Origin of the sequence: Ensifer sp. BR816 (assembly GCF_000378985.1) — a bacterium.
Taxonomy (GTDB): domain Bacteria; phylum Pseudomonadota; class Alphaproteobacteria; order Rhizobiales; family Rhizobiaceae; genus Sinorhizobium.
This window is the reverse complement of the sequence record NZ_KB905370.1, coordinates 1,845,830-2,071,481: the sequence shown is the minus strand read 5'-3', so window position 1 is coordinate 2,071,481 and position 225,652 is coordinate 1,845,830. Positions and strand designations below refer to the sequence as shown.

The window sequence follows — 225,652 nt, the reverse complement described above, 5'->3', positions numbered from 1 at the left end:
TGCCGACAACATCCACATCACCTCCGGCTGCAACCAGGCCTTCATCTGCGCCGCCATGGTGGTTGCCCGCGCGGGCGACACGGTGATGATGACCAACCCCTACTATTTCAACCAGGAAACGACGCTGGCGATGCTCGGCATCAATGTCGAGCTTGCGCCTCTGGACGCCGGCGCCGGCTTCCTGCCCGAGGTCGAAACGATCGCCGCCGCACTTCGTCCGGGCGTTCGCGCCCTTGCGCTCGTCTCGCCGAACAATCCGACCGGCGCCGTCTATCCGGTGGACCTGCTGCAACGCATCTATGAGGTCTGCCGCGCCAACGGGACTTGGCTCATCCTCGATGAGACCTATCGCGACTTCCTGCCCGATGCCGCGGCCGCGCCGCACCGCCTGCTTCAGACCAAGGACTGGCAGGACGGTTTCATCGGCCTCTACAGCTTCTCCAAGTCCTTCTGCATCCCCGGCCATCGCCTCGGCGCCATTATCGCGGGGCCGGCGGTCGTCGAGCAGGTCACCAAGATCATGGACAATCTGCAGATCTGCGCGCCGCGCTCGGCCCAGGCAGCTGTCGCGAAAGCCATACCCGCACTCGCCGACTGGCGGCTCGCCAATCGCTCCGAGATCACCGCCCGCGCTGACGCGCTGAAGGACGTGATGAGCCGCCTGCCGCAATGGAAGCTTCAGGCCGTCGGCGCCTATTTCGCCTATGTCCGCCATCCCTTCCGCGACATCGACTCGCAATTCGTCGCCGAGAAGCTGGCAAAGCTTGCCGGCATCGTCTGCCTGCCGGGCGATTATTTCGGCGAGGGCCAGGAGAGCTATCTGCGCTTTGCCTTCGCCAATGCCGATGTGCCTACGATCCTGAAGCTGGAAGAGCGGCTGGCAGGGTTCGAACTGCCGGGCATTTGATCTAACCGCGGCGGGCGATGAGGATGCCGATGAGCACGATCGCGCCGCCGGTGGCCTGCATGATACCGACGGGCTCGCTGAGCAGGACCCAGGCGAGCACGGCAGCCACGACCGGCTGCACGAGCAACGTCAGCGAGGAAAACGCCGCTGGCAGATAGGCGAGCGCATAGGTGATCGCCACCTGTCCGCCGGCGTGACTGACGAAGGCAAGGCCGAAAAGGATCGCCCAGCCGAAGCCCGTTGGCGGCAGCAGCGAGGGCTCGGTAAGCACTGCCATCGGCAGCGTGCAGACGGCGGCCGAGGCGGTGCTCCAGATCATGATGCGATTGGTGCCGAAGCGGCTGCGCAATTGCCCGATGGCGAGGATATAGCCGGCATAAAACATCGCGGCGACGATCGCGATGCCGTCACCGAGGAGGTCGCCGCCGCCAAGCGCACCCGGGCCGCCTTTCAGCACGACGACGCCGGCAACGGCCGTGACGAGGCCGGCCATGAAAATGCGGCTCACAGGCGAGCGGAACAAGGCCCAACTGGCAAGCGTCACGAAAACCGGGGCGAGATTGGCAAGCAGCGTCGCGTTGGCCACGGAGGTCAGGGTGAGCGAGAGGTGCCATGCTCCGAGGTCGACGGCGAGGAAGACGCCCGGCAGGACGAGCAGCGCATAGTCGGACAAGCGCTCCGGGCGCCGGTCGGCGGATGCATCCCTGCCAAGCCCCGACCAGGCAAGGAGCGGAATAAGCGCCAGCGCCACACGCCAGAAGGCCGTTGCCATCGGCCCCACTTCCGAGAGCCTGACGAAGATCGGCGATCCGGCAATGGCGACACCACCGACGAGCAGCGCAGCCATGGCGAGCGATTGTTGCGGGGAGGCGGAAGTGACGGCTTGACTCACGGTAATGTCCGGATGCTGGGAGGAAGCGCCCAAAGGCGCCCCCGCCAGCTATCAGAACTGCCTGGCGAGCAACAGCCCCGAAAATTCGCCCGGAGAGGCAATTGTCGGCAGCCGTTGCAACGTACTACGCCGCGTCCGGCAGATGCACCGTCTTCACCTCGAGAAAATCCTCGAGGCCAAAGGTGCCGCCCTCACGGCCGTTGCCAGACTGCTTGTAGCCGCCGAAGGGGCTGCCGTAGCGGTGCGGCCCGCCATTGATATGCACCATGCCGGCGCGCAATCGCGCCGCGACCCGCTCGGCGCGCTGCCGATCGCCCGTCTGAACATAAGCCGCGAGACCATAGTTCGTGTCGTTGGCAAGCGCGATCGCTTCCTCCTCCGTGTCGAAGGGAATGATCGCCAGCACCGGCCCGAACACCTCCTCGCGTGCGATCCGCATCGAGTTATCGACGTCCGCGAAGATCGTCGGCTTGACGAAATATCCGGTCTCGAAGCCCTCCGGCTTGCCGGGGCCGCCGACGAGGAGCCGCGCCCCTTCGCCGACGCCCACCTCGATCAGCGCCTGGACCCGCTCGTACTGGATATGGCTGACCAACGGGCCGATATGCGAACCTTCGCTGGTCGGATCGCCGACCGCCGCCTCCCGACCCACGCGCCGCGCGATCGCCACCACATCGTCATAGACGCTGCGCTCCACCAGCATGCGGGTCGGCGCATCGCAGGATTGGCCGGAATTGTTGAAGCAATCGAGGATGCTGCCGGTCACCCTCTCCTCGAGATCAGCGTCGGCAAAGACGATGTTCGGCGACTTGCCGCCAAGTTCCAGCGTGACGCGCTTGACCGTGTCGGCGGCGTCCTTGCTGACGGCGATGCCGGCCCGCGTCGAGCCGGTGAACGACATCATGTCGATGTCCTGATGCTTCGAGAGCGCAGCGCCGGCATGAAGGCCGTCGCCATTGACGAGGTTGAAGACGCCCGGCGGGAAGCCTGCCTCCTCGATCATCTCCGCATAGAGCATGGCGTTGAGCGGCGTGAACTCGCTCGGCTTCAACACGCAGGTGCAGCCGGTCGCCAGCGCCGGAACCACCTTGAGGGCGATCTGGTTGACGGGCCAGTTCCACGGCGTGATCAAGCCGCACACGCCGATCGGCTCGCGCATCAGCGTGTCGCCGTTCGGAAGCTTTTCGCGCAGCTTCAGTCGCTTCAGCGCATCGATATAGCCCTGCAGGTGGCCGACGCCGACATCGGCCTGTTGTTCGCGGCTCATGGTCTTCGGCGCGCCGAGCTCGGCGGTGATCGTATCGGCCATTTCGTCGTATCGGCGCTTGTAGATCGCGAGCAACTTTTCCAGGAGCGCCAGTCGCTCCTCGACGCTCGTCCGGCTATAGCTCTGGAACGCCTTTTTGGCGGCAGCGACGGCTCGGTCTATGTCGACCGCCGTACCAAGCGAAATCACCGCGATCGGTTTCTCGGTTGCCGGATTGAGCACGTAAAGTTCGTTCTGTGCAGCGGGTTCGACCCACTCGCCGTTGATGTAGAATTTGCGTTTGTCGAGCATGGGCTCTCTCCTCCCGTCGGTGTCTTCGACTTGAGCGGAGGCTACGACGCCGGAGACACTGCCTGCAAGGGGAACGATTTTACGCTCGCGGGCCCTCAAGCTGAAAGCAAGATATCGTTTCGAAGTCGGGCGTAGCGTGCAGCCCTTGGGAGCCGACCGACCCCTCAGATGGCGCCGATCACCAGCGCCGAGATGAAGCTGAAGGCCGCCACGATGGCGATCGAATGGGGAAGGAGGTTGACTGGGCGACGCCGGGTCGGCTGCGCGGGATAGATCGCGTATCGGGATTGGGTCATCGCCTTTGTCGCGTTCATTTTTCTCTCCGCTGTTGGCGTTGGCCTATACCTATGTTCTCCTATATTCTCGATTGAGTTTATAGATATTATTTTCCCCAGAACCTGCGGGAGATGAAAAACCGTTTCCGCCGAGGTCAGTGGCTGTTGTTGCGCTCGCGCTCCTGCAGTGGCGTGACCAAGTCTCGCTGAACCACGGGTTCAGCAGCGAAACGTCGGCCGAACGGTGCGAGCGGCTGAGCCCGCTATCGGGCTCCACCGACGTCCAGACGGTGAAGTGCGTCAGCTGATGCTTGCCGAAGGTCTGGATCAGCGGAATGTCTGCCGCATCCCGGCCCCGCGCGACAGGAATGCGGCCGGCACGCCGCCCATTGTTCTTGGCGTCGAACGTGTACCACCGGTCGCCGAGGAACACCTCGAACCAGGCGTTGAAATCCATCGGCGCCGGGCTGTCCGGTGCGCCGATGTCGGCCATGTAGCCGTGAACGTAGCGGGCCGGCATGTTCATGCAGCGGCAGAGAGCGACGGCGAGGTGGGCATAGTCGCGGCTGACCCCCAGCCGGTCCTCGTGCGCTTCGAGCGCCGTGCGCATCGCCTGCGCATAGCCGTAGCTGAAGATCAGCCGGTCATGCACATAGTCTGAGATGGCCTGCACCCGTTGCCAGCCTGCCGGAATGCTGCCGAAGAGCCGCCAGGCGAGCGCGCTCAGCCGATCGGTCTCGCAATAGCGGCTGGCGCAAAGATAGGGCAGCAGAGAGGGAGGCAGCTTTTCGACCGGCACCGCATCCGCCAGAGGATCCGACGCGTCGAGCCGCCCGTCGTCGCTGATCACCGCGTCGTAGCCGAGCCGGGTTTCACCCCGGGAGAGAACCATGCGCAGGCAGATATTGTGATGCGGGTCAATGATTTCCTCCATCGGGATGAGCGGCGAAGCGACCGGCCCACGCTCCGTGACGACTGCACTGCGCCGTTCCTTCGCGACGGACAGAAACGTCATCATCGGCGTGGGTTGCGGGCAATCGATGCCAATCTCGTAACCGAAGCGGATGAACATATTCGACCTCCCCACTGCGATTTGCCGACACTTGCTCCCGCAGGCTGAAACGCCGGCGACAGCCCGGGATTGCAACCCGTTCGAAGCTCAATCCCTGAAGTTCCTTTGATTTCCGCGCCAAGCCGGCGGGCCACCCCGCCCGCGCGCCGGAATACTAGCGCATCGCCGCATTGAGCGGTATCGATTTCGAGGCGAAGCCAGCACCCGCCGGCAGCCGCAAGGCTACCAGCCGACGGCGTCCTTGAAGGAATACCACCAGGAGCCGATCGTCGAATATTGCGCGCGGAACATTCGCCCACCGGGAAAGGGATACCAGGGCAGCTTCTCGAACATGTCGAAGCGCGACTGATCGCCGTCGATCGCCTCGGCGAGCGTCCGGCCGAAAAGATGCGAGCCTGTCACCCCATGACCGCTATAGCCATGGGCGAAATAGGTGTTGGCCCCAATGCGGCCCATCTGCGGCACACGCGTGAAGGACAACGCGAAATTGCCGCTCCAGGCATAGTCGATCTTCACGCCCTTCAAACGCGGGAAGACCTTTTCGAGATTGGGCCGGAGCTTCGCTACCACGTCGGCCGGATCGGTTCCGCCATAGACGGTGCCGCCGCCGAAGATCATCCGCTTGTCGGCCGACAGCCGGAAATAGTCGAGGATATAGCGCACGTCCTCGACGCACATGTCGCTCGGGATCAGCGATTGCGCGAGTTCCTCGCCGAGTGGCGCCGTGGTGATCATCTGCGTCGAGACGGGCATGACGCGCGAGACGAGCTCGGGCACCGCATCGCCGAGATAGGCATTGCCGCAGAGCACGACGATGCGCGCTGAAACTTCGCCCTCCTTGGTATGGACGGTCGGCCGCCCCGCCTTGTGATCGACACGGGTCACCGGCGACATCTCGTAGATGATGCCGCCGAGGCTCTCGAAGGCGCGCGCCTCGCCGAGCACCAGATTGAGCGGATGCATATGGCCGCCGCTGATATCAAGCATGCCGCCGCAATAGGCCTCGGAATCGACGAGCTTGCGCAAATTCTCCCGGTCGAGCAGCAAGTGGTCGTCCATGCCGTATTTGCGCCAGAGCGCCTGCTTGGCCTCGAGTTCCTTCATATGCGCGCCGGTATAGGCGGCATAGATGTTGCCTGACTTCAGGTCGCAGTCGATTCGATACCGGCTGACGAGTCGCCGGATGATCCGCCCGCCTTCCTGGACGAGGCCGCCGATAAAGCGCGCCGCGTCCTCTCCGAAGCGATGCTGGATCGCCGAGAGACTGGCGTTGAGACCATTGACGACCTGGCCACCGTTCCGTCCGGAGGCGCCCCACCCCACCTGCGCGCCCTCGACCACCGTGACCTTGTAGCCCTTTTCGGCAAGATGAATCGCCGTCGCGAGCCCCGTGTATCCGGCGCCGACGACGCAGATGTCGGTTTCGACGCGCCCCTTCAGCCTGGTCGGCGTGCGGATGATGTTGCGGGAGGCGGCATAGTAGCTCGCCGGATAGCCGCCGTCGCCGGCATAGGACTTCGTGACGCTCACCCCGTGGATTCCCGTCTGACGTAGGTCTTTGTCGGCACGAGGCATATCGCAAATCTTGCCCCTTGACCATGCGGCGCGACGGCTGTCATATTGCTCAGATGTCAGACCAATTCTGAGGCGGCGAATGCCCGAGCCCGGGAAAGCGATGCTTCTGCCCCTGCCCCCGGTGGACCGGGTGCAGCAGGTGATTTCCGCCCTCGCCGACTACATTCAGCGATCGGGCCTGGAGCCCGGTGACCGGCTGCCGGCGGAGCGCGAATTGATGGCGGCACTCGCCGTCGGCCGATCCACGGTGCGCGAGGTCATCAGTCATTTCCAGGCGCTCGGCGTCGTCGAAGCGCGCAAGGGCAGCGGCACCTATCTGCTGCGCGCCATCTCCGGCGCGACGATCCACATGCCGCTGACGCTCGACACCCGCCATCTTCGCGACGCCCTCCTGCAGACGCTCGAAGTTCGCCGCGGCATCGAAGTCGAAGCCGGCATGGTCGCCGCCCGCCGCCGCACCGACGCCGACCTCATCAACATCGAAACGAAGCTCGACGCGATGGAGCGTGTGCATCTATCCAAGGGCACCTCCGGGCCGGAGGATCTCGCCTTTCACCTGGCGATCTACGACGCGACCCACAATCCCCTCTTTCGACAGCTGCTCGAGCAGATGCGCGAGGCCTTCGAGCGCTTCTGGGAAAAGCCCTTCGACCGGCCGGATTTCGCCCGGCGGTCCTTTCCCTTTCACCGAACCCTCTTCGACGCGATCGCCTCGCAGGATCCGCACGCCGCCCGAGAAGAGACACTAAAAATCCTCGCGATCGTCGAGGAAGACATCAAGGAAATGTCCAAATGAATGACGGCCTCGATCCGTTCGACAGAGCCTCGCTGATCGCCGCCCATGACGAGGGCCACGCCTTCGACGCCGTCGTTCCGCCGATCGTCCAGACCTCGCTCTTCACCTTCAAGGACTATGACGAAATGATCGCCTCCTACCGGGGCGAGCGCGTCCGGCCGATCTACACCCGCGGTCTCAACCCCACCGTCAGGCTGTTCGAGGAGATGCTGGCGCAGCTCGAGGGTGCCGAGGATGCGATCGGCTTTGCCAGCGGCATGTCCGCGATCTCCTCCACGGTTCTGTCCTTCGTCGAGCCGGGTGACCGCATCGTCGCGGTGAAGCACCTCTATCCGGATGCCTTCCGGCTGTTCGGCACGCATCTGAAGCGCATGCGCATCGAGGTCACCTATGTCGACGGGCGCGACGAGGAGGCGGTTGCGCAAGCGCTGCCCGGCGCCAAGCTCTTCTACATGGAGAGCCCGACAAGCTGGGTGATGGACACCCATGACGTGGCCGCTCTGGCCGCACTTGCCAAGTCGCAAGGGATCGTCACCGTCATCGACAACAGCTGGGCGAGCCCGGTGTTCCAGCAGCCGATTTCGCTCGGCGTCGATCTCGTCATCCACTCGGCCTCGAAATATCTCGGCGGCCACAGCGACGTCGTCGCCGGTGTCGTCGCCGGCTCCAGGGACCTGGTCGGCCGCATCCGCTCCGAAGCCTATCCCTATCTCGGCGGCAAGCTCTCGCCCTTCGATGCCTGGCTGCTGATCCGCGGACTTCGCACCCTGCCGATCCGGATGAAGGCGCATGAGCGGTCGGCGCTTGCGATTGCTCGGCGCCTGCTGGAGCATCCGCTGGTCGAAACGGTCTGCCATCCTGGCCTCGGCAATCACCTGCCGCCGGGCCTCTCCGGCACGTCCGGCCTCTTCTCCTTCATCTTTCGCGACGGCGTCGACGTGCGCCGCTTTGCCGATCACCTGCAATTCTTCAAGCTCGGCGTATCCTGGGGCGGCCACGAAAGCCTCATCGTCCCGGGCGAAGTCGTCCTGGCGCAGAAAGCGCAACCCAATTCCGCGGCCGCCTTCGACATTTCTCCGCGGTCGGTACGGCTCCATGTCGGCCTGGAGGGAACGGAGGCCCTCTGGAGCGACCTCGAAGCGGCGATCGACGCCGCTTCCTCAGGCTGACAAGGGCGGGATGGGGGAAGCGATTTTTCCGTCCGCGTCCCGCCTTCGAAAAGTTGATCAACCATCAAGAACAAAGGGAACAAAGATGAGGAAACTGATCACAGCCACCCTGCTCGCCACGCTGATGGCCGGCAGCGCACTTGCCGATACCAAGCTGAAGCTCGTCGAGGTCATCACCAGCCCCGAGCGCACCGAAACGCTGAAATCGATCGTCGCCAAATTCGAGGCGGCGAATCCCGGCACCACTGTCGAAATCATCTCGCTGCCCTGGGGCGAAGCCTTCCAGAAATTCGCCACGATGGTCTCGGCCGGCGAAATCCCCGACGTGATGGAAATGCCGGACACCTGGCTGTCGCTTTACGCCAATAACGGCATGCTCGAGAGCCTTGAGCCCTACCTTGCGAAGTGGGAGCACACGCCGGGGCTGACCGAACGCGCCCTGGAACTCGGCCGCGACGTCAACGACACCGCTTACATGCTGCCTTACGGCTTCTACCTTCGAGCGATGTTCTACAACAAGAAACTGCTCTCGGAGGCCGGTGTCGCCGAACCGCCGAAGACGATGGACGATTTCGTCAAGGCGTCGGAAGCGGTCTCGAAGCTGCCCGGCAAGTCCGGCTACTGCCTGCGCGGCGGTCCGGGCGGCCTCAATGGCTGGGTGATGTTCGGCGCCACCATGGCCGGCGACAACACTTTCTTCAAGGAGGACGGCACCTCGACGATGAACAGCGAGGGTTGGGTGAAGGGCCTGACCTGGGTGATCGACCTCTACAAGAAGGGTCTCGCGCCGAAGGACAGCGTCAACTGGGGCTTCAACGAGATCGTTGCCGGCTTCTACAGCGGCACCTGCGCCTTCCTCGACCAGGATCCGGATGCGCTGATTGCCATTGCGCAGCGGATGAAGCCGGACGACTTCGGCGTCACCACCATGCCGAAGGGCCCAAGCGGCAAGGCGTTCACCACGATCGGCTTTGCCGGCTGGTCGATGCTGTCGGCCAGCCAGAACAAGGATCTCTCCTGGAAGCTGATCGAAACGCTCGAAGGGCCGGAAGGCAACATCGAGTGGAACAAGCGCACCGGTGCGCTGCCGGTCCACAAGTCGGCAGAAAAAGACCCCTTCTATGCGAGTCCGCAATTCAAGGGCTGGTTCGATGAGCTTGCCGACAAGGACGTCGTGTTGACGGTCATGCCGACCTACTTGGAGGAATTCGCCTTCTTCAAGGATTCGCTCGCCATCAAGACCACCCAGGAAGCACTCCTCGGCGACATAACGCCGGAAGAGCTCGCCAATCAGTGGGCTGAATACCTGACCAAGGCACAGCAAAAATACCTGGCGAACAAGAAGTGATCCGACATGAAGGGCGGCAGGTCGCCTGCCGCCCTTTATCAACGTGAGACTGAACCGCCCCGCCGGGCGGCAGGAGGACCTCCGATCGATGGATTATGCCGCAAGCCAGCACGGCCTGTCCGCAAGCCGCCGGCCGCTGATGAAGCGCATCGCGGACGCCTCGGCGCCCTATCTCTACAGCGCGCCGGCGCTGATCCTGATCGTCACGGTGATGCTGGTGCCGCTGGTGCTCGGCGTTTCCTATGCGTTCCGCGACGTGCAGCTCCTCAATCCGTTCTCCGGCGCCTTCATCGGGCTCGATCATTTCCGGGCGCTGGCGCAAGACCAGGCGTTCTTCCGCTCGCTGCGCAACACGCTCTGGTGGACCGGTGCATCCGTTCTTCTTCAGTTTGCCTTCGGCCTGATCCTGGCGCTACTGCTCGACAAACCGTTTCGCGGCCGCGCCATCGCCCAGGCGCTCGTTTTCCTGCCCTGGGCGGTGCCGAGCTTCCTTGCCGGCCTCAATTGGGCCTGGCTCTTCAACCCGGTCGTCGGGCCGCTGCCGCACTGGCTCTACGCGCTCGGGATCATGAGCCAGCCGGCGAACATCTTGTCGGATCCGCAGCTTGCGATGTGGGGGCCGATCGTCGCCAATATCTGGTGGGGCATTCCCTTCTTCGCGATTACGCTGCTGGCCGCGCTACAGGCGATCCCGCGCGACCTCTACGAGGCGGCGAGCATAGACGGCGCCGGCGCCTTCCAGCGCTTCCTGTCGATCACGCTACCTTTCCTCGCGCCGACGATCGCGATCACCATCCTGTTGCGCACCGTCTGGATCTCGAACTTCGCCGATCTCATCATCGTCATGACAAATGGCGGGCCGGCCGACCGAACCCAGATCGTTGCCAGCTACATCTTCACCCAGGCCTTCAAGCGGCTCGATTTCGGCTATGCCTCGGCAATCGCGCTGGTGCTCCTGGCGCTGCTGCTCGCCTATTCGCTGCTGATCGTCATCCTGCGGCAATGGCTCCTGAGCAAGGATTGAACCGATGCGCGCCAAGTCAGCCCTCCTCACCGTCGCGCACCGCCTGGCAATCCTAGCCTATATCGCCTTCGCGCTCTTTCCGCTCTTCTGGCTGCTCAAGGTCGCCGTCACGCCCAACGACCTGCTCTATTCCGAAGGCATCCGCCTCTGGCCGTCGCGCGCCAGCCTCGAGCACTTCGACTTCGTGCTCAGGCACAGCGCCTTCCCGGTCTTCTTCCGCAATAGCCTGATCGTCTCCGGCTCGACGGCGATCGTCGTGACGATCCTTGCCTCGCTTTCCGGCTATGCACTGTCGCGCTTCCGTTTCCGCGGCAAATACTGGCTGGTGACGCTGATGCTCCTGACGCAGATGTTCCCGCTGGTCATGCTCGTGGCGCCGATCTTCAAGATTCTCTCGCCGCTCGGGCTGACCAACAGCCTGACCGGCCTTGTCATCGTCTACACCGCCTTCAACGTCCCCTTCGCCACCTTCCTGATGCAGTCCTTCTTCGACGGCATTCCGAAGGATCTGGAAGAGGCGGCGATGATCGACGGCGCCACGCAGTTCGTCGCCTTCCGGCAGATCATCCTGCCGCTGACCCTGCCCGGCATTGCCGCCACGCTCGGCTTTGTCTTCACCGCCGCCTGGAGCGAGCTGCTCTTTTCGCTGATGCTGATCTCCGGCAATGAACAGGCGACGTTCCCGGTCGGGCTCCTGTCCTTCGTCTCGAAATTCTCGGTCGATTTCGGTCAGATGATGGCCGCCGGCGTCTTGGCGCTGATCCCGGCCTGCCTCTTCTTCCTGCTCATTCAACGCTATCTCGTCCAGGGCCTCACGGCCGGCGCGGTCAAAGGCTAGGGATTGCTCATGGCTTCCATCGATATCGCCAATATCCAGAAATCCTACGGCATCCACCCGGTCCTGCACGACGTCGACCTGAAGATCCGCGACGGCGAATTCGTCGTGCTCGTCGGCCCGTCCGGCTGCGGCAAGTCGACCCTCCTCAGGATGATCGCCGGGCTCGAAAGCGTCACCGCCGGCGAGATCCGCATTGCCGGCAAGCGGGTCAACGAACTCGCGCCGAAGGACCGCGACATCGCCATGGTGTTCCAGTCCTACGCGCTCTATCCGCACATGTCGGTGGCGAAGAACATGAGCTACAGCCTGAGGCTCCGCAAGACGCCGAAGGAGACGATCGCAACCGTCGTCGCTGGCGCCGCCGCCAAGCTCGGCCTCGATCCCTTGCTGGAACGGCGGCCGAGGGCGCTTTCGGGCGGCCAGCGCCAGCGCGTCGCCATGGGCCGCGCCATTGTGCGGCAGCCGAAGGCCTTCCTCTTCGACGAGCCGCTGTCGAACCTCGATGCCCGCCTGCGCGAGCAGATGCGTGCTGAGATCAAGAAGCTGCACAAGGATCTTGGCGCCACCTCCATCTACGTAACGCACGACCAGATCGAGGCGATGACGCTGGCCGATCGGATCGTCGCGATGAATGCCGGCGTCGTCCAGCAGGTCGGAAGCCCCCTCGACCTTTACGATCGTCCCGCCAATCTCTTCGTTGCCGGCTTCATCGGATCGCCCGGTATGAACTTTTTCGAGGGCACGTATCACGCCGGCGACAGGCCGCTGTTCGAGATTGCGGACGACATTGGGATTCCGCTCGACGCATCTCCCCCGCTTGCGAACAATGCCAGGGCGACGCTCGGCATTCGTCCGGAGCACATCGTGCTCGCCGGCCATGGGCCGGAGACGCTGCTCGCCACCGTCGATCTCGTCGAGCCGACCGGCTTCGGCATCATCCTGCATCTGTCGCTCGGTCGCGCCGGCTTCAAGGCCTTCACCAATGACCGCTCGTTCCTGACGGCCTCCGGCACGATCCCCGTTCACTTCCCGGCGCACAGCCTGCACTTCTTCGATAGCGAGGGGAACCGCGTCTGACGGGTTGCTATCCCGAAGGAGCAATTGACTTCTCCCTCGTGAGGACTAGCTTCTTTTCTGTCGCAAGTATCAACCGCTCCGGCGCGCATTCCTAGAGAGCAAGCACCGCCAAAGCCAGAATTGACGATACTCTTCTTTGCCCGCGCCGGGCGAAATTGGGGAAGTATCATGCGAGTTGCAGTTGTTGCCCTGTCTTTTTCGGCGCTCTTTCTCTGTCCGGCCGCCAGCCAGGCCCAGGAGGGCGATGCCGAGGCCGGAGCCACCGTCTTCAAGAAATGCGCCACCTGCCATGTCATCGACAAGGACCAGAACAAGGTCGGCCCGTCGCTGATGGGCGTGCTCGGGCGAACCGCCGGGACCCACGCGGATTTCAAGTATTCGAAGGCCATGATCGAGGCAGGCAAGGAAGGGCTCGTCTGGGACGAGGCGGCATTGCATGAATATCTCCGCGATCCCAAGGCCAAGATCAAGGGCACAAAAATGGTCTTCCCGGGCCTCAAGAAGGACGAGGAGATCGTCAACGTGATCGCCTATCTCAAGCAACACCCCAAATAGGAGCAAACCGCGGGAAGGCAGAATTCTCCGCCTTACCGATGATTTGCCAGTATTATCCGTTCGTGCAATAATTGTGATTGGAACGCTCCGGATTGTGTATTCGTCTCACGGCCAATCACGGCGGGGAGGGACAGGAAATGGCGGTGGTAGTGATTCTGGTTCTGTTGGCCGCCGGATCAGTGTTGTTCCATTTGTTGAGCCCTTGGTGGTGGACCCCGATCGCCTCCAACTGGAATTACATAGACAATACCATCGTCATAACCTTCTGGATCACCGGCATCGCCTTTACCGCCGTGGTCCTGTTCATGGCCTATTGCGTTCTGCGCTTCCGATACCGGCCCGGCAGGACCGCCGCCTATGAGCCCGAGAACAAGAAGCTTGAAGGCTGGCTTGCGACGAGCACGACGCTCGGCGTCGCCGCGATGCTGGCGCCCGGCCTGTTCGTCTGGAACCAGTACATTACCGTCCCGCAGGATGCTTCGGAAGTGGAGGTGATCGGAGCGCAATGGCTCTGGAGCTTCCGGCTTCCCGGCGCGGACGGGCGGCTCGGCACCAGCGAAACACGCGACATCACCCCCGAAAATACGCTCGGCCTCAACCGCAATGACGCCGCCAGCCTCGACGATCTCATCATCGAGGGCGGCGAGCTTCACCTTCCTATCGGCAAGCCGGTCAAGATGCTCCTGCGGTCGGTCGACGTCCTGCACGACTTCTACGTGCCGGAATTCCGCGCCAAGATGGACATGGTGCCGGGCATGGTGACCTATTTCTGGCTCACCCCGACGCGCACCGGCACCTTCGAAATTCTCTGCGCCGAGCTCTGCGGCGTCGGCCATCCGCAGATGCGCGGCACCGTCGTGGTCGACACCGAGGAAGACTATCAGGCCTGGCTCGCCGAGCAGCAAAGTTTTTCGCAACTATCCGCATCATCCGAAACTAGCCCGGCGGCAACGGTTGCCGCCGCAGCGGCGCAGTAGGAGGCGCCGTGGAGTAGCAACCTGGGGAGGATTATGATGGTCGACGTCCGGTCCGGTATTGGCGAGGCGCTTCCGCCTCCCGAAGTCGAGGATGTGGAGCTCTATCATCCGCATAGCTGGTGGACGCGCTACGTCTTCAGCCAGGATGCGAAGATCATCGCCATTCAATATGCGACGACGGCGATCGCCATCGGGATGGTGGCGCTGGTGCTGTCCTGGCTGATGCGCCTGCAGCTCGGCTTTCCCGGCACATTCGACTTTATCGATGCCGATGCCTATTACCAGTTCATCACCATGCACGGCATGATTATGGTGATCTACCTGCTCACGGCGCTCTTCCTCGGCGGCTTCGGAAATTATCTCATTCCGCTGATGGTCGGCGCCCGCGACATGGTGTTCCCCTACGCCAACATGCTGAGCTATTGGATCTATCTGCTCGCCGTGCTGGTGCTCGTCGCGAGTTTCTTCGCACCCGGCGGACCGACCGGGGCCGGCTGGACGCTCTATCCGCCGCAGGCGGTCCTTTCCGGAACGCCGGGCGGCAAGGATTGGGGCATCATCCTGATGCTCTCGTCGCTGATCATCTTCATCATTGGCTTTACCATGGGCGGCCTCAACTATGTCGTCACCGTGCTACAGGGCCGCGCGCGCGGGATGACGCTGATGCGCCTGCCGCTGACCGTGTGGGGCATCTTCACTGCAACGGTGATGGCGCTGCTCGCCTTCCCCGCCCTCTTCGTCGCCTGCGTCATGATGCTCTTCGATCGGCTGCTCGGCACCAGCTTCTTCATGCCGGCGATCGTCGAAATGGGCGAACAGCTGCAGCATGGCGGCGGCAGTCCGATCCTATTCCAGCATCTCTTCTGGTTCTTCGGCCACCCGGAGGTCTATATCGTCGCGCTCCCCGCCTTCGGCATCGTTTCCGATCTGATCAGCACCCATGCGCGCAAGAACATCTTCGGCTACCGGATGATGGTCTGGGCGATCGTCATCATCGGCGGCCTCTCCTTCATCGTCTGGGCCCACCACATGTATGTGAGCGGGATGAACCCCTATTTCGGCTTCTTCTTCGCCACCACGACGCTGATCATCGCCGTGCCGACGGCGATCAAGGTCTACAATTGGGTGCTGACCCTCTGGCGCGGCAACATCCACCTCACCCTGCCGATGCTCTTCGCACTCGGCTTCATCGTCACCTTCGTCAATGGCGGGCTGACGGGGCTTTTCCTCGGCAATGTCGTCGTCGACGTGCCGCTCTCCGATACCATGTTCGTCGTCGCGCATTTCCACATGGTCATGGGCGTGGCGCCGATCATGGTCATCTTCGGCGCGATCTACCACTGGTACCCGAAGATCACCGGGCGCATGCTCAACGAAGCCCTTGGGCAGATCCATTTCTGGGTCACCTTCATAGGCGCCTATCTGATCTTCTTCCCGATGCACTATGTCGGCCTCGTCGGCGTGCCGCGGCGCTACTACGAGCTCGGCGAGATGGCATTCGTGCAGGAGTCCGTCCACACGCTCAACGCCTTCATCAGCGTCATGGCGCTGATCGTCGGCGCTGCGCAGATCGTCTTCCTCTTCAATCTCGTCTGGAGCCTGCGCCGCGGCCGCGAAGCCGGCGGCAATCCCTGGCGCGCGACGACGCTCGAATGGCAGACGCCCGAAACGCCGCCGCCGCACGGCAACTGGGGCAAGGACCTGCCGGTCGTCTATCGCTGGGCTTACGATTACAGCGTCCCGGGAGCGCCGGAGGATTTCATCCCGCAGAACCAGCCGACACCGAGCCGCGTCGGCCATGAGGCAGTCTCATGAGCGTGGCTGTAATTTTCCTCACGCTGGTTGCCGCCGTCATCGTCTGGTGGCTTGCCCGGCAGCGGCTCGCTTCGCGCCCCTGGCTCGAAGTCGGCCACGTCTACGACCGCCGGAGTGGCACACCGCCGCCGGCGGCAAAGATCGGGCTCGGCGTTTTCCTCGGCGTCGTCGGCGCGCTCTTCTCGCTCGCGATCAGCGCCTATTTCATGCGCATGGCCTCGTCCGACTGGGGCACGTTGCCCTTGCCCGGTCTGCTCTGGGTCAATACCGGCATTCTCGCGGTCGGCAGCATCGCGCTGCACCGGGCAAAGATGGAGGCGGAGCGGCGCAACGAAGAAGCGACCAGAACCGCCTTGCTTGCAGCGCTGGCCGCCGGCCTTGCCTTCCTCGTCGGGCAACTTTTCGCCTGGCGCGAACTGACGGCTGCCGGCTATTTCCTGGCCGGAAATCCCGCCAACAGCTTCTTCTACCTGCTGACCGGCATGCACGGCCTGCACATCGTCGGCGGACTTGTCGCGCTCGGCCGGCTCACCGTCCGCGCCTGGAGCATGCCCCTGGACCGCCGAGTGCGCCTGTCGGTCGAACTCTGCGCCACCTACTGGCATTTCATGCTGTTCGTCTGGCTGGTTCTCTTCGCCCTTTTTTCCGGCTGGGCCAGCGACGTCGTCGATTTCTGCCGCCAACTGCTGACATAGGAACCGCTGACAATGTCTGCCCCGATCAAGACCCCCGCAGCAGAAACGCTTTCCCGCCCGGCCGGTTTGGCCGGGCTGGCATCGGACTGGGCCTCGGACCAGCGCACGTTCAAGAACGTCTCCTGGGGAAAGGCCATGATGTGGATCTTCCTCCTCAGCGACACCTTCGTCTTCGGCTGCTTCCTGCTCGCCTACATGGCGGCGCGCATGTCGACCACCGTTCCCTGGCCGAACCCGAGCGAGGTCTTTGCCCTCGAGATCGCCGGCACGCATATGCCCTTGATCCTGATCGCCATCATGACCTTCGTCCTCATTTCCTCGAGCGGCACCATGGCGATGGCCGTCAACTGCGGCTATCGCCGCGACCGGAGGAAGACTGCGATACTTATGCTGGTGACCGCCCTCTTCGGCGCCACCTTCGTCGGCATGCAGGCCTTCGAGTGGTCGAAGCTGATCGCCGAGGGTGTGCGGCCGTGGGGGAATCCATGGGGAGCGGCGCAATTCGGCTCCTCCTTCTTCATGATCACCGGCTTTCACGGCACCCATGTCACCATCGGCGTGATTTTCCTGCTGATCGTCGCGCGCAAGGTCTGGCGCGGTGATTTCGACACGGAGCGGCGCGGCTTCTTCACCAGCCGCAAGGGCCACTACGAGATCGTCGAGATCACCGGCCTCTATTGGCACTTCGTCGACCTGGTCTGGGTTTTCATCTTCGCGTTCTTCTATCTCTGGTGAGGAGGGCACCATGGCGCATGCAGAAGCTCAAGCCGCGCAACATGCGGCGCACACGGAACAGCAACAGCACCCGATCAAGCTCTACCTCCTGGTCTGGGGCCTGCTCTTCGTGCTCAGCGCCTTTTCCTACCTGGTCGATTATTTCGGTCTGCAGGGATATCTTCGCTGGTCGCTGATCCTGATCTTCATGATGCTCAAGGCCGGGCTCATCGTCGCGGTGTTCATGCACATGGCCTGGGAACGCCTGGCGCTGACCTATGCGATCCTGCTGCCGCCGCTGCTGGTCCTCGTTTTCGTGGCGCTGATGGTATCGGAGTCGAACTACGTTCTTTTCACGCGCGTCACTTTCTTCGGCGCGGCACCATGAGGGCTAGGCATGAGCCTGCCGCACGCGATTGAGAAAACGAAAATCCATGCGTTTTCTGCCCGCTGCGAACGGGTTTGGATGCATAATGCAGGTCAAATCACTGATTCTTACGTGCGTGATCCAAAATTCATCGCCACGAACTAGCAGTTTCCACTGAAGTCCCTTGCGCATTAAATCGGCAAAAACTATTTAGTTAGTAAGAAATAATAGATTTTCGTTCCCTGCGCGTCGCCATCGGGCGCGTGCGCGATCGACACCATCCGAGTCCCACGATGCTTACGAAAAAAGGCAAGTACGGATTGAAGGCGCTTGTTGATCTGGCACGCCTTGGTCCGGGAGAAACCGCGTTCGTGACAGAGATTGCGACGCGCAACAACATCCCGAAAAAGTTCCTCGACACCATTCTCCTGGAACTGCGCAACACCGGCATCCTGCGCTCGAAGAAGGGCCCCAATGGCGGCTATTCGCTGTCGAAGCCAGCCTCGGAGATCATGATCGGCCAAGTCATCCGCGCGCTGGACGGACCGCTTGCGCCCATCCGCTGTGCGAGCCGGACGGCCTTCGAGGCCTGCGACGACTGTAGCGATCCCGTCGGCTGTCAGGTCCGCCTGTCGATGACCGAGGTTCGCGACGCGATCGCGACCATCCTCGACAACATGACCCTGGCGCAGTTCGTGTCCAAGGAACGGACGACCCCCGTCGAGGAAGCGCTCATCGCCGGCGAATAGGCTATCCTCAGCCTGTAAACAGCGTGCGTCCCAATTCCGCGAGCAGGTGCCCGGTGCCACGCGTGCCGTCGATCGGAAAGGCGATCTCGATGGTGGTGGCAAGTTTCCCCACTTCTACGACGCCGGCCGGCGTGGCGTTCACTTGAGCGAGGTCGAGGGCGGTCGAAGCCCGATCGATCAGCGCCGCCAGCGTCTCGATCTCGACCAGGAACCGCCCGATCCGCTCGTCCCAGGGCCGGTCGCCCGAAGGACGGCCGTCACGCCACAGGGCCAGATTGCCGGCCAGTTGCCGGCGCTTTTCGCCGAGGACGGTCGCGGCCTGCAGGATCGTTCCGAGCGATCGGGAAAGAAGCAGCGCATCGCCGTTGGGCTGAAGCACGGCGCCGGCCGGCACATGCGCCTCGTCGAGGCGGTAGAGTGTCGGCTCGCCGGGCCGCACGATCTCGGCCTGGGTGCTGCCCCGCTGCGCGAGCAACAGGCTCGGCGCCCCGGCCTCGTTCAGCGCCAGCACGGCGAACCAATCCGGCTCGCCGAGACTGGCTGCCTCGAGCTCACCACTCAATTTGAACCCGATACCGTCCGGAATGTAGTGCAGCGTTGCGGCCCGACCTACAGGGCCTGCTGCCGACAGCCGCTCACCCGCGGCGACGCGCACATAGATACTGCGCCGCTGCTCTTCGCTGCCGGCATTGCGGACCAATTCGAGGATACGGAAATGCTCGGCGAGCGCAGCGGCAGCGGCCGGCTGGACTTCGGCGATCCGTGACACGGCCTGTGCTATCAGTCCGTTCGACACGTCGGCGCCGTCGAAATCGGAGGGGATGGAAACGGCCAGCAGGCCGGACCGCACCAGTGCGTCTGAGAGAACAATTCCGGGAGCATCGGCGCCGAGTACGACGACGTCGCCAGCCGCCGTCAAGACCTCCTCGTCGGAGGCTATTCGAAGCGGCGCCGGTCGCAGACGCTCATGCAGGTGTGTAATGGATCCCATCGCTCATGCATCCTTGCTGATGCTGGCCCGCCAGGCCAACGCTGCGATTGTGTGGGCGGCTTTCGGACGCCTCGCAGGCCAACTGAACCGATCGGATGAGCTCAGGGGCCGCGCATAATCTCGCCAGCCCGCTCTAGAGAACCGGAAACAATCCCCAGAACAGCGCCTGCTGGCGTGCCTGTTCCTCGTCGCTCCGGTCGACAGTGCCGGTCGTCATCTCATCGGTTGCTTTCTGGGATGTGCTCTCGGAGCGGATACCCCGTTGCCGGAGTTGCTCGCGCCAAGGGGCGAACAGATCGAAGGAAAAGTTCACGATACCGAGCGGCATTCGGCATTCCTCCTATTGGACCCTTCATGAGCCAGCGCGCAGTGTCGCCGCATTCTGCTCATTCGTCAATAATTTCGATATAAACTGTGCAGTATGTCGGATCCGACGGCTCCGCCAAAGCCGGCAGACCGGTGCCGATGAGTCTCTAGTCGGAAAGCGCAAAGTACCGGCCCCCACGATAGATCAGGGATCCGCCCCCGCCGATGCGAATGCCGACCACCCGACCAAGCACGATGGCGTGGCTGTGCCGTTCGATGGCCTCCTCGACCTCGCAGTCGATGGCCGCCACCGCATCCTCAAGTACGGGCGCTCCGCTGATAAGGCGGGTCCATTCGGCGCCAGTGTAGCGATTGGGGCCCTTGAGCCCGCCGCGACCGGCAAATTGGTCGGCGATCATTTCGTGGTGTTCACCGACGACGTTGACGCAGAAATGACCGAACCGTTCGACGACCGGCCAGGTCGAGGACGTACGATTGAGGGACACAAGCATGCGCGGCGGTTCGACGGAAAGGGCCGTGGCCGATGTGACCGTGGCTCCGGTCCGCGCCTCGCCCTCTCCCGCCGTTATGATGCTGACGCCGCCGCCCAAGGCGCGCAGCGCCTGCTTCAAACTGTCGGCATCGGCCGGGCGGTTCGCGGAATGATCGGTAATCCCCTCGACATCGAAGGCCCGCACGGAAGGCTGAACGGACATCCCATTACTCCTCTTTCCAGCAGATCCAGTGTCTCGCGATTGGTAGCAGCGGCGTCACGCCTCCCATAGACATCGAATTTCTTTCTCTATATAGTTTATAGAAAATATGACTAGACGGATAGCCCAAAGGACACTTCGAAGCCGCCGCTCGAACCGAAGGGAGATCGCAATGCTGAGAATAACGCTGCCATTGCAGAAAAACGCCGCGCCGGTACCGGCAATCGGTCGAGTGGCCATCATCGGCGGAGGCTTTACCGGCGCCACCCTCGCCCGCCTGCTCGCTTTGCATGAGCAATACTGGCCTCACGAAATCGTCGTCTTCGAACCGCGCGCCCATCTCGGCGGCGGTCTGGCCTACGATACCGATGATCCGTCCCTTCGCCTCAATGTCGCGGCCCACCGGATGCGCGCCGTGCCGGGAGATCCGCAAGCCTTTGTCCGCTGGCTGTCCGACTCGGGCCGCCTCGAGCGCGACCCCGATGCCGTCGCGAACGGTGCGGTCTATGCGCGCAGAGGCGATTTCGCGGATTTCATGAGAGGGCAGATCCAGCCCTTTCTCGACAGCGGAATCGTCAAGCATCTGCGCCAGCGCGTCGAGCGCATTCACCGTCGGCGCGGCCGCTGGCAGATCGAGGGAGACGGCGGCGCCATGCTGCAGGCAGATGTCCTCGTCGTTGCAACCGGCCATCCGCCGCCGACGCCGCCGAGCGCGCTTGCCTCGCGCCTCGTCGGCGACCCTCGCTTCGTAGCGAACCCGTCGCGGCCTGGTGCTCTGCGGGATATACGCCAGAACGACAACGTCTTCATCGTTGGTGCCGGCCTGACGGCGCTCGACGCCGTGGCAATGTTGCGCAATGGCGGCCATTGCGGGCAGGTCACCCTCCTGTCGCGGACGGGACATCTACCGCAGCCGCAGGCCGCCGGCGATTTCGCGCCGCATGGTGACTTCCTGATCGGCGTGCCGGACACCGCCCTTTCCGTGCTGAAGCGCGTGCGCTTCGCACTTGAAGAGGTGACGGAAAACGGCCTGCCCTGGCAGAGCGTCTTTGAAGCCTTGCGCCACCAGGGTCAGGCCATCTGGCGGGGATTGCCACTCCTCGAACAGCAGCGCGTCCTCCGTCATCTTCGCCGGCGCTTCGAAGTGCACCGTTTTCGCATGCCGCCGCAGATCGCCGAACTCGTCGGCCGCGAAAAAGCGACGGGCGGCCTGCGGGCCTGTGCGGGGCGCATCGTTGCGGTCCAGCCCCGCCGCGAAGAAATCGTCATCGACATTGCGGCGAGACCGCACGGGACGATGGAGCGGCACGGCGCTCAATGGGTTCTCGTGGCAACCGGGCCGGACCACGGGAACGCAACCGGCAGCCAGACCTGTCTTTCCGAATTGCAACGCCTCGGCCTCCTTAGCAAGGACCCGTGCGGACTCGGCATTGCGTGCGACGCCGAAAGCCGGGCCCTGGCGCGGGACGGCTACCCGATGGAGGACCTTTTCATCGCCGGACCGCTGGCGCGCGGGACCTTCGGCGAACTATCCGGCGTGCCGGAGATCGCCGCCCAGGCAGAAAAGATCGCCCAGCAGATCCTGGAGATGAGCTTCGCAACGACGAGAACGATCACGATTCGGTCGATGTAACCAAACCTGGCAGACGCGTTTCAACGGTCGCCGAGGATCGCATCGAGCAGTTGGCGCTCAAAGACCGCGAGAGCCGGATCGCCGTGGTGACGCGGATGCCCGGTCGGAATGTCGAGATCGAGTGCTACCCTGCCGCCGTCAAGCACGATGACGCGGTCGGCCAGATGCACGGCCTCGCTGACGTCGTGGGTCACCAGGATCGCCGTAAACCCGAGTTCCCGCCAGACGCGGCTGACGAGCTGCTGCATCGTGATGCGCGTCAACGCGTCGAGCGCCCCAAGCGGTTCGTCGAAGACCAAGAGGCCGGGTCGGCTGACGAGCGCGCGAGCGAGCGCCACCCGCTGTCGCTGGCCGCCCGACAGGCGCGCCGGCCATTGGTCCGCCTTGTCGGACAATTGTACGTCTTCGAGCGCCTTCAGCGCCTTTGCCCGCGAAAGGCTTTCCTCGACGCCCGGGCCGAGGCCGACCGCCACGTTGTCGACCACCCTCGCCCACGGCAGCAGCCGCGGCTCCTGAAAGACGATGCGCGCATTGGCCTCTACAGAATCGCCGGATCGGTCGGCGAAACGGAGCGAACCGGATGCCGGGCTGTCCAGGCCAACGAGCAGGCGCAGCAGCGTACTCTTGCCGCAACCGCTCTTTCCGACGATCGCCAGGAACTGACCTGCCGGAACGTCCAGGTCGATGCCGCGAAGGACGCGGTTCTGACCGAAGGACTGCTCGATCCGCCGCAGCTGGATCGAGACCGTTTCGGTTGGTGCGACGGAGACCTTCTGCTGATGTTCTCCGCGCGGCTCGACAGTGTCGAAAGGCGAGGCAGCGGTTCGGCTGACATGACGGCTCATAGCAGTCTCCTACTTCTGATAGACCGGGTTCCACGACAGTGCATTGCGCTCCAACGTCCTCGCGATCACGTCGGCGAGCTTGCCGAGCGCCGCATAGATGAGCAGGGACAGGACGACCACGTCCGTCATCATGAACTCCCGCGCCTGGTTCGCCATGTGGCCGATGCCCGAAGATGCGGCGATCGACTCCGAGACGATGAGCGTCAGCCACATGATGCCGAGCGCATAACGCAGTCCGACGAATATCGAAGGCAGGGCGCCGGGCAGGATGACTTTCCTGAACAGCGTCCAGCCGCTCATTCCGTAGATCCGGCCCATCTCGATCAGCTCGCGATCGACGTTCCTGACCCCGTGAAAGGTGTTGAGATAGATCGGAAAAAGCACGCCCAAAGACGTGAGGAACAGCTTCGATTCCTCACCGATCCCGAACCAGAGGATCACCAGCGGGATCATGGCCAGATGCGGAATGGTCCTGAGCATCTGCAGTGACGTGTCCGTCAGTTGCTCGGAAAGCTTGGAGACGCCGTTCGCAATGCCGAGCAGCAGGCCGATCGTTCCGCCGACGACAAGTCCGGCGAGGGCGCGCGCCCCCGAAACTGCCACGTTGTGAAGCAGTGCGCCGGAGAGCAATTGGTCGACGAAGGCGGCTGCCACATCCGTCGGCGCCGGCATGATCCGCGTGGAAATCCAGCCGAGCGACGAGAATGCCTGCCACACCAGAACCAGGAGGATCGGCACGGCATAGGGCAAGAGCCCCTCTATGCGGATCGGCCGCGCCGATAGGCCTGGCAAGACCCAGCTCCGTCTTTGCCGCGGGCGATCGCTTGCAACGTCATATGCGGTCATATTCTTCTCCTTCTCGATTGGCGAGCACGGGTTTCGCAGTCGGGATCAGGAGCCCGCGACGACCCGCAGATTGCCGCCATGGCCGCCACCAGCGAAAAGCGGCTGCTCTCCGAAGGACGAGCGGATCTGGTTGCGCGGACCAGCAAGGCCGATTTCCGGGAAGAGCAGTTCGGAAACCCGATAGGCCTCCTCGATATGCGGATAGCCGGAGGCGATCACCGTATCGATGCCGAGATTCTGGTACTCCCGGAGACGGGCGGCCACCGTCTTCGGCGAGCCGACAAGTGCCGTCCCGGCGCCCGAGCGAACGAGGCCGATGCCGGCCCAAAGGTTGGGCGACACCTCGAGCCTGTCGCGCCGGCCTCCATGCAGCGCCCGCATGCGGGCCTGGCCGACGGAATCGGAATTCCTGGCAAATCCTTCCTGGGCAGCGGCGATCGTCTCGTCCGAGAGCTTGGAGATCAGCCGGTCGGCGGCAGCCCAGGCCTCCTCGTCGGTCTCGCGCACGATGAAGTGCAGGCGAATGCCGAAGGTCACCTCCCGCCCCTTGGCGGCAGCGGCCTTGCGGACCGCGGCGATCTTTTCGGCGACCTGGGCCGGCGTCTCTCCCCAGGTCAGATATTTGTCGACCACGCCCGTCGAAAATTCGATCGCGGCATCCGATGATCCGCCGAAATAGAGCGGCGGACGCGGCTGCTGCACCGGCGGGAAGCCGAGCTCTGCGTCGTGCGCTTTTATGTACTTGCCGTCGAGATGCGCCTTGCCCGTCTCGAGGAGCCGGTTGAAGACCTGGAAGAACTCCTCGGCATGTGCATAGCGTTCGTCGTGGGGCAGGAAGACGCCGTCGCCAGCAAGCTCCTTGGCGCTTCCGCCCGCAACGATATTGAGGAGCAGCCGCCCCCTCGATACACGATCGAGCGTTGCGGCGAGCCGGGCGTAATAGGCGGGCGAAGCGATGCCGGGGCGAATGGCCACGAGAAACTTCAGATTCTCCGTGGAGGCTGCGAGGTGCGCTGCAAGGACGAAAGATTCCTCGCAGGCGAGACCGGTCGGGATGAGCACGCCGGTATAGCCCAGCCGATCCGCCGCCGTGGCGATCTCGCGGAAATAGCCGATATCCGCGGGGCGGCTCAGATCATCGGAGCCGAGATAGGCGCCATCGCCGGAGGTCGGGATGAACCAGAGGAAATCGAGCGGCTTTTCTGTCCTTGTCATGGTCTGTTCCTTTCAGGTGCGGCGTTTCAGCTTGCCTTCGGTCGCCAGGCGACGTCGGCGATCGTCAGCGTCTTCGGCAGGATGCCGAGACCATGGAACTCGTCCGCCAGCGCCTGCTGGTAGCTCAGCGCGTCGTCCGACAGGGTCGCCACCTGGCTCAGGTCGGCCCCCTTGCGCGTGAGGATCGTTCGGGTCACCTCGGTTGGAATGCCGGTGATCTCCGCGAGCGCCGGAACGGTCTCATCGAGATTGGCCTGCGCCCAGGCTCCGACCTTGGCCAGTTCATCAATCACCTCGGCGATGACCTCCGGCTCGGAGGCGGTGAAATCGCCATTGCCGAAGAAGAAGCTCCAGCTGTCGACGATGCCTTCCGCCGTGGTCAGGACCCGTGTCCGCGGATCCGCCTCGGCAACGGCAAAATAGGGGTCCCATATCGCCCAGGCGTCGATACCTCCGGTCTTGAAGGCGGCCGCCGCATCTGGCGGGGCGAGATCGGCCGCTTCGATGTCGTCGGTCGTCAGGCCGACTTTGCGCAGCGCCTTGACTGTGAAATTATGGGCGCTGGAACCGCGCTTGAAAGCGATCTTCTTCCCCTTCAGCTCCTCGAGCGCAGTGATCGGCGAATCCTTCGGCACGAGGATGGCGGAGCCCGATGGCGTGCCCTTGTAGCTCCCGACGTAAAGAAGATTGGCCCCGGCAGCCTGGGCGAAAAGCGGCGGAACGTCGCCGGTCGGACCGAAGTCCAGCGAGCCGGCGCCGAGTGCCTCTAGGAGCGGCGGACCCGAAGTGAACTCGGCCCAGCTCACCGTCAGGCCGCGTTCAGCCAACCGCTTCTCGAGCGCGCCGGTCCGCTTCGCCAAGGCGAGCACGCCGTTCTTCTGCCAGCCGATTCGAAATTCCTTTGCCGCCCTTGCCGACCGGATGCTCGGCGCGCTCAAGGCCGCGGCGGTTGCGCCGATGAACGCGAGGGTCTGTCTGCGAGTTATCATTTTTCACCTCTGTCTTGTCGCTGAAGAACAATGCAGCTCGAGAAAATGATAAGATAGTCTATAAATTTACTAAGGAAACTTTTTCCAAAGAGTCCCTTGCTGGCGGAGTTTATCGTTACTCGCGGACGCGAGATGCGAATGGATTGCTGCAACCCCAGAAAGCGAACGGGCAGATGCGGCTCGTCACCCCACTAGCCACCGGTGCCGCCATCCGCTACGGCATGGCTGTGGTCGTGCAGCACGATGATTATGTCGTAGACAGGCTCAACTCGCATCGCTGCAAAATCTAATATCCGGCTTCCATACCAACTAGGGTCGCAAGCAATGGCAGAGTTTCCGCAAAGGGCGAAGGTCGTAATCATCGGTCTGGGTGGCATCGTTGGCGCGTCGATCGCCCATCACCTGATCGAGCGTGGATGGGACGACATCGTCGGCATCGACAAGTCGGGAGTCCCGACCGACATCGGCTCGACGGCGCATGCCTCGGACTTCTGCTACACGACGAGCCACGACTATCTTTCGGTCTGGACGACACAGTATTCGATCGACTTCTTCGAGAAGATGGGCCACTACGCCCGCATCGGCGGCCTGGAAGTCGCGCGCACCGGCGACGACACCTGGATGGAGGAGATCAAGCGCAAGCTTTCCTCCGCCAAGGCCTTCGGCACCCGCGCGCACTATGTCTCGCCGGCCGAAATCAAGCAGATGTTCCCGCTGATCGAGGAAGATCAGGTCATGGGCGGCATGTTCGATCCGGATGCCGGCCTCGTCATCCCGCGCTCGCAGACCGTTGCCGGCAAGCTGATCGACGCGGCGGAAAAATCCGGCAAGCTGCAGGTCTTCGGCAACACGCCGGCAACCTCGCTCCTCGTCGAGAATGGGCGCATCAAGGGCGTCGTCACGCATCGCGGCACGATCATGGCCGACCATGTCATCGTCTGCGCCGGCATCTGGGGCCGCCTGATCGCCGAAATGGTCGGCGAAGACCTGCCGGTCATGCCGGTCGACCATCCGCTGACCTTCTTCGGCCCGTATAACGAATTCGAAGGCACCGGCAAGGAAATCGGCTTCCCGCTGCTGCGCGACCAGGGCAACTCCGCCTATATGCGCGACACCGGCGACCCGAAGACCACCGAAGGCGGCCAGATCGAGTGGGGTTACTACGAGGCCGCCAGTCCGCGCCTCTGCCATCCGCGCGACATTCTCGAAAAGCACGAGGCACGCCTGTCGCCCTCGCAGCGCGACCTCGAGATGGAGCAGATCATCGAACCGCTCGAGCGTGCCATGGAACTGACGCCGATCCTCGGCGAGCTTGGCTATAACGAGGGCCACTCCTTCAACGGCCTGCTGCAGGTATCGGCAGCAGGCGGCCCCTCCTGCGGCGAGAGCCAGAAGGTGCGCGGCCTCTGGTACTGCGTCGCCATCTGGGTGAAGGACGGCCCGGGCTACGGCAAGCTGATCGCCGACTGGATGACGGACGGGCGCACCGAGATCGACCATGCCTCGATCGACTATGCCCGCTTCTACCCGCACCAGCTCGCGGAGAAGTTTATCGAGAACCGCTGCTTCGAGGCGGCGCAGAAGATCTACTTCCCGGCCGTGCATACGCGCGAGCCCTATGCGAGCAGCCGCAACGTCAAGCGCTCGCCCTTCTACGAGCGCGAGAAGGAACTCGGCGGTTACTTCATGGAACTCGGCGGCTGGGAGCGCGCGCACGGCTATGCCGCCAACGAGCACCTCCTGGAAAAATACGGCGACCGCGTTCCGGTGCGCGAGAACGAGTGGGACAGCCGCCATTTCTGGCGCGTTTCCAACGCTGAGCATCTGGCGATGAGCGAGGATTGCGGCATCGTCAACCTCTCACACTTCCACATGGTCGACATCGAAGGTCCGGACCACGTCGAGCTTCTCGAATGGCTCTGCGCCGCCAAGATCGGCGGAGAGGGCAATATCGGCAAGGGTATCTACACCCACTTCCTCGATGACGAGGGCATGGTCAGGGCCGACTTCACCGTCTTCCGCATGGCCGACCGCTGCCGTCTCGTGAACGGCGCCGATGCCGGCCCGCGCGACTTCCACTACATGCGCCGTGTTGCCGAAGACCGTGGCCTCGACGTCACCATCACGGACGTTTCGGAGAAGTTCATCACCATCGGCATCTGGGGCCCCAATGCCCGCGAAACGCTGAAGAAGGTGGTTGCCGATCCGGCCGGCCTCGAGCTTGAGAACTTCCCCTTCGCCGCGATCAAGCAGATCGAGATCGCCGGCAAGTCGGTCTCCGCCTTCCGCATCTCCTATGTCGGCGAGCAGGGCTGGGAACTGCACATGAAGTACGAGGACGGCCTGGCCATCTGGGATGCGCTGCGCGCCACGGGCGTCATGGCCTTCGGCGTCGAGACCTATGCGAACTCGCGCCGCATGGAAAAGAGCCTGCGCCTGCAGAACGCGGACCTTCTCACCCAGTACAACCTGATCGAGGCCGATCTTGCCCGTCCGAAGGTCAAGGACGTGGACTTCCGCGGCAAGGCGAAGCATCTCGAGTACAAGGCGCGCGACCACCAGCCCGCCATGCTCTGCACGCTCGTCATGACCGAGAACACCGACAGGAACGGCGTGCAGCGCTATCCGGTCGGCAACCTGCCGGTCATGGACCCGGCGACCGGCGAGGTACTGGTCGACGAACTCGGCCGCCGCTCCTACACCACCTCCATCGCCTACGGCCCGACGATCGGCAAAAACATCGCCCTCGCCTATCTGCCCTGGTCCCATTGCCAGGTCGGCCGCAAGCTGCAAGTCGAGTATTTCGCCGAGACCTATCCGGTAGAAGTTGCAGGCGTCGGCTACAAGCCCCTCTACGACCCGGAAAACCTCAAGCCGCGCAGCTAACGGGGCTGAAAGAGCGCCTTTCAAGGACGCCAGGCGAGCCTGCTCCACAGAGCAGGCTCGCCTTTTGTGCAGGGACGCCGCGTGGACAGACCTATCGACAACCCCGGTCGCCGCGGTCACTTCTCGTTCGCGACTGAGTTTCTTGCCGCTTCAGCTTCCCCTAGCGCCGTCGCGCGTTCCTCGCAGCAGACCTCCACGGTCTTGTCGCCGAGCTTGACCTTGATGCTCTGTTGATCGAGTTCGCAGTCGCAGGCGGCACAGGTTCTCTGGTTCATGGTGTCCGCCTCCTCTTCCGTCGTTTCGACGTCTGCAAGAAGACCACGTCCGCCGCCCGCCGGCTGTCAGATTGTTTAGTGATTTAACGCAGTCGAAGGCTGCGCTGGAATTCGGCCGGCGTCCGGCCGTATGCCTGCCTGAAGGCGGAACTGAAATGGCTGTGGCTGGAAAAGCCGAGCTCGAGGCCGAGCGCGGTCAGGTCGTGATGCGATCCGAGCAGGTCGAGCGCCCGTGCCAGCCGCAGACGCAATTGATAGCGGTAAAGCGGCATCGCTTCGAGCTGTTGGAAAAGCTGGGTCAGATAGACAGGCGAGACACCCACCTCCTTCGCGACCTCGCTGAGTGTCCAGCGGCGAGCAAGATCGCTCGAAAGCACCAGCTTCGCGCGGTCGACCAGCTTCTGGCCACCATAAGTGCCGGCCGCCCCATGTGACGTCCGTTCGCCAAGGGAGTGCCTGATGAGCGTGAGGTCAGGGTTTCCGCTTCCAGCGTCTCAGCGACACCACGAGCCAGGCTGTGACGCAACAGCGCCACCAGCGCCTGGGCGCGCGCGTCGATGCGCCGTCGCTGGCGCCTGAAGGAGACATCTCCGCCGGAGCGCAACTCTTCCTTCGGCGCGAGCTCGGCGAGGACCTCTTCGCTGGCCTTCACGTCGAGACAGGCGTCACCGCCGGCGACCGGATGGCTGACGCGATAGTCTTCGCCTCGGTTGAAGAATATCAGCTGATTGGATTCGGCCACCGCATCCGTCCCGCCGACATGCCGCATGAAGACGCCGCGGTACGGGTAAACCAGGCTCGTCGAATGCGCGCATTCCTCGGCACCTCTGCCCCGGCATGACCCATCGCAGACCACGTCTCGAAGCGTGACGGTCGACGTCGCAAGAATGGTCTGGCACGACAACTGGGACATTGCGATCCTACACATCTCGTAGAAATCGTTGTATGCCGCACTGCGCGACAGGCCAATATCCTTCAACTGATGGTCAGAGAGCTGGAGCAGGTCCAGGCGACCGCGCCGCGTATCCATCCATCGGGCGAGCCGCGCCAGCAGCCGAAATGGCAGGCTCCGTCCTTCGAGCGCGGCAAAGGCGGAAACGCTCGGCTGCGGCGGAACGAGTCGCGCCAAGACGTAGTGTTGCGTCCCATAGGTCAAGGTCCTATCCGACATCGAATGATCTCCCCTCATCGTGTTCATGAGAGGAAACTGACGCATGGCGGCAGCCGGCGCTGTCAGATTGTTTAGGGATTGCGATGGCGCGGCCGCGTGCCCCCGGCCCGGACCGGAATTCCGACGAGATCATTATAAATCCGGCGAAAAGGACGCCGCCAAGCAGGGCGTACCGGTTCCGCCCGAACTCCGGTGACGCGGCCGGCGCGCAATAACCGTCGCCAAACAACGTCCATTGCCTTACCTTCGAGCACGTGGGACGGTGACTGCTTGCGAGGCACAGCCATCGGGGTTGGCGCCACCTTGCTCGGCCTCCGTCACCAGATAGCGGATCGCCTCGATGATATCGCGCTGGGTGCTTCTGGCTGCTTCCTATGTTCTCGGCGCCGGCACCGCCGAGGGGCAAGACCCTGCAGCCGTGGACCTCCAACTTGTCCTGGCCGTCGACGTCTCCTATTCGGTAGGGCTGGACGAACTGCGGCTTCAAAGGACGGGCTACGTCGAGGCGTTTCGCCGGCCCGAGATCATCAGGGCAGTCAAGACCGGGCCGATCGGCAGAATTGCCGTGACCTATGTCGAATGGGGCGGCAAGGCCATTCAGGTGCTGCCCTGGACGCTGATCGAGGACGCCCAAGGTGCGGCACAATTTGCCGAAACATTGGGCCGTCAGCCGATCAGGCGGATCTCGTTCACTTCGATCTCGAACGTGCTTGCCTTCGCGCGAAGGCTTATTCACATGAGCCCCTATCGGGCAAGGCGACGCGTGATCGACATATCGGGAGACGGACCCAACAATGCCGGGGTGCCAGCGCCGGTTGCCCGAAACAGCACCGTCGCCCAAGGGATCGTCATTGACGGGCTCGCAATCATGTTGAAAGGCACGCCGGATTCAGCGTCGATCCCCGATCTCGATGCCTATTACAGGGAATGCGTTATCGGCGGAGAAGGGGCGTTCGTCATGAAAGTGACGGAGGCCAGCCAGTTCTCCGCTGCCATTCTCGCCAAGCTCACCGCCGAGATCTCCGGATTGAAAGTCAGCGGAATTTGGCAGCGCTGGCCGGAACTAAGACGTGCCGACTACGCTCAATCCTACAATTGCTTTGTTGGCGAGGAGCTTCAGGAGCGCTCCATCGGCAGGTGAGGTCTAGCGGAGGCCACGCACGCCTCGGGCAACATGCATCAGAATGTCGGGGGCGTGCAGGCGCTTATGACCTCGCATGGGACGGGCCCCACGCATCGGAACCGGTGAGGACGCCGGCTCTCGAAATAGTAGGCGTCGCCGGGCCCGAGTATCCGCCGGTCATTGTCGACGGTCACTTCCAGGCGCCCCGAGAGCACGATGCCGCCCTCTTCGCCCTCATGCACAAGCGGGATCTTGCCCGTGTCCGCGCCCGGCTGGTAGCATTCCTTTATGATCTGCAGGCTGCGGCCGAAGAGGTTTTCGCCCACCTGGCGGTAGGAAATCGCCCCTTTGCCGATCTCAACGAGTTCCTCTGCCGCATAGAAGGCCTTGCGCGGCGTTTCCGGCTCGAACGCAAAAAACTCGGCAAGCCCGATCGGTATGCCGTCGAGGATGCGCTTCAGCGCTCCGACCGATGGATTGGAGGCGTTGGACTCGATTAGCGAGATTGTCGAGTTGGTCACCCCTGCCCGTCGCGCCAGCTCGCGTTGGGAGAGATTGTGCGCGATCCGTATGTGGCGGAGCCGGTTGCCAATATCGACAGACATCTTGCACCTTGTGTTTCGGATGTTCGAAATATGGAAATTACCGTCACTCGTCTCTCATATTTTCAATGACTTAAAAATACCAAGAAAAGGACTTGTTCGACGATAGGAAATCACTGATTCCATGGCAACCCTGAAGGAGGACGCCATGGACAATCGCAGCAAGACCAACACCCCTGTTCTCGACAATTTCTGGATGCCCTTTACCGCCAACCGGCAGTTCAAGGCGGCGCCGCGTCTGCTGGCGAGCGCCGAGGGCATGTATTACACGGACGTCGACGGCAATAGGGTGCTTGACGGCACGGCCGGCCTCTGGTGCGTCAATGCCGGCCACGGGCGCAAGCGGATCGCCGAAGCGGTCGAGCGGCAGCTTCGGACCATGGACTTCGCGCCGACCTTCCAGATGGGCCATCCGATCGCCTTCGATTTTGCCGCAAAGCTTGCCGCAATCGCGCCCGGCGGCGCGGCCGCGAAACTCGACCGTGTCTTCTTCACCGGTTCGGGCTCCGAATCCGTCGATACGGCTTTGAAGATCGCCATCGCCTATCAGCGCGCCATCGGTCAGGGAACCCGCACCCGCGTCATCGGCCGCGAGAAGGGCTATCACGGCGTCGGCTTCGGCGGCATTTCCGTCGGCGGCCTCGTCAATAACCGCCGCGTCTTTCCGCAGATTCCGGCCGACCACATGCGCCACACGCTCGACATCGAGCGCAATGCCTTCTCGAAGGGCCTGCCGGCGCACGGCGTCGAACTCGCTGAGGATCTCGAGCGCCTGGTCGCGCTGCACGGTGCCGAGACGATAGCCGCCGTCATCGTCGAGCCCATGTCCGGGTCGGCAGGCGTGATCCTGCCGCCGAAGGGCTATCTCGAGCGCCTCCGCGCGATTGCCGACAAATATGGCATCCTGCTGATCTTCGACGAGGTCATCACCGGTTTCGGCCGCCTCGGCACGCCGTTTGCCACCGACTATTTCGGCGTCGTGCCCGACCTCGTGACGACCGCCAAAGGCCTGACGAATGGCGCAATTCCGATGGGTGCGGTGTTTGCCAGCCGCAAGGTTTACGACGGCCTGATGACCGGCGCCGACAACCAGATCGAACTCTTCCATGGCTATACCTATTCAGGCCATCCGGTCGCCAGCGCCGCCGGCATCGCGACGCTGGAAATCTACGAGGAAGAAGGATTGCTGACGCGGGCCGCGGAACTCGCCGATCATTGGCAGGAGGCACTGCATTCGCTGAAGGGCCTGCCGCACGTCGTCGACATTCGCAATCTCGGCCTCGTCGGGGCCATCGAACTCGCCTCGCGTGACGGCGCCCCCGGCACACGCGCCTATGATGTTTTCGTGGATTGCTTCCGCAAGGGCCTGCTGATCCGCGTCACGGGCGACATCATCGCCCTGTCGCCGCCGCTGATCATCGAGAAGGACGAGATCGGCAAGATCGTTTCGATCCTCGGTGAGGCCCTGAAACGAGCCGCTTGACCACTATGGCAGCCGGCTCGGATATGGACCGGGTCGGCTGACCCCTACTGCGAAGCACGCGGCATTCGCCCGACTTATGTGAAACGGTCGGCGTTCGACGGGCCAGACCAACCGCCGCGCAACGTGCCGCTCCATGCGGCCGAATTCATCCGGCAGGACGTCGCGGCCTGAGCGCCGGACACATGCCGTTACAAAAGCTCCGTCCGGCAGACACATCCTCAATACACGCACCCGCTCAAATGGCGACACCGACCTCGAGGACGAGGTCTCGACCGCCAACTGCGTGAAAGGATGAACACTATGAAAACGTCTCGGATCATGACGGCTGCGCTGCTGATCGCTGGAACCGGATTGGCGCTGCATTCGGCCAGCGCACAACAACCGTCAATTCAGCGCACTGATCTCCTGCAGCATGATCTTGGCGCGCCCGGCCGCGAGGCCGTCCAGGTGCGCGTTGATTTCGAACCCGGCGCAGTCTCCATCAAGCACTCTCATCCGGGCGACGAGGTGGCCTATGTCCTCGAAGGCTCGCTGGAATATCAGCTTGCCGGTCGAGCGCCGGTCACGCTTCATGCCGGCGAGACCTTGTTCATCCCGGCCGGCGTGGCGCATGTGGCAAAAAATGTCGGCAGCGGCAAAGCATCGGAGCTTGCGACATACATCGTCGAGAAAGGCACCCCGCTTGTCGTTCCGGTCAAGTGAGCGCTCGACATCGATCCCGGAACCACAAAGAAGGACGTGCGAAGATGACCGCACAGCAACCGACCGACACTTCCGCACTCTCCCGCCGTGCTCTGCTTCTGAACGGAGCCGCGGTCGCGGCCCTTGCGTTGCTTCGCCCGTCGACGGCGGATGCCGCGGTGCCTTTGGAGGCCGGTGACATTCGCCCCTTCCGTGTGGATGTCCCGACCGCAGAGCTCGTCGAACTCCGGCGGCGCCTTGCCGGGACACGCTGGCCCGAGCCAGAAACGGTCGATGACCGCTCCCAGGGCGTGCCGCTTGCGAAGCTTCAGGCGCTCGTACGTTACTGGGAAACGGACTACGACTGGCGCAAGGCAGAGGCGAAGCTCAATGCCCTGCCGCAATTCCTGACGAATATCGACGGCCTGGACATTCATTTCATCCACGTTCGTTCGCGCCATCCGAACGCATTGCCGCTCATCATGACCCATGGCTGGCCCGGTTCGGTCTTCGAACTGCTCCACGTCATTGGCCCGCTGACCGATCCCACGGCGCACGGAGGGAAAGCGCAGGACGCCTTTCATCTCGTGCTGCCGTCCATTCCCGGTTTCGGCTTTTCGGAAAAGCCGAAAGGCACCGGCTGGAATCCCGAGCGGATCGGCCGTGCCTGGGACGTTCTGATGAAGCGGCTTGGATATGCGAACTACGTGTCTCAAGGCGGCGACTGGGGTGCCATCATTTCCGATGCGATGGGCCGCCAGGCCCCTCCGGGCCTGCTCGGCATCCACGTGAACAGGATTGAGCGCGCGACCACCATTCCGCCGGAGCTTGCCAGGGCGTTGAGAAGCGGGGATCCCGCGCCGGCGAATTTGACCGCCGAGGAACGGGTCGTGTTCGACCAGGCCCGAGAGTTTCTTAAGACGGGTTTCGGATACGCCGCGATCATGGGGACGCGTCCGCAGACCCTCGGCTATGGCCTCGCCGACTCGCCAGTTGGCCTGGCGGCGTGGTTCTATGACAAGCTTGCCGACTGGGTGTTCACCCGCGGCGAACCGGAGCGCGCGTTGAACCGCGACGAGATTCTCAACAACATCACGCTTTATTGGCTGACGAACAGCGGGACCGCGAGCGGCCGAATTTACTGGGAGAACAATGCCGGCAATGCCAAGCGGACCGCTATCTCGATCCCCGCGGCAGTGACGATTTTCCCGGGCGAGGTTTACAGGCCGCCGAGGAGCTGGGCGGAGCGGACCTACCGCAACCTGATTTACTACAACCGCGTGGACAAGGGCGGACACTTCGCCGCCTGGGAAGAGCCGCAGCTGTTCAGCGCCGAGCTGCGCGCCGCTTTCCGGCCATTGCGCCGATTCTAGCTTCGCTTCGTCGCTGCATGCGCCGGTGAATACTGCTACCACGGCGTTCTCATTTTGATAGTAAATGGCAGTTGAACGGTGGAGTCGCGCAGATGGAGCACATCGATCACATCCTGATCGTCGACGACGATCGGGAAATCCGGGAGCTGGTGTCGGCTTACCTGAAGAAGAACGGTCTGCGCGTTACCACCGTCGCCGATGGGCGCCAGATGCGCATATTCCTCGATGCCAATACCGTCGATCTGATCATTCTCGACCTCATGATGCCGGGCGACGACGGCCTTGTCCTGAGCCGCGAGTTGCGCGTCGGCAAGCACAAGGCGACACCGATTGTCATGCTGACCGCCCGTTCCGACGAAATGGATCGGATCATCGGGCTGGAAATGGGCGCGGACGACTATCTCGCCAAGCCGTTCTCGGCCCGCGAGTTGCTCGCCCGCATCAAGGCGGTCCTGCGGCGGGCGCGCATGCTGCCTCCGAACTTGCAGGTCTCCGAGGCCGGTCAAGTGTTGCGTTTCGGTCAATGGAGGCTCGACACGACGGCAAGGCACCTCATCGATGTCGACGGCACGGCGATCGCGCTCAGCGGCGCTGAATACCGTCTGTTGCGCGTCTTCGTCGATCACCCGCAGCGTGTCCTCAACCGCGATCAGCTTCTCAATCTCACACAGGGACGCGAGGCCGAACTCTTCGACCGTTCGATCGATCTCCTGGTCAGCCGGGTTCGCCAGCGCCTCGGCGACGACGCCCGCGAACCGACCTACATCAAGACCGTCCGCAGCGAAGGTTATGTCTTTTCGATGCCAGTCGAAATCGTGGAGCCACGCTGATGGCGAGGCCTGCGGTCCTCGAGGGAATTCGTCTATGGCCGCGCACACTCCGAACGCGGCTATTCGTTATTCTTCTTGCCGGCCTGGCGATCGCCCATGCCATGTCGTTTGCGGTGCTGTTTTCCGAACGCTACATCGCCGCCCGGTCGGTGATGTTCAATACGCTCGAAACCGACGTCGCGACCTCGATCGCCATCCTCGACCGGCTGCCGGCGGCGGAACGCGCCGCCTGGCTGGAGAAGCTTGAGCGCGGATCCTACAGCTTCGTTCTGGGGCAGGGTATTCCCGGCAATCCGGCGCTTGAAGCCGACGACGCCGAGATCGCCTCCAGGATCCAGGCCGCGATAGGCGCGAAATACCCAATCGAGGTTGAATCTCTCCCCGGTGGAATCCGCCGCCTTCAGGCACATCTTCGCTTAAGCGATGGCGAGCCGCTGACGATCGACGTCACGCCAAGGGGCGTCATGCCGGTGGCTGACTGGCTGCCTTACGTGCTCCTTGCGCAGCTCTCGCTCCTCGTGCTGTGCAGCTTTGCTGCGGTGCGTCTCGCAGTCCGTCCCCTCGCCAATCTGGCGAAAGCCGCCGATGCGCTTGACCCGAACAGCAACACGCCGCGGCTCAGCGAGACTGGGCCAAGAGAAGTTGCGCATGCGGCAACGGCTTTCAATGCGATGCGAGACCGCATCGCGCAGTATCTGGAGGAACGCGTGCAGATCCTGGCCGCGATCTCGCATGATCTGCAAACGCCGATCACGCGAATGAAGCTTCGCGCCGAAATGGCCGAAGACTCCATCGACCGGGACAAGCTCATTCAGGACCTCGGCGAAGTCGAGCGTCTCGTCAAGGAAGGAGTCGCCTATGCGCGCAGCGCCCATGGCAAGGACGAAAAGGCCTCGCGCATCGATCTCACCTCGTTCATCGAGAGCCTGGCCTATGACTATCAGGATACCGGCAAGGCAGTCACGGTCGGCGAACTGAGCGACGGTGCAATCGTGACCCGACCGCACGCCTTGAGACGGATCCTCACCAACCTGATCGACAATGCGCTCAAATTTGGCGGCAGCGCCGAAATCGAGGTTCAGCGCTCCGCCGACGGCACCGTGTCCATACGAGTGCTCGATCGCGGTCCCGGCATTCCGGAAAGCCAGCTGAAAGCGGTCCTGCAGCCGTTTTTCCGCCTGGAGCAATCGCGCAACCGCGATACCGGCGGAACCGGGCTCGGTCTTGCCATTGCCCACCAGCTCGCATCGGTCATCGGCGCCTCGCTGACCTTGCGCAACCGCGACGGCGGTGGCCTGGCAGCCGAAATTACCCTCGGAACGGCGTGAGGGCGGCCGAAGCCGCCCCATATAGGCTCTCTCCAAACGGCAACCGCTTAGTATCGCAGCGGTTCGCCGGATTGTTCCCGGATCATGTACTCGGCGTACCAGATAGGCCAGTCCTCGTCCCGGTGGCCGAGCTGCTTCTCGTATTGGCCGTGAGCGGCTTCCGCGCGCCGGAACGCGCTCGCCAGATCGGCGGCCGACGTAAATGTCGTGGCGCCCGCATCGACGCGCCCGGGGAACCGCGTCGTGACCTCCTGCAGCAGCCAGCTATTGCCATCCGGATCGGTGAACGTGGCGTAGGAGAAGTAGCTGCGCCGCTCCGGATCTGGGCCATTGACCGGCTGCTGCCCTGGGCCGGCCCGGTGGAAGATTTCGCTCACTTCTACGCCGCGACCGATAAGGTCGGCGCGCGCGGCGGCTATGTCGGACACGACGAGATAGAGCCCGGTTGCCGAGCCCGGTGCGGTCGAGGTGATGCCCTTGCCGAAGTGGATGGAGGACGGCGAGCCCGGGGGCGTGAACTGGATGCCCCGAAACGTATCGCCAACGACGAAGTCGGCGTCGAGACGCCAGCCCAGATCGCTGTAGAAGCGCTTGGCACGATCGACGTCGGAAACGGGGATGACGACGACCTCGAGCTTAAAGTCGACGCTCGAGGCCCTCTCGATGCTGGTTGCAGTTGTCACGGTGTTTTTCCTTTCGACAGAGTTGACGACGCGGAGGCCGGATTTCCGCTCCGACTGTCGAGGCACACATGGCGCTCCGCACATGTATGGGATGTTTCGCGACGGGGTGAAAATGTAATCCAGTTTCTCACAACACCGACGCAGACACATTGTGATACGAAGGCACTGTCGCGGCCGAAAAGCGCGATCAAGGGCTATCCGACCGACGAGCAAGATCGTCAGCTCCGCCAAGGCAGAGGTGCCCTTGCATCGTATTCCGGGCGGATTGCGGGTCGCTCCGCGGCCTGCGGGGAGCGGTGGGTGACGGCTGTCATCGGGCACCGCCCGCAGCCGCCACGCGTGATCAGCGAAAGCGATCAGAAACGATCGACATCGACTACGGCCTGGGCAAAGGCCTGCGGCGCCTCCTGCGGCAGGTTGTGACCGATGCCGCCCGTGATCAACCGATGCTCATACCTGCCCGAGAATTTCCTGGCATAGGCCGAGGGCTCGGGATGCGGGGCACCATTGGCATCGCCCTCCAGCGTGATCGTCGGTACGCCGATCACCGGGAATTCGGCGAGCCGCTCCTCCAGATCGTCGTACTTCCGCTCACCGTCGGCCAAACTGATCCGCCAGCGGTAGTTGTGGATCGTGATGTCGACATGATCCGGGTTCTCGAAGGCGGCCGCGCTTCGGTTGAACGTGGCGTCGTCGAACTCCCATTTCGGCGATGCCAGCTGCCAGATGAGCTTCGCGAATTCATTTCGATTTCGCTCGTAGCCGGCACGCCCGCGTTCCGTGGCGAAGTAGAACTGGTACCACCAGGCAAACTCCGCGCCGGGCGGCAGCGGCATCTTGTTGGCTTCACGGCTGCCGATCAGGTAGCCGCTCACCGAAACCATGGCCTTGCACCGCTCCGGCCAGAGAGCGGCGATGATGTTGGCAGTTCGCGCGCCCCAATCGCAGCCCGCGATGATGGCATTCTCGATCCCGAGGGCATCCATCAGCGCGATGACATCGGCGGCGATCGCCGACTGCTGGCCGTTGCGCGGGATATCGGCGGAGAGAAAGCGCGTCGTGCCATAGCCGCGCAGATAGGGAACGATCACCCGATAGCCGGCTGCCACTAACAGCGGCGTCACATCGACATAGGTGTGGATATCATAGGGCCAGCCGTGCAGGAGGATGACCACGGGCGCATCGCTCGCGCCGGCCTCGGCATAGCCGACGTTCAGGACGCCGGCGTCCATCTGTTTGATCGACGCGAAGGATGTATTCGTCCCCGGTGTGACGGCGGGAACTTGCGATACTGCGCGGTCATCCGACTGCGCCCCGGCGACGCCCATCATGCCGAGTTGAGCGGCGGCGACGGTCAGCGCCGCCACACCCATGAAACCGCGCCGCGCTTGATTGATTTCCTCTGTCATCGGTTGCTCCGGATTGTGTGAACCCGCGCAGGGAAATGCGACGCTCATGTATCGCCACTGTGAAGGCGCCGGACGGGAAATGCATGCCCGTGTAGAAATAGCGGCATGGAGATACAGTGCGTTACAATCCGCTGCGCCGGAATATGGCCGCAGCAGCTGCCTCACGCTGCAGACGCGCCCTCACGCGCATTCCGCCGGATCGTCTGGGGCGGCTGGCCAAGTGTGCGAAGAAAGGCTCGGCGCATGCGATCGCGATCGGCAAAGCCGGTTTCCTCGGCGATCACGTCCATGGAATGGCGCCCCTGCTCCATCATCAGCCGGGCCGCCTCCACACGGAGGCTCTCCACGGCCTTGGCGGGTGATTGTCCCGTCTCGGTCCGAAACGCCCGGCTGAACTGGCGCGCGCTCAACCCCGCCGCATCCGCGAGCTCTTCCACCGAAAGGACGCCGCGGAGGTTCGCCTTTGCGTAGTCGATCGATCGCTGGATCCGGTCGGACTTCGGATCGAGTTCGAGCAATGCCGAGAATTGCGACTGGCCGCCGGCGCGGCGGTGATAGACGACGAGCTTGCGGGCGACTGCACGGGCGACTTCCTGGCCGTGGTCCTTTTCGATCATCGCGAGCGCAAGATCGATGCTTGCCGTCATCCCGGCAGATGTCCAGACGCTGCCGTCGACGATGAAGATGCGATCCTCCTCGACCTTCACGGCCGGGAACCGCTCCTGGAGCTGTCGTGCGAAGGCCCAATGGGTGGTGGCCCGGCGTCCGTCCAGCACGCCGGCTTCCGCAAGCACGAATGCGCCGGTACATGGCGCCGCCACCCGTCGCGCGGTTTCGAGCGACCGTCTCGCGAATTCAATCAGTCCCGGCGTCATCGGCTCGATCGTCGAGCTGGCGCCGAACATGACCGTGTCGTAGGGGGTGCCATCGAAGGCCTTCGTGAGGACGCCGAAGCCGGCGGACGACTTGACCGCGCCGCCCTTCTCGGAAAGCAGCTCTATCTCGTAGGCCGTTTCTCCCAGTGCGACATTCGCCATCTCGAAGGCCGTCACCGCCGCGAAGCCCATGAGCTGGAATCTTGGAAAGACGACAAAGCCGATCCGATGCATGGCGCGACTCCCTGGGTGGAATTGCTGGATATACGCTCTTTGCGTCATGATATCGACCGCTCCACTGTGCGTGATCCCCGAGGGTTCTTGGCCGGACGGCGCAATGGCGGCGAACGGCCTATCGCAAACACAGCAACGGTTCCGAGCGTCAACATGATGACGACGGCAAGAAAGCCGTCACCGAATGCGAGCGCCCATGCCTGAGCTCCGAGGCCGTAAATCCGATCTGCGTCGAAGGCGTGGTAAAGCGACGCGCTCTCGGCGAGGCCGTCGGAATGGAACCTCTGACGCTGCGTAACGAAATTCGAGACGACGCCGACGCCGAACGTCGTGCCAACCAGGTTGCTTATGTTGAAAGCGAGCGATGCCGTCGGGAGGTCCGCGAGCTTCAAGCTCCCGGTGCCGACGACCATGGCCGGGGCCAGGAGCAGGAGCTGGCCCGCCGAATAAATGGCGAGCGCCTGACGGAACTGCTCGCCGGCGGCAAGCGCCGTCCCATTGACCATGAGCACTGCACCAAAGGCCAGGAGAGCTACGCCAAGTCCCATGACCACACGCAGATCGCATAGGTGCACGAACCACCAGACCAGCGGGAGAGCGAGCACATGCGCCGCCGCCGCCCACAGCATGAGTTCGGAGATTTCGACCGGGCTATGTCCCTGCACGATCGCAAGGAACTGCGGGACCAGATACAAGCTCACCACGAGGCCCGCACGCAACAGGAAATTGAGCCCGATCGGGATCCCGAACGTCCGAGTGACCAGCAGCCGCGGTGCTATGAGCGGCAGCGAGGAGAAACGGACCGCGAATACGAATCCGATCCAGGCGACAACGGACACGAGCGTGCCCCAGACGATGATTTCGCTTTCGAACCAGAACCGGCGCGTTCCCTGATTGAAGACCAGAACCAGGCTCGCCAGGGCAAGCGACAACAGCGTAATCGCCACCCAATCGGTCTTGAGCGCCGGCCAGCTGGGCGCTTTGTGCGGAACCCACAGGCGGGCAGCAAGAGCGAACAGCGCGCCGATGGCTGCCTGTATCAGGAAAAGAGCTCTCCACCCGAAACTGTCCTCGACAAAACCGGAAATGACCGGCCCAGCCGTTCCGGGAAGGAGGAGCGCGAATGCCAGGATGATGATGACATAGGGCAAACGCGGCCCACCGGCGACCATGAAGGTCGCGACGAACGCCGCAGGTCCGAACCCACCCGCCGCGAAGCCTTGCACCGAACGGAACGCAATCATCGCGCTGAGGTCCGTGGTCGTGGCACAGCAGAACGCGGCAGCGGCGAACAGGACCGAACTCGCGACCAGATAGCGCCCGATGCTCAACGTGCCAATCAGGATGCCAGAGGTAACCAAGCCAGCGCAGCTGGCCATCGTATAGGCGGTGAGTATCCAGGACCCCTCGTCCGCGGTGGAGGAAAGACCGGCCTGGATGTCGGCGATGTTGGTCGTTGCGAACTGGGCCGACAGGTTCACGAGGAATGATCCCGCCAACCCCGTGGCCAGGAACAATAGATTTCGTAGCGCCAGGGTTGGCGTGCTCATCTCAGTTCTCCTTGGTGAGGCGTCACCACCTTGTCGTCGCGTTTCGGGAGGATGCCTCGACGGCCGCGATCAACCGACCGCGGCCCGATAGCGAGCGGCGGGGACGCTGCGGGAAAGGTTCGGCATGAGCCTCTGGCGCGCCGCTTCGTAGGCCTCCCAATCGGCGGCGTCCGGAAGCGACGGAATGGTGACGCGCTCGCCGAGATCGAGGCCGGCAAGCGCGGCGTCCACCATGTCCTCGGCGGGCATCACGATCTCGCTCGGCACATGCTCGAGAGGAGAGCCGGCGATGCCCCAGAAATCGGTGGCGGTCGCGCCCGGAAGCACGGCTTGAACTCGGATATTCTTGTCGGCAAGCTCCTTCTGCAGCGACAAGGTGAAGGCGAGCACGAAGGCCTTGCTGCCGCCGTAGACGCCGTTCAGCAACTCTGGCGCGACGCCGACGATCGACGCGATGTTGATGATCGCACCCGCTCCGCGGGCAACGAAACCGGGGACCGATGCATAGGTAAGCCGCGTCAGCGCGTTGACGTTCAGCGTGATCATCTCGTCCACCTTGTCGGCATCAGAGGCTAGCAGTGGCGCCGTGGCACCGACGCCGGCGTTATTGACCAGCAGGGTTATGCTGGCGTCGGTCTGAAGTATCTTCTCGACGCGGCCGAGATCGGCCTTGTTGCCAAGGTCCGCCGCGACCACCTCGACGGCACGGCCGGTATCGTCGCCAAGACGCCTTGCGAGTTCATCGAGGCGGCGTTGATTACGGGCGACGAGGATCAGATCGTATCCCCTGCGCGCCAGGCGATCGGCATAGATCGCCCCAATGCCGGAGGAAGCGCCGGTAATCAGCGCGGTACCTTTCGAGTGCTGGGTCATGACGGGCTCCATTCCGTTGGATGTGGAGCCCTGATATTAGGTCGAGACGGCCATGTCTCAAATGTCATATATCCAGCATTTTAGGACATGAACTTGTGTGGCGCGAGTCTTGTCAATTGAACGGGCCGTTCAGCCCGCGCTTCGGGATCGCCTGCACCGAACCCCAGTCGGACGAAGCCATTCGCCCGCCGAAGAGCGCGGCGGTTGCGGACGGCTTTCGCGGATCGGTGTCCCAGGCACAGGGCGCGGCCGCGAGCGCGAAGATGGCGATGCCCATCACAAGAATGCGCATTCGAACTCCTATTTGTTTTTGAGCCAGGATGCTCATCCGAACGTGAAGACGAAGGCTTCGACGCCCGGATCTAGGAAGCGGATCTCGAACGTCCGCTCACGGACCTCGCCCGACTGCCTTACGAGCTGATAGAGACGCGTCTCGGTTACCGCCCCCTGCCCGGCGGAGTCGATGTCCGAACCGTGATCCGGACCCGGTGCGACGCCATCGACCTTCACCTGAAAGCGCACCTTCTTGCCGTCTTCCCCGGGTCCGAGGACAAGGTGCAGGTCGCGCGCACTAAACCTGTAGGTGATCGCTCCGCCGGAGCGGTTGAGTGTCGCTTGCTCTGCCCGGACGGTCCAGTTTCCGGCGAGCCCCCACTGGTTGAGGCGCGGTTTGCCGACCGTATAGTCGCGCGGCTCATCGGCTGCGACGCCTTCGGGCGAGACGAAATTCCCGGCACGCATGTAGCCGACATAGTCCTCGCCGGACTGGAGGTTGGCGATATCGGGGGCGGCTGCCGCACCCGTGGCGTCCGGCCTGACAAGACCGCCATCGGCAGCGCGGCCGCCTGCCGCCTCCGCCAGCAGCTTCTGGATGACGCGCTCCGACTGCTCATAGTCGCCTTCGCCGAAGTGATGGTGCCTGATCCGACCCTCGGCATCGATGAAATAGTGCGCCGGCCAGTAACTGTTCCCGAAGGCGCGCCAGATCGCAAAATCGTTGTCGATCGCAACGGGGTAGCCGATCCGAAAATCCCGGACCGCGCGTTTGACGTTGTCGATCCGCTTCTCGAAGGCGAATTCGGGCGCATGCACGCCGATCACGACCAGTCCTCGATCCCGGTACTTTTCCGCCCAGGCGCGAACATAGGGTATCGTCCGGATGCAGTTGATGCAGGAGTATGTCCAGAAATCGACGAGGACGACCTTGCCGCGCAGCTGCTCCGCGGTCAGCGGCTCGGAATTGAGCCACTCAACGGCCCCGTCGAGCGAGGGGAAGGTACCTTCGACCGGCAGGCCGCTTCGATAGGTGCGCCGGGCATCATCCGCTGCCTGCGCCACGCGGTTGCTCGCCGTCTTGTCCGCTGCTTCCACTGCGTCGCCATGCAGGCGATCCAGCAATGCCTGCTCGAGGCCGGTGGTCCGCGCATAGGAAAGCCGCGCCAGCAGCCCGGTATCGAGGCCGAGGGCGATCGCTATGACGCCGGCGAGCACCGCAACGCCGGCGCCCTGTCGAAGGCGATCGCCGACACCGAGCGACCGTTTCATCGCCGCGAATACCCTTCCGCCGGCAAGAACGGCCATCGCCAGAGAGGTGGCGGCACCGGCGGCGTAGGCGGTCAGTAGCAGCGTCGTCTGCACGTTCGCCCCATGGAGCGCGGCGCCGGTCAGCACCAGCCCGAGGATCGGCCCCGCACACGGCGCCCACAGAAGCCCGGTTGCAACGCCGAGAAGGAAGGATGCCCCCACATTCCCCTTTTGCCCGGCCGCCCTTCGTGAAAGCCGGTCGCCGAGCGCAACTGCCGGGCGGGTCAGCACGGCGGCGATGCGCGGCGAAAGCAGCGTCGCGCCGAAGGCGGCGAGCAGTGCAATTGCCGCGTAACGGCCGATCGCATTCGCCTCCACCGCCCAGTTTCCGCCAACCGCGGCAAGCGTTGCGACACCCGCGAAAGTCACGACCTTGCCGAGGAGCATCGGGAGGGCGCTCCTCGAAAATGGCTGACCAGCTCTAGAGAACACGAAGGGCAAGACTGGAAGGATACAGGGGCTGATGATGGTCAGCACCCCTGCGAGATAGGAAATCGTGAAGAGAATCATGGTCGTCCCTCTGCAGTGGACCAACGCATTCCTGCGACGGTCGCTTGACTTTCACTGCAAGGGGATCAGCACGAAGTATCCCGCTTGTGTCCTACCTCACTGGAATCTGTATCAAAGTCCAGGAGGCCCTGGGCCTCCCGATGGTGTCGTAGAACGGATCCCTCGATCCGGCGCCGCTGCAGAGAATTACCCCAGAAGCTTGAGCAGTTCTCTCGCAGCCGAAGTCGACGAGGACGGGTTCTGGCCCGTGACCAGCCGGCCGTCCACGACCGTGAAATCGGCCCAATCCGCGGCCTTTTCGTACTGCCCGCCGAGACGCTTCAACGCGTCCTCGACGAGGAATGGCACGATATCGGTCAGTTGAACGGCCTCCTCCTCCGAATTGGCAAAGCCGGTGACGCGCTTTCCCTTGACGATGGGCTGCCCCTGATAAGTAACCTCTTTAAGAACAGCCGGGCCATGGCAGACAGCGGCGACCGGCTTGCCGTCGTTGTAGAAGCCTTCGATGAGGGCGATCGAGTTCCTGTCGTTGGCGAGATCCCACAGCGGGCCGTGGCCGCCGGGATAAAAGATTGCGTCGAAGTCGTCGGCTTTGACGTCGGCAAGCTTCGAGGTGTTGGCCAGTGCCCTCTGCGCTGCAGGGTCATTCTTGTAGCGCTCCATCGCTTCGGTCTGGTTGCCCGGCTCGTCGCTCTTCGGATCGATCGGCGGCTGGCCGCCCTTGGGCGACGCGAGCGTGACCTCTGCCCCGGCATCCTTGAATTCGTAAAAGGGTGCCGCGAACTCCTCAAGCCAGAAACCGGTGGGCTTGCCCGTATTGCCGAGTTGATCATGCGACGTCAGAACCATCAGGATTTTCATGGTCATTCTCCTTCGTTGAGGCGTATCCAAACGCAGGATCGCCGGGACGCATAGAGGGGCTTTGCTCACCTGATGTAGGGCGGACGGAGACCCGGTCCCGCTTCGGCGCCCTGGACGCAGCCTATTCTCCGTCAGTGATCCCTTTATTGGCCGAGGCTCTCGCCGGATCCCCAGCCAATGCAACTCCGCTGCCATATTTGCCTGATGCCGTTTTCGGGTGAATACTTGCCCAGTGGCAGTCACCATCCCGAAAGGCGGCAGAATAAAATGGATCGCATCGATGCAATGAAAGTGTTCGTCACCGCGATCGACGAGGGCAGCCTCGCGGGAGCGGCCCGCCGCCTGAAGCGATCGCCAACGGCGGTCAGCCGGGCGCTTGGCTTCCTGGAAGCGCATGTCGGCGTCGAGCTCTTGCACCGGACGACCCGCACGCTCAGGCTGAGCGAAGCCGGCCAACGCTACGCGGCCGCCTGCCGACGGGTGCTGACCGATCTCGAAGAAGCCGACATGCTGGCAGGAGGGGAGCGCTCCGCCCCGCGCGGCATATTGACGATTTCCGCGCCACCTATACTCGGGGAGGAGATCCTTCGCCCCATTCTGGACGATTTCCTCGATCTCCACCCGGCCGTTTCGGCTCGCCTTCTCCTCTTCGATCGGTTCGTCAACCTGATCGATGAAGGCGTCGACATTGCCCTGCGGATCGGCCAGCTGGCGGATTCGTCCCTCATCTCCACCCGGCTCGGCGGCGATGTCCGGCGCGTCGTTGTCGCCTCGCCCCGCTATCTCGCCGGTCATCCGCGCATTGATGAACCGGCCGATCTGGCGAAACACCAGGTCGTGGCCTTCACCAATTTCGGCCTGGAGTCATGGAGCTTCGCGCCGGCGAAGGGCTCGTCCGTCCCCCGCATCGTCCAGTTTTCACCGAGATGCATCGTCAACAGCGTGCGCGCTGCCGCCGCTTCGGCCGCTGCCGGGCGTGGTGTGACCAGGCTCTATACCTACCACGTCTCCGAATATGTGAGAGACGGAAGCCTAAGGATCGTGCTGGCCGATGCCGAGCCCCCGCCCCTGCCGGCGCATCTCATCGCACCACAGGGTCGCATGTCGGTTCCCAAGGTCCGCGCCTTTGTCGACTTCGCCGCACCGCGTCTGCGCTCTGAATTCGCTCGCCTGGCAGGAGAGGCAGGCGGGCTCAATTGATTATGCCGAAATCCGGCCGAGTGTATCCCACGCGCTGACAATTCTCCCGAATACTGCATTAGTCTAATTTTTGATTGCACCAACGACAGCATCCCCTGACCGGCTGGACGTCGTCCCGCCGATAGCGAAGCCTTGCGTGGAAGGAAAAGCAATGGACAAGCAATTCTTTATCGGCGTTTTTGCCGCACTCTTCGCGGCCTTTGCCTTTTCGCTCAATTTCATCGTGCCCTTCATCATCGGTGACTACTCCACCTTTGATTTTGCCCTTATCCGCCACGTCGTTTCGGCGCTGGTCGGCCTTTGCATCCTGTTTTCGGTAAAAGGTGTGATGCAACATCTGACGCTCCGAAACTGGCTTTCGACGACCTGGCTCGCCTTCATCGGCTATGTCGGCTACTTCCTGACGGTGACGGGAGCCGCGATCTTTGCCGGCCCGGTCATCGCACCCGCCTTTCTCGGCCTGGTCCCGATCGTTCTGGCAATCGTCGGCAACCAGCGGCAGGGATCGTTGCCATGGCGATTTCTGATGGTACCGCTCATGCTGGTGCTGGTCGGCCTCGTTCTCGTCAACGGCTCGGCATTCACAGCGGAGGGGTTGAAGTCCGTCCGTTCGCTCTGGATCGGCATTCCGCTGGCACTCGCAGCCGTGGCGTTGTGGGTCTGGTTCGCCATTACCAACGAGGGTGCAATCGCCGCCCGACCCGAAATGCCCTCCGCTGTGTGGTCGGCGCTGACCCTGGTCGGCGGGGGCGTGTTGATGCTGGCCTTCTACCCTATCGGTGCGGCAATGAACCTCTTCCAGCTTCCGAAGCTCGGTTTCGGGTGGAACGCCGCCGGTTCGCTCTATCTTTGGGGAACATCCCTGGCGCTGCTGGCCACGGTGGGCGGCGTGTGGGCGTGGAATGTCGCCTCCCGAAGCCTGCCCGTCGCACTGACCGCACAACTGATCGTCGCGGAAACCGCCTTCGGCGTCGTTGGCGGGCTTCTCGTTCATGGTCGTTGGCCGACCGCGATGGAAGTGGCCGGGATCGCTATCCTGATCGCCGGGGTCGTCCTGTCGATCCGTGCTTTCCATCAAGAGCAGGTTCGATCGGCCCTGTCGAACGAATCCTGCGGTTCACAGCTGGCCACAGCATCCTGATTTCGAATCCGCTTACGCCGCGCTCGGGGACCTATTGCGACGCCCGAGCGCGGCGGCCACGCCTCGGTGTGCGTGCGGCCAGCCATTCCGTAACGCGGCCGGCATGGTCCTTGGGCGCCTTCGTCGCCGCGCGTTTCGCGATGCTCGCCAGCGTGTGAGCCGCCAGCACCTCTCTGGTCCTCTTCTCAGCCTCGAGCATGACCGCATGGATCGAGCAGACCCCGTCCACCGCCCAACCGGGCGTGCGGTCGTCGAAAAGCGCGCATTGACCGCGGATCTCCTTGCATTCGAACAGGGCCTTCCGCCCATCGACAGCTTCGACGACGTCGAGCGCAGTAATGTCTGACGCGGCCCGTGCCAGCGCGAAGCCGCCGCCAATGCCCTCGCGCGCGACGACGATACCCGCCTTCTGAAGCTTGGTGAAAAGCTTCGCGACGAATTCCGCAGGGATCTTCTGTAATTCGGCAAGATCTCGCGCACTTGCCGGTTGCCCCAGTTCCTGCGCGTCGACGAGGAAAAGCAGGCAGTGAAGAGCGTATTCGACGCCCGCACTCACATGGGCCATGACACCCTTCGCTAACACCGATTGTTTTGGTCGCAGATATCATGGAACCCCTGTTTCTGCAATCCTCCTCCCGTCTCCCGCCCGTTGACAATGCGTCCCCCAAATGCGGCCGCATTTATCGTTGCTCATTTACTCCGATCAAGTTAGTCGTAGTTATGCGACGCCGATGATCGTCGCAAAACCGTCTCCCTTCGGAGACGACGAGCTGAAACGCCAAAAGGAGAAATGCCGTCATGAATGCACGATCCATTATCGGCGCAGCCTGCGCCGCCTTCGCAATCGCCACCGCAATGCCTGCCGCAGCGCATGATCTTGGCGAAACCGTTACGCCGCACTTCGAGAAGGCGATACCGAACATTTCGGGCAAGACGCTGAGCGCCCTGGTTGTCGACTATGAGCCGGGCGGTGCCTCGCTCCCGCACGACCACGCAAAGTCGGCCTTCATCTTCGCCTACGTCCTCTCCGGAGAAATCGAGTCGAAGGTGAACGACGGTCCGACGCAGACCTTCCGCGCCGGCGAGAGCTGGTACGAACCGCCGGGGTCCGCCCATCTCGTTAGCCGCAATGCGAGCAAGACCAAGCCCGCAAAGCTGCTTGCGGTCATCGTTGCCGATAGTAACGAAAAAGAACTGACCACACCCATCGAATAAAAGCGGCGTTCGAAAACCGGAACACCCTAAGGACAAAACAGATGAGCAAACGTCTCGACTACAATCAGATCGCTCCGGCCGGTGTCAAAACCCTTGGCGGAGTCTACGGCTACATCACGCAGAGCAGTCTCCCTGCGGTGCTGATCGATCTGGTCTATCTTCGTATTTCGCAGATCAACAACTGCGCCTATTGCCTCGACATGCATACCCGCGACCTCATCAAGAAAGGGCAGAAAATCGAGAAGATCGCGCTGGTGCAGGCATGGGCGGAAGCCGGCAATCTCTTCGACGAGCGTGAGCGCGCCGCCCTTGCGTGGGCCGAGACGGTGACGCGCGTCGCCGAGACCGCCGTGCCCGACCAGGCTTACGAGGCCGCCCGTGCGGTTTTCGACGAGCGGGAACTCGTCGACCTGACGATCGCGATCGGCCTGATGAACGCCTACAACCGCATGGCGATCAGTTTCCGCAATACGCCACAGGCGGCGGTCTAACAGTAGGACCGGCGTCGCGTCGAAGCGCTAATCATGGAGTTGGCTAATGAGAATATTGATTGCAGGTGCCACGGGAGCCGTCGGCTTGCCGCTCGTGCGGGCACTCTCGACCCTTGGCCATCAGGTGACCGGCATGACGCGCCCCGGTCCGGGATCGGATCGGCTGCGCGAACTGGGGGCGGAGGCGTCTTTCGCCGATGCCTTCGACCCGGCGGCAGTTCACCGCGCGATCGAAGCGGCATCGCCGGACGTGGTGATCGACCAGCTTACCTGGCTTCCGGCGGATCCCGCCGACATCATCAAGGCCATGCCCGACGATACCCGCCTTCACCGCGAGGGAGGCGCCAATCTGCTCGCCGCTGCAGAGAAGCTCGGCGTCCGCCGCTACATCATGCAGTCTCGCGGCTTCTACCTGGAGGCTCCGGCAGGGCGGCTCGCCGACGAGACCGCAAGGCTCCGCTACGACGCGCCCGGCGAGATCGGCGAGAGCACGCGTACCATCGGCGCCTATGAGGACCGGGTGCTCGCCTCGCCGTCGCTCGACGGCGTCGTGCTGCGCTACGGCTTCTTCTACGGTCCCGGCACCTGGTACCGGCCGGACGGAGCCATTGCGGATCAGGCGCGCAAGGGCCAGTCGGCGATCATTGGCGGAGGCAATGCCGTCTGGTCGTTCGTTCACATCGATGACGCGATCGCCGCGACAGTCGCCGCGCTCACGGCAGAGCCTGGTGCCTACAATATCGTCGACGACGATCCCCTGCCCGTCGCCGAATGGCTGCCGGCCTTTGCCCGGTGGGTCGATGCGCCGGAGCCTCGTCGCGTGAGCGTCGAAGACGCGCTGAAATCGTCTGGCGAGGAAGCTGTCTACTACCACACCCGCCTGACCGGAGCCGCCAACAGCCGGGCTAAGGCTGGCCTTGGCTTCTCGCCACGACCGCTTCTGTGGAAGGACGCATAGAAATCCTCATGGCGACTCGCCATATTGAGGCAACAAATGAACGGAGATAGGGCAATGACCTATGCAAAGACCGACGATGCGGTCAGGAAGCTTACGCCCGAGCAGTATCGGGTAACCCAGCAGAACGGCACTGAACGCGCCTTCACGGGCGAGTATCATGACAATAAACGGCCCGGAATCTATGTCGACATCGTCTCCGGCGAACCGCTGTTCGCCTCGTCCGACAAGTTCGATTCCGGCTGCGGCTGGCCGAGCTTCACCAAGCCGATCGTGTCTGCCAATGTCAAGGAACTGCGGGATGACTCCTATGGTATGATCCGCACCGAGGTGCGCTCGAACCATGGCGACAGCCACCTCGGCCACGTGTTTCCCGACGGCCCTCAAGACCGGGGTGGCTTGCGTTACTGCATCAATTCCGCCTCCCTGCGCTTCATTCCGCGCGAAGATATGGAGACCGAGGGCTACGGCGCGTTCATCAACCAGGTAGAGGATATCTGAATGACCGAGAGAGCTGTTTTGGCCGGTGGCTGCTTCTGGGGGATGCAGGATCTGATCCGCAAGCTCCCCGGCGTCATCGAGACCCGCGTGGGCTATACCGGCGGCGATGTGCCGAACGCGACCTACCGCAATCATGGCACCCATGCCGAGGGCATCGAGATCATCTTCGATCCCGCAACGATCAGTTACAGGCGGATTCTGGAATTCTTCTTCCAGATCCATAATCCCACAACGAAAAACCGACAGGGTAACGACGTCGGCAGTTCCTACCGTTCGGCGATCTATTACGTCGACGATGAGCAGAAGCGGATCGCCGAGGATACCATCGCGGACCTCGACGCTTCCGGCCTGTGGCCAGGCAAGGCCGTGACCGAGGTCGAGCCGGTGGGAGACTTCTGGCAGGCGGAACCGGAGCACCAGGATTACCTGGAGCGCTACCCCAACGGCTACACCTGCCACTTCCCGCGCCCCAACTGGGTGCTGCCACGGCGATCGGCGGCCGAATAGCAGGCCGGCCAAAGGATACCGGGTTCAGGACTCATCAAAGTCGGTTCGCCAGCTTCCGTTCTTCACGTGTTAAACTAGCCGGCCAATTTGATGCCGCCGTCCCGGCGGGGGCGGCGATGCCGGATGTGGGAGGTGCCATGTTGAGGGGCACGTGCTTGTGCGGCAGTGTCTGCCTTGAGGTCACAGGTCCAGTTGAACATCAGCCCGAAGCTCGCCATTGCAGGATGTGTCGGAAACAGTCCGGCCACGGCCTCGCTGCAGTGAATGTTCGGCGCGATGCGCTCTCGGTCGGCGGCGAGCAACACGTCCGTTGGTACCGATCGTCCGACAAGGTCGAGCGTGGGTTCTGTTCCAAGTGCGGTTCGACGTTATTCTGGAAGCCGACGATCGAAGGCTATCAGTTCACCGCTGTCGCGATGGGTCTATTCGATGGTCCGACCGGACTGCATCTCTCCAAACACACATTTGTCGGGGAAAAGGGCGACTACTACGAGATTGCAGACGGTCTGCCGCAGAGCGACAGCTACTGACGTTCCGCCTTTCCCGGTGCGTTTGGCCGAATGCAGGACGAGGCTGACGTTCGGCCAACCCCTGGTTCGATCCGCTGCGGCCGCCAGCACGCATAAAAGTCCGGATGGGCTGAAGCTGCCGTAAGGTTCCGTCTGATCAATGCGTCCTGCCTGTCGGTCGCCCTTGCAGATATAGAACAACCTTGCCTTAGAGCGAAGGAGCGTCACCATGGCTTTCAACACGCAACGGCTCCAATTCACCGGCCATTCCGGCGCGACGCTCGCCGCCCGCCTCGACCTGCCCAACGGGCCACTGCGCGCCTATGCGCTGTTTGCCCATTGCTTCACCTGTTCAAAGGACCTGGCGGCGGCGCGCCGCGTTGCGGCGGAGCTTGCGCGCGAAGGCATCGCTGTCCTGCGCTTCGATTTCACGGGGCTGGGTTCGAGCGAAGGCGAATTCGCCTCGACGAATTTCTCCTCCAATGTTGCCGACCTTCTTTCGGCCGCCGACTATCTCCGACAGCATTACCAGGCGCCGTCATTGCTGATCGGCCACTCGCTCGGCGGCGCAGCGGTCCTGACCGTCGCCGGCAGCATTCCCGAAGTGCGCGCCATCGCCACTGTCGGTGCGCCGGCCGATGTCGGCCACGTGTTGAAGAACTTCGGAACGAGCCTCGAAGAGATCGAGAGAAGCGGTGCGGCGGAAGTCGACCTCGCCGGGCGCAAGTTCCTTATTCGAAAGCAATTTGTCGAGGATGCGCGCAAGCAGCACATCAAGGACGCTGTGGCGGCATTGAAAAAGCCGCTCCTCATCCTTCACGCGCCGCTGGACCAGACGGTCGGAATCGAGAACGCCACCGAAATCTTCCAAGCCGCCAAGCATCCCAAGAGCTTCGTTTCGCTGGACAAGGCCGACCACCTGCTCACCGACCCTGAGGACGCGGCCTTCGCCGGCCGGATCATTTCGGGATGGCTGACGCGCTATCTCGCCGCCGACACGCCACAAGGCATGGGACCGATCGAACATGTCCGCGTGACGGAGACGGGCGAAGGCAAGTTTCAGAACGCGGTTCAAGCTGGCGGCCATCGGCTTTTCGCCGACGAACCGGAAAACGCGGGCGGGCTCGACTCCGGGCCATCGCCCTATGATTTCCTGTCGATCGCACTTGGCGCCTGCACGTCGATGACCCTGCGTCTCTATGCCGATCACAAGAAGCTCGACCTCGGGCGCATCGGTGTCGACGTCTCGCACGCCAAAATCCATGCGAAGGACTGCGAGGAATGCACCGAATTGGAACGCGGCAATGGCGGCAGGATCGACCGTTTCGAGCGCGTCATCTCCGTCGACGGCGAGATCTCCGAGGAGCTTCGCGACAAGATTGCCGAGATTGCCGGCAAATGCCCGGTCCATCGCACGCTCGAAGCCGTGGCGAAGGTAAGAACCGTCGTTAGATCGGAACGCCAAGCGACGGAGAGTTAGCTTCGAAGCACAGAGCGGGAACTGCTGGCCGGCGAGCGTCGTTCGAGCAATTCCCTCACTTCAAGCTTCTGGACCCATCTCATATCGCCGCTGGTTCTCCAGCAGCACTTCGTCGAGGCTGCGGCCGGGCGCAAAGCCTGCGAGCCCCGCCGGCACCTCAACATCCGGCAATAGCCGCGGACAGGTCTCGAACTGGCCGATCACGGTGCAGACCGGGATGACACCGGCCCAGATCGGCAGCGCATAATCGTCCTCATCGTCTCCGACGCCTGCCGCACGCATCTTTGCGGAGGCTTCCTCGATCTCCATGCCGACCACCATGGTCGCCTTGATTTCCTGCCGCTCGATCGGGCGAAGCAGGCTCGTGCGTCCCGGATAGAAGCGCTCGATCAGCGCATCGAGCGCATGCTCCTTTTCCGCCTGGTCATCGATGATCCGTGCCATGCCGAAGCACATCGCCGAGCGGTAGTTCACCGAATGATGGAAGCCGGAGCGGGCAAGCACAAGACCATCGAGATGGCTGACCGTAAGGCACGCGCGCGCACCGGCCTTGAGTTGACGCAGCATGCGGCTTGCCGACGAACCATGCCAGTAGAGCCGGTCGCCGTCGCGCCAATGGATCGTCGGCGTGCAGTAAGGCTCGCCGTCCATCGAATAAGCAACATGGCAGAGCATCGCCGCATCGAGCACAGCATGGACCGTCTCGCGGTCATAGCGTCCGCGCTCGTGCAGCCGACGCACCCTGTTGCGTTCGGATATGGAATAGGAGCCTGAATTGGCCTCGATTTCGTTGGAATGAAGAATCGTATCGTCGGACATTGGATGCCGCACCTTGTTTTCATGAGCCTGTTGGTTCATCAATGCACCCCTCAATTGGTCCAGAAAAGATCCAATCAAATGCAAAAAAGTAAGACCAATTTTCCGGATTTGTCGGCACTCATTCCTGTGATGCCGGAGCCTGGCAAGCGATCGCGCGCGCTCTACACCGCCATTCGCCGGCTGATCGAGACGGGGCAGTTGCCGGCCGGCGCCAAGCTTCCGACGACGCGCGATCTGGCGCGCCGTCTCGGCCTTTCGCGCGGTGCGGCCGTGGATGCCTATGAGGTTTTGATTGCAGAGGGATTTGCGGAGGCGCGCGTTGGAGCCGGCACATTTGTGGCGGCCGAGGTGCCTCAACTGAAGGCGGACGTGCCGGAAATCGTCGACGACGGGGCGGATTATTCCGGCCCGCCGCACCCTTGCACGCTCGGTATCGCTATTGCCGATGAGCGCACCCGGCGGGTATTTCGCCAGCTTCTGCATCGCCGCCTGGAGCGGCCCCAGCCGAATTTCTATAGTTACGGCGATCCGCGCGGCGAGCACGAACTGCGGCAGGCGATCGCCGACTATGCACGGGTAGCGCGCGGCGTGCGCTGTCATCCGGGACAGGTGGTCGTAACCTCGGGCATCCGTCATGGATTGGACCTCGTGATGCGAGCCGCCCTGCACCCGGGCGACGCGGTCTGGGTAGAAGATCCCTGCTATCTCTCGGCCCAGGCGACCATTACGGGCGTGGGCCTTCGAACCGTCCCGGTGCCGGTTGATAGGGAGGGCATCGACGTTGCCGCCGGCGAAGTCATCGGTGGAAAAGCGAAGGCGGTCTACTGCACGCCATCGCACCAGTTTCCGCTCGGCGTAACGCTCACCATGCGCCGCCGGCTTGCCTTGATCGACTGGGCGAAGCGCAACGATGCGTGGATATTCGAAGACGATTATGACAGCGAGTTCCGCTTTTCCGGTCCCCCGCTCGCCTCGATCCAGGGCATGGATGATGCCGGCCGGGTCATCTATCTCGGCAGCTTTTCAAAAGTTCTCTTCCCCGGTCTTCGCATCGGCTATGCAATCCTGCCGGAACCGCTGGTCGAGCCCGTGTTGGCGCAGCGCCAGCAGATGGATCGGCAGCCGCCGAGCCTGCCGCAGGGCGCGATCGCCGATCTCTTGAACGAAGGCCATTTCGCCGCCCATCTGCGGCGGGTACGCAAGCGGGCGGAAGCCTGCCGGGATGCATTGGTCGACGGGCTCGGTGCGGGCGGCAACAGCTTTTCCGTGGCCGCGCCGGAACAGGGTCTGCACCTCATCGTCAGCCTTGCCGACGAGTTCGATGACGAGAAGCTGGTGACCGCAGCCGCAGAGGCGGGAATCGGCGCGTTGCCGCTTTCGACCCACTATCTCGCCGCGCCGATCCGCAAGGGCCTGGTCCTCGGCTATTCCGGCTTCGAGCCCGAGGACTTGCGGCGGGCAGGCAAGAAGCTTGCAGGCATAGTGCATGATCTGTCGCCGGCAACTGCGGACGGTCCATGAGGTCGGAGTGACGCGACTGCCGAATTGACGATTCGATCGGCACGTTCGCCGCGGCCGCCAGCCAGGGGCTGGCGAGCGCCGATTATTCGGCGCCTGCCATCCATTCGCGGAATGCCAGGTTCGCCTTCGCCCCGATGGCCGTGAACGGCTGAGGTGGCAGGGCTTTGGGCAAGTCGAAACGTTGATAGATGTGAGTCAGTTCGGAACTGCGCCCCAGCATCAACTCCGCGGCGGCAATGCCGGAAGCCGTTGCCTTCGAAGCGCCGACGCCGTTGCATCCACAGGCGGCGAATACACCAGCTTCGATCTCGCCGAATGCCGGGACTGCGTTCCAGGTCACGGCCATCGCGCCGGCCCAACGATACTCCATCCGGATGTCGCCGAGGATCGGGAAACGGGCCTGGAACTTGCGGTCGTGCTGGGCGCCTGCCCGTTTGAGCGATCCCTCACCGACCACCTGGCCGGAGTGGTAGCTGTAGCGTGAGCGAATGAGTATACGGTCGCCACGTTGCCCTGGAATGCGGCGAACCGACGTGCCCATCGGAAGAGCCGGCGTCGCGGCCCATTTTCTTTCGCCGGGCAGGCGGCTCGGATCGAACGCCTGTGTCATCGACGCATAGGTGAATATGTGCAGGAGGCGGCCTTCGAAGAAGCCGAAGCTCTCCGCGTGCCCGTTGTTGGCCAGGATGATCTTGTCGCAGGTGATCGATCCTTGAGGGGTCTTTACCAGCCATCCCTGTCCCGTGCTCTCAAACGACGTCGCCGGCGTTCTCTCGTACAGGGTGATGGGCCGACGGAGGGAGTCGGCGACACCTCGTATGTAGGCGGCAGGCTGGACGATGACGGTGCCCGGGGTAAACAGAGCGGACGTATAGGACTGAGTACCCGTCACTTCCGAAATCTCGCCTGCGTCGAGCAGGCGGTGCTTTTCGCCCAGCTTGGCAAGCTGCCCCGCATAGGCGACCAAGTGCCGGTCACCCTCATCGGTGATGGCGACGCTATACCGGCCACACGGATCGAAGATTTCGCGGCTCCACCCTTCCTCCGCAGCAATGGCGCTCGCCAGCGCGATCGCCCTGCGGCCGATGAAAATGGCCTCCTTGCTCTTGCTCATGGAGTCGCCGCCATAGTCGTCGGCGGAGACTTCATGCGGCAGGTCGATGATGAAGCCGGAGTTCCGCCCGGCAGCGCCTTCGCCGACGGCGCCGGCTTCGAGAACCGCGACGCTGACGTTGGGATCGATTTCAGAAATTCGTCGTGCTGCTGACAGCCCGGCAAAGCCCGCACCGATCACGACGACGTCGGCGGTGACGGACCCCTCGAGCCTCGGCTTTTCGATGCGAGGCGGAAGCATTGCAACCCACGCCGAAACGCCCGTGTGCTTCGGAAGTTTCGATGCGACGAACGCCCTTTTCGAGTTCGCGCTCACCGGCTTCACGATTCCCGCGCGGCAAGATCACCGAGAGCGGCCCGAAGAACCTCGATCCGGTCGCCGGACAGGCTTCTCAGCGGCCGACGGGGACTGCCCGCGCCATAGCCGGTCAGTTCAGCGGCCGCGTAGACCGATTGAACATAATCCCCTTCCCAGAGCAGCGACATGACAGGCTCGAGCGCCGACCAGATTTCGCGCGCTTCGTCCCATTTCCGGTCCGCCGCCGCCGCCACGAGGGCAAGGCAGGTTCGCGGGGCAAAATTCGCGCCGCCCCAGATGAGGCCGCTGCAGCCGGCGTAGAGCGCATAGGGCACGAGCTGGTCGGCACCGTTCATCACCGGCAGCCCCGTGCGGATGAGCGACGCCTGCTTTCCGAGATCGCCGCTGCTGTCCTTGATGGCGCAGAAATTCGGGATGGCGCAAAGCTCTTTCAGCAGCGACGGAGTGACCGCGACGCCGACCGCCTGCGGCACGTTGTAGCCGATGACCGGCAGTCCCGCCTGCGCGACTTCGGTGTAAAAATCGATGATGCCCTGATCGTCCGTCGGGCCCTCGAAGAACGGCGGCAGGACCATGACCCCATCGGCGCCGCAATCAGCGGCGTGCCGGGTGCGCTCGACGACGTCGTCCGAGAGGAGAGCAGACGTCTGCGCGATGACTTTCGCGCGCCCGTTGATGATCTTCGCACCGCGCTCAACGAGTGCCTTCGATTCTTCCTTGGAAAGGTAGACATGCATGCCAGTGCCGGAGCTCAGGACGAAGCCAGGAACGCCGAGCGCCAAGTAGCGCTCTATGTTGGCCTCCAGCCGATCAAAATCAATGCGCCCTTGCGCGTCGAAAGGCGTGGTGATTGCGAGATTCAGTCCGGGAAAAGGGAAATTCGGCATCTTCAGTTCCGCAGCTTTGGCGCCGAAAGATCCGGCGGCGGTTGACACGCGTTGAAGACCGCCCCGAAGGCGGTCAGATATGAAATGGCATGTCCAGCCCTTCCGGGGTCGCGTACATTGCCATGTTGCGGCGCGACAGTTCGATGTGGGCGAGCGTAATGTCGCCCGCTTCGGCCGCATCCCGTCGCCCAAGTGCGTCAATGATCGCGTCGTGCTGGTTCGCGGCTGTTTCCAGGTCGTCCTGCATCTGCTTGTTGTTGGGATGCTGGTAGAAGATCTTGCCGATGCGGGCGTGATCTATGAGGCAACGTCTCAGGCTTGGCAGCAGGTAGGCGTTGTGCGCCATCTCCCCAATCTGCTGATGGAACTGGTCGTTGAAGAATACGCGCCCTTCGACATCGAGGTCTTCGATCGCAGCGCGGAACCGCTTCTGCGTCCTCTTCAGGCCCTCGAGTTCTCCGGGCGTCCCGTTTTCCGCGGCGAGCTTTGCGGCCGCGACGTAAACCATCGGCGCGAACAGAAAATAGGCACGCAGCGACTGATAGCTCAACGCGGCGACGCGCGCGGGCCGATTCGGCTCGAGTTCTATGTAACCCTCCCCGGCCATCTGCCGCATCAATTCACGAACCGGCGGTCGGGACAGACCGAATTCTTCGCTCAGCGCGACCTCGTCGAGTACGGATCCCGGCGCGACCTGCATGGTGAGAATGCGCCTGCGAAGCGCGTTTCCAAGCGTCGCCTTTCTGTCCGGGCCGGCTGCGGCTGGATCGGCACCATTGTCTGGCTTGTTGCTCATTTCTTTCGCCATACTACAATATGTAGACATTACGTAGGCTCTCTGTCAATCCATTATTCTTATGATAGACATGTACGGCCGCAATTGGACGGAGGGTGCCAATCGCCTTGAGGAAACCGCATTTTCTGACCTCAATTGAAGGCAAGCGACTGCAAGGGGCGCCCTTGCCTCACGCTGCTCGACCCTCCAGAATGTCGGGGGACGCTGCACGAGACATGAGAAGATGAAAATGATCGGAGCAAGTCATGTGTCGAAACATAAGACCCCTATTCAATTTCGATCCGCCGGCGACCGACGAAGAGATCAACGACGCCGCGCTTCAGTTCGTGCGCAAGCTGAGCGGAACGACCAAACCGTCGAAACGCAATGAGGCGGCGTTCGAGCACGCGGTTAAATCGATCGCTGCATGCGCCCGGGAACTGATCGATTCGCTGGAGACGTCGCAACCGCCACGCAACCGCGAGGAGGAAGCGGCAAAGGCGCGCGCCAGAATGGCGATCCGATTCTCCTGACGCAACCACCCATCAGCCTGCCGTAAGTCTCGTCCCGTTACCCCGCATAGAATGCGGCGTGGCACGAGAGGCGCGCCCTCAGTCCATGTTCATCTCTTTGAAGACTTCCTTGGCGACCCGAAAGCAATCCATCGCCGCGGGCACGCCGCAATAGGTTCCGATCTGAACGAAGATCTCCTTGAGCTCGTCCTTGGTGAGGCCGTTGTTCAAGGCACCTCGGACATGCAGCTTGAACTCGTGGGAGCGCCCGAGCGCCGCGATCATGCCGAGATTCAGGATGGAGCGCGATCGGCGGTCGAGGCCCGGACGGTTCCAAGTCGCATCCCAGCACCACTCCGTCGTCAGTTCCTGCATGGCCCAGGAAAATTCGTCGGCCTCCGATACGGCCTTGTCGACGTATTCTGCACCCAAAACCTCACGGCGCGTCTTAAGGCCGCGCTCGAAGCGTTCAGACCACTCTTTCTCAGCCATAGCTCTGTTCTCCAAAAAAGGATTGACGGCATTCAGCCGTAACTGAACGCGGCGGGTTTCTCGACCGTGAATTCCTTGAGGAGCTCAAAATCCTGATTGACGCCCGCGCCCGGATTCACGCGCGCCGCCGAAAAGACTCGGCCCACCCCCCGCGATTTCGGAGGTTTGCCGGCGAGCCGGCTGCGTCGCATTGTCGCGAGTCCGATGAAAATTGCCTGACAGATGCCGGCTCGGCAACGGTTTTCAATAAGTAAGTAATATTTATCTGTATAACATAATTGATAATAGATATTGACTTCTCTTCCGCGTCCAGTATGACGGGCTCCAACAGCGGCAGTTGGAAATCAGCGAGGCAGGAGAGCGACGTGGCAGATGCACGGTTTAAGGTGGTCCTGGGCGTAATCGGCGCCGACTGCCACGCAGTGGGCAACAAAATCATCAAGAGCGTGCTGGAGCCCTTGGGCATCGACGTCGTCAATCTCGGCGTCATGGTCAGCCAGGACGAATTTATCGACGCGGCGGTCGAAACCGGCGCGCAGGCGATCCTCGTTTCCTCGATCTACGGCCACGGAGAAATCGATTGCGCCGGCTTCAGAGGCAGGTGCGTCGAACGTGGCCTCGCCGATATCCTCCTCTATGTCGGCGGAAACCTGGTGATCGGCAAGCGAGAGTTTTCCGCTGTCGAGGCGATGTTCAAGGACATGGGCTTCGACCGCGTGTTCAAGCCCACGGTCGACCTGGAAGAGGTCGCCGAGCTTCTGAAGGCGGACATTTCCCGGAAAGTGCTGGTCTGCAACGACGACCATGAAGTCGTCGAGCTGCGCATCGCGGGATGAGGCTCGTCTCCATCGACATAGGGTCGACGTGGACCAAGGGCGCCGCTTTCAGGGCCTCTGCGGACGGGGGGCTCCAGCTCCTCGACCGTGCGAGCCACCCGACCACGGTGGAAAATCTCTCGCGGGGTTTCGATGCCGTGCTCCGTGAACTCGTCGAGGACGATGAGAGTTACGACCTCTACTATTCGTCCTCCGCCAAGGGCGGGTTGGCGGTGGCTGCCGTCGGCATCGTCCCCGACATCACCGCAGAGATGGCGAAGATCACGGCATACTCGTCCGGCGCAAAGCTGACGCACAGTTTCGCCTATGAACTGGGCGAAGACGACATCGCGGCGTTGCAGCGAGCGACGCCCGATATCATTCTGCTTGCCGGCGGCTCTGACGGCGGGAACGCCTATTACCAGGTGCAAAATGCCCGAAAGCTCGCCGGAGCCGGGCTGTCCTGCACGATCGTCTATGCGGGAAACCGCCACGTTCGAGAAAATGTCCGCGCGATCCTCGACGGCCATGATCTGATCTGCGTCGACAACCTGCTACCCGCTCTAGACTTCCCGAATCCGGAGCCCGCGAGGGCAGCGGTGCGCGACGTCTTCCTGAGCAAGATCACCTCCGGCAAAGGGCTGGACCGCATCATCCGCAGCACCGGACGCGAGCCATGTCCGACGCCTTACGCTCTTTATGAATACTGCAGCCATATCGCACGGCATGCGCCTGAATTCGGCGATTTCCTTCTTGTCGACATGGGCGGCGCGACAACCGATGTCTACTCCTGCCATGACGAGGTCGTCGTCGCGGGCGTCGTCCGCCGCGGCTTGCCGGAGCCGAAGATCAAGAGAACGGTCGAGGGCGACCTCGGCATGCGTGTCTCCGCGTCGACGGCCGCCGAGGCTGTGCTGAGCCTGATGCCGCCGGCCGAAGATCGCCTTGCCGCGTTTGAGAGCTTTGTCTCGAAAGTGACGGCGACGCCGGAGATAGTGCCGGTCGAGCCCGAGGAAATTCGCTTCGACGCGATGCTGGCAGGCGCCAACATTGCGACGTCGCTGATGCGGCACGCCGGACGCGCCCACGAGGTCTCGACCGCGGACGGGCTTGTCACGGTGCAAGTGGGACGGGACCTGACATCGGTTCGAACGCTCATCGGCACCGGAGGATATCTGTCCAGTGCTCCCGAGTTCGACCCGCGCGACCATGTCGCCCGGATCGGTCTCGACGCGCGGGGCAAGCGTGTCCTCGTGCCGCGATGCAAGGAATATCTCCGCGATCCGGCGAACCTTCTTCCCCTTTTGGCAAACATCGCCCGGGGACACCCGGTCGCCGCTGTCACGGCCGGATTGCGACTGTTGGGCCACGAAGCATCCGACGAAAACTCCATAGTCAGATCAAAGATTGCGACCACATGACCGAGCCCTCTTCCCACGAAATCGAAAACCGGAAACTGGATCGCGGCACTTATGAGCACGAGCGCGATACGGTGTTGCAGACCTGGCATACCGGAAAAGATGTCGACTTCGCCAAGGGCGTGCGCCGCCATCACGAGATGCCCGATTCCAAGAAATTCTCCGTCGCGCTGGCCAATGCCGAAGCGGCGCACAAGACCCTGCTGCAGCCTCGTGCGGGGGTGGCGCTCATTCGCGAGCAGATACAGTTGCTCAATGACCTGTCGCCGCACTGCGACGTGCTGCCGACCACCGTGGATGCCTATACCCGGCACAACCGGTACGAGGAAGCGCAGGCGGGGATCGACAGATCGCGTGCGGCAGGCACGTCCTTGCTGAATGGATTCCCTCCGGTCAACCACGGGGTTGAAGGTTGCGAGCGGCTGGTCGACAACGTCAGCAAGCCCATCCAGGTCCGCCACGGGACGCCTGACGCGCGTTTGATGGCGGAGATCACGCTTGCATCGGGGTTCAGCAGCTTCGAGGGTGGCGGGATCTCCTACAACATCCCCTACTCGAAGAACGTGCCGCTGGCGCGCTCGATCCGCCACTGGCAATATTGCGACCGCCTCGTCGGCCGCTACGAAGAAGAAGGCGTCAGCATCAACCGGGAGCCCTTTGGCCCCCTCACCGGTACCTTGGTGCCGCCCTTCGTCTCGCACGCCGTGGCGCTGATCGAGGGACTGCTGGCCCTAGAGCAAGGCGTCAAATGCATCACGCTCGGCTACGGGCAGGCCGGCAACCTATCGCAGGATGTCGCGGCGATCCGTTCCCTGCGTCAGCTCGGCCATCACTACTTCCGCGAATTTGGCCACGACGACTACGCACTCTCCACGGTCTTTCACCAATGGATGGGCGGCTTTCCGGAAATCGAGGCGCGCGCCTACTCGGTCATTGCTCTTGGCGCCGCGGCGGCCAAGTTCGGCGGCGCGACAAAGATCATCGTCAAGACCCCGCACGAAGCAAGCGGCGTCCCGACCATGGAGGCAAACCGCGCGGGACTGCAGGCCACCGAACAGATGATCAACATGATCGGCGATCAGGGTTACCTCGAAACGGACGAGATTGCCCAGGAGATGGCACTCATCGAGCGCGAAGTCCACGCGGTGATGGACAAGGTGATCGATCTCGGCCAGGGGGACATCGCCCGCGGCGCCGTTCGCGCCTTCGAGGCCGGCGTGATGGACATCCCCTTCGCGCCCGCAAGCGTCAATGCCGGCCGACTGACACCGGTGCGCGATAACAACGGCGCGATCCGCGTCTTCGATCAGGGCAGCATACCGCTCCCTGCCGATGTGATCGCCTTTCACAAGGAAAAGATCGCCGAACGCGCTGCCGCCGAAGGGCGCGACGCATCCTTCAAGATGGTGGTGGACGATGTCCGGGCGATTTCCGCCAGCAAGCTGATCGGCCGTCCCAATTAGATCTCAACCGACTCCCGATCCAGAGAGACCATTCGATGAAGATTACCAATGCGCAGTTCAGCTCCGGCTTCTCGTCCTTCTATTTTGACGATCAGGCGGCGATCAAAGGCGGGGCCGGCATGGATGGCTTCACCTATGTAGGCCCAACAGCAACGCCGGGATTCGATGAGATACGGCAGTCGGGCGAAGCGGTTTCGGTTCTGCTGCAACTGGAAAACGGGCAATGGGCCGAGGGCGATTGCGCTGCCGTGCAGTATTCCGGCGCCGGCGGCCGCGATCCGTTGTTCACAGCCGAGCGCTACATCCCGTGGATGAACGAGGTGCTGCGGCCGCTGCTGATCGGTCGCGACGTGGACGACTTCGTGGCCAATGCCCGGTTTGTCGACGCGATCGAGGAAGACGGCAGGCAGATCCATACCGCCATCCGTTATGGACTGTCGCAGGCGCTTCTCGATGCCGCCGCCAAGGCCTCCAATCGGCTGAAGGTCGAGGTCGTCTGTGCCGAGTATGGGCTGCCGATCGATCTCTCGCCGCTCCGGCTGTTCGGTCAGAGCGGAGACGACCGCTACAATGCCGTCGACAAGATGATCATGAAACGGGTCGACGCGCTGCCGCACGGGCTGATCAACAATGTCGCGACCAAGCTCGGCGAGAACGGCGGCAAGCTCAAGGAATACGTCACCTGGCTGACGCAGAGGATCCAGAAGATCCGTAGCGGCCAGGACTACGCGCCGACCCTTCATATCGATGTCTATGGCACGATCGGCACGATATTCGACAACGATGCCGAGAGGATCGCCCTCTACCTGGCGGAGCTCGAAAACCGGGCACTGCCCTTCCCCCTCTATATCGAAGGGCCGGTCGACGCCGGCAACAAGCCCGACCAGATCCAACTTCTGGCGGCAATCAGAAAGGTGCTCCGCAAGGTCGGAAGCAGCGTGCGCATCGTCGCGGACGAATGGTGCAACACCTATGAAGACATCATCGAATTCGTCGATTCGGATTGCTGCGACATGGTGCAGATCAAGACGCCGGATCTCGGCAGCATCCACAACACCATCGAGGCGGTGCTCTATTGCCGCTCGCGCGGCGTCGAGGCCTACCTCGGAGGCACCTGCAACGAGACGGACGTCTCGGCCCGGACCTGTCTGCATGTCGCTCAGGCGACCCGTCCCGAGCGGGTGCTGATCAAGCCGGGCATGGGCTTCGACGAGGGCCTGACGATCGTCGCGAACGAGATGCGACGTAACCAGGCCATCCTCAAGACGAAACACGCCATTGCGGGGTGACACCATGGCTACTGCCGCCCAGATTTCTGGAACCGACAAACCCTACAAGGACCTCCTCGTCGTCTCGATCGAGCAGGCGGTCGCCGCACCGCTCTGCTCGTGCCACTTCGCCCAGGGCGGAGCGCGCGTGATAAAGATCGAGCGTCCGGAAGGAGACTTCGCCCGAAAATACGACCAGGCCGTGATGGGGGAATCCTCCTATTTCGTCTGGGCCAATCACGGCAAGGAGTCGCTCTGCCTCGACATCAAGGATCCGGAGGACGCCGCATTCCTGCATGTCCTGCTCGGCAAGGCCGACGTTTTCATCCAGAACCTCGCCCCCGGCGCGAGCGCGCGAGCAGGGTTTGACAGCACGGAACTGCGTGCGCGCTACCCGCGGCTCATCACCTGCGACATCAGCGGCTACGGAGAGACCGGCAGCTACCGGGACATGAAGGCCTACGACTTCCTCGTGCAGTGCGAGAGCGGCCTGGTGGCGGTCAACGGCGCACCGGGCGCGCCGGGCCGGATCGGCGTCTCGGTCTGCGACATCGGCGCGAGCATGAATGCGGTGATCGGCATACAGCAGGCGCTCTATCGACGGTCGGTCACCGGGACGGGCTCGGGCGTCAAGGTCTCGTTGTTCGATACCGCCGCCGACTGGATGACCGTCCCGCTGATGCATACGGTCTATGCCGGCAAGGCGCCGGAGCCGGTCGGGCTGCATCACCCGTCCATCGCACCCTATGGCGGCTTTGCAACGTCCGACGGGCACATGCTCGCCATTTCCATCCAGAACGAAAGAGAGTGGCGTCGCCTCTGCTCGGACGTGCTGGGCGATGCCGATTTGGCAACCGATGCGCGCTTCTGCAATGCTTCGCTCCGCGTGAAGAACCGCAGGGATCTGGACGCGATCGTCAGCGCCTTCTTCGCAAGGCACTCCAGGGTCGCATTGGAGGAATTGCTTCGAGCGGCCGCGATCGCCTATGGCGGCGTGAACTCGGTCGAAACCTTTGCCGGCCATCCGCAGCTCCGGCGACGTACCGTCACGCTCGAGAGCGGCAAGTCAGCCAAACTTGCCGGCGCTCCAGTCCAGTACTCCTACGAAAATCCGGATGAGCCATTCGGGCGTATCCCCGCCATCGGCGAGCACTCCGATGCTATTCGCCGCGAATTTGCCGGGGGAGCAGCCAATGCCTGACAAACGCTTGCCGCGCTGGCGATCGATGCTGTTCATGCCCGCCCACGAGGCGCGGTTCGTCGAGCGCGCACATCTGCGCAGGGCCGACGCCATCATTCTCGACCTCGAGGACAGCGTTGCGCCTGCCTCCAAGGCAGCAGCGCGCGAGCGTCTGCCGAAGCATGTGGCGCTGCTGGCCGAACGCGGGCTCGAAGTGATTGTGCGCGTCAACCGTGACCTGTCGAACTGCGTCGCAGACCTGACGGCTGCCACGATGGAGGGCGTCAGCGCCATTATGTTGCCGAAGGTCAGGGGACCTGACCATGTCGCGCTCGTCGATGAGTTCCTGATCGAGAAGGAACAGGAGCGCGACCTATCGCCGGGCTCTATCAAGCTCATCAATCTGATCGAGACACCGGCCGCTCTCAATGTCATGGCGCCGATCGCCGCGGCTTCCGACCGGGTGGTCGCACTCGCCATTGGAACGGAGGACTTCAGCGCCGAATGCGGCTTCGCGCCGACATTCGACAATCTCTTCGTTCCCTGCCAGCAGTTCATCTTTGCATGTCGCGCGGCGCGCGTTCTGGCGCTCGGCCTGCCCGGCAGCATCGCCTCGTTCGAAGACGCCGACGACTTCCAGCTTTTGGCCTCGCAGGCGAAGGCGATGGGATTCGACGGGGCGCTCTGCGTGCATCCGCGCCAGGTCGAGATCGTGAACGTCGTGTTCCGTCCGAGCGCTGCCGACGTGGAATTCGCCGCCCGCGTGGTCGAGGCCTACAACGAAGCCCTGCGGAGCGGCCGGGGTGCCACCAGCGTGGGCGGCGTGATGGTCGACGAGCCCGTAGCCAAGCGGGCCCAGGCGTTGCTGGCTACTCTGAAAAAAAGCGACGCATGAAATCCGGGCCTTCGTTGTTTACGAAGGACTTGAAGCTCGATGCCGCCGGACTGAGGCGCTTACCCTTCAGGTGAACCACGAACCATTCGCGCATCGCCGGCATGCCTTCGGCGGCGAGCACGCGCAGCTTGTTCGCCTGGCGTTCCAGCGCGATGGTGTGGGCGGAAATAAACGCTATTCCCATGTTGGCCATGACCGCCTGCTTGATGTTCTCGTTGCTGTCCATCTCCATTGTCGACGGCAGGCGCAGGTCCTGGCTCGTAAAGAAATAATCATGGATCATGCGGGTGCCGGAGCCCACCTCCCGCGCGAGGAACTGAAATTGCGTCAGTTCGCGCGGTGTAATGAGGCTTTTGCCCGCCAGCGGATGGGCGGGGTGGCTTATCAGCACATAGGGATGCTGCGCGAAGGGAGTGGCTTCGACGTCAATGCGTTGCGGCGGACGCCCCATTAGAGCCAGATCCGCGTGGCCGGTTTCCAGCCGCTCTATCACCTTCTCGCGGTTGGCAATGGTTGTTTCGAGGGAGATGTCCGGATGCGCTTGGCCGAACTCCTGGAGAAGATGGGGCCCGAAATTGCGGGACGTGGTGACCATCGACACGCGGACCAGCTTGTCGAACCGCCCCTGCAGCGCGTCGATCACATTGCACGCTTCCGTCAGCGCCTCCGTCATTCGCTCGGCATAGGGGATCAGCGCCGTCGCCGCAGCGGTCAATTGGATCGACCTGCCGTCCTTGTCGAAAAGCGGCGCGTCGAGGAATTCCGACAGCCGGCTCATCTGCATCGAGACCGCCGGGGGTGTCAGCCTGAGCTGCGAGGCGGCACCGACGAAGCTTCGGTGCTCGACGACGGCTAGAAAGATCTGAAGCTGGCGAAGCGTAATCTTGTCGAGGGCATCCGGCTTCATTCTTTTTGCGGCTCAGGGTTGGATGGTGAAGAAATCATTCCCCTTGTCATCTATCACAACAAAGGCGGGAAAATCCTTTACCCTGATTTTGAACACCGCCTCCATACCGAATTCCGCGAAATCAACGGCTTTGATGTCGAGAATGCAGTCCCTTCCGAGCACTGCCGCCGTCCCGCCGACCGATCCGAGATAAAATCCACCATGCGTCTTGCAGGAGCGCACCACCTGCGGCGAGCGGTTGCCCTTGGCGATGGTGACAAGCGATGCTCCCGCGGCCTGGAAATCCTCCATGTAGGGGTCCATCCTGGCTGCCGTCGTCGGGCCGAAAGATCCGGAAGCAAATCCGTCAGGCGTCTTCGCAGGACCGGCGTAGTAGATCGGGTGCTCCCGGAAATAGGCGGGAAGCGCCTCGCCCGTGGCAAGTCGCTTCGCCAGTTCGGCATGGACCAGATCGCGAGCGACGATCATCTCGCCGGAAAGCAGGACGGCTGTGGATACGGGAAGCTTCGACAGCTCTTCGCGGATGACGGCCATGGGCTGGCCGAGGTCGACATGCTTGGCATGCTGTGCCTCGAAGCTGGACTGTGGCAGGAACCGAGCCGGGTCGGTCTCCAAAGCCTCGATCCAGGCGCCGTGCCGGTCGATGCGGGCCTTGATCTGTCTGTCGGCGGAACAGCTGACACCGAGGCCAACGGGCAGGCTTCCGCCGTGTCGCGGCAGGCGAATGACACGCACGTCATGGCAGAAATACTTGCCGCCGAACTGGGCTCCAAGGCCGAGCGACTGGGTCAGCCGCAGCACGTCCTTCTCCAATTCGAGATCGCGAAACGCCCGCCCCGAGGCGTCACCTGAGTTTGGTAGATTGTCCAGCGCCTTGGTGGAGGCAAGCTTGACCGTTTTGAGGGTCTGGTCCGCCGACAGGCCGCCGATGACGATCGCCAGGTGATAGGGCGGACAGGCCGTCGTCCCGAGCGTCCGTATCTTCTCGCCGAGGAAGTCGACCAGGCGCTGGCGCTCCAACAGGCGCCGCGTTTCCTGGAACAGGAACGTCTTGTTTGCCGAACCGCCGCCCTTGGCTATGCAAAGCAACTCGAAATAGTCCGTCTGGGTCGCTTCGATATCGATCTGGGCCGGCAGGTTCGTTCCGGTGTTGCGCTCGTCGTACATGGTCAGCGGCGCCATCTGTGAAAACCGCAGGTTTCTCGTCTCCCACGTCTCGCTGATCCCGCGGCAGATCGCGTCATGCATGTCACCGTCGACAAGCACCGTTTCGCCCTTCTTGCCGATGATGGTGGCAGTGCCGGTGTCCTGGCAAATCGGAAACACGCCCTCGGACGCGATCACCGCATTCTTGAGCAGCTCCAGCGCCACGAAACGATCGTTCCCAGAGGATTCGGGATCGTCGAGTATCGCTCCGAGTTGCTCGAGATGAGCAGTCCTGAAGAGATGCGACACGTCGCTGAAAGCGGTCCTCACCAGATCGGTGAGGAGTTGCGGACTGACCGACAGGAATGTCCGCGAGCCGGCGAGGACTGGAGTCACCCCACCATTGCTGACAAGTCGAAAGTTTGTCCGATCGTCGGCAAGCTGGAACAACGGGGAAAAGATTCCCGTTTCGAAGGCGGGCATGGAAATCATCAGCAACGCTTATCTATATAGAGAAACAGATAAGCAATCTTATTGCCCGTGGGAAGATTTTTCAATCCTAAAGCTCCCCGACTGGCTATCGAAGAGATGGCAGCCCGGCGCATCCGGGCTGCCGTCGGTCTCATGCGGGAAGAACGCCGTTCTTCTTGGCGGTCCAGGTCGCGATATAGTCCATCAGCGCGGGATTGAGGCAGTCGTAGGGCTCGAGCCCCAGTTCCTTCAGCCGCGCCCGGACATCGTCCATGCCGGACGGATCGAAGCCGCTCTCGATGATCGAGGAGACGAAGGCGGCAAAGCCCGGCTCCGCCCAGCCTTCGTCCTGGAAGCGTTCCGGATGGATGAACGACAGCCCCTTGAACGGATGATCCCGCTCGACGGGGCCGTAGAGGTGCACGCCGCACGCCTTGCAGGCATGGCGCTGGATCAGCGCGGACGCATCGACGACCGCAAGCTTGTCACCGTTTTCCAGCACCTCGACGCTGTCCGTCGGCGCCACGGCGACGACCGAGAAGTTGGCGCCTTTCGGCTTCCAGCACTTGGTGCAGCCGCAGGCATGGTTGTGCGCGATGTCGCTCTTGACCCGCACCTTTACCGGATTGGTGACGCATTCGCAGACCAGCGTGCCGCCGGCAAAGGATCCTGCTTGCTGCTTTCTGCCGCCGTCGACCGACGGGTGAATGGCGATGCTACCCATACACGTCTCTCCTTCCCTTGGTTGTGCCGGACCCGATGCCCGGCCGTTTTGATTTCATGCTTGTTTCTTCAGCCGCTCGGCATGCCATCGCAGATGGTCGTCCATGAAGGTGGAGATGAAGAAATACGAATGCCCGTAGCCTTCCCGCAGTCTCAGCGTCAGCGGAATGCCGGCGGCCGCGCAGGCGCTTTCAAGCTCGCCCGGCCTGAGGCCGTCCTCGAGGAAAGTGTCCGCGCGCCCCTGATCGACGAGAAACTCCGGGAATCTATGGCCGTCCTCGATCAGCGCGCAGCTATCATACTGCCGCCACGCCGTTTCGTCGCTGCCGAGATATTTTTCCAAGGCCGGTTTCGACCAGCCGGAGACGCTCGGATGGCTGATTGGCGCGAAGGCCGAGCAACTACGGTAGCGGTCCGGTTTCTTGAGCGCGATCGTCAGGGCCCCGTGGCCGCCCATCGAATGCCCGAAGATGCCCTGCCGTTCCATGTCGGCGGGGAACGACGCCGCGACCAGCTGCGGCAGTTCCTGCGTCACATAGGAATACATCCGGTAGTTGGCGGCGAACGGCTGCTGCGTCGCATCGACGTAGAAGCCGGCCCCCTTGCCGAACTGCCAATTGTCCGGTTCATCGGGAATACCGTCACCACGAGGGCTGGTATCCGGGCAGACGACGATGAGGCCGAATTCTGCGGCCAGCCGCCGATACTCGCCCTTCTCCATGACGTTGGCGTGGGTGCAGGTCAGCCCCGACAGATACCAGACGACCGGACACGGCCGTTCGGCCGCTTGCGGCGGCACGAACACCGCGAAGGTCATGTCGCAATCGCACACCTCGGAACGATGCGCGTAGACGCCCTGAATGCCGCCATGCGACTTCTCTTTAGAGTTCGTTTTCATGGTCAGTAGAGGACCACGCTTCTGATGCTTGTTCCCGAATGCATCAGCTCGAAGCCCTTGTTGATGTCTTCGAGCGGCATGGTGTGGGTGATCATCGGGTCGATCTCGATCTTGCCCTCCATGTACCAGTCGACGATCTTCGGCACGTCGGTGCGGCCGCGGGCGCCGCCGAAGGCGGTGCCCATCCAGGAGCGGCCGGTGACCAGCTGGAACGGCCGGGTGGCGATCTCCTGGCCGGCGCCGGCCACCCCGATCACCACCGACTTGCCCCAGCCGCGATGCGAGGCCTCGAGCGCCTGGCGCATGACCTTCACATTGCCGGTGCAGTCGAAGGTGTAGTCGGCGCCGCCGATCTGGTCGGCGCCGCGCTTCGTCAGGTTGACGAGATAGGCGACGATATCGCCGTCGATCTCGGTCGGGTTGACGAAGTGGGTCATGCCGAACTTCTCGCCCCAGGCCTTCTTGTCGTTGTTGAGATCGACGCCGATGATCATGTCGGCGCCGGCAAGGCGAAGCCCCTGGATGACGTTGAGGCCGATGCCGCCCAAACCGAAGACGACCGCGGTGGCGCCCATCTCCACCTTGGCGGTGTTGATCACCGCGCCGATGCCGGTGGTGACGCCGCAGCCGATATAGCAGATCTTGTCGAAGGGGGCGTCCGGGTTGACCTTGGCGACGGCGATCTCCGGCAGCACGGTGAAGTTGGCGAAGGTCGAGCAGCCCATATAGTGGTGGATCTTGTCCTTGCCGATCGAAAAGCGGCTCGTGCCGTCCGGCATCAGCCCTTGCCCCTGGGTGGAGCGGATGGCGGTGCAAAGATTGGTCTTGCGGGACAGGCAGGAGGGGCAGGACCGGCATTCCGGCGTATAGAGCGGAATCACATGGTCGCCCTTCTTGACCGAGGTGACGCGCGGACCGACGTCGACGACGATGCCGGCGCCCTCATGGCCGAGGATCGCCGGAAACAGCCCCTCCGGGTCGGCACCCGACAGGGTGAAATCGTCGGTGTGGCAGATGCCGGTCGCCTTGACCTCGATCAGCACCTCGCCGGCCTTCGGGCCCTTTAGCTGTACGGTCATGATTTCCAGCGGCTTGCCGGCCTGAACGGCCACGGCGGCACGTACGTCCATTGTTCGATCCTTTTGAGTGGTGATGGAATTGCTTGCCCGACTGGACCGGACCCGCGCGGGCTGGCCCGGTTGTCGTCCTGATCCAGGCCGCCTCAGAGCGCCTTTTCGAGCTCCGGCAGAACGTCGAAGAGGTCGGCGACGAGGCCGTAGTCGGCGACCTGGAAGATCGGTGCCTCCTCGTCCTTGTTGATGGCGACGATGACCTTCGAATCCTTCATGCCGGCGAGGTGCTGGATGGCACCGGAGATGCCGCAGGCGATGTAGAGGTCGGGGGCGACCACCTTGCCGGTCTGGCCGACCTGCCAGTCGTTCGGGGCATAGCCGGCATCGACGGCGGCGCGCGACGCGCCGACGGCGGCACCGAGCTTGTCGGCGACCGGCAGGATCACTTCCTTGAACTTCTCCGACGAACCGAGCGCCCGGCCGCCGGAGATGATGATCCTGGCCGAGGTCAGTTCCGGCCGGTCCGACGACGACAGCGCATCGGAAACATGCCTGGACAGATCGGAAGAAAAAGCTGTCGCCGAGATTTCCTCGACGACAGCCGAGTTACCCGCCGGAGCGGGGGGGAAAGATGCAGTGCGAACGGTGATGACCTTCTTGGCGTCGCTCGTCTGCACCGTCTGGATGGCATTGCCGGCATAGATCGGCCGCTTGAAGGTGTCGGCAGAGACGACTTCGATGATCTCCGAGACCTGGGCGACGTCGAGGAGCGCGGCGACCCGCGGCATGACGTTCTTGCCGACCGAGGTGGCGGCCGAGACGATGGTGTCGTAGGAAGCGGCGAGCGAGACGATCGTAGCTGCGAGCGGCTCTGCCAGATTGTTGGCAAGCGACGCGTCGTCGGCGACGAGCACCTTGGAGACGCCGGCAAGCTTCGCGGCTTGCTCGGCAACGCCCTTGGCGTTCGCGCCGGCGACGAGAACGTGGACGTCGGACCCGATCTTGGAGGCCGCCGTCAGCGCCTTGGCCGTCTGGTCGGAAAGGTGGGTGGTGTCGTGGTCAGCCAGAAGCAGAATGGCCATGATGAAAGTCTCCCTTTCCTTAAAACTTAGAGTACGCCGGCTTCGGACTTGAGCTTGTCGACGAGCTCGGCAACCGACTTGACCTTGATGCCGGCCTTGCGGCCGGACGGCTCCTCGGTCTTCAAGATCTTCAGCCGCGGCGCGGTGTCGACGGCGAAATCGGCCGGTGTCTTCTTGTCGAGCGGCTTCTTCTTCGCCTTCATGATGTTCGGCAGCGAGGCATAGCGCGGCTCGTTCAGGCGCAGATCCGTGGTCACCACCGCCGGCAGCTTCAGTTCGACCGTCTGCAGGCCGCCGTCGACCTCGCGGGTAACATCGACCTTGCCGTCGCCGATCTCGACCTTCGAGGCGAAGGTGCCCTGGGCCCAGCCGAGCAGCGCCGACAGCATCTGGCCGGTCTGGTTGCTGTCGTCGTCGATCGCCTGCTTGCCGACGATGATCAGCCCCGGCTGCTCCGCCTCGGCCACACCCTTGACGATCTTGGCGACCGCGAGCGGCTCGACGGCATCGTCGGTCTCGACGAGGATCGCCCGGTCGGCGCCCATGGCGAGCGCCGTCCGCAGCGTCTCCTCGGCCTTGGCCGGGCCGATCGACACGACCACCACTTCCGAGGCCTTGCCGGCTTCCTTGAGCCGCAGCGCCTCTTCGACCGAGATCTCGTCGAACGGGTTCATCGACATCTTGACGTTGGCGAGTTCGACGCCCGAACCGTCCGCCTTCACCCGGATCTTGACGTTGAAGTCGACGACCCGTTTTACCGTGACTAGGATTTTCATGCTGGTTCCCTTGACTGTTGATTGTTCCGCTCGACTGACTGCTAGTCGGGCCTGTTGGCCAGCAGCACCCAGAAGGCAAAGAGCGCTGTATCGACGGAGCGCATGGCGTGCCGGATTCCCGGCTCGTTGTAGAAGGAACCGCCAATGCCGGGCGAGAACCACGCCCCCTGCCCTTGCCGGAATTCTCCCTCTGACAGGACGAGATAGACCTCTTCCGGCGCGTGATCATGGTCCGGATAACGGACGTTCGGTGCCATCAACGTAACGCCGAACCATAGGTCCCGCCGATCCTCGAGGCCGCCGGGTCCTATGATCATCGCATTGGCGTGGCCGTCGAGGTAATTGCCGCTGGCGGAACTGTGGTAGTTCGTGCGGCGCCGCCATTCGAGCCGCGGTTCGATCGCCTTGAACCGTTCGACCAGGCGGTGGAGCGACTCGTGTTCCGTTTCAATGGCAAACGCCGTGTCGAGCTGCGAGCACACCGGCAGCTGGCTTCCGGGACCGGACCTTTCCGCGCCAGGCACTTCGAGCGCGGAAAAAATTTGCCGGATCGACCGGCGCGATTCCGGGGCCTGCGCGAACTGGTCGAACGCCGCGAAGGCAGCATCGACGAACAACTGCAGAGCTTCGCTTCGACCTGTCATTGCGTATCCCCTGTAAGGGGCCGCCCCGGGGCGGCCCGACTCGATGTCAGATGTCCTTGAGAAGGCGAAGGGCGTCATAGATAGCCGCGTGCGTGTTGCGCGCCGCGACCGCATCGCCGATGCGGAAGAGCTGGAACTTGCCATCCGCGTTGCGCCAGACGGCTTGCGGCCTGCCGGCGATCAACTGATCGTGCGACATTTCACCAAGGTTGCTCGAGGCCGGCTTCAGTTCAAAATAGAGCTCGTCGAGCGGAATGGTGCCATGGTTGACGACGATCTGGTCGAAGGACCGTTGCTTTTCGACGCCGCCGTAGTCGCTGCCGACATGGGCGACAAGCTGGTTGCCGTTCTTCTCGACCGCTTCCAGACGGTAGGTGACCGTGAAGGTCACATCGAGCTTCTGCAAGGAGCGCATGTAGGGGACGAGGTTCATCGCCATGACTTCCGGCGCGAAGGAGCGATCGGGGGTCATGATCTCGACCTTCGCGCCGGCATTGGCGAGAAATTCGGCGGCCTGCAGGCCGGCATGGTCGCCGGCGTCGTCGAAGATCAACACGTTGCTGCCCGGCTTGACGTCGCCGGAGATGATATCCCAGGCGGAGACGACGAGCTCGTTGCCCTTGGAGAGCACTTCCGTATGCGGGAGCCCACCCGTCGCGATGACGACGACGTCCGGGCTTTCCGCCGCGACGGTCTCGGCCTCCGCCCAGGTGTTGAAATGGAAGGTGACGCCGAGCTTCTCGCACTGGCTCATGCGCCAGTCGATGATGCTGATCATCTCCCGGCGGCGCTCGCTCTGGGCCGTCAGCCGGATCTGTCCGCCGGGATCATTCGCCGCTTCGAACACGACGACCTCGTGGCCGCGCTCGCCAGCGACACGCGCGGCCTCCAGGCCGGCCGGTCCGGCGCCGACGATCACGATCTTCTTGCGACGGTCCGCCTGGGCGATCGTGTGCGGCATCGTCAGCTCGCGCCCGGTCGCCGCATTGTGGATACAATAGGCGGCGCCGCCCTGGTAGATGCGGTCGAGACAGTAGTTGGCGCCGACGCAGGGCCGAATGTCGTCCTCGCGCTTCTCGATGATCTTGCGGACGATATGCGGGTCGGTCATGTGGGCACGGGTCATGCCGACCATGTCGACCTTGCCGGACGCGATCGCATGACGCGCGGTCGCGACGTCGGGGATCTTCGCGGCATGGAAGGTCGGGAAATTCGTAGCAGCGCGGATTTCGCCGGCGAAATCGAGATGCGGCGAATTGGCCATGCCCTGGATCGGGATGACGTCGGTCAGGCCGGCGTCCGTATCGATATGCCCGCGGATGACGTTCAGGTAGTCGATGAGCCCGCTTTCCTTGAGGCGCTTCGAAATCTCGATGCCCTCTGCCTTGCCCGTCCCGCCGGGAAGACATTCGTCGGCCGTGTAGCGCACGCCGAGGATGAAATCGTCCCCGACTCGCGTGCGGATCGCCTTCAGGACGTCGAAACAGAAGCGCATGCGGTTGTCGAGCGAGCCGCCGTAAGGACCATCGAGCTCGTTCGTCAGCGGCGAATTGAACTGGTCGATGAGGTGACCGTAGGCCTCGAGTTCGACGCCGTCCATGCCGCCGGCCTTCATCCGCTCGGCCGCATCGGCGAAATCCTTGATGATCCGCTCGATGTCCCAGTCCTCGATCTTCTTCGGAAAGGCGCGGTGCGAGGCTTCGCGGTGATGCGATGGGGCGACGACCGGCAGCCACTCACCCTTGTCCCACCGTGTACGGCGACCGAGATGGGTGAGCTGGATCATGATCGCCGCGCCTTCCTCGTGCACGGCGTCGGTCATCTCTCTTATCCACGGAACGATCTCGTCCTTGTAGGCGAGAAGGTTGTTGAACACCGGCGGACTGTCCTTCGAGACGGCCGCCGATCCGGCGGTCATCGTCATCGCCACCCCACCCTTGGCGCGCTCCACCGTGTAGGCGCGATAGCGCTCTTTCGGCATGCCGTCTTCCGGATAGGCCGGTTCGTGCGCGGTCACGATGATGCGGTTGCGCAGCGTCAGGTGCTTGAGCTGATAGGGCTGAAGAAGGGGATCGTTCGACATCTGCCGGGCTCCGGATTAGAGGTGTTCAGGAGCGTAATGGGAAATGTACACTTGTGTCAACACAGATATCGCGTAAGTCATGCTAATGGACAGTGGTGTACATTTTTCTTGCACTACTCGTTTAAATTTGTTAGGAGAACGGTATGGAGCAGACCATGAACGATAGCGGTTGGCGTGGTTCCCCGGATGTCTGGCTGAGCGCGGCTTACGAGTCGCTGCTGGAGGCTGGCGTCGATTCCGTGAAGATCCAGCCCCTGGCCAAGAAGCTGAACCTGTCGCGAACGAGCTTCTATTGGTTCTTCAAGGATCGCGAAGAACTGCTTGAAGCGCTGGTTGCGCGGTGGCGCGAGAAGAACACGGGCAACCTCGTCAAGCAGGCCGATGCCTATGCCGAGACGGTTGCCGAGGCGATGCTGAACGTTTTTGACTGCTGGCTGGATAGCAGGCTTTTCGACTCGCAATTCGAGTTTGCGGTGAGAAGCTGGGCCCTTCAGTCACCCGAAATTCTAAGAGAGGTCCAGAGCGCCGACCAGCAGCGTCTCGATGCCCTGTCGCGCATGTTCCTTCGATTTGGGTACGACGCACCCCACGCCGATGTTCGGGCACGAACGATCTATCTGGTGCAGATCGGGTACATTTCGATGCAGACGACGGAAGACGTCTCCGTCCGCATGAAGCGCATCCCGGAATATGTGGAAATTTTCACCGGGCAGGTGCCGGAGCAGAGGGAGCTCGATCGCTTCTCCGCACGGCACGGTTACTCCGGATAAGGCGAAGACGGGCGAAGATGAGCGACGCGCTGAAAATCGGCATCATTGGCGGAAGTGGCTGGCTTGGCGGGGCTATCGTCGAGGCGATCCTCGATAGAGGGCTCGCCTCCCCCGAAAACCTTACACTGTCCTATCGAAGCGAGCAGCCGACAGGCGTACAAGGCGTTCGCTGGACCAAGAACAACCAGGAGCTCGCCGATCGCTCGGACATGATCATTGTCTCGGTCCGTCCTGCTGACTGGCCGCCGCTCATGGTCGATGTCCATGGCAAGCTCGTGGTTTCCGTCATGGCCGGCGTTCGTTTGCGCGATTTGGCTCACCATCACAATACGGAAAGGGCCGTCCGCAGCTTGCCCAACGCCGCGGCTGAGGTCGGCAAATCCTATACGCCCTGGATCGGCTCGGAAGGTGTGAACGAGCAAGACCGCGCGACCGTCCGCGCGATCTTCGACGCCTGCGGAACACAGGACGAGGTCGCGAGCGAGAGCGACATCGATTACCTGACCGGGCTTTCCGGTTCGGGGCCGGCTTTCCCCGCTCTCTTGGCTGACGCCATGATGCGCGATGCCGTGTCGCGCGGCATCAAGCCGGATGTGGCACGGCGAGCGGTAACCACCGTGCTGGTCGGATCCGGGCGTCTCTTCGAGAAGAACGGCGAATGTCCCGCCGATACGGTCGAGGCCTTTGTCAGCTACCGCGGGACGACCGCCGCAGCAATCGAAGCGATGCGCGCCGCCGGCTTCGACGCTGCCGTCCGAGACGGACTTGCGGCCGCATATCAGAAATCGATGAACATGGGAGAGCGCTCCTGAATCGATCGGAGCTGGCGATCGCGGCAAGCCAGCTTCGCCAACATATGCCGCCAGAACAAGGGGAACGAAAATGAGGTACCTACTTGCATCAACATGCCTCACGCTTGGCGTACTGGGAGGCGCGTCCGTCGCGGGCGCCGCGGAATGCGGATCGCTGACCATCGCGAGCATGAACTGGCAGAGCGCGGAAGTGCTTTCCAACCTCGACAAGATCATTCTGAACGAGGGTTACGGCTGCGAAGCCGAAATCACCATCGGCGACACCGTCCCGACGATCACCTCCATGGCAGAAAAGGGCGAGCCCGATATCGCGCCCGAGGCCTGGATCGACCTGCTGCCGGACGTCGTCAAGAAAGGCACGGAAGAAGGCCGTATCATCAAGGTCGGCTCTCCGCTTCCAGATGGTGGCGTGCAGGGCTGGTGGATCCCCAAATATTTCGCGGATGCCCATCCGGACATCAAGACGATTCCCGACGCGTTGAAGCATCCGGAACTGTTTCCTGATCCGGAAGACCCGAGCAAGGGTGCGATCTACAACGGGCCACAGGGCTGGGGCGGCACCGTCGTCACCTCGCAGCTCTATAAGGCGTTCGATGCCGAGAAGGCCGGCTTCAAGCTCGTCGACACCGGCTCGGCCGCCGGCCTGGACGGCTCCATCGCCAAGGCGTATGAGGCCAAGAAAGCTTGGGTCGGATACTATTGGGCGCCGACCGCCCTCGTCGGCAAATATCCGATGGTCAAGCTCGAATACGGCGTTGCGGAAGACCCAGCGGAGTGGAAGCGGTGCATTACCGTGGCCGATTGCCCTGACCCGAAGCCGAGCGCCTGGCCGGTCGACACCATCGTGACGCTGGTGGCCAAGCCCTTCTCGGAGAAGGCCGGCCCCGAGGTCATGGACTACCTGAACAAGCGCTCCTGGAGCAATGACACCGTCAGCAAGCTGATGGCCTGGATGACGGACAACCAGGCGAGCGGCGAAGAAGGTGCCAAGCACTTCCTCGAAGAAAACGAGGACGTCTGGACGAAGTGGGTCACGCCGGAAGCCGCCGAGAAGATCAAGGCGGCGCTCTAAGCCACCTGACAAGTGGGGCGCGCGCCAAGCGCGTCCCATTCCATGGCCGAAAAACAAGAAAAAGCTCACAACGGCTTCTTTGAAAAGGGGAACCGAATGGACTGGTTTTTTAAATTTCCAAACATGAACGACGACTCGCTCCGAGAACTGAAGAAGGTCATCGACGAGGGATTCCGGGCGTTCACGCGCGCCTATGGCGATATCATCGAAGGCTTCTTCTCGCCCTTGCAGCATTTCCTGATCGCCGCCGAGCGCTTCATGACGAAGACGCCTTGGCCGATCATCATGCTGATCATCCTGGTGATTGCCTGGGGGGCGAGCCGGAGCTGGAAAGTGGTCGCCGGCTGTCTCGTCACGCTGCTGGCGATCGGCTATTTCGACATGTGGGACGACACGATGCGGACGGTCTCGATGATCTTCGTCTGCACCGTGCTGTCGATCGCCATCGGTATCCCGATGGGCATTCTGATGTCGCGTTCCGACCGGATGCAGCGGATCGTGAACCCGGTGCTCGACGTCATGCAGACGATGCCGAGCTTCGTCTATCTCATTCCCGTCGTCATGCTGCTCGGCATCGGCAAGGTGCCGGGGCTGATCGCGGTGGTCATCTATGCCATCCCGCCGATGATCCGGCTCACCGATCTCGGCATCCGCCTCGTCGACAAGGACGTGCTCGAGGCGGCCGACGCCTTCGGCTCGTCGAGCTGGCAGAAGCTCAGGAACGTGCAACTGCCGCTCGCCTTGCCGACCATCATGGCCGGCATCAACCAGACGATCATGATGGCGCTCGCCATGGTCGTCATCGCCTCGATGATCGGCGTCCAGGGTCTCGGCCAGCCGGTGCTGAAGGCGATTGCCAACCAGTATTTCACCCTCGGCATTTTCAACGGCCTTGCCATCGTCGGCATCGCCATCATCTTCGACCGCGTCAGCCAGGCCTATGGCAAGCGGCTGCAGAAGCACAGGGAGGTCGTCCATGGCTGATCACCACTTCGACGGGATCAGGATCCGCAACCTCTACAAGATCTTCGGACCGAATGCCGCAACGCATGTCGAGGCCGTCCGCAACGGCCTCTCGAAAACCGAACTGAATGCGAAGTTCGGCCATGTGCTCGGCCTCAAGGACATCAATATCGAGATGCCCTCCGGCTGCATCCAGGTCATCATGGGCTTGTCCGGTTCCGGGAAGTCGACGCTGATCCGGCACATCAACCGGCTGATCGATCCGACCGCCGGCGAGGTGCTGGTTAACGGGGTCGACGTCGTCAAGATGACCGAGATGGAGCTGCGCGAGTTTCGCCGGCACCAGACTGCGATGGTGTTCCAGAAGTTCGCGCTTCTGCCGCACCGCAACGTTCTCGACAACACCCTCTACGGCCTTGAGGTCCAGGGTATCGAGCGCTCCAAGGCTGTCGATGTCGCGATGCGCTGGATTGAGCGGGTCGGACTGAAGGGCTTCGAAAGCAAGTACCCGAACCAGCTGTCGGGCGGCATGCAGCAGCGCGTCGGCCTCGCCCGGGCGCTTTCCAACGACGCGCCGGTGCTGTTGATGGACGAGGCCTATTCGGCCCTTGATCCGCTGATCCGCATGGACATGCAGACGGTTCTTCTCGACCTGCAGAAGGAGATCAAGAAGACGGTTGTGTTCATCACCCACGACCTCGACGAGGCGCTGAGGCTCGGCGACCAGATCGCCATCCTGCGCGACGGCGAGGTCATCCAGCAGGGCACCAGCCAGGACATCGTCCTCAGGCCCGCTGACGACTACATCGCCAACTTCGTCAAAGACGTCAACCGCGGCCGCGTCATCCATGTCGATGCCGTCATGGCTCCGGTTGCGCCGGGCCATCCGGTCAACGGGGCAACTCTGTTGGCAGGGGGCTCGATCGAGGACGCGATCAAGATCCTCGCCCACGGGGAGGCGAAGGATCTGGTGGTTGTGAACCCGGCTGGTCTGCCTCTCGGGGTCGTTGACCTCAAGACATTGGCTTCTGCAGCCGTGTCGAGCCACTGACGGGTTCCAGGAAACCAACGTGGCCGCGCATGACTCCCTTCGCATCGGATTTAAACATCCGATGCGAAGGGAATTGCACGACAAGTTGCATGCGCGGCCCGTGACCACGAATTCCCGGCCGGCTGGCTCATGCCTCAACTTACCGAACTGGGTATTCCGGCGCGCCAGATCAGCGACTGCGCCGCGGCGGGCCCCATATGCCTTTTTACCAAGCAAGAAAAACTGGATTGGAGATTCAGCATGTCAGATGAGGTCTCACTCGGCTTGGCGCAAGCAGAAGAACTGGCGAAACGCGCTTGCCTGGCGGCCGGCGCCAGGGAAGCCACCGCCCGCTCACTCGTCGACGCAACCCTGTCGGCGGCGCTCTACGGCCCTCCCGTGCTCGGATTTCCGCACATGGTGGATTACCTGAACAGCTTCCGCGAGGGGCGTATCAACTGCGATCCGGCACCGACTCTGCAACGCCCGTTCCCGGCCTTTTTCGTTTGCGATGCCGATCGGGGTATCGCACAGCTCGGTTTCGATCGCGCCTTCAAGGATCTGGTCGGGGCGGTGCGGCAATTGGGGGTGGCGGTCTTCACGCAGACGAACAGCTACACCGCCGGCGAACTCGGCTACTTCGTGCGAAGGCTCGCGGCGGAGGGCATCGTCGGCATCGCAGCGACGAACGCCAACGCGATGGTGGTCGCAAAGCCTGGCGGACCCGCCGTCTACAGCACCAACCCAATGGCATTCGGCTTTCCGCTCGGAGAGGGTTCGTTGCCGTTGATCATCGATCAGGCGTCGAGCGCGACCGCCTATGTCAACATCGTGGCCGCCGCCGCCGAGGGCCGCACCATCCCCGAGGGGTGGGCCGTCGACGAAAATGGTGTGGCCACCCAGGATGCCACGAAGGCCCTCGCCGGCGCACTCCTGCCCTTCGGCGGTCGCAAGGGAGCGAACGTGGCGTTGATGGTGGAAATGCTGTCGGCCGGGCTGTCCGGCGGGCCGTGGTCGTTGGACACGGCCGATTTCATGTCGGGCACAACGTCTCCAGCGGTGGGCTTGACGGTGGTCGCGATGCTGCCGGGTCCCGCCGGTGCTGATCGTGTCGGGCGTGCGCGCGAACAAGCTGCCCGGCTCCAAGGCCACGGCGTGTTCGTGCCGGGGGTAAGCGGCATCCAATATCCGCGGCCCCCGTCGGAGGGCATTCGCATGCCGCGCAGCGTGTACGATAATATCGTGAAAATCGCGGGCGCGTGATGGCCGCCCGCCATCGATTTGGCCGATGGACTTTACCCTTCATGTCACAAGGAAGTGCGAAATGAAAAAGACGACACGACCCGAAGGCGACACTGAAGAACACTCGGATGAGTTGCTGCGGAACTACAGGCCATTGGCCATAAAGGCCGTCTTGGCCGGCTGCGCTGTAAAGCCGGAGCCCCCGAAGCCAGCGCCGCGTAGGCAGGAATCATTCGGTCCTCTGCCGGAGGGCTTCCATATGCCTCATGAGATCGATGACTAGAGCGGCTTTCCGCCCCGCACCCGCACTGACTAGAATTGATCACCTTCATGATTTTAAGTCGACGCGACCTAAAATCATGGGCGACCCGCAGCAGCGCGCAGACAAGCATCGTTTGCCAGCGCTTCCGAGTAGACATAATGCGCGTCGTTTGAGCTCACACGACGCGCATTCGCATTTTGCCGATATTTGCGACTTCGCCATGAAAAGCGTGCGATGCCATTTTGGGGCACCGCAGGTTGCTCGCAGCACCTAAAGGGCGGCTTCGACCTTCTCGGCGATGTCCGCGGGAACCCACTTGGTCCAGATGTCCTTGCTTTCCTCGAGGAAGTGCTTGGCGCCCTCTTCGCCCGTTGCCTGGTTTTCGGTTTCCCAGGCCATGAGCTTGCCGACCGTCGCGTTGCTCCAGCCGCGCGTGTTGAGATACTCCATGACCTCCGGGCTGGTACGGTCGGCGAATTCCTTGGTCACGACCGTATAGACCTTGTCGACGGGCCAGGCGTTCACCTTGGGATCGGGGCACGCCAGATTGGTGATGCAGCGCTTCCATTCCGCAGCGTCGTGCGGGACGGATGCACCGAGCATCACCATTTCGTATTTGCCGAGCAACGATGTGGGAGCCCAGTAATAGGTGATGAAGCCTTCCTTGCGCTCATAGGCCTTGGCGATTGCGCCGTCGAGACCCGCCGCGGAGCCCGGATCGAGCAGCCTGAAGCCCGTTTCCTCGGCTTTGTAGGCCTTGTAGAGCTGAGCGGTCACGACCGTCGCGCCCCAGCCTGCCGCACCGTTGAAGATAACGCCCTTGCTGGAATCCTCGGGGTCGGGGAAAAGCTCCGGGTGCTTGAGCGCGTCGTCGACCGTCTTGATGTCGGGATGGGCGTCAGCCACGTATTTGGGAATCCACCAGCCCTGTACGCCGCCGTCCGGCAAGGCGGGAGCCGCGAACACGATCTTGCCTTCCTTGATGCCGCGCGGAACGACTTCCGGCAAGAGGTCAACCCATGTTTCCGGAGAGACGTCGGGGTCACCCTTTTCGACCATGGAGGTGGTCGTCGGCACGGTGTCGCCAGGTACCGTCTCGACGTTGCAACCGTATCCTTCCGTCAGAATGAATTTGTCCACATAAGCGAGGACTTCGGCGCTTTGGACATTATGGATAACGATACTGACATCGCCGCATTCGGCGGCGTTGGCAGACACTGCTCCACCGGCCAGACCGACCAGCAGACATGTAGACGCAAGCATTCCTCTCATTCTCGTTCCCTTTTATTTGCGGCGTGAAAAAAGAGGACAGGGTGCCGCATTAACCCGTCCCAATAGAAGTCAGCCATTGCTCCCGCGTCGCTCCGCGGATGGCGGAACACCTTCGCCGACAGCGACAAACCCGTTGACAGGAAGGCGATATCGGATAAGAGATATCGTATACTATATCTGAAAGAGCTTGAAAACCCCGGATGAAGCTCACGATCGCAGCGGCCGATTTGTTCAAGGCAAGAAGCGATGGAGAAGCTGGACAGCTTAACGAGCGAGATGCGCATCGTACGCGACTGCTTCGCGCCAATTCGGGTTGTGCAACTTTAGCAGGAAGGACGTTATGGCTTTTAAGAGGACAATCCAGGCGGTCGATACCCATGCGGGCACTCCCATGCGCGTGGTCACCGGGGGTATCCCGCACATCCCCGGAAACTCCGTCTATGACAAGATGAGATGGCTGGAGACCAATGACGACCAGTTGCGCAAGCTTCTGCTTCGCGAGCCGCGCGGATACCCGGCGCACTGCTGCAACATCATCGTGCCGCCCACGCATCCCGAGGCTGATGCCGGCTACATCATCATGGAGCAAATCGAATATCCGATGATGTCCGGAGGCAATACGATCTCCGTGGTTACGGTATTGCTGGAAGTGGGTATGGTGCCGATGAAGGAGCCGGTCACGGAACTCGTCCTTGAGGCGCCCGCCGGTCTGATCCGGATAAAGGCCCAGTGCGAGAACGGCAAAGTCAAGAGCGTCACGTTCAAGAACGTGCCCGCCTTTGCGGCCCATCTGGACGCCGTCATCGAAGTGCCGCAGCTTGGAAAGGTGACCGTCGATGTCGGCTGGGGCGGCATGTTCTACGTCATCGCGGATGTCCGGCAGTTCCGCGGCCTCGAACTGATCCCGGAGCACGGTCGAGAGCTTGCGCGCGTCTCGTCGATGATCAAGCAGGCCGCCATCGAGCAACTGCCCGTTGCCCACCCGGACTATCCGGGAATCGGCATCACCGTTGCCCAGCTTTCAGGGCCGACGGACGACCCGAACGCCGACTGGAAGAACACGGTGACCATGTCATCGGGTGATTTCTCCTGGGACAATCCCGCCACTTGGACAGGGGCGCTGGATCGCTGCCCCTGCGGCACGGGCACCTGCGCAAAAATGGCCGTCCTGCATGCAAAGGGTGAACTACCGCTTCACCAGGATTTTCGGCACCAGGGAATTCTGGGAAACATATACACCGGCCGGCTCGTCGACGAAGCAAAAATCGGGGACAAACCTGCCGTTGTGCCGACCCTCACCGGCACCAGCTGGATATACGGCCTGAATACCATCGTTCTGGACAACGACGACCCCTTTATCGAGGGTTTTACGGTAGGGGACACGTGGGCCTGATTGGACCCCTAGTAAACCGATGCATCACTGCCTGCTGCATGTTTCCCAAATCGCAGACGATTTAAGGATACGACATGCAGTAGGTGACATCGGCCTGATCGTAGCGGACGGCGAAGACCAGGCCATGAACCATCTTCATCGGCCAATCCCGAGCGTCGACTGCGCGCAGGCGTCAAATTGGCGACCTTGCCTCTGTTACTGAGCCAGTGCGACGAGCTCGTCGTATTGCCGCATCGTCAACGGAATGCCGTTCCTCTCCGACTGGGCGCGGGTTTGATATCTGCGATCCGACGGCAGCCGTGCCTGGCCGGCGTCCCTGACGCAGTCGAGCAGGGTCTTCACCCGTTCGGCGAAGGCTCGCGTTTCGCCGCGTGTCGGATCGATGACGATGATGGTCTGCCCCGTCTTCGGCGTTTCAGCCCCTGCATGGGCCGAGAAATCGACCTCGTTAGAGAACTGCCCTCCGGTCAGGGCCGATGCCAGAATCTCGACCATCAGCGAGATCGAGGCACCCTTGTGCCCGCCAAACGGTAGCAGCGCTCCTCCGCTCAGGATCGCGTCGGGATCACCGCTCAATGCGCCATCCGCATCGATTCCAGTTCCCAACGGCACGGTGTGTTTGGCCTTCGCAGCGAGCCTCAAGTCTCCATTGGACATGGCGCTCGTGGCGAAGTCGAAGATCAGCGGCCTGGATCCGGCAACCGGCGTCGCAAACGCCAGAGGGTTCGTTCCAAAGATCGGCTTTCGGCCGCCTGGCGGTGCGACGCAGGCGAGGCCCGAAACCATGGCAAGGCTGACCAAACCCGCGTCCGCGAAGGGTTCGAGGTCGGGCCAGAGTGCGCTGAAGTGATGCGAGTCGCGGATCGCCACCATCGTCACGCCGGCTCTCGCGACGGACTCGCAAATTAGGGGCATCGCCGCCGCCAATGCCGGCTGCGCGAAGCCGTTTCGAGCATCGACACGAATGAAAGAAGGCCCATGCTGCTCAATGGCGGCGACAGCCCTGCCGTCAACCCAACGGCTGTTGAGAGACGCCACGTAGCCGGCAATGCGGAACACGCCGTGGCTCAGCGAGCCATCGCGCTCGCATTGGGCGCAGTTTGTCGCGAGAATTCTGGCGTTCGGGACGGACGTCCCGAAACGAACAAAGATGCGCTCGAGCAGCGCGACGAGTTCCGCAAATGCGATGCGCCTTGGTTCTTCCAGGTTCCTGCTCATCGTTATCCATTCCGCAGGTTGTCATTTCGGCTGCAGGCCGGCATTCAGAGGCTCGCCGGCGACAACCCAATCCGAGGGCGAGACCTCGGTGAAGATCACCGTCGTGGCGCTCGGCTTGATGCCGGCGACCGCCTTGAGCACTTTCGTGATCTCGCGGGCGACCTCGGTCTTGGTCTCGGCGCTGCGGCCAGTCAGCAATTCGACTCTCACGATCGGCATCAGTCGCTCCTCAAAGTTCCATTGGCCAAGTATCGGAGAGCCGATACCCGCCCTGGAAGGGATCGTCGGGATCGACCATCAGCTGCTTGGTGCCGACCACCCAGGCCCGGCCGGAGATGATCGGGCTGATCCCGGGGGTGCCGTTGATGTCGACCGCGCTGTCGATGCTGCAATGGAATTCGGTATCGATCAGCGAGACGCCGACGAAGCGGTCGCCGACCTTCATCTGGCCCTTGGCATGGAGCACGGCCATGCGCGCCGAGCATCCGGTGCCGGTCGGCGAGCGGTCGATCTTGCCGGGGCGGATGGCAACCGCATTCTTGCCCGTCAAAACACCGTCCTTCATCGCCACCGGATTGGTGAACTGGCAGAAGGAGATGTGGCCCCAGTCGTTTGCCGGGTGCTTGAAGCCAAGCTGCTCATTGGCGGCCCTGGTGATCTTCATGCCGGCCGTCGCCAGATCGCGCGCCTGATCGGGCTCGAGCCGGAGGCCGGCGGAGGCCGCATCGACGATCACGAAACTGTCGCCACCATAGGCGGTATCGACAGTCAGCGTGCCTATGCCCTCGACCTCGAGCTTCGCATCCAGCTTGTCCGCGAAGGAGGGAACGTTGCGGACGCGTATACGTTCGGCCTTGCCATTGCGGCATTCGGCCTCGACCTCGATCAGGCCGCCGGGCGCTTCAAGCACCATCCGGGTGATCGGTTCCTGCATCGGGATGATGCCCGTATCGAGCAACACCGTCGAGACGCAGATCGAGTTGGAGCCGGACATCGGCGGTGTGTCGGCCGGTTCCATGATGATCCAGCCCATCTGCGCCTTCGAGTTCTTCGGCGGCACCAGCAGGTTGACGTGGCGGAAGACGCCGCCGCGCGGCTCGTTCAGCACGAAGTTGCGGAGCGTTTCATCCTCGGCGATCCAGCGGGCCTGTTCCCAGAGGGTCTCGCCGGGAGGCGGCGCGACGCCGCCGACGATGACGTCGCCGACTTCGCCTTCGGCATGGCAGCTCACCACATGCACGATCTTGGATGTACGCATGCTCTCCCCTAGCTTTGGCTGATAGTTATAATATCGTATACGATCTACGATGAAAGTCAAGGCGCAGGCACCGGGCCACCGTAACAACGATTTGAGAAGAAAGGGGCCCTCGGCAAGCAATTTCTTGAACGTCGGGATCGTCTACGATATTCCAGCGGAGCTTTCGTCTCGTACGCAAATGGAGCCTGGAATGCCCTTCAACACCGCGCAGGTGACTGATCTCGGGAAAGCGCCGACGGCTTCGGACGTGATCTTGAAGTTTATCCGAGATTCGATCGCTGACGGCTCACTTGATGAAGGAGAACCGATCCGCCAGGACGACGTTGCGCGGCTATTCAATGTCAGCAAGATTCCCGTCCGGGAGGCGCTGAAGCGGCTCGAGGCCGAAGGCTTGGTAGAATTCCACCGGAACAAGGGTGCAATCGTCACGAGTGTCTCTGAGCCTGAGATTGCCCAGATTTTCGAGGTGCGCGCGATCCTGGAATCGAACGCCATCAAACTCTCGATCCCTCACATGACGGAAGAGACCTTCGAAAGGGCCCTCGCCTATTGCGACGCCTTCGCGAAGGAGACCGACGTCGCTCGATGGTCGGAATTGAACTGGCGTTTCCACAGCTGCCTTTACGAGGACGCTCAGCGGCCGTTCCTCGTCAGCACGATCCGCTCCGTGAACGATCGGCTGGAACGCTACCTCAGAGTTCAACTGACGTTGTCGCACGGTCAGCAGACGGCGGACCGTGAACATCGCCAAATTCTCGATGCGTGCCGGGATCGGGATGAGGAAAAGGCGGCGAACCTTTTGTTCGCCCACATCATGAACGCCTGCAAATCCCTCCTGACGCACCTTCCCGGTAAGAAGGTCGCTGACCGATAAGCCCTCCCAAGTCCCAACCTCTTTCACATGACGCGACCCCAACCCCGGCTCTAAGCGGCCTTGACCAGCCAATCCGCAAACAGGCGGGCCTTGGGTGTCGCCTTGGGATGGATCTTCAGATGGAAGGGCACCGGTGAGGGAACGGTGTCGGCCACCAGTTGCACAAGCCGCCCCTCCTGCATAAGGCTCCCAACCAGCCCGTCCCAGCCCAGCACTGCGCCGACATCGTCCTGGGCGGCTTGGAGTGCGATCATATAGTTGTTCACGTAGAAGCTGCGACCTTTCGGGAGCACGCGCCCAACCTCCCGGAACCAGTCGGCCCAGGTCGTCCAGCCGTTTTCCTCGTTGCTCATATGGATCAATGGCGCCTTGAGCAGGTCCTCGACGCCCACAATGCCATGCTGGGCGGCGAAGGCCGCTGTGCCCAGAGCGATGATGCGATCCTGAAAGAGCGTGCGATATTCGACGCCATTCTCCTGCGGATCGCCGTAGTGAATGCTCAGATCGCAGCGGCCGGTCATCCCCGGAACGTCGCTGACAACCTGCGAGACGGTAATCGCGGGATGGATTTTCCAGAAGGCTGAAATTTTTGGGGTGAGCCACAGGGAACTGATTGCCGTGGTCGTGCGGATCGTCACGTCCACCGTTTCCTGGCGATCGCGCAATTGCGTGACCGCCTCTGAAATCGTCTCGAATCCACGCTGGATCGCAAGAAACAGGAAGGCGCCCTTCTCAGTGAGTTCGACACCGCGGCTACGGCGCAGAAACAGGTTGCATCCGAGATCCGTCTCCAGCGCCTTGATCTGGTGGCTGACGGCCGCAGGCGTCACATTCATTTCCTGGGCGGCCTTCTTGAAGCTCGCATTGCGGGCGGCCGCCTCGAAGCAAATGAGAGCGGTCATCGAGGCGAGATCATAGGGTCGTGGCATAGGGCAGCCCCTTCAACGCGCATCTCTCCGGCACCGGCCGAAGCGGTCCGTGAGATTAGTTAAACTAACTCATGATGAAAAAAAGTGCTATTGTCAAAAGGGCTTGCCGGCAAGAAGATTTCAGCACAGTTGAACACAACGAGCATGGAATTTTCCAATGACAGCCCCCTCGCCCTCCCTATATGACCTGCTTGCGCGCCGCGTTCCGGGCTACGCCCTCGAACAGCCGTTCTACACGTCTCCGGCGATATACGACCTCGACCTGGAGCATATCTTCTATAAGGAATGGCTCTACGCGATCCCGGCCTGCCAGCTTTCGAAGGCGGGCAGCTACGCCACGATGCGCGTCGGCGCCTATGAGGTGGTCATCGTTCGCGGACGCGATGGCGAGATCCGCGCCTTCCACAATTCTTGCCGTCACCGTGGCTCGCTCATCTGCAAGGCGCGGCAGGGCCAGGTTGCCAAGCTCGTCTGTCCCTATCATCAATGGACCTACGAACTTGACGGCAAGTTGATCTGGGCGAATGACATGGGGCCCGGCTTCGATGCGTCGAAGCATGGCCTGAAGCCGGTAAACCTGCGCCATCTCGAGGGCCTGATCTACATCTGCCTTTCGGAGACGCCGCCGGATTTCGAAGCCTTCGCGGATCTGGCCCGTCCCTATCTCGCGATCCACGACCTGACCGACGCGAAGGTCGCCTATAGCTCGACCATCGTCGAAAAGGCGAACTGGAAGCTCGTCTGGGAAAACAACCGCGAGTGCTACCACTGCAGCAGCAATCATCCTGCCCTCTGCCGTTCCTTCCCCCTTGACCCGAATGTCGCCGGCGTGTCTCCGGACGGGTCGGTTTCGGATGTCCTTCAGGCGCATTTCGACCGTTGCGAAGCTTCCGGCGCGCCGTCGCAATTCAGAATCTCCGAGGACGGCCAGTATCGCCTCGCGCGCATGCCGCTACAGGAAAAAGCGCTGAGCTATACGATGGACGGCAAGGCCGCCGTCGGCAAGCACCTCGGCCGGGTCGCCCTGCCCGACGCGGGCACGCTGCTGAAGTTCCACTATCCAAGCACCTGGAACCACTTCCTGCCGGATCATTCGCTGACCTTCCGGGTCACGCCGATCGGCCCTTTGGAGACCGAGGTCACCACCACCTGGCTCGTGCACAAGGATGCCGTCGAAGGCGTCGATTACGATCTCAAGCGGCTGACCGAGGTCTGGATCGCCACCAATGACGAAGACCGTGAGATCGTCGAAACCAACCAGCAAGGGATTCTGTCGCCCGCCTATATTCCCGGACCCTATTCGTCGAACCAGGAAAGCGGTGTCATCCAGTTCGTCGATTGGTACGCCAGCTGGCTCGAACGTTCGCTGACGCCTATGCGGCAGGCCGCGGAGTAAAGCGGATGACCGCGTTCAAAAACCTGACCTTCTGGAACGATGCGGAAGAGCTCGAATGCGTCACCCGTACGCCGGAAGCGCCGAATGTCGTGACCTTCAGCTTCCAGAGCCCGACCGGTGCGCTGTTCAACCATGATCCGGGGCAGTTCCTGACACTGGAACTGCCGGTTCCCGGCGGGCCGCTCTATCGTACCTACACGATCTCTTCCGCCCCCTCGCGACCGACGGCACTGACGATCACGGTCAAGGCGCAGGAGGGGTCGATCGGCACGCGCTGGATGCTCGACAATCTGCACAAGGGTGTGCGCATCAGGGCGATCGGACCGGCGGGGAAGTTCTCGATCGTCCATTACCCAGCCGAGAAGTACCTCTTCATCTCCGCCGGCTCCGGCATCACACCCATGGTGGCGATGACCACCTGGCTTTACGATTCCGGGCGCGAACCGGATATCGTCTTCATCAACTGCGCGCGCCGCCCTTCCGAGATCATCCTGCGTGACCGGATGGAACTCATGGCGTCGCGCATCGTCGGCATCGATCTGAAATGGGTGGTTGAAGAGGCCGATCCCTTCCGGCCCTGGACCGGCTATCGGGGGATGTTCAACCAGATCATGCTGGGCCTGATGGCGCAGGACTACCTTGAGCGCGAGGTGTTCTGCTGCGGCCCCGAACCCTTCATGCGGGCGGTGCGCGAGGCGCTTGCCGCTCTCGGCTACGATATGAGCCGCTACCATCAGGAAAGCTTCCAGGCGGAGCCCCAGGACGCCGAGAACATTCCGAAAGATGTCGTTCCAAATGATCGAAGCGAGGCCGAAATCGAATTTGCGCTCTCCGGCATCTCGGCAAAGTGTACAGAGACGGTCACGATCCTCGCCGCCGCAAAAGCCGCGGGCCTGGTGATCCCGTCGGGTTGCTCGATGGGCATCTGCGGGACCTGCAAGATCCGCAAGACCGAAGGGCAGGTGCACATGGTGCACAATGGCGGCATCACCGACGAGGACATCGCCGACGGCTATATCCTCGCCTGCTGCTCCAACCCGATCGGCCGGGTCAGCCTCGAAATATAGTCTTGCCCCACACAAGAGACACACCTGCGGTGACGGCAGCTGGCCCTGGCTTCGCTTGCGTCGCTGCAAGCGCCAGCCGTTGCGATCGCGCCGTGGAGACGCAGCGCGGCGCAAGCTTCACGCCTCGACGCAGCCCCACCCATGAGGACGAGCAGAAATGCACCAGTTCACCACCCTCCGAGACGACTCATTCGGCCAAACGGTGTTCAAGGACGAGAGAAAGCAAGCCTATCTCAACCCGGAAGGCGCGGACAGGCCGCTCAAAAGCCCGGTATCGGCAAGTGTCCTCGACAGCGCCAGGCGCTACCGGCTGGGTCGCCTCAGGAGCAAAATGGCTGAGCATGACTGCTCTGCCCTGTTGCTCTACGATCCGGTCAATATTCGCTATGCCTTCGACTCGTCGAACATGAGCATCTGGACCATGCACAACGCGGCCCGTTATGCCCTGATCCTGGCCGAAGGTCCGGCGATCCTGTTCGAATTCGAGGGCGCGGAGCACCTCAATCAGGGGCTTCCAGGGATCGACGAAATCCGCCCGGCCAAGTCATGGATTTTCTTCACAGCGGGCGATCTGGTCGAGACGCGCCTGTCGGAATGGGCGGACGAAGTTCCGGACATCGTCATGACGGAAGGGCACAATCGGCGCCTGGCCGTCGACAAGCTCGAACCGGCCGGCGCTTTTGCGTTGCAAAGACGTGGACTGGAACTCGTCGACGGCCAGGAACTCGCCGAACGGGCTCGATCGATCAAGAGCCCGGACGAGATCGAGCTGATGCGATGGACGATCCGGGTGTGCGAAGCCGGCATGGCGCGGATGTACGAGGTCTCGGAGCCCGGCCGCACCGAACGGGAGATCTGGGCCGAACTCCACTTTGAAAACGCGCGCAGCGGCGGCGAATGGCTTGAAACGAAGCTTCTCACCGCAGGCGCCAGAACCAACCCCTGGTACCAGGAATGCTCCGACTATGTGATCAAGCGAGGAGAACTGATCTCCTTCGATACGGATATGATCGGACCCTACGGCTATTGCGCGGATCTATCGCGTTCCTGGACATGCGGCCATGTTGCAATGAGCGCCAAGCAGCGGGAACTTTACTCCGCCGCCCGGGAGCAGATCGAGCATAATCTCGGACTGTTGAAGCCTGGACTGACCTTTGCGGAGTTCAACGAGCGGTCCTGGCGGATTCCCGAGAAGTACCTGCCGTATCGCTACACTCTGGCGCTGCATGGAACCGGCATGGCCGACGAGTGGCCGGGCATATTCCTTCATCCGGACTTCGACCGGAACTGCAGCGGAACGATCGAGCGCGATATGGTGCTCAACGTTGAAAGCCTGATCGCCGAAGACGGGTCCGAGAGCATCAAGCTCGAAACGCAGGTGCTGATCACGGCGACCGGAGCCGAACGGCTGGACACGTTCCCATGGGAAGAAGTGTGAAGCGCCCGCGGGATGCGGCGACGGAACAGTTCCTCGGCCGGCAAACCCTTTCGCCGCGCCCCGATGAGCTGGTCGGCCAACCCCGAGACGGGATCGCCCAGTTGCTGCTTGAAGCAGCCGTTCATCGAAGCGCTGTCGTCGGGCCGCGGCCTTGAGTGTCGGTGTGTGGTTGTGCTAGCCGTTGCGTGAAGCGGATGACGCGCTGCTGCATGTTTCCTTCCATTCCGCCCGGAGGCGCTCTATGGCTGAGGTCCTGCTGTTTCATCACGCACAGGGGCTGACGGCCGGTGTCCGCGCGTTCGCCGACGACCTGCGGCAAGCCGGGCACACCGTACACACACCGGACCTGTTCGGCGGACGCACCTTCCAGAGCATCGACAAGGGTCTCGCCTACATCGAAGAGACCGGATTCGACGAGATGCGCGAGCGCGGTGTCCGCGTCGCCGACGAACTGCCCATCGATCTCGTCTACGCAGGGTTCTCGTTCGGCGTGCTGCCGGCGCAAAAGCTCGCACAAACACGGCCCGGAGCCCGCGCAGCGCTGCTCTTCCACTCCTGCCTACCGATCAGCGGCGCGTGGTCCTTTGGACCATGGCCGGACGGCGTCTCGGTGCAGATCCACGGGATGGACAACGACCCGGTCTTCGTCGGAGAAGGCGACATCGATGCGGCCCGCGAGATCGTCGAGAAAGTCGAGGACGCGGCGCTTTTCCTGTACCCCGGCGATCAGCACTACTTTGCCGACAGCTCGCTCCCGTCATTCGACGCCGATGCGGCGGCGCTCCTCACTCGACGGGTGCTTGAATTCCTGAACCGCGTCTGACGATGCTGGCCTTGAGCGTGGGAGTACAGACGTAGGCCCAGGGCAAAGGCTCGTCGAGCTAGCTGCTGGGATGACCGTTGACAATCCCGCTGAGGACGCCGGTCAGATAGGCAAACGGCCCGACGTCATTGAATTTGGCGTTTCGCCGATGGCTGAAAACGGAGAGGTTACTTGGTATCGTTAGGTGTTCAGCTCTCCTCATTTTCCGCAAGAGAAAGTCACCTTGAACAGGAAATCACCCGTCTACCTGAATGCGTTGCGCGCCTTCGAAGCCAGTGCTCGTCATGGCAGCTTTTCCGGCGCCGCCGAGGAACTCAACGTCACCGCGGCGGCGGTCGGGCAGATGGTGCGCGGGCTTGAGGACTGGCTGGATATGCCGCTGTTTCATCGTAGCGCCACCGGGAAGACGAGACTTACTCCAACCGAAAGCGCCGAGCGCGCGCTGCCGGACATCCGAGCCGGGCTCGATCGCCTCGGGATCGGATTCGACCGGCTTCGGGAGTCAACGACGAGCGGTATCCTCAACGTCACCGCCAGCCCCGCCTTCGCCGCCAAATGGCTGCTTCCACGCATCGACCGCTTCCAGGCCAGATGCCCGGACACCGACATTCGGCTCGAGACGAGCTTGAGGCTCGTCGACTACAAGGCGCATGGTATCGACGTCGGGGTTCGATACGGGGACGGGAACTGGCCTGGGCTTATCGCGGAAAGGCTGATGGACGAGGAGATCTTTCCGGTCTGCTCACCCGGTTTCCCTGACATTGGTCGTCTGACCGAACCCGCCGATCTCACGCGAACAACACTGATCCACGACCTCTCTGTGGATCCGGCGATCGGATTCGTCACCTGGGACATGTGGCTTCGGGCTGCCGGCGTACCCGAGAGCCAACCGCAGAGGGGCATGAGGATCGACAACTCTGCTGCGGTGCTCCAGGCAGCAATCGAAGGGCGAGGCGTGGCTCTGGCACGCAGCATTCTGGCGCGCGACGATCTGGCGGCCGGGCGGCTCCGGCGCCTTTTTCCCGAAGTCCAAGTGCCTTCGAAATTGGCCTACTATGTCGTCTATCGGGCGGAATACGCTTCGCTGGCCAAATTGCAGGCGTTTCGCAACTGGCTAATCGAGGAGGCGACGCCGCTCCGGTCCTGAGCAGCAGTTATCAAAGACGACTGACGAGGACAGCGGCAAAGTTTTTCTTTGCTGCTGGCAAGAAACTCTCATTTGTCAGGGCGGCCTTTCAACGGCATTCAAGTGTCCATTGCGCACGTGTCCGCACTGGAAAATCTCCATCCGACACGGCTCCTCACAGAAATCCACTGCCTCGCTTGCGCACCTTATGCCAGGCGACGCTAGAGAGAGGATGATCATGGCCTATCTTGAAATCACGCTGCAGATCGCTGCCGAGAACCGCCGTGCCGCCGCAGGTGTCTGTATAAGGAGCCTTTCCTGTCGCAGATCGCGGGCGCGACCTCCAAGGAGCTTCTCATACGCGACGACGACGTTCAGGTGCTTCACGGATTCAACAGCGTCGAGGACGCAAAGGCGTACCTGGAAAGCGCAATGTTCAACGACGATGTCGTTACTGGGCTGAAGCCGCTACTGGCGGCCGCACCGGAAACCCGAATCTACGCCGTGGCCTGAGCCGCGCCTAAAGGAAGGGCCGGATCACCAGCCCCTAGTCTTTACGATGAGCTCATCCGTGTCACAAACCATTCTGATCGTTGGTGGCGGGCTTGCAGGTCTGACTGCAGCCCGCCTCCTCCATCAAGCCGGCATCGGCTTTCAGCTTCTTGAGGCGCGTGACCGCTTGGGCGGCCGCATTTTGTCGGTCGACGCTACCGGTGAAGCATCGGATGACGGCTTCGATCTTGGACCATCCTGGTTCTGGCCCGGCATGCAGCCAGCACTGGGCAACCTCGTCAATGATCTCGGTCTCACCTACTTTGAGCAGAACAGCGACGGCGACGTGGTCTTTCAGCGGATGTCCCGCGAATCCCCTCAGCGCTATCGCGGAATGCGGCAGGAACCGCAGTCAATGCGGCTCGCGGGAGGTACGGGTGCCATCATTTCGGCGCTTGCCGCGGGCCTGCCCGCGCAAAGCATTCAACTCGGTGCGCGGGTGACGCATGTCTCGCTCGAGGGCCAAGACGTCGTTGTGCAGTACGTCGATGCGAGCGGATCGGCACATAAGCAGCGGGCATCGCATGTCCTGTTCGCATTGCCGCCGCGTCTGCTCGAGGCAAAGGTTCTGTTCTCACCCGCTCTCGACGTCGTGACATCCGAGCGATGGCGGCGGACCCCGACCTGGATGGCGCCGCATGCAAAGTTCTTCGCGTTATACGACCGCGCATTCTGGCGCGACGCCGGCCTGTCGGGCACGGCGCAGAGCATGGTCGGGCCGCTGGTCGAGATTCACGATGCGACAACCGCTTCGGGCCAAGCCGCCCTGTTCGGCTTCGTCGGCGTTCCCGCCGGAGAGCGCGCGGCCGTCGGACGCGATGCGATCGTTGCGGCTTCGGTTCGGCAGCTTGCGCAATTGTTCGGGCCGCAGGCCGCCAGCCCCCGCGCAACCTTGTTCAAGGACTGGACGGACGACCCGCTGACCGCAACCGCGGATGACAGCCAATCGGGTGGCCATCCGAGTCCTGACCGACGGCCATGGGTCAATGGAAAATGGCGGGACTATATTTCACTGGTCGGCAGCGAAACGAGCCTCAGTGAACCCGGCTACCTCGCCGGCGCCGTCGAAGCTGCCACCCGGACCGTCACCGAGCTCATGAGCAGGCTGAACGGGTCCGAGAGACACAGGTTCTCCGCTCCGTCCTTAGACTCCCAGACATAGGACAGGAACCATGAAGACCACATATCGAGCCATGCAGGTGACGACGCCCGGCACACTCGAACTGGTGGAACGCGAGGCACCCAAACCAGGACGTGGTGAGGTGCTGATCGCCGTCGAAGCATGCGGCATCTGCGGCGCGGATGCGAGCGACATCGACAAGGCCGATCCGACACTGACGCCGCCGCGCGTTCCCGGTCACGAGGTGGTCGGCCGCATTGTTGCCGTCGGTCCGGACGCGCCTTCGATCTGGAAGATCGGCCAGCGCGTCGGCGTCAGCCGTCTCGGCGGCCACTGCAACGAATGCCGCGAATGCCGCCGCGGCCGTTTCAATCTTTGCCGTAACCAGCCCATTGTCGGATCGTCCTGCGACGGGGGTTATGCCGAGATGATGATTGCGCGGGCGACTGGCCTCGTTTCCATCCCGGATGAACTATCGTCCGAAGAGGCCGCGCCCATCCTCTGCGCCGGCATCGCCACATTCAACGCACTGAAGAAATCGGGCGCCGAGGCGGGCGATACCGTCGCCATTCTCGGAATCGGCGGCCTCGGGCACATGGCGCTGCAATATGCCCGCAAGATGGGATTCCGGGTGATGGCGATCGGTCGCGGCGAGGACATCGCCGCGGATGCCATGAAGCTTGGCGCCCATCGCTACGTTGACACGAACAAGGAAGACGCCGCCGATGTTCTGAACGCTATTGGCGGTGCGAAAGCCATTCTGACGACGATCGCCAATCCAACCGCCGTTACCGCATTGATGCCGGCGCTGGCGCCGGAAGGTCGGCTTGTCGTACTCGGCGTCGGCAAGGATCCGCTGCCGGTCTCGACGAGTTACCTTGTCGGTGCCGAGCGTGGCGTTATCGGCTCGATTACAGGATCGCCGTTCGAGAATGAGAAGACGCTGGATTTCAGCGCGCTGGCGGGGGTACGTCCGATGATCGAGACCATGCCGCTGGAGCGCGCCGCCGAGGCGGTTCACAAAATGAGTTCCGGCGACGTGAAGTTCCGGGTGGTCCTGACGATGGGAGACCAGTCCAATGCGCATCAATGAAGACCTGACGAAACCGGTAATCGTCCACGCCGCCCGCCTCGACTGGCTTCCAAGCCCCGCCGCTGGCGTCGATCGTCGGATGCTCTATCGCGTCGGCGGCGAGGTTGCCCGGGCGACCTCGATCGTGCGCTATGCGCCGGGCAGCGCCTTTCCGCGCCATGTCCATGCCGGGGGCGAGGAAATACTCGTGCTCGAGGGGACCTTCCAGGACGAACACGGCGACTATCCGGCCGGAAGCTATTTCCGCAACCCGCCCGGCACCGCCCATGTGCCTGCATCGGAAGGCGGCTGCACGATCTTCGTGCGCTTATGGCAGTTCCGGGAGGGCGACCATGTGCAAATTGTTCGCCAGCCTGGTGAGGGTGAAGCGGCACCTCTGCGCGAAGGGGCCGACGCAGCGCGTATTCTGTTCGAAGACGAAAAGGAACGTGTTTCGATCGAGGATTGGCGGCCTGGCTCCGCCATAACAGTGGAAAATTCCCGCGGTCTCGAGTTCCTGTTGCTTTCCGGCAGCCTGAGCTTTCAAGGCGAGAAACTGCAGCCGCAAGCTTGGGCGCGACTGCCTGCGGGGCAACCACTTGAAGCGACGACGGGCACCGAGGGCGCTGAGATCTGGATCAAGGAGGCGCCGCCCCAGCACACTGATGTGTTGCCGATGCCGGCTTGAAAGAGGGAAGGAATGCTATCCGCCGGGCTGAGCCGCCACCATCCCTCACACGCGCGAGGCCATACTTGGCAGGCGCCGTGCAGGCATCCGCTCGGGCCATCCAAGACGTCGTTCAGAAATTCACTTCCAACAAAAGCTGAAGGGATCTTACGCATGGGGATCGTCGAGTTCCGCGACACCACCGGTTTGTCGGAAGAACCTTCACTTTTCCAGACCTATGTTCTCGGCAGCCCGTCCTTCTGGTTCGCCGACGGAGCGATATACGAGCTGGAGGCCAGCTATGCTGAAAGACATCGGCAAGTTGAAGCGGATGTGATCCTCTATGTCGGCGGCCTGGAGACGTCACGTTACGATCCCGCACGAAAGGGAAAGACCCGCGATGTTGTCGCCGGCATGCGTAAGTTCGAAGAGCGTCTTCGCGCGCGGGTATAGCGGTCTCGAAATCACCTCGACAGTCATAGCCGGCAAGGATCACATCGGCTCCGTGAGACCGGGATTTCAGTGGGGGATCACAACGGCGCTTCGCGATTGAACATTCGCAATCACGGCAATGGTGACGGCAAGCTTCAGAAAGCCGTCGATAGGGGTCGTCTCCTCCTCGCTCCTCGGAGATCAAGGCAAGGGTGCGCGCCCCATCTCGCCGGCCAGTTTCAGGAAGCCATCGATATAGGAGGTCGTCTCCTCCCCTCGCCGGACGCCCAGATTGATGCTCTTCTGGATACCGGTATCGCCGAGACGAAGCGCCCGGATCGGCATTCCAGATGCATCCTCATGCAGCAGCCAATCCGGAAGAACCGTCACTCCCCTGCCCGCGCAGACGAGTTGCAGCATCAGATCGATGGTTTCGGCTGTGCGATGCTGTCGAGGCCGGCAATGCGCGGGAACGAGGAACTTGGTGTAGATGTCCAGGCGCTCCAACGTCACCGGGACCGTGATCAGCTCCTCTTCAAGCAGGTCCTGGGGTTGCACGCTTGTTCTGCCGGCAAGCGGGTGCTTCTCGTGCACCATCAGGACCAGCTCGTAGTCAAATACCGGCGTGAACTGCAGTTCCGGCGCTTCGACCGGGTCCGGCGTTATCAGCAAATCGATCTCGTAACCGAGGAGTGCCTCGACACCATCGAAGCGAAAGGCAGTGCGCACATCGAAGTCGACGTCCGGCCAGCGAACCAAATAGGGGGTCGCAATGCGCGTCAGCCATCGCTGGCAGGGATGGCATTCCATGCCGACGCGCAGCGCTCCCCTCCTTCCTCGCGCAAAGTCGCTCAGGACCCGTTCCGCATGCTCCATCTGCGGGAGAACCCGCTCGGCGACAGAAAGCAGATATTCACCTGTTTGTGTCAGGCGAAGGCCTCTCCCCGTCTTCATCCAGACCTTGATGCCGTGCCGTTCTTCGAATTTTGCGATCGTATGGCTCAAAGCCGACTGGGTGACGTTCAGCTTCTCGGCCGCCGCGGTGACGCTACCGCGGCGGGCAACTTCTCTGAGGATTGCAAGGTGCTGCCTATCCAGCATTATGATGTCCGTTCATGAGCAGATGAAATCATACCATTTCCGCTCATAATGCAATGCGGTTAACCTCTTCGTCAACCTGGCGCCATCCAAGGCAGCCCAAGACGGACGAAAGGAAACCGCTGTGACGAAGCTGGCAACTGCAAGACATCCCGACGCGGATCAGATCCGGACGTCATCGATTTTCGATGAGATCATCCACCGCAAGAACAGCAACTCGATGAAGTGGGCCTACGCCGACAAATTGCTGACGCCGGACGAAGCTGCCGCCGATCCCCTGCCGATGTGGGTAGCCGACACCGACTTCAAGGCGCCGCAAGCCGTCATCGATGCGCTTCACGCGGCCGTCGATCATGGTGTGTTCGGCTATCCGGGCGGCGCGACCGCATCTTATCTCAATGTCGTTGTCGGATGGCAGCAGCGGCGTTTCGGCTGGGACGTTCCGAAGGAGTGGATCCTCCAGACGTCCGGCATCATCACCACACTGAAAACCGCGGTACAGGCATTTTCGGCGCCGGGCGACAGCGTCCTGATCCAGCCGCCGGTCTATGCGCATTTCCACAACGACGTCCTGCTGAATGGACGCCATCTGGCCTACGCTCCGCTCGAGTTCACCGGCGACGGCTATCGTTTCAACGCAAAGACCTTCGAAGCGGCTATCCGCCCCAATACCAAGATCTTCATCCTGAGCCATCCGCATAATCCGACCGGCAATGTCTGGTCGGAAGACGAACTTAGGATGATGGGGGAAATCTGCGCCCGCAACGGCGTGCTGGTCATCTCCGATGAAATTCACGAGGACCTGATCCTCAACCCGGCAAAGAAGCATATCCCGTTCGCCTCGCTCGGCGAAGAATTTGCCCAGAATAGCATCACCTGTACCGCGCCCAGCAAGACCTTCAACCTGCCGGGCCTGCAGAGCGCAAACGTCTTCGTTGCGAACAAGCGGATCCGGGACGAACTGAATCGCCAGTATGCGCGCAACGTCTTCGAACTGGTCAACGTACTGGGCATGGTTGCCGCGGAAGCGGCTTATGCGCATGGCGAGCCGTGGCTCGAGGAGATGCTGGGCTACCTCAGGGCAAATCACACGCATTTCGCCAAGGCGATCAACGAGGCGGACCCGCGCCTGAAGGTCCTGCCGACCGACTCCCTCTACCTCGCGTGGATGGATTGCCGCGACCTCGGAATGGATGCCGAACGGCTCAACAGGTTCATGCTGACCAAAGGCCGTGTCTGGCTCGACAAGGGCCAGAAATTCGGGATCGAGGGTCACGGCTTCATGCGCGTCAATCTCGGCTGCCCGCGTTCCACCGTCGACGAAGCCATCCGGCGCATCACCGCCGCCGTTTCCACCATCTGAACGGAGCTCCCATGTCGCAAAGCGTCCCCCAGCGGCTCGCCGAACTGAGCCTCGTCCTGCCCGCAGCTGCGAAGTCCGTCGCCAATTATCTTCCGGTCGCGGCAAGCGGAAATCTTGTCCTGACCTCCGGACAGCTGCCGCTTGCCGACGGCAAACTGGTCGCCACCGGTCTGCTCGGCCGTGATCTAGATGTTGCCCAGGGCATGCTCGCCGCCCGCCAATGCGCCTTGAACATTCTGGCGCAGGTCGAGGCGCATCTCGGCAGCCTCGATAAGATCGGTGCGATCGCCAAGATCACCGTGTTCGTGGCGTCTGCGCCGGGTTTCACGGAGCAGCATCTCGTCGCCAATGGCGCTTCGGATCTTCTCGTCGCCGTCCTCGGTGACAAGGGCAAGCATGCGCGCTCCGCTGTCGGCGTGGCGGCGCTGCCCTTGAACGCGCCGGTCGAGATCGAAGCCATTATCCAGACCGCCTCATGACACCGATCTTTGCCGGTCCTGACCGGCAAAGACGCTTCGGGAACGCAACCGATCCGGACGCGGAAAAAGCGGCAACAGCCACCGCCAACGGATCATCAAACGGGAGAAAGACCATGAAAACGATGATAGCAATTGCCACGGTGACAGCGGCGACGCTGAGCGCGGGTCTGGCTTCAGCCGGCACACTGGCCGACGTCCAGACGCGCGGCAAGCTCAACTGCGGCGTGACCGGCGGCCAGGCAGGCTTCTCGGCTCCGGATGCCAACGGCGTCTGGCACGGAATGGACGTCGATTATTGCCGGGCGATCGCCGCAGCCGTGCTGAAGGACCCGAACGCGGTCACCTTCGTTCCGACGACTGGCCAGACACGCTTTACGGCATTGGCCTCCGGCGAAGTGGACATCCTCGCCCGCACCACGACATGGACCTTCTCCCGCGACGTCGACCTCAAGTTCTCGTTCGCCGGCGTAAACTATTATGACGGTCAGGCTTTCATGGTGCCGAAGTCGCTCGGCATCAGCAGTGCCAAGGACCTGGACGGCGCCACGGTCTGTATCCAGACCGGCACCACCACCGAACTAAATCTCGCGGAATATTTCCGCAGGATCAACATCAAGTACGAGCCGGTCCCGGTCGAAAACAATGCTGATGTGCAGCAGAAGTTTCTCGCCGGCGCTTGCGACGTCATCTCGTCGGATGGATCGGATCTGGCCTCGACGCGCTCGAGCTTCAAGAACCCGCAAGACTACATCATTCTTCCCGAGATCATCTCCAAGGAGCCGCTTGGTCCGCTGGTGCGTCAGGGCGACGATCAGTGGGCCGATATCGCCCGCTGGACGCTCAACGCGCTGATATCCGCCGAGGAACTCGGCGTCACGGCCGAAAATGCCGATAAGGACGCGGCCGAAGCCGACAATCCGGACATTGGCCGACTGCTCGGCAAGGACGACAAACTCGGCGAAATGCTGGGCCTCGATAACGAATGGGCCAAGCGCGCCGTTTCCGCCGTCGGCAACTATGGTGAGATATTCGACCGCAACCTCGGCGAAAAGACGCCGATCGCACTCGAGCGCGGCCTCAATTCGCTCTGGACGAAGGGCGGCCTGATGTACGGTCTGCCGCTTCGCTGAGAGACCATCGGGCGCGGGATCATTCCCGCGCCCTTTGCTTTCGCTCTTCTGCTTTTCGTTCTGCCCTGTCGCATTCGAACCCGTTTTCGATGCATGCGCAGCGAACCCTAAGGGGGATTTCGCATGGCCATAACCAGCGGCGCCCAGCGCCAAGCCTTTCACCTGAACATGCTCTTCAACGATGCGCGCTACCGCGCCCGGACCATCCAGGTCATCGCATTTTGCATCCTCGTGCTCGCCGCCGGTTGGCTGATCGACAACACCGTCCGCAATCTGGCAGCCCTCGGCAAGGATTTCTCGTTCGGCTTTTTGTGGAGCACGGCCGGTTACGACATCGCGCCGCATTCCATCGATTATTCAAGCGCCAGCACCCATGCCCGAGCGGCTTTGGTGGGCCTTCTCAACACGTTGATCGTCGCCGCGATGGCCTGCGTGACCGCCACCATCCTCGGGGTGTTCGCCGGCGTGCTGAGGCTTTCGAACAACTGGATCGTCGCCCGACTGATGACGGTTTATGTCGAGAGCTTTCGCAACATTCCGGCGCTGCTCTGGATCATCGTCGTCGCGGCCATGTCCGAATCCATGCCGGCGCCAAGCGCCTTCCGTGGAGAACATCCGCAGGCGTCGATGCTGTTCTTTGACAGTATCGCCGTGACCAACCGTGGCATCTATTTGCCGGTGCCCGACTTCGCCCGCAGCCTGGGACAATTGCCGGCTGCACTCGGGTCGCTCGATGTGAACTACGTCGCTATCTGCGCGCTGCTCGTGCTCGCGTTTCTGGCCCATCGGACTGTGCTAAGGCACGCCGAGCGGGTCCAGAGCGTCTCGGGCGAGCGTCCCTCCACCTGGTGGAAGAGCCTCTGCATCTTCGTGCTGCTGCTCTTCGGCCTGCTCTACGCACTCGGGTTTCATTTCGACTATCCCGCCCTTAAAGGCCTGAACTTCACAGGCGGGCTGCAGTTGCGAAACGCGTTCATTGCGCTCTGGATCGGGCTGAGTGTCTACACCGGCGCATTCATCGCCGAGATCGTTCGCTCGGGCATCCTGGCGATTTCCCGCGGCCAATCGGAGGCCGCTCACGCCCTTGGGCTCACGCCGGCACGCACCATGCGCCTGGTGATCCTGCCGCAGGCGCTCAGGATCATCATCCCGCCAATGATCTCGCAGTTTCTCAACATCACCAAGAACACCTCGCTGGGCTTGGCCGTCGGCTACATGGACCTGCGCTCGACACTCGGCGGCATCACCATCAACCAGACCGGGCGTGAACTCGAGGGCATGCTGCTGATGATGCTGATCTATGTGTCGATCAGCCTTGCGATCTCCGGCGTCATGAACGTCTACAATGGCCGGGCCCGGCTGAAGGAGCGCTGAGATGAATATGCACAACATCTCCTGGGTTCGTCAGGACATCGTCGCACCGTCGCCTCGCCCGCCTGGCCAGGGTGGCGTCATGGACTGGGTGCGCAAGAACCTCTTCAACGGCTGGGTCAGTTCGTTGCTGACGGTCGCCTCGGTGATGGCGATCGCCTGGGGGGTGATGGCGATCGCGCCCTGGCTCGGCAATTCCGTCTGGCATGCCGGCTCTCTCTCCGAATGTCGCCAGATCCTCGACGGTGCGCCCGGCGCCTGCTGGGGCGTCATTCGGGACCGCTGGACCCAGCTTCTCTTCGGCTTCTATCCCACGGCGCTCTATTGGCGCCCCATGCTTGCCTTCGTCCTCCTGTTCGCGGCGTTGGCACCAATCCTGTTCCGCGGCCTGCCGCAACGGGCACTCTGGTTCAGCGCGGTCTATCCGGGTCTTGCGTTCTGGCTGATCTGGGGCGGTAGCCTGTGGCTGCCGGTGTCGATCTATCTTGGATTTGCCGTTGCCACCGGCCTGTTCTCGATCGCGGTACGATCGGGTGTCGGTCTTGCCGCTACCGCTGCCATTGTCGGCGCGGCGCTTTGGTGGCTCTACGCCACGCCGGCTCTGGTAGAAATCGCCACTGATACCGCCCCCATCTTGCTTGTCCCGGTGACGTCACGCGAGCTCGGCGGCTTTCTGCTCTCCATCGTCATCGGCGTGTCTGGTATCGCACTGTCGCTGCCGCTCGGCATCCTGCTGGCTCTCGGACGCCGCTCCGGCCTGCCGCTCATCCGCATGCTCAGCGTCACTTTCATCGAATTCATTCGCGGCGTGCCGCTGATCACGCTTCTGTTCACCGCCTCGTTGCTGCTTAACTATTTCCTGCCGCCGGGGACGAGTTTCGACCTTATCCTGCGCGTCGTGATCATGGTCACTCTCTTTGCCAGCGCCTATATGGCCGAGGTGATCCGCGGCGGTCTCGCCGCCCTGCCCCGTGGCCAGTATGAAGCCGCCGGGGCCCTTGGGCTTGATTACTGGAAGGCGCAGCGACTGGTGATCCTGCCGCAGGCGCTGAAGATTTCGATCCCCGGCATCGTCAACTCTTTCATCGGGCTCTTCAAGGACACGACGCTCGTCATGTTCATCGGGCTCCTGGATCCGATCGCGCTCGCCGCCGCCATCCGCGCCAATACCAATTGGCAGGGCATCTATTGGGAACTCTTCATCTTCATCGGCGCCGTGTTCTTCGTCTTCTGCTTCGGCATGTCGCGCTACTCGCAATATCTCGAGCAGCGTCTGAGGACGGATCATCGTTGGGAGGAATGCGCATGAACAACACAATGACGCAACGAGTATCCGCGCACAAAGACCGGCTCGCAGTCGCCGGTTTCGCCGTCGAGATCGCCGGCATGAACAAATGGTATGGCGATTTCCACGTCCTTCGCGACATCAATCTTACCGTCAGGCTTGGGGAACGCATCGTCATCTGCGGACCGTCGGGTTCCGGAAAGTCGACGATGATCCGCTGCATCAACCGACTTGAGGAGCATCAATCCGGCACGATCGTCGTCGACGGGATCGAACTCACCAGCGATCTCAAGAAGATCGAGGAAGTTCGTCGCGAAGTGGGCATGGTGTTCCAGCACTTCAACCTTTTTCCGCATCTGACGATCCTGCAAAACTGCATGCTTGCGCCGGTCTGGGTGCGCAAAGTCCCGGAAAAGCAGGCCAGGGATCTCGCCATGCACTTCCTGGAAAAAGTACGGATTCCCGATCAGGCGCACAAATATCCGGGCCAGCTTTCGGGCGGACAGCAGCAGCGCGTCGCGATCGCACGCGCGCTCTGCATGAAGCCGCGCGTCATGCTGTTCGACGAGCCTACCTCGGCGCTTGATCCGGAGATGATCAAGGAAGTGCTCGACACAATGATCGCGCTCGCCGAGGAGGGCATGACCATGCTCTGCGTCACCCATGAGATGGGCTTCGCCCAGGCGGTGGCGGACCGGGTGATCTTCATGGACCAGGGCCAGATCGTTGAGGAGAATGGACCCAAGGCTTTCTTCAGCGCGCCGCAGTCTGAGCGGACCCGTGCCTTCCTGGGTCAGATCCTGGGCCACTGATCTGATGAAAGCTTGCAGCGAAACCGCAGTGATCGCCCGCGAGCGGCGGTCTCCGCGGTTACCTGTGACCGATTGGACGTGTTCCGCCACCAGCTGGCCGTCATTCTGATCGATGCCAGCGCGGCTGCCAACCTGCTCTCTTTGCGAGCGCCGACATCAGCGAGACTGCCGTCAGTCTTCGAGGACGAGACCCTTTGCTTTCAGCACGGCTTCCAGTTTGCTGACTTCAATGACCGACTTGCCGGCCTTGTATGCGGCGATGTAGTCGGCCTCGGCGTCCTCTCGGGCTTGCGCCAGCTTCGCCACGTCGCGCGCCTCCGACCGCCGAACGACGACCAGGCCATCCGCGTCGCCGGCGATGATATCGCCCGGGTGCACGATTTCGTCGCCGATCAGGATCGGCTCGTTCGTGGCGCCGAGCGTTTCCTTGACGGTGCCCTTGATGCAGACGCTCAGCGAAAAGACCGGAAAGCCGAGTTCGCGCAATTGCAACGTGTCGCGAACGCCCGTGTCGGTCACAAGGCCGCCGATGCCTTTTGCCAGGCAGGCATTGGCGAGTACATCGCCGAACGACCCGGCTTCCTCGTATTCGCCGGCGGAAACAACGATGATGTCGCCGGGTTGAGCGTAGTTGATCGCGACCTGAAGCATGATGTTGTCGCGCGGCGCGCATTTGACCGTGAAGGCCGGGCCGCAGAGCTTCATGCGATAGTCGATCGGCTTCAGTCGGGAAGACAGCGCGCCCCTGCGGCCCTGCGCCTCATGAAGGGTAGCCGGCGAAAACCTGGCGATGGCCTCGATCTCGTCCTTGCTCGGGCGCTCGAACCTTTGCTTCAGTTTGATCATTTTTGACGTTCCTTCATTTGATGAACGCTGCGGGGCTCCCCGCAGGCACGACCGTCCCGTGGTGCGGCATGAGCGCATGCCGCACCGGGGAAGCGAAAATCATGGCACTCAGGGATTACGGGATCGGCTCGAACTTCAGTTCGGTGATCGGGACGACCTTGTCGGTGCGGGTCATCTTGTACTCGGTGCTCGGTCCGAGCCACTTGTCCCAGATCTTGTTGATCTCGCCGGACTTATCGAGCGAGACCAGGATTTCGTTGATCTTCGCGGTCAAGGCCGGCTCGTCCTTCTTCATCCCAATGCCGATCGGCTGGAAGAGCATGGGCTCTTCGATCATCCGCATCGCGGCACCCTTGGTCTTCGACTCGTTGACGATTTTCGTCGTCGTCATCGTGTTGGCGACCAGGCCACGGGCCTTGCCCTGCTGGACGGCCAGATACGCCGAACCGGTATCCTGGAAGGTCAGCGGCTTTGACTCGTTCTTGCGGATGGCGAGTTCCGAGGTCGAGCCCTTCGTCGAGGCGAGGCGGACACCGGCGAAATCCGCCTTCTTCTGGCCCGGGTCGTCGGCCTTCACGATCAGCATTTCCTTGGCGAGATAATAGGGATGGCTGAACTGGATCTGTTCGGCGCGGCTGAGCGTATAGGCAAGGTTGGCCACCGCGATATCGACATGTCCGAGTTTCACTTCGGGAACACGCGCTTCGACCGAGAGCGGCTTGATCTCAGCCTTGACGCCGAGTTCGCGGGCAATCGCGTTGCAGAGATCGACGTCGAAACCGGCCATCTCGCGCGTTTTCGGGTCCGGGGCCGCGAAGGGCGGCACGTCGGCGAAGGTGCCGCAGCGGATCGCCTTGGCCGCCGTGATGTCGGCAAGCTTGTCGGCCTTTGCCGGACCGGCAATCGCGGTCACAGCGAGCGCGGCGCCTATGGTCCATGACTTCAATTTCATTGCTTGAGTCTCCTCTGGGGTTGGTTTTTTTGGTCAGTGCCGCAATTCGCTCAGGAAGCGCTGCGCTCGCGTGGTCTGTGGGCGAGAGAAGAATTCTTCAGGCGGGGCGGATTCGACGATCTGTCCCTGATCTATGAACCAGACGCGATCCGCGACATCACGCGCAAACCCCATCTCGTGGGTGACGCACATCATCGTCATGCCGTCCGCCGCCAGGCCTTTCATGACCGAGAGGACCTCGCCGACCATTTCCGGATCCAGCGCGCTCGTCGGCTCGTCGAACAGCATAACCGGCGGCTCCATCGCCAAGGCGCGCGCGATCGCGACGCGTTGCTGCTGGCCGCCCGAGAGTTGGCCGGGATAGGCATTGGCCTTGTCGGTGAGACCGACGCGTTCGAGGAGCTGAGTGGCCTTGGCATAGGCGGCGTCGCGCGAAACGCCCTTTACTCGGATCGGTGACATTGCAATGTTGTCGATCGCCGACAGATGCGGAAACAGGTTGAAGCTCTGGAAAACGAAACCTATGCGGCTGCGCAACCGGTTGAGTTCCTGGGCAGGCATCGGCCGATGGATGTTGTTGCCGTCGCAACTTATCGAGCCGCTGCCGATCTCCTCGAGCCGGTTGACGGTCCGGATCAATGTCGACTTGCCGGAGCCGGACGGGCCGCAGATGACGACGACCTCGCCGCGAGCCACTTCGGCATCGATTCCTTTAAGAACCTCGTAAAGGCCGTAGCTCTTGCAGACGCCTTTCAGCTCAATCATTGGCGTATTCTTCGAGGGCGCGATCGTGTTCATGATGGCTGATCCGTGAGAGCTGCGAGTTTAAGGGACTTCGCGGTTGGCAGCGGCACCATGCCGGCGCGCTTGCGGGTGATCCGGCTTTCCGTGGCTACGGCCACCCGGGTCAACGACCAGCAGATCACGTAGTAGACGGCTGCGAGGATGAAGAAGACCTGGAACGGCTGCGTCAGCAGCTGGTTGTTGATCTGGCTGGCAGCGAAGGTGAGGTCGGGCACGTTGATCACGTAGCCGAGCGTCGTGTCCTTGATCGTCGAAACGAAGACCGAGATAATGCTCGGGATCACGTTGTAGAGCGCCTGGGGCAGGATGACGTAGCGCATCGCGCCGAGATAGCTGTGGCCGAGCGCCCGGGCCGCCTCCATCTGGCCGTGGCCGAGCGCCACGATACCGCCGCGGACCACCTCGCTCAGGAAGGCGCCCTGGTAGACGACGAGCGTCACCAGCATGGTGAGGAAGCTCGGCACATTGGCGCCGGTGGCGAGCGGCACCAGGAAGTAACCCCACAGGATCAGCATCAGCAGCGGCACGCCGCGTGTGAAATAGACGAGCGCGGTGACGGGCCAGTTCAGAAACGGCGATTTCGAAAGCCGGGCGAGCGCCAGAGCGATGCTCACCGGAAAGGCGAAGGCGATCGCGAGGATGGACAGGATCAATGTCGCCGCAAGTCCTCCGAGCGGGCCATTCGGATACTGCCCGATGAGCAGCAGCAGCCAGTAATCGCGGATGATGACGATGATGTCGCTGATCATGCCCGTGCCCTCCTGAGCGGGTCGGCTCTGCGAGCGACGTAGGCGCCGGCCGCCATGATCATCAGCGAGAAGACGAGGTAGAGAACGGTTACCAGCAGGTAGCTCTCGAAGGTGCGGAAGCTCAGGTTTTCGATCTCCTTGACCGCGTAGGTGAGCTCCGCCACGCCGATCGCGACGGCAAGGCTGCTGTTCTTGAACAACGAGACGCTGTGGTTGACGAGGGCGGGCAGCGCGTTTCTTACCCCTTGTGGGACCATGACGAAGCGCATGGACGAAACATAGCTGTGGCCAAGGGCGCGGGCCGCTTCCATCTGGCCGGGGCTGACCGCCCGCATGCCGGAGCGAAGGTCCTCGCTGAAATAGGCGGCCTGGCAAAGGCCCAGGCCGATCACCGCAAAGATCGCCTCGGCATTGTGATCGTTCAGCCAGAAGGTGACCGGGTCGGGCATCAGCGTGAAGATGCCGAAGTACCAGAGCAAAAGCTGCACCAGCGTCGGGACGTTGCGGTGATAGGAAACGTAAGCCGTGACGAACGCATTGCCGACCGGCCCGGGCGCATAGCGAAGCCCGAGCAGCAGGAGCGCGAGCGTCATGGCGAGAACCCAGGAGCCGATCGCCACGATGAAGGTCATCTTGATGCCGAGGAGCAGCATCGAGACATATTCCGGATTGCCCAGGATCTCGGAGAGGTCGAAGCTACTCACAGCCTTGATCCCCGCTCTTCGGAGACTGTGGCTTGGCCGTCTGCAGACCGCCCATCACCTGAAGTGTCGGCGTAATCTCCATGTGGCCGATGTTAACAGCGACCGGCGCGGCGATCGCGAAGGCTATGGCGTTGGCGATGTCTTTTGCTTCGGGAAGCTCGAAGCCATCGAGGAAACGTTCGCGGATCTCGGGACTGTCACCATGCACATGGGCGAAGATGTCGGTGGCGACCCGCCCTGGGCAAATCTCCGTCACCCGCACGCGCTTGCCGAAGGCATCGATGCGCAACTGGTTCGACAGCATGCTGACCCCGGCCTTCGTCGCGTGGTAAGAGGAGTTTCCGCCGAAACTGTACGTACCAGCGATCGACGAGATATTGATCACATGGCCGCAGTCACGCGCCACCATTCCGGGAACCACCATGCGGCACAGATGGAGAACGGCGCGAAGGTTGACGTCGACAAGCAGATCGATGTCGCCATCCTCGGCTTCCAGGAACTTCTTGGGGCGATCGACCCCGGCATTGTTGACGAGAATGTCGAACTTGACGCGGCTGGTGAGATCGGCGAGGGCGGCGCGGTCCGTGACGTCGATCGCATGCGCGACGCAGCCGGTGCGCTCTGCAAGCTTGCGGAGCGGCTCGGCACTGCGCGCGATCGCGTGCACTTCAAGCCCTTCGGCCGAGAAGCGCTCAACGATCGCCGCTCCAATTCCGGAAGAAGCACCGGTGACAAGCGCGGTTCTGTAATCGGAAAATGGCATCAGCGATCCCCTTTGTTTCAGGAACCTTAGCTGAGCTTTCGAGCCTGCGATAATTCCGATTATCTTTGGAGGGATAAGCCTATCTTATGAAGCGCGTCGCTCTGCGGTAGCCGATTGATTTCACAACGCTAATCTGTACGATCCGATCGTGATCGGACTGGCTTCCGGCCAGACCCGCGGCCCTGCGACGTTCGAAATGGGGACCTTTGAGCGGCCGCGTGAGAAAAACACAGTCAGGCAGTAACCATTCAGGCCGGCTGCAACAGCGAGCGCAATTCGCCGATGGATACCAGACGCTTCAAATCTTTCGTCGTGATCGTCGACACAGGCAGCATCACGAGAGCTGCGGATATCCTCCATATTGCGCAGCCTGCACTCAGTCAGCAACTGGCAGCACTGGAGGAGCATTTCGGAGCGAAGCTTCTGATAAGGAGCCAGCAGGGTGTCGTGATGACAGACGCCGGCGCCGAAGTTTACCGGCACGCGCAGATCATTCTCAGGCAGATGGAACAGGCGCGCGCCGACGTGACTGCGGCCGGGAAGCATCTCGCCGGTCGCGTGTCCGTCGGCTTGACGCCATTCAGCAGCGCGGCGACCCTTTCAATCGAACTTCTGGCCGAGACGAGGCGGCGCCACCCGGGCATCGTCCTCCACCTCACCGAGAGCGTTGGCCAGACCTACAGCCAGATGCTGATGAACAACCGGCTGGAAATCGCCCTGATCCACGGCGCCGGTCCGATAAAGGGCGTGCGCTTCGATCCGCTTTTGCGCGAGGATTTCTACCTTGTCGCGCACGAAAAATTCGGTATCGAAGCCGGCGAGACGCCGGTGGCGATCTCGGCCCTGGAACCGCTGCCATTCCTGATGCCGCCGGCCTACAACTTCGTGCGACGCGCGGTGGAGGCCGCCTTCGCAAGGAGTCGGGCGAATTTGACCGTGATCGGCGAGGTCGAGGTCATCCGGACGCTGACGCGGGCCGTCAGCAGCGGCCTCGGTGCGACCATCATGCCCAAGGCCGTGGCGGATCGCATCGTATCCGAGGGCGCCGGTCCAACCATTTGCCGGAGCATCTCGCCGAAGATCGAAGAGACGCTCTCCCTATGCGTATCGGAATTCGCGCCGCTGTCGGAACCGGCGCTGGCCGTCCAGGAGCTGCTGCGCGAACTGACGGAGCGGCTGAAGCATTGATGCATGTGCCAAATATGCGGCGGTCCCGAGAGAACGAGACCTTCCGAGCCAGTGGGATGGCACCCCCCTCTGCCCTGCCGGGCATCTCCCCCACAAGGGGGGAGATTGGCAAGAGGCGATGGTTCACCCCCCAATAATCCGTCTACCAGTTCATGGATGTGGTGGCTTCTGCTTCCTCGAATTCATCGTGGGGCAGGTCGTTGCCTCCAGCCGATCTCCCTCCTTGTGGGGGAGATGCCCGGCAGGGCAGAGGGGGGTATCGGCACCCGCTATCCCAAATCGGTCGCGTGCTCCACGCCCTATCGCAGATCCTTGCAGAACTGCGCGATCCGGTCGCAGCCTTCCGCGAGCTTCTCCATGCTGGTCGCATAGGAGATGCGGAAGAACGGGCTCATGCCGTAGGCGGCGCCCTGGACGGTTGCCACATGCTGCTCATCCAGCAGCGCCATGACGAAATCCGTGTCGGTTTCGATCTTGCGCCCCGACTTGCTCGTCCTGCCGATGAGCCCGGCAATGCTTGGGAAGAGATAGAAGGCGCCTTCCGGCTTGTGGCAGGTCAGGCCGTCGATGCCGGCGAGCCTATCGAGCACGAAATCGCGGCGCCTGCGGTAGATCGCCGCGCGCTCTTGCAAGAGACCCTGGGGTCCGTCGAGCACGGCCACGGCCGCAGCCTGGGTGATCGTCGAGGTGCCGCCCGCGTTTTGGCCGTTGACGTTGCTGATGGCGGCAATGAGCGCCTTAGGCCCACCGCAGAAGCCCAGCCGCCAGCCGGTCATGGCGTAGGCCTTGGAGGCGCCATTGACCGTCAGGACCCGGTCGTAAAGCCGGGGCTCGACCTCCGCTATCGTGCAGAACTCGAAGTCGTCGTAGACGAGGTGCTCGTACATGTCGTCGGTCATGATCCACACATCCGGATGACGCAGCATGACCTCGGCGATCGCTGCCATCTCGCTCCGCGAACAGGCCGCGCCAGTTGGGTTGTTCGGGAAGTTGAGGAACAGCCACTTCGTCCGGGGGGTAATGGCCGCTTCGAGATCCTCGGCGCGAAGCTTGAAGCCGTTCTCCTGGCCGCAGGCGACGGGAACCGGCACGCCCCCTGCGAAGCGAACGATGTCGGCGTAGCTGATCCAGGCCGGGGACGGTATGACGACCTCGTCGCCCGGATTGCAGGTCGCCAGGACGGCATTGAAGATCACCTGCTTGCCGCCGCCGGAAACGAGGATCTGGCCGGGCTCGTAGTCGAGATTGTTGTCCCGCTTGAACTTTCGGGCGATCGCCGCCTTGAGGGCCGGCGTGCCGTCGAGCGGCGGATATTTGGTATCGCCCGCAAGCGCCGCGGCATGGGCTGCCTCAATCGCATGGGGCGGCGTCGGGAAGTCAGGCTCGCCCGAGGACAGGGAAACGACGTCGATGCCTCGCGACGCGAGGTCGCGGGCACGCTGCGTCATTGCGGCAGACGCGGATACGGTGACGTTCTTCAGTCGGTCGGCAAGGGTCGGCATCGTTCTATCTTTCAAGGTCGTTAGGGTGTCAGGTTTTTGCGACGCACTTTAGGCGAGGACCTCGCGGGCGGGCACGATCGTCGCTCCGGCGGCCTCGATCTCGCTGCGGACGATCCGGGCCAGTTCGAGCGAACCCGGCGTGTCGCTGTGGACGAGGATCGAGCGAGCGCGGACCTCGATCGTCCGGTTGTCGATCGTCGTTACGGTTCCGCTTTCGAGGAATTGCCGGACCCGGGCACGAACCGCGGCTTCGTCCTTCAGGACGGAGTTCGGCAGTCTGCGCGAAACAAGCTGACCGACCGCATCATAGGCCCGGTCCGCCAGGAAGAGCGTGAGGGTCCTCAAGCCGGCGCGTCTGGCGGCCTTCTCTATTTCAGTATTGGGCATTGCGAAGACGATGAGCTCCGGATCCACTGATCTGACGGCTTGCATGATCAGGTCAGCGAGCGCGGGATCGCGGCTGATCCTATTGCCCATCGCGGCGTGAAAGCCGATGTGAGCGACCGGCACGCCTTCGCCCCTGGCGATCGCGGTCAACGCACCCAACTGGTAAAGAACCTGCTGGCGCATCTCGTCAGCCTCGACGGGCATCTCCCTGCGCCCGAAACCAAGCCGATCGGGGAAGCCGGGGTGAGCGCCGACCCCGACACCACGGGCCTTTGCCAACCTCACCATCCGCGCCATCGTCTCCGGATCGCCGGCGTGAAAGCCGCAGGCGATGTTGGCCGACGACACCACGTCCATGAGTGCTTCATCGTCGCAGAGCCGGTAGGGGCCGAAACCCTCGCCCATGTCCGAATTGAGATCGATTTTCATCGTTGCCTCTTTGGTCTTGGCTTGGTCAGCACAGCAAATTACCGGCGCGACATGACTGCGATCGCCTGGACGAGCATGGGCACGGTGCGACGGATATCCTCGAGATAGGCCTCTACCGCCCGCTCCACCGCAAGCGCCTCGGCGACACTCGACCGGACGAACCGGAGGCGGCTGCCGATCCGCGCCTGACCCAGCCGCCACAGATCGATGTCGATGACACCGGCAATCTTCGGGTAGCCGCCGGCGGTGTTGGCGTCGCTCATCTGGACGATCGGCTCGCCCGACGGCGGCATCTGCACGACGCCGGGAACGACGCCGTGCGAGCGCAACTCCACGGGGGAAGCGAGCTTGATCGGCTCGCCCGAGAGCCGATAGCCGGTGCGGTCGCTTTGCGAGGAGATCTTCCAGGTCTGGGACCAGAACCGTTCTGCCTCGCCACCGAAGAGAGCGTATTCTCCGGCGGGAACGGCCCGGACGAGAAGCGTGCCGTCCTCAGAAGCCGGGAAGTGATCGGCCAGCGCCGCTTCGGGCGGCATTGCCCCGAAACCGCCTGGCGGCATCGCATAGGCACCTGCGCCGCCAATGCCCAACCGGTCATTCACCGCGAGAAAACGACCGTCCAGCCCTCCGAACCCGCCCCGAAGCGACGTGCTGCGCGATCCCATAACCGGCGCGACATCGATGCCGCCGGCAAAACTCAGATAGGCACGCGCTGAGCGTTGGGGCGTATCGAGTTCCAGAACCTGGCCGGCCGAAACCGCTACCGCCCACCAGGGCGGAAGCCTGCCGCCATCCAGACGCGCGTCGCAATCCGCACCGGTGATCGCGACGGTCGTGTCCCGATTAACCCGAAGACGAAATGGAAAGGTCTGGACTTCAAGCGCGGCCTCCCCTTCGCCGTTGCCGACAAGCAGGTTTCCAACGGTCAGGGCAAGCCGATCCATCGCGCCGCTCGAGGTCACGCCGGCGTTGCGGAAACCGAAGCGGCCGAGATCCTGCACCGTGTTCAGGGGGCCGGTTTGAAGAACTTCGATCATAGTTCGATCCTCTCGGGAACGAAGCGGACCTTGTCGCCGGGCGCAAGCAGCGCCGGCGGGCTCTTCGTCGGGTCGAACATCGGCAGTTCGGCAAAGCCGATCGAGTTCCACCCGTTCGGGCCGGTCAGGACCGACACGCCCGTCTGCATGCCGCCGATCGTCACCGTGCCCTTGAGCATTCTGAGCGACGGCACGGTCTTGCGCGGCGTGTGGATGCGTGGATCGAGGCCGTGCAGATATCCGAAACCCGGCGCGCTGCCGAGGGCCACGACCGTGTAATCGCCTTGCCAGTGCAACTGCACGACCTCCCGATCGGTCAGCCGCGTGTAGTCGCAGACGGCGGCAAGGTCCGTCGCATGCTCGCCACCATAGGTTACGGGAATCTCCACTGTCTTGCCGACGAGGTCGATGGCTCGCGCACAGTTCCATTCGCTCAGCAGACGAGCCTCGAATTGTTCCGGCTCCACGGGCGTGCGCTTGAGGATCACCAGCAGGTTGGTGACTCCGGGAACGACTTCCCGGACTTCGGGCCACTGCTCCACGGCATGCGCCAGGGCCCAGATGCGCCGCTGTGCCTCGAGGTCGAATGCCCCCGGCGCCTCGATCAGGTAGGCGCCGGTGCCGATAGCGGAGATCTTCGGCTCGCCGGCGGGGACCGCAGAGATGAAGGCTGGCGTCGAGAGTGGTTTGTTTTGAAAGGAAATCATTGTCACGGCTCAATCAGAAAAACGGTGTCGCCATATCCGACCAACGCCTCGGGCTCGATGCAGCAACCCTCCAGCCTTCCTGACTCTTCGACCCGGACAGGCATGACGAGCGGCCCTATCTTGACGAAGCCGATGATCTGTTCCGGGATGACGGCCGCGCCTATGGTCGCTTCCGCCCTGTCGCGTGCCGGGTGCACGGGCAGGAAGTGGCCCGCAATAGGTGCCTTGACGGGCATCGCAGGCGAAACCGAGAGATCCGGGTTGCTGTCGGTGTTGTCGGTAGACACGCCCGCGCCGGCCACAATCCGAACGAGCCGGCCGTCTTTCGTCTCGATCTCGATCGAATTGACCCCGGCCTCGTCGAGCCAGAGAGCGATCTTCCCCAGGATCACCGGATCCAATACCTGCTCGGCGATCGAGCCGCTCTTTCGCTTAGGGCCCTTTATCATTTCTTTCGCTCGCCCAGCCACTTCTCAAGGTAGTGAATATCGGTCCCGCCAGTACAGAATGCCGGGTCCTCAAAGAGCTCCCGATGGAGTTGAAGGTTGGTCGATATCCCGTCGATCCTGGTGTCTGCCAAGGCCACCCGCATCCGGCGGATGGCCTGGTCTCGCGTCGGCGCGTGGACAATCAGTTTTGCGATCAGGGAATCGTAGTGCGGCGATACCTTGTAGCCGCTCGTCACATGGGTATCGACGCGGATACCGGGCCCACTCGAAAATTCGGCATTGGTGATCCTGCCCGGTGACGCGGCGAAGGTGAAAGGATCTTCGGCGTTGATCCGGCACTCGAAGGAATGGCCATGCGCCCGCACATCGGCTTGGGCAATGGAGAGCGGCAATCCTTGGGCAACGCGAAGCTGTTCGCAGACGATATCGATCCCAGCGGTCATCTCCGTTACAGGGTGTTCGACCTGAAGACGCGTATTCATTTCGATGAAGTAGAACGCGCCATTCTCGTAGAGAAACTCGAAGGTTCCGGCGCCCCGGTAGCCGATCTGTCGGCACGCTTGCGTGCAGCGCTCGCCCACCGCCGCAACAAGCTCGACAGGGATGCGGGGTGCCGGCGCTTCCTCGACCACCTTCTGGTGGCGTCGCTGCATCGAGCAGTCGCGGTGGCCGAGCCACACGGCATTGCCGTGCTCGTCGCAGAGCACCTGGATTTCGATGTGGCGTGGATGCTCGAGGAATTTCTCCATGTAAAGCTCCGGCCTGCCGAATGCCCTTCGAGCCTCCTCGCGTGTGACCGATACGGCATTGCCGAGCGCTGAGGGGTCATGAACGACGCGCATGCCGCGGCCGCCACCACCGCCTGCCGCCTTGACGATCACTGGAAATCCTATGCTCTCGGCAATGCTCTCAATCGGCTTGATATCGTTGGGAAGTGCGGCGTCCGGACCGGGCACGCATGGCACGCCCGCTTCGATCATTGCGCGTTTGGCGGCGATCTTGTCACCCATCGTGCGGATCGCGGAAGCTGGCGGCCCTATGAAGATAAGTCCCGCGGACTCGACGGCTTCCGCGAAGCCCGCGTTCTCCGAAAGAAATCCGTAACCCGGGTGAATTGCGCCCGCGCCGGTTGCCCGTGCTGCCAGCAGGACCGCGGCCTGATTGAGGTAGCTTTGGCCTGGGGCGGCGGGTCCGATACAGACAAATTGGTCGGTCGTCGTTCGATAGGGCGCATCCCGGTCGGCATCCGAGCAGATCATGACGGTGTGTAGCCCGAGCTCCCGGCAGGCACGCTGAACACGCAGGGCGATCTCGCCGCGATTGGCGATCAGCACCTTATCGAACCGGCGTCCGCTCCCAGCCTCGCTTCCCATTTGCGCTGGCGCCATCATCCGATCTCCATCAACGGCTGCCCCGCTTCCACTTCCTGACCATCCTCGACAAGAATCCGCGTGATCGGCCCGGCAGTGTGGGCGGAAACGGTATTGAAGACCTTCATCGCCTCGACGATGCAGAGGCTTTGACCCACCTCGACGACATCTCCGAGCTTGACGAAGGCGGGTGCGCCGGGATTGGGCGACCGATGCAATACTCCGAACACCGGCGCCACTACAATTTTGCCCGCGCGTGTCTCACTTTCAGGCCGCCGCTCGCCTCCAGCAGCGACAGAGGGCTCCGCAACCTGGTGGCGTGCTGGAGTGGGAACCGAGCTCCGTGGGGACAACCCATTCGATATCCTAACGGTGACACCGTCCTCGGTCACCGTGAGTTCGGAAACGCGCGAACGGCCGACGAATTCGATAAGTGCTCTGATCGTTTCCAGATCCATCACGGTCCACCCATTCACCGCTTCCAGGTCATCTTTCCAAATGACAAATCAGATCGGCGACCGCGTAAGTCCAAGGATCCGTTGAAGCGACTTGGATAGTTACACGACGGCGCTGTTGATGGGGGCAGACAAAGTTCCTATGGCCGGCGCCCTACCAGGGACGCGCCGCTCCCTCCCCGTCCGGGGGACCTGAGGCTCGGGATCGCCGAGAGCCGACTCCTCTTGAAAGAGTGCACTCCAAAGATCGGCCAAGATTTTCTGGCGGACGGACGGATTAAAATCGTTGAGCCGCGCTGTCATGCGGCCATGCCCCAGCCTGGCATGGTCTCAACCGTCGATCCTAGAACCGACGCCCCTAGAAGAGCGCGGCTGGTTTCGTAACGGATCGTCATCCGGCAAAAGCCGATGGCTTTACACGCCCGCCGTTCGCTCCTCCAATGCTGGTTCATCAGATGTGCGACAGCTCGCCGCTTTGCTGCGGGCGTCACCACTTCTTTTCCAAAAGGTCTTTTAAAGCAGCATTGTCGAGCATGGCATCCGCCAGAAGCCGCTTCAGCTTCGTGTTCCCATCCTCCAGCGCCTTCAGCCGCTGGGCTTCGGGCACGTGCATGCCGCCGAACTTGGCTTTCCATTTTATAGATGCCGGCATCGCTGACGGCCTGCTTGCGGCTCAGCTCCGAGACCGGCGTGCCCGCCTCGTGCTCCTTTAGAATGCCGATCGTCTGCTCGTCTGCGAAACGGTTGCGCTTCATTCTCTGGTCCTCTCGATGGGCCAGAACTTATTTCAAAATGGATGATTTCAACGGGGCAAGTGGTGCACGGCCGGTTCGATCGGCGCGCGGGCGCGGGCGTGCGATGACAGGTTCGGGGATCTGCGCGTGCCCGCCGTGCCGCCTTCCTGCCGGGATTGTTTGCGTGAGGGGCCCGAAACGGCAAAAGCGCCCCGGAGGGCGCTTTTTGAATGGGCGTAGATTTGGTTGCGGGGGCTCGCAACCAACGATTCCTGCGACTGGTGGAGCGCAATATTCCCCGCGCTTTCGGAATAGCGGCCAGTGATAACACGCTGTTTGTTGGCCACTTGAGACTTACGACTTAAAACCAACAGGATAACACGGTTCTGAGTGCAGCCCGAATTTAGGCGAGTAAGAATAGAATGCACTCACCTCGTGCCTGCTTTTTCGACAACTTGCTAGGTGCTGGAAACGGGCGCTGCATATGTGAGCAGAAACCGCACTGCTTCAGCGGCAGGCTCACCGGCGTGAAATCCCCTGGCGGCGCCCAAGGGTATTGTGAGAGAATCTGCTTCTGCGGAAGATGCTTGCAGCAACATTCCTATACCGGTCATATGACCCGAGTGACCTCCCCTCGCGCTCTCGCCCGATCTGCAAGTGAAAATCAAAACTTCGTCTGCACATTTCGACGATATTAGCATTTCGGCCAAGTGCCAAGCGCGACCAAACGCTCCACTTCCCTCCACCGCAACCGCACAGACATGCGCATTAAATTGCGCTGCAAGCGTCGTCGCCGTCGCACTCGGCAGAGTGTGTGGAAACATGATCGGATTAAGGCGGTTCGCACCGGCCTCCTGTAGTCGTTGAGCAAAAGTTGAAGCCACTTCCATGTGAAGATCTCCACCAGCTGTTAAAATGGCTCGCCGATTTCCACGCGCCCAGGGAAGCAATTGCCGCACAGCAATTTCGCCCATAACCGACGCAAGCGAGCAATATCTTGCGTGTCGAAGCTGTGTAATTGCAAGCAGGCGTTTTTTTGCGGTGTCGGTCGCGATCGGCGTCAGAGCCGAAATCGAAAAAGGTGGAAGTTGGGGAGACAATCCAGCCAGCGCGTTCACAAACCGGGCTGTGATCATGTTCCGACCACCACTGCAACATTATTGCCGCCGAACCCGCTCGCCGTAGCGAGGATCGGCTTTCTTGCTTCGATACGCTGCCCGTGGGTCGTAAGCTGGACTGAAGGCCATGCAAGACCGTCGCCAAGCGTTGGAGGAAGAAGCCCCGACCGCCAAGCCTCTGCGGCCACAGCGACGTTCAAGAGCCCAGCCGCCCCCATAATATGTCCGACAGCGCCTTTCACAGAGACGACAGGCACCTTTTGGGCCCCAAAGACTCGCGTCAAAACCTCTGTCTCGACAGTGTCGTTCGCACGCGTTCCTGTTCCATGGGCGACTACGGCTTCAACGTCGCTTGGGGCTAGACCTGCAATTTCGATCGCATCACGTATTGCCTTTTCGAGCCAAGCACCAGACGCGTCTGGATGGGTAGGATGGCCGGCATCACAAGTCGCTGCCATGCCTATGATTCTTGGTTTTTCACTGGCACGTTCGCTGGCAAGGGAGAGCGCCACGGCGCCTTCCCCAACGCGCATACCTGCCGACGACTGACGTAGCGGTGAAGACAACTCGATACCAGTGGCGCCAGCATTGAGAAAGCCGGCCACACCTATCCGGCTCAATGCGTCCCCAGCTACCACAACAGACTGTCTAACGCCTTGTTGCGCACTGAGATAGGCAAACCAAAGAGCATGCAGACCGCTCGAGCAAGCCGAACTCAGCCAAGTCGCGGTGCTCGCACCGAAAGTCTCGGAAGAAAGCGGCACTGTATGGATAGACGAAGTCAGCGCCGCCAAGTCAGCTTCGCCATGGTTACTCGCTGCCCATAATTTTTCAGGTGGCTCTCGTCCCCTGCATGCCTCTTCGCAGGCCATATGCATTAGCCGGGCGGTGGGGCCGCGACCATCTGCGTCTATACTTCTTTCCAAATTTTCGATGATACTGACACACACATCAAGACCATACTCGCTCGCTGAACTCCTAGACTCTCCGGCAAGGAGCCCCTTCCAAGTTTCAATCCAGCTTGAGCCAAGCGGGGTAACAGCACCAATGTCCTGGATTTCAAGTCGAGTACGCATGATGCCCCGAATATTTCTTCACGGCTAAGATAACTTTCGCAACATATTTTCCGTCCACTCGCAGTATGGCGCGGAAGCCTGCAGAGTCCGTCGTGATGATAGTTGGTCGAACTTCTGCCTCTACGGTTGCTCGCGCCGAGACAGGAGCGTCAAAGCTGCAATTCAACCTTCCCAGCAACGCAGCATCGGTAGGCAGCAGCCATCCAATTCGCCTACCAAGTAGCCAGGCCGATTGAGCGGCTTGTTCAGCTAGCAGCACGCCAGGCAGGACCGGACCTCCAGCGACGCCATGCGCGTCGACGAGCTTTTTGTGAGCAGCAAAACTCGTCGAAGTGATAATCAGGTCGGGCGGAGCGAGTTCTAGGACTTCGTCTACAAAGCGGAAGGCCTCACCATATGGAAGCCATGTTTTCCACTCTTCTGACTTCCAAGTCATTCATCCGCCCCCTTCGATGCCGCGGCGTCCAAGGCAAATATGACGATAGACGAGGGAGTCGACAATTGAGGTCCAAGCTCCTCAAGGTTTCCAGGCACTTTTAGCCCGTACGTTTCCTCGAGATTGATCAGGATCAGAAGCAAGCCAAGAGAATCGATGCCTAAGTCATCGAAAAGGTTCACCTCTGGCGTTACTCTCTCCAACGGTACATCGGCAGCGTCAGCGACGAACGCCCGCACCTGCAGAAAGACACTGCGTTCAGCGTCTCCCCATTCTGGCGGCTCATCAAAGGCCGTTTCAGTCATTGCAACGTCACCGGTACCACGACAGTCCAATCTTGGGGCGGATTTTCTGATGGCTCAGGGACTTCCACAGCGATTGGAATTGTTCCGTTGTTGGTCGTGCGCAAAAGACGCTCCACTTCTCCGCCTTCACCTACGAGGTAGTGAATGACCCGCAATCTGTAGCTCAATTGAAGAGCGCCGACCGCCGATTCGCGCTCGAGGTCGTCATCGATCAGAAGAGCCTCGGTGCCTTTGATTGCAGGGATATCTACAATAGATCCGATGTCGCGCCATGAGATCGTGGAAGCGCCTTGATCCCCAGGCGACGAGAGTAGCCATGAACTAATACGACGCTGAAGCAGCACTCGATATAGACTTGCTCCCTGATCGGCAGTTTCCACGCGAAACTGAAATTGCACAACGGGCGGATTGACGCCGTGTCCCTTACGGGCAGGGGCTAGTTGTGTGACCTCAAGCTCTGGCCGCACGGGTATCACAAACGGGGAAAAAGCGCTCCATTCAGACCTCAAATATCGCCATTCGGGTGGAGCTTCTGAAGTTACGGGCTGTGCGACCCGAATCCGATATCGGTATTCAAAGTCGCTATCCATAAGGCTGATTTTATCGTGTGCGAAGTAATCGATTAGCGCTGGACTGGCGAGTTTACCTGCCGGCTCGTCGAGTTTTGTCAAACCATGCGCTGGGTCCAGACCGCTTACGGCGGATACAAATGGCTCTTCTGGCGGGGGGGCGTCGTCATCCGGCTCCACGACCTCACCGAGCAACCATCGTAGAGCAGCGAGATCAACCCATTCACGTCTGAGAGCCTGCCCGTCCTTGGATGACTCGATAAATTTGAGGGCCTTCCATTCTTTGCCATTTTCACTGAACGATCGAAACTTTCGAGCCTGATTTACGCGACGGAACTGCCGATCAATTTCGATGAGAGACCCAGCCGGGAATGCCTCCTCGTCCCAAGCAACGAATAGACGTGCTTCGAATGCGGCAGACGCATCCGCGAGCTTTTTGGGGCGCCAGCGCTGATCCGTGGAGGACGTAAGCTTTGGTTCTGTGCTTGAACGAACGCTCCACACGCGAGGTGCGAGTGGCGGCGCAGGCTTCACACTTGCTGGCAGCTTCCTAAAGACAGTCGGCCACTCCTCTATGGGAGCCGCCACCTCCTGTGCGGAAACCGACGCGATCCACCAAACGGCGACTTCTTCCGTACCCCCTCCAATGGGGACAAAACACTTAAACTCGGACGTATTATCGAAATCGTGGTTCCAGATGTCGACAACGGGTGTGCCGAGATAAACCCAGCACCGGCCGGGAGTCTTTGAATTGGGAAGCCTCACATTTTCGAAAAATTGGAGGTCAATCCGATTGACGCTGGTCTGATCTTTCCCTCTGAAACGCAAGGCCGTCCCATAGGCGACTAGACCGGTCTCGAACTCAACACGGACCAGTACCGGCTGACGCCCCGAGAGCAGCAGGTTGGCGAGTGCCGCATCCACGGTCTGTTCGGCTACGAAAAGGGTGTTGGCGCTGCGATCCAAGACTTTTAGGGACAGCGCACCCTCTTGCTCTGAATTCGCACGCTGAGGAGCGCGTGCCGCGTACAATCGAAAGAGAGTGGCGTCGGCCTGGACATTGGCCGAACTTCGGCTGGGAAGTGAAGGGAGGCGCCTTGCAAGCGGCGTGTAGGTCCAGTTGAGCAGTTGGAGTCCACGGAAGCCGACCAGGGTGTGCTGCTTCAGATGGGCGGACGAGGACTTTAGGTCATGACTAATGATATCGCGCACGATTTCCCATTGATCCTCCGTTGGCTTCGGATTTGATCCGAACTCCAAACGTCGCATTGCTGTTTCCGCAACTCGCGCCTGACCATAACCCAAACCTTCGGCGAGCCACGCAGCCACCTCCGGCGTCTTGGGGCTTCCGTCGTCTTCAACCGGATTCGCTAGTAACCTCAAGAGAACGAGGTCACGATCCATCGAGGGTGGGGGCAAAACTGGTTTGGACCATATGAAGATCGAGTGCGCAGCCTCCGCGCTCCGCGCCGGAGCAAAATTTGGCACAGCAAGGGACGGCGACTGTGCTACGGCGCCGTCTGCCGGGGATTCGGCTTCATACTTCGGCTTGGCAGCGCGAAACTCACCGTTTACTTTCTCTGTCGACTGGACCGTCCGGTTCGCGACCGAGGGCTGCCAGAATGGCTTATAGCGCTCGACAACGGAAAAGCCCACAATTGCTCGATATTCGAATCCGTGCGCGAGGTGGTCCAACGCGAATGACACTTTGACCGGACTACCGTCATTTGGAGGCGCCGTCTGTGTCGCGCGCCAACGGGTCCATCCCTCGAGCTCCAAACTTCGTAGAGCGGCCTGCCACGGCGGTGAGGAGAACAAGGCATGATCTGTGGCAATGCTCAATGGCCGCTCAGTTGTCGGCTCGACACGGCGTACCAGGCGCCGGCGCATGATCATTACGGTCGCGACAATTGTCTCTGGCATGATCTTGGCCGGTAGCACGCCGACAGTCTCGTATCCTCCGAGATGAAATTCCCTAGGAACCGAAAATTGAACATTCAATTGGCCCCTATCCTTTGCCAGAACAAGCGCGATATCGTCCCGGTCGCCCTTGGGCGGCGGCGGTAACGTGGTGCGATGGCGAGGCGAGAAAATGAATGTCTCCACCTCTCCAACATCCGGATCGGCGGTTCGCACAGGAACGGGCGAGCTTTCTTGGTCAAGGCCATCAACTGCAGTGACCCAGAAGCGATATCTCTGAGGGCGCGCACGAGCGGGAGGGCGAGATGTGTCATCAAATCGCCAGTAATAGGGATTCCATGATGTGTTTACAGGTGCTCCCGGATCCCATCCTACTTTTGAAGCACTAGCACCAGAACCCATCCCCTGCCGAAGGTCTAACGACCAGGTAGCGTAGCCGGCATTGAGTTCATAGGGAAGTGGTTGCTCTCGATCAGCGACCGAAGGCATAGATTCGGGGGTTCGGTCTTCAACGGACGACGTACGAATCATCGCTGGATGCCAGGCCGGATCCTGCAATTCAGCATTCAAGTTTGGGTGAAGCACGCCATTGATATTTGGAAGAGCACCGGTAAGATCGCGCAGCAGGGAATATCGACGGGTAATCAACCAAGGCTTTAGCGCCGCCAAATCGGCGGGCTCTGCTCCGGAAAACCACCGATCCGTTGATGACGAAGCACCTTCCCATACGCCATAGACATTGAAACCCATCACGTTGTTATCAGCGGCGGGAGCCCTCTTGATGAGGAGTTCCAGGCGTCCATCGCCGGTGGCATACGCCTTTGCCACGCTGGTGCCGACATCAAGGTTATTGGAAAGTCTATCGGCGTCCATCCATTGCTGGGTGAGATCGTAATTGATCTTGACGTCTTGCGGCACAGGCGGAGGACTGGATGAGCCTGTGTTCAGTGCTGAATCCAGGCCAGCCTTACTCAGAAGGGATGTACCTGGTTCGTAACCTTCCGTCACATTACGGGTGACAAAGCGCGGCAAAGCGCTGTCAGTCGTCAGGAACGGAGACTGTGATGTTTGGTGAGTTACAGCAAAATGCTGCACCTCGATGAGCACGGCATCCGAGGAGCCTTGCGGAAGATTCCGCCAGGTATGAATGTCGGCTTCGGAGAAATTCCCGACATCAAGGCCCAACCCGAACAGCTGCGCTGCGATTCGCTGTTTACCGCGGTCCGCTTCTGGAGGATTTTGTGTCTGACCATTCGCCCAGAAGTCAATCATTCGCCCTCCCTGCAAACTACGGAGCCGCAGTTGAGAGCGGACGCGTTCGGCCTCGTCCCTTACATCGAGTCCATTTTGAATTGCTGCTTGATCCGCGGCCAGTGCCGCAAGCGCGGCAAGATGGCGCCATCCCTGGGCAGCAGATGTGGCAATAAGACGCCCGCCCGAGAATATCCCATTAGAAGAGCCGTTCTGAACGGAGGCAGCGAGTTGGGCCACGTGCTGGCCAAGATCGTACGCGTTCGGCCGTCCCTGCATAGCCGCTTCAGTTAGATAAAGTGCTGCCGCTTGTGCAGATTCGGCAAGAGCTACGTCCGTATCGAAGATTCGGGCGACAGTGGCATGTTCAAGAATTGCCCTACGGAAGATGCCTAGGATCTTCGTGGCAACATTGATACGGTCTGTGTGTTTCAAGAGGTGAATGACGCCAAGAGCAAGCGAACCGCTGGGAGTCGCCAAGTTGTCAGGCGTGGGATCAACAGGCTCGGTCGGAACGACAGCGGAAAGCCACTGGCGTTCGCCGGGAGGAGAGGAACCTGGAATATCAGCGACCTCGCGCGGCGGGTCGATCATCGCGTAAGGGGAAGGTCGAACGATGAAGGCATGATCATCTGGAGCCCAGGTCTGCCCATCCGCTTGCAGAAACCCACCGGCCGCGCTCAGTCGTCGAAGACGAACCTCAAAGTAGTCATCCGCGCCCGGCAGGTCGTTCGCCTGATGGTCTTTCTCATTATTGGCGCCAAGGATCCAGCGTATCGAGAACCCATAGCTGGAGCCAGCGCGGCGTAGCGCCGACATGACAAAGATCTTTGATGGGTCGGTTTCGGCAGCAGGGCGGATCAGACGATTTCTACGTGCCATTGTTCTATCTCCTGATCACCCATACTTCGACTTCGACCCAAGCCTCATAGCGGACGCAGAGGATTTCGACCTCGACCTTGTAGCCGGTGATCGAGCGCATCGTCTTAATCCCTTCTTGGGTATTTCCGGTGACCGCATACCGCGCGTAAGCTGCAACTTTAACGGAGGCGATTGTCACACCCATAAAGACAGCGCTTCCGCGTCCCCATAGGTCTCCGTACAGCTCGGCCGTGAAATGCAACTCGGGCAGCCCGAACGGGTCTATCAGACGCCTATCCAACGCTTCGAGAAACGGAGCAGCAGCCAGCGCTGCTGCAGCGATTTCGTCTTCATCAGAAGGCAACAAGGGCAGGTTTTGTACGGGTCGCTGGGTGAGCAGCAAGTGCGCGGCAGGAGCCGGCAACCTCGTTAAAACTTGCGGCTTGCCCAATGTGAGGATGAGCACCCCTCCGAGAGTGACGCCGAGTTCAGCCTCAGCGCTCGCCACGCCTGCGGCCCCACCCTTGTAACTCCATGTCCAACCCGCCCGCACGGCAATACCAACGGTTAGCGACTGACCTTCACGATATTCGACGAGCAGGCCTCCCCAAAATGTATTGATCGGCCAAGCTTCGGCTAACATGACTTTAGTGGACTTACTCCAGTCGCGCTCCAGACCAGGACCATCCACACGATCGGGCCACCCCAGACTGTACTTGAAATACCGATCTCCACTGTAGTTGATACTTGCGAACACGAACCCGGGGTGGATCTCGATTTCGGTTTTGCCGGTTTCCGGTATTTTGATGCCAGGGAGTTGAGCGCCGGCCGAAATGATCTTCGCCTTGGTGTCGAGTCCAAAGAAAAATCTGGTCATGAGCGCGTCTGAGCTCATGAGCTTGAGCCAAGCGTCGAGACGCAATTGTCCGTTATCTGTGAAGATCAGGTTTGTCAGATAACGTCCGCTAGAGTCATCTTTGCTCTTCGCGGAGCCGGCAACCCGCTCATCAAACTCCAGGTATCCGGACAAGGCGACAACAGTGCCCATAGACGCAGAAGGCTGCCACTCCTTAAGCCACGCACGGTCGCCCTTCTGTTTCTCAGTGCCATGTGCAGCCGGTTTGCTGTCCCGCAAAACTCTAAGATTTTTTGATGGGTCGGCTATCACCTCTGTAAGATTCGCAAGCGCCGCGCCATGGCCGACGACAAGAAGTGGCTCGTCGACAGAGGCCACGCCGAGATCGAGTCTAGGTAAGGAACTTCCCGCTATCCAAAATGGGCGGCCACCCGCTGCGCCGGTTCTGAAGGCCAAGCTGAAAGGCTCACCATCGCTTGTCTTTGGATCTAATGGACCTCCGGAGATTGTCAGTTCGCCCCAGAATTCTCTGTCGGCTTCATCGTCATTCCGCCACTCGAGTTTCGCTTTTACGCCGATGCCAGCAAAGCCAAGCTCCCCTTCGATCGACTCCGGCAAGATCTGGTAGTCCCAGTCATCCCCCTTTCTGCCCAATAGAACGCGAACCCCGAAGCTGCGGAGATTGGGAAGGCCCAGTTCAACGCGACCGGTAAAAGTCAGTCGCGGGTCCGCATCGAGCTCAATACGAATAGCCTGGATTACCAGAGGCCACTTGCCCAGGAGCTTTGTGCGAATCTCGTGTTTCGTCACGAGGGAAAGCGCCCCAGGCTTTTCATCCTTTAGATTGTACGCTACGGCCGCTTGAAAAGGCGTGCCCTCCGGCAGGTCGAAGGCATCAATAAGTGATTTCAGTTTGTCAGATGGAGTGAATTCAAGGTCTGCTTGAGCAGTTTTGAAGTCTGTCGAAAAGCCCGCAAGGCGAACCTCGTCAAACCCGGGGATACTTTTCGTCGCAATTGGCCCCTCTCCGCCCCGCATCGCCACGCGACCGAAGGGGTCATCGGCACCAAAGTTGAAATCGAAGTCGCCAATGAGAGCCGGTGGTTCGTCACCATCGTTCTCGGCAAGGAAGGGTAGACTCACCCTAATTTTCGCGCCGGCTCTCTTTGTTGTTCCAGCGAAGCCCTGAAAAACGGCCTCCTCAACCTCAATGCTGAGGTACTTGACGAGATCCTTGCCACAAAGCTGAATGGGCTCGACCGGCTCTAACCTCGAAGACCAAGAAGCTCCAGATGAATCAAGCCAACCGTAGTCGAGAACGAGCGCTTGGTTAAAGGCCTCAACCAGGTTCTTCAGATGGGGGAAGTCTTTATAGATAAGGGCTAGGGCCTCGCTAGGAATGTTCAAGTTGAGAGCAAAGTCCCTGAAGAAGAAGCCCTTCCATTCCGAGTGACTGGGGTCTCTCGCCTTCGTATCGACTGCCGATAAGCTGGGCCAAAGATATTTATCGTCTCTTGCCAAGCTGACCCAGTCCAGTCCGAGCCCGACAACATTACTGAAATCGAATGCGAATAAGGACGCCGCAGTTGCTTTCCGCGCCCTTGCGACATCAAAGGCGCTCTGTGTCACGCCTCCTTCTGTCTGGCGAAGCAAGACAGCGAGGCCGGGTCCTAAGGGGAACAAGATTTTTCGAGCGCCGGGACTGGCGTCATTCAGATTCACGTTGATGAAATCGTCCATCGCAGTGACCGATTCTGGTTCGTTGCCGCGGAAAATGACACGGATATCATCGGCCGCGGCGCTCTCGACGTAGGATTTCAGCTTTTTCCCGTCGATCAGGCGAAGATTGATCTTGAACTCCTTCTCGCCGATGAACGTCTCGCCCTCAGCCGCCTGAAAATATCGAATGGCCAGATAGGAAAGCGAAGCCACTAAAGTGGAAACAGCAAGCACGTCCTGGCCATTGGCGTCTCGATGCTCGACCATCTCCGTTTTCGAGTGACGTTCGTATCGTTGTTCCTCGCTGGAAAGCCTCGGCGTCGATGAGTCTGGAAGGCGCCGGAGTGTGTAGCCAAAACCTGGGTGCTCGAGCAGGCGAAATGACTGATCAGACGCGTAGTCGAATGTCTGAAGCCAGTCCTTTTCGCGTGGTACGATCCCTGACGCCTTGAAATCGAACATCATAGGAGTGGCACGCCCAAGGGTGAACGAGGCGTAGTTCTCGGACACATTTTGCCGGCCCCGCACCCTCGCACCTGCCGGACCGTTTGGACGGCCCTCTAACCTCGCCTCCGCAATGGAAAAACCATCGTTGGTATCTATTGAGAACGCTTCGCCGCAGACCAGCCTCATGGCCCCCACAGGCATTTCGAAGCGCCTCTTGCCATTGTTTCTTTGCTTGGCCATCAATTTTGGTGACGGCTGGATTGAACCATCAAGGTACTCCAGCCGCAGGCCGGCGCGCAGCACGAATTTATCGGAAGCATTGAGCGTGACTGCTGCGTGAGAGCAATCCAGTCTTTCCCGCGATGTTCGCACGCTGGAAAGACCTGCCACAGTCAATCCATCGAACCTTTCTGAGATGGCCAAATAGTTCCGGCCGCTTATTACACGGGGATCAGTGAATGTGAGTTGCGCCAATAGCCCATGCGGCAACTGTCCAGCTGTCGCCGGCAATCTAAGCGCGAACTGGAAATGGCCTGCGTCGCCTTCCAAAGCAGCGCTTTGCGCTAGGCCTTTTCCCAAGACGGACGCGACTGTCCTTCCCCCATGAAAATTCGCGACAGTCAGCAGTCCACTCTCGATAATAATCGTGCTCGGAGCCGATGGCTTGGCGGTGGCTTGCGTTTGAAGTTGCAGTCCACTTGCCTTCGGCAGGACAAGGAACATTTGCTTTTTCTTATCAAGGTCGGGAGCGACGCCTTCGAGAACAGTCCTGGAAACGGAACCGCCGCCAGGATCCGATACAACATGGCGCAGTTCCGCGTCTTTGCCGACCTGTACCACTGCTGCCTGGATATGAGAGATGTTGAATTGGTTGCCCCGAGACCCAAACCGAAGCTCATAGCCGTTTGCAGTGGGCTCGACGATGAAGGCAACGAGCCCGGTGACCGGATCGCGGACCTTATCAACCCCTGTTTCCGTCCAGCCGCCGCCCGCCGCGCTCGGACTGCAGATTTTCGACGCCGACGGGTCAGGCTCCACACTTCCAACAAAAGACAAAGAGGCGCGTCCGAAGCCCAATGCAGCCCGAGACGTGCCCGATTTTTTTGCGATCCAAAGGTCGCTGGCCGCCAGGCGAGGCGCGCTTGTCGCATCACCGATCTCGCCTGCGAAGACAAATAACGTGGCTTGGGCTTGCGCCACCCGGTAACTTCCAGGCTTTCCGGTCACGGATACTCGCGCGTCGCCAGCACCATTGAACTCAACAGTCCCAGTCTGATGGCCGAGAAAAAAGATATGGAAGGGCCCGTCCAGCCGACCTGAAACGACCCGGCCGGTATCGCTCCTCAGCTCTGCAAACCCCGCGTAGCCAGGTATCTCGATTACGATCACGGTTCGGACTCCTTGGATCGAGGGCGTGTGCGCGTGACGAACACGGTATCACCGGGATGGAGGAGAAAGGCGGTGGGAGGTGTTTGCTTGGCTCTAACCTCCAGGTAGAAGGGAGCTTCGGCATTAGAAGAGATGGTCTTACGCGGAACGACGACAATGTAGGCTCTGCGAGCGAAGTCGCGATAGAAGAGCCTACCGAAGGCCTTCTCGTATTCTTGCTCCGCTATGCTCGGTACGGTTGCACCATAATAGAACGGGATTGTGACTCGACGGCCGTCTTCATCGACGAGTGACCAGGTCCGCGCAGCAGGGGCCATGCGATAAACGAGATCGGAAATCGTAGCGGCGCCGTCCTGGGTTTCTGGTGCAAGTGCTCTGCGAACCCCGGCTCTCCAACATGGCGATGATCTATCACTTTCATCAAAAAGCTCTCCTTGCGACAGACAGACGGCGAGTGCGTCAAGCGTCGGTTGTCGATCAATCGACAGACCGGGGTCGGCCAGTTGCAGAACCCCGTTGGAGTGCTCGAGCTGGGAAAAAGCTGCGCGTGCCGCCACATCGTTGGGCCTATCAACCGGATTTGAAAGCTTGCCAATCGACGGGAAAAGGACCCGTCCGCGCGCGTCGACTTGGAGGTCGAAAGCCTCACTCTGTGTGAACGAATACGGGTCTGGGTGCGACTGACTGTCTTCGCCGGAGAATGCGACTTCGACTCGATAGCGTCTCGTCAACTTAACTGTGTCACCGACCGCTAAAAGATCCGGCTGATCTGCCGGCTCGAGCCAAAATCGGAGTTTTTGCCGCTTGCTTTCAACGCCTAACGGGAGGGCATGATTATTCTCTTTTTTGATCCTATTTGCAGCAGCCCTGACTTGTGCCCATGTCTTGCCTGTGAGCGACAGATTGAAGATCGCCGGACTTGGATCAAGTGCCTTCGATCGGAAAGAAAGCAAGACACCGTCAGCAAGAGCAACCGGAATACGGAAGACCGGAGACGCTTCCGACTGCCATTCGTCAGCACCATCGACCTCCACCTTCTCGATTGGTTCGCTTGTTCCATTCGGCCCAATGATTTTGAAAGCAAGGACGTCGCTACTCCGAAGAGGGTAATCTGGCGCAGGCTCTCCCTTGATGAAATGCGAAATACGGCTCGCCGGATAGGTTGTTGTTGCGGTCTGCAATCCCTCAAAACGGAGCGGAGCGCACCCACTCGCGCAAACCAACAAACCTATAAAGAGTAAACGCACGCCACGGCGCCGAGCCCCCGCTGTCGACATGCACGTCTCCCAATAGCCCAGCTCTGGATCTTCCCCCGCTACTTTGCGTAGCGGATACCCGAAACAAATGCAAGGTAAGAGTTTATCGTCAGCTGAGTCTTTACTTTGTGGTTGTTAATTGCCCTTAAGAACAACACACGCGGAGTTATTCTTTGCATCTGTAAACGTGAGTATCGTGTTTCGGAGTCGGTCTTGGTGGACACACATGTCGAGCGCGGGCGCACTAGGTCGCTGCATCGGCTAAGGTAGTGTTCTGTAGCTTAGGATTGTCGCGAGGAAGCGCAACCAATGATTCCTGTGATTGGTTGAGCGAGAAATACCAAAGCTGGCAGCGTAATGAGCGTGAGGTAGCTCTGTCTGAAATCGCTTAGAACGGCGGCATTTGGCGGTAAAAAGTTCAAATCGGCACAGGGTCGAATAGTGAATTTCGGTCCCTCTTGGGTTGTCGAATGTTTGTTTTCTGTTCTAAGTGGGCGTCGCTCAAACCAATCCGGATTCCCACTACAATTCCACCAATTTTAACCGTTCGAATATAGGAGACGATAGCGTAGATAATGTTCCCGTCATCGTTTGAATATCCGAGACAGAAAAATGGATTTTCCAAAGGCCGGAAACACTTACGTACAGGAACGGCGGGGCATCGCCGCCGTACAGGGTTATGCGGCCAAGACGGGACAGATTTGGCGCGAAACTGGGACCGGCGATGTGGGGATCGACGGGCAGCTTGAGTTTATCACGACGGAGGGATTCGCGACCGGCCGTACCGTCGCTGCCCAGGTGAAAGCAGGACGTTCCTTCTTTCTTCATCGCACCGAGGCCGGTTGGAAATTCTATCCCGAAGACAAGCACCGAGCTTATTGGGAGCAGTTTCCTTTGCCGGTGCTGCTCATTCTTCACAACCCCGATACCGGCCACAGCTATTGGATCGACGTGCGGCAAGCGTTGCGCATTCCTGTTCGCAAAGAGCGTGCCTTTATCGAAGTTCCCGAGGCCAACCTCCTTGAGGCAACCGATCCGGCGGCTCTCTTCGAGAACGCCGGTGTACTGAACCAGCGCTTCATTCCTGCGATTGAGGACGTTCTCACAGAACTCATCACGACGGTATCAAACGAGGGGACCTTTCCTCTCAGCTACTTCGATCTCTTCGTGCATGGGCTGACAAACATCTGCCGTAGCATCTACTACGGCATGGACCTCGTATGTGATGCTGTTGAGTACAATCTAGATGCACGAGGGTCCGAGTTCGGCATGGGCATGGGCGCCCCAGAGCACGAATTCATCTTCGGATTCGTAAAGTTCCTGCTCGCGCAGAACCTCGCGCAGATCGATTATTCGGATTGCCTCATCGATTGGGTAGATCGCGAAATGCAGCCTCACTTCGTAGCGCCTCTTACCTCAAGAGGCAGAGCGCTCGTCGCTCTGATCCATAACGAGGAGGCACGACTCGTCGCGAATGGCGCGCTGCCCGATGATGGGCATCGCCATGTGGCACAGGAGGGCTTCGTCCAAATGGTGGCACAGTCCTATTTTCCGAGATTCCCCAGGATCAGGCAATTTCAGGAGGCGGTGACAATGGAGAAAAAGGGCACCAAGGCATGAACCAGCGCAGAAGTGAGGTGCTGCGATGGCCGGAGTTTCCCTCCCCACCTGCCGCCAACGTAGGTCTGAAGGGCTTCTCATCGGACTCGCCTGCCGAGCGCATCATCGAGCGAGATCGCCCTAAGGCCTACAATCCCATGTTCGAAGCATGATCTTATCTCACCGTCGCATTTGCCGAGAAGCAGGGCTCGAGAACACTCCAGCTGAGTAAAAGCACCATAAGCCCGATCGTTCGATGGGCGAAAGGCTCCACATCGTCATGCACGGCGGGCAGAATGTCTGGCCCCTCGTCAACGAACCCTGTCTCAGCTCGAACGGAAAACCAAACTTCAAACCTTAGTCTCCTTCAAAAAAAGGGGCTGCCGTCGGGACCCGTTCGACGGCAGCCAAGTTGCCCTTGGGAGGGCTGGGAGAAGATTGCAGGATTGCAGCAGTTGCTTCCTTCCATGCGGATCAGTCGCGAATAGCGGCTCCTGTCTGCGGGTCGAACCAGTGAAGCTTTTCGAGATCGACGGTCAGCGGCAGTCGCTCACTGGGCTTCGGCGTCGCTGCTGGAGGAATCCGCGCCACCAGGCGATTGGTGCCCTTGCGCTTGAACTCGTCCTCTTCGGCGCCGTTGACATCGACGGGCGGTGAGGCGATGTCGAAGAAGACATAGGTGTCGGCGCCGAGCGCCTCGGCGACCGGGATCGGCTCGTTGAACAGCGCCTCGGCTTCGGGACACACCAGGAACATCTCCGGCCGTATCCCGGCGATGACCTGGCGCCCGGCATAGGCGGACAGTGCAGCGCTCGCGGGAACCGGAAGAGAAATCCCGGTCCCCGCGATTGCCGCGCGCAGGCTTGCCCCCTCCGCCCGGAGTTCGGCCCGCACGAAGTTCATGGCCGGCGAGCCGATAAAGCCTGCGACGAAGATATTTGCCGGCCGGTCATAGAGCCGCTGCGGCGTGTCGATCTGCTGCAGGTTGCTTTCCCCGGCATTGCCGACGGGTTTCAGCACCGCGACGCGGTCGCCCATCGTCATTGCCTCGACCTGGTCATGGGTCACGTAGAGCGTGGTGACGCCGAGGCGCTGATTCAGGAGCTTGAGCTCGGCGCGCATCTGGACCCTGAGCTTGGCGTCGAGATTGGAGAGCGGCTCGTCCATCAGGAAGGCCATCGGGTGACGGACAATGGCGCGGCCCATCGCCACACGCTGGCGCTGGCCGCCCGACAGCGCGCCGGGCTTGCGGCTCAGGTATTTTGTCAGGTCGAGCATCTCGGCGGCGTCGCGCACGAGCCTGTCGATCTTGTCCTTCGGCATCTTGCGCTGCTGCAGGCCGAAGGCCATGTTCTCGTAGACGCTCATATGCGGATAGAGCGCGTAGTTCTGGAACACCATTGCGATGTCGCGGTCCTGCGGCTCGGTGTTGGTGACATCCTGATCGTCCATGAGCAGCCGGCCGTCGTTCGGCGTCTCCAGCCCCGCCGCCATTCTCAGAAGCGTGGACTTGCCGCAACCCGACGGTCCGACCAGCACGACGAACTCGCCGTCGGCGACCGTGAAGCTGACATTGGCGACGGCGACGGTTCCGTCCGGAAAGGTTTTTCCGATCCCGTCAAAGGTCATGGACGCCATATTTCGTTCTACTCCCAGTATGAAGAGGCGAGGCAATCCGTCCGCGGAATGCCTCGGGATTTGGTCACTGCGTCAGCCGATGGTCACGGGCTTGCCACTGGCGACGGACTCCTCGATCGCCGCCAGAACCCTGGTGTTGGCGAGGCCGTCATTGGCGTCGGCAAGCAGGGGCACGTCGCGCACCACGCTGTCGACGAAGCGGGCAATGGATTCCTGGACGAAGCCGCCGATGCGGGAGGCACCGGTCGGCGTCATGCCGATGTAGTCGTTGAATTTCATGCCGCCGTCGACGATGCGGCGTAGACCGCCGCTATGGGTGGGGTCGGCCTGGATCTGGCCCTTCTCGCCGACGAACTCGACCTTGAAATCGACGAGCGAAGGATTGTCGCGCGCCAGGATCCAGCTGTTTTCCATCGTCACCACCGTGCCCTTGGAGAATTCGAGGATCGAGGCATGAAAATCCTTGGTGTCGACGCCGCCGGCGGCAAGCGTGCCGGACCGGGCAACGGCATAGACGCGGGTCACCTCGTCCGCCAGGATGAAGCGCAGCACATCGACGAGATGACTGCCGAGAAACCAGAGGGCGGAGGATTTTGCCGCCCAGCTCAGCATCTCGAAGGGCACGAAGGTGGTGTTCGACAGCCGCGCCGTGCCGTGTCTGGCGAGCCCGATCTGACCGTCCTGGATCATGTCGCGGACCTGCGCCAGGATCGGGTTCACCCGGTTGTGGAAGTCGATCATCAGCTTGCCCTTCGACTTCACGGCAGCCTCGGCGATCTCCTCGGCTTCCCTGACGGTCGTTGCCAGCGGCTTTTCGCTCAGGACATGCTTGTCGGCTTTGAGGGCGGCAAGGATGATCGGCGTGTGGGTGAAGTCGGGCGTCGCCACCGACACGGCGTCGATGTTCTCGCTGGCGATCAGCTTGTTGTAATCGGTAAAAGCCTCGGCCGCGCCAAAACTCTCCTTCATCTTCAGCGCCCTGCCCTCGTCGAGGTCGCAGACGCCGACCAGCTCCGTTTCCGGCAGGACATTAAATGTGTGAGCGTGGTTGTTGCCCCAAAGGCCGGCGCCGATAACGCCGATGCGAAGTTTGCTCATTCGATTTCTACTCCATTCAAAAAGGGGGCGATCAGCCTTTGACCGAACCGAAGGTGAGGCCGCGGACGACGTAGCGATCAAAAACCAGGAAGATGATCATCGGCGGGATCATCGCGAGCACGGCAGCCGCGGCGATGTAGTTCCAGGTGACGCCGCTGGTCGCGAAATATCCAAGCGTCCCGATCGGCAGCGTGGCGGTCGCGCGCGAGCTCAGCACGAGCGGAAAGGCCGCGTTGTTCCAGGCAAAGACGAAGGCGAACATCGAGGTGACGATGATGCCGGGGCGAACGATCGGCAGCGTGATGCGCCACATGATCGTATACCAGCGAGCGCCGTCGACGCGGGCGGCCTCTTCGAGCTCCGCCGGCACCTCGTCGATGAAGCTCTTCATCAGCCAGACCGAAAACGGGATCGTCAACGTCTGCAGCACCAGCACCATCGAAAAGTACGAACCCTGAAGCCCGATCCGGTTGATCAGCACGAAGTACGGGATCAGGAAGGCGATCGGCGGCGCCATCAACAGTCCGAGATACCAGAGCATGATGTTCTTCTTGCCGCGCAGCTTGAAGCGGGAGAGCGCGTAAGCAGCCGGCACCGAGAACGGCAGATTGAGCAGCACCGCGCCGATCGCGACGATAAGGCTGTTCACCAGTTGCGGCGCATTGGTGCCGGGATCGAGGAGGATATGCCGGAAGGCATCGAACGTCGGCTCGAAAGTCAATTGCGGCGGCATCGCAAACGCCGTTTCAGCCGGACGGATCGCGAGCGCCAGGAACCAGAGGATCGGTCCGATGAACACGGCCAGGAAAAGCAGACCTGCGGCATAGGTGAGCGCGGTATAGAAACTCGTGCGGCTGGACATATCACCACTCCTCATTGCGGAAGGCGAAGAACACGTAAAGGGCGACGATGACGTTGACGATCAGCACTGTGATCCAGGTCTGAGCACTGACGAGCCCGACATTGAAGTTGACGAGGCCCTGCTCATAGAGCGAATAACCGAGCGTGCGCGTTGAGGTGCCCGGGCCGCCGCGCGTCAGCACCAGCACGGTGTCGAAGGTGTTGAAGATCTGCATGAAGCGCAGCATGACGATGATGATCGCGGTGCGCCGGATGAGCGGCAGCTTGATGCGCATCAGGATCGTCCAGGCCGAGGCGCGGTCGAGACGCGCGGCCTCGATGATCTCGTCGGGAACGGCCAGCAGGCTGGCATAGAGCACGATGGCGAAGAAGGGCGTCCACTGCCAGATGTCGACGAACAGGATGGCGGCGAGCGCCGTCGAGGGCGAGCCGAGAATACCTTCCGCCGGAATGGGCAGCGCGAGCGACTGCAGCACCCAGGTCACAAGGCCGCCGCCCGGATCGTAGAGATAACGGAAGAGGAAGCCGACGACGATCGGCGCGATCGTGGTCGGGAGGATCAGAAGGGCACGCACGACATTCATGCCCGGCAGTGCCTGCAACAGAACGAGCGCGATCGCTAAGCCCAGCCCGAACTCAATCGCTGTGCCTAGCACCGACAGGATCAGCGTGTTGGTGAGTGCCGCGCGGAAGTCGAAGGCATTGAGGGCCTGGACGTAATTGTCGAAGCCGACGAAGGCCAAGGGCTGCGGGCCGACCTGCAGGTTCCAGAAATAGAAGCTCGATTTCAGCGCAAAGAGCAGCGGATAGGCGATCAGCGCCAGGAGCATGATCACCGAAGGCGCGATCAGCAGGTAGGGCAGGTTTCGCCGGACAAAGCTCTTGCGGACAGGCGCAAGCGCCTGCGGCGAGGCAATGGTTGCAGTGTGCATGATCGAGGTCCAGTTCTTCTTCGCGCATGACTGCCGACGCGGGCGTACCGCGCCGGCACGAGGAGAACTCTATTATGCCTTCCCGAGCGTGCCGATCAGGGTCTTGGCCCCGTCGAGCGTGTCCGAAAAACTCTCCTTCTGATAAGGGATCATCAGATTGCCCTTGAGGATGCTTTCGAACAGGCCGTTGGTGCGCTCGAGCGCAGTCTTCGGATCTTCACTGCCGGTCAGCAGTTGGTTCAATGTGAGGCCGAGCACGCTCTCGACGGCCGTGTAGCCCGGAACAGGCGGACGGGTGATCTTGCCGTTGCCCTGCTTCATCATCGCGTATTGCACGTCGAGATAGGGATAGACCGCCTTCACCTCCTCGTCCTCGTAGAGCGATGCGCGGGCGAAGTCCGAGAACTGGTAATTGAGGTCCGGCCAGAGCGCCATCTTCTTCTGGGTCGCCTTCGACGTCGCCCATTTGATGAACGCGTAGCCCGCCTCCTGCCGTTCGGAGCTCGAGGGAACGCCGAGGCTGTAGCCGCCGAGGCTGACGGTCTGCGGCAGCCCCTCGGCCTTCGGCAGGGCCGCGGTTGCGTATTTGTCCATGACATCCGACTTCTTGCCGGTCATGTAGCCGGAATTCTTGACCAGGTAGAAATACGGCGTCCACCAGTAGAACATGCCGATATCGCCCTTGGCGAAGCGCGTGCCGGCATCGAACCAGACATAGTTGATCGCTTCCGGCGGCGAGAGCTTGTAGAGCTGCCGGTAGATCTCGACCGACTTTACCCAGGCGGGACCGGTCAGTTCTGGCGAGAAGTCCCAGGGAGCACCCGGGAAGGACTTGAACCAGCTGGCGCCATGGCTCACCGAAAGCTGGGTGAACATGTGGGTGATGGGCGAGGGTTGCGAACCGCAGACCACCGTCGGGAACAGCGGATTGCCGCCAAACGACTTGCCTTCGAGCGCCTTCAGCGTCTCGAGATATTTCGTCCAGGTCCAGTCTTCCGAACTCTCGGCCGGAGGTGCGGCGATGCCGAACTCGTCGAAGATGTCCTTGCGGTACATGACGCCCTGCGCATAGGCCGCGACCGGCAGCGTGCCGATCTGCCCGCGCCACATGTTCGAGGAATACAGGACCTCCGGAATGAAGTCCGACAGATCGAGGTCACCGTCCTTGGCAATGAAGTCGTTGAGCGAAATGATCCAGCCATTGTCGAGATACTGGCCGAGCCACATCTGGTCGACGGCGATGACGTCGGCATCCGAGGTCTTGGCGACGAAGGCGGAGACGAGGCGGGTCTGCAGCGCATCATAGGAGAGGCTTTCGAGCTCCACCTTGATCCCGGTCTCCTTCTCGTATTCCGGGATCATCGCCTTCATCGCGAAGAAGAACGGGTCTTCGACCGAGAGAACCCGTACCGTGTCGGCGGCGGCTGCACGCCGCGGCGCCACCAGCGACCCGACGCCTGTCGCCAGGAGAGCCGCAGCCGAAGTGGTCTTCAGCATATCCCGGCGCGACAAATTTCCGATATCGAATGTCATGAATGCCTCCTCAGTTGTCTGTAATCCAACCTCGATCGTTCGGGAGACCGGTGGCCGCCCTGCCCGATTTTGATTGTTACCCCTCGTCTGCCGTTTGCAGCAGTTTGTTTGTACTTCGCACAAACTTATGGTACTGTCAACAAGTCGTCACAGAGATTCCGGCAGAGCGGCCTGAGCCGTGACAGTCTGGGTGTCGGTGGACGCAAGCAAGCGCCATCTGGCCGAGCAAGCGCTCACAGGCTAGAAAGACCGGCCGCCAAACGGAGAAGCAATGTTGAGATTCGAAAATCAGCCATCTTATTCGCTGGGGCAGCGCAGTCCTTCCCACAAGGAAGCTGGCGACGGTGGCAATGTGACGCTTGTTTCGCAGTCGACGCTCGGCGAGATCAACCGCGGCCGGGTTTTGCAGGCACTCTACGACCATGGCCCCAAGAGCCGAGCGGAGCTGGCGCGCTTGGCGGGGGTGAACCGGACGACGATCACCGGCATCGTCCAGCCGATGATCGAAGAGGGACTGCTCGTCGAATTCGACGCGGTCCCTTCCGACTTCAAGGGCGGCAAGCCGGCGCGGCCGATCTATTTCAATCCGGAGGCGCCGATGCTCGGCGCCGTGCTGCTTCTGCCGGGCAGGATCCAGACGTGTCTGGTGACGCTGAGCGGCGAGATCAAGGCGCTCACCAGGGCGGAATTCGATCCGTATGGCGACAGGGATGTGTTCCTGGCGATCTTGAAGGACACCTTGTCGGCGACGCTGTCTCAGGCCCGCCAGGCGCCCTTCGGGATCGGCATTGCCTCGGGCGGCATGATCGACAGCGATAACGGTGTGATCCTTGCTGTCAATCTCGCACCGGTTCTGAGCGGGCTTCCACTGGTCGACATCCTGCAAAGGGATTTTTCGCTTCCCGTGGTCATCGATCACCACCCGCGCGCACTCCTCGTCGGCGACCGCTGGTTCGGGCCGGGACGAGGCCAACAGACCTTCGCGGCCATCTATACCGGCGAGGTGCTGGGCGGAGCCTTCTACATCGACGGACGGGTTTATCGGGGGCTTGCCGGCTCCGGCGGCGAGCTCGGCCACACCGTCGTCCAGATCGATGGCGAACTCTGCAATTGCGGCAAACACGGATGCTGGGAAACCGTGGCCGCCCTACCCTGGCTACGGCGAGAAGCGGCTTGCCTGGGTATGGCGAACTCCGAAGGTGTCACCTGCGCGCGCCTCGTCAAGGAGGCGGCCGAAGGATCAAAGGCCGCCGATGATCTGCTCGATCGCTACACCCGCAATGTGGCGTTCGGGATCCTCAACCTGCAACAGACTCTGTCCCTCAATTCCTATCTCCTGCATGGCGACATCGCAGGCGGCGGCGCTGATGCTGCCGAGCGCGTCAGGCAGCATGTCGAAAGCCTGGTCAGGAAGAGGCCGAACCAGGAGATTTCCATCACCGTCAATGGGATCGGCGAAGGGCATACGGCGCTGCGGGGCGCGGCCGGCCTGGTTTTGTCCAGCCATCTCAAGTTGGTCATCTGACGTCATGGCTGGACAGGTAAACTAGCGGCAGACTTCATAGACAGCCGTCGCAAGGCTGTTGCTATTCCAATTCACCATCTTCGTCGCCTGCTGTTCCAGTTCGACGGGTGTTCTCTGCTGATTTCGCCGTCTAATGCCAATGATCGGCTTAGGTCGGCTGAAGGCCCGTAAGGCGAGATCGATCTCCGTCTGAATCCAAAAACGGTCATAAACGTACATTCCAGCCGGCACTATCACGCAACTAGCCTGCCGAATCTGTTCTTTTAGCCGATCCTTCAACACGGCGATCCGTATGGTTTCGTTCGGAGCAACGATCGGTTCATTCCGTGGAACGCTGTAGTCGCGATACGAAAACCAAGACAAGTTTTGAGTTGCTATGTCGAGCAGACGAACGACACCTTCGTAACGTTCGCTGTAGCTCCAGGCGTGACTAATAAAAACGTCGTATGTCATCGATTTTCAAGACTCTAGAAGCTGTTCTATGATTTCTTTGATCCATATGCGGTCCTGAGAATCGCCAGGAAGTGCGTCCATGATAAAGCCAAGGTTTTTGGCTGTGGTCTTGGGCTCCCAAACTTCCCGGACGTGCGGAAGTAAGTCCGCAAGTTGAGCATCACTTGCAGCCTGGTCTTTTCCCAACACCGCGAGCTCCAGCAACGTTGCATAATCCCAGTAATCGGCAGCACCGTTAGCAATCTTTCTCTTGACGGCGTATTCGACGACTGCGCGAAGCTGGGGGATACGCACGTCCGAGGGGTCTGCGACATGCATCAACGTGACCGCATTTATCCCAGGGTAGGCGTCCCTCCAGTCAGCCTCAAAGCCTTTGCGATATGCTTCGATGGCTTTCTTTAGGTGACCTTTGGCTTTGGTTTCCTTGTTTTCCGCTTTTGCTGCATCCCACCTGTCTTTGTAGACGCGGCCGAGCAAGCCATAGGTCTCGCTGCTTGGACCCCGTTGATCGATGAGCTCCAAAAGCACCGACTCGGCGAGGTCGCCTTCACCATTCCGATTGAGCGCAAATGCATATTGCTCTCTGAGCAAAATCGTGGCGCGTAGCGCAACGTCGATCCTGTCAAACATTCGGATCATGTCGGCCCACGCTTCCACGCTGCGGTACGAGAGGAAGAGATCGACGATAACACCAGCCTCTTCGTCGTCTAACTCACCGAGCGAAAGTTCGACCTCATAAATTGCATCTCGTCCGAGTTTTCGAGCCTTTCGGAGCTTCGCCTTCAATTCTTCCGCATAGGCAACTTGCTCCCTGAAGACATCCGTCTTCTCATGGGCCAACTTAATCTCCGGATACTCGTCGATGAGCTGGAACAGGGGGCTATCCTTGTCCACGTTTTTTCGAGCCGCCTTAAGTTTGGCGACAAGCCCTTTGATTGCCTCTTTCTTGTTGGTCGGACCGCCCTTTTCGCCGATCGAATACGGCATCGCCCGCAGAGGAGCGACATCAAATGGCAATCTCCCCTGCCCCTCCGCAAACAGAAGGACCGTGGTCCGCGGCTTTGCGGCATGCCGAACGCCTAACTCGTAAAATACGTTCGCGTTTGCCGTGGTGAGGTCCGCGATAGCATACTCGCATAGTACCAGGCGCTCGAACATCGGCTTGTGGATAATACCTCCTGCCTGCTCTTCATCGGCTCGAATGGGCTCCAAGCCCGCCTCTTCCACGGCGGGCTTTATGAAGTCATTGTAGACTGCGTCGAAGTTAATCGGCTTATCGCCTCCGGCTGATTTAATCCCGAAAGGCATCAAAACGAAGCATAGCGGCTTGCGAGCCATACCGAATCTCCCAACTCTGCGATCAACCATAGGTTCTGGGTTTGGAAACGCAATCAAACCTGATCAGCCAGAGCGGGTTATCCAGCCTGCAATTCGCCTAAATTCCTGCATACAAATCGAAGCGGAGTCCTGCTGCGCTGAATTCCTTCGCTAGACCGATCTTCCAGGATCCCGCCGCGTCGTAATCGACCGTTAAAACACCGCCAAAGTCGCTTGGTGTCTCAAGCTCGCCGGATCTTACGACTGCGACGCGGGATGGGCCTAGCTTAGCCAGAAAGTAACCAAGCTCGAATACGACGTTCTGACGTGGACGATAGGATTGTTCCCCACCTTTAATTCCACCCACGTCATCGGGCGTAAGCAGGACGACTGCGTACTCAACACCTTCGGCCAACTCGGATAGCTTAGAAATGACCGTTCGACCTTTGTTGGCGTGTTCGTTGAGAATGATCTCCTCGAGACCAATTTTGCTGATCCAGCGAGCGACACCGTTTAAAACCGCCTGATCATGTCCGTGAACAATAAATACTTTATTTCGCGTCTCATCTGGCTTTTGTATATCCTCTGCAATGTTGAGTAGCTCTTCCTTTACTGCCGGCGAATTTACCGGGGTGTATAACCCTTCCTCTTTCAGCAAGCCGATCAGATCTACATTTTTCACCGCCCAGTGGCTACGATAACTCTCGCCATGGCTCATGGCGATGTTTAGCTTCTCTGAAATTCGATGGATCTCCTTGGCAGGGATCGGCGCAACTGTCTGATCGATCTCGAATTCAATACGGACTTCCTTTGGACCGGCGTGAACAGCGGTAACGCGACCAACCCTGGAGGGTTTTGGCAGATCGTCTTCGTCGGCAGGCAGACGCTTCGCGAACTCGTAGGTAAACAGGGCAGGAATTCCGACAACCTTGCCAATTGAGTCGCCTTGAAGCGGCAGAAATTGCTCTTTGACGTCGGGGGATGTGTACTCGAAAACGCGGTCCCATCCGAGGCTCGTCTCCGCCGTCTCGTTCCAGTATCCCTCAACGCTCGTCATAAACAAATGAAACATGGTACATCCTGAGTGTTGCGCCTCCGTCGACTGATAGCGGCAGATCGCATAGAAAGTGTAAAAGCTGCAGTCCAACTTGAGGTCGTGTTCGAAATGTTGATCGCGGGAGGGCTATATCGAGAAGTCTGCGAAACGCCATATTGGAACGAGGAAATGGGCTCTGGCGTGAGGGCGGCGGCAGCGCTTTCTAACCTTTGTCCCTCCCTTGAACTATACACCTACAGATCAACGGCGATCGGCCAGGCGTTCGACTATCTAACGGGGATGGGGGTGATTGTTCACTGTTCGCCTCGTTCACATGACATTGCGTTCGCCTACTTTCATCCATTGTCCACACCGCACATTGAGCCAACGATCTTGCCCGTGCGAAGCGCCCCGATGGTCGTAAAGGGCCAGAACGTGCTGCGATTCGGCTTCCTCGAAGGTTCTGCGGTCGTAAATGCTGAACGGGCCGTTTACGATCCACAAACGGCGCGATGCATCGAACGCTTCTCATCGAATGGTTCTCGCGCGGAGAAGCTGGCGTTAGTCCTGAACGAGGCCGAGTTGCGCGCCTACACTGGTATTGATGATGTGGAAGCAGGCACAGCTTTGCTGCTGCAGAACAACGAAGCGGAAGTCGTAATATTGAAGCGTGGTGTCCGAGGGGCCCTAGCGGCAAGCAAAAATGGTTCCATGAGCACTATTCCTGCTTATCAGTCTCGTCGCACCTTCAAGATCGGCACGGGAGATATATTCAGTGCGGTGTTCGCCTTCTACTGGGCCGAGTTGCGGTGCTCGCCGGTTGAGGCTGCACACTTGGCGTCCAAAGCGGTTTCCTTCTATTGCGATTTTCGGCAGGTCCCTCTGCCTCTGAATTTCGCTGACGACCGTGTCCCAATAGTAGGCCCTTCGCCTTCGTGCGTGATATTGAAAGGCTCCACTGCGACCCTTGGTCGAAGGTACTCACTCGAAGAAGCTCGTCATTGCATTGAGACGTTAGGCATTCGCGTCATTGCGCCAGACATCGATCTATCGACGCATGCACAAGACGTCGGTCTGGAGGCATCGCTTTTGATCCTGGCCGACGGCCTCGCAGAAACTGAAATCCGAAGCATCCTCGACGAGCATTCCGAACGCGAAACTCGGATCATCCTCGACGAGGAGAGACGCGCATCGCTGGCCAGTTTGACCGGTGTAACAGATGACTTCACAACGGCGATTTATTCGGTGTGTTGGGGTCACACTTCATAGAGTATTAGCAGTTTCAAGTTGAGCTTCAGCGGCAAATCTATACCTTGCAGCGAGTCGGGGGAGAGAGTCGCGAAATGGCGGATGTCTATGTCATCCACTCGAGTGAAGATAATGACAAGACAAGTGTCATCGTCGAACTACTTGAAGAGCATTGGAACGTCTGGTGGGATGACCAACTCGTTGGCAACTTTGCGTTTGAGATCGAAAAGGAGCTTCCGCAGTCTAAGTGTGCAGTTGTGGTTTGGTCGGCGGATGCCTGCAAGAGTCCCCTGGTTCGCGACGAAGTCCGGATTGCCGATGAACTTGGCATTCCTATCATTCCGGTGCGCCTTGATGGTTCAAGCTTGCCGTATCCCTACGGCGGCTTAAGCACGGTCAACTTCTCAGCTTGGGACGGGGCGAACACTCACGCAGCCTTCCGGCAGTTGGCTCGAAAGATTGCCACAAAGGTGCCTCGGCGCATTCCACCAGTGAGGCCGCAAACCGCTCCTTCGCTCCGGTTGTCCCTACCGACTGTTTTTCTTTCGGTTTCTTCACACGAAACGCAACTCGTGCCCCTGGAAGCTATCAAGGCACTGAGGGTGTTCGGGGCACCGACGATACTAATCTCCGCTTATGACCTGCTGCCCGAGCGACGGCCGAAAGGCATCATCGCCGAGCTGCGGCAAATACGCAGGAATGGGGGATTCGTTCTGGTGGATTCGGGAAACTACGAGGCGACCCGCCGCGAAGACAGCAGCTGGACCCCCGATCTGTTTGCGGAAGCAATGAAAGGCATTCCGCACGACTGGGCGTATTGTTTCGATGTCATGAAACCATCTCTCAAACCTGATGTTGCGGTCCGGGAGATCGTGGCTGCCATCGAACGCGACAGAGCAGCGTCAAAACATGTATTGCCAATTGTTCACGCACCCAGAAAGAGGCTGAGCGGTTATGATGTCCAAGGCCTCCCCTACGTTGTTAAAGAGGTCGCGAGCCAAACATCCGCGCCGCTCGTAGCAGTGGCGGAACGGGAATTGGGCTCTGGCATAATTGAACGAGCCAAAACAGTCCAACGCATCCGACAGGAGCTCGACAAGCTACCTTCCTATTTGCCACTTCATATACTTGGCACCGGTAACCCTTGGAGTATCGCGATTTTGACCGCAGCCGGCGCTGACAGCTTCGATGGCTTGGAATGGTGCAGGATGGTCATCGACCGCGATACCCATCGCTTGAACCATTACCAACATTTCGATTTTTTTGCCTTCCAAGCAAGCCTTGCCGATTCGCCAGTCACTGTTTCCGCATTGAGCGATGATAAGGTCGCCTATGCAGGACGGGTGGCTTTTCATAACCTGGACTATTATCGGGAGTTCGCGGCTGATCTAGCTCAGGCAGCGCATGAGAGGCGCATGGAAGCATTTTTGGTGGGAATGATGGGTCGGGCAAGCACGAAACAACTAAGGGAAGCAGTTCCGGGGCTTTTCGCATGAGAGAGGCAGGGCAAGATCTCGAGCGCGCCGTCGTGGCGATCTATCCTGAGATCGAGGGGCGAGCATACGCTATAGCTGGAGATCTTTGCGAAAGGTCGCTTTGGCGCGAGCTATCCTGCTGCGTTCTGAGCAGCCAGGTTCCATACGCTGTCGCGGTGGCTGCAGCAGAGGCTATTGACCGTCAGGGACTTCTTCACCTGAATTTCGACGGCGATTTGACGCATGAACTTACGACTGTTCTCAAAACCCCGTTGACGGTCGGAGGGTCGCTGCGAAATTATCGATTCCCCGCATCCAGGGCTCGCCAACTTTCATCAACGAAACGGGCCGTCTGCGCTGCCTCCGGATCCCTACGAAACCTCCTTGACGGCGACACCGATCCGGTCGCCCTTCGGTCTTGGCTGGTCAATAATGCGCCGGGCCTCGGCCCCAAGCAGGCCAGTATGTTTCTTCGCAACAGTGGGGTTACCTACAGTTTAGCTGTCCTGGATCGGCATGTGCTGGATTTTATGAAGGAGATGGGGCTCTACAGCGGACCCGCAAACCACATTTCGGGCCTGTCCGCGTATGGAAGGTACGAAAGCGATTTGCGCTCCTATGCCGAGCGCCTTGGAGCAGCGGTAGGATTGTTGGACTGGGCCATATGGATCGTGATGCGAGTCTTCAAGGGCGCCCGAAAGGAGATTGCAGCATGAGCGTCGTTGCATTGGTTTCGGGCGGCTTGGACTCAACCTTGATTGCGTACTTGGCGATTGAAGAAGGCGTCAAAATACATCCGATTTTCGTGAACTATGGCCAGCGAGCATTGGATCGCGAACTGGCCGCTTGCGAAGGTGCGATGCGGAAGTTGGGCCTGGAGCTCACAGTCGCGGATCTCTCGGGTTATGGCGTGCTCATTCGATCCGGGTTGACCGATCCGAGCCTCCGTGTCCTGGAAGACGCATTCACGCCCGGCCGCAACATGTTGTTTCTTCTAGTCGCTGCCGCTCATGCATATCAGGTGGGAGCCGATGCAATATCTATTGGCCTTCTGCACGAGGAAACGAGTCTTTTCCCCGACCAAACTTCGGCGTTCCTTCAGGAAGCCGAAGCCCTCATCAGCCGGATCATGGGTCGCTCAATAAAGGTCTTGGCTCCGCTGGCAGACTTCCACAAGGATGAGGTGATCGCTCTGGCTAAGCAGAAGGGCGTCGAAGCAACCTATTCGTGCCACTTGGGGCAAGAGACGCCCTGCGGCCACTGCATTGCCTGCAACGAATTCAACGTCGAGGAGGTCTGATATGGGTGGAGGCAGCAGCGGTAGCTGGAGCAGACTCGGCGATATCCGATCCCTGGAGGAGAAAGCTAAAGCCGCCCTGCAGGGCGGCAAACGGAACGTTTTTATCAGCTTTGCCACCGAGGATATGAACGAGGTAAACCTGCTCCGCGCGCACGCGAAGAATGAAAACAGCGATATCGAATTCAACGATCACTCAGTGCGCGAGCCGTACGACAGCGATCGGGCGTCTTACATCAAGCAGAAGATCGCAGAACGCATCGCCCGCTCTTCAATCACGGTGGTTTATCTCTCGGAGAGCACTGCACTCAGCCAGTGGGTTCATTGGGAAGTGCAAAAGAGTATTGAATTGAACAAGAAAGTTGTTGCGGTGTATCCCAAGGGCAAGCTACCCGCCCAGCCACCAAAATGGATCTCGGACTACAATATCAAGGCCGTTCCGTGGGGCAAATTGTCCGACGAGTTAAAATGATACGAACCTGTGCGGTTCAGAGCTAGCGTCGCATCTGTAGGTAGATAACTTCTGTGACAGACCAAGATTTTCCCGCCCTGTTTCGTTCATCGGATAACTTATCGAAGCGATCGCAGAAGATTTTTCTCGCCACCTTAGGCGTTCATTTGATCGCCCTTGTTGCAGCCGCCGTGTTGTCGGTCGTGGGAACGTCAACCTTTTCGCTGGCATTAGCGCAGCTCATGATCCTGCTGATCGCTTTGGCCTGCTCGATCTATTTATCAGCGGCCCGGCCCGACAGATATTGGTACGGGGGGCGCGCGCTCGCAGAATCGGTCAAAACCATAACGTGGCGCTATGTCTCGAAGGCGGAACCCTTCCACGAATCCGATGCTCTCGCGGACGCGGAGTTCCGTAATGCGCTGAAGTCGATTTTTGAACAGAATAAGGACGCGAGCAGTCGCCTCACCGATCATCTTAATGATGTGCAGATCACCGACGGGATGCGGCAGATGCGGTCCACGCCCTTGAGCGCAAGACGCTCGACTTACGCAAAATTGCGAATTGAGGATCAACTCTCCTGGTATACGAAAAAGGCCGCATTCAACAGAAACCGAGCAAGCCAGCTTTTCTTGCTTTTGATAGCAACCAACTCGTTGGCGGTGCTTTTCGGCGTCTTGCGGTTCAATTATCTGACCAGCCCCTTCTGGCCCACTGACGTCATTGTCGCGACTGCGGCGAGTTTGCTTGGTTGGATGCAGGCACGCCGCTTCTCGGAATTGGCTGCCTCATACACGCTCGCCGCTCATGAAATCAGCTTGATTAGGGAAAGGGCGCACTTGCCTGATACCAACGAAAAATTCTCGATTTTCGTGGGCGATTCCGAGAATGCGTTTTCGCGCGAACACACTCAATGGGCGGCACGCAAGGATCAGTAAGCGGTGTGCATGTCGGCGCCAAAGGCCCATACTGCAGTCCTTCATGTCCGGCGACGCTCATCCGGTAGAGACGCTCGCCTCGCCTTCGCAAATCCCCTATCCGTCTCCATGAACCTAACCAGCATCGGCACGATCAGCTTCGCTGGATCGGGTGGTGATGGCTCACCACTGTCGCGCGCAAGAATTGCCGCATAGGCCTGCAAGTCGCGAAACACTGCCGCCGGCAGCTCGACGGTGACCTTCACTGGCTTGTCGTCCGGAATGGCGGAAAGCTTGAGCTTGGTCATGTCGGCTCCTTCGTGGCACCATAGGCCTGCATGACGAGGTCTCGGTTGACGATGACGCGAACGGGGAACCCACGTCGAATGGTGAGAGTCGGCTGGATGTTGAGCTGCCGGCTGACGATCTGCTGGCCGACATTCGACGCCGTGCCCTGAGCGCTTTCGCGTATCGCCTCGGCGATCTCGCTTTCCTCGTTGTCGCTGCCGATCTGGGTGCCGACCCCAAGCAGCGTCGAGAGTGCAGCCGCCTTGAACAGCTGTCCCCAGTGATAGTCGACCTCGTCCTCGAGGCCGGAGAAGCCTTGGGGATCGGTGCCCTGAAGGCGTTCGAGCACAATGGAGGTGCCGTCCGGCATGACCACGCGGTTCCAGACAAGCAGCACGCGCGACTGCCCGAAGGCGACCTGACTGTCATACTGGCCGATGAGACGGGCACCCTGCGGAATGAGCAGGTGCGCGCCGGTGGGGCTGTCATAGACGTTTTCCGTGACCTGGGCGGTGATCGAGCCTGGCAGATCGGACTTGATGCCGGTGATGAGCGCGGCGGCGATCACAGACCCGGCCTGCAGGACATAGGGCGAGGCCTTTTCCTGAACACGATCCGGACTGATGGTTTGCCGGTCGGCTTCGGCATTGACGAAGGCGAGCTTGCGGTCCTGCATGTTCTGGGCCGAACCCGCGTCGAGCGGCGGCGTGGCATCAGGCTGCGTCAGCAAAGCATTGGGGTCGGTCGTGCTCTTGCGCATATCGAGCGCCTGATTGTTGTCGGTGCGCTCGCCGCGGCTGTCGGTAAAGAGCTTGGCGACACGCGCGGCTTCGAGTTCGGCCAAGCGCCGCTGCTCCTCCGGATCGGCGCGCGGCGTCTGGATGGTCGGAACGATAACCGGCTTGCCCTCCTCTTGCGCCTTGAGGATCGGGCGGCCGAGATCGCCGGGAAGCGCCGGCCCGAGTTTCGGGATGCCGGTATAGTCTTTCGGCAGATTGGCGAGCCCGTCTGCCGGCGTACGGTTTTCGGTGTTGTAAAGTTCATCCGGCATCTGATTGCCACGCGGGCCGGTGTCGAGCGCGAAAAACAGGGCTGCAGCGATGGCGAGACTCGATATGGCGCCGAGACCAATCAGCACCTTACGCGACAGGCGCGTGACGCGCGCCGGTTCCGGCCTGAGCCGGAACTCCGCTTTAAGATCGGACGGACCTGTCATCGGCTTCTCTCCGCGGAGAACAGCGTCGTGCGATTGGCAATCCGGCGGCCGTCGGCGCGCACGATGCGCACGCGGCGCTGGCTGTCCTTGTCGCCGAGCCGGAGTTCAGCCGCCGCAAACAGCCGATCGACGACATAGTAGTTCTGCCGGGCGCGGTAGTTCACGAGCTCGGAATTGCCGGACGGGCCGACGACGAAGAGCGGCGGCATTTCGCCCTGAGCGATGCCGCTGGGGAATTCGATGTAGACCTTCGACCCGTCATCGAAGGCGCGCAGCGGCCGCCAGGGGGCGCCATCGCCTTCGATGCGGTAGCGGAAGTTGAGCTTCGAGATATCGATGCCCGCCGCCACGGCCTGTGTTTCGACGGCGCGGGTGTTCTGGCGGCGAAGCGCGATCAGCTGATCGGCCGGATATTGCCAGGAGACAGAGGCCATATAGGTCTTTTCCGTCGAGCGCAGTTCCAGATGATAGGTACGCAGATTGGTGTTGATCACTAGATTGGTCTGCAGCTCCGATCGCGTCGGCTTGACCAGGATATGCACCTGCTTTCCCGCACCGGTGCCGCTTTCGGTATCGCCGATGATCCAGCGCACCGTGTCTCCGGCCGCGACAGGACCTGCGCCGACCAACTGCTCGCCCGGCTGCAGCGCGATGTCGGTGACCTGGCCGGGTGCGGCATAGACCTGATAGAGCGCGCCGATGGCGAAGGGATAGACCTGCACGGCGTTGATGAAGCCGTCCCTCACCGGCTGCATGCGCGCCGCCTCGTTGGCCGCGGCGATCCGTGCTTTCGGATCTGAGGGTTCCGGTTTCTTCTTGCCTTCTTCTACCGGTTTCAGTTGCCCGGGCAACGGCAGCGGCTTTGCCACCTCGACCACCTTCACCGGCCCGACCGGGTCGGCGAACTTCACGGCCGGTGCGGCATCGTCATAGTCGATCTCGGGCGGGATGTATTTTTTTGCGCAGCCGGCAAGCGCGGTTGCCGCGAGCAATGCTGCCGCGAGCACGGCGGCTCTTCCCGACCGGATCCTGTTCATGGATGTTCCTGTTGCCCCCTTCATTGCGAAAGCTCCTTCGACCAGTTGATAGCATTGACGTAGACACCGAGCGGATTGGCGCGCAGCTTGTCGGCCGTGCGCGGCTGTTCGATCACGACAGTGAGGATGGCGGTCCAGCGCTCGGTGGTGGACAGTTGCCCGTTTTCGTAGCGGCGCTCGGCCCAGGCGACACGAAAACTCTCGGGCGAGGCGCGGATGACGGAGGAGACATCGACGGCGACCTGCGCCTTGCCGACCTTGGAGAAGGGGTCGTTGGCGCGGGCGTAGTCGTTGAGCGCGACGGCACCGCGATCGGTGGTGAACTCGTAGGCGCTGAGCCAGTTCTGCCGGACGATCACCGCATCAGCCGGGATCGAGCGGACGTTTTCGATGAAGCGGGCCAGGTGCCAGGCGATCTGCGGATCGGTCGGCCGGTAGTCGGCGACGGCCGGCGCCACCGCCTGCGCTTCGCCGATCCTGTCGATCTGCACCACCCACGGGACGACGGTCCCGCGTGTCGATTGCCAGATGAGCGCGGCGGCAAAGCCGCCGGCGAGCAGTAACGAGCCGAAGGCCATCAGCCGCCAGTTTCGCGCCTGGACGCGGGCGGAGCCGATGCGCTCGTCCCAGGCCTGCGCGGCGCGTCTGTAGGGTGTTTCGGGCTCTGGCGCTCGGGCATAGCGCACGGAGGCGCGTTTGAACGGATTCATCGGTGATCATCCTGATTGAGGGAAACGGACATGGAGCCGCCGCCGTGATCGCCGGAGCGGACGGAATGGGCGGCGGTGCTGACGCCATGGTGGAAGGCCTGTTTGCGCTGCATGCGCTCGGCCCAAGCCGGCGGCGAGGAAGTTTGCGAGGCTCCGCCTGCGCTATCGCCGGCAACACCGGTAGCGCCCGCGCCAACGTCGTTGCCGCCGCCCGTGGCTTTCCAGGCAGCCGACTGCCCTGCCCCATAGCTCGACCGCAAAGTGTCTCCGGACCGGCCGGCGGCTTCCTTCGCCTTGCTCATCACGAAGCCGGCGCCGGCCTTGGCCATACCAGCGAAACCGGCCGCGGCGCGTCCGGCGCCGCCCGCATCGGAAGAGGCGCTGGCGAGGCTGTAGGCGGTGCTGGCGCCGCCGGCAACGGCGGCTCCTCCCCGCATCGCGCCACCGACGGCGCCGGCCGCAGCACCGATACCGGCACGGGCGCCGACATAGCCGGCGGCACCGAGACCCGCGGCCGCGAGACCGGTTCCGACCGCTGCCCCCGCGCCAAGCTGCGGCGCGCCGGAGACGAGGCCGGTGGCAATCCCCGGTCCGAAGATTGACAAGCCCATCAGCGCCAATGCGCCGAGCACCAGCGACAAGGCCTCGGAGATCGTCGGCTGGTCAGAAAAGCCGGCGGTGAATTCACTGAAGAGACGCGAGCCGATGCCGACGATCATGGCAAGAACGAGAATCTTGACGCCGGAGGCGACGATGTTGCCGAGCACCTTTTCGGCGAGGAAGGCGGTCTTGTTGAAGAAGGCAAAGGGGATCAGCACGAAGCCGGCAAGCGTGGTGAGCTTGAACTCGATCAGCGTGACGAAGATCTGCACCGCGAGAATGAAGAAGGCGACGAGCACGATGACCCAGGCGGTCAGGAGCACGAAGATCTGCACGAAATTCTCGAAGAAGCTGACATAGCCCATCAGGTCGCCGGCTGCCTGCAGGATGGGATTGCCGGCATCGATCCCGACCTGGGCGACACGGCCGGGCTGCAGCAGCTCGGTGCTGGAGAGCGAGGCGCCGGCCGCCTTCAGGCCGAGGCCGGAGAAGCTCTCGAACACGATGCGGGCGAGATTGTTGAAGTTGCCGACGATGAAGGCGAAGAAGCCGATATAGAGGGTCTTGCGAACGAGCCGCTGGATGACGTCCTCGTCGGCGCCCCAGGCCCAGAAGAGACCGGCGAGCACGATGTCGATGGCGATCAGCGTCGAGGACAGGAACGCGACTTCGCTGCCGAGCAGGCCGAAGCCGGAATCGATATAGGAGGTGAAGGTCTCCAGGAAGCGATCGATAATCCCGACATTGTTCATGGCTTCACCGTCCCACCGGCGCTTGATGCCGGCGCCGTGGGCCGGACGGTGTCTGAGGGTTTGAGGAAGCGGCGGCGGCTTTCCATCCAGGCTTTGAGGCAGGCTTTGTCCTTGAGCGCTTCGGGTCCGAGATCACGGCAGCGCAGCAGCTCCTGCCGCGTCCCGTCGATCTCGGGCTCGCCGCCCGGATCCAGCGACCGGAAGACGGGGGTCTCTTCCGGTCCCTGTCGCTGGCTGAATGCCATGAGCGTCGCGGTCAGTCCTGCTCCAATGGCGATGACAGCGGTCACCCGGGCGGCGATCTTGAGGTCCATGGTCAAAAGCTCACTACTGATGGAACATCTGGACGCTGGACGGGCTATAGGCGGAGCCGGTCATGAAGCGGCCGAACTGTTCGCGCGCCTGCTCCTGGGCCGCAGCTTCTCTGGCCTTCTCGAGCGCTTCCGCCCTGCCCTGCGCGGCCAGCATGGCGGTGAGATCGGACATCTGCTTCGCCTGGACCGCGAGCAGCTGGTTGCCGGCCTGGGCGGCCTGCAGCACGCCGAGGGCCGACTGGCTGGCGGTGACCAGTGTAGAGGTCTGGGCCTGGGTGCTCTCGATACCATTGACGGCGACGGCGCCCGTCTTCAGCGAGTCCTCGAAGGCCGAGACCGACTGCTGCCAGCGCTCGCGCGCCGCCGTCACGAGCTGGTCGTTGTTCTTACCGGTGGCGAACGTCTCGTAGGTGGTGCTGAACTGCTGATCGATGTTTTGGACGTTGTAAGCAAGCTGTTCGGCCTGATCGAGCAGGCTCTTCATTTCGGAGAAATTGCCCTCGATCTCAGAAAGCATCGACGTCGGCAGGCTGGTGAGATTGCGCGCCTGGTTGATCAGCATCTGCGCTTCGTTCTGCAGCGAGGTGATCTGGTTGTTGATCTGCTCCAGGGCGCGGGCGGCCGACAACAGGTTCTCGGTATAGTTCTTCGGATCGAAGACGATCAGCGCATGGGCCGGCCTTGGCAGAACCGTGACGGCAACGATCGGCACCAGCATGGTGGCGCCAAGCGCAATGGCGAAGGCACGGCGGGCATGGCCGGTGCGGAAAATGAAACGGGTCATCGAATGGTTTCCTCTTCAGGGGATGGGGGGATTGGAATTTGGTCGCCGCCACCGGTTTCAGCGGGGGCGGCAATATTGGTGAGGACCGGCACGAGATCTGCGGCCCAGGAGAGACCGCGCGCAGCAAGCCAGACTTCGAGGAAACGGGGCCGTTCGCCGTCTTCGACCAGATCGTTCATCGCCGTATGCGCGGCCTTGTCGGAGGCGGCGCAAAGCGCCAGCGCCACGTCGCCTAACCCGAGCTCGAAGAGCCGGTTGCCGCGCCGGGACTGGCAGTAATAGTCGCGCTTCGGCGTGGCGCGGGCGACGATTTCGATCTGCCGGTCGTTGAGACCGAACTGGCGGTAGACGCTGGTGATCTGCGGTTCGACGGCCCGCTCGTTGGCGAGGAAGATGCGTGTCGGGCAGCTTTCGACCAGCACCGGCGCGATCGGCGAGGCTTCGATGTCGGCAAGCGACTGGGAGGAAAAGACGACGCTGACATTCTTCTTGCGCAGCGTCTTCAGCCATTCCTTGATCTTCTGGGCAAAGCCGCCATCGTCGAGCGCCCGCCAGCCCTCGTCGATGATGAGCAGCGACGGGCGACCGTCGAAGCGCGCCTCGATGCGATGGAAGAGATAGGCGAGCACGGCCGATGCCGCCCCCGTGCCGATCAGCCCTTCGGTTTCGAAGACCTGGACGGAAGCATTGCCAAGCCATTCCATCTCCGCATCGAGCAGGCGGCCATAGGGTCCGCCGATGCAATAGGGCCGGAGTGCCTGCTTGAGGGCCGTCGACTGCAGCAGCACGGTGAGGCCGGTGACCGTGCGCTCCGCGACTGGTGCGGAGGCAAGCGACGTCAATGCCGTCCAGAGATGCTCCTTGACATCAGGCGTGATCGGCACACCTTCGCTGACGAGAATGTCGACCAGCCAGTCGGCCACCCAGGCCCGCTCCGGCGTGTCGTGGATGCCGGCGAGCGGCTGTAGCGCCACCATGCTCAGAAACGATGTGGCATCGGAGATCGAACCGCCGAGATCCTGCCAGTCGCCGCCCATGGCGAGCGTCGCCGCGCGGATCGAACCGCCGAAGTCGAAGGCGAAAACTTGGCTCAGCTCATAGCGCCGAAACTGCAGCGCCATCAGTGCGAGCAGCACCGACTTGCCGGCGCCGGTTGGACCGACCACCATCGTGTGGCCGACATCACCGACATGCAGCGAGAAGCGGAAGGGCGTCGCGCCTTCGGTCCTCGCATAGAAGAGCGGCGGCGCATCGAGATGCTCGTCCCGCTCGGGACCTGCCCAGACCGCCGAGAGCGGGATCATGTGGGCGAGGTTGAGCGTCGAGATCGGCGGCTGGCGGACATTGGCGTAGACATGGCCGGGAAGGCCGCCGAGCCAGGCCTCGATCGCGTTGACGGTTTCCGCAATGCAGGTGAAGTCGTGGGCCTGGATGATCTTTTCGACCAGCCGCAGCTTTTCCTCGGCGATGCGCGGATCGGCATCCCAGACGGTGACGGTGGCGGTGACATAGGCTTCGCTGATCTGGTCGGAACCAAGGTCCTGCAGGGCCGCATCGGCCTCGTTCGCCTTGTTGGCCGCGTCGGAATCGACCAGCACCGATTGTTCGTTGGTGAGCACCTCTTTCAGAATGGCCGCGATCGATTTGCGCTTGGCGAACCACTGCCGCCGGATCTTGGTGACCAGGCGCGTTGCGTCGGTTTTGTCGAGCATGATCGCGCGTGTCGACCAGCGATACGAGAAGTCGAGCCGGTTGAGATCATCGAGAATGCCGGGAAAGGTGATGGTCGGAAATCCGATCACCGTCATCGTTCGCAGATGAACGTCGCCGAGCCGCGGCTCCAGCCCGCCTGCAAGCGGCTGGTCGGCGAGCAGCGCATCGAGATACATCGGCGTTTCGGGGACCCGCACGCGGTGGCGGGAGACCGAAACGGTCGAATGCAGATAGGTCAGCGTTTCCTCGTCGTCGAGCCAGCCGGCTTCCGGCACGAAGCCTTCGAAGAGGTGCAGCACCCGTGCGGTGCGGTCGACAAAACCCTTCAACAGCTCCCACGGATCGACACCGGCGCGATCGCGGCCCTCATAGAGCCAGGCCTCCATGCGCGAGGCTTCTTCGGCCGGCGGCAGCCAGACGAAGGTGAGGTAGTAGCTGCTCTCGAACAGAAGCCCGCTTTCTTCGAACTGTTCACGCCGTTCGACATCGACCAGGGCGGAGGCGGTGTCGGCAAACAAGCTCTCGGGATAGTCGTTGGCCGGATTGCGCTGCGCCTCGACGAAGACGGCCCAACCGGAGCCGAGACGGCGAAGCGCGTTGTTGAGGCGTGCGGTCGTCGCCACCAGTTCGGCGGGCGTGGCACTATCGAGGTCGGGTCCGCGAAACCGCGCCGTCCGTTGAAACGAGCCGTCCTTGTTGAGGACGACACCGGGGGCGATGAGCGCCGCCCAGGGCAGGAAATCGGCGAGGCCGGCATTCTTCTTCCGGTATTCTGCAAGGTTCAACATCAGCCGCACCTCACACGCCAAGATGCGCGGGATAGCGCAGGTGCCGGCGGCCGACGTCGACGAACTGCGCATCGCGCCGCGCCGCCCAGACCGCCGCGAAATGGCCGATTGCCCAGATTGCCAGACCGGCAAGCCAGAGGCGAAGCCCGAGGCCGACGGCGCCGGCGAGCGTGCCGTTGACGATGGCGACCGCCCGAGGCGCACCGCCGAGCAGGATCTGCTCGGTCAGCGCCCGGCGGACCGGCGCGTAGTAGCCGCGGATCTCGTCATGTTCGTTTGCGAAGGCCGCCATCAGACCAGCGCCCCGCCACCGAAGGAGAAGAAGGAAAGGAAGAAGCTTGACGCGGCAAAGGCGATCGACAGACCGAAGACGATCTGGATCAATCGGCGGAAGCCGCCCGACGTATCGCCGAAAGCGAGCGCGAGGCCGGTGGCGATGATGATGATCACCGCGACGATCTTGGCGACCGGTCCCTCGATGCTTTCGAGGATTTTTTCGAGCGGTTCCTCCCAAGGCATGGACGAACCGGAAGCGTGCGCGGGCAGCGCGGACATCAGCGAGATAGAGGCCAGCGTGGTCGCCCAAACGAGACCGCGGCGGGCTCTATTGACGAGGGAAACTGCGGGCAAGGTCATGTGTCTTCTCCTTTCGGGAGCGGTTGGCGGTCGGGAGCAAGGTGAGCGTTGAGGGTGCGGTAGTCGCCGGTCACCGGATCGAGCCCTTCGACAAGCGCGATCTCGGCAAGCCGGCGGGCAACGCCGCGGCCGGAGAGCACGGCGATCAGGTCGATGGTGTCGGCGATCATCGCCCGCGGCACCGTGATCACCGCTTCCTGCACCAGTTGCTCCAGGCGCCGGAGTGCGCCGATCGCTGTATTGGCGTGAATGGTGCCGATGCCGCCCGGATGGCCGGTGCCCCAGGCCTTGAGAAGATCGAGCGCTTCGGCGCCACGCACCTCACCGATAGGGATGCGGTCGGGTCTGAGGCGCAGGGACGATTTGACCAGATCGGATAGAGAGGCGACGCCGTCCTTGGTGCGGAGCGCGACGAGATTGGGGGAGGCGCATTGCAGTTCGCGCGTATCCTCGATCAGCACCACCCGATCGGAAGACTTGGCGACTTCGGCCAGCAGCGCATTAGTGAGCGTCGTCTTGCCGGTCGATGTGCCGCCGGCGACGAGAATGTTCTTCCGTCGTTCGACTGCGAGGCGCAGCACATCGGCCTGCGCCTCTGTCATGATGCCGGCGGCGACATAGTCGGCGAGCGTGAAGACGGCGACGGCGGGCTTGCGAATGGCAAAAGTGGCGGCAGCGACCACCGGCGGGAGCAGCCCTTCGAAGCGCTCACCGGTTTCCGGAAGCTCGGCCGATACACGTGGGCTTCCGGGATGCACTTCAGCGCCGACATGGTGAGCGACGAGACGGACGATGCGCTCGCCATCGGCCGCAAGCAGCCTCTCGCCGGTGTCGGTGAGCCCTTCCCTCAGTCTGTCGACCCACAGCCGGCCGTCCGGATTGAGCAAGACCTCGACGACCGCGGGGTCTTCGAGATGGCGTGCTATGGCGGGCCCGAGCGCTGTGCGCAACATGCGCGCGCCACGCGACATCGCTTCCTGGTTCTGGTGGTGCTGTCCCGGCATGGTGTCCCCGCTTCCGGCGATCGGCCAAGGGGCGGATCGCGACGGGGACAATCAAGAAAGGCAGAAATATGCGCGCAGCAACAAGGGAATCCTGGGCGTAGTAGCCGGGCGTAGCTACTCGTAAAAATACTTGCGCTGTCGTAGGCGCGTTCGCCGGCTGACGCGTGGCAACTGGCGACTCAAACGACGCAGCGGAAGGTCTCGAAGAAGTTCTTGAGAACTGGATTGGAATTGTCCGGCCGCCAGCAGGCGATGTAGCCGAGCCGGATGCCGCCATTGCCATCATGCACGGGTCGGAGCACGACGCCCTGCCCAGGCGTTAGCTGTACGCCCTCGCACTGCAGGCTGATCCCCTGCCCGCTCGCAACCTCGCCCAGAATGCTTTCGCGGCTCAGCTGCCGCGTGATGATCTCCGGATGATCGGAAGGTGCTGCAAGATGACGAAGAACGATGTTGCGGATGTCGGGACCCGGATCATCGTGAGGCAGTAGAAACCGCTCACCCTTCAGCTCCGACCAATAGACCGTCGCCTTTTCGGCCAACGCGTGGTCTTCCGGCAGGGCCACCATCATTTGCGCGGACCACAGCGGCATGGAGTCCAGAAGCTCAGTCCGGCCCGTTTCGCCGAGGACGATGGCGAGATCGATGGTCCCCGACATCACGCCGGCCTTGAGCTCGATATAGGAGGCCTCCATCAGCTCGATGTCCGCGCCTGGAAACTTGCTCCGGAACGTCTTCAAGGCCATGCGGAAGCAACCAGATGACATTGATCTGTAGAAGCCGATCACAAGGCGTCCGGTGTTGCCGGCGCCACTTGCCCTCGCCCGCTCGGAGAGCCGCTGAAATGCGTCGATGATGCGCCGGGCGCCGACGACGAACTCTTCGCCAGTGGGCGTCAGCCGTGCCCCCGATGTCGCCCGGTCGAAGAGGAAAACGCCGAGTTCGTCCTCAAGCTCGCGGATGCGCTTGCTGATGATCGGCTGGCGCACATTCAGTTCGTGGCCAGCAGCGCTGAAGCTTCCGTTGCGGGCGGCTGCAACCACATATCGCAGATGACGTAGGTCCATTTGTCCTCCTCACAATTTTTCTTCCTCAGGATCGACAGCCTCGTCGCGGTTTGACATTGCCAAAGCCAACCTTTGGAATACTCAGAGAAAGCGGCTGCCGTCGGGACCTGTTCGACGGCAGCCAAGGCGCCTCGGGAGGAGGCGGGGGAAAGCGTCGGAGATTTTCTCCGTTTAGATCCCGATCGCTTCATAGGCATCTGCAATCTGCCGGATCGACGCGACATAAGCGGCGGTTCGGTAATCACTGAGTTCCGGTTGCTGTTCGATCAGGTCGGCGATGCGTATCCAGGTGCTGCGCATGACGTCTTCCAGTCCGGAACGAACAAGATCGATTTCAGCGCCGCCTTCCAGGAACTCGTCGCGTATATCGGCGGGGAATTCCTTGCCGGTCATGCGCTCTAGCGTCGTGGCAATCGTCTGGTTGCGCCGTTCGCGCCGGCGCCGTTCCATCAGGCCAAAGGGGATATGCGTCAGGTTCTTCACCCACTCGAAATAACTGACGACCACGCCGCCGGCATTGACGTAGAGATCGGGAAGGATGGTGACGCCACGGGTGCGCAGCACCTTGTCGGCATCGAAGGTCACCGGGCCGTTGGCGGCTTCGACCACGAGATGCGCCTTTATGCGCACCGCATTGCCGGCATGGATGGCATTTTCCATCGCCGCCGGAATGAGCACGTCGCAAGGCTGCTCGATGCCGCTCATGTCGCCGGGAAACGAGGTGGCGCCCTCGAAGCCCAGGATGCTGCCGGTCTTGATCTGATGCTGCTTCAGTGCCTCGACCGCAATCCCATCGGCGTTAGTGACATAGCCGTCGCGTTCAGCAACGATCGTCACCCGGGCACCGTCTTCTTCGGAGACGAACTTTGCCGCGTGGTAGCCGACATTGCCAAATCCCTGGACGATAACTGCAGCACCCTTCAAGTCGCGCTTGCCGTTCAAGCCGGCAGTGCGCGGATCGCGGAGATAGCTCTGGATGGCAAACTGCACGCCGCGGCCGGTGGCTTCGGTGCGGCCGGCAATGCCACCCTTCGACAACGGCTTGCCGGTGACGCAGCCGCGCGCATTGATGACGTCGGTCGGGTTGGCGCGGCGAAACTCGTCCATCATCCAGGCCATTTCGCGCTCGCCTGTGCCGATGTCGGGTGCCGGCACATTGACGCCGGGGCCGATCAGTCCACGTTTGTTGAGTTCCTGGGTGAAGCGGCGGGTAATGCGCTCAAGCTCCTGCGGCGTCCATTCGCGCGGATCGATCTTCAGCGCCCCCTTCGAGCCGCCGAACGGCACATCGACGAGCGAGCATTTGAGCGTCATCAACGCGGCAAGCGCCTCGACCTCTTCGGCATCGGCATTCGACGCATAGCGGATGCCGCCTTTGACCGGCTCACAGTGCTCGCTATGCACCGATCGCCAGCCGATGAAGCTGAACATGCGGCCGCGCAGTCGGACGCCGAAGCGCACCGTATACGTCGAGTTGCACTGCATAATGCGGTCGGACAAGCCTTCCGGCAGGTCGAGGAAAGTCATCGCATGGCGGAAGTTCTGGTCAACGCTATCCAGAAAGCCGGCGGAACTCGTCTGTCCGGGGTGTACATCGCGTTGGGGTATTGCATTCACTTGGGGTTCCTCCTGGGTCGGGAAGTCTCGGGCCGCATTCGTCTCAGCTCAGCAGAACTCGAGGGTCGGCATTGCGAATGAGTAGGGCGTAGATCAGCGTGAACAGCCGGCGGGCGGTGTGGTTGTCGATATTCACTTTCGCTGACAACCGGGCTCGAAGCAGTTCGGCAGCCTCGTTATGGACGCCACGCCGGCCCATATCGATCGCCTCAAGGCGCTCAGGCCCGGGGTGGCGGACGGCGTCGTAGTAGCTCTCGCAGATGCGGGTGTAGTCTTTGAGCAATCGCCGGAAGGGCGTCAGCGACAGGTGATGACTGACGACATGGTCGCCCTGATTATCGGCGACATGCAATGCCAGGCGCCCGTCAACCGCTGCGATCCTGAGGCGATAGGGTCCGCCGTCGTGGCCGACGGGAATAAATGTGTTGGATTCCAAGAGGTCGATGACCGCGAGCGCTTGCTCTCGCTCAATTCTCGCATCCCGGCCACCAAACGACCGGTCGAGCGATACGTCGCAGAGACGATATTCGGTGGAGGCCATAAGCTTGCCTCCTCAAAGCGCTTCCACGCACATGGCGACGCCCATGCCCCCGCCTATGCAGAGCGTTGCAAGCCCCTTGGAAACGCCGCGGCGCTTCATTTCGAAGAGCAGCGTGTTGAGCACGCGGGCACCGGAAGCGCCGATCGGGTGGCCGATGGCGATCGCGCCGCCATTGACGTTGACGATGCCAGGATCCCAGCCGAGGTCCTTGTTGACCGCGCAGGCCTGGGCGGCGAACGCCTCGTTGGCTTCGACGAGTTCGACATCGCCGATCGCCCAGCCGGCCTTTGCCAGCGCCTTGCGCGAAGCCGGGATCGGGCCGGTGCCCATGACCTGCGGATCGACGCCGGCGGTTGCCCATGAAACGATGCGGGCAAGCGGCTGGATGCCGCGCTTGGAAGCCTGTGCTTCGGTCATCAAAAGCGTGGCGGCAGCGCCGTCATTGAGGCCGGAGGCGTTGCCGGCGGTGACCGTGCCTTCCTTGTCGAAGGCCGGACGCAGCTTCGTCATCTGGTCGAGCGTTGCGCCGTGGCGGATGTATTCGTCCTGGTCGACGGTGACGTCGCCCTTGCGGGTCTTGACGATGAAGGGAATGATCTCTTCCGCGAAGCGGCCGGCCTCCTGTGCCGCCTCAGCCTTGTTCTGAGAGGCGAGCGCGAACGCGTCCTGCTCGTCGCGGGAAAGCTGCCACTGGCGGGCGACGTTCTCGGCGGTTATGCCCATGTGGTAGCCGTGAAACGCGTCCGTCAGGCCGTCCTTGATCATCGTGTCGATCATCTTGAAGTCGCCCATCTTCACCCCGCCGCGCAGATGCGAGCAGTGCGGCGCCATCGACATCGACTCCATGCCGCCGGCGACGATGATATCCGCATCACCCGTTGCAATCTGCTGCATGCCGAGCGCCACGGCGCGAAGGCCCGAACCGCAGAGCTGGTTCATCCCCCAGGCGGTCTTGCCCTGCGGGATCCCTGCCTTCATCGCCGCTTGACGCGCCGGGTTCTGGCCCTCGCCGGCCGGCAGCACCTGGCCGAGGATCACCTCGTCGACCTCGCTGGCTTCGACGCCCGCCCTCTCGAGCACGCCCTTGATGACGGCAGCGCCGAGCTCGTGCGCCGGCGTGTTGCCGAACGCGCCGTTGAAAGATCCGACCGCGGTACGGGCGGCGCTGGCAATGACGATCGATGGGGTGCTCATGATGGTCTCCTCTCTTGGTCCTTGCGAAGCCGGCAACGGCCGGCTCCAGCGTCTCGGCAAAAGCCCGCAGGCTCAGTTGACGATGGTTGCATCGGTGGCGCTGCGGATCTCGCCGTCGGTGACACCGTCGGCAAGCTCGACCAGCTTCAGTCCGCCATCGACGACGTCGAGCACACCGAGATTGGTGATGATCCGATCGACGACGCTTTGTCCGGTCAGCGGCAGGGTGCATGCCTTCAGCACCTTGGATTCGCCCGCCTTGTTGGTGTGGTCCATAACGACGACCACGCGCTTGACGCCGGCAACCAGATCCATCGCACCGCCCATGCCCTTGACGAGCTTGCCGGGGATCATCCAGTTGGCGAGGTCGCCGTTCTCGGCCACTTCCATGGCGCCGAGGATCGCCATGGCGATCTTGCCGCCTCGGATCATCGCGAAGCTCTGCGCCGAGTCGAAAAAGGCCGAATGCGCCAGGGCCGTCACCGTCTGCTTGCCGGCATTGATGAGATCGGCATCGATCTGATCCTCCGTCGGGAACGGGCCGATGCCCAGCAGACCGTTCTCCGACTGCAGCGTCACATGGACGCCTTCGGGGATATAGTTGGCAACCAGTGTCGGAATGCCGATGCCGAGATTGACGTAGGTGCCGTCTTCGAGTTCGCGGGCGGCGCGCGCCGCCATCTGGTTTCTGTCCCAGGCCATGTCTCTTCCCCCTGCCCTTCAAGCCGCCGTGCGCGTGGTGCGCTGCTCGATGCGTTTTTCGTGCTGACCCTGGATCAGACGATGCACGTAGATGCCCGGCACATGGACGTGATCGGGATCGAGACTGCCAACCGGGACGATCTCCTCGACTTCGGCGACGCAGATCTTGCCGCAGGTGGCGGCCGGCGGATTGAAGTTGCGCGCCGTCTTGCGGAAGACGAGGTTGCCCGTGGTGTCAGCCTTCCAGGCCTTGACGATCGATAGGTCCGCGACGATCCCGGTCTCGAGAACATAGGTCTCGCCGTTGAAGGCCTTCGTTTCCTTGCCCTCGGCAACGACGGTACCGACCCCGGTCTTGGTATAGAACCCGGCAATGCCGGCGCCGCCGGCCCGCATCCGTTCTGCGAGCGTGCCCTGCGGATTGAACTCGAGCTCAAGTTCGCCGCTCAGATATTGCCGCATGAATTCGGCGTTCTCGCCGACGTAAGACGAAATCATCTTTCTGATCTGCTTGGTCTTCAGCAGAACGCCGAGGCCGAAATCGTCGACGCCGCAATTGTTCGAGGCGATCGTCAGGTTCTTGGTGCCCGCCTGACGGATTGCGTCAATCAGCAGCTCTGGAATGCCGCACAGGCCAAAACCGCCCGCGGCGATGAACATGCCGTCGAACAGCAAGCCATCAAGTGCCGACCGCGGATTCTCGAAAATCTTGTTCATACTCCCCCCATCAGGTTCGTCGATCGCGACGCCGAGGCGCCTCGCAAATTCAGTTCATTGGTTTTCGGGCGCTCGCAGCGGTATTGAGCCGGTGCGAGCAACTTCGTTCACCCACGATTGATGCAAACGACCTTCGGCTGGGTCATCTCTTCATAGGCGAAGTGAACGCCTTCCCGGCCCATGGAGCCGTATTTGGAACCGCCGAATGGCATGGCGTCGAAGCGGTAGTCCGAGGAGTCGTTGATCATCACCCCGCCGGCTTCGATCCTGTTTGCGGCGTCAAGTGCGACCGACAGGTTGCTGGTGAAGATGCCCGCATGCAGGCTATATTCCGGATCGTTGGCCAGATCGATCGCTTCATCAAGCGTCTCGAACGGTGCAAGCATGACGACAGGGGCGAACACCTCCTCGTGCCAGAGGCGGCAGGTCACCGGCGTACCTTCCAGCACAGTCGGGTGATAAAGCGACCCCTCGCGCTTGTGACCGCAGAGCAGTTTCGCGCCGACAGCAATCGCATCATTGACCGCCGCTTCAGTGCGCTCGGCGACTTCCTTTGAGATCATCGGACCGACATCCGTGTCCTCGCGCAGCGGATCGCCGGCCTTGAGCTTTTTCGTCGCGGCGACGAAGGCGTCGCGGAACCGCTCATAGATGTCGGCTTGCACGAGGACCCGCTGGGCGCCGATGCAGTTCTGCCCGGCCGCCCAGAATGCGCCGGATACGCAGCCTTCGACCGCCTTGTCGAAGTCGCAGTCATTCATGACGATGACCGGCGCATTGCCGCCGAGTTCCATCGCCAGTTTCTTCAGGCCCGCCTTGCGGCTGATGGCTTCACCGGTAGCAAAGCCGCCGGTAAATGAGACCATGCGGACCTCCCGTGCGGAGACGAGAGCCGAGACGATTTCTCGATCGCCGTGAACGACGGTAATGATCTCGCGCGGCAGGCCGGCTTCCACCAAGGCTTCGACAAGATTGATCGAGGAAAACGGCGTCAGGTTCGACGGCTTCAGCAATACCGCATTGCCGCCGGCGATCGCAGGACCCAGTTTATGCGCCACCAGGTTCAGCGGATCGTTATAAGGCGTGATGGCGGTAATGATGCCGAGCGGCTCGCGGGTGAACCAGCCCTGGCGCTGCTCCGATCCCACATAGGCGTCGAAGGGTACGATTTCGCCGGCATTGCGCTTTGCCTCTTCGGCAGACAGCTTCAAAGTATTGACGCAACGAAGCACTTCCTTGCGCGCCTGAACGATCGTCTTGCCGGCTTCCCGCACGATGGTTTCGGCGAAAGCGTCACGGCGGCTTTCGATAATCTGCGCAGCCCCTTCCAGGATGCTCGCACGCTTGTGTCTTGGCAGCTTAGCGGAAAGCTCCGCACCGCGACGGGCGCGGGCGAGGAGTTCACCGATTTCGCTCGCATCTGTGGCCTCAATCGTTCCGAGGACAGACCCGTCGTAGGGGCTATGGACGGTGATCGGAGCCAAGCTGGTCGTGATATGAAGTTTGGCGGCGGTCATGGGCCGGCTTCCTCTTTCCCTGATGGTGCGCATCTGTGCAACGGTTGAGTTCATTGGTCAGGGCAAGGGTATGGCCCCTGCCCTGTTCGGATTTCGTTGGAAGCGAGTAGGTACGTGGGGAGCTACCCAGCCGTCTTCGCTTAGATTTTCTTGCCGTCGCGAACGAGATCGTCCATGACCGAGCGCACCGCCTTTTCGGCGATGGAGACGATCTCGTCGACTTCCGCCCTGGTGGTGACAAGCGGCGGCGCAAAGCCCAGAATGTCACCATGCGGCATGGCACGGGCGATGAGGCCGCGGTCTCGGGCCGCCTTGGAGACGCGAGCACCGACCTTCAGCGACGGATCGAAGCGCTTCTTGTTCTCGCGGTCGGCGACGAATTCGATCGCGCCCATCAGGCCGACGCCACGCACTTCACCTACGATCGGCAGCTGCGCGAATTTCTCCTTGAGCTGAGCCTGGAAATAGGCGCCGACCTCGCGGGCGTTGCCGGGCAGGTCTTCCTTCTCGACGATGTCGAGCACCGCATTTGCAGCGGCCGCGCCGATCGGGTGGCCGGAATAGGTGTAGCCGTGCGAGAAGGCACCGACCTTGTCAGCCCCCTCTTCCATGACCTTGTAAACCTTCTCACCGACGATCGAAGCGGAGAGCGGGAAATAGGCCGAGGTCAGGCCCTTGGCGACCGTGATCAGGTCGGGTTCTATGCCATAGTGCTGCGAGCCGAACATCGAGCCGGTGCGGCCAAAGCCGGTAATGACTTCGTCGGCGATCAGCAGCACGTCGTGTTTCTTCAGCACCGACTGGATGGCTTCCCAGTAGCCTTCCGGCGGCGGCGTGATGCCGCCGGTTCCGAGAACCGGTTCGGCGATGAAGGCGCCGACGTTGTCGGGACCGAGACGCTCGATCATCTGGTCGAGTTCGGCGGCGCGGCGGGCGGAGAATTCCCGTTCGGTTTCGCCCGGGTTGGCGCCCCAATAGTGATGCGGCACACCCGTATGGACGATCTGCGGCAGCGGCAGATCCATATGGTCGTGGTAGAAGCTCATCCCGGTCATCGATCCGGAGACGACGCTACATCCGTGATAGCCGCGTTCGCGCGAGATGATCTTCTTCTTCGTCGGCTTCCCACGTAGGTTGTTGTAGTACCAGACGAGCTTGGCCTGGGTCTCATTGGCGTCCGAACCGGACATGCCGTAGAACACCTTACTCATCTTGCCGGGCGCCATCTTCACGAGACGGTCGGACAGGATCGCAAGCTCGTCGGTCGTGTGCGCGGCGTACGAGTGATAGTAGGCCAGCCGATAGGCTTGGCGGGAGATCGCCTCAGCGACCTCAGTCCGGCCATAGCCGACGTTGACGCAGTACAGTCCGGCAAAGCCGTCAATCAGCTGGTGACCGTGAGCATCCTGGATGCGGATCCCCTTCCCGGTCTCGACGATCGTCGGCTCGCCAAGCTTGCCCGTGGCAAAGTCCTTGAGCTGTGTGAACGGATGCAGGACGCTGTTGCGGTCCTTCTCGCTGATGTCTTTAATATTGATGTTCACTTTAGTTCCTTTGCTGCTTCTGACGTTTTGAACTAGCTGCTCGACCGCCCTCACTCAGCAGTCCAGCCTCCGTCGATCGAAATTTGGGTTCCGGTGACCTGGCGAGCAGCATCGCTTGCGAGGTAGAGGGCGAGCGCTCCAATCTCTTCTGCCTTGACGAATTCGTGGGTGGGCTGCGCCTTGAGGATAACCTCGGCCTTTACCTGCTCCTCGGTCATGCCGCGGGCCTTGGCTGTATCCGGTATCTGCTTCTCGACCAGCGGCGTCAGCACATAGCCGGGGCAGATTGCGTTAACGGTTACTCCCCATTCCGCAAGCTCCAGCGCCGCGGTCTTGGTCAACCCCAATATGCCGTGTTTCGCCGCGACGTAGGCGGATTTGAAGGGAGAAGCAACGAGGGCGTGCGCGGAGGCGATGTTGATAATACGGCCTTGCCCTTTAGCCTTCATCAGCGGGATGGCGGCGCGCATGGTGTGAAAGGAGCTCGAGAGGTTGATCGCGAGAATCTGATCCCACTTTTCGATCGGGAAATCTTCGATCTTCTCGACATGCTGGATGCCCGCATTGTTGACGAGAACATCAACGCCGCCAAAAGTCTTCGCTGCGGTCTCGATCAAGTCGGCGATCTGGGCGGGCTTGGTCATATCAGCCGGATGATAGATGACCCCGGCCTTGGACACAGCTCCAAGCCGATCGACAATCACCTCGATTTCGGCCGGGTTTCCGAAACCATTGATGATGATGTTGGCCCCCTCGCTGGCAAAGGCAGTGGCGATCGCCAGACCTATGCCGCTGGTGGAGCCGGTAACGACCACTGTTTTCCTCAAAGTTTTCTCCTCCGACACTGCACGCACGCGAACCCTGCTTGCCTTGGACGGTTTTCGCGACAGGTCTGGGCTTGAGCCAGTCGCGTCTGCAAGGTTGCCGGAGGAGAGAACCGTCTCCTCCGGCAGACGGTCGTCAATCGATCACAATCAATTTGCGCGGATAGCTGGACAGGCACTCGGCCGCAGCATCCGTGATGAGGATGCTCTCAGTGATTTCCATGCCCCAATCGCCGTACCAGAGGCCAGACATGAAGTGGAAGGTCATCCCGGGACGGAGTTCCGTGCGATCACCGATCCGGAAGCTGGCGGAATGCTCACCCCAATCCGGCGGATACGCCATGCCGATCGAATAGCCAGTGCGGCTTGGTTTGGTGAGCCCGTGCCGTTCGATGGCGCTATAATACGCCTCGGCGACATCTTCACACGAGTTCCCGGCAAGAGCCTTGGACAGGCCTGCCTCCATTCCCTCGAGGATAGCCTTTTCCGCGTCCAGGAACTTTTGATCTGGTTTCCCAATATAAAAGGTTCTCGAAAGAGGGCAATGGTAGCGCTTGTGAACCCCGGCAAGCTCGAAGAAAATGCTTTCGTTGGAGCGGAGCGGCCGATCGCTCCATGTCAGATGTGGCGCAGAGGCGTCGGGGCCGGCGCCGATCATGGGTACCGCAGCCGGATAGTCGCCCCAGTAGCCGTCCACGCCTCGTGTACCGGTGTGGTAGATTTCCGCGACAACGTCAGACTGCGTGACACCTGGCCGAAGGACCTCGGACACTTTTTGATGCATCGCAGCTACGATTTTTCCGGCCGCGCGCATGTACTCGATTTCCTTCGGCGACTTTACAATTCGCAGCCACTTCACCAGGCGGGTCGTGTCTTTGAACTTCGCGTTCGGCAACGCCGCCGATAGCGCTTCGAATGCGGCGTGCGTGAAGTAGTAGTTTTCCTTTTCTATGCCGATCGTTCCCGTCGACCAGCCCTTTTCGGTGATCAAGGCACCGAGTGGGGTCATCGGATGATATTGCGACGATTGAACAAAGTGGTCCTCGTAAGACCGGATTTGACTGTCATCCATATAGACGGTGCGACGGGCCCCGTTTTCGTCCTGCTGCCGGCCGAACCACAACGGGTCTTCCGTCATGGACACCAGGACACACTGATGCACGTAGAAAGACCAGCCGTCATAGCCGGTGAGCCAGCCCATGTTGGCAGGATCTGTGACCACCAGAAGGTCGATGCCCGCCTCTTGCATAGCCTGTCTCGTCGATTTGAGACGGGCTTGGTATTCCGAAAGTTCGAAACGCGGATTTTCTGCGCTCATCTTGTATCCTTGTAGAATTCGTAGTGCTTTGAACGGTGAATCGGCCTCGGCAGATGAGGCTAGGCAGGTGCTGTCGCAGTGCGGCCGTCTTCGTCCGACGACCGCCCTGCTGTCGCGAAAAGCGTTCCCACCTCGCTCGCCCGGGATCTCTCAAACGCGAGCGTTGCAATTGCGGTGTCCTGTATACCGGTACCGGTCAAATCACAGATGGTGATCTGGGTATCGTTGGTACGGCCATGCTCTATCCCGGCGATGATCTGTCCAAGTTCCGGGAACACCGCGTCGCTCGCTACCGCGCCCGCATTGATAGCGTGATGGAGCTCGCCCAAACGCCGCGTTTGCTTCAGACTATCGGCAACATAAAGATCAGCTTTGATAATGACGGCGGGGTCAACTTCATTCTTGTGCTCTGCGTCAGAACCCATCGCCGTAACATGTTGGCCCGCTTCCAGCCATTCGGCCTTGAGGATGGGCCGATCAGCCGGCGTCGTGCTCACGATGATCTGCGACCCCGAAACGGCACTTTGCACGTGCTTGCAGGCGGTCACGGGAAAGCCCAAGCTCAATGCAAGTTCACGGGCAGCCGCTTCGGCTTTTTCAAAATCCCGCGCCCAGATGCGGGCCTCGCGCACGGGCCGAACCAGCGCAAGAGCCTGCAATTGCAGCCTGGCTTGCATTCCAGCGCCGAGAATGGCGACAACGGAAGCATCTTCGCGAGCCAAGTGCTTCGCAGCGACAGCGCCTGCCGCGGCGGTGCGAACGTCGGTCAGAAAGCCGTTATCGAGGAGCAGTGCCTGAACCAGGCCGGTCTTCGTTGACAGAAGCACCATCATTCCGTTCGTGCTCGGCAGGCCGTATTTTGGATTGTCAAAAAAACCGGGGCTGATTTTGATTGCAAAACCGTCGAGGCCCGGGACGTAAGCTGTTTTGACATCGACCTCGCCTCGGCTCTCAGGAATATCCAGGCGAAGGATTGGTGGCATCGCCACGGCTTTCGTCGCAAGAGCATGAAATGCTCCCTCAACACACTCAACCGCCGCTGCATCGAGTTTAACGATCTTCCTCAGATCTGCCTCAGTGAGGATAGCGATCTCTCTCATTCCTTATCTCCTCCAAAAGGATCCTGCTCGCCGTTCACGATCCTGCGATGCAGGCCCATGTCGATGTTTCGCCCAGACAGGACAACAGCCACTGGACCAGCTATGTCGGCGATCTTATTGGCAAGCAGAGCGGCAATGCCGACCGCCCCCGCTCCCTCCACCACTTCACGCTCATGTTGGTAGGCGTGCAAAATGCCGGCTGCTATTTCGGCTTCGGAAAGGAGAACGACGTCGTCGAGAAGATCGCGGCACATCGAAAACGTGAAGCCGTTGTCCAGTCCGATCCCCCCGCCAAGCGAATCCGCAAGGCTTGGAAACTCTTCGACTTCGATCGGACGTCCGGCATCGAGGCTGGCTTTCATCGCTGCGCCGCGGCGCATAGAAATACCTATGACTCTGGTCTTTGGATTTTTCGCCTTGACTGCCGCTGTCACGCCTGCCGCCAGTCCACCGCCCGATAACGGGACGAGTACCGTTATCGCGTCCGGCATGTCTTCCAGAATCTCGGACCCCACTGTGGCTTGACCGGCAATGATGTCGCGATGATCGAAGGGCGGCAGCATGGTGAGCCCCTCCTCCGCTACCAACCGTTCGACCTCCCTTTGCGCGTCGTCCTGGGAATTTCCGATGATGCGAACGTCCGCGCCCAGGCGTCGAACTTCCGAAACCTTGTTGTCGGGCACCAGCTTTGACATGCAGATCGTTGCTCGGGAACCGACCGCGCGAGCAGCAAATGCCAATGCCCGGCCGTAGTTGCCTGTAGAGGCCGCTACCACGCCCTTCTCGCGCGCTGCAGTGTCGAGAGAAAGTATTGCATTGGTGGCGCCACGGAGCTTGAAGCTGCCCGTTGTCTGCTGATGTTCAAGCTTAAGCGCAACGGCAAAGCCGCAGCGTTCCGTCAGCGATTGAGAAACGACCAAAGGCGTACGCAGGACATGGCCTCTGATACGTTCATTGGCATCTCGAATTTGACTCGACGAAATCATGAGGCCTCTACTGCGTGCCTATCCACGCGAAGACTATCCTGGGGTTGTGCTGATGGCGAAGCGACTTTGTAGGTACCTCGCCGGTAGCTAAGCTGAGGGCGCAGCTATTCAGAAAGCGAAAAGCTTGCCGAATCCTGATAGCGTACCCGTGTAACCGCCAAGCCTGAGTGCGTCCCAGAGCATGGCCTGGTGGGCCGTGATAACCGGTTTGCCAATCCGCTCTTCAAGGATCGCGATGATCGACGAGGTCCTGAGGCCTGTGCAGGGAATGAACAGAGCATCGGAGTTGCTCGAATTCACCGACTCCGCAGCCTTGATAATGCTCTCGGGCGTGACGTTGATGATTTCATAGTCGTTCTCGATATGAAACGAGCCGCAAGAAGCGACCTCAATGCCGGCTTCCCTTAGGCAGTCACCCATTGCCTCGGTCACCTCATCCGGATAGGGCGTCAACAAATCGACCCGCCGAATTCCGAGACGATCGAAGGCCTTGTAGGCCCCTGTCATTGGAGATGTTAACTTCGCGCCGGGAGCCGTTCGGTGCAGTTCGGCCTCGAGGGTCGCTTGAGAGATCAATGCAGATCCAGATGTGCACCCGTAGGCAAAAACATTCACGGATCCTCTTGGCACGAACAATTCCGCGGCCTTTGCAATCTCGTGTGCATGCCCGCGCAGGTTTTCAATGGTGATCGGATTATGAGTCTCGATCCGGGTCGCGGATATGCTGACCCCATCAAAGGGCAACATCTTCCGCAATTCGTATTCGGTAACGACATCTGTCGATAGTGCGATCAAGCCAATGACGACTTGATCTCCCATGCCTGCGTCTAACGCAGCCTCAACGTGCCTGATCACGGACGTGCTCATGATATTTTTTCTCCGTTGGCTGAGCGCTGGAGGGTTCTGACGATCCCCCAGGCAGCGCGCGCGGCGCGCAGCACGTCATCGTCTGAAACTCCGAATTCCGGAGTGTGAACATGGGTCGTGTTGCCCAGGGCTTCGTTGTGGCAGCCGAACCAGAAATAGACCGACGGAAGTTTTTCTGCGTAAAAGCCGAAATCATCCGCCCCTGCGAGCGGCCGCGTGGGAACAAGCGATGTCGGCCCATAAAGCTCGGTTATCGCTTGCCGCGCGCGCTCGCTGACGACCGCGTCGTTTACGACCGGAGGCTCGCCGCAAACCAGCTTGAACTCCACCTCTCCGTGATGCATTGAAGCAATCTGCTTGGCGAGTTCCTGAAGCCGCGCGCGAAGCCTCTGGCGCGCCTCCGGAGATCGAGTTCGAAGGGTCCCATCGAGCACGACACGGTCGCAGACAATGTTTGTCGCCTCGCCACCATGGAAGCGACCGATCGAGATCACCGGAGCTTCATCCGCGTGGCTTTCGCGAGAGATGAGCTTTTGTATCTCTGTCACGAAGGTCGATGCAATCGCGATCGCATCGATACCGAGCTCCGGCCATGCCGCGTGGCTCTTCTTGCCTGAGAAGATGACCTGAAACTCGTCAGCGGATTTTGTAACCGGCCCGGTGAGGACGGAAAATTTTCCGGACGGGATTTCTGGGTTGACGTGCATGCCGATGGCGCAATCGAAGCCCTCGAGGAGGCCTTGTTTGGAAACTGATCGTCCGCCAAGCGGTTCAGCTTCTTCGGCAGGTTGAAAGACGACGCGCACTCTGCCCGCGAAGTGCTGGCGATGTGCGAGAGCCGCCAGCACAACCCCCAGCGCTGCCGAAGCGTGTGCGTCATGACCGCACGCGTGCATCTTTCCGGCGACGCGGGATCGGTAGGGAAGGTCAGGCCTTGCTTCCAGAATGGGCAGCGCGTCAATGTCACCGCGCACCACGACATTCAAGGGGACGCCGTTGCCCTCCCCTACGATGTCGACGAAAAGACCGGTCTCGTGAAACACGTTGGGATCGCGAAGACCGGCGCCCACCAGAAATTCAGAAATCTTTGCCTGGGTTTTATGCTCTTCGTTCGAGAGTTCCGGGTTCTCGTGCATGTAGTGTCGGAGTGCGAGGATCTTCTCTTCGCTTCCGGCTGGCAAATGCAGTCCGGCCCCGGCCGCGCCGCGTTCTGTGCTGCTAGACGTATCCATCATTCAATCACAATCAGTTGGCGAGGAGAGTTCGCAAGGCATTCCGCCTGCTTGTCGGTGATCAGAATGCTCTCGGTGATTTCGATGCCCCAGTCACCGAACCAGAGGCCGGACATGAAGTGGAACGTCATTCCCGGGCGTAATTCAGTGCGGTCGCCGGTACGGAAGCTTGCCGACTGTTCGCCCCAGTCCGGCGGATAGGCAAGCCCGATGGAGTAACCGGTGCGGCTCGGCTTTTTTAGACCATAGCGCTCGATCACGTCGTAGTAGGCCTTGGCGACATCTTCGCAGTAGTTGCCGGAGACCGCTTTCTCGAGGCCTGCCGCCATTCCTTCGAGAACGGCTTTTTCGGCGTCGATGAACTTCTGGTCCGGCTTTCCAAGGTAAAACGTCCTGGAAAGCGGGCAGTGATACCGCTTGTGGACACCCGCCAGTTCAAAGAAGATGCTTTCGCCTGAGCGAAGCTCACGGTCGGACCAGGTCAGGTGAGGCGCGGAAGCGTCGACACCTGCGCCGATCATGGGGACTGCCGCTGGGTAATCTCCCCAAACGCCGTCAACGCCGCGCGTGGCTGTATGATAGATTTCAGCGACCACGTCCGACTGCTTGACGCCGGGCTGCAGCACTTCGGCCACTCGTTGGTGCATCGCTGTCGCAATCTTCCCCGCTGCCCGCATGTACTCGATTTCGCGAGGAGACTTGACGATCCTCTCCCATTTCACCAGACGGGTCGTGTCTTTGAAGGTAACGTTCGACAGCTTGGACGAGAGTGCTTCAAACGCAGCATGCGTGAAGTAGTAGTTGTCTTTTTCGATGCCGACGACACCGGATACCCAACCGAGATCGGTGATCAGATCGCCGAGCGCGGTCATAGGGTGATATTGCGATGATTGGACATAATGGTCCGCATAGGATCTGATCCGGCTCTCGTCCATGTAGACGGTCCGGCGGGCGCCGTTGGCGTCCATCTCACGACCGAACCAGATCGGCTCTTCGTCCTGGCGAACGAGTACACACTGATGGACGTAGAAGGACCAACCGTCGTAGCCGGTGAGCCACGCCATGTTTGCGGGCTCTGTAACGATCAACAGATCGACCCCCTCGCGCTCCATGGCTTTTCGGGTTGCCTCCAGCCGCGTTCGATACTCGGAAACGTCAAAGCGTAAAGTCGGGGCGGTCATGCGTAGTCCTCTTATCCAGTGCTCATGCAGCACGAAGATTCAGGTGGTTTTCGAGAAGTTTGATGATGGCGGCAGAGATCAGGCTCACCAGAAGGAACCCGGCTGCGACGAGTGTGATTGGTTCAAGATAGCGATAGTTGAAGTTGGCTTGCGCTAGTGCCTCGCCCATCAAGTCCATCACGGTAATCGCCGACAAGATTGGCGTCTCCTTGAACATAGCAATCACGTAGTTGCCGAGCGGGGGAATCATTGGCGGGATCGCCTGGGGCAGAATGATTTCCGTCCAGGTCTGCCGCGTCGTCAGGTTGCACGCTCTTGCCGCTTCCCACTGACCAACGGGAACATTGTTAATTCCAGCGCGGTAGACCTCCGACGTATACGTAGCGTAATGAAGCCCGAGACCAATGACGCCTGCTGTAAATGGCGAGAGGAGGATCCCGAGATCAGGCAGAACGTAAAAGAGGAAGTACAGTTGCACCAGCAGCGGCGTACGGCGGATGCCTTCCGTCGCAATGATGGCAACGCGCCTCACGGACCCGACCGGCGACATTTTTGCAAGCGCGAACAAAAGACCGAGCACCAGTGCAACGACGGAAGACACCAATGTGATTTCCACCGTTACCAGCAACCCCTGCGTCAGGGCCGGCATGATCTGAGCGACGAAATCCCAACTCCAGTCCATTGTTTCCTCACGCTCCCGCGGTGCCGCGGCTAAATCGTCTCTCAAGCAGCCGCACGAGCGCCGTGAGGACAGAAGCGATCACAAGATAAGTGACTAAAATCAGCAGAAACGGGATTGCAGTCTCTCCCGTTTGAGAGCGCACCATTTGCGCCTGGAATGTCAGCTCAGACACGGTGACGAGCGACGCAACGGCAGTAGCTTTCATGATTTCGATTGCCAAATTGCCGAAGCTTGGCAGCATGACGACGACCGCCTGGGGGAGAATAACCCACCACATTGCCTGCCAACGGGTTAGATTTAGGGCAATCGACGCTTCTGTCTGGTCGCGGCCGACCGCTTGAATCCCAGCCCGAACAACCTCCGATCCGTAAGCACCGCCATTCAGGCCAATCGCAAGCACGCCTGCCTGAACAGGGGTGAGCGAGATTCCGACCAGCGGCAAAACGAAATAGGCGGCAAACAGTTGAACGAAGATCGAAGTCCCCCGGAAGAATTCGACATAGATACGGGCGACCGCACGTATGCTGTAAGACCGCGACAGGAGAGCCAATCCCGCCAGGAAGGCCATCAACAAAGCGAGCGCACAGCTAAAGATTGTGAGCTCCACGGTTGCCAAGGCACCACTGAGAATGAACCGTCCGTATCCGATTGTAGCGTCTAAGTTCTGCACAACTTCACCTGAAATCTTCTCCACTGCACGACGTGATAGGCATCGGCGTCAGACCCGCTGTCCGGCCGCGATCACCTTGCGTAAAAAGCTCTTCGTGCGTTCGTGATGCGGTGAGTGGAAGAGTTCGCTGGGCGGGCCATCTTCAACGATCTTGCCCTGCTCGAAGAACAGCACGCGATCTGCAAAATCCTTTGCGAATCCCATCTCGTGCGTCACAAGGAGCATCGTCATGTCTGTTTCGTTTCTGAGATCGGTGATGACGTTCAGCACTTCCTCAACTAGTTCGGGATCGAGTGCAGACGTTATTTCGTCGAGAAGCATAATCTTTGGCTGCAACGCGAGCGCTCTTGCGATGGCGACACGTTGCTTCTGACCGCCAGAAAGTCTTGATGGGTACTCGTCTGCCTTGTTGGCCAAACCCACCTTGTCGAGGAGTTGGATCGCTCGGTCTTTGGCCTCAGCCTTGCTCATCCGGCCGGTCAGGACGGGAGCCAGGGCCACGTTTTGCAGCGCAGTCTTGTGGGGGAACAGATTGAAGTGCTGGAACACCATGCCGATATCGGCGCGCATTTTTCGAAGGTGCGCTTCTGATGCCGGAATGTCCCTGCCGTTTTTCTGCTCTCTGTTCAACGAAACGCCATTGATGAACACATTGCCCGAAGTGACTGTCTCAAGCGTCATTAGAATCCGCAAAATCGTCGTCTTGCCGGAACCTGACGGACCAATCAGCGCGAGATGTTCGCCCGGTTTTACCGAGAACGACAACTGGTCCAAAACTTTGAAGACGCCGTAGCTCTTGCCTACTTCTCGGAACTCGATGATAGGCGCCTCAGCCGACCTATCTGGTGCAATATGCAGCCCCATCGCGATCACTCCTTTCGCGTGCAGCCCGCAGCCTGACGGCTCATCGCCAAGCTGCGTTGCTAAGCCAAGATTTTACCGCCGGCACATTTCCGCAGTCGATTTGGCTTTTGAGAGGAGATCGACATTTGCTTGCAGGCCGTACTTCGCCATGATTTTAGCAAAGTCACCACTTGCTACCAGTTTCGTGAGGCCGGCATTATAGGCGTCGCGAAGAGCAGTGTCAGACTTGTTGAAGGCGGCCGCCGCGCAATCAATCGACGTATCGGCAATCGGGATCACCGCCTCAAGCGAACTATCGCCGGAGCGTTTCTTCATGTCGAGGACACCGTCTCCATTGAGAGCGATCGCATCGATGCGCCCGTCCTGAAGCATTTTGACCGCGCTCGTATTGTCGGGAAAGTTTACGAGATTCTCCATTTTGATGCCGCGGGAGATAGCATCCTTTCCTTGGGTGCCGCCGGCCGGAACGCCGACTTTGATGCCCAGCTCAGCGGCCTGTTTATAGCTCGTCACCTTCCCGGCCATATCATGACGCACGAGAAAGGCCTGTGCAGTACACATTACCGGCTCAGAAAAGATCACTTGATCGCAGCGTTCCGGGCGGATGTTGAGACCGCCCGACGAGACCATCTTAACACGATTGGCCTGGAGCGCCGGAATCATCGCCCCGTAAGCCATGGTAACGCCTGAGAATTTTTTAAAACCAGACTGCTCAAGGGCGGCGCGGTCGATGTCGGGCCCAGCCCCGGACAATGTTCCATCGGGCTTCAGTTCAGTGTAGGGCGGCTCGTTGCCAATGGCCACCGAAACATCTTGATTGACGTCAAGATCTTGTGCCGCAGCAGCGCTTGCGCTGGCAATTGCCAGCATTGCCCCAAGCGCAAGGCGGTACATGCGGAGATCATCCAGAAAAAACTGACTGCGAGTCTTCGGTGCCATTGCCGTTCCCTTTGCGGTTATTCGTCTGCTACCATTTGGATTCAAACGCGGCGCCCGGACACTGACATTGCGAATGCCCCTCATCGTCGCGCTTCGCAATGCCTCGAAGCAGCAAGTATGCCTCTTCAGCTTCGCGAGAAATGCTGATATGGGCGGCTTCGCTCCCAAACTTGACCGCCGACCATCAACATGACAATTTTGCATCCCATGGTCAATTGCTATAATTGCACAATGACAATAAAATCGGTTCGTATGGCAACCCGCATGGTGTATGCAAATTTCAAGCGCATGTTGTGGGTGCAAGACGGTTTATTCGCGCAGACACGCTGAGGAAAAAGCATGACAATTTGGACCCCATCTAAGGACAGTCTGGCTCAACCATATTTCCTGTCCATTGCCGATCAAATCGCTCAAGCGGTGACGAAAGGTGAACTAAAACCAGGTGAGCAACTGCCACCCCAACGACGGCTCGCGGATCAACTTGGGGTCTCCCTGCCGACCGTTTCCCGAGCCTACGAGGAACTTGCACGCCGCGGTCTCATAGCTGGGGAAACGGGGCGCGGAACTTTTATCCGCAATGTGAACGCGAGCTCTGATGCAGTGTCGCCCTACGTTCCGGAGCGGCAGACCGGCCTCATCGATCTGTCCATATTGAAGCCGATCTGCGATACAATACACCTCGAACGCATGAAGTCTACGCTTGCCACCCTGGCCGTCGATATGCCGCCTAGTACCGTCCTCGGAACTCGGCCAAGCGCAATGTTCGCTCGCCACCGCTCCATCGCCGTAGAGTGGCTGAGGCTGTGCGGCCTCGAGACAAACGAAAAGACCATCCATCTCACAAACGGTGGCACACCCGCCCTGACGGTGGCGTTCATCACTGCATGTCAGCCGGGCGCGGCGATCGCTACGGAGGCAACAGGACTTCACGTTATGCTGCCACTGGCGTCCTACTTGGGCTTGAAGGTCCACGGCGTGCCGATAGACGACAACGGGATAATCCCTGAGGCGTTGGAGAGTGCGTGTCAGCAGAACAAAATCCGCGCCCTGTTCATGATTCCCAATGCCTTGAATCCTACCGCCTTCGTTATGAACGAGAGCCGACGCGTCGCGATCGTAGAAATCGCTCGGAAATACGACCTAAACATTATCGAGGATGATGCCTTAGGGCCGCTCGTAAGCAAAAAGCCACCTCCTTTTCAAGCACTTGCACCGGAGCGTACCTTGTACATCACGAGCTTTACCAAGCCGGTGATGCCCGGCTTGCGCACCGGTTATCTAGTTGCGCCAGAGCGCCTTCTCCCTGCCGTAGAAAACCGTCAGCTCGTAACGAACTGGACCGCGACACCTTTGATCGCGGAAATTGCGGCCCGATGGGTTGAAGATGGCACGGGCCTTGAATTACTGGAATGGCAGCGCGCGGCTCTCACTAAACGGCACAAGCTTGTGGCGAAAGTTCTCAAGGGGTTTCCGTACTGCTCTCATCCAGAAGCCATGCATATTTGGCTTCCACTTAGCGAAAAATTTGCCGAAGACGAATTTGTATCGCATGCCCGCAAGCAGGGAGTGGCCGTTGCGCGAGGTTCGGCCTTCGCCATATCTGATTGGCAGCCGGCGGTGCGAGTTTCGGTTGGATCGACAACGGAAGAAGAGCTGCAGCGAGGATTGGCCGTGATTCACAACTTGTTGCACAGCGAACCGGAACCGATCCTCTTCGACATGTAAACCATCTTCGATTCCCTCCGTTGACTAACCACGGACACGAGAATCTCCGGTCGAAATTCGGTTTTTGGTGCTTCCCGCACGAGTCAGTAGATCACGGCTCTCACTTCCACTTCGGAAACCGACCTCGTTTTTTGGATCTACTGCTTCTGGCCCCCTAAATCCTTAGCCGCGCACATCTCGGACTTCTCCGACGACCGGGAAGCTGAGCATCAACTGCGCCTTGAAGTGGGGACGCTTGCGGGCGTTTTCCTTCCCCACAAGGCCGCATCTTCGGCAGTCTGCCAACTTAGAGATTTTTCGGTCGGTAAGACCTTATCGGAATAGAAATCCCCGCCTTTTGACCGAATCTTGCGGATGGGGCTCCATTGCTCACGCCACCACGCCAATGTTTATTGTTATTGCACAATATTATCAATTGACCACGTGACCTAAAATTGTCATGCTTGCCGCCAGCCAATCCATAAAGAAAGCGTGAGGCTATCGCGCCGGGGGAACTGGAGGTAATTGATGAAAATCGGGAGCAACTCCACAGATCGTCGCACGCGGTCGCACTCGGTGAGCTAGCTGTTTCGGCTACCTGCCCGCGGTGCCAAGGCGTTGGTGTTTCGGAGCCGACCCGGTCTCCAATTGAAGCGTGCGATTTCAATCCGATTTGCAGTTCGTCCATGCTCCGGCAGTGCGGGATCACGGCTCGCTATAGCACAAGGCATCCCTGCTCGGCTCGGCGGATGATGAGAAAAACATGAAAGGCCCCGGAATGCGATCCGATATAGAAAAGGTCCCGCTTTCGATCTCCTCGATCGGCACACAGCGCCAGTTGGTCCTGTATCGTTTTGGTGCTGGGCGTCCTGGGCCAAAGATTTATCTGCAGGCCGGCCTCCATGCCGATGAACCGCCTGGAATGGTGATCCTCCATCATGTCATAAAAATGCTGCAGGAAAGGGACGGCGAACCGCGGGGAGAGATTGTCATAGTCCCCTGTGCGAATCCCATTGGGTTGTCCCAAAGGATACAAGGATACCACGCCGGCCGGTCTGATTTGGGCGTTGGCGGCAACTTCAATCGAAATTTCCCCGACGTTAGCGCCCCTATCGTCGAAAACATTTCTACGCTCACGACCAAGGGCGAGGTCGTGGATGAGGCCATCGTCAAGCTGGCACTGCGGAGGGCAGTTGCCGCGCTTGTTCCCAAAACCGAGCTCGACAGCATGAAACAGACCCTCCTCGGTCATGCCATCGACGCGGATTACGTTCTGGACATTCACTGTGACGACGAGGCAGTTGTCTATGCATATGTCTCCGATCCGGCGCATCCCGCCGCGAAACTGTTTTCCCGGCACATCGGCAGTGTTGTCACGATCGGCGGCTCTTACGGCCCTGGGACTTTTAAGGATAGTTGCTTTCGTCCGTGGCGTGCTGCGCAAGAAGTTCTTCCCAATGTTTCGATGACCGGATGCCTTGCTGCGACTCTCGAGTATCGCGGAACAAGAGATGTGCGCGACGAGCTTGCGATCGCAGATGCACGAGGCCTGATTAGCTTTATGGAAGCTACCGGCGTTCTTGATCCTAGTAGCGCAGAACATCTGGAAAACAATTCTCGCCACATAACGCTGGATTGTGTTGACTACATTCAAGCTGATGCGCCGGGGATTATTCTTTTCTCGAAGGGTCCTGGTGATTTTATCGAGGCCGGCGAAGAAGTCGCCCAGATTCTTGATCCCTCGACGGGCGAGCGGACGATAGTAGCAGCGCGCTGCAGCGGGATCGTGTTCGGGCATGTAGCGAGTAGAATCGCGGTACCCGGGTCCTCCATTGCTTCTATCGCAGGAACATCCCCGCTTCCAAAGGAAGCTGGAGACCCATTCCCTTGATGTTCCATTCGAGATCGATCGACAAGCAGAGATAACTACACATGACAATCATAGCTCTGACCGGCGACAGCATCGTTCAAAGGCGACTTCTCAGCAAATCAGACGGAGAAGTGAAGCCCTTATTTGATATTATTCGCGAAGCTGACGTCGCCTTCACAAACCTTGAAGTACTACCCAACGACTATCGAGGAGATCCCGCGCTTGACAGTGGCGGATCGCATTTTGGCGCACCGTCCTGGATCCTCGATGAACTTGTCGAAGCGGGCTTCGATATGTTCGCCACGGCCACAAATCATAGTTTGGACTACAGCATATCAGGCCTGGAATATGTCTTGGATCAGCTTGACAGCCGACGACTGTGTCACGCGGGTTGCGGCCGCGACCTCGAGGAAGCGAGGCAAGTCTCATATTTCACGACGTCATCTGCAACAGTGAGCATGATTGCTTGTGCATCGACCTTTGCTAGAGGCCAACAGGCAAGCAGGTGTACGCGTGCAATGCAGGGTAGACCAGGTCTGAACCCGCTTCGCGTCGAAAGCGTCTACGAAGTTCTGCCTGAACAGCTCGAGCAGATAAAAAAGATATCCTCGGACTTGGGCATCGAGCAGTTGCGGCGCCTCGATATTGACCTCGGCTTCGGTTTCGAAGCTGGCGGCGATATCTTTCCCTTCAACGGCATGAATTTTCGGGCGAGTGCTAAACCTAAGCACCGACAGTCGCCAAACAAGAAAGATCTCGATGAAATCCTACGCTGGGTCGAAGAAGCTCGACGAATGTCTGACATCGTGTTGGTGAGCATCCACGCCCACGAACTGGGAGAACGGGAAGAGGATCCCGCAGAATTTATAACGGAGTTTGCGCACGCTACCATCGACGCTGGCGCTGATGTTATCGTGGGCCATGGTCCTCACATTTTGCGAGGCCTCGAAATCTATAAGAAGAAACCGATCTTCTATAGCCTTGGCAATTTCATCGGCCAGAATGAGTTGGTACAGCGCCTGCCAGCGGATTCGTACGATTATTTCCGCGTGGACGAGAGTCTTACGCCAGGTGCTCTCTACCAAAAGAGATCGGATAACGATCGCATCGGCTTTCCCGCATATGCAAGATATTGGGAGACCGTATTGCCGATCTGCGAGTTCGAAGGTCACGACCTCGTCTCTCTGACAGTACACCCGGTGTCGCTGGGGCTCGGCGAAGCTCGTCATCGCCGAGGAAGACCACGGCTTGCTTCGGGTGATGCGGCATCTGCCATTCTTAAACGATTCTCGGCTCTCTCCCAGCCGTTTGGCACCAAGTTGGACATCAGCGGAGACATCAGCCGGTTGGTCACACACGAGAGAGGCCTTCTTCCGGATATGGCCCACCGCGATGCTCCCGGCAACGCCGGCCACCGCAATGCAAGTGAACCGAAAACAGCGACGGAGCCTTCATTCTAGTCCGTCGCTGACACCCGAAGACCAAGACAGAGAGGAACGACCATCATGATCCATATAAAGCACGTACGCGGGCCATTGGCTGCAACGATACTATCCGTCATCTCACTCGCGTTCGCAGGTCCTACAGCCTCAGCGGAAAGCGACGCCTTAGTCGTCGCGAACGGTTCTCAGCCGCCAAGTCTCGACCCGCATGTCTCGACCGCCACAACGACCAATATACTCGCTCGAAACATCTTCGAAACCCTGCTGACACTCGATGCGAACATGCAAATCCAACCAGGGTTGGCCGAGAGTTGGAACGTCAGCGAAGATGGACGAACATATCGCTTCACGTTGCGTCCCGGCGTCAAGTTCCACAATGGTCGGGCGCTGACACCTCAGGACGTCATAGCCTCGCTTGAGCGGTGGGAAGCCTATTCACAGCCTGGCAAGAATATTTTCCAAGGCGCGACCTGGACCGCTGAGGGAGAAAACACGGTTGCGCTCCAGCTGCCGGTTCCAAGGTTCAATGCGCTGCAAACATTAGCACCACTATTCGCTCAAAGCGCAGTGATTATGCCGGCTGAAATCGTTGCCGCTGCTGGGGACAAGCCCGTCACTGAAATCGTCGGCACGGGGCCGTTTCGTCTAGTCGATTGGCAGGCCGATCGCATGATGGAGTTGGAACGATACGACAAGTATACTAGCTTTGGTGGGAAACAGAGTGGCACTGCGGGCAACCGAACACCCGCATTTGACAAACTGCGTGTCGAATTCGTACCGGATGAATCTACTCGTACACTGGGTCTGTCTACAGGTGAGTACGATCTCGTCAACCCGGTCGCTTTCGACAACATCTCCGAAATTCAGGCTAATGAAAGTCTGAAGCTCGGATCGTTCCCTGGCGTTCTGCTCAACGTGGGTTTCAACTACGGAAAACCAGGAATCTTCCACGATATTCGTGCTCGACGCGCAGTCAGCGTTGGAGTTGAGCGCCAGTCAATTCTTGCGGCTGCAGCAGTAGATCCGAAATTCTTCCGACTAAATAACCATTTGATGCTGCTGGCCCAAAAGCAGTGGGCTCCAAACGTGGGCGAGACGGAATTCAATCCTGCCGACGCCGGCAAGGCAAAGGAACTGCTCAAAGAAGCGGGCTATGATGGCAGTGAGTTGACCCTTATCACCTCGCGTGACTTCGCCGAAATGTACAACTCCGCTATCGTAATCCAGCAACAACTGCAGGGGCTGGGACTGAATGTTAAAGTGGAAAGCTACGACTGGTCGACGTTCGTAAAAGTCCGTGCGGACAAAAATGCCTGGGATTTGATCATAATGGCCGCGGTTCCGAAGGCTGATCCTACCCAGCTGATCTTCTTGAACAAAGACCTTCCCGGGGGGGCTCAAGATGCAGGACTCGAAAAAATTCTTACCAAGTTCCGCAATGCCAAAACCACGGAAGAAGCGCAGAAGCTATATGGCGATCTCGATGCTTGGAACCAAGAGTACATTCCATCGGTCAGAATTGGTGAGGTTGATTACCCATTCGCTATGTCGAAACGGGTCGAGGGACTTCAGGTTCAATACGAACCAATCCCTTGGACGGTTCGCCTAACCGACTGAATGCTCAGCCTGAGCAGTCGAATGCTACACCTCTAACGGTACCGCCCTTGATCCGAAGGGCGGTACCGCAACTTAATTGGAGCAAACGCCATGCTTTCCTACACTCTGCGCAGAGCGGGTGCGCTGCTGCCCGTGTTGCTTGTCGTATCCGTCATCATCTTCTCGCTGGCTTACCTTACGCCTGGCGATCCGGCACGGACCACGCTTGGGCCGGAAGCGCTGGAAGTTGACGTTCAAAATCTGCGCGACAGCATGGGACTCAATGACCCGTTCTGGGTCCAGTATTTCCGTTGGATCTTAAATGCGATTCATGGAGATTTAGGGACTTCCTACTTTCTAAACATGTCCGTGGCGGAAGCCATTGGCCAGCATTTTCTACCGACCCTGCAACTGGCGGTGCTGACGATCTTGTATGCACTCGTCATCTCCATTCCATTGGGTACCTTAGCTGCACGCTGGCGAGGCTCTATCTTCGATCGTGGCGTTGCTGGCTTTACGCTGATTGGACTAACGTTCCCAAGCTTCGTGCTTAGCCTTATTCTGGTCATCGCGTTTTCGGTCTGGCTGCACTGGTTGCCAGTCGCAGGCTACCGCAATCCATTTAGCGATCCTTGGAATGGAATGCGGTATCTGATCCTGCCCGCGCTTTCGCTCGGTACGATTTATGCAGCGGTCATCACTCGCACGGTGCGCGCTTCGGTGCTTGACGTGCTGAAATCAGAATACGTGGATGCCGCCCGCTCACGCGGGGTTAACGAGACCCGGTTGCTCTTCGCACACGCCCTTCGCAACGCCGGGCTGCCGATCATCACGATGATCGGGTTGAGCTTTGCGTCGCTGGTCAGCGGAGCAGTGGTGGCGGAATCAATCTTTAACATTCCTGGAATCGGCTCCCTGCTCGTCAATGCCATTGAGCGGCGGGATTATCCTGTTTTGCAAGGCGTCGTGCTGTTTCTGACCTGCGTCTATCTCGGGCTCAACCTGTTGGTGGACCTGCTCTACGGCCTGATCGACCCGAGGGTACGACTTTCAGATGCAGGAGCGAAGTAAATCATGGCTATGACTGGAACCAACGACACAATCAGGAGCACACGAGGCGGCGCCCTTTCTCGGGCGCTGCACAATCCTCCGCTAATCTTCGGGTTTACCATCATCGCCGGGATGGCATTCGCAGCGGCGGCGCTCCCGCACTTGCTCGGTCTTGACCCGCTAGCAGTCGATCCTCTGCACCGGCTAAAGGCTCCGTCGGCCACGCACCTCTTGGGCACCGACAATTTTGGGCGAGATTTGGCAGCACGTATTTTGGCCGGCGCCTCGACCTCGCTTCGCTTGGCAGCGAGCGTCACCATCCTTGCCGCTGCTATCGGTGTCGCGGTGGGCATTCTGGCGAGTTTTTCTCGTCTTCTGGACCATGTGCTCATGCGGATATGCGATGGCCTAATGGCCATTCCAGCGATGTTGCTTGCGCTGGCGCTGACGGCGACATTCGGACCGAAATTCAGTAATCTGTTAATTGCGCTCGTCATTGTGTTCGTGCCCGGCATCGCCCGACTCGTGCGTGCCCGAGCGCTGGCGCTTCGCACGGAAACGTTTGTCGAAGCTGCCGTCGCCATGGGAGCGAGCAATCTTCACATCATGGCAAGACACATCTTTCCCAATGTTCTGTCGGTTCTTGCGGTTCAGGTAACCTTCATTTTCGCTGAGACAATCGTGATCGAAGCGGCGTTGAGCTTCCTCGGCGCGGGTGTTCCTCCACCCGCGCCGAGTTGGGGAAATATTCTCTATGATGGCAAAGCTGCGATCACAAAAGCGCCTTACATGGTTTTTTTCGCGAGTACGGCCATCGTGATTACCGTGATCGGACTCACCATGGTCGGAGACGGTCTGCGCGATTTGGTGGACCCAAGAATGGGCGTCCGCTCGGAGCCAGGCATGGCCAAAAGGCTCTTTCGCCTTGTCCTGCCACGCACTAGCGAAGGAGAGCGCTAATGAATATGCCCCTCAAAATCGAGAACTTGAAAATCTCCTTTGGCAGAGGCGCGGTAGAGGCTGTGCGCGATGTCTCATTGGAATTGCGACCGGGTGAGATCCTCGCCTTGGTGGGCGAGAGTGGTTCGGGCAAATCACTGACCGCGCGTTCGGTCCTCAAAATGTTCCCCGAGGGTGCTGTTGTCGATGGGCGGATCAGCCTGACCGGAGACAACGTGCTTGAAGCCTCTCCGAACGATCTGGAGCGGCTTCGCGGTGAAGCCGCAGCTATGGTGTTTCAGGAGCCCTCAACCGCGCTCAATCCTGTCTTCACCATCGGCTGGCAGATCGGTGAAGGGCTGAAGGCACACGGAATGCGGGATCCTCGTGAACGCCGCGCCCGCGCCGTCGAACTCCTGCGCGATGTCGACATCCCCGATCCCGAGACGAGGGTGGATTGTTACCCCCACCAGCTCTCTGGCGGTCAGAAACAGCGCGTTGTGATAGCGATGGCGCTGGCGTTACGCCCGGCGGTCATCATTGCCGATGAGCCGACTACAGCGCTCGATGTAACCGTCCAGGCAGGGATTCTTGATCTGCTGCGGCGCTGCAGGGACGAGTTGGGTAGTTCGATTCTGATCATCACCCACAACTTAGGCGTAGTGGCGGACCTCGCAGACCGGGTCGCGGTAATGTACCAGGGCCGGATCGTCGAAGAAGCCTCTAGCACTGCGCTGTTTTCGTCACCGAAAGCAGACTATACTCGCAGGTTGTTAGCGGCAGTGCCTCGTTTGGGTCAAGGGACAGCGAAAGACGACAACACCAGCCGGGAGCGGCTGGTTCTTGTGGCCGATCAGTTGGAGATCACCTATCCCAGCCGCTTCGGTAGAACGCCAGTGCCTGCGGTAAAGAGCGTTAGCTTCGACATTGCAGCCGGCGAAGTCTTGGGCCTTGTCGGTGAAAGTGGGTCAGGGAAGAGCACGATCGGCCGGGCGGTCGTTGGGCTCTCGCCCGTCACAGGCGGCGCGATGCGGCTTTTTGGCGCTGATCTGCGTCATGTCAAAGGTGAGAGCCTGCGCCAATTGCGCAGACGCGTGGGATTTGTCTTTCAGGATCCGGCTTCTTCCTTCAACCGCTTTATGACGGTTTTCGACTGTATCGGCGAGCCGCTGCGTGTGCATCGCGCGCTATCTTCGTCGTCAGAATTCAGATCGCGCGTGCTCGAGTTGCTTGATCAGGTGCAGCTACCGCGTGAGATGGCCACGCGTTATCCAGGAGAGCTATCAGGCGGGCAGCGGCAGCGGGTCGGTCTTGCGCGTGCGCTTGCGCTGAATCCTGAGTTCATCGTGGCGGACGAACCAACCTCAGCGCTGGACGTCTCGATCCAGGCCAAAGTGCTTGAGCTGTTCCGGGCATTGCAAAAGGAGCTGGGGTTTGCGGCCCTGTTCATTAGCCATGATCTGGCTGTGGTTGAAGAAATAGCGCACCGCGTGGGAGTTCTGCGCCACGGACAGCTTCTGGAGCTTGGCTCCGCTCGCCAAGTGATGTCGTCGCCAAGCGATGATTATACGCGGCTGCTCATCAATTCTGTTCCTGTGCCGGATCCACTGGCCCAAGCCAAAAAACGGATGCTCGCGGGTTCCATATCCTAGTTGCGCAATGCGGTCGCTGCTCTTGAAGGGCAACGACCGCACTTAAACTGTTCCGTCAGATTGACATTGAGTGAGATGGCCCGAAAGCCCCGGCCATCCTCCCCACTATTTCCGGAGCGATACAGCGGCGCTGGAGCACGGCGCAGAAGCTGGTCCATGAGACCTGCGAGGCGAATACTACGGTGAGCCTCGTTGCCCCGCCATGGTATTCAGCCGAACCAGTTGTTCGCATGGCGCAGGCTGGCCTCCACGGAGCGCTGACCGCGACGGCCGCCGAGAAAGAAGTCGGCCCCGCTTCGAAATACCGGGCACTTCAGGCCAGGTGCAAGAGTTGCAGCGCCTTTCGATGGAGAGCGAAATGCTCAAGGAAGCCCCCACAATCGCCGGCGGCCAAAAAACAGGTCGCCGTCGCGCGCTCAAACACCAGATGGTGCCCAGACGGCTTCGAGATCGACGCGACAACAAGGAGAAGGCCCGCGTTGCCTTAGCTCTCGATTGTTGCGACCGTGCGAGGCAATCACCCCTGTCGCCACCACCGAAGGCATCAAAAGCGAGGACGTGCAGGCCTCATCACCGCCGTCGAGATCCGCTTCGGCCGCATCGACATGCCGCCACAGCCCTTCGAATGGCCCACCGAAAAGGATCCTGCTTCATCGCCAAGGACACCAAAATCCTTGCTCGGCGACATCGGCAAGCCCAAAATCTACAAGCACGATTATGCCTCGGTCAACCCGATCCCGGACGTCGAAACCGTCATCGTGGGCCTCCGTTCTGGTTTCGATCACGAACACAAGCCTCAGCTGCACAAGGCTTTATGATATCAATCACCGAGCGAGTTCGTTAGCTTGCGATCTTAAACTTGAGCATTTCCGGCCCTTTGGGCGCGACTGCATGCGGCGGATTTGAGAGTTGCTCTCACGCCCACACTAGCTAATGCCGTCATCTTGAATGTGTCAAGGGCTTGGGTGCGATTCTAAGAACGACGTAAATCGCCTAGTACACAACGCGATCCATCCAGCCTGATGTCGTGTTCCTGCCCGCCACGTGCTCGTTGTGAAAACATAAGGCGCCAGCCGCGAAATTTTTTGTGCTTCGCGGCAGCTATATCAGTAACTTATTCGGCACATTTCCGGTGCGCCGAAAAAACAAGTGGTGATTGTCGCATATCCTTTCCGGCGTACTACTGTTGGGAGGATCGAAATCTTATGAGAGTGCTTTCTGGACATCATTCGTGGCTCGGTGTGACAGCCTTGGCCGCAACCCTGCTTTATGTGGGCTTCACCTCCGGGGCGGCTGCACAATCCATGCTCAGGCAGTCGCACTGCGCAACGGAAGCTTTAATGACCCTCGGAGCCACGTGCTACGAGTTCACGGGAGAGGAGAACTGGGATCATCCCAACGGCAAAACGGTGACGCTGCCGGTTGCAGTCTTAAGTAACGGAGACAGTGACCCGCAACTAACTCCGGTCTTTTTCTTTTTTGGAGGGCCGGGGGCGACGCACCTGGCAAATGAAGAGAAGATCCAGGCGACGCTTGAGGACATCAAACCGCGGAGGCTCGTACTCGTCGAACCGCGAGGTTTCATGTATGCAAGACCTGCTTTACATTGTCCGGGACTAAACGCCATCAATCACTACTGGCGGCAATTCGCACCCGACGTGTTCGATCCGGTGGATCTCGATACACGCATCAAGCAGCAAAGTGACTATGTTCAGGCTTGTTACCACAAACTAAAAAAAGATGGCGTCGACGTCACAAAGTACACAGACTACGAAATTGTCAGAGACTACGAGGAGATCCGCGAAGCGCTCGGTTATGAGAGCATCGATCTCTATGGCGTCTCTACCGGTGCGGGTACGGTCCTGTCATTCTTAAAATATCATGGAGCACATGTTCGATCGGCCGTCCTCGGATGGCCGTGGATCAATGAACTCCGAAACAGACCTGCAATTGACGAGTTTTTCACCCTAAAACAAGTATATGCGGACATTCTAGCAACCTGCGTGCGCGAAAGCAAAGAATGTTCGCAGAGATTTCCTGGATATATGTTCGAGGTGGACCGCGTGCGGGCCATCCTTGATGCCAAACCTTATGAAACCACCGTGTCCACTGAAACGGGCGGGCAGCGCAAGGTCCGAATCGATGGCGCTGCATTTCTTAGCCAGCTGTATATCTATCTTCCCGACAACTACCATCTGCTACCCAAAGTGCTTGGAGCTATAAAACGGGACGATTATGCTTCGTTGAACGAGTTCTTTAATCTTGGCGCGATCGACAAGGTCCAGCCAGAGACTCCGCCTTGGGCACTCGGACACCTCTGGGCTCACATGTGCGGTGATATGGGAAAAAATCGGCCGACACCTGAAGAATCGATCGCGATGATCAAGCGTGAGCCGGCTTTGATGGGCTTTGAGCCGAACCTGCTGTGCGCGTGGTGGGGAGAGGATTCAGACGTGCCTGTTAATCTAAACACACCACCGGTGGTTGGCCTGCCGGTCCTTGCACTCCACGGTCAGCTAGACACTTGCTGCGGGACAAGATGGAGCGAAATACTGATGAAGACGATGCCCAATCTGCAACGTGTAGAACTGCAAGGGCAGGGGCACGGTGCGGACAGCCCGTGCCGTCACAGAATAATTTCCGCTTTCCTCAGTTCACCTCGAGCGAAGGTCGATGATTCATGCAAAAACGATGAGCCACTTCGAAATTGGCTCTTTGAATAATTGCATAATGCGGCAAATGAGTGACTGAGTGCAGCCGATGTGTTTCTGGCATCTCGTCCTAAGACACGAGATGCCAGTGCGCCAGATCAAGCAGTGAGGAACGTGCGTGCGCCTCAAGTGGGAAAACCGGGCTTACATCAGCCATCTGCCAACAAATTGTGACTGATACCGGCTTCGCCGGGGCATACGTCCCAACCCAATCATCCTGCAGTCTTATTCAGAAACAAAATCTAATGATGATATTGGCGTGTAGTTTGATGATTTGACAACCTTTGTAACTACATAGGATAGATACTTTTCGACGCCAACTTCAGAGACGAGCAAATCGTCGATGATGACTTGGTATTCAGTTGCGCTTTTTGAAACAACTTTGATTATGTAATCTATCCCACCTGCAAGGCCAAAGCATTCAATAATTTTTTTGTTGGCCCTCACGCATCGTTCGAATTTTTCAAAATCATGCGCTCTATGGCGGAAAAGCTTTAGTTCTGTGAAGAAAAAGTCAACGTGCGACAATAAACGAACATTTATCTCTGCGTGATAATTAAGAATCAGTCTCTTTTTCTCGAGCTTACGCATACGCTCCAGGCACGCGCTCGCTGATAGACCGACCTGCATCGCAAGTTCGCTTTTGCGAATGCGTCCATCTGTTTCGAGGGCCATTAGGATCCGCAGATCAATTGAATCCACCTCGACTGCTGGCCATCTACGCGAACCGTACATAAGCGTTGCTCCACCGGCGCCATGGTGATCTATTTGGCGTTGCGACCTTTCCAGATCCACCGTTCGGTAGCATGACAATTTCGGCGCGTCCGGTCAATTGATAAGATTGTATAATGACAATGGCGCTACTTTCAGCGAGGAGACTGTCGCTTTCGTAGCAATGGACTTATCTACGGTCTCAGGCGGCAACATTCGGCCAGCCTTCCCGTGTGGACCGCTCAGAAGTGGTACAACAAAGGTCGTAGAACCTCCAACCATTCCGGCTGTCGTACCCAAGAAAATGACATTCGCTCGTGCCGCCACAGGATTAAGTGTTCCCGGCATCAGCCGGGGGGACTCCCCACCGTTTAACAAGCGGATTTTGGAGCGACCAGAGAGGGGTCGAAGGTGGTGCCAGTTTTCAGCATGATCAGCATAGCGCAGGCGACGGCGAGGAGGCCATCGGCGACTGATCGCTGGGCGCGCCCGTGTGAGGTCGTATTGAACGGCGACGCGCGCCCAATGGTACATGGCGTTGGCCAGTCGCCGACCAGGGTGAAGCGGTCGCGGAAACGATCCATTGTTTCGGATTGATGGCATGTACCCTGAACCCGCGCTCAATCAGCGTCTCGACCACGGGGCCGTGCGGCACCTCAATTGCGAGCTGGATTGCGTCCCTCTCAACCGCGCCGCTCGTCGCCATCAGCAAGGCGGCCATCTCGGCGAGCCCTTCGCCGCCGTGCCTGAAAGACCCTTTGCCGATTTTTCGACGCTTACCGTCCGTGAGGAACACATGATGGCTCTCCGACGCCCCATTGACGCCAGCATAACAATGTTTTTGATCAGTCATGCCTTCTCCCCGTTCGAGCATACGAGCCACCGCGATCTTCGCCGATCCCTGTACTGGCGCTCGGAAAAGCACAGCTCCGGCGCGCTTCAAAGACAAGAACATCAGAATGGTGCAACGGCTCGTCAAAGCCTGGCGCATGGAAATGGCTGGGCTGATTATCCTTGATGGCGGCTGGATAAAGAGCTTGCCCGTATCACCTGCCGTCGCGGCGGCAGGTGATACGGGCACCCAGGCGTTCGCTGCGCTCGGTAACATTCCTAGGTGAGGCAATAGGGGGGGCAATTCCTCGGTTCGCTTGACACGAGTATCTCGAGAACCGCATGTGAAGGGTACGGGGGCTGAGCCTATTAGCGGCGGCTCGGTATTGCGCGACCCGTACGCAGGCACGGGGAACTCCAAGGAAAACCTGTTGGTCCCCTTGAAAGGGTCTCCTTGAGAATAGCGCGGCAACAATTGACGTCATTTAAACGGGACAACATGCAGCTTTCGAGCAATATCCCCCGCGCCACGCATGATTCCACAATGACTACTTAATCGCGTCGACGCAGTACTGCTTGAAGCTGTTCAGGAGAACATCCTCTGGCGTCGGGTGAACTCACAAAGAGCAAGGCCGGCTTGCACGTCCCACGGAAATCTAGGAGTCCCCGGGATTCTTGGTCGTCCTTGCGACCGCCCGGCTGTCATGGGTGCGCGCCGCGAGCGGCGGGCCTCTCTTCAAGACGGTATCGTTCTTCCGGTTCGGCTCGCTTTGGAAAGTCAAGATTCAACCTCATCGAAAATTTCCTGGTGAAGCCTTGGCCCTCCCGCGAGCCGCCGCCCGAGTGCTTCAAGGAACTTGTCATACCGCTCGCCACCCGTTGCACGGGCCGCGGCTTGCGCGGCCGGCGGAAGAGACGCGGTCGAATTCAGCCAGAAGCGGATGAAAAGGGCAAAGGCTTCGTTGGCGATGCTGATGTCACGCTCGAGCCGCTGCATATTGCGATCGATCCGATCGAGACGCTTCGCAAGACCTGCCTCCTTCCGCTCGTCCGCATCTGGCGAGAGAAACGACGCAATTGCCGCCTCGGCCACAAGAGAACAAGACTGCCCTCGCCGCTCCGCGAAATCGGCAAGCTGACGCTTCAACTCCGGATCAAGATAGGCCGACAGTCGCTGTTTCTTGTCAGCGCGTGGTACCATGAGTCACAGCTCCATGCCGTCGTTGGTATCCAGCGAAATCTGCCGCGCAACCTGGCGCATGCTTCGCGCCAGCGCCTGATTGTTCACGGCACCGCGTTCCGCTTCGTTGATGTCGGGCTCGAACTCATTGAAAGGCGACATAGCTGGCTGGGGCGCCACATCCTTGTGCTGCTCGAGGCCGGGCTCACGGCGCAGGCCAGCATTGGCGGCATCATCGGCTGGATCAACCGCTTCCTCTTCATCGGTCTGGTTGGTGATTATGCTGCTCCGCTCCCCGTGCAGTGGGGCCGAGATCGGACGCAGTAACGACCAGTCATCCGTCCTGAGCGCTGCATCAACATGCGGCGCGGAGGAAACCGGAAGGACACGCTGCTTGAACCGCGCATCCTCGTAGTACCGCGCCTTTTTCGTCCGGATCGGTGGCACGCCGGCAACCATGACGATTTCGTCATCCGGCGGAAGCTGCATCACCTCGCCGGGAGTCAGCAGCGGCCGCGCCGTCTCGGATCGCGAGACCATCAGATGTGAGAGCCACGGCGCCAGCCGATGGCCGGCGTAGTTCTGCATCGCCCGCATCTCCGTCGCCGTGCCGAGCGAGTCGGAAACGCGCTTGGCGGTGCGTTCGTCATTGGTGGCGAAGCTCACCCGCACATGGCAGTTGTCGAGGATCGAATTGTTGGGACCATAAGCCTTCTCGATCTGGTTGAGGCTTTGCGCGATCAGGAAGGCCTTGATGCCGTAGCCCGCCATGAAGGCGAGCGCGCTCTCGAAGAAGTCGAGGCGGCCGAGTGCGGGAAACTCATCGAGCATCATCAGCATGCGATGCCGACTATCTCGCGCGTGTAGATCCTCCGTCAGTCGCCGGCCGATCTGGTTGAGAACGAGACGGACGAGCGGCTTGGTCCTTGATATGTCGGAGGGCGGCACGACCAAATAAAGTGTCGCAGGCTGTTCACCACTGACGATGTCGGCAATTCGCCAGTCGCAACGTCGCGTGACGGTCGCCACCACCGGATCGCGGTAGAGCCCGAGGAATGACATCGCCGTCGATAGCACCCCAGAACGCTCGTTGTCGGATTTGTTGAGCAGTTCGCGGGCGGCACTTGCAATGACCGGGTGCGGCCCCTTCTCACCCAGATGCGCCGTCGTCATCATCGCAGCGAGCGTCGACTCGATCGGCCGGCGGGGATCGGAGAGAAAGGCCGCGACACCGGCGAGCGTCTTGTCCTTCTCCGCATAAAGGACATGCAGGATCGCGCCAACCAAAAGCGAGTGGGAGGTCTTCTCCCAATGGTTTCGCTTTTCAAGCGAGCCTTCGGGATCGACCAGGACATCGGCGACGTTTTGGACGTCCCTCACCTCCCATTCGCCTTTCCGTACCTCCAGCAGCGGATTGTAGGCGGCCGAGTTAGGATTGGTCGGATCGAAGAGCAGCACGCGGCCATGCATGGCGCGGAAGCCGGCGGTCAATTCCCAGTTCTCGCCCTTGATGTCGTGGACGATCGCCGAGCCCGGCCAGGTCAGCAGCGTCGGCACGACTAGGCCAACGCCCTTGCCGGATCGGGTCGGGGCAAAGCAGAGCACATGCTCGGCGCCGTCATGGCGGAGATAGGCGTCGTCATAGCGGCCAAGCACGACGCCGTCATTGCCCAGCAGCCCGGCCCTCTCGATCTCCTCACGTGCGGCCCAGCGGGCGGACCCATAGGTATGGACGTCCTTGGCTTCACGCGCCCGCCAGATCGACATGGCGATCGCGGCGGCAATCGCCAGCAACCCGCCGGATGCGGCAATGGCGCCGCCTTCCAAGAAGACGTGGGGGGCATAGGCGTCATAGAAGTACCACCACCAGAACAGCGCCGGCGGTGGATAGACCGGCAGGCCGGCGACCTCGAACCACGGTATTCCCAATTGCGGCTGGAACCCGAGCCGCCAGGCCGTCCACTGCGTGGCCGTCCAGATCGCGAGGGCCACGATCACGAGGACGACGATAATCTGGCCCCAGAGCACGCGCGTGGTAGGCAAGTCGTTGTTCCCTTCCGCAGTCGAAGCAGGACAACAGTGGAAGGCGATTGCACCGCGTGTTGCAACGCGCGCGAAAGCGGACATCGCAAACCGGCGCACGCCATCGAAAAATTACTTGCGGCTCGCGGTTCAAAGACCGAGGCCGCGTTTGCGGCCAAAACTCCAATCGACGCCGCCGTCCGTGCGGCCGACGCCAGAGATGTGTTGCCCGATATGTTTCTCGATCGACGGTGTCCATGGTACGAGCTTAAAGCCGAGGCCATCATCGACCATGGCGAAGCGGCCGGAGGCGAGCGCGAACCGCTGGCGATAGGTGCCGGCGACATACTCCCCTGCAGCCGATGAGTGGAACGGCATGTTCATCTCCTGCGAGAGTTTCTCACCCAGCGCATCGAGCTCGCGTTGACGCAGGGTGCCGAGAAGATTTCGGGCGAAGACGACGCGGCCGGCCTCGCGATGCGCCAAGCCCTCCCCGATCAGATGCTCGGTTCGCGCCTCCATCGCCTGGCCGACCTCGAACCCAAAACCGCCACCGAGCTCGACCGGATCGCGGGCTGTGAGCTGTCGATCGAGCCAGGTCGCGCCCTCAGCCTTGATCTGCGCATCGAGCGAGAGATCGGAGCGGATGGCGAGCGCGACACGACGTGTGCCTCTCGCATCCTCGAAGGAACGTAATTCGACGATCGAGCCCGGCGCGCTGTCGCCCGCCGCCTCGATGTCGGGAAACCGAATGTGATGGGTACGACCATCGGTGCCGTCGACGACGGCGAAGGCGGTCCCCCGCAGCTCGTCGTCGAGGCCGCGCTCGACCAGCCGGCCAATGAGCGGCCGATCCGTCTCACCGGATAGCACGTAATCCGCCTCGCCGCGCTCGATCCCCTGCCCTGCGAGAGCCTGATGCATGCGCTTGATGATGTCGCCGCGGGTCCCGAGTTCCCGCAAGGTTGTCTCGGCTTCCTCGTCGATGATCCACTGACCGGGACCGACGGTTTCGGCAAGGCCGAGACGTTCGAGATGACGCAGCCGCCCGACCTTCTGCACCAGGTACTCGTCGGGCTGGCGGTCAGGCGCCGGCGCGACATCGATGATGCCGTGCCTGCCGGCGTCGCGGACAAGCTGACGATCGAGGTCTGTCCAACGATCCGCCTCGATCTGGCCCTCCAGCGATCGGCTGATCTCGCGCTCGGTGCGAGGCCCAAGCTCCTGGGTGACGAGGTCCTGCGCCCGATCCCGCAGACCGGATCGGATATAGTCCCGGTCGATCACCAAATCCTGCCCGTCATCGGCGCGGCCGCGCAGGATGACATGCACATGTGGATTGTCGGTGTTCCAGTGATCGACGCCGATCCAGTCGAGCTTCGTGCCGAGATCCTTTTCCGCTTGCTGCATCAGTTCACGGGTGAAGCGCTTCAGGTCCTCCATGTCCACCGCGTCTTCCGGGGAGACGATGAACCGGAAATGATGCCGGTCGTCCTTGCAACGATCGGCGAAGTCGTTCGCATCGGCATGGTCGGTCTCAGGGCCGAACATGCGCGCCTTCTCGCCATCACGGGTGACCCCATCCCGGCGCAGGTAGTTCAGGTGCCGTGCGAGCGGTCCGCGCTCACCCTTGTTGCGAACGAAGCGTGCCTTGACGGTGCAATGCCGCGTGCGATTGGTGATGAGGCGATTGGCGCGCACGCTCGCCACGCGCCCTCGGGCGAAGCTCGGCCCGCGGCCCCGGCCGGACGTGATCTTGCTAGATCGCGATACGCGCCCGCCGGCCTTCTCGGCGGCGGCCAGCGCCTGGGCGATGAACGGTCTTGCCCTCTGGGCCTTGCTCGAGCGGATGCGCCCTGGCCGGACGCGGAAATCGTCGTCACGGTTCATGCGTTTTTCCGCCGCGAGGTGCGAAATCCGTTGAAATTACTGGATGATTTGGGGGTGCACACATCGCGCTTGTGAGCCGCGAGGTGCGGAAAAGCTGGAAAAGGCCAATCAAAACAACCGACCGTCCAAGCCGCGATGCGCGGCCTTTTATCTTGCCATACCCGGTTGTTTTCGCACCGCCCCCACCCTCTGCCGCACCAACTACGATCCGGACCTCCATAGCACACCATGCCTCACCCCTCATTGCTGCCGCTCCTCATCGGTTACGCGCTGGACGAATATGTCCGCGGCCCCCGGTGCGAGAGCCGAGAGATCGATGATCGCGGTCGTATTCCCAGAGCGCTTCGATCGTCTGTCCGCCGACCCGTCTTTCACTTGATGCACATCGGCTCGCTGCACGAAGAACAACGGCGCATCGGCCCATTCATTGCGCCGCGACCGCGCCGCGATCCGCACGATTGGCGCAGCTTCCGTGTCAATCATCGGCACGAGTTTTGCCATGTAGTCGATGGTCTCGTGGGGCAACGGATCGCCTGTTACGAGATGCTTTTCGTAGCGGCCTGGCCCGGCATTGTAGGCAGCGAGAAAGCCTGGGGAGCCGTAAAGGTCGTGCAGCTCTGCAAGGTAGGCAGCGCCTGCCAGAATGTTGTCGCGCGGATCGTAAGCGTCGTCGCCAAGATGATGGCGCACGCGCAACTCGGCCCATGTCGCCGGCATGATCTGCATAAGGCCCATCGCGCCTTTCGGTGAAATCGCGGCCGGATCATTGCGGCTTTCGACCCGCATGACGGCGCGTATCCAATGCTCCGGAATGGCGAAGCGTTTGGCGGCGTCGGCGACAAAGCCGGCATAGGGACCGGACGACACGGAAACCGATGAATGGTCAGCCAGACGATTGCTCGATGGCGGATCGGCCGATGCCAAGCCAGGCAGCGCGACGATCATCGCGAGTGCGATCGGCAACGCCATGAGCACTGGCATGATAGCGCAGGCAACACCGTCCCGAACCGCTGCGAGCCTGCCATCGTGCTCGCTGCGGTCAAGGGCAAGGCTTCGCCGCCGGCCGGAGTTTTCCGGACGGGTAGCGGCGGAAGGCATGCCCGTCTCCCGGAAAACTTGCCGCCGCCCTTGACCTTCGCTGCGCGCGCCGGCTGTCCGATAGGCGATCGGGTCGAGGGGATTGACCGGCGTGCAATCGATCAAGGGGATTGGACCTGAAGAGGCGCAAGAGCGACGGTAGCGCATCGCTCAAGCCTGTTCGTCGCGCCGGACTTTGCGCGTCCAGTGGAGGTTCCAGATATCCTTCTTGGTATCGGATTCGAACATCCGGGCGCGGATCGGCTCGACGAAGGACGGATCGTCGATCGACACCGAAAGGTAGCTGCCGGCGCGCTCGCCGGTGCGGTCCCAGGCCGCGCCGACTTCCTGACCGGCGGCAAAGACGCGGTGGTTCGGCGCATTCTCGGCGTCCGATTCCTCGGCCGGCAGGATGGTGACTTCGATGTCGAGGGTGAGCGTGCGGATGCGTCCGAAGAAGCCATCATCCTTGCGCGTGAAGGTACCAATCTGGGTCACGGGTTTTGCCTTTCTGTGGTTGAGGAGGTGGGTGTCGGTGGCTCGTCGAAGGTCCACACCGGGACGGCACGGCCGATAACGGCGGACAGCGGCAGCGCCCCGAAATACCGGCCGTCGAGGCTGTCGCGCACGTCCCAGTTCATGAAGAAGGCCTGGCCCTTCTTGATCGTGATGCAGCCCTGCCAGACGGGGAGCGGCCGACCATGGCTGTCACGCTCGAGGGCCTCGCCATAGATCATGTCGTAGGCGCTCATCGCCTTGCCGTTGCGGCAGACTTTGGTGCCGGAAAGCGCCAGCACGCGCTTGAGAAGCGGCACGCCTTTCGGCAGATAGCCGCGCTGATCGAGGAAGCTCGCGAGCTCGTCGGGCGGCATCACCACGGCAAGATCGGTGACATTCAACTGGTCGACCGGCTCTATGCGATAGAGTCCGATCGGGGCACTCGCCGAGGCATTCCAGATGAGTTTCTTTTGCGGATGGAAGAAAATCAGTCCCGCGGTGAAGAGAGCGGAAACATAGGTGGCGATGATCCAGGCAAGGCGGGTCATCGGGCCTCTCCTTCGTCACCGGGATCGCCGATCGCCGCCCGCTTCAGCCAGGCGCGATGTTGCTCGCGCGAATAGGCGTGGAAGGGTTCGTTGACGCTGAGGCGGTGATGAAGGTGCCGCCAATGGTCGGGCGAGACCTCAGTCGGTTTGATGCCGAGCGCCTCGATCGCGTCGATGGCGAAGAGCACGGTTTCGACCTTCGGCCAGCCGTGTAGCCTGAGCAGGATTTTGCCGCCGGGGCGAACGAAGGGCAGCGTCTGATATCCCTCGCCGGCGCGGACGGCACGTACGATGTCGATACGCGAAATCACCGTGCCGTAGTCGTTGGCTGCCCAGCGGACGAAGGCGAAGAGGCTGCCGGGCGCAAAGCCGACGATGCGTTTCTCGCGGCCGATCCGCTGCTCGGTGGCAATTTCACCAAACCGGATCCAGTGCTCGATCTTGCCCTTGCGCCAGGTCAGCTCGACCACCGTCGCATCTGCGGGGAAGCTATCCGGCCTCTCAAGCGTACTCATGGCGCGCCTCCCACCGTCGGCGCGCGCGGGTTCGGCGGGTCCCGTCGTGTGTCCTTGGATTCGCGGAAGATCCGACCAACCAGCCGCGCTGGCGCTCGAACCGCCTGCGACACGAAGTGTTGCGTCGCTAAGGGTTGGAGATCAGCAGCGATGTCGCTGCAAATCTCCTGCGCAAGCATGGGGCATGGGCGTGCCGCCGCATCCACGCCCATCGTCGATGGATCCAGACCAATGACCGAGGGCGCGATTAAGGGGAGATCCCGTTCAACGATTAAAGGAACGCGAGTCCACGATTTAAGGAGCCGTTCAATCATTTATCGGCCCCGTCCATGCTTTTGGGGAAACCGACAGTCGGTCGGATCGGCCCGCAATCGGATGGTTCACAGCGGTGATTTTGCGGGGGTGCGTTAGGCAGAATCCGAAGGATTCTGTGTTAGGTAAGTTAGAAGGGGCCAGATTCGACCTGTTCTGCCAATGGATTACGACCCGTTCGCGTTCCCGATAGCACGGGGATCGCGTCCCGGATAGCACGGGCTTTGGCGTTCCCGATAGCACGGGCCCATCCACAGCTTGTCCACAGCCGGCGGAATTGGACGAGCGGACAGTCATGGCGCCACCCGTTGCGCGCGCTTGGAAGCGGCGCTTTCCGGTCGTGCCGGACGAAACGTCAGCCGTTCGCGCCCGTTCGGGTCGATGGAAAGTGCCAGCCGGTAGCCGGCCAGTGGCTGGCGGCCGACGATCGCCCGCACCTCGAAGCGGAAGCGACGCAGCGGCGAGAGGCTGCCGGACTTCAGATGCAGATGCTGGAGATCGAAGCTCCAACCCCAGGTCTGGCGGCCGCCGTGCTTGCGTACGAGGCGGTAAAGCCATCGCTCCAGGCCGCCGGTCAGATCGAAATAGGCGTCGTCGATCGTCAGGATCAGCGCATTGTCCAGGACACCGGCATAGAACCAGTCCGGCAGGATCATCTCGACGCCGAGCGGCCTTCCCTTGTCATCCAGCTTCTCCTTCCATTCGGCAATCCAGGAAAAGCGATGGCGGCGCCGCTCCGACGGCTGGCGGATCGAGGTGACGACGGTGGTCGATTGCAGCCGGTCGAGCGCTGCTTTCAGCCGCTCGTAGCTCCGGGCGGAGTCGTCACGATTGATGAAGGTTAGGATTTCATACGGGGTGGCCGACATGAACCGCGACGTGCGCAAGCCCTTGTCGCGCGCCTCGACGATCTGCGACGCCGCCCAGATCAGGATGTCGGCGTCCCAGATGGTCGCCATGCCATGCTCGGCGGTCGCCTCGACCCGGATGGCAACGTCGCCCATCTTGAAGTCGATCGGCCGGACGCGGCGGGACTTGGCGAGCGAGAAGAACGGCCAGGACATCAGGTCCTGCGCGTCTCTTGCCGCGATATCCCCGCCCCTCGCCTGGAAGAGTTCGAGCTGCTGGCCCTGGTAAGTCCGATGCGTCGTCATGGAAACCGCGACCGTCATCGCGCCGTGCCGGCGGCGGGAATGAGGGCCGGCGCCACCCGGGCTTTCGCGGCTTGAGAGGTCGAATGCCGCGCGGCGGCTTCGACCCAGGCTTCGAGATCAGCGACCGAATAGACGACGCGGCCGCCAAGCTTGCGATAAATCGGGCCGGTGCCCTCGCAGCGGTGCTTTTCCAACGTGCGGGGAGAAAGATCGAGCAATCGCGCGGCTTCGGGGGTGCGCACGAAGCGCGGCCAATCGGGATCGGTTTTCTGTGGCATCTTGGGCCTCCGTCACAACCGCCACGGCATTGGCGGATCGGTTGCGACGATGGCGAAGATCAGAGGACAAGGCGGAGTGACAGAGTTGCCGGTCTCCTGCAAATGTCCCCCCAAGGGCTAAGAAGGGGGACATGGTAATGGCCGGCGTAATGCTCTCGGTTTTGAAGGGATTGATTATTCGGAATCTGGCCTGAGCAGGCGGCGATAGCCGCCCTTGATCAGGTCGCGAGCGGCTTTGAGCAGGCGGTGGAGCCTACGGCGCTCGGGGGTGTTCTTCCAGTCGATGGAACGCATCGTCTTGAGCCCCGGGTTCAGCAGCACGCTTGCCACTTCCTGACGGGATGCGCCTTCGGTGACCCCATCCCAGGCGCGCAGCATCAGGCTGAAACGATGGATGCGATAGGGCGAGAAGCGCTGCCAGCGCGGCGGTGGACCAGATGCCTGGCTCGTGAGCCAGCGATGCCATCGCTGCAGGCTTTGGAGGCGTTCGGGGAGATGGGCATCGAGCGGGATGAGGACCGCCGCCTTGAGCGGCGCCGTGCCATTCGGAAACCAAAGCCTATGCACACCATCCGCATCGCGGATGTGGACATGATAACCGTTGCTATGGACGGCATTCTCCGCCGGCAGAGCGTCGGGTTCGAGGAAGAGGCAATCTTCGAAGCCCGGAGGTGCCGGCGTTATGACAAGCGTTGCCGGGAAATGCTGCGGCAGCCAGATGGGATGTGATTTGGTGGCGGGTCGGTATGGATCAGCTGGGAAACGTGAGACCCCACTGCCGGGTCAGGCCCTCCCTCGCCGCAATAACCGTATCAGGGTCCTTGGAGCTCTGGTTCATGACCGAGTCGTAGTGCGCTCGGTACTCGTCATCGCGCCTCAGGAACTCGAAGCTGACCCCGCCCCGATCCAGAAGGCCGAGGTCCTGTTCGAACTTCGGCGAGCGCCAATCCTCTAATGGTTCCATCGGCAAGTCCCTTTCCGGATGCGAACATGAGAGAGGCGGTCATGTATTCATCGCTCCGGGGCTGGAACAACCCCCGATTTTGGAATGGGCGTCTTCGCAATTCACTTATTGCGAGTGCCCGTATGATGGCAGCAACGTGGCGTAAGGGACGCCTCTACTGGATGGGCGGTTCGAGCAGATGGCGGTAGCCGACCTTCGTCATCCAGCGGGCGCGAGCAAGATGGGTGTCGTGGATTCGCTTGGCTCGTTCGGGGTCGGCGTCGGGATCGATGCCAAAGATGATCTGGACCGCCTCGCGCCAGTCAGCACCTTCCGCGTCTGCGTCGAGCAGCCGCAGATAGGTTGCGAAGTGAGCTTCATCGTAATCGTTCACCCTGTCCGTCAGCGGCGGGCCATCGTCCCGCAAGGGCTTGCTCATCGATCACTCCTCACTTTATAGGCGCCGGTTCCCCTTGAGCCGTAACCCGCCGGCGGCCCAAGAGTTTCACAAGGATTAGTTTCCAGCAAGACAGCAAAAGGATTATGTCGGCGGCTGGCCCGCCGGCGAATCGCACAACCAAACGAGCTGCCGTCAGGTGTCATTGCGGAGGAATTCGACCGGGTCGACCCCGAGGGCGAGCGCGAGCTTTTCGAGCATATCGATCGAGGCCGCGAATTCTTCGCGTTCCAGCATGCCGACATAGTTGCGATTGACATGAGCACGATGGGCAAGCTCTTCCTGCGACATGGATTTCTCCTGTCGAACACGGCGCAGGTTCCTGGCGACTCTCTCCCTCAGGCTCATGCGGGAGAAGTCACCGGATACCTAATATACTACCACCCAATATATTAGGTATTCGTCTCAGTCGCCAGTCGCCCGGCGAAAAATTTGCGACGTGGATCCGCGAGCCGGGCGCAAGCCCGGCGAGCGCGCGCGCCAATCCGGCATAGCGTTATACCGCAATTGTGGGTTCACGGCTCAGGCACAATACGGCAGGTTCCAGCGCGTCGACTTGACGCGCGGCGGGCAGACGGACCGGAAGCGAAATCCTCCCTCGCTTCCGGTCCGTTATTTTTGGTCAGACCCGCTCAAGCAGGGTCTTCGCCTTTGCCTCGAGATCGAGCCGCGCATCCTGATGCGACTTGGTGCGGGCGTGCGCCGTCATCCCCTGCACGAAGTCGAAGATGCTTTCCGGCGGGCGTCCTTCCTCCTGCAAGACGACATCGATGATCTTTCCGGTCTCGGCCTTGCTAAAGCCGCGCTTACGCAAGAACGCCTGCCGATCCTCATCGGTGTGGGCAACGATCCGCTCCCGCGCCGCCTTGATCCCGGCGACAAAGGGCGCGGGAGAAGAATTGGCAAACGAGCGCAAGGCGGGTGCTGCCTCATGCGCGAACCGCTGCGCCGCGAACTTCGAATGCCGAATGGTGATCTCTTCGAAATTTTCGCAGCCCCACAGATTGCGGTTCATGCAGACGGCGCGGAGATAGAAGCTCGCTATCCCGAACGTCTTGCTGCCGACTTCGCTGTTCCACGCATAGAAACCCCGGAAGTATAAATCGGGCTCGCCATTCGGCAACCGTCCGGCCTCGATCGGATGGGTGTCGTCCACCAGAAACAGGAAAACATCGCGGTCGCTGGCGTAGAGCGTGGTGGTGTCCTTCGTCACGTCCACGAACGGGTTGTGCGTCATGGTAGCCCAATCGAGCACGCCGGGAACCTTCCACATCGTATCGCCGACGCCATCGCCCGCAATCTTCATGACCGCTTCCACCAATCTCCAATCATGGATGCGACCATAATCCGGGCCCGTAACCGCCCGAAGCTCGATGCGGCCTTCGTCTGCCTCATAGGTCTTCACAAGTTCAGCCTGATGCGAAAGCAGGCCGTGCTGCAAGTTGATTGCCGCAAGCGGCGCGGGAAGCTGGCGCATATAGGTTGCCGGTGCGCCGACAAGGCTGCAAAGCTGCCCGAAACTCCAATGCGTCGGGGCAATGGGTTCGTCCTGACCGGGAACGATGAGCGCAAGCCTCTCGGCATTGTCGCGGCTCGCTTCGACGCGCACGGCGCGGCTTTCCACTGTGCGGGCCGTTGCACGATCCGCCCTCGCCTTCACCGCGTCGTAAAGCTCCGTCAGCGAAAGATAGCGCTCGTCGTCTGGCCGCGAAAACCATTCCGACGAAACCCGCCCGATCCGCTCGCCGCGCGAGATGTCCACCTTGAAACCATGCTCTACCTGCTGGCTATTCATGACGTTCATGTCCTTGCTCCTTTTCCCGTTGATGCCGGAGGCATGTCCCTCGACATGCTTCCCGGGGGCGCGCGAGCGCGCGGGGATGGAGGGGGCAAATGCCGGCGAGCATGGCCGGGCTGCCAGCGTGAGCGGGACCTGGTGGAGAAACTGGGAGGTGATAGTTGTGGTCAGTCCTGCGAACCGGCGGACCTGCCATGCGCAGGCGGCAATTGCGGGGAGCAAGGGGGAAAGTCTCCCTTGGCTCCCCTACTGCACAGCCGGACCAAGACGACGATGTCGCGCGCTAAGCTCTGTGTTGAATTCGAGGTCCGATGACTTCCAGAAGATCTGGCAGAACCAGGGAACTGCCCGGTTACCACCGTCGCCGGCCCCGGCGGCGCTTCGTGGTACGCTTCTTTTGCACTTGCATGGATTGGTAGCCTGTTGCCGCCGGCCGCGGCGTGGGCGCCATTCGATGGTTGCCTAGATTTCGGGCAACGCAACATAAGTCACGCCCGATATTTGCCTGGCGTCTTATGGTCGGTCGACCTCCTCAATGATCTCGCAACTGCCGATAATCGTCTCTAATCCGTGATTGAGCAGGCTCATGACTGCCGATGGCGTCATGGGGACTGTTTCCACTTTTTCCAGATAGATCGGGAAGGCCATATGCCGGTCGGACGCAAGGTCGTCGCGTGTCGAGAACATCTCGCGCCTCGCTTCTTCGATGCTCTCATAAAAGCAAGCTGGCAACTCGTAGTCTCGCCAACGATCTTCATCGAGCTCGATTTTGGACCAAACCGTATAGAACGTAACTACGGGGGCTGAATGCATTGTTATCTCCTTCCAAGTTGCGATTGTCGCCCCAGGAAAGCTAACCATGTTTTTGGGAGCAGCAACGTGCAAAATTGCACCTCGGGAGAGAGCTGCAAAAAATTTCAAGCCACCGCCTTCGATTGAAGGGCTTCGTGCCGGTCGGACGCTTCGACGTGAGGCGCAGCGGCTGGCTGGGCGGGGACATTGAGGTTGCCACCATCCGAGGCCAATTACGACACAAGGAGCTTGGAGTCGGCTGAAGCCCCGCTTGCGCGGGGCCCAGCGGTGCTTGGATCAGCTTGCGGCGCGGCGGCGCGACCAGATGAGCGCCAGTTCCTCGCCTTCGGTTTCGACCAGGCTGGCATAGATCGGGGCGGCGAAGCTCGGATCGTCCAGCTTGACGGAGAGGTAGGAATTGCCCTTGTCGGACTGCTTCTTCCACGCCGCGCCGAACTCGCAAGCCGAGGCCAGCACTCGGTAGTCCGGGCCGTTCTCGGTGTCGCCCTCGGCGGGCACGAACTTCACGGACTTGACGTTAAGGGTGAGAGTTTTGACCGAGCCCGAGATTTCGCCGGTTTCGGAGCGGTGGAAGGTGCCGATGGTAGCCATGATGCAATGTCCTTTCTTGCTGATCGGATCGCGCCTATCGCGATCTCGATGACGGTCGTTGGACCGGGGACGATCGGGCCGCACCCTTGGGCCGGAATGGAATGGAGGGCGGCCGACAACCGCTTTTTTGGCTTCGCGATGCAAAGCCGGCTCTCGGGCCGGCGGCGGAAAAAAGCGGATGGCGGACGTTGCGGATTTGAGAGCGAGGCGGCCATTTCGCCGCCGGTCTTCGGTCAGACCAGATCAATCGAGTTCGCGTTGGGCGTGATCTTGTCAGTGGAATCAGGGCGACAGCATCATGGCTACCATCAGCGCCTTCGCCTCCGTGAATAAAGGCATCTTGGGCTCGCGCAACATGGGGCCGGTTCATTTAGGCCTGTGATGTTTTCCGCCGATCGACATTGCGCGTGTTAGGGCCGGACTTCTGTTGGTCTCGCCGTCAACCGCGTTGGCGCAAGTTGGAAGAGGCCAACGGCATGGTCACCACGGTCCAATCCGCCAAGCTGGATGATCCGCGTTCGCCGCTGAACCTGCATGGTTGGCTTGGAACAGAAGCACCGGACTGTTCTTCAGCCCGGTGCGGTGCTGCGTTGCTGCATGTGGTGTTCATCGCCGGCCTAGCGCGAACGGGGCCGACCGCACGACAGCCCGTCGCCGCTAACCCACCGTCTCCACGATTTCGTAGCTTTTGAGGAAGGCGCCCATGCCTTCATTGAGCAGCGTCAGCAGGTTGGCTTTGGATACTGGAAGCGTTTCGATCTTTTCGATTCGGAAAGCAGGAAGCTCCTCATTCGCCGCCTTCAGATCATCACGCAACCCCGTGACCTCGGCTTTCACCTCTTCAAAGCTGGCGAAGTAGATGTCCGGAATGCCGGTCTCCTACCAACGCGGCTCTTCGTCGTCTCGTACCAGGGAGTAGGTGAACAATTCGAACGATTGATCCTGCTTCATATGCTTCTCCTGCTTCGTTTGAAGTCGTAGCGTGCACATTCCCGTTGGATCGGAAAACTCGCAATACTGTGAATCCTACATAAACGGCCACCGCCGGAGCCGCTTCACCGCAGTTGGGCGAGCCGCACCGCCGCCGAGAGACCGACAAATCCTCCGCTTGCAAGGCAGAGGAAGTGCCTCGCGGGTTCCGACACAGGCGCAGCACCGATGACACCGTACATGAGCGCATATCCTGCGACGGCGGCGGGAGCGGCATAAGCTACGGCGAGGAACAGCTTGGCAGTTGGATTCCGTAGGCCCTCCCGCAGATAGATGAATAGTGCAAGCGACAGAATGCCGGCGGCGACGCCAACAATGCCCGCTGCCATCCATTCCGCACCACATGCGAGCGCCAGGCGGAATGCGGCAAGGCCAAGCATGAACGGTAAGGCATGGGTCGCCAGCGTGAATGCGAGAACGCACATTGCAGCGGCCGACGCGACAGCCAGGAGGATAATCTGTGTCATGGGCGATATTCCCCGCGCTCTCGACATCTGGCGACGATCTGATGCCTGCGCGTTTCGACGGCGATGATGATCGTGTTTGCGTCGAGGTCACGGCCGCGCCCATGTGGCGCGGCCGCAAATTTTCCGATGCGGAGAATGAGGCCGGAGCGCTGTGGCCCCCGGCCAAACCCTGTTCATTCCGCAGCTTCGGAGAAAACAGGCTCGTCGTCCCTGCCGTCGTCTTCGGCATTCACGTGGTCCGGGTCTTCGCCCCGCCGCTCCGCTTCGCGAGGATCGAGGTCTCCGCTGGTGGTCGGGTCCGACGCCTCCGCGTCCGCAGTCCCGTCGCCCTCTGAGGCCAGCGAAGCGGGCCGCTCCGTACGCAGGAGCGGCGGCAACCAATCGGTTTCGCCAAGAAGCTGCTCGGCAGCCTCCGCCATCGGCGTCTTCTTCATGTCCGCGATCCGCTCCGCTGCTTCGTTGCCGCAGGCCTCCCGCACGGCGGCGAGGATATGCGCCTTGGTGACACGGCCAAAATAGCTGCGAACGGTCGGCCTCCAATGCTCGCTCATGTCCAAGGTCAGTGCCGCCGCCACCCTGTCGGCGGTCCGCTGCGCACGCGGGCGCTGCTCCCACGGCTGCTTGACGGCATTGACGGTCAAGGATGCGCAATGGGCAAACAGCGCCATGACGCTCACCTGATCCAGACCTGCAATGAAGGCCCAAAGGTCGGCCAAGTCGCGCGGCATGTCCGTCGCCCAACCCGCATGGCGATCCGCCAGCATCTTCGCCGCCGCCGTGTCCTCGATACCGTCCGCGTGACCGGACAGCGCGGCACTCGTGGGCCGGATTTCGAGGACGTAGGCTTCCGCGCCACGATAGAAGGTCTGCGCGGCGAGCGCATGAGTGACGGCGATCAGCGCGACCTCCGGCTGCTCGCCAAGAGCAAGGCGAAGGCCAAGTGTTCGATGTGCAGTCAGGTCGCGGGTGAGAATGTCGGAAACCGGCTGCGCCGCATCGCCTTCGTCTTCTTCCGGCGCCTGATTGGCGGAACCGTACGGCTGATCACTGCCCTGCCCTTCCGCATCCTCGATGACTTCTCCGTCGGCGTTGACGCGCACGCCATCGATGATGGTTTCGCTATTGTCCGTGCCGTCCGCTTCGGTTTCCGGTCTCTCGTCCTCGGGCCGAATGAAGCCGCGTTCGATGCGAGCCGTGCCCTCATAGTTGAGCGAGACGAATGCGCCGCCGCAGGCGACATCTTCGGCATCGTAGGCATGCCGCAAACGGTCAAAGCGCTCGATCTCGGCTTCAAGCTCCGCAAAACGCTGATCCGCGTCGGGCGGCAGGTCTTCGTCGGTATTCTCCCATTCCGCTGTCAGGCGGTCGAACTCCTCCTGTGCCGCCTCGCGGGCGGCAAGGTCTTCCGTCGAAAGGTCGACCGGCTGCGGGTAGACGCGGCGAAGCCCGTGGGCATGCGGGTAGTCGACGAAGACTTCCGTCCATTTCCAGCCCTCCGTTGCCTGCAGCTCGGCGGCAATGCCTTGCAGCTTCTCCAGAACCAGCCGGTCGAGAAGAGCGGCGTCCTCGAAGTATCCGCCGCGATCCTCGGTAAACAGATCGCGCAGGATCGTGCCGCCCCCGTCGATATAGGCCTCCGCGCCGATGAAGATCGCCTTGCGGTCGTTCGCCTGCACATGCGTCCGGGTGAGCTCGCGGCGGATGATATAGGCCTCGCGGTTGTAGCCGAGACCGTCATAGACCTGCTCCTGCCGCGTATGATCGTCGGTGACGGCGAACGCCATTAGCTGCTCAAGGGTCAAGCCTCCGTCGCGATAGACCTGCATCAGCTTCGGGCTGACCGCACCAAGCCGCAGCCGCTGCCTGACGACATGGGCGGTCACGCCAAAGCGGGCGGCGATTTCCTCCGCGCCCCAACCCCGGTTTTCCGCAAGCGTCCGGAAAGCCTCCACTTGGTCGGCAACCGAGAGATTGGTGCGGGACTCGTTCTCGTCCAGGCTGATTTCGAACGGATCGTTTGCCGTGTCGATGACGCAGCGGATCGGTTCATCCGGCGCAATCTCCTTGCGCTTGGCGCGCAGGACCTGCGCCAGCCTGCGGCCTTCGCCGATGGTCACCAAGTAAAAACCGGTCGACCCGCCATCAGCGCCGAATTCCGGTTCGACGACAAGGTTCTGGAGAATGCCCTTGGCGGCGATGCTCGCCGCATAGGTTTCGATCGTCTCGTTGCTGTGCGGGGTCTTGCGCGCATTGCGCGGCGACTTCTTGAGCCGGTCGAGCGGGATCAGGATTTCCGTCCCACTGACTATGGCAGTGGTCGCTTCCTGCGCATGGATGGTTTCCGCCGGGATCCCCGCAGGGACAGACAGAGCGGCAACGACATTCGTCGTCGCTCCTCCAATGCTCTGGACGTTTCCGTCCGCTGTCACGTCTTCCGTGGTCGTCGCCGTAACGGCCTTCGCCTTCTTCGCTGTCCTTACCATTGTTCCAATCCTTCCTTGGTCAATGCCGGAGGCATGTCCCCCGACATGCCTCCCGGGGGCGCGTGAGCGCGCGGGGATGGAGGGGGCAAATGCCGGCGAGCATCGCCGGGCTGCACGGCGAGCAAGGCGGATTGGAACAGTCGGTGAAATGACGCTTACGCCCGGGCTTGCGAGACGGCGGCCCTGCCATGCGCAGGCGGCGTTTGCAGGGGAGCAAGGGGGAAGACCCCTTGGCTCCCCAATTGGCAAGTCATTGGCCACAGTCGGCATCACTCGCTTCTTAGATTGTGGGCTGAGCATCCTGACTTGCTGATGCGTAGATCAATCAACCGGTGGCCATCCATGTCGAAAAGCTCGTAGCGCTCGCGCCCATCGATCGCGAGGCCGGCCTCCGCATCTTGCCAGAACCGTTCCTATCCAGGTTCTATTAGAGCTCTCACTTCTCGATGACCTCTTCCTTCGGGGGTGCTTGAACATTTCCGAAATCGACCAGCTAGTTTCCCGCAGGATATTCACAGAATCCGTGCGCTCACGAGTCCATCCTCTCCCTTGCCTGCCGAAAGGCCCAGGATCGTGGTGAGAGCCGGGAAGAAGTCCTCCGCCGCCGCGGACTCGACGACGCCTTGGGCGATGCCGGCGCCATAGAGAATAGCGAAGCGATCATCGGCGGGCGCGCCGGGCCGCAGTCCATGCGAGGAGATATATCGTGGCTTGCCAAGGGCACCGGCACCGTTATGATCCGTCCGCGAGACTTCGAAACTATGTCGATGCGGCGCCACATAGGTCGCGATCGACGCTCTCACCCCCTCCGGAACATGGTCGTTGCCGATGTAGTCGGCGCCGAACTCTGCCAGGCGCGCTGTAATCTCCTTGCGATGCGCGTCATTGTTCACGACGACATGCAGTGTCGCGCCTTCGGGCTCGCAAAGGACGCCCGGCAGGACGACGTCGGTCAAGATGGCCGTGTCGATCTGGCTGTGCCCATGGTCGCTCGCTATCGCGATGGCATACTCGTCCAGCTTGCCGGCACGCTCCAGCCGGTGGTGCAATTCACCAACCAAGAGATCGGCCGTCGCGATCGCCCAATGTGAGGCCTCGGTCTCGTAGCCGAAGAAGTGCTGGATGACATCAGGCATCTCGATTTCGGTGAGGATCAGATCCGGCGCAGCATCCGAGCAGGCGATGTCGGCGACTTGCCGCATGATCTGCTGGTCGCAGGCAAAGCCCAGCAGATGCTGCAAGCCAGGCTCGTCTTCGGCAATGCCGCCGTTGCTCACAGGCATTGTCCCGACATAGCCGGCTCGCCCCCGCGGAGCGAGCAGACGCGATACCGCATCCGGGTTCAAGGACTTGGTGAAGCGGCTTCCGTCGATGAAGTCGCGCAGCCACCACGGTGCCTCGTAGATGTCGGTATCTTCAGGGTCGACCATTGCATGGCCTATGCAGGCAACCTTGAGACCCGCCGCGCGGGCGAGGCGCGCGATTGTCGGTGAGGCCACATCATCCGGACGCGAGGCGCGGAAGGTGGTACCGTCGAAGATGTGGTTGCCGAAGACGCCGTGCACCTGGGAGGGCTTGCCGGTGATCATGCTGGTTCGACCCGGTAACGAAGTCCCGGGCACGGGGCAGGACATCCTCCTGACACGCGTACCGCTGCGCGCCAGGCTTGTTAGATAAGGCAGCCGCTGAGAATGCCTTTCAAAATAATCTGCACTCACGCCGTCAATTAGGATCAGGATGAGCTTTCGTTTTCCCTGCATGGTCGACTCCTTCAATGAAATAAAAACGGCCGCTCGCCTCAGTGGGAAGCGGTTGGATAATGGCAGGCTGCATAGTGATGTGGCCCGATGGCACGAAGCGGCGGCTCAACCGCCGCGCAATGGCTCGTTGCCTTCGGACAGCGGGTCCGGAACACGCATCCTGTCGGCGGATTGACGGGGCTCGGCAAGTCGCCCTGCAGCCGGATCCGCTGCCGTGGCCGCCCCTCACCGGTAATCGGGGCCGCCGACAGCAGCGCCTGCGTATAAGGATGGGCGGCATTCTGGTAGAGCGCGTCAGCTGGCGCGCTTTCGACGATCTTTCCGAGATACATCACCAGCACGCGATCGGCGATGAAGCGGACGACGGACAGATCGTGCGAAATGAACAGCATGCCGACGTTCAGACGATCGCGTATGTCCAGGAGCAAATTGAGGATCTGTGCCTGAACCGACAGGTCGAGCGCCGAGACCGGTTCGTCGGCGACAAGGAACTGGGGACCTCCGGCGAGCGCACGCGCAATCCCGACGCGCTGCCGCTGGCCGCCGCTCAATGTATGAGGATAACGATCGGCGAATTCAGCTCTCAACCCTACCTGTTCCAGGAGTTCGATGATGCGACCTCGTCGAGCCTCACCCGTCGCCAAACGATGAATCGTCAGGGCCTCGCCGACGAGATCGCCGATGCGCATGCGCTCGTTGATGCTGTCATAGGGATCCTGGAAAATGATCTGCATGTGCTTGCGAAACGCCCGAAGCTCACGCGCTGTGAGTGACATCAGGTCGACGCCGTCGAAGCGCACGGTGCCCGCCGTGGGTTCGACGAGCCGCAACACGCAGCGACCCAATGTCGTCTTGCCCGAGCCCGATTCGCCGACAAGGCCGACGATCTCGCCCGGAAAGACCTGCAGCGACACACCCGACACCGCCTCGAGCGTTGCCCGCGGCCGCCCGAACAAGCCGCGCCCGACCGCGAAGGATTTGCGAAGATCGGTGACCTCGACCAGCGCTCTCGATGCGGCTGGAATGACGGAGGCGGTTAGACATTGATTGGTGAGAACGTTCATGCGTGCCCCCGGCGTTCTGTTTCGTGAGCAATCTCGCGCCAGCGCAGACACCGCACCCGGCGGCCGTTCTCAGCCTCTGTCAGATCAGGCACGGTCTGGGAGCAGTCCGCTCTGGCTTCGCGGCAGCGGGGATGGAAGGCGCAGCCCGATGGCATCGATCGCGGGTTCGGCACGAAGCCGGGGATCGCCGCCAGGCGACGCCCCACGGCGAATTCCGGCAGCGAGCGCATCAAGCCCTGGGTGTAGGGCATCCGCGGTTGTCTGAGCAGGCTGGGCGTGTCGGCTTCTTCCACGACCCGACCGGCATAGAGGACAACGGCACGATGGGCGACTTCCGCGACAACACCGAGATCGTGGGTGATGAACAGAACTGCCATGCCGGTCCGCCGCTGGATATCGGCGATCAAATCCAGGATCTGGGCCTGCACTGTGACATCAAGCGCTGTTGTCGGTTCGTCGCAGATCAGGAGCTTCGGCTGGCAGGCCAGGGCAGCAGCGATAACGACGCGTTGGCGCATTCCGCCCGAAAGCTCGTGCGGGTATTCACCGAGCCGGCGTGCGGAATCGGGCATACCGACCATATCGAGGATTTCGCCGGCCCGCCGAAGAGCCGCACGACGGTCGTGGCGTTCATGCTGGCGGATAACCTCGGCGATCTGCTCGCCGACGGTATAGACCGGATTGAGGGCGCTGAGTGACTCCTGGAAGATCATGGCAATGTCCTTGCCTCGCAGCCGCCGCAGGCGTTCCTCGCTCGCCTGGACCAGGTCTTCGTCGCCAAACAGGATGCGGCCGCCGGCAATCCGGCTGCGGCCCGCTGGTAACAGCCGCAACAGTGACAGGCCGATCGTCGATTTGCCCGAACCGGACTCGCCCAACAGCCCCAGCGTCTCGCCCTCTCTGATTTCGAACGAGACGCCGTTGACCGCATTCACCGGTCCTTTCGGGTCGAGGAACTGCGTCTGCAATCCCTCGACCCGCAGAACGGCATCGTGCCGGTCGGTCATTTGCCTGCCCCGAACACGAAATTGCCGGGCCGGAAGTCCATTACATAGTTGGTGTAGGGCTGCCATTTGGCGTCGCGGCGCACACCATAGAAATCCGGCACACGGTAGAGGACCGCCCCCGGTGCCTGATCCTCGAACATGTCCAGCATTTCCTGGTAGAGGCGGAAGCGCTCTTTCTGATCGAGTGTCGTTGCCGCCTTGTGCCCGAGGTCCTGAAATGCCTGATTCCCGTCCCACAGAGCAGTGATCGTCCAACTCCACATGATCGTGACATTGGGGTCCGGCAGATCTCCCCAGTCGGAGATATTGCGCACCTCTATGCTTGAATCATCGTTGGACTTCTCGTACCAGTTCTCGTTGACGTCGACCTTTGCGTTGACCCCGACCTTCTGCCACATCGAGACGATCGCCTCCGCGGCCGCCAAGCCATTGGTGTAGTAAACCGGGCTCGTCGTGAAATCGATCTGCTCGCCCTTGTAGCCGGATTCTTCGATGAGCTTGCGGGCACGCTCCGGATCGTATGCGAACTTCGGGCGGTCGGCATTGTAGAGCTCGCCCCATTCCGGGTACTGATGACTGTGCAGTACCTCGGCCTTGCCGTCCCACAGCGCCTTCGACAGGAGTTCACGATCGATGGCGAGGTTCAGGCCTTGACGAAACCGCTTGTCCGCCATCACCGGGTTCGAGGTCCGATAGTTGAGGAGATGGCTGTTCGCCATGACGCTGCGGACCTCACAGCAGTCCAGGTTGTCAATGGCCGGGATCTGATCCGGCGTCACATTGTTGATCACCTCCACCTCGCCGTTGGCCAAAGCGGTTATGCGTGCCGACAGATCGGGGATTTCGCGAAACACCAGCTTGTCCGCGGGAGGTTTGCCGCCCCAAAATCCGGGGAAGGCCTCCATGCTAACGTGGTCGTCGTCGACAGACTCGACGAAACGATAGGGACCGGCGCCCACCGGCTTTTGTCCAAATGCCTCGAAGCCGACCTTCTCGAAATAGTCCTTCGGTACGATGCTGCTGGCGGGGAAGGTCAACATCAGTTCGATCGTCGGATCGGGCTTTTTCGTGATGATCCGCACCGTCAGGTCATCGAGCGCCTCAACGCGGGCGATGTTCTCATACTGGAACTGCGAGCGCGCGTATTGTGACTTCGGGTCGAGGATGCGATCGAAGGTGAACTTGACGTCCTTGCTGGTCAACGGATCGCCGTTGTGAAACGTCAGCCCTTTGCGCAGCTTCAGTTCCAGCGTGAGATCGTCAACGCGGTGCCAGTTCTCGGCAAGCGCCGGCACCAGTTTCGTGCCCGTTCCTTTTCCGTCGCTCTGATAGTCGCGACGGATCAAGGTTTCGAAAACGGCATTGCTGAGTGGAATGCCGGTGTTGCCGGTTTCAATTGCGGGGTCGAAGCGCGGCCGAACGTCCTGCATCCCGATTACAAGATCTTGGGCAGTGGCAATTTGCACGGCGCCCAGGCAGACGCCCGCGGCCAATACGGCAGTGCGTATCAATCGTACCATCATTATTTCCTTGTCTGTTGAGGTGGATATTGGGAGGAGGCGCCGATCGCTCGCGATCACGTGCTGAGTCTTCGGTCGAACAGGTCGCGCAACCAGTCGCCAAGCAACGAGACCGCCATGGTTATCACCACGATGAGAGCGGTCGGGATTGCTGCCAGCCACCAGTTGGTAATCAGATAGTTCCGAGCTTCGCCAAGCATGGCGCCGAGCGAGGTGTCGGGCGGCTGAATGCCTACGCCAAGGAAGGACAAAGCCGACTCGAGGATGACGACCGAGCTGAAGTTGCTCGTCGCAAGCACGGTTAGCGGGGACACAATGCTCGGCAGCACGTGCCGAAAGGCCACTCTCACGGGTGACGCGCCGAGGGCGCGGGCGGATTCGACAAAGGCGCGGTTCTTGATGACCAGAACCTGGGAGCGGACGACCCGGGCATATTTGTCATAGTCGGAGATACCGACAATCAGCACGAGAACCAGCGTGCTCGACCCGGACAGCGCGACTGCCGCCAGTGCGAGCAGCGTCAATGGGACGGACGCCTGCGCATCGACCAGCAGCATGAAGATGCCGTCGACGCGGCGGCCCGCCAAGCCGCTGATCAGACCTGCGAGCCCGCCGGTCACCACGCCCACGATGACGCCCAAGGTCGCGATCACGAGGGTCGTATTGAGCGCATGGAGCAATCTCGACAGCACATCGCGACCGAGATGGTCTGTGCCTAACGGGTGCGACCACGTCCCATCCAAGAATGCGGGTGGCTGGAGGCGGGCCAGAAGGTCCTGGTCTGCTGGCCCGTACGGACTTAGTAAGGGCGACAGCAAGGCGATGAGATAGCACGCGGCGATTGTCACCCCTGCGACCCTGATCAGCGTCGGGGCCCGCCCGAAAAGCTCGCGGATCTGGCGCCACTGCGAGTTCTCCGTCAGTGCCATGGCGCGCCCGGATACGATATCGTTCTGCATGCTCATGACGCCCTCGCCCGAATTCTTGGATCGATCAGGCCGCAGCCGATATCGACGAGTGCATTGGCGAGGATCACGGTCGCGGCTACTGCCAGAACACCGAATTGAAGCATCGGGAAGTCGCGTTGCATCACCGCCGACACCAGCAGCCGACCGGCGCCCGGCCAAGCAAACACCACCTCGACGACTACCGCGCCGCCGATCAGCGTGCCGATCTGCAGTCCAATCACCGTCAGCACCGGCAGCATCGCATTGCGTAGCGCGTGCTTGACGATGACCTTCGTCGGCGGCAGGCCCTTGGCGCGCACGAAGCGGATGTAGTCCTGACCGAGCACGTCGAGAAGACTGCTGCGGGTCAGCCGCGAGATGCTTGCGATACTGGCGATGCCGAGCGTCAGAACCGGCATGACATAGTGCGCCCAACTTCCGGTCCCGCCGCTCGGCAGCAGCCGCAGCGACAGGCTGAAGACCAGGATGAGCACGATCCCGACCACGAAATTCGGTACCGCTTGGCCAATAAAGCTCATTGCCATCAGCCCTCGGTCGATCGGGCTGTTCAGCTTGACCGCCGCCAACGTGCCGAGCGGCAGTCCGATGAGAACAGAAAACAGGAGCGCCGGAAGTGTAAGGTTGATCGTTGCCGGCAGGCGTTCGAGATACATCTCGGTCACCGGTCGGCCGCTCAGAAAGCTTTGTCCGAAGTCGCCGCGAGCGAGCCCGGCGAGATAGTCGCCATATTGCGCGATCACCGGACGGTCGAGTCCCAACTGCTGCCGTAGCACTTGTCGCTGTGCCTCGGGCGTGTCCGGCGGCAGGATATGGTAGGTCGGATCGCCGCTAAGACGCGTAGCGAGGAATGCGACCGTCACGACGATCCAGAGCGTGAGAATGGCTCGAACCCCACGGTGCAGCACGAACGTCATGACCGCTCCTGTCCGCGTGTTCCAGGCGCGTGAAACCCCGCCAGCGACCAGCTTGCGAGCGTGATGCCTTCTCGGTGTCCCTGTGCTACGCCTCGTGAAACAAAGTGCCGGATCGTCTTCATGAGTAATCCCTTATCTGCGACCGTTTCTGAACGATAAAGTGGTTTTGTTACCGTTTTTTGACGGTGAGCCCGGAAAGGTGCAAAAGGAGGTGAGAAGTTGGCCCCTATTGACCGAAACGGTCAAGAACGGGCATAAGCGTAAAGGCAAATTGCCGCGCGCTCTGACAGAAGCCGTCCCTGGAGAGGAAATCTATGAGTACTGTCTCTTCGCAAAGTCATGTTGCCGACCAAACGCCGGCACCCGGATCCAATGAAGCATTCGGAACGGTTCTTGCCGCGAGCCGGCATCGCCAGATCCTGGATCTTCTCGCGACCCGCCAGGAAATTCAGGTGGCGACTCTGGCGAATGAGCTGCAGGTTTCAGTCGAGACGATCCGGCGCGATCTCAGGATGCTCGAGGAAACCGGCAAGCTCAAACGCGTGCACGGCGGTGCTTTGCTCCTGCGCCCGAATGAAGAATTGCCCTATGCGACCCGGATCGAGTCGTTAAGGGAAGAAAAGGAGAGGATCGCGCAAACCTGCCTCGAGAATCTCGATGTCCGAGAAGACCAGCTGGTATTCGTTGGAGGAGGCTCGACGACACTTCCGCTGGCACGAAAACTCGCTCGCGGCCCGAGAATGCGTTTCGTCACCAATGCGATTGATGTCGCCTCCGCACTTGTCGCGACCGGGCAGCACGATGTTGTTTTAACAGGGGGTCGGATCGCAGACAACGAACTTCTTACCGGATACGACGCCCTGAACGCAGTTAGCAGACGACTGTTTGACCTGGTTGTTACCGGTACCAATGCCATTGATCCAGGTCTCGGATTTCTGGAGTACGACGAGCCCGAGGCGCACCTGCACCAGGTCCTTGCCCAACGTTCACGGCGATACGTGATCGTGGCCGACCACAGCAAGTTTGGGAGGACCGCGAGTTATGGCGGACTTCCACTGAGCGCAGTAGAATTGGTTGTCACAGACGTTGCTCCAGCACCGGAGTTTCGCGAAGCGTTCGAACGAAGCGGCGTCCGAGCCGTGTGGTGACAACATACAGAGAGTATGGTTCCGCAGAAGCCTCCTGATCAGATCAAACCCTTCATCGCGTTAGTCAATAAATCGACTTTGGGGGATTCACGCGTCGAAATTTTCCGCTATGGTTACGCTTCGACGCCCTGTTTCCGCCGCATGGTCTACGCTTGAATGCGCGCGGGACGCAGGCAAATCAGTGTTTTGCGCCGGAGTTCGCCACATTGCCCGGGAATTCGCATTCACAGATCGGGGCTTTCAGCCCAGTCTTTGCCCGGAACGGATTGGTCCGTTCGTCGGCGAGGATGGCGTTGTGGCAAGACAGAAGGGCATGGCCGCAAAGCAGGTTCGGGTGGTTCTTCAACCCTCCGCGACCATGCCGGTTTACGATCCCTCGAAACCGGACCCTCGCCTTCGCGATTTCGTGCGCCTTCTTGCACGACAGGCTGCCCGCAAATTCGTCGAAGCCGAACGGGAGCGCGCGTCCCGCGATCGTCTCCCCGACTAGGGAGACCGCCGCATGAAGGTCGCGCTCTACGCCCGCTACTCCTCCGACAATCAACGCGACGCCTCGATCGAGGATCAGCTACGTGTTTGCCGCGCCCGCGCCGAGCGCGAGGGCTGGAGGGTGGTCGACAGCTATACCGACCGGGCGATTTCCGGAGCGTCACTGTTGCGGCCTGGCGTACAGGAACTGATCGCCGACGGCTTGAAGCGCAGGTTCGACATGATCCTGACGGAGTCGCTGGACCGACTCTCCCGCGACCAGGAGGACATCGCCGGCTTCTATAAACGCATGCGCTTTGCCGGCGTCAGCATCGTCACCCTTTCGGAGGGTGAGGTCAGCGAACTGCATATCGGCCTCAAGGGCACGATGGGAGCGCTCTACCTGAAGGACCTCGCCGACAAGACGCGCCGCGGGCTGCGCGGCCGGGTCGAGGACGGCAAATCCGGTGGCGGCCTCTGCTATGGCTACGACGTCGTGCGCCAAATCGACGCTTCCGGGGAGGCCAGCCGCGGCGAGCGGACCATAAACGAGATCGAGGCCAATATCGTGCGCCGAATCTTTGCTGAATATCTCGCCGGCAAGTCGTCGCGGACGATCGCGATGATATTGAACAGCGAGGGTGTACCGGGGCCGCAGGGCAGCGAATGGGGACCATCGACCATCCATGGCAATCCAAAGCGCGGGACCGGCATCCTCAACAACGAACTCTATATCGGCAAACTAGTCTGGAACCGCCTTCGCTACCTCAAGGACCCGGATACGGGAAAGCGCGTATCACGGCTCAATCCGGAAAGCGACTGGGTCAGCCAGGAGGTCCCGGAGCTTCGCATAGTAGACCAGAGCGTTTGGAATCTGGTGAAGGAACGGCAGAACCAACTGGCGCTAGAGCCTGGAGCGAAGCCGGGTGACAATTTGAGTTTAAACGATCGCCGGCGCCCGAAGCATCTCTTCACCGGGCTCGTCAAATGCGGCTGCTGCGGTGGCGGCTATTCGATGATCTCCAAGGACATGCTCGGCTGCACAAATGCCCGCACCAAGGGAACCTGCGACAACCGACTCAATATCCGTCGCGACACACTTGAAGCGAGCATCCTGAACGGCCTCGACAAGCACCTGATGGAACCTCAGTTGTTCAAGGAGTTTTGTGAGGAGTTCACCCGGGAAGTGAACAAGGCCCGGATGGAGGCGAGAGCGACGCTTGATTCCGCTGAAGCCGAGGTCAAGCGCATCGATCGCGAACTGGATGCACTATTGGAGCTTATCCTCCAAGGCGGGGCGGCAAAGCGGATCAACGAGAAGATGGTGGCTCTGGAAAAGCGGAAAGAGCAACTGTCCACGATGCTCGAGACGACGGAAGCGCCGCCGCCCCTGCTGCATCCGAACCTCGCCAAGTATTATCACGACGAGATCGCGGCCCTTCATGACCAGCTCGGCAATGCGGAGACACGGACGCGCGCCGCACAGATGCTGCGTAGCCTGGTCGAGCGGATCGAACTGGTGCCGAATGGTGACGAATTGGCGATCGTGCTGCGCGGCGACCTGGCTGCGATCTTGAAGTTCGCATCGGGCAAGAAGGATCCGGCCTTCCTTGCCGAGACACAAGTGCTTGAAGATTTGCTTCGTAGTTCCGCGAATGATGGCGTGCAGAAACGCAAAAAGCCCCGCGAAGGGGGCTTTTGTGGATCGCAGGGATCGTTGGTTGCGGGGGCAGGATTTGAACCTGCGGCCTTCAGGTTATGAGCCTGACGAGCTACCGGGCTGCTCCACCCCGCGTTATTGGGCGAAGTCTGGAAGAGAAGATGATTGTTTTGTTTTTCTTGCGATTTGCAGACCTGGCAGCGACCTACTCTCCCGCGTCTTAAGACGAAGTACCATCGGCGCTGGGGCGTTTCACGGCCGTGTTCGGAATGGGAACGGGTGCAGCCACCCCGCCAGAACCACCAGGTCGGCAAAGCGCAAGATTTTGCGCGCCGAGGCGCGCAAACTGATGAGAAGCTGGTGAAGCGTTTGCTTCGTTTTGAACACGTCTTTTTGCGTCTTATCCGGATAATTCCAGCAGCCGGCAGAGCCGAGCCGCCGGAGGTCCGGCGCGCCGTCCGCAGCGAAGGCCGAAGGCCGACAGCGTGAGGACAGAAGATAGCATCATCAAACTTCGTTTGATGAGCATGAGCAATGGGAACGATCAAGCCGATCGAACGATTAGTACCGGTAAGCTTCATGCGTTGCCGCACTTCCACACCCGGCCTATCAACGTGGTCGTCTTCCACGGTTCTCGAGGGAATACTCGTTTTCAGGTTGGTTTCCCGCTTAGATGCCTTCAGCGGTTATCCATTCCATATATAGCTACCCTGCTATGCCCTTGGCAGGACAACAGGTCCACCAGAGATATGTCCATCCCGGTCCTCTCGTACTAGGGACAGATCCTGTCAATATTCCTACACCCACGGCAGATAGGGACCGAACTGTCTCACGACGTTCTGAACCCAGCTCACGTACCGCTTTAATTGGCGAACAGCCAAACCCTTGGGACCTGCTCCAGCCCCAGGATGCGATGAGCCGACATCGAGGTGCCAAACAACCCCGTCGATATGGACTCTTGGGGGTCATCAGCCTGTTATCCCCGGCGTACCTTTTATCCGTTGAGCGATGGCCCTTCCACGCGGGACCACCGGATCACTATGACCGACTTTCGTCTCTGCTCGACTTGTCAGTCTCGCAGTCAGGCGGGCTTATGCCATTGCACTCGACGAGCGATTTCCGACCGCTCTGAGCCCACCATCGCGCGCCTCCGTTACTCTTTCGGAGGCGACCGCCCCAGTCAAACTACCCACCATACACTGTCCCGGATCCGGATGACGGACCGCGGTTAGACATCCATGACGATAAGGGTGGTATTTCAAGGATGGCTCCACGAGAACTGGCGTCCCCGCTTCAAAGCCTACCACCTATCCTACACATGCCGACACGAATGCCAGTGTAAAGCTATAGTAAAGGTGCACGGGGTCTTTCCGTCTGACCGCAGGAACCCCGCATCTTCACGGGGAATTCAATTTCACTGAGTCTGCGTTGGAGACAGCGGGGAAGTCGTTACGCCATTCGTGCAGGTCGGAACTTACCCGACAAGGAATTTCGCTACCTTAGGACCGTTATAGTTACGGCCGCCGTTTACTGGGGCTTCGATTCAGAGCTTGCACCCCTCCTCTTAACCTTCCAGCACCGGGCAGGCGTCAGACCCTATACGTCGTCTTGCGACTTCGCAGAGCCCTGTGTTTTTGATAAACAGTCGCTACCCCCTGGTCTGTGCCACCCCATCATGGTT

General features: G+C 61.0%; 212 protein-coding genes, 1 tRNA gene, 2 rRNA genes and 5 pseudogenes (2 of these 220 cut by a window edge). 83 read left to right on the top strand and 137 right to left on the bottom strand.

Annotated elements, in window-relative coordinates; genetic code table 11:
- Positions 1-907: the 3' portion of an aminotransferase gene (locus RHIBR816_RS0109935; RefSeq protein ID WP_018236380.1), read on the top strand. Its footprint begins 272 nt before the window's first position; the window shows 907 of its 1,179 coding nt (coding positions 273-1,179); its start codon lies off the left edge, out of view; its stop codon occupies positions 905-907.
- 1 nt (position 908) lies between these two features.
- On the opposite strand, the gene RHIBR816_RS0109930 is transcribed toward RHIBR816_RS0109935, so the two are convergent.
- From RHIBR816_RS0109930 to RHIBR816_RS0109910, 5 genes are all read right to left on the bottom strand, one after another.
- Entirely contained in the window at positions 909-1,754 is an 846-nt protein-coding gene (locus tag RHIBR816_RS0109930; protein WP_018236379.1) for a DMT family transporter, read from the bottom strand.
- Positions 1,755-1,923: 169 nt separating this feature from the next.
- Complete coding sequence (locus RHIBR816_RS0109925) at positions 1,924-3,357, bottom strand: aldehyde dehydrogenase family protein (RefSeq protein WP_018236378.1); 1,434 nt, start codon at positions 3,355-3,357, stop codon at positions 1,924-1,926.
- 164 nt (positions 3,358-3,521) lie between these two features.
- Positions 3,522-3,671, bottom strand: coding sequence for a hypothetical protein (locus RHIBR816_RS35770; RefSeq protein ID WP_018236377.1), 150 nt, complete (start codon positions 3,669-3,671; stop codon positions 3,522-3,524).
- 31 nt (positions 3,672-3,702) lie between these two features.
- The gene (locus tag RHIBR816_RS33905) at positions 3,703-4,704 is read right to left on the bottom strand and encodes a transglutaminase family protein (protein WP_018236376.1); all 1,002 of its coding nucleotides are present in this window, start codon (positions 4,702-4,704) and stop codon (positions 3,703-3,705) included.
- A 222-nt stretch (positions 4,705-4,926) separates the two neighbouring features.
- Complete coding sequence (locus tag RHIBR816_RS0109910; RefSeq protein WP_052522682.1) at positions 4,927-6,279, bottom strand: FAD-binding oxidoreductase; 1,353 nt, start codon at positions 6,277-6,279, stop codon at positions 4,927-4,929.
- Positions 6,280-6,358: 79 nt separating this feature from the next.
- Between RHIBR816_RS0109910 and RHIBR816_RS0109905 the strand changes: the two genes are divergently transcribed.
- The 13 genes from RHIBR816_RS0109905 (at position 6,359) to RHIBR816_RS0109845 (ending at position 18,403) form a co-directional block, all read left to right on the top strand.
- Complete coding sequence (locus RHIBR816_RS0109905) at positions 6,359-7,075, top strand: FadR/GntR family transcriptional regulator (RefSeq protein WP_026186825.1); 717 nt, start codon at positions 6,359-6,361, stop codon at positions 7,073-7,075.
- Complete coding sequence (locus RHIBR816_RS0109900; RefSeq protein WP_018236373.1) at positions 7,072-8,244, top strand: PLP-dependent transferase; 1,173 nt, start codon at positions 7,072-7,074, stop codon at positions 8,242-8,244. The genes RHIBR816_RS0109905 and RHIBR816_RS0109900 overlap by 4 nt, the downstream gene beginning before the upstream one ends.
- An 85-nt stretch (positions 8,245-8,329) precedes the next feature.
- Positions 8,330-9,592 carry a sugar ABC transporter substrate-binding protein gene (locus RHIBR816_RS0109895; RefSeq protein ID WP_018236372.1) on the top strand — a complete coding sequence of 421 codons (1,263 nt, stop codon included), beginning with the start codon at positions 8,330-8,332 and terminating at the stop codon, positions 9,590-9,592.
- Positions 9,593-9,680: 88 nt separating this feature from the next.
- Positions 9,681-10,616, top strand: a complete 936-nt coding sequence (locus RHIBR816_RS0109890; RefSeq protein ID WP_018236371.1) for a carbohydrate ABC transporter permease — start codon at positions 9,681-9,683, stop codon at positions 10,614-10,616.
- Between the two features lie 4 nt (positions 10,617-10,620).
- The gene (locus RHIBR816_RS0109885) at positions 10,621-11,454 is read left to right on the top strand and encodes a carbohydrate ABC transporter permease (RefSeq protein WP_018236370.1); all 834 of its coding nucleotides are present in this window, start codon (positions 10,621-10,623) and stop codon (positions 11,452-11,454) included.
- A 9-nt stretch (positions 11,455-11,463) separates the two neighbouring features.
- Complete coding sequence (locus RHIBR816_RS0109880; RefSeq protein ID WP_018236369.1) at positions 11,464-12,531, top strand: ABC transporter ATP-binding protein; 1,068 nt, start codon at positions 11,464-11,466, stop codon at positions 12,529-12,531.
- A 168-nt stretch (positions 12,532-12,699) separates the two neighbouring features.
- Positions 12,700-13,086, top strand: coding sequence for a cytochrome c family protein (locus RHIBR816_RS0109875; protein ID WP_018236368.1), 387 nt, complete (start codon positions 12,700-12,702; stop codon positions 13,084-13,086).
- A 137-nt stretch (positions 13,087-13,223) separates the two neighbouring features.
- On the top strand, positions 13,224-14,063 hold the full coding sequence (locus tag RHIBR816_RS0109870) for a cytochrome c oxidase subunit II (RefSeq protein WP_026186824.1): 840 nt from the start codon (positions 13,224-13,226) through the stop codon (positions 14,061-14,063).
- 33 nt (positions 14,064-14,096) lie between these two features.
- Entirely contained in the window at positions 14,097-15,878 is a 1,782-nt protein-coding gene (gene ctaD / locus RHIBR816_RS0109865; RefSeq protein WP_018236366.1) for a cytochrome c oxidase subunit I, read from the top strand.
- Positions 15,875-16,573: a cytochrome c oxidase subunit 3 gene (locus tag RHIBR816_RS0109860; RefSeq protein WP_018236365.1), complete on the top strand. Its 699-nt coding sequence runs from the start codon at positions 15,875-15,877 to the stop codon at positions 16,571-16,573. The genes ctaD and RHIBR816_RS0109860 overlap by 4 nt, the downstream gene beginning before the upstream one ends.
- A gap of 12 nt (positions 16,574-16,585) precedes the next feature.
- Positions 16,586-17,308, top strand: a complete 723-nt coding sequence (locus RHIBR816_RS0109855) for a heme-copper oxidase subunit III family protein (protein ID WP_018236364.1) — start codon at positions 16,586-16,588, stop codon at positions 17,306-17,308.
- Between the two features lie 10 nt (positions 17,309-17,318).
- Positions 17,319-17,675, top strand: coding sequence for a cytochrome C oxidase subunit IV family protein (locus RHIBR816_RS0109850; RefSeq protein ID WP_018236363.1), 357 nt, complete (start codon positions 17,319-17,321; stop codon positions 17,673-17,675).
- 272 nt (positions 17,676-17,947) lie between these two features.
- Positions 17,948-18,403: an Rrf2 family transcriptional regulator gene (locus tag RHIBR816_RS0109845; RefSeq protein WP_026186823.1), complete on the top strand. Its 456-nt coding sequence runs from the start codon at positions 17,948-17,950 to the stop codon at positions 18,401-18,403.
- A gap of 7 nt (positions 18,404-18,410) precedes the next feature.
- Here the strand turns inward: RHIBR816_RS0109845 and RHIBR816_RS0109840 are convergent, their stop codons facing one another.
- The 3 genes from RHIBR816_RS0109840 to RHIBR816_RS0109830 all read right to left on the bottom strand — a co-directional run bounded on the left by RHIBR816_RS0109840 (position 18,411) and on the right by RHIBR816_RS0109830 (position 20,416).
- The gene (locus RHIBR816_RS0109840) at positions 18,411-19,394 is read right to left on the bottom strand and encodes an acyl-CoA dehydrogenase family protein (protein ID WP_026186822.1); all 984 of its coding nucleotides are present in this window, start codon (positions 19,392-19,394) and stop codon (positions 18,411-18,413) included.
- 133 nt (positions 19,395-19,527) lie between these two features.
- Complete coding sequence (locus RHIBR816_RS0109835; protein ID WP_018236359.1) at positions 19,528-19,722, bottom strand: hypothetical protein; 195 nt, start codon at positions 19,720-19,722, stop codon at positions 19,528-19,530.
- A 145-nt stretch (positions 19,723-19,867) separates the two neighbouring features.
- Positions 19,868-20,416, bottom strand: coding sequence for a flavin reductase family protein (locus RHIBR816_RS0109830; RefSeq protein WP_018236358.1), 549 nt, complete (start codon positions 20,414-20,416; stop codon positions 19,868-19,870).
- A 169-nt stretch (positions 20,417-20,585) separates the two neighbouring features.
- On the opposite strand from RHIBR816_RS0109830, the gene RHIBR816_RS0109825 reads away from it, so the two are divergent.
- Positions 20,586-22,046 (top strand): FAD/NAD(P)-binding protein, encoded by a 1,461-nt coding sequence (locus RHIBR816_RS0109825; protein WP_018236357.1) that lies wholly within the window; start codon positions 20,586-20,588, stop codon positions 22,044-22,046.
- A 20-nt stretch (positions 22,047-22,066) separates the two neighbouring features.
- Here the strand turns inward: RHIBR816_RS0109825 and RHIBR816_RS0109820 are convergent, their stop codons facing one another.
- From RHIBR816_RS0109820 to RHIBR816_RS0109805, 4 genes are read right to left on the bottom strand one after another with little or no spacing between them, the layout of a single operon-like run.
- Positions 22,067-22,891: an ATP-binding cassette domain-containing protein gene (locus tag RHIBR816_RS0109820; protein WP_018236356.1), complete on the bottom strand. Its 825-nt coding sequence runs from the start codon at positions 22,889-22,891 to the stop codon at positions 22,067-22,069.
- A gap of 9 nt (positions 22,892-22,900) precedes the next feature.
- Positions 22,901-23,737 (bottom strand): ABC transporter permease subunit, encoded by an 837-nt coding sequence (locus tag RHIBR816_RS0109815; RefSeq protein WP_018236355.1) that lies wholly within the window; start codon positions 23,735-23,737, stop codon positions 22,901-22,903.
- Between the two features lie 45 nt (positions 23,738-23,782).
- A complete protein-coding gene (ssuD, locus tag RHIBR816_RS0109810; RefSeq protein WP_018236354.1) occupies positions 23,783-24,952 on the bottom strand; it encodes an FMNH2-dependent alkanesulfonate monooxygenase in 1,170 nt (389 codons plus the stop codon).
- 26 nt (positions 24,953-24,978) lie between these two features.
- Positions 24,979-25,941 (bottom strand): aliphatic sulfonate ABC transporter substrate-binding protein, encoded by a 963-nt coding sequence (locus tag RHIBR816_RS0109805; protein ID WP_018236353.1) that lies wholly within the window; start codon positions 25,939-25,941, stop codon positions 24,979-24,981.
- A gap of 324 nt (positions 25,942-26,265) precedes the next feature.
- Here RHIBR816_RS0109805 and RHIBR816_RS0109795 point away from each other — a divergent pair, with 324 nt between their 5' ends.
- Positions 26,266-28,827, top strand: a complete 2,562-nt coding sequence (locus tag RHIBR816_RS0109795) for an FAD-dependent oxidoreductase (protein ID WP_018236351.1) — start codon at positions 26,266-26,268, stop codon at positions 28,825-28,827.
- 116 nt (positions 28,828-28,943) lie between these two features.
- Here RHIBR816_RS0109795 and RHIBR816_RS37900 read toward each other — a convergent pair whose 3' ends face one another.
- The 3 genes and pseudogenes from RHIBR816_RS37900 to RHIBR816_RS38860 form a co-directional block, all read right to left on the bottom strand.
- On the bottom strand, positions 28,944-29,102 hold the full coding sequence (locus RHIBR816_RS37900; protein WP_018236350.1) for a hypothetical protein: 159 nt from the start codon (positions 29,100-29,102) through the stop codon (positions 28,944-28,946).
- Positions 29,103-29,185: 83 nt separating this feature from the next.
- Positions 29,186-30,015 (bottom strand): annotated as a pseudogene (locus tag RHIBR816_RS33900) (helix-turn-helix domain-containing protein).
- Positions 30,016-30,060: 45 nt separating this feature from the next.
- A pseudogene (locus RHIBR816_RS38860) lies at positions 30,061-30,273 on the bottom strand (DUF1127 domain-containing protein); the annotation flags it as partial.
- A 340-nt stretch (positions 30,274-30,613) separates the two neighbouring features.
- On the opposite strand from RHIBR816_RS38860, the gene RHIBR816_RS0109780 reads away from it, so the two are divergent.
- Complete coding sequence (locus RHIBR816_RS0109780; protein WP_018236347.1) at positions 30,614-31,414, top strand: DUF1194 domain-containing protein; 801 nt, start codon at positions 30,614-30,616, stop codon at positions 31,412-31,414.
- A 38-nt stretch (positions 31,415-31,452) separates the two neighbouring features.
- Here the strand turns inward: RHIBR816_RS0109780 and RHIBR816_RS0109775 are convergent, their stop codons facing one another.
- The gene (locus tag RHIBR816_RS0109775) at positions 31,453-32,001 is read right to left on the bottom strand and encodes a cupin domain-containing protein (RefSeq protein WP_018236346.1); all 549 of its coding nucleotides are present in this window, start codon (positions 31,999-32,001) and stop codon (positions 31,453-31,455) included.
- Positions 32,002-32,146: 145 nt separating this feature from the next.
- On the opposite strand from RHIBR816_RS0109775, the gene RHIBR816_RS0109770 reads away from it, so the two are divergent.
- The 5 genes from RHIBR816_RS0109770 to RHIBR816_RS0109745 all read left to right on the top strand — a co-directional run bounded on the left by RHIBR816_RS0109770 (position 32,147) and on the right by RHIBR816_RS0109745 (position 37,693).
- The gene (locus tag RHIBR816_RS0109770; RefSeq protein WP_026186821.1) at positions 32,147-33,481 is read left to right on the top strand and encodes an aspartate aminotransferase family protein; all 1,335 of its coding nucleotides are present in this window, start codon (positions 32,147-32,149) and stop codon (positions 33,479-33,481) included.
- Between the two features lie 300 nt (positions 33,482-33,781).
- Complete coding sequence (locus RHIBR816_RS0109760; RefSeq protein WP_026186820.1) at positions 33,782-34,183, top strand: cupin domain-containing protein; 402 nt, start codon at positions 33,782-33,784, stop codon at positions 34,181-34,183.
- Positions 34,184-34,227: 44 nt separating this feature from the next.
- Positions 34,228-35,535 (top strand): epoxide hydrolase family protein, encoded by a 1,308-nt coding sequence (locus tag RHIBR816_RS0109755; protein ID WP_018236342.1) that lies wholly within the window; start codon positions 34,228-34,230, stop codon positions 35,533-35,535.
- Positions 35,536-35,627: 92 nt separating this feature from the next.
- On the top strand, positions 35,628-36,365 hold the full coding sequence (locus RHIBR816_RS0109750) for a response regulator (protein ID WP_018236341.1): 738 nt from the start codon (positions 35,628-35,630) through the stop codon (positions 36,363-36,365).
- Positions 36,365-37,693 carry an ATP-binding protein gene (locus tag RHIBR816_RS0109745; RefSeq protein WP_018236340.1) on the top strand — a complete coding sequence of 443 codons (1,329 nt, stop codon included), beginning with the start codon at positions 36,365-36,367 and terminating at the stop codon, positions 37,691-37,693. Before RHIBR816_RS0109750 ends, RHIBR816_RS0109745 begins: the two co-directional genes overlap by 1 nt.
- A 47-nt stretch (positions 37,694-37,740) precedes the next feature.
- Here the strand turns inward: RHIBR816_RS0109745 and RHIBR816_RS0109740 are convergent, their stop codons facing one another.
- The 8 genes from RHIBR816_RS0109740 to RHIBR816_RS0109705 form a co-directional block, all read right to left on the bottom strand.
- Positions 37,741-38,376, bottom strand: a complete 636-nt coding sequence (locus tag RHIBR816_RS0109740; RefSeq protein ID WP_018236339.1) for a VOC family protein — start codon at positions 38,374-38,376, stop codon at positions 37,741-37,743.
- Between the two features lie 356 nt (positions 38,377-38,732).
- Complete coding sequence (locus tag RHIBR816_RS0109735; protein WP_018236338.1) at positions 38,733-39,785, bottom strand: alpha/beta fold hydrolase; 1,053 nt, start codon at positions 39,783-39,785, stop codon at positions 38,733-38,735.
- A gap of 161 nt (positions 39,786-39,946) precedes the next feature.
- Positions 39,947-40,894 (bottom strand): GlxA family transcriptional regulator, encoded by a 948-nt coding sequence (locus RHIBR816_RS0109730; protein WP_018236337.1) that lies wholly within the window; start codon positions 40,892-40,894, stop codon positions 39,947-39,949.
- A 44-nt stretch (positions 40,895-40,938) separates the two neighbouring features.
- Positions 40,939-42,444 carry an MFS transporter gene (locus RHIBR816_RS0109725; RefSeq protein WP_026186819.1) on the bottom strand — a complete coding sequence of 502 codons (1,506 nt, stop codon included), beginning with the start codon at positions 42,442-42,444 and terminating at the stop codon, positions 40,939-40,941.
- A 69-nt stretch (positions 42,445-42,513) separates the two neighbouring features.
- Positions 42,514-43,317 (bottom strand): SDR family oxidoreductase, encoded by an 804-nt coding sequence (locus tag RHIBR816_RS0109720; RefSeq protein ID WP_018236335.1) that lies wholly within the window; start codon positions 43,315-43,317, stop codon positions 42,514-42,516.
- 112 nt (positions 43,318-43,429) lie between these two features.
- Entirely contained in the window at positions 43,430-43,609 is a 180-nt protein-coding gene (locus RHIBR816_RS33895) for a hypothetical protein (protein ID WP_018236334.1), read from the bottom strand.
- 32 nt (positions 43,610-43,641) lie between these two features.
- Positions 43,642-45,411 (bottom strand): cytochrome c biogenesis protein DipZ, encoded by a 1,770-nt coding sequence (locus RHIBR816_RS0109710; protein WP_026186818.1) that lies wholly within the window; start codon positions 45,409-45,411, stop codon positions 43,642-43,644.
- Positions 45,412-45,597: 186 nt separating this feature from the next.
- Complete coding sequence (locus tag RHIBR816_RS0109705) at positions 45,598-46,272, bottom strand: type 1 glutamine amidotransferase domain-containing protein (protein ID WP_018236332.1); 675 nt, start codon at positions 46,270-46,272, stop codon at positions 45,598-45,600.
- 267 nt (positions 46,273-46,539) lie between these two features.
- Between RHIBR816_RS0109705 and RHIBR816_RS0109700 the strand changes: the two genes are divergently transcribed.
- Both RHIBR816_RS0109700 and RHIBR816_RS0109695 read left to right on the top strand, forming a co-directional pair.
- Positions 46,540-47,472, top strand: a complete 933-nt coding sequence (locus tag RHIBR816_RS0109700; RefSeq protein WP_018236331.1) for a LysR family transcriptional regulator — start codon at positions 46,540-46,542, stop codon at positions 47,470-47,472.
- A 151-nt stretch (positions 47,473-47,623) separates the two neighbouring features.
- Positions 47,624-48,613 carry a DMT family transporter gene (locus tag RHIBR816_RS0109695; RefSeq protein WP_018236330.1) on the top strand — a complete coding sequence of 330 codons (990 nt, stop codon included), beginning with the start codon at positions 47,624-47,626 and terminating at the stop codon, positions 48,611-48,613.
- 31 nt (positions 48,614-48,644) lie between these two features.
- Here the strand turns inward: RHIBR816_RS0109695 and RHIBR816_RS0109690 are convergent, their stop codons facing one another.
- Positions 48,645-49,178 (bottom strand): Rrf2 family transcriptional regulator, encoded by a 534-nt coding sequence (locus RHIBR816_RS0109690; protein WP_018236329.1) that lies wholly within the window; start codon positions 49,176-49,178, stop codon positions 48,645-48,647.
- A 233-nt stretch (positions 49,179-49,411) separates the two neighbouring features.
- On the opposite strand from RHIBR816_RS0109690, the gene RHIBR816_RS0109685 reads away from it, so the two are divergent.
- The 7 genes from RHIBR816_RS0109685 to RHIBR816_RS0109655 all read left to right on the top strand — a co-directional run bounded on the left by RHIBR816_RS0109685 (position 49,412) and on the right by RHIBR816_RS0109655 (position 54,271).
- Positions 49,412-49,828 (top strand): cupin domain-containing protein, encoded by a 417-nt coding sequence (locus RHIBR816_RS0109685; RefSeq protein WP_018236328.1) that lies wholly within the window; start codon positions 49,412-49,414, stop codon positions 49,826-49,828.
- 41 nt (positions 49,829-49,869) lie between these two features.
- Positions 49,870-50,319, top strand: a complete 450-nt coding sequence (locus tag RHIBR816_RS0109680) for a carboxymuconolactone decarboxylase family protein (protein WP_018236327.1) — start codon at positions 49,870-49,872, stop codon at positions 50,317-50,319.
- Between the two features lie 46 nt (positions 50,320-50,365).
- On the top strand, positions 50,366-51,277 hold the full coding sequence (locus tag RHIBR816_RS0109675) for an NAD(P)-dependent oxidoreductase (protein WP_026186817.1): 912 nt from the start codon (positions 50,366-50,368) through the stop codon (positions 51,275-51,277).
- Positions 51,278-51,331: 54 nt separating this feature from the next.
- Positions 51,332-51,775 (top strand): peptide-methionine (R)-S-oxide reductase MsrB, encoded by a 444-nt coding sequence (msrB, locus tag RHIBR816_RS0109670; protein ID WP_018236325.1) that lies wholly within the window; start codon positions 51,332-51,334, stop codon positions 51,773-51,775.
- Positions 51,776-52,282 carry a peptide-methionine (S)-S-oxide reductase MsrA gene (msrA, locus tag RHIBR816_RS0109665; protein WP_018236324.1) on the top strand — a complete coding sequence of 169 codons (507 nt, stop codon included), beginning with the start codon at positions 51,776-51,778 and terminating at the stop codon, positions 52,280-52,282. It abuts the gene before it with no gap.
- A gap of 116 nt (positions 52,283-52,398) precedes the next feature.
- Complete coding sequence (locus RHIBR816_RS0109660) at positions 52,399-52,812, top strand: GFA family protein (protein WP_371259048.1); 414 nt, start codon at positions 52,399-52,401, stop codon at positions 52,810-52,812.
- A 208-nt stretch (positions 52,813-53,020) separates the two neighbouring features.
- The gene (locus tag RHIBR816_RS0109655) at positions 53,021-54,271 is read left to right on the top strand and encodes a bifunctional alpha/beta hydrolase/OsmC family protein (RefSeq protein ID WP_018236322.1); all 1,251 of its coding nucleotides are present in this window, start codon (positions 53,021-53,023) and stop codon (positions 54,269-54,271) included.
- Between the two features lie 60 nt (positions 54,272-54,331).
- On the opposite strand, the gene RHIBR816_RS0109650 is transcribed toward RHIBR816_RS0109655, so the two are convergent.
- Positions 54,332-55,090 (bottom strand): pyridoxamine 5'-phosphate oxidase family protein, encoded by a 759-nt coding sequence (locus tag RHIBR816_RS0109650; RefSeq protein WP_018236321.1) that lies wholly within the window; start codon positions 55,088-55,090, stop codon positions 54,332-54,334.
- A 78-nt stretch (positions 55,091-55,168) separates the two neighbouring features.
- Between RHIBR816_RS0109650 and RHIBR816_RS0109645 the strand changes: the two genes are divergently transcribed.
- Positions 55,169-56,611 (top strand): PLP-dependent aminotransferase family protein, encoded by a 1,443-nt coding sequence (locus RHIBR816_RS0109645; protein ID WP_018236320.1) that lies wholly within the window; start codon positions 55,169-55,171, stop codon positions 56,609-56,611.
- 82 nt (positions 56,612-56,693) lie between these two features.
- Here RHIBR816_RS0109645 and RHIBR816_RS0109640 read toward each other — a convergent pair whose 3' ends face one another.
- The 3 genes from RHIBR816_RS0109640 to RHIBR816_RS0109630 form a co-directional block, all read right to left on the bottom strand.
- Positions 56,694-58,040 (bottom strand): FAD-binding oxidoreductase, encoded by a 1,347-nt coding sequence (locus tag RHIBR816_RS0109640; protein WP_026186814.1) that lies wholly within the window; start codon positions 58,038-58,040, stop codon positions 56,694-56,696.
- Between the two features lie 5 nt (positions 58,041-58,045).
- A complete protein-coding gene (locus RHIBR816_RS0109635) occupies positions 58,046-58,930 on the bottom strand; it encodes a dihydrodipicolinate synthase family protein (RefSeq protein ID WP_018236318.1) in 885 nt (294 codons plus the stop codon).
- 73 nt (positions 58,931-59,003) lie between these two features.
- Positions 59,004-59,726, bottom strand: a complete 723-nt coding sequence (locus RHIBR816_RS0109630; RefSeq protein ID WP_018236317.1) for a GntR family transcriptional regulator — start codon at positions 59,724-59,726, stop codon at positions 59,004-59,006.
- Positions 59,727-59,971: 245 nt separating this feature from the next.
- Here RHIBR816_RS0109630 and RHIBR816_RS0109625 point away from each other — a divergent pair, with 245 nt between their 5' ends.
- On the top strand, positions 59,972-60,238 hold the full coding sequence (locus tag RHIBR816_RS0109625) for a DUF2277 domain-containing protein (protein WP_018236316.1): 267 nt from the start codon (positions 59,972-59,974) through the stop codon (positions 60,236-60,238).
- Between the two features lie 78 nt (positions 60,239-60,316).
- Here the strand turns inward: RHIBR816_RS0109625 and RHIBR816_RS0109620 are convergent, their stop codons facing one another.
- Both RHIBR816_RS0109620 and RHIBR816_RS37465 read right to left on the bottom strand, forming a co-directional pair.
- Complete coding sequence (locus RHIBR816_RS0109620) at positions 60,317-60,709, bottom strand: carboxymuconolactone decarboxylase family protein (RefSeq protein ID WP_018236315.1); 393 nt, start codon at positions 60,707-60,709, stop codon at positions 60,317-60,319.
- 32 nt (positions 60,710-60,741) lie between these two features.
- Positions 60,742-60,900 carry a hypothetical protein gene (locus tag RHIBR816_RS37465; protein ID WP_018236314.1) on the bottom strand — a complete coding sequence of 53 codons (159 nt, stop codon included), beginning with the start codon at positions 60,898-60,900 and terminating at the stop codon, positions 60,742-60,744.
- 174 nt (positions 60,901-61,074) lie between these two features.
- Between RHIBR816_RS37465 and glmS the strand changes: the two genes are divergently transcribed.
- The 6 genes from glmS to RHIBR816_RS0109585 are packed head-to-tail and all read left to right on the top strand — an operon-like array spanning position 61,075 to position 67,748.
- Positions 61,075-61,545, top strand: a complete 471-nt coding sequence (gene glmS / locus RHIBR816_RS0109610) for a methylaspartate mutase subunit S (protein ID WP_198294137.1) — start codon at positions 61,075-61,077, stop codon at positions 61,543-61,545.
- The gene (locus tag RHIBR816_RS33890; RefSeq protein WP_018236312.1) at positions 61,542-62,945 is read left to right on the top strand and encodes a glutamate mutase L; all 1,404 of its coding nucleotides are present in this window, start codon (positions 61,542-61,544) and stop codon (positions 62,943-62,945) included. The genes glmS and RHIBR816_RS33890 overlap by 4 nt, the downstream gene beginning before the upstream one ends.
- Positions 62,942-64,405 carry a methylaspartate mutase subunit E gene (locus RHIBR816_RS0109600; RefSeq protein ID WP_018236311.1) on the top strand — a complete coding sequence of 488 codons (1,464 nt, stop codon included), beginning with the start codon at positions 62,942-62,944 and terminating at the stop codon, positions 64,403-64,405. Before RHIBR816_RS33890 ends, RHIBR816_RS0109600 begins: the two co-directional genes overlap by 4 nt.
- Before the next feature lie 35 nt (positions 64,406-64,440).
- A complete protein-coding gene (locus RHIBR816_RS0109595) occupies positions 64,441-65,694 on the top strand; it encodes a methylaspartate ammonia-lyase (RefSeq protein WP_018236310.1) in 1,254 nt (417 codons plus the stop codon).
- A gap of 4 nt (positions 65,695-65,698) precedes the next feature.
- A complete protein-coding gene (locus RHIBR816_RS0109590; RefSeq protein ID WP_018236309.1) occupies positions 65,699-66,874 on the top strand; it encodes a CaiB/BaiF CoA-transferase family protein in 1,176 nt (391 codons plus the stop codon).
- The gene (locus tag RHIBR816_RS0109585) at positions 66,867-67,748 is read left to right on the top strand and encodes a CoA ester lyase (RefSeq protein ID WP_018236308.1); all 882 of its coding nucleotides are present in this window, start codon (positions 66,867-66,869) and stop codon (positions 67,746-67,748) included. The genes RHIBR816_RS0109590 and RHIBR816_RS0109585 overlap by 8 nt, the downstream gene beginning before the upstream one ends.
- On the opposite strand, the gene RHIBR816_RS0109580 is transcribed toward RHIBR816_RS0109585, so the two are convergent.
- The 9 genes from RHIBR816_RS0109580 to RHIBR816_RS0109540 all read right to left on the bottom strand — a co-directional run bounded on the left by RHIBR816_RS0109580 (position 67,723) and on the right by RHIBR816_RS0109540 (position 77,551).
- A complete protein-coding gene (locus tag RHIBR816_RS0109580) occupies positions 67,723-68,655 on the bottom strand; it encodes a LysR family transcriptional regulator (protein ID WP_018236307.1) in 933 nt (310 codons plus the stop codon). The two genes, RHIBR816_RS0109585 and RHIBR816_RS0109580, sit on opposite strands and share 26 nt — an antisense overlap.
- Before the next feature lie 12 nt (positions 68,656-68,667).
- Entirely contained in the window at positions 68,668-70,263 is a 1,596-nt protein-coding gene (locus tag RHIBR816_RS0109575) for a FumA C-terminus/TtdB family hydratase beta subunit (protein ID WP_198294169.1), read from the bottom strand.
- 160 nt (positions 70,264-70,423) lie between these two features.
- Positions 70,424-70,996, bottom strand: coding sequence for an S-(hydroxymethyl)glutathione synthase (gene gfa / locus RHIBR816_RS0109570; protein WP_018236305.1), 573 nt, complete (start codon positions 70,994-70,996; stop codon positions 70,424-70,426).
- A gap of 54 nt (positions 70,997-71,050) precedes the next feature.
- Positions 71,051-71,893, bottom strand: a complete 843-nt coding sequence (gene fghA, locus RHIBR816_RS0109565) for an S-formylglutathione hydrolase (RefSeq protein ID WP_018236304.1) — start codon at positions 71,891-71,893, stop codon at positions 71,051-71,053.
- Positions 71,894-71,895: 2 nt separating this feature from the next.
- Complete coding sequence (locus tag RHIBR816_RS0109560) at positions 71,896-73,023, bottom strand: S-(hydroxymethyl)glutathione dehydrogenase/class III alcohol dehydrogenase (protein ID WP_018236303.1); 1,128 nt, start codon at positions 73,021-73,023, stop codon at positions 71,896-71,898.
- A 92-nt stretch (positions 73,024-73,115) separates the two neighbouring features.
- Entirely contained in the window at positions 73,116-74,048 is a 933-nt protein-coding gene (locus RHIBR816_RS0109555) for an electron transfer flavoprotein subunit alpha/FixB family protein (protein WP_018236302.1), read from the bottom strand.
- A gap of 26 nt (positions 74,049-74,074) precedes the next feature.
- Complete coding sequence (locus RHIBR816_RS0109550) at positions 74,075-74,824, bottom strand: electron transfer flavoprotein subunit beta/FixA family protein (protein ID WP_018236301.1); 750 nt, start codon at positions 74,822-74,824, stop codon at positions 74,075-74,077.
- Between the two features lie 41 nt (positions 74,825-74,865).
- A complete protein-coding gene (locus RHIBR816_RS0109545) occupies positions 74,866-75,468 on the bottom strand; it encodes a dimethylsulfoniopropionate lyase (RefSeq protein WP_026186811.1) in 603 nt (200 codons plus the stop codon).
- Between the two features lie 46 nt (positions 75,469-75,514).
- The gene (locus RHIBR816_RS0109540; protein WP_018236299.1) at positions 75,515-77,551 is read right to left on the bottom strand and encodes an NADH:flavin oxidoreductase; all 2,037 of its coding nucleotides are present in this window, start codon (positions 77,549-77,551) and stop codon (positions 75,515-75,517) included.
- A 143-nt stretch (positions 77,552-77,694) separates the two neighbouring features.
- Between RHIBR816_RS0109540 and RHIBR816_RS0109535 the strand changes: the two genes are divergently transcribed.
- From RHIBR816_RS0109535 to RHIBR816_RS0109510, 6 genes are all read left to right on the top strand, one after another.
- Positions 77,695-78,321: a TetR/AcrR family transcriptional regulator gene (locus RHIBR816_RS0109535; RefSeq protein ID WP_018236298.1), complete on the top strand. Its 627-nt coding sequence runs from the start codon at positions 77,695-77,697 to the stop codon at positions 78,319-78,321.
- 17 nt (positions 78,322-78,338) lie between these two features.
- Entirely contained in the window at positions 78,339-79,133 is a 795-nt protein-coding gene (locus RHIBR816_RS0109530; protein WP_018236297.1) for a pyrroline-5-carboxylate reductase, read from the top strand.
- 70 nt (positions 79,134-79,203) lie between these two features.
- Positions 79,204-80,205: an ABC transporter substrate-binding protein gene (locus RHIBR816_RS0109525; protein WP_026186810.1), complete on the top strand. Its 1,002-nt coding sequence runs from the start codon at positions 79,204-79,206 to the stop codon at positions 80,203-80,205.
- A gap of 96 nt (positions 80,206-80,301) precedes the next feature.
- Positions 80,302-81,189 (top strand): proline/glycine betaine ABC transporter permease, encoded by an 888-nt coding sequence (locus RHIBR816_RS0109520; protein WP_018236295.1) that lies wholly within the window; start codon positions 80,302-80,304, stop codon positions 81,187-81,189.
- Positions 81,182-82,219: a glycine betaine/L-proline ABC transporter ATP-binding protein gene (locus RHIBR816_RS0109515; protein WP_018236294.1), complete on the top strand. Its 1,038-nt coding sequence runs from the start codon at positions 81,182-81,184 to the stop codon at positions 82,217-82,219. Before RHIBR816_RS0109520 ends, RHIBR816_RS0109515 begins: the two co-directional genes overlap by 8 nt.
- Before the next feature lie 240 nt (positions 82,220-82,459).
- Positions 82,460-83,461 carry an Ldh family oxidoreductase gene (locus RHIBR816_RS0109510; RefSeq protein WP_018236293.1) on the top strand — a complete coding sequence of 334 codons (1,002 nt, stop codon included), beginning with the start codon at positions 82,460-82,462 and terminating at the stop codon, positions 83,459-83,461.
- Between the two features lie 511 nt (positions 83,462-83,972).
- Here RHIBR816_RS0109510 and RHIBR816_RS0109500 read toward each other — a convergent pair.
- Positions 83,973-84,974: a glycine betaine ABC transporter substrate-binding protein gene (locus RHIBR816_RS0109500; RefSeq protein ID WP_026186809.1), complete on the bottom strand. Its 1,002-nt coding sequence runs from the start codon at positions 84,972-84,974 to the stop codon at positions 83,973-83,975.
- 340 nt (positions 84,975-85,314) lie between these two features.
- Here RHIBR816_RS0109500 and RHIBR816_RS0109495 point away from each other — a divergent pair, with 340 nt between their 5' ends.
- Positions 85,315-86,367 carry a proline racemase family protein gene (locus tag RHIBR816_RS0109495; RefSeq protein ID WP_018236290.1) on the top strand — a complete coding sequence of 351 codons (1,053 nt, stop codon included), beginning with the start codon at positions 85,315-85,317 and terminating at the stop codon, positions 86,365-86,367.
- A gap of 195 nt (positions 86,368-86,562) precedes the next feature.
- Here the strand turns inward: RHIBR816_RS0109495 and RHIBR816_RS0109490 are convergent, their stop codons facing one another.
- From RHIBR816_RS0109490 to RHIBR816_RS0109480, 3 genes are read right to left on the bottom strand one after another with little or no spacing between them, the layout of a single operon-like run.
- Entirely contained in the window at positions 86,563-87,585 is a 1,023-nt protein-coding gene (locus RHIBR816_RS0109490; RefSeq protein WP_018236289.1) for an Ldh family oxidoreductase, read from the bottom strand.
- A gap of 21 nt (positions 87,586-87,606) precedes the next feature.
- A complete protein-coding gene (locus tag RHIBR816_RS0109485; RefSeq protein ID WP_018236288.1) occupies positions 87,607-87,804 on the bottom strand; it encodes a tautomerase family protein in 198 nt (65 codons plus the stop codon).
- 10 nt (positions 87,805-87,814) lie between these two features.
- Positions 87,815-88,843: a proline racemase family protein gene (locus RHIBR816_RS0109480; protein ID WP_018236287.1), complete on the bottom strand. Its 1,029-nt coding sequence runs from the start codon at positions 88,841-88,843 to the stop codon at positions 87,815-87,817.
- Between the two features lie 190 nt (positions 88,844-89,033).
- On the opposite strand from RHIBR816_RS0109480, the gene RHIBR816_RS0109475 reads away from it, so the two are divergent.
- Complete coding sequence (locus RHIBR816_RS0109475) at positions 89,034-89,717, top strand: GntR family transcriptional regulator (protein ID WP_018236286.1); 684 nt, start codon at positions 89,034-89,036, stop codon at positions 89,715-89,717.
- A 50-nt stretch (positions 89,718-89,767) separates the two neighbouring features.
- On the opposite strand, the gene RHIBR816_RS0109470 is transcribed toward RHIBR816_RS0109475, so the two are convergent.
- On the bottom strand, positions 89,768-90,646 hold the full coding sequence (locus RHIBR816_RS0109470; protein WP_018236285.1) for a LysR substrate-binding domain-containing protein: 879 nt from the start codon (positions 90,644-90,646) through the stop codon (positions 89,768-89,770).
- Positions 90,647-90,803: 157 nt separating this feature from the next.
- On the opposite strand from RHIBR816_RS0109470, the gene RHIBR816_RS0109465 reads away from it, so the two are divergent.
- From RHIBR816_RS0109465 to RHIBR816_RS33885, 9 genes are all read left to right on the top strand, one after another.
- Positions 90,804-92,042 (top strand): aromatic ring-hydroxylating dioxygenase subunit alpha, encoded by a 1,239-nt coding sequence (locus RHIBR816_RS0109465; RefSeq protein WP_018236284.1) that lies wholly within the window; start codon positions 90,804-90,806, stop codon positions 92,040-92,042.
- Between the two features lie 5 nt (positions 92,043-92,047).
- Complete coding sequence (locus tag RHIBR816_RS0109460) at positions 92,048-93,109, top strand: hybrid-cluster NAD(P)-dependent oxidoreductase (RefSeq protein ID WP_018236283.1); 1,062 nt, start codon at positions 92,048-92,050, stop codon at positions 93,107-93,109.
- 157 nt (positions 93,110-93,266) lie between these two features.
- Positions 93,267-94,547, top strand: a complete 1,281-nt coding sequence (locus RHIBR816_RS0109455; protein WP_018236282.1) for a Xaa-Pro peptidase family protein — start codon at positions 93,267-93,269, stop codon at positions 94,545-94,547.
- A 241-nt stretch (positions 94,548-94,788) separates the two neighbouring features.
- The gene (locus tag RHIBR816_RS0109445; RefSeq protein ID WP_018236281.1) at positions 94,789-95,370 is read left to right on the top strand and encodes a dienelactone hydrolase family protein; all 582 of its coding nucleotides are present in this window, start codon (positions 94,789-94,791) and stop codon (positions 95,368-95,370) included.
- Positions 95,371-95,593: 223 nt separating this feature from the next.
- A complete protein-coding gene (gcvA, locus tag RHIBR816_RS0109440; RefSeq protein WP_026186808.1) occupies positions 95,594-96,517 on the top strand; it encodes a transcriptional regulator GcvA in 924 nt (307 codons plus the stop codon).
- A 538-nt stretch (positions 96,518-97,055) separates the two neighbouring features.
- Entirely contained in the window at positions 97,056-98,210 is a 1,155-nt protein-coding gene (locus tag RHIBR816_RS0109430) for an FAD-dependent oxidoreductase (protein WP_018236279.1), read from the top strand.
- A gap of 10 nt (positions 98,211-98,220) precedes the next feature.
- A complete protein-coding gene (locus tag RHIBR816_RS0109425) occupies positions 98,221-99,261 on the top strand; it encodes an alcohol dehydrogenase (protein ID WP_026186807.1) in 1,041 nt (346 codons plus the stop codon).
- Complete coding sequence (locus tag RHIBR816_RS0109420; RefSeq protein ID WP_018236277.1) at positions 99,248-99,928, top strand: cupin domain-containing protein; 681 nt, start codon at positions 99,248-99,250, stop codon at positions 99,926-99,928. The genes RHIBR816_RS0109425 and RHIBR816_RS0109420 overlap by 14 nt, the downstream gene beginning before the upstream one ends.
- 153 nt (positions 99,929-100,081) lie before the next feature.
- On the top strand, positions 100,082-100,360 hold the full coding sequence (locus tag RHIBR816_RS33885) for a hypothetical protein (protein WP_018236276.1): 279 nt from the start codon (positions 100,082-100,084) through the stop codon (positions 100,358-100,360).
- Between the two features lie 180 nt (positions 100,361-100,540).
- On the opposite strand, the gene RHIBR816_RS0109410 is transcribed toward RHIBR816_RS33885, so the two are convergent.
- Complete coding sequence (locus RHIBR816_RS0109410; protein WP_018236275.1) at positions 100,541-101,440, bottom strand: LysR family transcriptional regulator; 900 nt, start codon at positions 101,438-101,440, stop codon at positions 100,541-100,543.
- A gap of 121 nt (positions 101,441-101,561) precedes the next feature.
- On the opposite strand from RHIBR816_RS0109410, the gene RHIBR816_RS0109405 reads away from it, so the two are divergent.
- The 6 genes from RHIBR816_RS0109405 (at position 101,562) to RHIBR816_RS0109380 (ending at position 107,877) form a co-directional block, all read left to right on the top strand.
- Complete coding sequence (locus tag RHIBR816_RS0109405; protein ID WP_018236274.1) at positions 101,562-102,800, top strand: MalY/PatB family protein; 1,239 nt, start codon at positions 101,562-101,564, stop codon at positions 102,798-102,800.
- A gap of 11 nt (positions 102,801-102,811) precedes the next feature.
- The gene (locus RHIBR816_RS0109400) at positions 102,812-103,279 is read left to right on the top strand and encodes a RidA family protein (RefSeq protein WP_018236273.1); all 468 of its coding nucleotides are present in this window, start codon (positions 102,812-102,814) and stop codon (positions 103,277-103,279) included.
- A 113-nt stretch (positions 103,280-103,392) separates the two neighbouring features.
- Positions 103,393-104,409 carry an amino acid ABC transporter substrate-binding protein gene (locus RHIBR816_RS0109395; protein WP_018236272.1) on the top strand — a complete coding sequence of 339 codons (1,017 nt, stop codon included), beginning with the start codon at positions 103,393-103,395 and terminating at the stop codon, positions 104,407-104,409.
- A 123-nt stretch (positions 104,410-104,532) separates the two neighbouring features.
- Positions 104,533-105,783 carry an amino acid ABC transporter permease gene (locus RHIBR816_RS0109390; RefSeq protein ID WP_018236271.1) on the top strand — a complete coding sequence of 417 codons (1,251 nt, stop codon included), beginning with the start codon at positions 104,533-104,535 and terminating at the stop codon, positions 105,781-105,783.
- Position 105,784: 1 nt separating this feature from the next.
- Entirely contained in the window at positions 105,785-107,089 is a 1,305-nt protein-coding gene (locus RHIBR816_RS38310; RefSeq protein ID WP_018236270.1) for an amino acid ABC transporter permease, read from the top strand.
- An 8-nt stretch (positions 107,090-107,097) separates the two neighbouring features.
- Positions 107,098-107,877, top strand: a complete 780-nt coding sequence (locus RHIBR816_RS0109380) for an amino acid ABC transporter ATP-binding protein (RefSeq protein WP_026186805.1) — start codon at positions 107,098-107,100, stop codon at positions 107,875-107,877.
- Between the two features lie 171 nt (positions 107,878-108,048).
- Here the strand turns inward: RHIBR816_RS0109380 and RHIBR816_RS0109375 are convergent, their stop codons facing one another.
- From RHIBR816_RS0109375 to RHIBR816_RS0109350, 6 genes are all read right to left on the bottom strand, one after another.
- Complete coding sequence (locus tag RHIBR816_RS0109375) at positions 108,049-108,723, bottom strand: 4-carboxy-4-hydroxy-2-oxoadipate aldolase/oxaloacetate decarboxylase (protein ID WP_018236268.1); 675 nt, start codon at positions 108,721-108,723, stop codon at positions 108,049-108,051.
- Positions 108,724-108,838: 115 nt separating this feature from the next.
- Positions 108,839-109,675 (bottom strand): ABC transporter substrate-binding protein, encoded by an 837-nt coding sequence (locus tag RHIBR816_RS0109370; RefSeq protein ID WP_018236267.1) that lies wholly within the window; start codon positions 109,673-109,675, stop codon positions 108,839-108,841.
- A gap of 33 nt (positions 109,676-109,708) precedes the next feature.
- Positions 109,709-110,473, bottom strand: a complete 765-nt coding sequence (locus RHIBR816_RS0109365; RefSeq protein WP_018236266.1) for an amino acid ABC transporter ATP-binding protein — start codon at positions 110,471-110,473, stop codon at positions 109,709-109,711.
- Positions 110,470-111,228 carry an amino acid ABC transporter permease gene (locus RHIBR816_RS0109360; RefSeq protein WP_018236265.1) on the bottom strand — a complete coding sequence of 253 codons (759 nt, stop codon included), beginning with the start codon at positions 111,226-111,228 and terminating at the stop codon, positions 110,470-110,472. Before RHIBR816_RS0109360 ends, RHIBR816_RS0109365 begins: the two co-directional genes overlap by 4 nt.
- Entirely contained in the window at positions 111,225-111,932 is a 708-nt protein-coding gene (locus RHIBR816_RS0109355; protein ID WP_018236264.1) for an amino acid ABC transporter permease, read from the bottom strand. The genes RHIBR816_RS0109360 and RHIBR816_RS0109355 overlap by 4 nt, the downstream gene beginning before the upstream one ends.
- A complete protein-coding gene (locus RHIBR816_RS0109350; protein WP_018236263.1) occupies positions 111,925-112,695 on the bottom strand; it encodes an SDR family oxidoreductase in 771 nt (256 codons plus the stop codon). The genes RHIBR816_RS0109355 and RHIBR816_RS0109350 overlap by 8 nt, the downstream gene beginning before the upstream one ends.
- A 282-nt stretch (positions 112,696-112,977) precedes the next feature.
- Here RHIBR816_RS0109350 and nac point away from each other — a divergent pair, with 282 nt between their 5' ends.
- A complete protein-coding gene (gene nac / locus RHIBR816_RS0109345) occupies positions 112,978-113,883 on the top strand; it encodes a nitrogen assimilation transcriptional regulator NAC (protein WP_018236262.1) in 906 nt (301 codons plus the stop codon).
- 299 nt (positions 113,884-114,182) lie between these two features.
- Here nac and RHIBR816_RS0109340 read toward each other — a convergent pair whose 3' ends face one another.
- From RHIBR816_RS0109340 to RHIBR816_RS0109260, 15 genes are all read right to left on the bottom strand, one after another.
- A complete protein-coding gene (locus RHIBR816_RS0109340; protein WP_018236261.1) occupies positions 114,183-115,385 on the bottom strand; it encodes a pyridoxal phosphate-dependent aminotransferase in 1,203 nt (400 codons plus the stop codon).
- Between the two features lie 48 nt (positions 115,386-115,433).
- On the bottom strand, positions 115,434-116,201 hold the full coding sequence (locus RHIBR816_RS0109335; protein WP_018236260.1) for a 5-oxoprolinase subunit PxpA: 768 nt from the start codon (positions 116,199-116,201) through the stop codon (positions 115,434-115,436).
- Between the two features lie 38 nt (positions 116,202-116,239).
- Complete coding sequence (locus RHIBR816_RS0109330) at positions 116,240-117,238, bottom strand: biotin-dependent carboxyltransferase family protein (protein WP_018236259.1); 999 nt, start codon at positions 117,236-117,238, stop codon at positions 116,240-116,242.
- Positions 117,235-117,945, bottom strand: a complete 711-nt coding sequence (gene pxpB / locus RHIBR816_RS0109325; RefSeq protein WP_018236258.1) for a 5-oxoprolinase subunit PxpB — start codon at positions 117,943-117,945, stop codon at positions 117,235-117,237. Before pxpB ends, RHIBR816_RS0109330 begins: the two co-directional genes overlap by 4 nt.
- A gap of 2 nt (positions 117,946-117,947) precedes the next feature.
- Positions 117,948-118,394, bottom strand: a complete 447-nt coding sequence (locus RHIBR816_RS0109320) for a hypothetical protein (protein WP_018236257.1) — start codon at positions 118,392-118,394, stop codon at positions 117,948-117,950.
- Positions 118,391-119,782: an acetyl-CoA carboxylase biotin carboxylase subunit gene (gene accC / locus RHIBR816_RS0109315; protein ID WP_018236256.1), complete on the bottom strand. Its 1,392-nt coding sequence runs from the start codon at positions 119,780-119,782 to the stop codon at positions 118,391-118,393. Before accC ends, RHIBR816_RS0109320 begins: the two co-directional genes overlap by 4 nt.
- On the bottom strand, positions 119,782-120,222 hold the full coding sequence (locus tag RHIBR816_RS0109310) for a biotin/lipoyl-containing protein (protein ID WP_026186804.1): 441 nt from the start codon (positions 120,220-120,222) through the stop codon (positions 119,782-119,784). Before RHIBR816_RS0109310 ends, accC begins: the two co-directional genes overlap by 1 nt.
- Positions 120,223-120,518: 296 nt before the next feature.
- Positions 120,519-120,974: a transposase gene (locus RHIBR816_RS33880; RefSeq protein WP_371259047.1), complete on the bottom strand. Its 456-nt coding sequence runs from the start codon at positions 120,972-120,974 to the stop codon at positions 120,519-120,521.
- A gap of 437 nt (positions 120,975-121,411) precedes the next feature.
- Positions 121,412-122,089: a hypothetical protein gene (locus RHIBR816_RS37460; RefSeq protein ID WP_157628152.1), complete on the bottom strand. Its 678-nt coding sequence runs from the start codon at positions 122,087-122,089 to the stop codon at positions 121,412-121,414.
- Entirely contained in the window at positions 122,086-122,529 is a 444-nt protein-coding gene (locus tag RHIBR816_RS38985) for a hypothetical protein (protein WP_052522681.1), read from the bottom strand. The genes RHIBR816_RS37460 and RHIBR816_RS38985 overlap by 4 nt, the downstream gene beginning before the upstream one ends.
- A gap of 601 nt (positions 122,530-123,130) precedes the next feature.
- Positions 123,131-123,583: a hypothetical protein gene (locus tag RHIBR816_RS0109290; protein WP_018236252.1), complete on the bottom strand. Its 453-nt coding sequence runs from the start codon at positions 123,581-123,583 to the stop codon at positions 123,131-123,133.
- On the bottom strand, positions 123,580-123,888 hold the full coding sequence (locus tag RHIBR816_RS0109285) for a phosphopantetheine-binding protein (RefSeq protein WP_018236251.1): 309 nt from the start codon (positions 123,886-123,888) through the stop codon (positions 123,580-123,582). Before RHIBR816_RS0109285 ends, RHIBR816_RS0109290 begins: the two co-directional genes overlap by 4 nt.
- Complete coding sequence (locus tag RHIBR816_RS37455; protein WP_157628151.1) at positions 123,885-128,510, bottom strand: hypothetical protein; 4,626 nt, start codon at positions 128,508-128,510, stop codon at positions 123,885-123,887. Before RHIBR816_RS37455 ends, RHIBR816_RS0109285 begins: the two co-directional genes overlap by 4 nt.
- A gap of 4 nt (positions 128,511-128,514) precedes the next feature.
- Positions 128,515-132,900 (bottom strand): hypothetical protein, encoded by a 4,386-nt coding sequence (locus tag RHIBR816_RS0109265; RefSeq protein ID WP_018236247.1) that lies wholly within the window; start codon positions 132,898-132,900, stop codon positions 128,515-128,517.
- Positions 132,897-134,177 (bottom strand): hypothetical protein, encoded by a 1,281-nt coding sequence (locus RHIBR816_RS0109260; protein WP_026186803.1) that lies wholly within the window; start codon positions 134,175-134,177, stop codon positions 132,897-132,899. Before RHIBR816_RS0109260 ends, RHIBR816_RS0109265 begins: the two co-directional genes overlap by 4 nt.
- Before the next feature lie 591 nt (positions 134,178-134,768).
- On the opposite strand from RHIBR816_RS0109260, the gene RHIBR816_RS0109255 reads away from it, so the two are divergent.
- Positions 134,769-135,776: a DUF4365 domain-containing protein gene (locus tag RHIBR816_RS0109255; RefSeq protein WP_018236245.1), complete on the top strand. Its 1,008-nt coding sequence runs from the start codon at positions 134,769-134,771 to the stop codon at positions 135,774-135,776.
- A gap of 453 nt (positions 135,777-136,229) precedes the next feature.
- Here RHIBR816_RS0109255 and RHIBR816_RS0109250 read toward each other — a convergent pair whose 3' ends face one another.
- From RHIBR816_RS0109250 to RHIBR816_RS0109230, 5 genes are all read right to left on the bottom strand, one after another.
- Positions 136,230-137,393 carry an ABC transporter ATP-binding protein gene (locus tag RHIBR816_RS0109250; RefSeq protein ID WP_026186802.1) on the bottom strand — a complete coding sequence of 388 codons (1,164 nt, stop codon included), beginning with the start codon at positions 137,391-137,393 and terminating at the stop codon, positions 136,230-136,232.
- 72 nt (positions 137,394-137,465) lie between these two features.
- The gene (locus tag RHIBR816_RS0109245; protein ID WP_018236243.1) at positions 137,466-138,491 is read right to left on the bottom strand and encodes a Gfo/Idh/MocA family protein; all 1,026 of its coding nucleotides are present in this window, start codon (positions 138,489-138,491) and stop codon (positions 137,466-137,468) included.
- 31 nt (positions 138,492-138,522) lie between these two features.
- On the bottom strand, positions 138,523-139,353 hold the full coding sequence (locus tag RHIBR816_RS0109240) for a carbohydrate ABC transporter permease (protein ID WP_018236242.1): 831 nt from the start codon (positions 139,351-139,353) through the stop codon (positions 138,523-138,525).
- 1 nt (position 139,354) lies between these two features.
- Positions 139,355-140,284: a carbohydrate ABC transporter permease gene (locus RHIBR816_RS0109235; protein WP_018236241.1), complete on the bottom strand. Its 930-nt coding sequence runs from the start codon at positions 140,282-140,284 to the stop codon at positions 139,355-139,357.
- Positions 140,285-140,356: 72 nt separating this feature from the next.
- Positions 140,357-141,817: an ABC transporter substrate-binding protein gene (locus RHIBR816_RS0109230; protein WP_018236240.1), complete on the bottom strand. Its 1,461-nt coding sequence runs from the start codon at positions 141,815-141,817 to the stop codon at positions 140,357-140,359.
- A gap of 274 nt (positions 141,818-142,091) precedes the next feature.
- Between RHIBR816_RS0109230 and RHIBR816_RS0109225 the strand changes: the two genes are divergently transcribed.
- On the top strand, positions 142,092-143,342 hold the full coding sequence (locus tag RHIBR816_RS0109225) for an ROK family transcriptional regulator (RefSeq protein ID WP_026186801.1): 1,251 nt from the start codon (positions 142,092-142,094) through the stop codon (positions 143,340-143,342).
- A gap of 21 nt (positions 143,343-143,363) precedes the next feature.
- Here the strand turns inward: RHIBR816_RS0109225 and RHIBR816_RS0109220 are convergent, their stop codons facing one another.
- The 3 genes from RHIBR816_RS0109220 to RHIBR816_RS0109210 all read right to left on the bottom strand — a co-directional run bounded on the left by RHIBR816_RS0109220 (position 143,364) and on the right by RHIBR816_RS0109210 (position 146,184).
- Positions 143,364-143,795: a TIR domain-containing protein gene (locus tag RHIBR816_RS0109220; protein WP_018236238.1), complete on the bottom strand. Its 432-nt coding sequence runs from the start codon at positions 143,793-143,795 to the stop codon at positions 143,364-143,366.
- Positions 143,796-143,801: 6 nt separating this feature from the next.
- Complete coding sequence (locus RHIBR816_RS0109215) at positions 143,802-145,133, bottom strand: TRAFs-binding domain-containing protein (RefSeq protein WP_018236237.1); 1,332 nt, start codon at positions 145,131-145,133, stop codon at positions 143,802-143,804.
- 97 nt (positions 145,134-145,230) lie between these two features.
- Complete coding sequence (locus RHIBR816_RS0109210; RefSeq protein WP_018236236.1) at positions 145,231-146,184, bottom strand: TIR domain-containing protein; 954 nt, start codon at positions 146,182-146,184, stop codon at positions 145,231-145,233.
- A gap of 153 nt (positions 146,185-146,337) precedes the next feature.
- Between RHIBR816_RS0109210 and RHIBR816_RS0109205 the strand changes: the two genes are divergently transcribed.
- The 6 genes from RHIBR816_RS0109205 to RHIBR816_RS0109180 all read left to right on the top strand — a co-directional run bounded on the left by RHIBR816_RS0109205 (position 146,338) and on the right by RHIBR816_RS0109180 (position 151,557).
- The gene (locus tag RHIBR816_RS0109205; protein WP_052522680.1) at positions 146,338-147,417 is read left to right on the top strand and encodes a carbohydrate kinase family protein; all 1,080 of its coding nucleotides are present in this window, start codon (positions 146,338-146,340) and stop codon (positions 147,415-147,417) included.
- A gap of 74 nt (positions 147,418-147,491) precedes the next feature.
- Positions 147,492-148,892, top strand: a complete 1,401-nt coding sequence (locus tag RHIBR816_RS0109200; RefSeq protein ID WP_018236234.1) for a toll/interleukin-1 receptor domain-containing protein — start codon at positions 147,492-147,494, stop codon at positions 148,890-148,892.
- Positions 148,889-149,587 (top strand): hypothetical protein, encoded by a 699-nt coding sequence (locus tag RHIBR816_RS0109195; RefSeq protein WP_018236233.1) that lies wholly within the window; start codon positions 148,889-148,891, stop codon positions 149,585-149,587. The genes RHIBR816_RS0109200 and RHIBR816_RS0109195 overlap by 4 nt, the downstream gene beginning before the upstream one ends.
- Positions 149,584-150,171, top strand: coding sequence for a 7-cyano-7-deazaguanine synthase (locus RHIBR816_RS0109190; protein ID WP_018236232.1), 588 nt, complete (start codon positions 149,584-149,586; stop codon positions 150,169-150,171). The genes RHIBR816_RS0109195 and RHIBR816_RS0109190 overlap by 4 nt, the downstream gene beginning before the upstream one ends.
- Position 150,172: 1 nt before the next feature.
- Positions 150,173-150,640, top strand: a complete 468-nt coding sequence (locus RHIBR816_RS0109185) for a TIR domain-containing protein (protein WP_018236231.1) — start codon at positions 150,173-150,175, stop codon at positions 150,638-150,640.
- A 53-nt stretch (positions 150,641-150,693) separates the two neighbouring features.
- Positions 150,694-151,557: a DUF4231 domain-containing protein gene (locus RHIBR816_RS0109180; RefSeq protein ID WP_026186799.1), complete on the top strand. Its 864-nt coding sequence runs from the start codon at positions 150,694-150,696 to the stop codon at positions 151,555-151,557.
- A 41-nt stretch (positions 151,558-151,598) separates the two neighbouring features.
- Here RHIBR816_RS0109180 and RHIBR816_RS0109175 read toward each other — a convergent pair whose 3' ends face one another.
- The 30 genes from RHIBR816_RS0109175 to ehuB form a co-directional block, all read right to left on the bottom strand.
- Positions 151,599-151,844 carry a DUF2274 domain-containing protein gene (locus RHIBR816_RS0109175; protein ID WP_018236229.1) on the bottom strand — a complete coding sequence of 82 codons (246 nt, stop codon included), beginning with the start codon at positions 151,842-151,844 and terminating at the stop codon, positions 151,599-151,601.
- Positions 151,841-153,040, bottom strand: a complete 1,200-nt coding sequence (locus tag RHIBR816_RS0109170; RefSeq protein WP_018236228.1) for a TrbI/VirB10 family protein — start codon at positions 153,038-153,040, stop codon at positions 151,841-151,843. Before RHIBR816_RS0109170 ends, RHIBR816_RS0109175 begins: the two co-directional genes overlap by 4 nt.
- Positions 153,037-154,077, bottom strand: a complete 1,041-nt coding sequence (gene trbG, locus RHIBR816_RS0109165) for a P-type conjugative transfer protein TrbG (protein ID WP_018236227.1) — start codon at positions 154,075-154,077, stop codon at positions 153,037-153,039. Before trbG ends, RHIBR816_RS0109170 begins: the two co-directional genes overlap by 4 nt.
- A gap of 20 nt (positions 154,078-154,097) precedes the next feature.
- A complete protein-coding gene (gene trbF, locus RHIBR816_RS0109160; protein WP_018236226.1) occupies positions 154,098-154,787 on the bottom strand; it encodes a conjugal transfer protein TrbF in 690 nt (229 codons plus the stop codon).
- Positions 154,784-156,139, bottom strand: coding sequence for a P-type conjugative transfer protein TrbL (gene trbL / locus RHIBR816_RS0109155; protein WP_018236225.1), 1,356 nt, complete (start codon positions 156,137-156,139; stop codon positions 154,784-154,786). The genes trbF and trbL overlap by 4 nt, the downstream gene beginning before the upstream one ends.
- Entirely contained in the window at positions 156,136-156,453 is a 318-nt protein-coding gene (trbK-alt, locus tag RHIBR816_RS0109150) for a putative entry exclusion protein TrbK-alt (RefSeq protein WP_018236224.1), read from the bottom strand. Before trbK-alt ends, trbL begins: the two co-directional genes overlap by 4 nt.
- A gap of 13 nt (positions 156,454-156,466) precedes the next feature.
- Positions 156,467-157,237, bottom strand: a complete 771-nt coding sequence (gene trbJ, locus RHIBR816_RS0109145; protein WP_018236223.1) for a P-type conjugative transfer protein TrbJ — start codon at positions 157,235-157,237, stop codon at positions 156,467-156,469.
- The gene (gene trbE / locus RHIBR816_RS0109140) at positions 157,234-159,738 is read right to left on the bottom strand and encodes a conjugal transfer protein TrbE (protein WP_018236222.1); all 2,505 of its coding nucleotides are present in this window, start codon (positions 159,736-159,738) and stop codon (positions 157,234-157,236) included. The genes trbJ and trbE overlap by 4 nt, the downstream gene beginning before the upstream one ends.
- Positions 159,739-159,748: 10 nt before the next feature.
- Entirely contained in the window at positions 159,749-160,030 is a 282-nt protein-coding gene (locus RHIBR816_RS0109135) for a VirB3 family type IV secretion system protein (protein WP_018236221.1), read from the bottom strand.
- The gene (locus RHIBR816_RS0109130) at positions 160,030-160,293 is read right to left on the bottom strand and encodes a TrbC/VirB2 family protein (RefSeq protein WP_245262702.1); all 264 of its coding nucleotides are present in this window, start codon (positions 160,291-160,293) and stop codon (positions 160,030-160,032) included. The genes RHIBR816_RS0109135 and RHIBR816_RS0109130 overlap by 1 nt, the downstream gene beginning before the upstream one ends.
- A gap of 77 nt (positions 160,294-160,370) precedes the next feature.
- The gene (trbB, locus tag RHIBR816_RS0109125) at positions 160,371-161,378 is read right to left on the bottom strand and encodes a P-type conjugative transfer ATPase TrbB (protein ID WP_018236219.1); all 1,008 of its coding nucleotides are present in this window, start codon (positions 161,376-161,378) and stop codon (positions 160,371-160,373) included.
- Positions 161,379-161,557: 179 nt separating this feature from the next.
- On the bottom strand, positions 161,558-162,445 hold the full coding sequence (locus RHIBR816_RS0109120; protein ID WP_018236218.1) for a LysR substrate-binding domain-containing protein: 888 nt from the start codon (positions 162,443-162,445) through the stop codon (positions 161,558-161,560).
- Positions 162,446-162,616: 171 nt separating this feature from the next.
- Positions 162,617-164,062, bottom strand: coding sequence for a Glu/Leu/Phe/Val dehydrogenase (locus RHIBR816_RS0109115; RefSeq protein ID WP_034815133.1), 1,446 nt, complete (start codon positions 164,060-164,062; stop codon positions 162,617-162,619).
- 43 nt (positions 164,063-164,105) lie between these two features.
- The gene (locus RHIBR816_RS0109110; RefSeq protein ID WP_018236216.1) at positions 164,106-164,603 is read right to left on the bottom strand and encodes a UPF0262 family protein; all 498 of its coding nucleotides are present in this window, start codon (positions 164,601-164,603) and stop codon (positions 164,106-164,108) included.
- Between the two features lie 12 nt (positions 164,604-164,615).
- A complete protein-coding gene (locus RHIBR816_RS0109105) occupies positions 164,616-165,797 on the bottom strand; it encodes an acetyl-CoA C-acetyltransferase (protein WP_018236215.1) in 1,182 nt (393 codons plus the stop codon).
- Positions 165,798-165,869: 72 nt separating this feature from the next.
- The gene (locus RHIBR816_RS0109100) at positions 165,870-166,499 is read right to left on the bottom strand and encodes a 3-oxoacid CoA-transferase subunit B (RefSeq protein ID WP_018236214.1); all 630 of its coding nucleotides are present in this window, start codon (positions 166,497-166,499) and stop codon (positions 165,870-165,872) included.
- An 18-nt stretch (positions 166,500-166,517) separates the two neighbouring features.
- Positions 166,518-167,216 carry a CoA transferase subunit A gene (locus RHIBR816_RS0109095; RefSeq protein WP_018236213.1) on the bottom strand — a complete coding sequence of 233 codons (699 nt, stop codon included), beginning with the start codon at positions 167,214-167,216 and terminating at the stop codon, positions 166,518-166,520.
- A gap of 107 nt (positions 167,217-167,323) precedes the next feature.
- Complete coding sequence (locus RHIBR816_RS0109090; protein ID WP_018236212.1) at positions 167,324-168,733, bottom strand: aldehyde dehydrogenase family protein; 1,410 nt, start codon at positions 168,731-168,733, stop codon at positions 167,324-167,326.
- Between the two features lie 140 nt (positions 168,734-168,873).
- Positions 168,874-170,277, bottom strand: a complete 1,404-nt coding sequence (locus RHIBR816_RS0109085; RefSeq protein WP_018236211.1) for an aspartate aminotransferase family protein — start codon at positions 170,275-170,277, stop codon at positions 168,874-168,876.
- A gap of 50 nt (positions 170,278-170,327) precedes the next feature.
- The gene (locus RHIBR816_RS0109080; protein ID WP_026186796.1) at positions 170,328-171,104 is read right to left on the bottom strand and encodes a 3-hydroxybutyrate dehydrogenase; all 777 of its coding nucleotides are present in this window, start codon (positions 171,102-171,104) and stop codon (positions 170,328-170,330) included.
- Between the two features lie 133 nt (positions 171,105-171,237).
- Entirely contained in the window at positions 171,238-172,419 is a 1,182-nt protein-coding gene (locus RHIBR816_RS0109075; protein ID WP_018236209.1) for a M24 family metallopeptidase, read from the bottom strand.
- Positions 172,420-172,478: 59 nt separating this feature from the next.
- Positions 172,479-173,519, bottom strand: a complete 1,041-nt coding sequence (gene eutC, locus RHIBR816_RS0109070) for an ectoine utilization protein EutC (RefSeq protein ID WP_018236208.1) — start codon at positions 173,517-173,519, stop codon at positions 172,479-172,481.
- Positions 173,516-174,505 (bottom strand): hydroxyectoine utilization dehydratase EutB, encoded by a 990-nt coding sequence (gene eutB, locus RHIBR816_RS0109065; protein ID WP_052522679.1) that lies wholly within the window; start codon positions 174,503-174,505, stop codon positions 173,516-173,518. The genes eutC and eutB overlap by 4 nt, the downstream gene beginning before the upstream one ends.
- A 108-nt stretch (positions 174,506-174,613) precedes the next feature.
- A complete protein-coding gene (locus tag RHIBR816_RS33870) occupies positions 174,614-175,372 on the bottom strand; it encodes a hypothetical protein (protein ID WP_018236206.1) in 759 nt (252 codons plus the stop codon).
- Positions 175,369-176,604, bottom strand: a complete 1,236-nt coding sequence (locus RHIBR816_RS33865) for a M20 family metallopeptidase (protein WP_018236205.1) — start codon at positions 176,602-176,604, stop codon at positions 175,369-175,371. Before RHIBR816_RS33865 ends, RHIBR816_RS33870 begins: the two co-directional genes overlap by 4 nt.
- Positions 176,604-177,785 (bottom strand): M24 family metallopeptidase, encoded by a 1,182-nt coding sequence (locus RHIBR816_RS0109050; protein WP_026186794.1) that lies wholly within the window; start codon positions 177,783-177,785, stop codon positions 176,604-176,606. Before RHIBR816_RS0109050 ends, RHIBR816_RS33865 begins: the two co-directional genes overlap by 1 nt.
- A 22-nt stretch (positions 177,786-177,807) precedes the next feature.
- Complete coding sequence (gene ehuD / locus RHIBR816_RS0109045) at positions 177,808-178,467, bottom strand: ectoine/hydroxyectoine ABC transporter permease subunit EhuD (RefSeq protein WP_018236203.1); 660 nt, start codon at positions 178,465-178,467, stop codon at positions 177,808-177,810.
- A 7-nt stretch (positions 178,468-178,474) separates the two neighbouring features.
- Positions 178,475-179,161 (bottom strand): ectoine/hydroxyectoine ABC transporter permease subunit EhuC, encoded by a 687-nt coding sequence (gene ehuC / locus RHIBR816_RS0109040; RefSeq protein ID WP_371259046.1) that lies wholly within the window; start codon positions 179,159-179,161, stop codon positions 178,475-178,477.
- 24 nt (positions 179,162-179,185) lie between these two features.
- Complete coding sequence (ehuA, locus tag RHIBR816_RS0109035) at positions 179,186-180,001, bottom strand: ectoine/hydroxyectoine ABC transporter ATP-binding protein EhuA (RefSeq protein WP_018236201.1); 816 nt, start codon at positions 179,999-180,001, stop codon at positions 179,186-179,188.
- A 72-nt stretch (positions 180,002-180,073) separates the two neighbouring features.
- Positions 180,074-180,940: an ectoine/hydroxyectoine ABC transporter substrate-binding protein EhuB gene (ehuB, locus tag RHIBR816_RS33860; protein ID WP_018236200.1), complete on the bottom strand. Its 867-nt coding sequence runs from the start codon at positions 180,938-180,940 to the stop codon at positions 180,074-180,076.
- A 339-nt stretch (positions 180,941-181,279) separates the two neighbouring features.
- Here ehuB and RHIBR816_RS0109025 point away from each other — a divergent pair, with 339 nt between their 5' ends.
- The 9 genes and pseudogenes from RHIBR816_RS0109025 to RHIBR816_RS33850 all read left to right on the top strand — a co-directional run bounded on the left by RHIBR816_RS0109025 (position 181,280) and on the right by RHIBR816_RS33850 (position 193,916).
- A complete protein-coding gene (locus tag RHIBR816_RS0109025) occupies positions 181,280-182,665 on the top strand; it encodes a PLP-dependent aminotransferase family protein (RefSeq protein WP_018236199.1) in 1,386 nt (461 codons plus the stop codon).
- A gap of 742 nt (positions 182,666-183,407) precedes the next feature.
- Complete coding sequence (locus RHIBR816_RS35750; protein ID WP_084811026.1) at positions 183,408-184,535, top strand: succinylglutamate desuccinylase/aspartoacylase family protein; 1,128 nt, start codon at positions 183,408-183,410, stop codon at positions 184,533-184,535.
- Between the two features lie 41 nt (positions 184,536-184,576).
- On the top strand, positions 184,577-185,974 hold the full coding sequence (locus RHIBR816_RS0109010; protein WP_018236197.1) for a CapA family protein: 1,398 nt from the start codon (positions 184,577-184,579) through the stop codon (positions 185,972-185,974).
- A 45-nt stretch (positions 185,975-186,019) separates the two neighbouring features.
- The gene (locus RHIBR816_RS33855; RefSeq protein WP_018236196.1) at positions 186,020-187,573 is read left to right on the top strand and encodes an ABC transporter substrate-binding protein; all 1,554 of its coding nucleotides are present in this window, start codon (positions 186,020-186,022) and stop codon (positions 187,571-187,573) included.
- 90 nt (positions 187,574-187,663) lie between these two features.
- On the top strand, positions 187,664-188,623 hold the full coding sequence (locus tag RHIBR816_RS0109000; RefSeq protein ID WP_018236195.1) for an ABC transporter permease: 960 nt from the start codon (positions 187,664-187,666) through the stop codon (positions 188,621-188,623).
- 3 nt (positions 188,624-188,626) lie between these two features.
- Positions 188,627-189,562: an ABC transporter permease gene (locus RHIBR816_RS0108995; protein ID WP_018236194.1), complete on the top strand. Its 936-nt coding sequence runs from the start codon at positions 188,627-188,629 to the stop codon at positions 189,560-189,562.
- Entirely contained in the window at positions 189,562-191,193 is a 1,632-nt protein-coding gene (locus tag RHIBR816_RS0108990; protein ID WP_018236193.1) for an ABC transporter ATP-binding protein, read from the top strand. Before RHIBR816_RS0108995 ends, RHIBR816_RS0108990 begins: the two co-directional genes overlap by 1 nt.
- A 95-nt stretch (positions 191,194-191,288) precedes the next feature.
- Positions 191,289-192,011, top strand: a pseudogene (locus tag RHIBR816_RS35745) (transposase).
- Between the two features lie 387 nt (positions 192,012-192,398).
- Positions 192,399-193,916, top strand: a complete 1,518-nt coding sequence (locus RHIBR816_RS33850) for an alpha/beta fold hydrolase (protein ID WP_018236191.1) — start codon at positions 192,399-192,401, stop codon at positions 193,914-193,916.
- 213 nt (positions 193,917-194,129) lie between these two features.
- On the opposite strand, the gene RHIBR816_RS0108975 is transcribed toward RHIBR816_RS33850, so the two are convergent.
- The 28 genes and pseudogenes from RHIBR816_RS0108975 to RHIBR816_RS0108830 all read right to left on the bottom strand — a co-directional run bounded on the left by RHIBR816_RS0108975 (position 194,130) and on the right by RHIBR816_RS0108830 (position 220,695).
- Positions 194,130-194,639 (bottom strand): Lrp/AsnC family transcriptional regulator, encoded by a 510-nt coding sequence (locus tag RHIBR816_RS0108975; RefSeq protein WP_018236190.1) that lies wholly within the window; start codon positions 194,637-194,639, stop codon positions 194,130-194,132.
- 409 nt (positions 194,640-195,048) lie between these two features.
- The gene (locus tag RHIBR816_RS33845) at positions 195,049-195,468 is read right to left on the bottom strand and encodes a hypothetical protein (RefSeq protein WP_245262571.1); all 420 of its coding nucleotides are present in this window, start codon (positions 195,466-195,468) and stop codon (positions 195,049-195,051) included.
- A 756-nt stretch (positions 195,469-196,224) separates the two neighbouring features.
- Positions 196,225-196,647 carry a hypothetical protein gene (locus tag RHIBR816_RS0108965; RefSeq protein WP_018236187.1) on the bottom strand — a complete coding sequence of 141 codons (423 nt, stop codon included), beginning with the start codon at positions 196,645-196,647 and terminating at the stop codon, positions 196,225-196,227.
- Between the two features lie 3 nt (positions 196,648-196,650).
- Positions 196,651-198,669, bottom strand: coding sequence for a conjugal transfer protein TraG (locus RHIBR816_RS0108960; protein ID WP_026186792.1), 2,019 nt, complete (start codon positions 198,667-198,669; stop codon positions 196,651-196,653).
- 129 nt (positions 198,670-198,798) lie between these two features.
- Positions 198,799-200,538, bottom strand: coding sequence for a VirD2 family relaxase/mobilization nuclease (locus tag RHIBR816_RS0108955; RefSeq protein WP_018236185.1), 1,740 nt, complete (start codon positions 200,536-200,538; stop codon positions 198,799-198,801).
- 240 nt (positions 200,539-200,778) lie between these two features.
- Complete coding sequence (locus RHIBR816_RS33840) at positions 200,779-201,636, bottom strand: lytic transglycosylase domain-containing protein (protein WP_245262570.1); 858 nt, start codon at positions 201,634-201,636, stop codon at positions 200,779-200,781.
- 150 nt (positions 201,637-201,786) lie between these two features.
- Complete coding sequence (locus tag RHIBR816_RS0108945) at positions 201,787-202,113, bottom strand: DUF736 domain-containing protein (protein ID WP_018236183.1); 327 nt, start codon at positions 202,111-202,113, stop codon at positions 201,787-201,789.
- A complete protein-coding gene (locus RHIBR816_RS0108940) occupies positions 202,110-202,661 on the bottom strand; it encodes a S26 family signal peptidase (protein ID WP_018236182.1) in 552 nt (183 codons plus the stop codon). The genes RHIBR816_RS0108945 and RHIBR816_RS0108940 overlap by 4 nt, the downstream gene beginning before the upstream one ends.
- Complete coding sequence (locus RHIBR816_RS0108935; protein WP_018236181.1) at positions 202,658-203,176, bottom strand: DUF2840 domain-containing protein; 519 nt, start codon at positions 203,174-203,176, stop codon at positions 202,658-202,660. The genes RHIBR816_RS0108940 and RHIBR816_RS0108935 overlap by 4 nt, the downstream gene beginning before the upstream one ends.
- A 605-nt stretch (positions 203,177-203,781) precedes the next feature.
- On the bottom strand, positions 203,782-204,642 hold the full coding sequence (locus RHIBR816_RS0108930) for a replication initiator protein A (protein ID WP_026186790.1): 861 nt from the start codon (positions 204,640-204,642) through the stop codon (positions 203,782-203,784).
- Positions 204,643-204,656: 14 nt separating this feature from the next.
- A complete protein-coding gene (locus RHIBR816_RS0108925) occupies positions 204,657-204,920 on the bottom strand; it encodes an AlpA family transcriptional regulator (protein ID WP_018236179.1) in 264 nt (87 codons plus the stop codon).
- 174 nt (positions 204,921-205,094) lie between these two features.
- Positions 205,095-205,487, bottom strand: coding sequence for a DUF2285 domain-containing protein (locus RHIBR816_RS0108920; protein WP_018236178.1), 393 nt, complete (start codon positions 205,485-205,487; stop codon positions 205,095-205,097).
- Positions 205,488-205,502: 15 nt separating this feature from the next.
- Positions 205,503-205,604: pseudogene (locus RHIBR816_RS38980) on the bottom strand (hypothetical protein); the annotation flags it as partial.
- 67 nt (positions 205,605-205,671) lie between these two features.
- Positions 205,672-205,884, bottom strand: coding sequence for a transcriptional regulator domain-containing protein (locus RHIBR816_RS33835; RefSeq protein ID WP_018236176.1), 213 nt, complete (start codon positions 205,882-205,884; stop codon positions 205,672-205,674).
- Positions 205,885-206,038: 154 nt separating this feature from the next.
- Positions 206,039-206,302 carry a DNA -binding domain-containing protein gene (locus RHIBR816_RS0108905; protein WP_018236175.1) on the bottom strand — a complete coding sequence of 88 codons (264 nt, stop codon included), beginning with the start codon at positions 206,300-206,302 and terminating at the stop codon, positions 206,039-206,041.
- Between the two features lie 153 nt (positions 206,303-206,455).
- The gene (locus RHIBR816_RS0108900; protein WP_026186788.1) at positions 206,456-206,668 is read right to left on the bottom strand and encodes a helix-turn-helix domain-containing protein; all 213 of its coding nucleotides are present in this window, start codon (positions 206,666-206,668) and stop codon (positions 206,456-206,458) included.
- A 274-nt stretch (positions 206,669-206,942) separates the two neighbouring features.
- Entirely contained in the window at positions 206,943-208,124 is a 1,182-nt protein-coding gene (locus RHIBR816_RS0108895) for a hypothetical protein (RefSeq protein ID WP_018236173.1), read from the bottom strand.
- A 507-nt stretch (positions 208,125-208,631) separates the two neighbouring features.
- On the bottom strand, positions 208,632-208,931 hold the full coding sequence (locus tag RHIBR816_RS0108890; protein ID WP_018236172.1) for a hypothetical protein: 300 nt from the start codon (positions 208,929-208,931) through the stop codon (positions 208,632-208,634).
- Positions 208,932-209,207: 276 nt separating this feature from the next.
- Positions 209,208-209,522 carry a DUF736 domain-containing protein gene (locus RHIBR816_RS0108885; RefSeq protein WP_018236171.1) on the bottom strand — a complete coding sequence of 105 codons (315 nt, stop codon included), beginning with the start codon at positions 209,520-209,522 and terminating at the stop codon, positions 209,208-209,210.
- A gap of 657 nt (positions 209,523-210,179) precedes the next feature.
- Positions 210,180-210,338 carry a hypothetical protein gene (locus RHIBR816_RS35250; protein ID WP_157628150.1) on the bottom strand — a complete coding sequence of 53 codons (159 nt, stop codon included), beginning with the start codon at positions 210,336-210,338 and terminating at the stop codon, positions 210,180-210,182.
- A 239-nt stretch (positions 210,339-210,577) separates the two neighbouring features.
- Complete coding sequence (locus tag RHIBR816_RS0108870; RefSeq protein ID WP_018236168.1) at positions 210,578-210,979, bottom strand: hypothetical protein; 402 nt, start codon at positions 210,977-210,979, stop codon at positions 210,578-210,580.
- A 173-nt stretch (positions 210,980-211,152) separates the two neighbouring features.
- A complete protein-coding gene (locus RHIBR816_RS33825; RefSeq protein WP_018236167.1) occupies positions 211,153-213,462 on the bottom strand; it encodes a ParB/Srx family N-terminal domain-containing protein in 2,310 nt (769 codons plus the stop codon).
- A gap of 512 nt (positions 213,463-213,974) precedes the next feature.
- Positions 213,975-215,222: an alkaline phosphatase family protein gene (locus tag RHIBR816_RS33820; RefSeq protein ID WP_084811023.1), complete on the bottom strand. Its 1,248-nt coding sequence runs from the start codon at positions 215,220-215,222 to the stop codon at positions 213,975-213,977.
- 38 nt (positions 215,223-215,260) lie between these two features.
- Positions 215,261-216,286 (bottom strand): ABC transporter ATP-binding protein, encoded by a 1,026-nt coding sequence (locus RHIBR816_RS0108850; RefSeq protein ID WP_018236165.1) that lies wholly within the window; start codon positions 216,284-216,286, stop codon positions 215,261-215,263.
- Entirely contained in the window at positions 216,283-217,293 is a 1,011-nt protein-coding gene (locus tag RHIBR816_RS0108845) for an ABC transporter ATP-binding protein (protein WP_018236164.1), read from the bottom strand. Before RHIBR816_RS0108845 ends, RHIBR816_RS0108850 begins: the two co-directional genes overlap by 4 nt.
- Positions 217,290-218,813, bottom strand: a complete 1,524-nt coding sequence (locus RHIBR816_RS0108840; RefSeq protein WP_157628149.1) for an ABC transporter substrate-binding protein — start codon at positions 218,811-218,813, stop codon at positions 217,290-217,292. The genes RHIBR816_RS0108845 and RHIBR816_RS0108840 overlap by 4 nt, the downstream gene beginning before the upstream one ends.
- Positions 218,814-218,869: 56 nt before the next feature.
- The gene (locus tag RHIBR816_RS0108835; protein ID WP_018236162.1) at positions 218,870-219,778 is read right to left on the bottom strand and encodes an ABC transporter permease; all 909 of its coding nucleotides are present in this window, start codon (positions 219,776-219,778) and stop codon (positions 218,870-218,872) included.
- Positions 219,775-220,695: an ABC transporter permease gene (locus RHIBR816_RS0108830; protein WP_018236161.1), complete on the bottom strand. Its 921-nt coding sequence runs from the start codon at positions 220,693-220,695 to the stop codon at positions 219,775-219,777. Before RHIBR816_RS0108830 ends, RHIBR816_RS0108835 begins: the two co-directional genes overlap by 4 nt.
- Before the next feature lie 314 nt (positions 220,696-221,009).
- Here RHIBR816_RS0108830 and RHIBR816_RS33815 point away from each other — a divergent pair, with 314 nt between their 5' ends.
- From RHIBR816_RS33815 to RHIBR816_RS38305, 3 genes and pseudogenes are all read left to right on the top strand, one after another.
- A complete protein-coding gene (locus RHIBR816_RS33815) occupies positions 221,010-221,843 on the top strand; it encodes a DeoR/GlpR family DNA-binding transcription regulator (RefSeq protein WP_018236160.1) in 834 nt (277 codons plus the stop codon).
- Positions 221,844-222,138: 295 nt separating this feature from the next.
- Complete coding sequence (locus RHIBR816_RS37445; RefSeq protein ID WP_157628148.1) at positions 222,139-222,333, top strand: hypothetical protein; 195 nt, start codon at positions 222,139-222,141, stop codon at positions 222,331-222,333.
- A gap of 12 nt (positions 222,334-222,345) precedes the next feature.
- Positions 222,346-223,422 (top strand): annotated as a pseudogene (locus tag RHIBR816_RS38305) (recombinase family protein); the annotation flags it as partial.
- A 159-nt stretch (positions 223,423-223,581) separates the two neighbouring features.
- Here the strand turns inward: RHIBR816_RS38305 and RHIBR816_RS38300 are convergent.
- From RHIBR816_RS38300 to RHIBR816_RS0108785, 4 genes are all read right to left on the bottom strand, one after another.
- Entirely contained in the window at positions 223,582-223,935 is a 354-nt protein-coding gene (locus tag RHIBR816_RS38300) for a hypothetical protein (protein WP_026186782.1), read from the bottom strand.
- Positions 223,936-224,029: 94 nt separating this feature from the next.
- Positions 224,030-224,106: transfer RNA gene (locus tag RHIBR816_RS0108795), tRNA-Met, on the bottom strand.
- A gap of 57 nt (positions 224,107-224,163) precedes the next feature.
- Positions 224,164-224,278: ribosomal RNA gene (gene rrf, locus RHIBR816_RS0108790) — 5S ribosomal RNA — on the bottom strand.
- Positions 224,279-224,511: 233 nt separating this feature from the next.
- Positions 224,512-225,652, bottom strand: a 23S ribosomal RNA gene (locus RHIBR816_RS0108785); it runs 1,656 nt beyond the window's last position.

What these genes read in the sequence shown, in the direction of transcription:
- RHIBR816_RS0109820 (WP_018236356.1), bottom strand. Translation starts at nt 22,891, where the DNA reads ATGAGCCGTCATGTCAGCCGAACCGCTGCCTCGCCTTTCGACACTGTC.
- RHIBR816_RS0109850 (WP_018236363.1), top strand. Translation starts at nt 17,319, where the DNA reads ATGGCGCATGCAGAAGCTCAAGCCGCGCAACATGCGGCGCACACGGAA.
- RHIBR816_RS0109795 (WP_018236351.1), top strand. Translation starts at nt 26,266, where the DNA reads ATGGCAGAGTTTCCGCAAAGGGCGAAGGTCGTAATCATCGGTCTGGGT.
- RHIBR816_RS37460 (WP_157628152.1), bottom strand. Translation starts at nt 122,089, where the DNA reads ATGATCACAGCCCGGTTTGTGAACGCGCTGGCTGGATTGTCTCCCCAA.
- RHIBR816_RS0109205 (WP_052522680.1), top strand. Translation starts at nt 146,338, where the DNA reads ATGGGCTCTGGCGTGAGGGCGGCGGCAGCGCTTTCTAACCTTTGTCCC.
- RHIBR816_RS0109475 (WP_018236286.1), top strand. Translation starts at nt 89,034, where the DNA reads ATGCCCTTCAACACCGCGCAGGTGACTGATCTCGGGAAAGCGCCGACG.
- RHIBR816_RS0109215 (WP_018236237.1), bottom strand. Translation starts at nt 145,133, where the DNA reads ATGGCTCGCAAGCCGCTATGCTTCGTTTTGATGCCTTTCGGGATTAAA.
- RHIBR816_RS0108830 (WP_018236161.1), bottom strand. Translation starts at nt 220,695, where the DNA reads ATGACGTTCGTGCTGCACCGTGGGGTTCGAGCCATTCTCACGCTCTGG.
- RHIBR816_RS0109175 (WP_018236229.1), bottom strand. Translation starts at nt 151,844, where the DNA reads ATGACCAAGCTCAAGCTTTCCGCCATTCCGGACGACAAGCCAGTGAAG.
- RHIBR816_RS0109815 (WP_018236355.1), bottom strand. Translation starts at nt 23,737, where the DNA reads ATGACCGCATATGACGTTGCAAGCGATCGCCCGCGGCAAAGACGGAGC.
- trbE (WP_018236222.1), bottom strand. Translation starts at nt 159,738, where the DNA reads ATGTTGAACCTTGCAGAATACCGGAAGAAGAATGCCGGCCTCGCCGAT.
- RHIBR816_RS0109770 (WP_026186821.1), top strand. Translation starts at nt 32,147, where the DNA reads ATGGACAATCGCAGCAAGACCAACACCCCTGTTCTCGACAATTTCTGG.
- RHIBR816_RS0109120 (WP_018236218.1), bottom strand. Translation starts at nt 162,445, where the DNA reads ATGGACCTACGTCATCTGCGATATGTGGTTGCAGCCGCCCGCAACGGA.
- RHIBR816_RS0108850 (WP_018236165.1), bottom strand. Translation starts at nt 216,286, where the DNA reads ATGAACGTTCTCACCAATCAATGTCTAACCGCCTCCGTCATTCCAGCC.
- RHIBR816_RS0109230 (WP_018236240.1), bottom strand. Translation starts at nt 141,817, where the DNA reads ATGACATTCGATATCGGAAATTTGTCGCGCCGGGATATGCTGAAGACC.
- fghA (WP_018236304.1), bottom strand. Translation starts at nt 71,893, where the DNA reads ATGAAAACGAACTCTAAAGAGAAGTCGCATGGCGGCATTCAGGGCGTC.
- RHIBR816_RS0109895 (WP_018236372.1), top strand. Translation starts at nt 8,330, where the DNA reads ATGAGGAAACTGATCACAGCCACCCTGCTCGCCACGCTGATGGCCGGC.
- accC (WP_018236256.1), bottom strand. Translation starts at nt 119,782, where the DNA reads ATGGCGCCAGCGCAAATGGGAAGCGAGGCTGGGAGCGGACGCCGGTTC.
- eutB (WP_052522679.1), bottom strand. Translation starts at nt 174,505, where the DNA reads ATGATTTCGTCGAGTCAAATTCGAGATGCCAATGAACGTATCAGAGGC.
- RHIBR816_RS0109760 (WP_026186820.1), top strand. Translation starts at nt 33,782, where the DNA reads ATGAAAACGTCTCGGATCATGACGGCTGCGCTGCTGATCGCTGGAACC.
- trbJ (WP_018236223.1), bottom strand. Translation starts at nt 157,237, where the DNA reads ATGACCCGTTTCATTTTCCGCACCGGCCATGCCCGCCGTGCCTTCGCC.
- RHIBR816_RS0109195 (WP_018236233.1), top strand. Translation starts at nt 148,889, where the DNA reads ATGAGAGAGGCAGGGCAAGATCTCGAGCGCGCCGTCGTGGCGATCTAT.
- RHIBR816_RS0109905 (WP_026186825.1), top strand. Translation starts at nt 6,359, where the DNA reads ATGCCCGAGCCCGGGAAAGCGATGCTTCTGCCCCTGCCCCCGGTGGAC.
- RHIBR816_RS33885 (WP_018236276.1), top strand. Translation starts at nt 100,082, where the DNA reads ATGGGGATCGTCGAGTTCCGCGACACCACCGGTTTGTCGGAAGAACCT.
- gfa (WP_018236305.1), bottom strand. Translation starts at nt 70,996, where the DNA reads ATGGGTAGCATCGCCATTCACCCGTCGGTCGACGGCGGCAGAAAGCAG.
- RHIBR816_RS0109875 (WP_018236368.1), top strand. Translation starts at nt 12,700, where the DNA reads ATGCGAGTTGCAGTTGTTGCCCTGTCTTTTTCGGCGCTCTTTCTCTGT.
- RHIBR816_RS33820 (WP_084811023.1), bottom strand. Translation starts at nt 215,222, where the DNA reads ATGCAGGGAAAACGAAAGCTCATCCTGATCCTAATTGACGGCGTGAGT.
- RHIBR816_RS0109525 (WP_026186810.1), top strand. Translation starts at nt 79,204, where the DNA reads ATGAGGTACCTACTTGCATCAACATGCCTCACGCTTGGCGTACTGGGA.
- RHIBR816_RS0109360 (WP_018236265.1), bottom strand. Translation starts at nt 111,228, where the DNA reads ATGATCAGCGACATCATCGTCATCATCCGCGATTACTGGCTGCTGCTG.
- RHIBR816_RS0109705 (WP_018236332.1), bottom strand. Translation starts at nt 46,272, where the DNA reads ATGAAAATCCTGATGGTTCTGACGTCGCATGATCAACTCGGCAATACG.
- RHIBR816_RS0109805 (WP_018236353.1), bottom strand. Translation starts at nt 25,941, where the DNA reads ATGATAACTCGCAGACAGACCCTCGCGTTCATCGGCGCAACCGCCGCG.
- RHIBR816_RS0109470 (WP_018236285.1), bottom strand. Translation starts at nt 90,646, where the DNA reads ATGCCACGACCCTATGATCTCGCCTCGATGACCGCTCTCATTTGCTTC.
- RHIBR816_RS0109370 (WP_018236267.1), bottom strand. Translation starts at nt 109,675, where the DNA reads ATGAAATTGAAGTCATGGACCATAGGCGCCGCGCTCGCTGTGACCGCG.
- RHIBR816_RS0109855 (WP_018236364.1), top strand. Translation starts at nt 16,586, where the DNA reads ATGTCTGCCCCGATCAAGACCCCCGCAGCAGAAACGCTTTCCCGCCCG.
- RHIBR816_RS0109925 (WP_018236378.1), bottom strand. Translation starts at nt 3,357, where the DNA reads ATGCTCGACAAACGCAAATTCTACATCAACGGCGAGTGGGTCGAACCC.
- RHIBR816_RS0108895 (WP_018236173.1), bottom strand. Translation starts at nt 208,124, where the DNA reads ATGAACGTCATGAATAGCCAGCAGGTAGAGCATGGTTTCAAGGTGGAC.
- RHIBR816_RS33845 (WP_245262571.1), bottom strand. Translation starts at nt 195,468, where the DNA reads ATGACTGATCAAAAACATTGTTATGCTGGCGTCAATGGGGCGTCGGAG.
- RHIBR816_RS0109255 (WP_018236245.1), top strand. Translation starts at nt 134,769, where the DNA reads ATGGATTTTCCAAAGGCCGGAAACACTTACGTACAGGAACGGCGGGGC.
- RHIBR816_RS33890 (WP_018236312.1), top strand. Translation starts at nt 61,542, where the DNA reads ATGAGGCTCGTCTCCATCGACATAGGGTCGACGTGGACCAAGGGCGCC.
- RHIBR816_RS0109235 (WP_018236241.1), bottom strand. Translation starts at nt 140,284, where the DNA reads ATGCACACTGCAACCATTGCCTCGCCGCAGGCGCTTGCGCCTGTCCGC.
- trbB (WP_018236219.1), bottom strand. Translation starts at nt 161,378, where the DNA reads ATGCCGGGACAGCACCACCAGAACCAGGAAGCGATGTCGCGTGGCGCG.
- RHIBR816_RS0109580 (WP_018236307.1), bottom strand. Translation starts at nt 68,655, where the DNA reads ATGAAGCCGGATGCCCTCGACAAGATTACGCTTCGCCAGCTTCAGATC.
- RHIBR816_RS0109510 (WP_018236293.1), top strand. Translation starts at nt 82,460, where the DNA reads ATGTCAGATGAGGTCTCACTCGGCTTGGCGCAAGCAGAAGAACTGGCG.
- RHIBR816_RS0108955 (WP_018236185.1), bottom strand. Translation starts at nt 200,538, where the DNA reads ATGAACCGTGACGACGATTTCCGCGTCCGGCCAGGGCGCATCCGCTCG.
- RHIBR816_RS0109840 (WP_026186822.1), bottom strand. Translation starts at nt 19,394, where the DNA reads ATGGGATCCATTACACACCTGCATGAGCGTCTGCGACCGGCGCCGCTT.
- RHIBR816_RS0109190 (WP_018236232.1), top strand. Translation starts at nt 149,584, where the DNA reads ATGAGCGTCGTTGCATTGGTTTCGGGCGGCTTGGACTCAACCTTGATT.
- RHIBR816_RS0109340 (WP_018236261.1), bottom strand. Translation starts at nt 115,385, where the DNA reads ATGCCGACCCTTGCCGACCGACTGAAGAACGTCACCGTATCCGCGTCT.
- RHIBR816_RS0108935 (WP_018236181.1), bottom strand. Translation starts at nt 203,176, where the DNA reads ATGAGTACGCTTGAGAGGCCGGATAGCTTCCCCGCAGATGCGACGGTG.
- RHIBR816_RS0108965 (WP_018236187.1), bottom strand. Translation starts at nt 196,647, where the DNA reads ATGGTACCACGCGCTGACAAGAAACAGCGACTGTCGGCCTATCTTGAT.
- RHIBR816_RS0109595 (WP_018236310.1), top strand. Translation starts at nt 64,441, where the DNA reads ATGAAGATTACCAATGCGCAGTTCAGCTCCGGCTTCTCGTCCTTCTAT.
- ehuA (WP_018236201.1), bottom strand. Translation starts at nt 180,001, where the DNA reads ATGGGGCTGCATATTGCACCAGATAGGTCGGCTGAGGCGCCTATCATC.
- RHIBR816_RS0108845 (WP_018236164.1), bottom strand. Translation starts at nt 217,293, where the DNA reads ATGACCGACCGGCACGATGCCGTTCTGCGGGTCGAGGGATTGCAGACG.
- RHIBR816_RS0109625 (WP_018236316.1), top strand. Translation starts at nt 59,972, where the DNA reads ATGTGTCGAAACATAAGACCCCTATTCAATTTCGATCCGCCGGCGACC.
- ehuB (WP_018236200.1), bottom strand. Translation starts at nt 180,940, where the DNA reads ATGGCACCGAAGACTCGCAGTCAGTTTTTTCTGGATGATCTCCGCATG.
- RHIBR816_RS0109290 (WP_018236252.1), bottom strand. Translation starts at nt 123,583, where the DNA reads ATGACTTGGAAGTCAGAAGAGTGGAAAACATGGCTTCCATATGGTGAG.
- RHIBR816_RS38310 (WP_018236270.1), top strand. Translation starts at nt 105,785, where the DNA reads ATGAATATGCACAACATCTCCTGGGTTCGTCAGGACATCGTCGCACCG.
- RHIBR816_RS33905 (WP_018236376.1), bottom strand. Translation starts at nt 4,704, where the DNA reads ATGTTCATCCGCTTCGGTTACGAGATTGGCATCGATTGCCCGCAACCC.
- RHIBR816_RS0109185 (WP_018236231.1), top strand. Translation starts at nt 150,173, where the DNA reads ATGGGTGGAGGCAGCAGCGGTAGCTGGAGCAGACTCGGCGATATCCGA.
- RHIBR816_RS0109380 (WP_026186805.1), top strand. Translation starts at nt 107,098, where the DNA reads ATGACGCAACGAGTATCCGCGCACAAAGACCGGCTCGCAGTCGCCGGT.
- RHIBR816_RS0109690 (WP_018236329.1), bottom strand. Translation starts at nt 49,178, where the DNA reads ATGGCCCATGTGAGTGCGGGCGTCGAATACGCTCTTCACTGCCTGCTT.
- RHIBR816_RS33815 (WP_018236160.1), top strand. Translation starts at nt 221,010, where the DNA reads ATGAGTACTGTCTCTTCGCAAAGTCATGTTGCCGACCAAACGCCGGCA.
- RHIBR816_RS0109485 (WP_018236288.1), bottom strand. Translation starts at nt 87,804, where the DNA reads ATGCCGATCGTGAGAGTCGAATTGCTGACTGGCCGCAGCGCCGAGACC.
- RHIBR816_RS0109260 (WP_026186803.1), bottom strand. Translation starts at nt 134,177, where the DNA reads ATGTCGACAGCGGGGGCTCGGCGCCGTGGCGTGCGTTTACTCTTTATA.
- RHIBR816_RS0108835 (WP_018236162.1), bottom strand. Translation starts at nt 219,778, where the DNA reads ATGAGCATGCAGAACGATATCGTATCCGGGCGCGCCATGGCACTGACG.
- RHIBR816_RS0109240 (WP_018236242.1), bottom strand. Translation starts at nt 139,353, where the DNA reads ATGTCCAGCCGCACGAGTTTCTATACCGCGCTCACCTATGCCGCAGGT.
- msrA (WP_018236324.1), top strand. Translation starts at nt 51,776, where the DNA reads ATGACCGAGAGAGCTGTTTTGGCCGGTGGCTGCTTCTGGGGGATGCAG.
- RHIBR816_RS0109755 (WP_018236342.1), top strand. Translation starts at nt 34,228, where the DNA reads ATGACCGCACAGCAACCGACCGACACTTCCGCACTCTCCCGCCGTGCT.
- RHIBR816_RS0109720 (WP_018236335.1), bottom strand. Translation starts at nt 43,317, where the DNA reads ATGACCCAGCACTCGAAAGGTACCGCGCTGATTACCGGCGCTTCCTCC.
- RHIBR816_RS0109100 (WP_018236214.1), bottom strand. Translation starts at nt 166,499, where the DNA reads ATGGCCTGGGACAGAAACCAGATGGCGGCGCGCGCCGCCCGCGAACTC.
- RHIBR816_RS0108925 (WP_018236179.1), bottom strand. Translation starts at nt 204,920, where the DNA reads ATGCCACAGAAAACCGATCCCGATTGGCCGCGCTTCGTGCGCACCCCC.
- RHIBR816_RS0109285 (WP_018236251.1), bottom strand. Translation starts at nt 123,888, where the DNA reads ATGACTGAAACGGCCTTTGATGAGCCGCCAGAATGGGGAGACGCTGAA.
- RHIBR816_RS0109495 (WP_018236290.1), top strand. Translation starts at nt 85,315, where the DNA reads ATGGCTTTTAAGAGGACAATCCAGGCGGTCGATACCCATGCGGGCACT.
- RHIBR816_RS0109535 (WP_018236298.1), top strand. Translation starts at nt 77,695, where the DNA reads ATGGAGCAGACCATGAACGATAGCGGTTGGCGTGGTTCCCCGGATGTC.
- trbF (WP_018236226.1), bottom strand. Translation starts at nt 154,787, where the DNA reads ATGAATCCGTTCAAACGCGCCTCCGTGCGCTATGCCCGAGCGCCAGAG.
- RHIBR816_RS0109200 (WP_018236234.1), top strand. Translation starts at nt 147,492, where the DNA reads ATGGCGGATGTCTATGTCATCCACTCGAGTGAAGATAATGACAAGACA.
- RHIBR816_RS33850 (WP_018236191.1), top strand. Translation starts at nt 192,399, where the DNA reads ATGAGAGTGCTTTCTGGACATCATTCGTGGCTCGGTGTGACAGCCTTG.
- RHIBR816_RS0109900 (WP_018236373.1), top strand. Translation starts at nt 7,072, where the DNA reads ATGAATGACGGCCTCGATCCGTTCGACAGAGCCTCGCTGATCGCCGCC.
- RHIBR816_RS0109590 (WP_018236309.1), top strand. Translation starts at nt 65,699, where the DNA reads ATGGCTACTGCCGCCCAGATTTCTGGAACCGACAAACCCTACAAGGAC.
- RHIBR816_RS33895 (WP_018236334.1), bottom strand. Translation starts at nt 43,609, where the DNA reads ATGCGCATTCTTGTGATGGGCATCGCCATCTTCGCGCTCGCGGCCGCG.
- RHIBR816_RS0109250 (WP_026186802.1), bottom strand. Translation starts at nt 137,393, where the DNA reads ATGGCGTCCATGACCTTTGACGGGATCGGAAAAACCTTTCCGGACGGA.
- RHIBR816_RS0109410 (WP_018236275.1), bottom strand. Translation starts at nt 101,440, where the DNA reads ATGCTGGATAGGCAGCACCTTGCAATCCTCAGAGAAGTTGCCCGCCGC.
- RHIBR816_RS0109780 (WP_018236347.1), top strand. Translation starts at nt 30,614, where the DNA reads ATGATATCGCGCTGGGTGCTTCTGGCTGCTTCCTATGTTCTCGGCGCC.
- RHIBR816_RS0109890 (WP_018236371.1), top strand. Translation starts at nt 9,681, where the DNA reads ATGGATTATGCCGCAAGCCAGCACGGCCTGTCCGCAAGCCGCCGGCCG.
- RHIBR816_RS0109540 (WP_018236299.1), bottom strand. Translation starts at nt 77,551, where the DNA reads ATGTCGAACGATCCCCTTCTTCAGCCCTATCAGCTCAAGCACCTGACG.
- RHIBR816_RS33870 (WP_018236206.1), bottom strand. Translation starts at nt 175,372, where the DNA reads ATGAGCACGTCCGTGATCAGGCACGTTGAGGCTGCGTTAGACGCAGGC.
- RHIBR816_RS35750 (WP_084811026.1), top strand. Translation starts at nt 183,408, where the DNA reads ATGAAAGGCCCCGGAATGCGATCCGATATAGAAAAGGTCCCGCTTTCG.
- RHIBR816_RS37455 (WP_157628151.1), bottom strand. Translation starts at nt 128,510, where the DNA reads ATGGCACGTAGAAATCGTCTGATCCGCCCTGCTGCCGAAACCGACCCA.
- RHIBR816_RS0109660 (WP_371259048.1), top strand. Translation starts at nt 52,399, where the DNA reads ATGCCGGATGTGGGAGGTGCCATGTTGAGGGGCACGTGCTTGTGCGGC.
- RHIBR816_RS0109645 (WP_018236320.1), top strand. Translation starts at nt 55,169, where the DNA reads ATGCAAAAAAGTAAGACCAATTTTCCGGATTTGTCGGCACTCATTCCT.
- RHIBR816_RS0109105 (WP_018236215.1), bottom strand. Translation starts at nt 165,797, where the DNA reads ATGAGCACCCCATCGATCGTCATTGCCAGCGCCGCCCGTACCGCGGTC.
- RHIBR816_RS0109745 (WP_018236340.1), top strand. Translation starts at nt 36,365, where the DNA reads ATGGCGAGGCCTGCGGTCCTCGAGGGAATTCGTCTATGGCCGCGCACA.
- msrB (WP_018236325.1), top strand. Translation starts at nt 51,332, where the DNA reads ATGACCTATGCAAAGACCGACGATGCGGTCAGGAAGCTTACGCCCGAG.
- ctaD (WP_018236366.1), top strand. Translation starts at nt 14,097, where the DNA reads ATGATGGTCGACGTCCGGTCCGGTATTGGCGAGGCGCTTCCGCCTCCC.
- RHIBR816_RS0109845 (WP_026186823.1), top strand. Translation starts at nt 17,948, where the DNA reads ATGCTTACGAAAAAAGGCAAGTACGGATTGAAGGCGCTTGTTGATCTG.
- trbK-alt (WP_018236224.1), bottom strand. Translation starts at nt 156,453, where the DNA reads ATGGACCTCAAGATCGCCGCCCGGGTGACCGCTGTCATCGCCATTGGA.
- RHIBR816_RS0109680 (WP_018236327.1), top strand. Translation starts at nt 49,870, where the DNA reads ATGAGCAAACGTCTCGACTACAATCAGATCGCTCCGGCCGGTGTCAAA.
- RHIBR816_RS0109880 (WP_018236369.1), top strand. Translation starts at nt 11,464, where the DNA reads ATGGCTTCCATCGATATCGCCAATATCCAGAAATCCTACGGCATCCAC.
- RHIBR816_RS33825 (WP_018236167.1), bottom strand. Translation starts at nt 213,462, where the DNA reads ATGGTAAGGACAGCGAAGAAGGCGAAGGCCGTTACGGCGACGACCACG.
- RHIBR816_RS0109685 (WP_018236328.1), top strand. Translation starts at nt 49,412, where the DNA reads ATGAATGCACGATCCATTATCGGCGCAGCCTGCGCCGCCTTCGCAATC.
- RHIBR816_RS0109170 (WP_018236228.1), bottom strand. Translation starts at nt 153,040, where the DNA reads ATGACAGGTCCGTCCGATCTTAAAGCGGAGTTCCGGCTCAGGCCGGAA.
- RHIBR816_RS38985 (WP_052522681.1), bottom strand. Translation starts at nt 122,529, where the DNA reads ATGGCAGCGACTTGTGATGCCGGCCATCCTACCCATCCAGACGCGTCT.
- eutC (WP_018236208.1), bottom strand. Translation starts at nt 173,519, where the DNA reads ATGAGAGAGATCGCTATCCTCACTGAGGCAGATCTGAGGAAGATCGTT.
- RHIBR816_RS0109725 (WP_026186819.1), bottom strand. Translation starts at nt 42,444, where the DNA reads ATGAGCACGCCAACCCTGGCGCTACGAAATCTATTGTTCCTGGCCACG.
- RHIBR816_RS0109000 (WP_018236195.1), top strand. Translation starts at nt 187,664, where the DNA reads ATGCTTTCCTACACTCTGCGCAGAGCGGGTGCGCTGCTGCCCGTGTTG.
- RHIBR816_RS0108840 (WP_157628149.1), bottom strand. Translation starts at nt 218,813, where the DNA reads ATGGTACGATTGATACGCACTGCCGTATTGGCCGCGGGCGTCTGCCTG.
- RHIBR816_RS0109455 (WP_018236282.1), top strand. Translation starts at nt 93,267, where the DNA reads ATGCACCAGTTCACCACCCTCCGAGACGACTCATTCGGCCAAACGGTG.
- RHIBR816_RS0109870 (WP_026186824.1), top strand. Translation starts at nt 13,224, where the DNA reads ATGGCGGTGGTAGTGATTCTGGTTCTGTTGGCCGCCGGATCAGTGTTG.
- RHIBR816_RS0109445 (WP_018236281.1), top strand. Translation starts at nt 94,789, where the DNA reads ATGGCTGAGGTCCTGCTGTTTCATCACGCACAGGGGCTGACGGCCGGT.
- RHIBR816_RS0109050 (WP_026186794.1), bottom strand. Translation starts at nt 177,785, where the DNA reads ATGACCGCCCCGACTTTACGCTTTGACGTTTCCGAGTATCGAACGCGG.
- RHIBR816_RS33855 (WP_018236196.1), top strand. Translation starts at nt 186,020, where the DNA reads ATGATCCATATAAAGCACGTACGCGGGCCATTGGCTGCAACGATACTA.
- RHIBR816_RS33835 (WP_018236176.1), bottom strand. Translation starts at nt 205,884, where the DNA reads ATGGAACCATTAGAGGATTGGCGCTCGCCGAAGTTCGAACAGGACCTC.
- RHIBR816_RS0109310 (WP_026186804.1), bottom strand. Translation starts at nt 120,222, where the DNA reads ATGGATCTGGAAACGATCAGAGCACTTATCGAATTCGTCGGCCGTTCG.
- RHIBR816_RS0109320 (WP_018236257.1), bottom strand. Translation starts at nt 118,394, where the DNA reads ATGATAAAGGGCCCTAAGCGAAAGAGCGGCTCGATCGCCGAGCAGGTA.
- RHIBR816_RS0109515 (WP_018236294.1), top strand. Translation starts at nt 81,182, where the DNA reads ATGGCTGATCACCACTTCGACGGGATCAGGATCCGCAACCTCTACAAG.
- RHIBR816_RS0109835 (WP_018236359.1), bottom strand. Translation starts at nt 19,722, where the DNA reads ATGCCGCTCGGTATCGTGAACTTTTCCTTCGATCTGTTCGCCCCTTGG.
- RHIBR816_RS0109075 (WP_018236209.1), bottom strand. Translation starts at nt 172,419, where the DNA reads ATGAGCGCAGAAAATCCGCGTTTCGAACTTTCGGAATACCAAGCCCGT.
- RHIBR816_RS0109210 (WP_018236236.1), bottom strand. Translation starts at nt 146,184, where the DNA reads ATGTTTCATTTGTTTATGACGAGCGTTGAGGGATACTGGAACGAGACG.
- RHIBR816_RS0108940 (WP_018236182.1), bottom strand. Translation starts at nt 202,661, where the DNA reads ATGACCCGCCTTGCCTGGATCATCGCCACCTATGTTTCCGCTCTCTTC.
- RHIBR816_RS0109550 (WP_018236301.1), bottom strand. Translation starts at nt 74,824, where the DNA reads ATGAAAATCCTAGTCACGGTAAAACGGGTCGTCGACTTCAACGTCAAG.
- RHIBR816_RS0109545 (WP_026186811.1), bottom strand. Translation starts at nt 75,468, where the DNA reads ATGACAGGTCGAAGCGAAGCTCTGCAGTTGTTCGTCGATGCTGCCTTC.
- RHIBR816_RS0109500 (WP_026186809.1), bottom strand. Translation starts at nt 84,974, where the DNA reads ATGAGAGGAATGCTTGCGTCTACATGTCTGCTGGTCGGTCTGGCCGGT.
- RHIBR816_RS0109730 (WP_018236337.1), bottom strand. Translation starts at nt 40,894, where the DNA reads ATGCATCGGATCGGCTTTGTCGTCTTTCCAAGATTCCAGCTCATGGGC.
- RHIBR816_RS0109750 (WP_018236341.1), top strand. Translation starts at nt 35,628, where the DNA reads ATGGAGCACATCGATCACATCCTGATCGTCGACGACGATCGGGAAATC.
- RHIBR816_RS0109390 (WP_018236271.1), top strand. Translation starts at nt 104,533, where the DNA reads ATGGCCATAACCAGCGGCGCCCAGCGCCAAGCCTTTCACCTGAACATG.
- RHIBR816_RS0108870 (WP_018236168.1), bottom strand. Translation starts at nt 210,979, where the DNA reads ATGACACAGATTATCCTCCTGGCTGTCGCGTCGGCCGCTGCAATGTGC.
- RHIBR816_RS0109910 (WP_052522682.1), bottom strand. Translation starts at nt 6,279, where the DNA reads ATGCCTCGTGCCGACAAAGACCTACGTCAGACGGGAATCCACGGGGTG.
- RHIBR816_RS0109710 (WP_026186818.1), bottom strand. Translation starts at nt 45,411, where the DNA reads ATGATTCTCTTCACGATTTCCTATCTCGCAGGGGTGCTGACCATCATC.
- trbL (WP_018236225.1), bottom strand. Translation starts at nt 156,139, where the DNA reads ATGAACAATGTCGGGATTATCGATCGCTTCCTGGAGACCTTCACCTCC.
- RHIBR816_RS0109650 (WP_018236321.1), bottom strand. Translation starts at nt 55,090, where the DNA reads ATGTCCGACGATACGATTCTTCATTCCAACGAAATCGAGGCCAATTCA.
- RHIBR816_RS0108900 (WP_026186788.1), bottom strand. Translation starts at nt 206,668, where the DNA reads ATGAGCCTGAGGGAGAGAGTCGCCAGGAACCTGCGCCGTGTTCGACAG.
- RHIBR816_RS0109630 (WP_018236317.1), bottom strand. Translation starts at nt 59,726, where the DNA reads ATGAGCAACAAGCCAGACAATGGTGCCGATCCAGCCGCAGCCGGCCCG.
- RHIBR816_RS0109010 (WP_018236197.1), top strand. Translation starts at nt 184,577, where the DNA reads ATGACAATCATAGCTCTGACCGGCGACAGCATCGTTCAAAGGCGACTT.
- RHIBR816_RS0109330 (WP_018236259.1), bottom strand. Translation starts at nt 117,238, where the DNA reads ATGATCGAAGTTCTTCAAACCGGCCCCCTGAACACGGTGCAGGATCTC.
- RHIBR816_RS0109110 (WP_018236216.1), bottom strand. Translation starts at nt 164,603, where the DNA reads ATGGCCTCCACCGAATATCGTCTCTGCGACGTATCGCTCGACCGGTCG.
- RHIBR816_RS0109600 (WP_018236311.1), top strand. Translation starts at nt 62,942, where the DNA reads ATGACCGAGCCCTCTTCCCACGAAATCGAAAACCGGAAACTGGATCGC.
- RHIBR816_RS0109090 (WP_018236212.1), bottom strand. Translation starts at nt 168,733, where the DNA reads ATGACCGCCGCCAAACTTCATATCACGACCAGCTTGGCTCCGATCACC.
- RHIBR816_RS33840 (WP_245262570.1), bottom strand. Translation starts at nt 201,636, where the DNA reads ATGCCTTCCGCCGCTACCCGTCCGGAAAACTCCGGCCGGCGGCGAAGC.
- RHIBR816_RS0108975 (WP_018236190.1), bottom strand. Translation starts at nt 194,639, where the DNA reads ATGTACGGTTCGCGTAGATGGCCAGCAGTCGAGGTGGATTCAATTGAT.
- RHIBR816_RS0109425 (WP_026186807.1), top strand. Translation starts at nt 98,221, where the DNA reads ATGAAGACCACATATCGAGCCATGCAGGTGACGACGCCCGGCACACTC.
- RHIBR816_RS0109480 (WP_018236287.1), bottom strand. Translation starts at nt 88,843, where the DNA reads ATGCGTACATCCAAGATCGTGCATGTGGTGAGCTGCCATGCCGAAGGC.
- RHIBR816_RS0108990 (WP_018236193.1), top strand. Translation starts at nt 189,562, where the DNA reads ATGAATATGCCCCTCAAAATCGAGAACTTGAAAATCTCCTTTGGCAGA.
- RHIBR816_RS0109220 (WP_018236238.1), bottom strand. Translation starts at nt 143,795, where the DNA reads ATGACATACGACGTTTTTATTAGTCACGCCTGGAGCTACAGCGAACGT.
- pxpB (WP_018236258.1), bottom strand. Translation starts at nt 117,945, where the DNA reads ATGATTTCCTTTCAAAACAAACCACTCTCGACGCCAGCCTTCATCTCT.
- RHIBR816_RS0109335 (WP_018236260.1), bottom strand. Translation starts at nt 116,201, where the DNA reads ATGAAAATCGATCTCAATTCGGACATGGGCGAGGGTTTCGGCCCCTAC.
- RHIBR816_RS0109395 (WP_018236272.1), top strand. Translation starts at nt 103,393, where the DNA reads ATGAAAACGATGATAGCAATTGCCACGGTGACAGCGGCGACGCTGAGC.
- RHIBR816_RS0109245 (WP_018236243.1), bottom strand. Translation starts at nt 138,491, where the DNA reads ATGAGCAAACTTCGCATCGGCGTTATCGGCGCCGGCCTTTGGGGCAAC.
- RHIBR816_RS0109885 (WP_018236370.1), top strand. Translation starts at nt 10,621, where the DNA reads ATGCGCGCCAAGTCAGCCCTCCTCACCGTCGCGCACCGCCTGGCAATC.
- RHIBR816_RS0109350 (WP_018236263.1), bottom strand. Translation starts at nt 112,695, where the DNA reads ATGCCATTTTCCGATTACAGAACCGCGCTTGTCACCGGTGCTTCTTCC.
- RHIBR816_RS0109130 (WP_245262702.1), bottom strand. Translation starts at nt 160,293, where the DNA reads ATGTCCGCGCTGCCCGCGCACGCTTCCGGTTCGTCCATGCCTTGGGAG.
- RHIBR816_RS0109530 (WP_018236297.1), top strand. Translation starts at nt 78,339, where the DNA reads ATGAGCGACGCGCTGAAAATCGGCATCATTGGCGGAAGTGGCTGGCTT.
- RHIBR816_RS0109460 (WP_018236283.1), top strand. Translation starts at nt 92,048, where the DNA reads ATGACCGCGTTCAAAAACCTGACCTTCTGGAACGATGCGGAAGAGCTC.
- RHIBR816_RS0108995 (WP_018236194.1), top strand. Translation starts at nt 188,627, where the DNA reads ATGGCTATGACTGGAACCAACGACACAATCAGGAGCACACGAGGCGGC.
- RHIBR816_RS0109135 (WP_018236221.1), bottom strand. Translation starts at nt 160,030, where the DNA reads ATGGCGGCCTTCGCAAACGAACATGACGAGATCCGCGGCTACTACGCG.
- RHIBR816_RS0109635 (WP_018236318.1), bottom strand. Translation starts at nt 58,930, where the DNA reads ATGCCGAATTTCCCTTTTCCCGGACTGAATCTCGCAATCACCACGCCT.
- RHIBR816_RS0109860 (WP_018236365.1), top strand. Translation starts at nt 15,875, where the DNA reads ATGAGCGTGGCTGTAATTTTCCTCACGCTGGTTGCCGCCGTCATCGTC.
- RHIBR816_RS0109555 (WP_018236302.1), bottom strand. Translation starts at nt 74,048, where the DNA reads ATGGCCATTCTGCTTCTGGCTGACCACGACACCACCCACCTTTCCGAC.
- RHIBR816_RS0109775 (WP_018236346.1), bottom strand. Translation starts at nt 32,001, where the DNA reads ATGTCTGTCGATATTGGCAACCGGCTCCGCCACATACGGATCGCGCAC.
- RHIBR816_RS0109095 (WP_018236213.1), bottom strand. Translation starts at nt 167,216, where the DNA reads ATGAACAAGATTTTCGAGAATCCGCGGTCGGCACTTGATGGCTTGCTG.
- RHIBR816_RS37900 (WP_018236350.1), bottom strand. Translation starts at nt 29,102, where the DNA reads ATGAACCAGAGAACCTGTGCCGCCTGCGACTGCGAACTCGATCAACAG.
- RHIBR816_RS0108905 (WP_018236175.1), bottom strand. Translation starts at nt 206,302, where the DNA reads ATGAGCAAGCCCTTGCGGGACGATGGCCCGCCGCTGACGGACAGGGTG.
- RHIBR816_RS33880 (WP_371259047.1), bottom strand. Translation starts at nt 120,974, where the DNA reads ATGAAGCGCAACCGTTTCGCAGACGAGCAGACGATCGGCATTCTAAAG.
- RHIBR816_RS0109735 (WP_018236338.1), bottom strand. Translation starts at nt 39,785, where the DNA reads ATGACAGAGGAAATCAATCAAGCGCGGCGCGGTTTCATGGGTGTGGCG.
- RHIBR816_RS33865 (WP_018236205.1), bottom strand. Translation starts at nt 176,604, where the DNA reads ATGGATACGTCTAGCAGCACAGAACGCGGCGCGGCCGGGGCCGGACTG.
- RHIBR816_RS0109430 (WP_018236279.1), top strand. Translation starts at nt 97,056, where the DNA reads ATGAGCTCATCCGTGTCACAAACCATTCTGATCGTTGGTGGCGGGCTT.
- RHIBR816_RS0109400 (WP_018236273.1), top strand. Translation starts at nt 102,812, where the DNA reads ATGTCGCAAAGCGTCCCCCAGCGGCTCGCCGAACTGAGCCTCGTCCTG.
- trbG (WP_018236227.1), bottom strand. Translation starts at nt 154,077, where the DNA reads ATGAACAGGATCCGGTCGGGAAGAGCCGCCGTGCTCGCGGCAGCATTG.
- RHIBR816_RS0109465 (WP_018236284.1), top strand. Translation starts at nt 90,804, where the DNA reads ATGACAGCCCCCTCGCCCTCCCTATATGACCTGCTTGCGCGCCGCGTT.
- RHIBR816_RS0109585 (WP_018236308.1), top strand. Translation starts at nt 66,867, where the DNA reads ATGCCTGACAAACGCTTGCCGCGCTGGCGATCGATGCTGTTCATGCCC.
- ssuD (WP_018236354.1), bottom strand. Translation starts at nt 24,952, where the DNA reads ATGACAAGGACAGAAAAGCCGCTCGATTTCCTCTGGTTCATCCCGACC.
- RHIBR816_RS0109620 (WP_018236315.1), bottom strand. Translation starts at nt 60,709, where the DNA reads ATGGCTGAGAAAGAGTGGTCTGAACGCTTCGAGCGCGGCCTTAAGACG.
- ehuD (WP_018236203.1), bottom strand. Translation starts at nt 178,467, where the DNA reads ATGGACTGGAGTTGGGATTTCGTCGCTCAGATCATGCCGGCCCTGACG.
- RHIBR816_RS0109675 (WP_026186817.1), top strand. Translation starts at nt 50,366, where the DNA reads ATGAGAATATTGATTGCAGGTGCCACGGGAGCCGTCGGCTTGCCGCTC.
- RHIBR816_RS0109830 (WP_018236358.1), bottom strand. Translation starts at nt 20,416, where the DNA reads ATGTCCGTTCAGCCTTCCGTGCGGGCCTTCGATGTCGAGGGGATTACC.
- RHIBR816_RS0108885 (WP_018236171.1), bottom strand. Translation starts at nt 209,522, where the DNA reads ATGGCTACCATCGGCACCTTCCACCGCTCCGAAACCGGCGAAATCTCG.
- RHIBR816_RS0108930 (WP_026186790.1), bottom strand. Translation starts at nt 204,642, where the DNA reads ATGACGACGCATCGGACTTACCAGGGCCAGCAGCTCGAACTCTTCCAG.
- RHIBR816_RS0109930 (WP_018236379.1), bottom strand. Translation starts at nt 1,754, where the DNA reads ATGGCTGCGCTGCTCGTCGGTGGTGTCGCCATTGCCGGATCGCCGATC.
- RHIBR816_RS0109695 (WP_018236330.1), top strand. Translation starts at nt 47,624, where the DNA reads ATGGACAAGCAATTCTTTATCGGCGTTTTTGCCGCACTCTTCGCGGCC.
- RHIBR816_RS0109700 (WP_018236331.1), top strand. Translation starts at nt 46,540, where the DNA reads ATGGATCGCATCGATGCAATGAAAGTGTTCGTCACCGCGATCGACGAG.
- RHIBR816_RS35770 (WP_018236377.1), bottom strand. Translation starts at nt 3,671, where the DNA reads ATGAACGCGACAAAGGCGATGACCCAATCCCGATACGCGATCTATCCC.
- RHIBR816_RS0109825 (WP_018236357.1), top strand. Translation starts at nt 20,586, where the DNA reads ATGCTGAGAATAACGCTGCCATTGCAGAAAAACGCCGCGCCGGTACCG.
- RHIBR816_RS0108890 (WP_018236172.1), bottom strand. Translation starts at nt 208,931, where the DNA reads ATGCATTCAGCCCCCGTAGTTACGTTCTATACGGTTTGGTCCAAAATC.
- RHIBR816_RS37465 (WP_018236314.1), bottom strand. Translation starts at nt 60,900, where the DNA reads ATGCGACGCAGCCGGCTCGCCGGCAAACCTCCGAAATCGCGGGGGGTG.
- RHIBR816_RS0109490 (WP_018236289.1), bottom strand. Translation starts at nt 87,585, where the DNA reads ATGAGCAGGAACCTGGAAGAACCAAGGCGCATCGCATTTGCGGAACTC.
- RHIBR816_RS0109520 (WP_018236295.1), top strand. Translation starts at nt 80,302, where the DNA reads ATGGACTGGTTTTTTAAATTTCCAAACATGAACGACGACTCGCTCCGA.
- RHIBR816_RS0109365 (WP_018236266.1), bottom strand. Translation starts at nt 110,473, where the DNA reads ATGAACACGATCGCGCCCTCGAAGAATACGCCAATGATTGAGCTGAAA.
- RHIBR816_RS0109375 (WP_018236268.1), bottom strand. Translation starts at nt 108,723, where the DNA reads ATGATCAAACTGAAGCAAAGGTTCGAGCGCCCGAGCAAGGACGAGATC.
- nac (WP_018236262.1), top strand. Translation starts at nt 112,978, where the DNA reads ATGGATACCAGACGCTTCAAATCTTTCGTCGTGATCGTCGACACAGGC.
- RHIBR816_RS0109655 (WP_018236322.1), top strand. Translation starts at nt 53,021, where the DNA reads ATGGCTTTCAACACGCAACGGCTCCAATTCACCGGCCATTCCGGCGCG.
- RHIBR816_RS0109025 (WP_018236199.1), top strand. Translation starts at nt 181,280, where the DNA reads ATGACAATTTGGACCCCATCTAAGGACAGTCTGGCTCAACCATATTTC.
- RHIBR816_RS0109420 (WP_018236277.1), top strand. Translation starts at nt 99,248, where the DNA reads ATGCGCATCAATGAAGACCTGACGAAACCGGTAATCGTCCACGCCGCC.
- RHIBR816_RS0109560 (WP_018236303.1), bottom strand. Translation starts at nt 73,023, where the DNA reads ATGGACGTACGTGCCGCCGTGGCCGTTCAGGCCGGCAAGCCGCTGGAA.